We start from the raw sequence: 230,686 nt of genomic DNA on the forward strand, positions 1-230,686 counted from the left end.
TTGATATTACTGATCAGCGTGATGTGTGCTGTTCCAGGTATCCCTACTTCTGTCATCGGTGTATTGGTAGGTTTAAGCTATGGTCCGTTGCTAGGAACTTTAATCAATGTCTCTGGTAATGCTTTTGGGAATATGTTATCGATTTTTTTAATGCAACATTTAAAGCTGTTTGATCATTCAAAAAAATCCAATCGCTGGGTAACAGCGATCCGCAATATGAAACATCCCAAAATTGGCGTAATGGTGGGGTACATGGTTCCTGTGATCCCTTCTTCCGTTATCAACTTTGCAGCGATGACGTTAAATCTACAAATTCGTGACATCATTTTATCAATCGTGATTGGCGTGATTCCTTCCTCGATTCTTTATGCTTGTGGAGGCGAAGCGTTATTTCATGGCTATAGTAAGACGGCTTTGTTGTTAGTAGCTAGTGTCCTTATTTTGACACTTCTAGTGGTAATTATTTACAAGGATCGTAGAAAACGACATGTAAAATAATTGATATTATCAATGATTAAAAGAAATATCCCTTTGATTTCGTTCTATACTTTTAAGATTCATTTTTATTTTAATTTCACGATAACTTATGTTTCATAAAGTAGTAAAACACTGAACTTTCCTATTCCCAATTTTTCTAAGAAGTTGTAAACTAATAAAGGAAATGAGGGAAATAAATGGATAAAAATGAAAAAACGACGTTAACTTCTTCACTGATTTTGCTCTTATCAATTACTTGTGGCGTGGTAGTAGCGAATATGTATTATATCCAACCGATTGGTACGAAAGTGGCAGCCAGTTTATCGGTTAGCACAAGTGCAATTGGTATTTTGACGATGTTGACTCAACTTGGTTATGCGTTAGGTTTGTTGTTTTTGGTGCCATTAGGGGATGTAGTCGATCGTCCGAAGCTGATTATCCGAATGGCTGCACTCTCTGCGATTTCATTATTAGCGGCCTTTTTTGCACCGTCATTTACATTATTTGCGTGTGCTTCTTTTTTGATCGGCTTATTATCGATCGTGCCCCAAATCATTATTCCCTATGGAGCAGTATTGGCAGGGCCCAAGGCTAGAGGAAAAGTGATGGGGACCTTGTTAAGCGGTTTATTAGTGGGGATCTTACTTTCACGGACGGTTTCGGGCATTGTAGCAAGCCTCTTTTCTTGGCGGATGATTTATCTTTTTGCTTTAGTGTTAGTGGCTATCTTGACCGGATTATTGTATTGGAAAATGCCAAGAACGCAAATAAAAACAACTTCATCTGTATCGTATCTTGATTCCTTAAAAAGTTTACCTTATTTAGTGAAAACACAACGCTTATTGAGAGAAGCGTCTATTAGTGGCTTTTTTATGTTTGGAACTTTTTCGATTTTTTGGTCAACATTGATTTTTTATATCAGTAGTCCGGTGTACCATTGGGGAACATTTGAAGCAGGAATTTTGGCGATTTTTGGACTATCAGGAGCAGTAGCTGCACCGATTGTTGGTCGGTTGTCTGATTCTTATTCCGAGAGAAAGATTGTCGGAATGGGACTTGCGATGCAAACGCTCAGTTTTGTTGCTTTATTAGTTGCAGGGAGTCATTTAGTCGTTTTGTTAGTGGCAATTATTCTGTTAGATGTCGGGAATCAATTTGGTCAAGTGGCAAATCAGACACGAGTACAAGGACTAGGCGAAGCAGCAAGTAATCGAAATAACACGGTATTCATGTTTATGTATTTTATTGGCGGTGCTACTGGTTCATTACTAGGCACAACGATGTGGCAACAATTTGGTTGGCTTGGTGTGACACTTACTGGTTTAGCCTTTCAATTATGTGCCTATATTTGTCAATACATCATTTTTCAAAAGCGGTCATGATAGAAGTGTCCAACTTGAAAAGTAAGCTGAAGGATTCGAAAGTCGTTTTTCGATTCCTTCGCTTACTTTTTTAATATACTTCTATCCTATTTTATTTGGGAGTTTCTATAACTGATTTCGTGATCAACCGCAGTTATTAGAAAATTTCGTGCAACTTCCAACGAAAAAATAATATGGATACGTTCAATAGTATAAAATCACTTTGTTTAGTACCAGTTATATTATGAAAGATCCAAAAAAATATTCAGTAGACTACTTAGAAATTTTTATATTTAATTTGTATAACATTTTCATATGAAAATGAGTTGTTTCCATAAAAATCTATTCACTTAAAAGATATGTTTTGATAATTTCGTTAAACTGAGTTTAACTTAATTTAGCAAAAGGATTGGAGATGAAAGATATGGAAACAGTAGCAAGAAAAATAGGTAATTCTGTGGGAACAATTTTCCCGAAGGATATATCTCCAAAAGTGGGAGAAATATTTACTATTTTGAAAGTAGGAGAAGCGTATATATTGAAACCTAAGAAAGAAGATATTTTTAAAAACGAAAAGGCTTGGGAAGGTTTTAGAGAATCGATTACAGCCGAAGAATCCGAATGGGATAGCATGAAACTTGAAGGCGAGGAATACTAGAGGAAATATCCAAAACAAAAGGATATTATTTGGATCGACTTTGACCCTTCTAAAGGTAAAGAGATAAGAAAGCGTAGACCTGCGTTAGTAGTTAGTAGAGACGAGTTTAATGAGCGTACAGGTTTTTGCTTAGTTTGTCCTATCACTTCTACAAAGAGGAACTTTGCAACATATATTGAAATAAAAGACCCGCAGAAAATAGTGGGTGAAGTAGCTACACACCAATTAAGATCGGTTGATTATACCACAAGAAATATTGAAAAAATTGAACAATGTGATTTGTTGACGTGGATTGAAGTGGTGGAAGTGATAGGGATGTTTATTTAGTAGGAGATAACGGGCAAAGTAGTAATTTCCATTTTAGAAAAAGTTAGATTACTCACCGCTTTTACGACGTTGGTTTTGCTAATAATTGACCATGTAGAAAAAAGTAACCATCTTCGAACTTTGGCGAATGAAGATACAATAGACACTTTATGAGTCTACCGTTTTTTTTAACGATTCTAAATTGGGGCGATGTTTATCTGGACAATTAAGAAAAGAGAGAAGATTGTAAAAAACGATGATCTAAACAGCAATAGCCCCCACCCACACAAGGGTTCTTGTGTAGAGGAGACAGGCTGGTGTTAAAGGCTGTACATAATCTATTTTTAGAGAATTTAGTCAATTTTATCCCTCAATTTCAATGACTCGATCGACTAAATCCTGGTAAAATTCTTGTTCATGAGAGACGATGATCACCTTCCCAGGAAAATGCTTGATACCGGTTTGTAAGCTATCTTTTGTTTCATGATCGATATGATTCGTTGGTTCATCAAGAATTAATAAGTTTCCTTGGTTCATCGTGAGTTGTGCCAATTTTACTTTGGTTTGTTCACCACCGCTAAGAGTAGAAAGTGGTTCACTAGCTAGTTGATTGACTAAACCAGATTTGGCTAGTTGTCTTCTTAATTCTTTAACGGTTGCTTTAGGAAACTGTGCGCCTAGATATTGTAAGGGTGTTTCTAAAGGTTTTTCCCAAATGAGATCTTGTGAAAAATAATTGATCGCTGTGTTGTCGGGAAAGTGATATTCGCCGGCTAGTTGTTCGATTTCGCCAATCAAGGTTTTCAAAAGTGTGGATTTACCAATACCGTTAAATCCACGAATCGCCACTTTTTCACCAAAGCGGATGGTTAGGTTGATCGGCGAAAGCAAAGGTCGGTCATACCCAATAACTAAATCGGTCGTTTCAACAGCCAATGTCGTTACGATCGGAGAATAAGGAAAATCGAAGATTGGCTTAGCTGTTGAGGCAGGCGGAGTCAATCGCTCAATTTTATCTAATTGTTTTTGGCGACTTTTTGCCATGGTAGAGCGAGAACCAGCTTTATATTTTCGGATATAAGCTTCGGTTTTTTCGATGTGCTTTTGTTGGGCATGGAATTGGCGTAGATAACTTTCACGGTTTTGTTCTTTTTGTCGTAATGCTTGTTTTAAATGACCCGTATATTTGGTGATTTTACCAAATTCTATGTCAGCGATATGGGTTGTGATTTTATCTAAAAATTCCTGGTCATGAGAAATCACGATATAAGCGCCCTCGAATGACTGTAAAAATTGAGTAAGCCATTGGATGTGTTGGTCGTCTAAGTGATTGGTTGGTTCATCTAAGATCAGGACATCGGGGGTTTCTAAGAGTAGTTTCGCTAAAATCACTTTAGAACGCTGTCCGCCACTCAGTTTTTTCAAGGGGGTCGACAAACCTAAAACGTCAATGCCTAGACCACTACTCATCTCAGCGACCAAGGTATCAATTTGATAGAATACTCCTTGGTCTAATTCTGTTTGAAGCTTTCCCGCTTTTTCGAGTAACGCCTCTTCCATTGTTTCGCTGTATTCTTGATAAAGTTGGGTAATCAATGCTTCTTTTTTAAATTCATCAGAGTAGGCTGTTTTTAAAAATTCTTCGATGGTCAATGTTTCATCCACCGCTACATATTGATCTAAATAGCCTCTATGGATATTTTTTTGCCAATGGACTTGTCCATCATCTGGTAGAATTTCTCCTGTGATGATCTTGATCAACGTACTTTTGCCAGCTCCATTTTGTCCGATCAATCCTAGATGTTCTCCAGCATTGACTTGGAGTTGTACATTTTCATATAAGATTTTATCTCCAAATTGTTACGTGATATTTGTTAATGTTAAAAGACTCATGTTCTGTTCCTTTCTAATAATGTTATGCATGTTAAGAAGACTAATAGAAGAAAGCAAAACAAATAAAAAAGCTGATCTGAAGTTGTTCAACATACTATAGGATCATTCGACATGATCGAACGAATCTAGGAGAACATGTCAGTTAAAATTTTTAAATAAGTTGCTCGTCTTTTAGAAAATCGTTTCTCAGTTAATGAGAAGTAGCGATTGTTTTCTAAATTTCTTGGTCTTTAATGTTTTAATTATAAAAAACGTATACTAAAAGTATCAGTTTAAAGGACATGCGATAGGTTATCTTATGCAACCTAACATGCAAGGGACAAGATTGTCAAGAAAACGAAAATCGTCAGTTTTGGTCTATACTAATATTGTAAAAAAAGACAAGTCGTGCTATAATTGGGCTATACCAAAAACAAAGGAGTAGTCGTTATGGAAATCATTCGAGTGAAAAATGCTGAAGAGGGCGGAAAAAAAGCTTTTGAAATTATTAAAAAAGGCATGGAAAATGGGGCAAAAGTATTAGGTCTTGCAACAGGTAGTACGCCAATTACTTTATACAAAGAAATGACTTCAAGCGATCTGGATTTCAGTGACATGACTTCTGTAAACTTAGACGAGTACGTTGGACTAGGCGGTTCAGATGATCAAAGTTACCGTCATTTTATGAATAGCCAATTGTTTGATAAAAAACCATTTAAAGAATCATATGTACCAGATGGAAAAGCTGCTGATCTTGAAGCGGCTTGTCAAGAATACGATGAAATCCTTGAACAACATCCAATCGATATCCAAATTCTAGGAATTGGTCAAAATGGACATATCGGATTCAATGAACCTGGTGCACCATTTGATGGCACAACTTCAGTAGTGGACTTAACAGAATCAACGATCAATGCGAATAAACGATTCTTTGAAAAGGCAGAAGATGTTCCAACAAAAGCTGTCTCAATGGGGATTGGTTCGATCTTAAAAGGAAAAGAGATTGTCTTACTTGCTTATGGTGAAAACAAAGCAGATGCAATCAAAGGAATGATTCAAGGACCAATGACCACTGATTTGCCAGCAAGTGCTTTACAAGAACACGACAACGTGATCGTGATTATTGATGATGCAGCAGGAAGCAAACTATAAGAATAAATAAAAATTTTGGGGGGCTGCTCGTTTTCAGCTCCCTTTTTTGATCGAATAAGATTTTTAATCTGTCGCACAAAGCAATGGGGTGATTTGCTTTGTTTGAAGTTGCGAAACATGCTATATTGGTTTGGAGGGGATTTATATGGATGAGATGATCTTATCGGTCCCAGAAATCATCTTACGACTAGGGATTGCATTGATCTTTGGCGGGGCGATTGGATTTGAACGGCAATATAAAAATCGTCCAGCAGGGATGCGGACGCATATTTTAGTATGTATGGGTGCTTGTATCATTGCGTTGATCCAAGTGGAAATTGCAAGTAAAGCGTTACGTGATGCGTTAGAATACCCAGAACTAGTTGGTACGATTCGCTCAGATGAAGCACGTTTGATTGCACAAGTCGTTAGTGGCGTTGGGTTTTTAGGAGCTGGCACGATCATTGTGACGAAACAATCAGTCACCGGGCTAACCACAGCTGCTTCCCTGTGGGCGATTGCTGGACTAGGAATCGCCATTGGTATGGGATTTTATTGGATTGCGATCATTAGTTTTATCGGGATCGTGATTGCATTAACGGTTGTCAAAAAAATTATCCACGTACCAACGACCAAAAAACTAGAAATCCAATATATTCATCGGAAAGAAACCAAAGATTTCTTGACCGAGTATTTTGAACAACGAGGAATTATCATTGAAGACGTAAATTTTGACGTGGATTTCGTGGAGGATTATCGGGTATATAAAAATATTTATACAATTGACTTACCAAAGGACATGACTTATGCAGATGTCATTGAAGAGTTATCTGTCCATAAAAATATCATGAAGCTTCATTTAGTTAGTGTGGCACAATGAAACAATTCCTTTCAGTTGGTAATATAAGGCTTTTCACACATTGATTTTATGAAGAGTCGGTTACAAAAGAAAAAACGCTCATTCGCTAAGAGAGTATTTCCTATTTTAGCCAATGAGCGTTTTTGGTGTCTTTTTTTGATTTATTTGCATTTGTTTAGATAATGATTTCAGTCATTAAGCTTAGAAGTTTTTTAAATTTGAAAATTAGCTACTAGTAATTAGAAAAAGAAAGAATATTTTTGTAGCTGTTTATCAGAAAAGAGCGCTTTAATTCTAATAAAATGATAAAATGAAAGTATCAAGTGTTGGAGGAGATGTATGCAAGCAAAGTTTAAAAATTCAAAATTATTATTTTGGACTGTCGAGTTGGTACTGACGATTATTGGGGTATATTTTATTTTACAGATGCCAAATGTCTTTAGTCCAGTGTTAAAAATGTTATCAGCGATTTTATTGCCATTGCTGGTTGCTGGATTTTTCTATTATATGTTTGATCCGGTCGTTGTTTTTTTGGAAAAACGAAAAATCCCAAGGGTTTATGGATACATATTAACGCTAGTTGTTCTAGTCGTACTAGCGGTTTTAGCGATAATGAATGTGATTCCACAATTGGCAGAACAGACGATCCAGTTGACTAAAAGTTTGCCGATGTATGCGGAAGAGACAAGTAAATGGCTCAATGAATTGGCACAGCGTGAGGAAATCAAAAATTTCAATATTGAAGAACAATTAGCTTCGGCTAATCTTTCGTTGAGTAATTTGTTCAATATTGTATTGGTAAGCTTATCCAGCAGTGTCTCTAAAGTTTTTTCATTTATGATGCAGTTTTTTGTTTTACTGTTTACCGTGCCTTTTATTCTATTATTCATGTTTAAAGACGGACACAAATTTATCGATGCTTTAGCAAAATTCTTTCCACAAGGGATTCGAGGTGAAGTACGTCAAACGGTCAAAGAACTAAATGAGACGTTATCGGCATATATCAGTAGTACGATCGTTGATGCGGTTATCATTGGTATCATGAGTTTTATTGCTATGACCATCTTTAAACAACCATATAGTTTATTGTTAGCTGTATTTTGTGGTATCACCAATATTATTCCATATGTGGGACCTTTTATTGGTGCTGTCCCGGCAGTGATCGTTGGTCTATTTGTTTCACCATTCCAAGCATTATACATGGCGCTTTCGATCCTTGTTATCCAACAATTAGATGGAAATGTAATCAAACCGTTATTATTTGGGAAAAACATGAATATGCATCCATTAACGATTATCTTAGTGTTGATCGGTGCTGGCAGTGTCGCAGGGATTCTAGGAATGTTGATTTGTATTCCGGTGTATGCTGTCATTAAAACATTAGTCTTGAATATCAGAAAAATTTACTTATTGCGAAAGTTTGATTCTGGTGTGGAACCAACGATCCAAGAGATAAAAACGAATGGACGTGAAAATTAAAGGTACTATAAAGAAGTAGAAGGTAGCACAACAGTAGTCACTAAGTAATTTTGTACACCATTCATTATTTATTAGAGAGAGCCTGGGACAAAACTTGTCTCAGGCTCTTTTAGTATCTCTAAAACGAATAAACGGTGAGACAAAAGCAGCATCTTCGGAAATAAGCCGAAATTTACCAAAAATTTGAGAAGCAATTTTCGGAAATTCCTTCTTATTTCTTGATGCTAAACACTTTTGTCTCAACCTCCTCTTTTTTTGTTAAAATTCTTATGAGTTCCTGGGATTATTTGAAAATGAGTAATTTTTGCCCATAATAAGTTAAAAAAGACTATAATAAACAAAATCTTTCTTACGCTTTCGTAAAAAGTAAGTAACGGATAACGAAGTTAAAGAAAACGCATACAAAATTGTCTGTTGCAATGGACAAAGTCCAGTGAAACAAAATAAATAATGTGTCTTATGATAAAGATACACAGGGGGGATGAAACATGACTAGTCAGATGAATCGAGAAAATAAGTTGATCCTTTTGTTATCAAAACAAAAAGATTATATGACTTCAGAAGAACTAGCCATTCTATTAGAAACTTCGACCAAAACAATTTACCGTTTGATAAAGAAAATCAATCTTGAATTTCCTAACGGTCACTTGATCCTAGCCGAAAAAGGTCGGGGGTACAAATTAGATTATGGGAAGTTTATCGAACAAACCAATGAACTGAATAAACCCTCTGTAGAGCTATCGCCTGCTGAACGTCAAGATCGAGTAATGGAAGAATTACTGATGGTTTCACCTAAAGCACTTAAAATCACTGAGCTGTTCAGAGATTATTATGTTGGTGATTCTGCTATTGCCAATGATGAAAAGCAGATAGCTAAGAAAATAAAAAAGTTTGATCTTGAACTGATCCGTAAAAATCGCACGCTTGCGATCCAAGGATCAGAAACAAATATTCGGCGAGGGATCGCCGAAGTCATCTGGCGGATGAATATTCTTGATATTGATGAAATCAATCGAACAAAAGAGTTGAATTTTAATCGTTACGATGTGTTGTTTGTATCAGAACAATTGAAATTGATTGAAAAAACATTAGGCGGTGGAATCCCTTATCCTTATAACGTCAATATTTTTTCACATCTGTACATCATGATCAGCCGTTCCAGAAAGACGAATTACCAAATCAAAGAAATCGAGTTATCTACCGAGCAACTTCAATCGTTAGACCACGAAAGTCCAATTTATGAGATGGCGATGATCGTGATCCAAAACGTGGAACGTTATCTCGTTACTCGCTTACCGATGAACGAAGTCTATTATTTGTATCAATATCTGGTATCCTCACGGATGGAAAAAACAACGCAAAAGAAACAGGTTTTTCCAGATAAAGTATCAGAAATTACCTCTTATTACCTGAAAGAGGTGGGCGATAAAATCAATCTGAAGGTGGCGAATGAAGCGATTTTTGTTGATCTAGCCAATCACATCAAACCAATGCTCAATCGGTTAAAAAATCATATCCATGTCAAAAACGGATTGTTAGAACAAATTCAATTGACCTATGAAGAGATTTATAAAAATGTATCAGTTGTTTCTAAAGATGTTAGCAAAAAGTATCAGCTGCCTTTGATCAATCAAGATGAAATCGGTTTTATCACATTATATTTTGCACGGATGTTGGAAACACAGCAACTACCGATTCAAACACTGATCATGTGTACTACAGGGATCGGTACTTCAGAATTATTAAGAGCAAAAATCAATAAGAAGTTTCCTGAACTGGCGGTCGTTGATGTGATTGCCACCAAGAATTACCAATCAGCATTAGAAAAAAATCCCGGAATTGAATTGATTTTAACAACCATTGGAATCAAAGATCCGCTGCCTGCACGTACATTACTTGTTAGCGGCATGTTAACAGCAGATGATCAGTTAAGAATCCAACGAAAGATTGAGGAAATATACAATGAAAGATGATTGGCTCGAATATGTTCCTCCCACAGTATTCCATTCACGAAATGAAGTCTATGAATGGCTAGCACAGCAAGTCGATTCAGAAATGGGAATAAAAAAAGAACAAATCGTACAAGCGTTGTTGGAACGCGAGGAAACTGGAGATATTCAAATTGATGAAGGGGTACTTCTACCTCATATTGAAAATCAATTAGTCAAAGCAACAAAAGTCATTATTTTGCCATTAGAACAAAGAATTGCGAACTGGAACCCAGCAATCCAACAAGTCGAGTTGATTCTTGCGGTATTTCTGGCACCGCAAGAAAAAATCGAAACCAAGCGTCAAATAGCAAACTTCATGCGCCTACTAGCAGATGAACAAGTAATCGAAACTTTAAAAGAAGGAAAAAGACTGGAAACAATCGATGGAAACGAAAGGAGAAATGACAAATGAAAATCATTGGAGTAGCAGCTTGTACCGTGGGGATTGCCCACACCTACATTGCTCAAGAAAAATTAGAAAATGCAGCTAAAAAAGCAGGGCATGAGATACACGTAGAAACCCAAGGAACCATCGGGATCGAGAATGAACTAACGCCTGCACAAATCAAAGAAGCAGATTTGGTGATCTTAGCAGTGGATGTAAAAATCAGTGGTCGAGAACGGTTTGAAGGAAAGCGGATCATCCAAGTACCGACTGAAATTGCGATCAAATCACCAAATAAGTTGATTGAGAAAGCCATGGAAGTCGTAAAACAGTAAAGAATAGGAGTGAAATTTGATGGTAGAAGTAGCAAAAATCATTGATCCAAATAATATTAAGACCAATTTAGTGGGGGAAACGAAAGATGAAGTACTCAAAGAATTGGCAACGGTGTTATTGCAAAATCATTATATTACAGATGTAGATGGCTTCATGGCAGATATCTATGCGCGAGAAGAAGAAGGACAAACTGGGATCGGCAATTATATTGCCATTCCTCATGGGAAAAGTCCTTATGTAGATAGAATTGGTGTAGCAATCGGTGTTACAGAAAATGAAATTCCGTGGGAATCATTAGATGGTAAGGGAGTCAAAGGAATTATTTTATTTGCAGTGGGGGATGATAATGAAGGGGCACAAGAACACTTGAAGTTACTTTCGCTATTTGCTAGGAAACTAGGTAATGATGAAGTAATCGAGCAATTGATCCAAGCAAAAGATGCAGATGAAGTGGCCGCAGCATTCAGCTAAAAATCAAAGGAGGATAAAAAGATGAAAATCGTTGGAGTAGCAGCTTGTACCGTGGGGATTGCCCACACCTATATTGCCCAAGAGAAACTAGAGAATGCGGCAAAAAAAGCAGGACATGAGATGCACGTAGAAACTCAAGGAACCATCGGGATCGAAAATGAATTAACACCCGAACAAATCAAGGAAGCAGATTTGGTAATCTTAGCAGTTGACGTGAAAATCAGTGGTCGAGAACGCTTTGAAGGGAAAAGAATCATCCAAGTACCAACTGAGATTGCGGTGAAATCACCCAATAAATTGATTGAAAAAGCGCAAGAAGTGTTAGTACAGCAAAGTATTTCATAAAAATAAGGAGGAAGACTGATGGAAAAGATAAAGAAGCTGAATCTGAAAGGGCATTTGTTAACTGCCATCTCTTATTTAATTCCCATTGTGTGTGGTGCGGGATTTCTGATTGCGATTGGGATGGCATTTGGTGGAACGAGCCAAGGAACTTTGGTGCAAGGCGAATTTTCATTTTTTGATGCCTTAGCAACGATGGGTGGTGCTGGTTTAGGCTTATTACCAGTCGTGATTGCTACGGGGATTTCTTACTCGATTGCTGGAAAACCTGGTATTGCTCCTGGCTTTATTATTGGTTTAACAGCTAATGCGATCGGTGCAGGGTTTATTGGTGGAATATTAGGTGGTTATCTAGCTGGTTATCTTGTTTTAGCAATTTTAAAATATTTCAAAGTGCCAAATTGGGCAAAAGGCTTGATGCCAACATTGATTATTCCTTTTGTTGCTTCATTTATTGGTGGATTAGTGATGGTCTATGTGATTGGAGCTCCAGTCGCAGCATTCACTTCTTTACTAACGAACTTCTTGGATGGATTAGGAAACTCTTCCTTGTTGATCTTTGGGGGAGTGATCGGTTTACTAAGTGGTGTTGACTATGGTGGACCAATCAACAAGACAGTTTTTGCTTTTGTGTTAACGATGCAAGCAGAAGGCGTGAACGGTCCTATTACAGCTTTACAACTTGTGAATACCGCTACACCAATCGGTTTTGGCCTAGCTTATTTCATAGCTAAACTTTTCCGCAAAAACATTTATACAAAGGTTGAAGTGGAAACCTTAAAGTCAGCAGTTCCTATGGGTGTGATCAATATCGTTGAAGGGGTCATCCCGCTAGTGATGAATGATATTGTTCGTGGGGTTGTAGCAACTGCAATCGGGGGCTTTGCTGGTGGTGCGACTACTATGATCTTAGGTGCAGATGCAACGGTTCCTTTTGGAGGCGTTTTAATGATCCCAACGATGTCACGTCCTTGGGCAGGCGTTATCGCCATTTTAGTCAATGTGATCGTGACAGCGGTTGTTTTAGCCATCATTAAGAAAGATGTTGGTGAGGAAGTCACAACAGTCCCAGAAAAAGAAGAGGAAGACATTCGTTTAGATGACATTCAAATCTTTTAAGCGATAAAGCAAATTAGTTAAAAGGTGTCGCTATAGTGTAGATAAATTATAGAATAAAGGAGTTTTTTCAATGAGCAAAGTAGCTTTTTCACCATCCTTAATGACGATGGATTTAGATAAATTCAAAGAACAAATCGAATTTTTGAATGAACATGTTGATTCTTACCATATCGATATCATGGACGGCCATTACGTTCCGAACATTACATTATCGCCATGGTTCATCGATGAAGTACGTAAAATCAGTCAATTACCTATGTCTGCTCATTTAATGGTCAGCGATCAAAGTTTTTGGGTAAATCAACTAATCCAACAAAAATGTGAGTGGATTTGTATGCATGCTGAATTACTTGACGGTTTAGCTTTTCGTTTGATTGATCAAATCCATGATGCTGGCTTAAAAGCTGGAGTAGTCTTAAACCCTGAAACACCAATTGAAACGATTTTTCCTTATATCGAATTAGTTGATAAAGTAACGATCATGACAGTTGATCCAGGATTTGCTGGTCAACGATTTATCGAAAGTACATTAGATAAAATCACCGCATTACGACAATTACGGCAAGAAAAAGGATATCATTATTTGATCGAAATGGATGGTTCGTCTAACCGTCAATCATTTAAGCGAATTGATCAAGCCAATCCAGATATTTATATTATTGGGCGTAGCGGATTATTCGGCTTAGATGAGGATATCAAAACTTCTTGGGAGATCATGAAAAAAGATTTTGAAGAGATGACTGGAAAAACAGTCGAATCAAATAGTATAAATGCGTACAGTCTATAGCTATACAAGAATCAAAAATTACTTTTAGGGAATAAATACGCTTTTCTTGCAATACCCGTGTAAGGAATGCTGAGAATATAAACAAAAAATAAACCAAAGAACTTCAAAAATAGGGAAATCTATTTTTTGGATTCTTTGGTTTATTTTGCGTACTTAGGTTTAGGTACCTCTGTCACGATCTCTCAAAAATGATCGATCAATAGAGAAATTCGGTATCGTGTTTCAATGCAAGTTGTAAGTAATCATCTGCTGGTTGTTGATCCGTGACGATGTATTCAAAAGAGGTCCAATCAGAAAATTTATACGCATGTTTTTTATCAAATTTTGTATAGTCGACTAATAACAAACTTTTATCTCCTCTAGACATTACCTTCTTTTTCACTAAGGCTTGAGCAAAATTAGCTTCATAGATCCCTGATAAATCAATTCCTGTCGAACTAAAAATACATAAATCGATTTGAAAAAGGTCTAAGAAAGAATTCCCATAGTCCCCAACAACGCTCTCGGCATCCTTGATTACTTCACCCGCCAGCATAAAAACTTTGGAATCTTCCGTACAAGCTTGAGAAAGCTCATAGGCGATTTTCAAGCCATTGGTTATGACAACGAGATTTGACAGTTTAACTAAATAGGGAAGCAGCTGTTTCACAGTTGAACTTGAGTCAATAAAAAGACTCATTCCTGGTCCAATAAATGTGCTAGCGATCTCCGCAATTTTTTCTTTTTCTTGAACCATGACATTTTCACGATAATTTGTTGAGATGACGTGATTTCTTTCGACTTCTAAAACGACACCACCACGGTAACGACGGATGATCCCATCTTTTTCAAGTGCGACTAATTCACGCCTTAAAGTCGAAGGAGAGCAAAACAACTGTTTTTGCAGTTCTGAGTTATCTAATTTTTTATATTTTTTTAGCAAAGTTAAGATTTGTTCTTTTCGTGACTCAGTCATGGCTATCCCTCCTTAACCACTGGTCTAACATGACTAAAGTGTACCACAAGAAACTTATTTTTGTCCGTATGTTTTAAAACGAATCGCCATATTTGCCATTTCTTCTTCAGACATCAAGGTTGGTTTGCCAACACTTGAAGCTATGATATGGACTTTTGAACAATATTCTAATTCTTCTAAAACGGCAAAGGCTTCAGTCATTGTCTTTCCACCAGTTAAAACGCCATGATTTGCTAATAAAACGGCTTTTCGATCTTTCATGGCTTCACAGGCATTTAGAGATAATTCTTCCGTGCCAAATGAAGCATAGTCTGCACAACGAACATCTTTACCGGCAACAGCAATCATGTAATGTGATGCAGGCAATGGTTGTCTGAGGACCGCTAGCGCAGTGGAATAAATCGTGTGACCATGGATGATATAGTCTAGATCTTCCCGCTTTTCATACATGATCCCGTGCATTCGCCATTCACTGGAAGGGCGACGATGACCTTGAACAATCGTTCCATCTAATCGCATAGTCACGATGTCAGGTAATTCGATTTTATCAAATGGGATTCCAGAAGGCGTGATGAGCATCACTTCATCTTGTCGGATATACGTACTTAAATTTCCGCCTGTTCCTAAGGTATAGCCATCTGCTATTAATTTATTTCCATAATCGATCAATTCTTGTTTTTGTATTGAATACATCATAATCCTTCTTCCATCATCTTATTTATAAAAGGGGCCAAATGATTGGCAAGCATTGAAATCAGCTGCTTCTAAATCTTTTGTTCCGAAACCAGAAAAGGCGTGGGGTCTAAAGATTTTTTCACTAGGTACGTTGTGAAGTGAAACGGGAATGCGAAGCATACTGGCTAATGTCAGTAGTTCTGCGCCTACGTGACCGTGGACACTAGCGCCATGGTTGCTTCCCCAGTGGTTCATCATCGTATACACATCTTCAAAGCCTTTTTCACCTAAGTTTGGTGCAAACCAGAGTGTTGGCCATGTTTGATCGGTTCGTTCGTTTAAGATGTCATGGACTTCATCAGGTAATGAACAGGAATAACCCTCTGCTACTTGTAAGGTTGGTCCCACACCTTCAACGATATTCAAACGAATGAGCGTTAAAGGTAATTCTGCTTGTAGATGGTATTGGCTGGAGAAGCCACCGCCTCTAAAGTATTCATAATTAGCCCGACACCATTTTGTTTTTTCTAAGCAGGCTTGGATATCGGTTTTCGTCATATTCCAAAATTCTTTCATCGTTGGATTACCTTCGTGATCGATACTTCCACCACTGCCATCTAAAGCACTCGCACCTGAATTCAGTAGATGGATTAAGCCATGTTGTGCTTTACCCGTTAATTTGTGCCCAGTGATTCTTTCTACTGACTCCGCACTCCAATAGGTTCTGACATCGGAAAAAATCGGTGCTTTATTAGTCAATAAAGAGCCAAATAACATAGCAGCAGCGTTACAGGTATCATTTTCAGTAGCGAATGAGACGGGTTGTTTAGGGCCGTTCCAGTCAAAAGTACTGGTTAAAATAGATTCCATAAAATCGCCATTGGGTAGCCAGTCGGTCCATTGTCGTTGTCCTTGGAACCCTCCAGCAATGGCATTTCTGCCTTTTGCTTCTTCCAGCCAACCCAATTTTGCTAGTTCAGGGTTGCCAAATAAAAGATCACGAACGATTAGTGTTTGTTTGGCAATAAAGTCCCACTGATCTTCTTCAGCGATATAGCGTGATTTTGTAATAACTTCAGGGAATGACTTGCCTGCATTGATATCGATTCCTTCCTGACAATATTGTTTGATCCAAGTTCTAATGGTGTCATATTCTTTCGGATCAAAGATATTTAGTTCGATTCGACGTAAGACTTCAGTCATATCCACATATTCGACTTGCATCCCTAGATATTTTTCAAAAAAGGTTTGATTGATTTGACTACCGGCAATTCCCATCGAAGAAGCACCAATGTTCACATAAGATTTGTTTTTCATTTCCCCAGCCGCCACACTCGCACGTGCAAAGAGTAAGATTTTTTCTTGGACGTCAGCTGGAATCGACTTGTCGTCACTATCTTGGACTTGTTCACCATAGATCTTATAGGCAGGAATTCCTTTTTGCGCATAGCCACTCATAGCGGCAGCTAAGTAAACAGCTCCTGGTCGTTCTGTACCATTAAATCCCCAAATCGCCTTAAAGGTATCTGGTCGTAAATCGATCGTTTCTGTGCCATAGCACCAGCAAGGTGTCACCGTTAAGGTAGCAACTACATCTTGACGGGCAAAATCATCGTCAACAAAGCTGGCATCGGCGTAACCGCCAATCGTTTGTTCTGGTAAAACGCACTGTACTGGAGTGCCGTCCATGTAATAAAGGGATGATTCGATCAATTCTTTTGCTCGACGCGCCATGTCCAGCGTTTGTTGTTCTAATGATTCACGGACGCCTCCTTGTCTGCCATCGATCGTGGGTCTAATGCCGATTTTAGGATAATTCATTGATGTTCCTCCTCATAAATTGTTTATAGTTGATATAAGTTTGGTTAAAGGGTGTCGAAGTTTCTGGAAAAAAAGAAATTGGTGGATAATTTTCTGTGACGAGTGTCACCAATTCCTCTCTATTTTTGATTGCTTTGATCGCTAAAAATTGGGCTAACGCATTACCTAAAGCTGAATTTTCAGAATAGCAGACCTCTATCGTCGTTTGCGTTAAATTGGCTGTTAGTTGAGTCAAAAAGTGTGATTTACTCCCACCACCAAATAAATATAGCTTAGTGAAAGGAGCGGAACCTGCTAATTTATCGAACGTTTCAGCGTATTTAAATGCTAGATTTTGATAGATGGCTAAAAACAATTGTTGTGGCTCTTCAATTGATGAAAAATGATGTTGGTTTCCGTATTGCTGCAATTTTTTTACAAATTGACCTTTACTCAAAAATTCAGGATGTTCGTTATCAAAGAAAAAATGAATCGGCTCAGCAGTAAGTAGCATGTCTTGGATCTGTTGGATCGTGATTGACTGGGTTTGATTGCTGAACGCTAAAGCTTCCTCAATGAACCACATTCCTAACATGTTTTTGATTTTTAATATTTTTCCATCACCGGCTTGTTCATAAGAATAGTTCGTATCTAATGGGTGATTGACCAAAATTCCTCTTTCTGATTTTTCTCCTAGAACAGACCAGGTGCCAGAGGATAAAAAGAAACAAGAGTGATCGTTGGTTGGTAAAGCAAAGATCGCACTAGCAGTATCATGGGACATCACCGAATGAATCGGAAGTTGTTTTTCGGCTAGATTTATCAAACCGATTTTTGTATATGGAAGAACGATCGTTGAAAACAAGGAAGGGGAAATCCCTAATTGTTCAATAAGGTCGGATGCCCATTGATGTTTATCGATATCGAATAATTGACTCGTTGAGGCGATCGAAGATTCTGTTAAGATCGTACCTGTTAATAAAAAATGGATCAGATCAGGCATCATCAAAAGAGTACTTGCTTTATTTAGCTGCTCAGGATAATGTTTTTTTAAGTAGAGTAGTTGGGAACTGGTATTGATCGATGCATTTGGAATCCCTGTACGTTCGTGAAAGTGAGTTGGTAAATCCCCACCATAATGTAAATTAGGTTCTTTCAGCATAGTTTGATAGCAAAGTGGTGGTAGCACTAGCTGTCCTTTTTTATCTATCAAACCAAAATCACAGCCCCATGTATCGATGCCGATACTTTCAATGACATATTCTGTAGTTGCTAAAGTAATGATTTCCTTGATATTCGTCATGATTTTCTCAATATTCCAATGGATTTCATCTTTGTTGGGATCAATCACTTGGTAATCAGTGAAACGATAAACTTTTTCTTCCTTGATTTGACCATTCATTAAGGAAAAAACGATACCTCGCGCACTGGTAGCACCTAAATCAAAGGCTAAGATCGTACTCATAGATTTTTCCTCCTTTTCTAAGTGGATAGCAAATCTGCTTCGGTTATAATCATACAATAGAACGCTTACATATTTTCGCGTGAATCATTTTTTGAATAAATGTCAACAAATTATTCAAGTATGGAAACGTTTTAAATTGCTCGTTATACTTTGGTTAAATCAAATAGAAATGTTAACGGAGGAAAAAAATGAGTGTAAATAGTGAACGAAAATGGTTTTCTGAGAGTCGATATGGTTTATTTATTCATTTCGGATTGTATTCAGTGGCAGGAAGACATGAATGGGTCCAGACTTTAGAAGAAATCAGTGTAGCAGATTACCAAAAATATCTGGATCAATTCGATCCTGATTTATTAGATCCACATGAATGGGCTCAAAAAGCCAAAGAAGCAGGTTTTAAGTATGTCATTATTACAGCAAAACACCATGATGGTTTTTGTTTATGGCATACGAAAGAAACAGAATATCACATAGGAAAAACACCATATCAGAGAGATTTGTTAGGAGAATTGATTGAAGCATTTCGTCAAGTTGGAATCAAGATCGGTCTTTATTATTCTCTATTAGACTGGCATCATCCAGATTTCTTAGTAGATGGCTATCATCCAATGAGAAATAATCCAACCTATATCGAACAACATCCTGGCAACATGGAAAATTATCGCCAATTTATGGCAAATCAAGTCAGAGAATTATTGACAAGTTACGGTACGATTGACTATCTATGGTTTGATTTTTCTTATAAAAGCAGAGATTGGGGAACTTCGGTCGGTAAAGGGGCGCAAGATTGGGGAAGTGTTGAATTAGAAAAAATGATCCATGAGATTCAACCTAATATTTTGATCAATGACCGGTTAGACTTGCATCGTGGTGTACTTACCCCAGAACAATTTGCTAGAAGTAAGGCAATGGACAACGAAGAAGAGGTATGGGAAACCGTTCAAACCTTAAATAATAGTTGGGGTTACGATCGGGACAACCTTAATTTCAAAACGAGTGAAATGGTAGCGAAACAACTAGTGGATACTGTCTCCAAAGGTGGAAATTTCACGATGAATATTGGACCAAACGCACGAGGAGAGTGGGATGACAATAGCAATAGCATTTTAAGTTCTGTTGGTCAATGGCTACGAAAACATGGAAAAGCGATTTACGGTGCGGGGTTATCTAGTTTTACACCACCTCAAGATTGTCGATACACTCAAAAAGGAAATAAATTATATCTTCACATTTTTAGTTGGCCTTATCGAACGATTTTATTACCAGAATTAGGTGGAAAAGTGAAGTTTGCGAAACTACTCAATGATGGTTCCGAGATTCGTTTTGTCGATACGAAGCATTTAGGAGGAGAAAGAAAAGCGACAACTAATTTATACAAAGAGATTACTGAAGTTCATGTGAAGGAGGCGCTTGACCCGAGCATGTTGATGCTAAACATTCCGATTAAAGAACCAAATGAATTGATCCCAGTGATTGAATTAACACTAAAGGAGGAAGAAAAATGAGTATCGGCATTATTCTTGCAAGCCATGGCGAGTTCGCTTTAGGCGTAAAGCAAACGGGAGACATGATCTTTGGAGAACAAGAACAGGTAGATGTGTGTGTATTGATGCCTGAAAATAGTCCAGAAGAGTTTCGCCACCAAGTGGAACAGGTGTTAGCGAAGTATTCCGTTGATGATGAACTGTTGTGTTTAGTTGATCTATGGAGTGGGACACCTTTTAATCAGCTGAACCAGCTGAAAGAAGAAGGAAGCAGAAAAATCGAAATTGTTTCTGGTTTGAATATTCCGATGCTGCTTCAAGCTTATAGCGAACGCTTTAATCCTAAGGCTTCGCTGAATGAAATCGTTCAGACCATTTCGACCGTCGGTGTTCAAGGGATTAAAACGTCCCTTGGAAGCACCGCAGCGGATTTACCATCGAACACAGCAGAGACTGAGCCATCAGTTGTGGCTTCCGTTTCCAACAAAATGAGTGAATTGGGGATCAGCCATGTCCGATTGGATGAACGGTTGATCCATGGTCAAGTAGCGACACTTTGGTTAGGGAAAATGGGAACGACAAGAGTTATGATCGTTGATGATGGAGTGGTCAATGATCCAATTGCTAAGGCCTCTTTAAAAGCTGCTGTTCCAGGTGGTATCAAATTGAGTATATTGAAAACGGTTACCGCTGCAAAACGGTTAAAAGAAGGGATTTATCAAGATCAAAAAATCATGTTGCTTACCAAAAAGATTCAAACGATCTTTGATTTGATCGATGCGGGTGTACCAATTGAATCATTTAATTTAGGCAATGCCAGTTCGAGAGAAGGAACCCTTCAAATCAAAAAATCCGTCTTTTTAACCGAAGCAGAAATTGCGAAGATTTTAGAGTTGGAAAAAGCAGGAATAGTTGTGACGGCACAAATGGTACCAATGGAAGAAGAAAAACGATTTTCACAATTTTACGGAAAGTAGGGGGAACGAATGAATATAGAAATTTGGCAAATCATCGTATTATCACTGTTAGGATTTTATGTCATCATCGAAAATTTAGGGATCAATGTGATTGCTAACCAAGCACTGATCGTAGGTACCATTACAGGTTTAGTAATGGGGGATCTGACCACTGGATTGGCAGTAGGTGCAACATTGCAATTAATGGGATTGGGTATTCAAGCTTATGGAGGAGCAAGTGTCCCAGATTATATGACCGCTTCGATCGTGGGAACTGTTTTTGCGATTACGAGTGGAAGAGGTGTGGAATTTGGTATCGGATTAGCTGTTCCAGTAGCATTGTTGATGATCCAGTTAGATATTTTTGCTCGATTTTGCAATGTGTTCTTTCAAAAGAGAATCGATAAAAATATTCGTTTAGCTGATACTAAAAAAATAAGAATTTATCACTTGTTGGGAGCAATGAGTTGGGGATTATCACGAGGCGTTCCTATTTTTATCGTCTTTAGTTTTGGTGACCGAGTGATTCAAATTGTTTCAGATGTAATTCCAGAATGGTTGACTGGCGGGTTGGCAGTTGCAGGAGGCATGTTACCAGCAGTCGGTATCGCCATTTTATTAAGATTTTTACCAGTTAAAAATTTCATTACGTACTTGATGATTGGGTTTTTGGCAGTTGCTTACTTAAAGATGCCTATGTTTGGCGTGGCTTTATTAGGATTGGCTTTAGCCATTTTACAATTTAAGAATTTGATCGGAAAGCAAAACAATCTGACACAAGTGGCTCAAGCTGATGCAAATGGAAAAGGAGGATTAAGTGCTGATGAGTACGAAGATTAATCAAAAAGACCTAGATAAAGTAAGTATCAATTGGTTGTATGGTAGCCAATTGTCTTGGAACTATGAGCGAATGATGGGTGGGGGCTATTTGTACTCCATGTTACCGATCATCGAAAAACTCTACGGCGACGATGAAGAAACCAAGATTGCCATGATGAACATGCAAAGTCAATTTTTTAATACAACACCACATATGGGCGGTTTTATTTTGGGAATCGATATCGCTACTGAAGAAGCTGAAGGCAAACAATCAAAAGATACGGTGTCTAGTTTGAAAACTGGATTAATGGGTTCATTTGCTGGTGTCGGGGATACGATTTTTGGAGTATTGTTCCCAACTGTTTTTGGTTCAGTGGCTTCCTATTTAGCTCTACAAGGAAACGCGATCGGAGTTGCTGTTTGGGTATTAGTAAATCTGGCGATTTTAGTCTTTCGATTTTTCTCTGTAAGAATAGGTTATACTCAAGGCGTGAAATTAGTGACTAGTATGTCCGGACATTTGAATGCGTTGACCAATGCTGCTACTTTATTAGGGGTCACGGTGATTGGTGCCATGATTCCATCGGTGATCAATGCCCAAATTACTTGGACCTTTAAAACGGGAGATGTCGAACTTAACCTTCAAGAAACACTAGATCAGATCATGCCGATGATGATTCCAGCCCTTTTAGTGGGTGTCATTTATTGGTTGTTAGGCAAAAAATACTTTAATTCAACAAGAGCGATTTTAGCGATCATGGTGTTATCGATTTTATTAAGAGTATTCGGAATCATGTGATTTTCTAACTAAATGAGGAATAATCATAAAAAGGAGAGAGCCTTATGACACTCGCATTTTTTGAAGAATGTAAAAAATTAACTGAAACATTAGAGAAGTATGAAACAGAAAATATAACGAAAGCAGCCCAAATCGTAGCCGATGGAATTATGAACGGTGGGATTACGCAGGCTTTTGGTAGCGGACATTCCCATGCAGCAGCGCTAGAAATCAGTGGGCGTGCAGGTGGATTGATACCGTCAAAACTGATTTTAGATCCTGCGGGGGGCATGTACGAACAACATGCTGGTGTCGGACGAACGCTCATGCACAAAGTATCCATCCATCCCAATGATGTCTTTTTCCTGATTTCTAATTCTGGGAGAAACCCCATGGCAATTGAAATGGCTGAAGAAATCAAAAAGCGTGGAAATAAATTGATCGTGGTCACGGCATTGGCTGCCTCTAAAGCATCCACTTCACGACATGAAAGTGGAAAGTTATTGTATGAATTTGCAGATGTTGTTTTAGATAACCACTCTGTTTATGGTGATGCGGTATTACCTGTTGATGGATTAGAGACCAAAGTCTGCGGGACTTCGACATATGCGGCTACATTGTTACTCCAACAAACGATGTTAGAAGCTATTGAGCGAATGGTTGCTCAAGGTTTTGAACCGCCAGTTTATTTAAGTGCGAATATCGATGGGGGACACGAACGAAACCTAAAAATCGAAGACCAGTATGCAGAGAGAATTTTCCATATTTAGTTTCATGAACATATCAAATGATTGACTGAGAAAAAGCACATAAAAAGAACGTTTAAGGTGGGGACAACCCAACGCTTAAACGTTCTTTTCCTATTTAGTCATCTAAACCAATCAAATAATCGTCATCTTGCATTGCTTCCACATGCCCTAAGAGGTAGCCATTTCCCACTTGTGAGAAGAAATCATGGTTGCTGGTACCGGTAGAGATACCGTTCATCACGATTGGATTGACATCATTCGCTGTATCTGGAAAAAGTGGATCCATTCCCAGGTTCATCAATGCTTTATTGGCATTGTAGCGCAAGAATGTTTTTACTTCTTCCGTCCAACCGATTGGATCATACAGTTCCTCGGTATAACGTTCTTCATTTTCGTACAATTCATATAATAAATTATACATCCAGTCTTTTAGCTGTTCTTGTGCTTCTTCTGATAGTTCATTGTAACCTAATTGGAATTTGTAGCCAATGTAAGTTCCATGAACTGATTCATCTCGAATAATCAATTTGATGATTTCTGCTACATTCGCTAACTTATTATTTCCTAAATAATAAAGAGGAGTATAAAAGCCGGAATAAAATAAGAATGTTTCTAAGAACACACTAGCGATTTTCTTTTCTAAAGGTGTGCCATTTTTGTAGATTTCATTGATACGTTCCGCTTTTTTTTGTAAATAAGGATTTGTATTCGTCCATTCAAAGATTTCTTCGATTTCTTTTTTTGTATTCAATGTACTAAAAATGGAAGAATAGCTTTTTGCATGGACCGATTCCATAAATTGGATATTGTTCAATACAGCCTCTTCATGCGGCGTACGGACATCCTTACGCAGCTGATCCATTCCGCTTTCTGATTGGACAGTATCGAGTAAAGTCAGTCCACCGAAGACATGGCCAACCGTATCTTTTTCTAACTGTGACAGTGTCCGCCAGTCATCTAAATCATTAGACAAAGGAATACGGGTATCTAACCAAAATTGTTCAGTTAGTTTCTCCCACGTAGATTTATCAATGATATCTTCAATTTCATTCCAGTTTATTGCTTCATAGTAAGTTTCTGACATGAGAAATGCTCCTTTATTTAAATTACCTGTCTGTTCATTTTTTGCTTACTTGTTTTAGATGACACAACTTTCACATTGATTGCTGCCGATTTCTTCTGCATCATCAGTAAACGTCCGAACGTAATAAATTGATTTGATTCCTTTATGGAAAGCGTAGTGACGTAAGATATTCAAATCACGTGTTGTTTGTTTAGTCGTTGTTTTCCATTCATATAGACCTTCTGGGATTTCAGAACGCATAAATAGGGTTAAACTCATTCCTTGATCTACATGTTGTTGAGCAGTTGCGTAAATGTCAATGACTTTTCGCATGTCCATGTCATAAGCTGAAGTATAGTAAGGAATTGTTTCATTTGACAGATAAGGCGCTGGGTAATAGATTTTCCCGATTTTCTTTTCTTGACGCTCTTCGATCATGCGTGTAATCGGATGAATACTTGCACTAGTGTCATTGATATAAGAAATCGAACCATTCGGTGCTACAGCTAGACGATTTTGATGGTATAAACCATCGGTCATGATCGCTTGTTTTAAGTTTTCCCAATCTTCAGCAGTTGGAATAAAGATTCCTTCAAATAAAGCTTTTACTTTATCAGATTTTGGTTGGAATTCTCCAGTAACATATTTATCAAAATAGCTTCCATCTGCATAAGCAGATTTTTCAAAGTTATGGAAGACTTGTTTTCTTTCACGAGCAATCGTATTACTTTCAACTAATGTCCAGTAATTTAAAAGCATAAAGTAAATATTTGTGAAATCTAAGGATTCTTCAGAGCCATACGCCATTTGTTCCTTCGCAAAGAAAGTGTGTAAGCCCATTGCTCCTAGTCCGATCGTATGATTCAATTTGTTTCCATTTTGGATTGGAGGAACAACATCGATATCGGAAGCATCTGTGATGTAAGTCAATGCCCGCGTCATCGTGCGCACAGACTGACCAAAATCAGGGCTGTCCATCAAGTTAACGATGTTAGTCGAACCGAGATTACATGAGATGTCCGTTCCTAATACTTCATATTCTTGTTTTCCATTGATAACAGAAGGTGTTTGAACTTGTAGGATTTCCGAACACAAGTTACTCATGATGATCTTTCCGTCAACTGGATTTTCACGATTAGCTGTATCAATATTGATGATATAAGGATAACCGGATTCTTGTTGTAATTTCGAAATTTCATTTTCAAGTTCACGTGCTTTGATTTTTTGTTTCCGAATATTAGGATTCGCTACTAAATGATCATACTCAGCAGTGATGTCGACATAAGAAAATGGCACGCCATATTCTTTTTCCACACTATAAGGACTGAAAAGATACATTTCTTCATTTTTACGAGCTAACTCGTAAAATTTATCAGGAACGATTACACCAAGTGAAAGTGTCTTTACTCGGATCTTTTCATCTGCATTTTCTTTCTTGGCAGAAAGAAAAGCAATGATATCTGGGTGGAAGACGTTCAAATAAACGACACCAGCACCTTGACGTTGACCTAATTGGTTTGAATAGCTAAAACTATCTTCAAATAATTTCATAACAGGGACAACACCACTTGCTGCTCCTTCATAACCTTTGATCGGTGCACCCGCTTCACGTAGGTTTGAAAGAGTGATCCCAACACCACCGCCGATACGTGATAGTTGTAAAGCAGAGTTGATCGAACGACCGATAGAGTTCATATCATCAGTTACTTGTGTCAAGAAACAAGAAACGAGTTCTCCACGACGTTTCCGACCGGCGTTCAAGAAAGAGGGGGTAGCAGGTTGGTAACGTTGGTGGATCATTTCATCTGCTAAAGACAGCGCCAATTGTTCATCACCATTAGCAAAATAAAGTGCGTTGAAAGCTACTCGATCTTCATAAGATTCAAGATAAGCAGTCCCGTCATTCGTTTTTAACGCATATTGTGAATAAAATTTGTAGGCAGCCATAAATGATTTAAAGGTAAAGTGTTGTTCTGCTAAAAATTGATAAAGTGATTCAATAAATTCAGCAGAGTACAGTTGGATAAATTCTGACTCTAAATAGTCGTTTTCAATCAAATAATTGATTTTATCCATTGCTGTTGCAAACGTCATCGTGTTTGGTTTGACATTTTCTTCAAAAAAAGCGGTTAGCGCTTCTTTATCTTTATTTAGCGGGATCTGACCATTTACTGGTCGATTGATTTCATTGTTTAATTTAAAGTAACTAACATCTTTTAACTGCTTAAGACTCATAAGTACGCCCAACCTTCATTCCATATTTTGATAGTGAATATTGTTTCGTGCTGTAAAAAAGGATTTGGGGAGTTTACGGCAAAAACAAGTGCCTCAATTCCATCAAATCCAATTCTACGTTCTTTTCCATTTCGATTGACTGGTGACTAACTAGCAAGTTTGCGAAGTTGATCTGGTCGAAACCCGATCACCGTTTGTGCATCTGACGTAATGACAGGAACACTTTGGAATCCTTGAGCTTTTAACCATTCAATTGCATCTGGTTGTTCGTCGATATTAACTTCTTCAAAATCGATTTGGTTGTCAGTTAAAAAGCGTTTGACCATCTTGCATTGCATACAATTATTTTTAGAAAATATTTTGACATTCATGTGTATTGCCTCCTCCACAGCTCTTGTTTATCTATAATGAATAGTATAAAACTATTAGTAAAAAAGTCAAACAACAAACACTACATCTTGTGTTGTGGAAACTGTGGAATACTATGTTTTGTGGTTTTTGAAAAACAGCTGAAAACAAGTAACAGGGGAAAAAATACTTGTTTTAGTACAGTGAAGGTTGTGGAAAAATCCCCGAAAAGATTTTTTTATCTCCTTATTAAGTGGTTAAATGAAAGTTCGCTCATAAAATCACAACGTTCGTTGACTTTATCAAGTAACGAGAGTATTCTTATTGAGAATGATTCTCAATGTATGTTGATAAATGAAGTAAATAATAGGGAAAATAAATAGAAAGAACTATCATGATGTTTTTCACAAGAAGGAGATGAAAATCGATTTATGAATTTGAATGCTACTTTATCTTTAGATGCCACTGTCCCTTTAGAAGAAGCGAAGCTAAATCTTGTTTACCAAATTGAAAAATTGCAAACGAGTGAAGCAGTCAAAAAACATTTGCAAAATCTCGGTATAATCGTTGGAAGTAAACTCGTTGTTATCAATCGATCAGGAAGTAATGGAATCGTCCTGCTAAAAAATAATCGGATCGCGATCGATCGAGAATTGTTTAAACAAATTTTAGTGAAAAAGAACGAACTTTCTAAGGATAACTGGACTTCATTAGATCAACTGACTGTTGGAGAACGAGGAATCGTTGTAGGGATACATGGAAAAGGCGCTGTTAAACGGCGTTTGATGGATATGGGTGTAACGAAAAATGTTCCTTTGACCGTAAGAAAATTAGCACCACTAGGAGATCCGTTAGAAATTACATTGCGAGGGTATGAGTTAACGCTTCGTAAAGAAGAAGCAATGTTGATCCTTGTGCAAAAAGAGGTGTAAAAAATGAAGGTAGCTTTAGTTGGTAACCCTAATAGTGGAAAGAGTAGTTTATTCAATGCCTTAACTGGTGCTAAACAATACGTAGGGAATTGGCCAGGGGTAACGGTGGAAAAAAAAGAAGGAAAAATGAAGAAGAATCCGATAATCAAGATTCAAGATTTACCTGGAATCTATTCCCTGTCACCTTATACACCTGAAGAAGTAATTGCGAGAGATTATTTAACCAACGAATGTCCTGATCTGATCATCAATATTGTCGATGCCACAAATTTAGAAAGAAATCTTTATCTGACTGCACAATTATTAGATCTAGGCATCCCCATCATTATCGGACTGAATATGATGGATATCATTAAAAAAAATGGCAAAAAAATCAATGTCGAAAAATTAAGTTATGGTTTAGGCATACCTGTAGTTCCTATCAGTGTATTGAAAAAAGAAGGGTTGGATAAACTCACGAAGAAAATCATTGATGCCTTCAAGCAGCCAAAAGAACAGAAGGTATCCTTACTAACTAATTATGACGATCGACTAGAAGCTGCAATCCATGAAATCGAAGAGATATTAGGAAAAGATCAGCCTTTTCAACGCTGGTCTGCCATCAAATATTTTGAGCGTGATCCACAGTTATGGGAAAAACAAACAATAACGACAAAACAAGAAAAAGAAATTGAGCAGCTGATTCGTCTGACAGAGAGACTATTTGATGAAGATAGCGAAACGATAGTTATTAATGAACGATATGAATGGCTAACGCAACTTACTGCACTTTGTGTCGTGTCTACGGATTCATTTCGCTTGTCCATCAGTGATAAAATCGATCGAATCGTTACTAATCGCTGGTTCGCTTTACCAATTTTTGCTTTTGTCATGTGGCTGATCTATTATTTAGCGATTCAAACAATCGGAACAATGGGAACTGATTGGATCAATGACACGTTATTTGGGAGCTGGTTGCCACAACACGTCGAACAGGTACTGGTCAACTGGCAAGTGGCACAGTGGATGCAACAATTGATCCTCAATGGAATCATAGCAGGGGTAGGCGCAGTGTTGGGCTTTCTACCTCAGCTGATCGTCTTGTTCTTGTGTTTAAGTTTCTTGGAAGATTGTGGCTACATGTCACGGATCGCTTTTGTGATGGATCGTTTATTTCGGAAATTTGGTTTGTCAGGAAAATCGTTTATTCCTATGTTGATTGCTACAGGTTGTGGTGTTCCAGGAGTGATGGCTAGCCGAACCATTGAAAATGAGCAAGATCGGCGCTTGACGATCATGGTCACAACGTTTATGCCATGTTCTGCTAAATTACCAATCATTGCTTTGATTGCAGGAGCGTTTTTCCCCCATACTTCTTGGGTAGCCCCCTCTGCTTATTTTCTAGGTATGTCTTCCATCGTTTTATCAGGGATCATGTTGAAGAAGACGAAGTTATTTGCTGGCGATACCGCACCATTTATTATGGAACTACCAGCGTATCATTTTCCACAAGGAACAACGATTTTACGCCAAACCTATGACCGCAGTAAATCATTCGTCAAAAAAGCAGGAACGATCATCTTTGTTTCAAGTATTTTGATTTGGTTTACTTCTTCGTATAACTTTTTTGGTCAACCTGTTACGGAAGATCAAAGTATTCTAGCAAGTGTTGGACGGATTGTGGCTCCTCTTTTCCAACCACTAGGATGGGGGAATTGGCAAGGAACAGTAGCTACGATCACTGGATTAGTGGCCAAAGAAAATGTCATTGGGACTTTTGGTATTTTGTTTGGGCACAAAGAAGTAGCGGAAAATGGTCGAGAGATTTGGCAAGCATTACAAGGTACGTATACTTCCGCTGCTGCTTATTCCTTATTGTCCTTCAATCTGCTTTGTGCTCCCTGTTTTGCAGCAATCGGTGCGATCCATCGTGAAATGAATTCAAGGAAATGGACACTGATCGCAGTTGGCTATCAATGTGGGTTTGCTTACTTGGTAAGCTTCATGATTTATCAGTTCGCTCATTTATTAGAAGGCGGCTCTATCGTATTTTCGACTTATTTAGCAGGTATGGTCCTGATTGGATTAGGTTACGCTTTATTGAAAAAGCAGCAGAAGAAACAAGAAATTTTGACGTTATCATTAGAAGGTGGAAATTAAATGGCGACTTTTTTATTAAGTGTATTGATCTTTGGCAGTGCTGGTTATATCGTGTTTTCACGTGTCAAATCAGGAAAAACGTGTGATGACTGTAAAAGTGCTTGCCCAGTAAAGAAAGTCTAACGGATGAGAGATGATAAAAACAACGAGTGATGATCGAAAAACAGTTCATCGTTCGTTGTTTTTTTTGTGGTTGATTCTGCTTCTTTTGATTTTTCTCCAAGGAACAGACTTAAAACCTTTTTAAGATTTTTTGCTTATTTTGATTTCCCATAGTAAGATGTAACTGAAAAAGAGAAGGAAGAGGAGAATAAATGGCAGGAAAGAAAAAAATTGTTCGTCCAAGATACCAACAAATCGCAGTTGATCTGGCTGAACGAATCGTGGAAAACCGTTATCAGGTAGGGGAGAAGATCCATGCGAGATCCACTTTAGCAAGTACATATAATGCTTCTCCTGAAACTACAAGAAAAGCAATCAATGTGCTAGTTGATCTAGGGATCATGGAGGTTCGCCATGGCAGTGGGGCATTCGTTGCCTCAAAAGAGAAAGCCAAAGATTTTTTATTGCAATACCAAGATGTTCAATCGATCCAAGAAACAAAAGCTGAAATTATGGCAAGTGTAGAAAAGCAACAAGAAGAATTGGATCATTTTTCACAATTATTAGATCAATTAGTCAGTCAAACGAAACGGATACATAAGATGAATCCTTTATTGCCATTTGAATTAACGTTGACGAAAGAAGCGACCCACCTTGACCGCTCCATCAGCGAGTTGAATATTTGGCAAGCAACAGGAGCGACAGTGATTGCGATTTCCCATAAAGAAGAGTTGCTCGTTTCACCTGGACCGTATGCCAAATTCACAGCGGGTGACACTGTACATTTCATTGGAAACGAATTTACCTTACAAAGAATGACTAATTTCTTCTATCCAGAAAACTAGTCCTTTAATTATTTTTTATCATCAAATTTTAATCTTGAATAAGCCTAACCGCTAGGGCTTTATTCAAGTTTTTTTTATTTTGGAAGCAAACAAAAAAGTCTCCTTTTTGACAAAGTGACTACACGATGTTAGTATAGTGTGGTCACTTTTTTCAGAAAGTAAAATGAATTTACATAAACATAAAAAAGGAGAAATTTGTTTGGTAAAGGTAGAAGTAAAAAATTTAACAAAAATATTTGGTAAAAAGACACAAGTAGCTTTAGAAATGATGAAGAATCATCAACCGAAGACAGATATATTGAAAAAAACCGGCGCAACGGTCGGTGTGTACGATGCTAGCTTTGATGTTCAAGAAGGCGAAATATTCGTTATCATGGGTCTTTCCGGTAGTGGGAAATCAACCTTGATTCGATTATTGAATCGTTTGATCGAACCAACAGCAGGAAACATCTATATCGATGGAGAAGACATCTCAAAATTGAGTAAAGAAGAACTTCGTGAAGTTCGTCGTCACAAGATCAATATGGTTTTCCAAAACTTTGGGTTATTTCCACATCGTACGATCTTAGAAAATACGGAATATGGTTTAGAAGTTCGAGGAGTTCCGAAAGAAGAACGCCAACAAAAAGCAGAACAAGCACTTGAAAACTCAAGTTTGCTTTCATTTAAAGATCAATATCCAAATCAATTATCTGGTGGGATGCAACAACGTGTGGGGCTAGCTCGAGCATTAGCCAACGATCCAGAGATTTTATTGATGGATGAAGCTTTTTCTGCTCTTGATCCGTTGATTCGCCGTGAAATGCAGGATGAACTACTCGAATTACAATCAAATGTCCAAAAAACAATCATTTTCATCACCCATGATCTAAACGAAGCGTTGCGAATCGGTGACCGTATTGCATTGATGAAAGATGGTGAAATCATGCAAATCGGCACAGGGGAAGAAATCTTAACGAATCCTGCTAACGATTATGTTCGAGAATTTGTGGAGGAAGTGGACCGCTCCAAAGTCTTAACAGCTCAAAATATCATGGTTCCAGCGTTGACTACCAATATTGAATCAGATGGTCCGAATGTTGCATTGACTCGAATGCGCAACGAAGAAGTAAGTATGTTGATGGCAGTCGATAGAAAACGAAACTTAAAAGGAATCATTACAGCTGATCAAGCGCTAGAAGCCAGACGCCAAAAACGGCCGTTGATTGATTTCTTAGATGAAAATGTCACTGTCATTGGGAAAGACATGATTGTCAGTGATATCTTCAATATTATTTATGATTCACCTACGCCACTAGCAGTCGTTGACAACGGTAAACTTAAAGGGGTTGTCATTCGAGGAAGTGTGATTGAAGCATTAGCAGAATCAGGTGAGGTGAATGAACATGAATAATTTATTAAACTATCAATTACCCGTAGCAGATTGGGTTGAAAAATTGACAGAATGGTTTACGACTACGTTTGCAGGATTATTTGCTTTTCTACAAACGATCGGGCAAGCAGTGATGTCTGGGATCACTAATTTATTATTAGTTATTCCAGCACCAGTGTTCATCCTTTTATTAACAGTCGTTGCATTCTTTATCTCTAAGAAACGTCCAGGACTTACCTTGTTTACGTTGATCGGTCTATGGTTTATTTACAATCAAGGGTTATGGTCTGATTTGATGAATACTGTGACACTTGTCTTATTGTCTAGTATGATCTCCATCATTATTGGTGTACCATTAGGAATCTTAATGGCAAAAAGCAGCAAAGCGCAAAGTATCATCAAACCGATCCTTGACTTTATGCAAACTATGCCAGGATTTGTTTACTTGATCCCAGCAGTTGCATTCTTTGGGATTGGGATGGTTCCAGGGGTATTCGCCTCAGTTATCTTTGCGTTACCACCAACTGTTCGTTTCACAAATCTAGGTATTCGCCAAGTACCAAAAGAATTGGTGGAAGCATCTGATTCATTTGGTAGTACCAGTTGGCAAAAACTGTTCAAGTTAGAATTACCATTGGCTAAAAGTACGATCATGGCGGGGATCAACCAAACCACCATGTTGTCACTTTCAATGGTCGTGATTGCTTCAATGATTGGAGCGCCAGGATTAGGTCGTGGCGTCTTGTCAGCATTACAACGTGCGCAAGTCGGAAATGGATTTGTTAACGGGGTAGCTTTAGTTATCTTGGCGATCATCATTGACCGTTTTACGCAACATTTGAATCAACCAAATAATAAAAAAGCGACAGGTGCGAACAAACAAAAAAGTAAAAAACGCCAAGGAATCATTATTGGAGCTGTAGTGGTTGTGATTTTAGGTGCCATTGGCTTAGGTAGTTTAGCTAATAACAAAGAAACAAAAAAAATCAATCTTTCATATGTAGAATGGGATACTGAAGTAGCTTCAACGAATGTAGTTGCTGAAGTACTCAAAGGAATGGGCTATGATGTGTCGATCACACCATTAGATAATTCCATCATGTGGGAATCTGTTTCTAAAGGAGAATCAGATGGGATGGTAGCTGCGTGGTTACCAAAAACCCATGGTTCTCAATATGCACAGTACAAAGACCAAATAAATGATCTAGGTGCTAATTTAACTGGTGCTAAAGTTGGCTTAGCTGTTCCAAGCTATATGGATGTCAACTCGATTGAAGAATTAACCAATCAAGCAGATAAGAAAATCACCGGTATTGAACCTGGTGCCGGAGTCGTCAATGCTGCTGAAAATACAATCAAGCAATATGACAACTTAAAAGATTGGACCGTAGAAACTTCTTCTTCAGGTGCGATGACAGTGGCATTAGGTCAAGCCATCAAAAAGAAAGAACCAATCGTTATTACTGGTTGGACTCCACATTGGATGTTTGCTAAATATGACTTGAAGTATCTTGAAGATCCTAAAAAAGCCATGGGAAGTGCTGAAGAAATCCATACGATCGTCCGCAAAGGATTAAAAGAAGACCAACCAGAAGCATATAAGGTCTTAGATAATTTCCACTGGTCAGAAAAAGATATGGAAAAAGTCATGTTAGAAATCAATAACGGAAAAGATCCACAACAAGCAGCACAAGACTGGATCAAAGAAAATCAAAAAACAGTCGATAGCTGGAAAGAATAATGTTTAGGTAACTGATCACGAAAAGTTCGATCAAACTCTAGTAAATCAAATGAAGCATTCTGAAAATAGTCTTTACTATTTTTGGAACGCTTCATTTTTTGTTAGTATTCAGAACTTTTTTATGTAACTCACTGTTGATGGGAAAAATACATAAGCCATGGTACTAAGGGAATGTAAAAGAGGCTATTATTGTTTGCTATTTTTATTCTATGATAAAATAGAAGATTTTCTTAAAAAATATAATAATTAAGTTCTTTATCTCTCAATATAATTTCCTTAACTAAATGTACATTTAAGGAGAAAAATAAAGTGGACAAACAAAAATTTGGCGATAAGAAAATAAAATATGCACTAAGAAAATTCCCATAAGGTGTTTTTTTTAAGACTATAGGCTCGGTATTACTCTATGGAATACCGGTAGTTCCTAGTGTTAATGAGGATCTCTTGCTTACAGAACCTAAGCGGGTAATTGAAAAACTGAATAAACAGGAAAAATTTCTACAGGTCGAATTTATCCCCATATTAAAAACTAATTTAAGCACAGTAGAACAAGAAAAAATCAGTACAGAGCTGCCTAAAACTGTTTTAACTAAAAATTAAAAATATTATTTAGTTTATAAAAAAAATAATCAACGTGTCTTGTCGGAAACAGATGATACAGGCTCATCACTGATTTATATCTATATTGATTCAGGTATGTTGCTAGCCAGCTGGATTTTATTGTCTAAGAAAGCATAAAAATCTAAATTTTTATTTAGTATTTTATTACTGAAGGCTTTTACCGGTAAGAACGTATTAAGTTTATCTATGATAGGTCACCCCTCGGTAGAACATTAGCACCAAACATTTGAAGTTCCCATTGGTAGTAGACTCCCACAAATTGATCCCAATATTCATGAGTATACTTTCTAAGGATACGTGCATACAGAAGAAATCCCAAATAATCATGTACCAACGAATTCATTAACAAGTACGAATGTTGTGACAACTTCAAAAAATGAAATGGACAATCAAGCGCAATCAATGAAAAAGATTTGTTCAAACCAATTACCGTCAATTGAAACAGTCTACGGACGATTCATTCTTCTAATGAATTCGAGATACTATTCCAAGATGCTTTGAATAAAGATTTAACACTAGCGAAACAAAACAGAAAAATGCATTATATGGATGATTTAAAAGCGCAAGTAATGAAATCTTATCATTTAGCAACACATGACTTTGAAAAATCAATCTTTCAATAAAAAAACAAGAATCAATTACATTTTTGATTTTTTTTGTGATTCTTTATTTAAAAAATTTTTTCTAGTTCATAGAGACTTTCTGAGTGAAAAAATGGTGTAAATTCCAATTTTTTTATAAAGGCATAAACGAAATTATTTTTAGACAAAATGTCAAAACTGTTAATTCATTATAAAAAGGAAAAGATGATAAATTAAAAGAAAAAGTGAGGAAATCAGTTTGGTATATTGAAATCAATCATAAAAACCGATAGTAGAAAGGTGACCAAAAGATATTGAAACAAAAATTTTTGATTGCGGGAATTTGTTTTTTTACAGGTGTCTTATTGGTGGAAGTTATTTCACTGCGGGCTTTACATTTAACAAAAACCACCGTAACGCAACAAACAATTACCTCATCACAGACAATAGAGACATCGAAGGAACAGGAGCTTAAGCCTTCTACAGCAACAACTAATACAGAAACTAAAGCACAAAAAACGATTGCACTTAGTTTTGATGATGGGCCAAATGGAACAACGACACCAAAACTCTTAAAAATTTTGAAAGACCAACAGATACATGGCACGTTTTTTGTTCTGGGCCAAAATATTCAGCAATACCTTGAAGTTGTGAAACAAACAGTTATGGACGGTAACGAAGTCGAAAATCACTCATATGATCACCAAAATCTCACGAGACTCCCGCTGGAATCAGTTGAGAGTGAGCTCAAAAAAACGGACGAAGAAATTAAAAAGGTGACAGGTAAAACAGCTGCGTTCGTACGTCCACCGTACGGGAGTATATCAAATAGAGTCGCTCAAATAATTAAACGCCCCATCATTTTATGGTCAGTTGATTCAGAAGATTGGAAAACTAGAAATTCGGAAATGATTGTACAACGTGTTCAAAATACCGTTCATAATGGGGCTATCCTGTTATTCCATGATATCTATTCGGAAACAATCAATGCGATGCCTCAAATTATTGAATATTTAAAAGGACAAGGGTATCAATTTAAAACAGTTGGAGAATTACTTGGCTATCCAACTGCAGTAGAATGCTATTACGGTAAAGATGATCACAGAAAGGTGCCATAATGCAAGGAGGGTATCAGTTAGTTTCTCACATGATTGGAAACGGATGTTAGATGAGGAGATGCTATAGCAAAAACAGCCTATTTAAATTTTTATGAATCATACGCTTGATACAAAAAATAGAAAAACTTGGACAGCCCTCTTTTTTTAGAATAGCAATCGAGAGCTAAAGGATAATTATTAGGATAAAGAACCATATACTGGAATTTTAAAAATGCTTTCTAAAACGATCATTTTATGAAAAAAATTTTTGAGTAAACATGTTATCATCCAACTTATCATTAATTATAAAGAGAATCATAAGGAGGATTTCTTTCAAATGACTAAAAAAAAGAAATTACTGAGTCTATTGCTCCTTTCATCCTTAGGAATGATCACTTCACCCGTTTTTGCAGTACAGGAAGAGCAACAAAATGTTAACACGTCAGTGCGCACTACAAATGCCCAACCAAATCAGGTGACGATGGTATTGGATAAATATATAGTCGGTCGTAGTTTATATATCACTGGGCGCTATAACAGCAATAAAGCAGTTTTTTTGAGAGCCGAAGTCAACGGGAAGAAAGAGGCATTAGTTACTTCAAAAAGTTTATTCAGAAGAAAAATTCGTTACTACATTGGGAAGTTAAAACCAACGGATCATGTAGAGATTATATTATTCAATAAAAATTATCAAGAAATCGGACGTCAAAAACTGGCTTTTGAAGAACCGATCAAGACAGAGATTACTTTAAATAAATATATAGTTGGCACTGATACAGAAATTACTGGCACTTACAACGGAACGAATGCCATGTACATGCAAGCTGAAATAAATGGTCAAAAAAAAGCCTTCGTGCCTTCGCCAAAATTAGTTGATGGAAAAATCCAATACTATGTGGGGCAATTACAGCCAGCAGATCATGTTGAACTGGTCTTGTTTGATCAAAACTATCAAGAAATTGGACGGCAATCTGTGCAAGTCGCAGAACCAGCGCAAGTCAAAATCAATGTAGCTGATTATGTGATCGGTAAAAGTGATCGTATCCTCGGAACATATGAAGGACCAAAGGCAACATATATGCAAGCTGAAGTCGATGGTCAAAAGAAAGCTCTTGTGCCTTCCGTAGAACTAACTAATGGGAAAATCAATTACTACGTTGGTCCATTAAAGCAAACTGATCAGGTGAAAATTGTTTTGTATGATCAAGATTACCAAGAAATTGGACGTCAAACTGTTCCACTATCTGTCAAACAAGAATTTTATATTTTGGGTCCTACAATGGATGGAACTAGCGGAAATACAGAGCGACTATTAATCACTGCTGAAAATCAAAGAGTCTCTGTTAAAGCAATGGCTAATGCTCTTAAAGGAGTGATGGTTCCGATGGATAATGCGTTTGGTCATGCACCTTATTTCACGTTAAGGATCACTAATCCAGATAATCAAATGATTTATAGTGCCGTTTTTCGAGGGGATATGAAGGTGGGATACGATGTTCCTTTGGGGATGGTGAGTGTTCCGAACGGAAGTAAAGTGGTGATGGAACATGCAGAAGGAACGACCCGTTTCACGACGAATGATAACCATGTGTTAAGAAATAAACTAGGGAAAACTTATACCTATAAGATGGAAGATAATCGCTTGGTATTAATAAGTGTCACTCAGTGATCCTATTATCAAATTTTTCACTCATGGATAGAAACCTTCGCAAAAAAATGAAGAACAATAGCAGCTAATTCAAAAGATAAAAATTACTTGGATTTCTATAAAGCCTTCTGGCTGGCTTGTTAAAGTAAAAGATCGTCATAAGATAATAAGAAATTCCAAGTGCTGTTGGAAACTAATGGATGGAAAAGATAATCTAATAGAATATAGGCTACTTATCATTTAACTTAATTCAGTTTTAATGGAGGAGAAAGAAGTGAATTATAAAAAAAGTTTATTGATTGCTTTGTTATCCGTTTCATTTTTAGGTGCTATAACGACTACTCGAGTTTTTGCATCGCAAAATCAAACCAGCGTTGGGGTACAAGGAGCGCAAATAAATGGAACAGATAAAATTGCAAAACAGATACAAGGCAACGATGCACTGCAGATGCACAAAAATCTAGCTATGCAAACAAAAAGAATGACATCACAAAAAGTCATGATTACTTTAGAAAAATATGTGCTTGGTCGTAGTTTAGATATTACCGGTTCTTATAATGGAACAGACGCGGTTTATTTACGAGCTGAAGTCAATGGTAAAAAAGATACGCTTGTGCCTTCAAGAGAGTTAGCTAGTGGGAAAATTAGCTATTATGTCGGGAATTTAAAAGCAAGCGACAACGTGGATATGGTGTTATTCAACAAAAACTATCAAGAAATCGGACGTCAACAAGTAACGTTTGAAGAACCTGTGAAACCAGTGATAACGTTAGAGAATTATATCGTTGGACGTAGCCTTGTTATCTCAGGAAGCTATCATGGAGCAAGTGCTACCTACATGCGAGCAGAAGTGAACGGTCGAAAAGATTATTTGGTATCCACTGAAAGTTTAAAAAGAGGGATCATCAATTACTACGTTGGTAACTTGAAACCAACGGATAAAGTAGCTATTGTTCTCTTCGATCAAAATTATCAAGAAATCGGTCGCCAAGTGGTGACTATAACAATGCCACCAAAAGAACCCATCACTTTGAACAAGTATATAGTCGGTAAAAGCACATTCATTACTGGCAGTTATGCGGGTACTAATGCCGTGTATCTACGGGCAGAAGTCAATGGAAAAAAAGAACGGTTAGTTACCTCCAAAGAATTAGCGAGTGGTAAAATCAATTATTATGTTGGTAAATTAAAGCAAAATGACCAGGCAGAGATCGTTCTTTTCGATAAGAACTACCAAGAAATCAGTCGTCAAATGGTGCCGATGTCAGTAGAGCAAGTCTTTGATATCAAAGGACAATCAGTTGATGGGAATCCAAATAAATTATTGATCAAGTTCAAAGATCAACAGCTAACGATCAGTGAAAATTATCTACCGGGTCGGTCAGTAATGATGAATGATCAATTTAAAAATAAACTGTATTTCAGTATCTCAGTAATGGGGCCTCAAGGAGAAAATCTTTTTAGTATGTCATGGAATGGAAATAGTCGCGTTTCAAATCGACAAATGGGAACCTTCGAAATTCCAAATGGAAGTACGATTAGCATGTATCATGCACAAGGGAATACCCTCTTTGATACAAATGATAATGTAGCATTGAGAAATAAAACAGGGACTAATTATATATATAAAGTTGAAAATGATCGATTGGTATTGATCAACGTGAGTTAAAGTATGTTATTTCTTTACAGCGTGTGTTGTTTTTAGTGATAAGACAAAAAATCTCAAAACATCTTTTTCGTGTTTTGAGATTTTTTGCTTGAGGTGAGTATTTGGGAAAGACTCTAGTACACTTTCAATTTTGATTAGTCTACGTCATGCCGAATTAACTCAGGCATATTCGCTGTCAATTGACTTCTTGCAAAATCTAAATCATTAAGCCAATCTTTAATCTGTTCTTTTGCTAGGATTAAGGGCATGCGATCATGAACGGGAAGCACTGATTGACTTGGTTGAGTGGTCAAAATGATTGATTCGGTTTCAAATCCAGCTTCATTTTTATGGATTCGATAAAAACCACCGACATAAAGGACGGACGTTTGACTGTCAGTGAACATTACTTTGTGTTTGTCAGAATCCCATTCATAAAAACCCGACATTGGAAAAACACAACGAGGCTCTTTGAAAGGGTGAGAGAATGTCTTTTTTTCTTCGACAGTTTCTGCTCGAGCGTTGATCATTCGCTGTCCTTTTTTAAAACCGGTAAAGCCCCAACGAGTGATACCTGGCACAACAGCGGATTCTTGATTAAGACCTAACGTTACTACATGGTTCGATGGAAAAATTTCATTTTTTCCGATGTGGATTTGCCGACTTTCTGCCTGTGGCTTTACTTGTTCATAATATTTTTTCAGCTCATCGGATGCTAAATCAAAAAAATAACGTCCACACATAATTTTTTCCTCCAATCACTAGTTGATAAAACGATCCAATAGTTAGTTAATGGTTGGCAAAAGCCTGTCTCATCAACTAAATAGGATCCCACGGTGTACGAACTTTTCTGGTAATACGTCAAAAGGGCTAGACTTACTTTGTTTCATTGAAACTTTAATTAGATTGTAACGATAAATGCTCTATTAATAAAGTAAACGCTATCATTTGGTTGCGATGAGAGATCTGTTAGTGGAAGCAATGTGGTTTAATTAATTGACGGTTTGGCGGAGTTCATTCATTCGCAATTTTCCCTCGGACAATACTAAGTGATCAATCAAAAAAATATATCCGAAAAACAAAAAATGTCATCACGTACACTCTTTTCGAAACTACCGAAGTAGCCAAGAATGTACTGATGACGTGGGTTTGGCACCCAATGGGCCGTGAGGGGCTCGAACCCGCGACCCGCTGATTAAGAGTTCGTTATTTAATGGTGTTTTAAATGAAGATAAACGAATTTACAGCATTTATATATGCTTATATACCGCAAATTATCCCAAGTTTTTATATATCCTACCCGAGTTTATACCCGAGAATATAATTTTTTATCGTTATTTTATATCTTTTTTTAATAGGTTTTCAAACGCTGTAGTTGCTGTATCTTTTTCTTTGCGTAAGACATGGCCATAAACATTCATTGTAGTATTAAAATCTCGGTGTCCTAATCGTTTTTGAAGCTCTTTTGGAGTCATATTAGGGTCGCTAAGCAAATAGGTAGCTGATGTATGTCTAATGTCGTGAAAACGAATGTGACGCAAATTGTGACGTTTGGTGAATCGTTTGAACTTCTTATACAGATAACTTCCACGTGGCAAAGTTCCATCTTGTTTTGTGTCGAATATAAAATAGTGTTTTAGTTTCTTTACGTTTAATTTCCAACGAATCTTTTTATTCTCTTTGATTAATTCATCTAGCATATCAAATAGATAAGCAGGACCGGTTACTATTTTTTCATCATCATCATTTTTCAAACCTGGAAGCAACCGAATATCTGATTTTCCATCTACTTCTGATATCCGCTGATGAAATCTTATTTCTTTTTTCTCAAAGTCAATATCTTTTTCTTCTAAAGCTGCAATTTCTCCTTGTCTTGCTCCTGTAATAAATGCTAGAACAATTAAAGTTTTAATTTCTATGCTTTCCTCAAATGCTGCTTTTAGCATTGCGTGGATTTCTTCTTCAGAATATGGTTCTTCGATATTCTTTTTTACGCCTTTTTCTTTCGGTATTTTTACATTTTCCACAGGGTTTTCTTTAATTGCACCGTACTCATTTTTAGCCATCAAAAATAAATTGTTAACGGCATATAACATGCGAAGCTTTGTATTTCTTGATAAAGGTTTATCTGAATTTCTCCCAGGATCTTTTGTGTTGATTCTTTGAGCATTAACAACAATTTGTTTTATCATGTATGGCTTAATATCAATTAGAGGAATAAAATCGAATTTGTCAAGAAATCTATTCTCAATCATTCGCTTATAGTTATGATAAGATTTTGGCTCTAAATTTTTTTCAGCCTCTGAAAGCCATATTTTTCTATAAAATTCACCAAAAGTTATATTGAACAAATCCAACGAATCATTAGTCATTCCTTCGAATTGCTCTAACCAAATATTTAATTCTTTATATGCCGATCTTTTACTATTCGCTTTTATAGTTTTGCTTTTTCTTTTGGCTGAACCATCAGGTTTGTATCCTAATACAGCTCTCAGTCTATACGTTTCCTTATCTACTTGTTCTAAGTATCCTGTTACTTCTGACATAATTGAATCAGCTCTCTTTCTCTGATACAATAGACAACATAAAGAAGCCTATCGTATAGGTTTGTTTTTTTCTTAGAACACGCTCGCTTTGGTCGGTGGGGCGTGTTTTTATGGTAAATTTAGTAGTTCCTTTTTCTTTGCATTAAATTCTTCTTGAGAGATAATCCCCTCATCTAGAAGTTCTTTATATTTTCTAATTTCATCGATTTCGGAAGTTGCCTCAACAGAAGTATTAGAAGTATTCGTCTGATTAGATATAATACTTTCTAATTTAGCACTTAGATGGTTATATTGATCGAATGAATTTTTACCAACAAGTGAATTTATTTTTGTCTCATTGCTTATCAGATCATATTTGATTTTTCTATTATCTTTAAGATATATTTCTATTCCCAATCTATTAATAGACTCCCATTCTTTTCCTCCTGTTCCAGCACCGATTAGTGCGCCGATAGGACCGACTAACGCTCCGCCTACTAAAGCACGTGTAATTCCATGATGTTTTTTGATTTTTCCGCCTAAAAATATAGGAGTAAAGGTTTGGATTTCATCATATTTTACAACAATTTGTGCTCTATTCATAAGTATAGATTTTTTAATCAGAAATGCTTTATCTTTGTCATTAAAAATGATATCTCCAATCATCAGATCTGAATTTTTTTTAAAATATTCTAATCTATTTTTTTGAATATCTTTAGCAGATAAATTCGAAGAGTTTGAAGAAAATTTTGTTTTAATTTGTTCTGTCGACAAAGATTGTACCATTTGAATATCAGCTATACTTGAAGTGAAACCAGCACGAGAAAAGCATTTTTTACAAACATAATTTCCATCAGAAAGTTTTATTTTACCAGTAAGAGAACCAATTTTATTTGTACATATTACACAAATTTTTGCCATTTAAATATACCTCACTTCTTGTTATAATATATTTGCAATCTCAGAAATGAGGAAGAGTCCATGTGAAAGCATGGGCTTTTTTATATATAAAAACCACCTAACCAAATGGCTAGGTGATTTTTGTTATTACACAATCATTCTGCCAATAACATATAGTTCATCATATTTATCTGCATAGAAATCTGGATACAAGCGATTTCCATTTTTATCACGTTCACAATTTAAAGATACTAATCGTAGTCTTCGATTTTCTACATACATCTTTTTTAAAAATGCTTCGCCATTTATTTCCACGGCACCAATTTGACCATTTATAACATGTGGAGTCTTTTTAATAAAAACTATTTCTCCATTTTCAAAAGTGGGATGCATACTATCTCCATCTACCATAAAAGCAAGATCATAATGAGAAGGAATCTGAGATTCTCTCATTGTAACGGTACCTAATGGACGTTCTTTATCGTAATTAGAACAACCATGACCTGCTGATAATAAACCCACATATGAAACTTCTTGTTTTTTATCTTCATCAATATCTTTTCCAAAATTGCCTTGAATAATGTTCGATCTATTTTGTTCTTCTAATTCATTTTTTGCAAAATCGTAAACTTTTTGTTGTCGAGGTGGAGTTAGTTGAGAGTATATGCTATTTATATCTAAATTTTTTTCATTTTGTTTTTTTAGATCACTAGAAAATCTAGGGTCTATATCAGATTTTTTTACGCCAAAAAAATCTGATATTTTTTGAATATTTCCTTGATTAGGAGTTGAAGTACCTTTTATATAACCAGTTAAAGTACTTTTTGGTATACCGGTAGCATTATGAATGTCAGTTTGTTTCTTATTATATTGCTCCAATAATTTGTTAATATTATTAGAAATCATTTTTCTAATTTCTATATCCTTAGGTGTCAGTTCCCCTCTACCTCTAGCCATGCGTATCACCTCTCTTTATTTTAAAGTATAATAGGTAATTTGAATTTTGTAAACAAAAGTACGAAAAAAATCGAACAAAAAATCAAATTAGCGCTTTACAATACGAATTAATTCGTATAAAATGGTGGTAAGTTAATAAGGAGGTGTAATAAATGATTTCTATATCTTTAAGATCTGCTAGAGTTAATGCTGGTTTAACAATAAAAGAAGCAGCTAATATTATTGGAATACATCATGAGACATTATCAAAATATGAAAAAGATAGTTCTAACATTCCTATGTCTTTGTTGAATAAATTATCTGATTTATATCAAATTCCTACAGATTATATTTTTTTAGGGAAAATGTACGATTTAATTCGTAATATAGAGAGCAATAGAGGAAAACAACCGGCGTAGGAGGTGATAAAGAATGGAAGAGAGAAAAATTTGTTTTGATAAAGCATCAAAACAAATAGTGATGGAATCAGATATTGGAATTTTAACTATTACTAGATATGGCTTTAGATATGAAGTTAAAAAGGGATAATCCCTAACTTATCCCTGTACAGATTATTTGTTGTTTTTATCAAATTCAGCTTTTTCTTTGTAAAGCTCTTGGCTTCTAGCAATCATTTTAAGCACTTGAGATGCTTCAACAGGCTGTGAATCTTCTGAAACGCCGAACTCTTCTGCTAGTTGTTTAACAGCATAATCTAGATCTTTAATGTCAGCCATATTTTTCATTGCCTTTCTTCATTGATATTTTATCAAGAGGTGAAAGTTAAAACAATAATTGTAGGAGGTGAGAAGGATGGAGCAACTAGCTTTAGTTAACCTCACAGATCTCAAGGCTTCTTTGGCAGAATCTGAGATTACGAATGAAGTGTGGGATACAAAGCAAGCTGCGGAATACTTAAAAACCACAACGCGCACGCTAACTAAAGATGCTGAATCTGGAAAGATTCCAGCAGCGAAAGTTGGCAGAGAGTGGAGGTTTAGTAGCATCGCTTTGTACCAATATCTAAAAGGAGGGGAAACACAGGTGAGTTAACAGGATGCTGGTATCTTACATTCATCACTTCCGAAAAGAGGAGTTGCAGGTTACCTCCTTTCTATATCTGCAACCAATACTACTTTTTCATAATGCAACTCCTCTTCTTGGAGGTGGTGACGGTGAGAAACAAAGGAGGGGTTAAATGACCCTACAAGAGCATCAACACTTGATGCAAAAACTAAATCAGGAATACCACGAAGAAATGAAACCTAGATTGTTAGGGGAACAATGGCGTGAACGCCAAAAGAAGTGGCAAGAAATAAAAAGACCGACTAGCGACTGCAATCGCTAATCGGCAACAAACAAATTATACCTAAGGAGATTTTATCATATGAACGAAAAAATTAAAACATTGGTTAATGAATTGCAACAGGAATGCCGAAAAGAAGGAGTTGCCGCTATTTGTACTCTTCAAAGAAAAGGTCATGTTATCAACATGCTAGTCGGTGATGCAACAGATGTAGCTTTTTGTTTGGCAGTACAAGAGAAAGAACTTAATGAAAATCTACCATTGCCATCCAAAATTTTAAGAGCGGTCGGAAGTGCAGCACTAGAAGGTGCGCCAAATAAACAAAATCATACCTTTGTTATTGACAACGAGGAGGATCTCGCTGACGTGATGACTCGCATTCTCAAGGGGGAATTCGAATGATTAAAATCAATACGCTTTGGATTGCACTATTTGTCTTTATGCTTGTAGTAATCTCAAACGCTAATTTGTTTGCAGGCTGTTTATTTGCAGGAATGATTACTTTGCTAAGTTTACTAGAAGATTTTACAAAGAAATCAGGTGCTAAGCATGAATGATTTTGCACAGTCGTTAGACAATTATATAACTGATCCTGATTATGCTAAACCACCCTATGAAGCACCAATCGATGAGGAGGATGAAGATGAGTAAATCAACTTTAGACATGAGCCATCAAGAATGGCTCGAAGACCGCAAAAGAGGTATTGGTGGTTCAGATGTCGCAACCGTACTTGGATTGAATAAACACAAATCCCCTTATCAATTATGGCTTGAGAAAACGGGTCAAATTGAATTAAAAGATTCAGAGAGCGAACCAGCTTATTGGGGCAATGTTTTAGAAGAAGTTGTTGCCAAAGAATTTCAAGAAAGAACAGGCAAAAAGGTTCGTAGAAGAAACCAAGTGTTTGAACATCCGTTACATCCATTCTTAAGAGCAAATATCGACCGTGATGTAGTAGGAGAAAATGCCATTCTTGAATGTAAAACAGCGAATCAATTTCTTAGCAAAGAGTGGGAAGGCGAAGAAGTGCCACTTAGTTATTTGTGTCAAGTGCAACATTATATGAATGTTTTGAACAAGGATTATTGTTATATCGCTGTGTTGATTGGTGGTCAAAGATTTATATGGAAACGAGTTGAACGAGATCAAGAACTGATTGACATCATCACAGAACGGTTAGTTGATTTTTGGGAAACGAACATTATTGGCGGAGAAGAGCCACTGATCGATGGAAGTAAAGCAACGTCAGATTTTCTAAAAGAGCGTTATTCGGAATTAGATTCAACTGAAATTATGCTTCATGCCGATTATGATGTTCTACTCGATCAAAAAGAAGAGTTACTCAAAAATAAGAAGGAACTAGAGAAGAGTATTCGACAAATCGACAATCAAATTATCCAAGAACTTGGAATAAAGAATGCCTCTACAGGTATCACACCTAATCGGATTATTTGTTTAAAATCAGTCGTTTCTAAACGAAAAGACTTGAAGAAAATAGCAGAGAAATATCCAGATGTGATGAAAGATGAGGAAATTTACAGTTTATCAACTTCAAATAGATTAGTGATAAAGGAGATTCAGTGATATGGCAACAAGTAAAGATTTAAAGAATCAACTAACAGAAAAAAACAATCAAGTAGTGGATGTTTCAAAATTAGGTTTTAAAACATTGATGAGTCAGCCAGCTATGAAAAAGAAATTCAATGATATTTTACACGAAAAATCAGATGCTTTTATGGGTTCTCTTTTAACGTTAGTTGGTGGCGATGATTATTTATCTAAAGCAGAGCCGATGACAATCATCGCTTCTGCTTTAAAAGCAGCAACGATGGATTTACCAATAGATAAAAATTTAGGATATGCCTATATTGTTCCATTTAATCGGAAAGAAAAGGTAGGAAAAGATTGGATTACGCATAACGAAGCCCAATTCATCCTAGGATACAAAGGCTATATTCAGTTAGCACAACGTTCTGGACAATACAAAGCACTTAATGCAATAGAAATTTATGAAGGGCAATTAATTGAATGGAATCCTCTGACAGAAGAGTTTCAGTTTGACTACAATGCGAAACAATCTGATCGAGTCATCGGTTATGTTGGATTTTTTGAATTACTAAATGGGTTTAAAAAAACTGTTTATTGGACGAAGCAAGAAGTAGAAGCTCATCGTATCAAACATGCCAAAGGGTTTGATAAAACAAAGCTAACTGGAGCGTGGAAAGAGAATTATGATGCGATGGCGATAAAAACCGTCTTACGTAACATGTTAGCTAAATGGGGAATTTTATCTGTAGAAATGCAAAATGCGGTTACTTCTGATGAAAGAGTTTTTCGATTTGATGAAAATAATGATCTTGTAGAAGAAGTTACTTTAAATGATGCAGAACCAATCGAACCAGAACGTAAAGAAGCAGAAAAAGTGGAAGGTGTATCATCAGCGTTTGATGAATACGAAGAAACAGCAAATACAGACGAACAACAGGATTCATTGTTCGATGATATGAATCCACCACTATAGCGAGGGAGTTTACCCTCGCTTATCTAAGGAGGTGATAGTGTGGCAAGACCAACAAAAGAAGGTCTTGATTATTTTCCTCTTGATGTTGATGTTTTCGAAGATGAAAAAATAGAGGCTATTGCTGGGGAATTTGGACTTAAAGGAGAAATTGCGGTAATCAAACTGCTTTGTGCGATATATAAAAAAGGATATTTCATTTTGTGGAATGATTTAACGCAAGCTACTCTTTTAAAACGCCTGCCAGGAGTAAGTAAGGAAATGCTCAATCAAATAGTGAACCGCTTAGTCAAATGGGGTTTTTTTGATAAACAACTGTTTGACTCGGTCGAGGTGCTTACGAGTGAGAATATCCAAGCCACCTACTTTGAAGCGACAAAAAGACGAAAATCACCAAAACCAACTAAGTATGTAATTAACGCAAACATTAATACACAAGATGAAAGAGATAATGCTGACATTAATCCCCAAAGTAAAGGAAATAAAAGTAAAGTAAATGAAACAAGAGTATCTTCTTCTGGATCTAGTATAGATCTTCATTCAGAAAATAGCGCAGAGAGCTATTGGCTAAATCAAGTGAATCCAGCAGAAGCACCAATGGTTTTAGAATCTATTCGTTTTTGGGTAAATGATTTTCAAGGGCAAGATGAAATTGTCATCATGGCGATTGAAGAAATGCTAAAAAATGGTGCTAAAAATTATAACTATCTCGATAAAGTGCTAAAAAGTTGGGAAAACAAACAATTAGACACCGTTGAAAAAGTGAAAAAGCATTTGCAAGGTCATTATTCAAAATCGCCTAGAAATGCAAATAGAACGCTTGAATATGAGAAATTTAGCACAGATGAGTTGCCTATTTGAGAGGAGGCGTAGGCATGGAAACTGTTGGGGAAATCATGGAAAAGCTGATACAGAAAGTGCTTGTCCAACGTGGCGAATGTCCTGAATGCGGACAGCCCTTGTATGAATGGCGTACGAAGAATCCTGATGGCTCAGATCGTTGTAAACCAACTTGTATGCAATGTGGGTATAAAGCATTGCGAGTTCAGGAAGACTTACAGACAGAGCAAATGTACAACGAAAGTCTGAAAGCAAGAGCTATCAATTTTTTCAAAGGTGGTTCTGTCGTGCCTAATAAAGCTTTGTTTGATTGTACATTGCATAATTATCAAATCGTTGATCAAGAAACAAGACAAGCGGTTGAAGTAACCAAACGCTTTGTTAATTCAGTCTTGTTAGGAAATCCAAGTCATCTTGTTTTAACTGGCAAACAGGGAACAGGTAAAAGTCACCTAGCGATGGCAGCGGCTTGGGAAGTTTTGAGGCGATCAAACTACGACAAGAAAATCTTGTTTATCGGGTTACAGGAAATGCTGGATCAAATCAAGTTTTCGTACAACAATCCTGAACTTAGAAAAACGATTGAAGGGTCGTTGATTGCAGATATCAAAACGGCGGATTTAGTTGTCATTGATGATATCGGTTCAGAGCTAGGAAAAGATGCTTCAGATAGTCGAGCATTTGGCATAAACACGCTGAATTCGTTCTTGGATGCACGACAGAACTTAGCAACGATTATCACAACGAACTTGCTTGGGAAAGAACTGGAAAAAGCTTACGGCAAGAGGACAGTTTCAAGAATGTTTGTCAATTCTGATGGATTTACGATGGTCTTTTCTCAAACAACCGATAAACGATTAAAACCAGTAAAAGGAGCGACAGCATGAACAAATACCGCAATCGAAAAACGGTTCATCGTGGGATCAAATTCGATTCTGTAGCAGAAGCAGAGTACTATGATCTGGCAGTATGGCAAGCGGAAGCAAACGGCTGGAAAGTAAAGCTTCAGGAAAGATTTGAACTATTGCCAAAATTTGAATTGGAAGGCAAGAAGTACCGTAAAATCGAGTATATTCCTGACTTCACGTTTTATAAAAACGGTAAGCTTGTGAAAGTTGTAGATGTCAAAGGAATGCAGACAAAAGATTTTAAAATCAAAGCGAAACTGTTCTGCCATCGTTATCAAGTGCCGTTGATATTAGCTAAAAAATATGGCAAGACGTTCAAGGAAGAGAGTTTTTAAAAGAAAGATTAGGAAGGTTTGAAAATGAGCAGAAAAAAGAAATTCATTCCAGAAGTTAACCAAGAGGTTGAATGCTTCTGTTGTGATTCAAATAGAGAGACACCATGGCTTTATCCATTTTCGGGATATGTAAAACATGTTTATGACAATTCAGCGATGGTAACGATTGATAGTACTCATCCAGACGATGATGGTTTAGTAGTTGAATGCTATGGGAAAACGATTGTTCCATTTATAGAAATGAGGGCTGTGAAATGCTAGATATGAAAGGTTTACTAAATATCGCATCAGCTTTTTTAGGATGTGGACTTATTTTGGCAATGGCAATGCTTGTATTAGCAGGAGTAGTCAAATTCGGCGTACTACTTTGGCAAATGATTTTTTAGGAGGAAAAAATAATGACACTTACTTTTAAAAATGTTCTATCTAGAAACTTTGACCTGGAATATGAAATCCCCCGTGAAGTAGGAGAACATTACGAATCATTAGTTTCATTTAATCGAGGCTATGATTTCAATCAAGAAGTCAGACAGTACGTTGTAAACTTTGTAGAACAATTTAGCGAGTTTCTAACTCTAGAAAATGAACAGCAACTGAATGAAAGGCTCGTGAAATACAATAAGTTAGTTGTCGAATTAAAAACAAATATTCTCAAAGCGACAACTATTCCATCAGTGATGATTTGCGGACCAGCAAATTATCCTACTAGAAGAAAACAAAAAGAAGAGGAACGGATTTATCGTTTAGAAAGTGAATTGTATTCGCAAGATGGAAAACATGCTCGCTTTATTGAAAATACAAGAAAGATGTTTGATCCTGTGTTGATTGAACAAAAAAATGAATTGGATAAAAAGCGAAAAGAAAGAGCAGAAGAAAAAGGCTGGCAAGATTTTTACACTGAGTTAGAGCATGACGAATTAGCAGGATACGGTTTTGATGTTGCAAATGACCGACTTTATATCGAAACACATGGCAAGCCATCAGATGAGGTACGAGCTTTGTTTAAGAAAGCAGCATTAAGATGGTCACCTAAAAATCAACGATGGCAAAGAATTCTAACCGTTAATGCGATAAATTCTGTCAATCGTAATGTTATGAATCAATTAGGACTACCAGAAATGGAGGATGGCAAATGAAAGTCTACGTTGTAGCAATAACTAGTGGACAATACATGTTTCCAGTTGGAAATGGAAAGCTATATAAATCAAAATCGGCAGCAAATAAGTTTTGTGATCAATACAATCAAAAGTTACCTGTTGCTACTGAGTCGAAAGCAAGAGTGTTGGTTGCAGATAACTGGCATGAGGAAAGAGAGGACATCAAATGATAAAACAGCTCATTCAATTCAGCATGGATTTATATGATATCGAATCAGGAGCAACAGTATCTGTGGAATCTGATCATCTAATCATAAAATTTGCTGACGAACGTCAAATTATCATATGGGTAGTTGACGATATGCTATATCCAGAAATTGTACATGATTTCGAAGAATCAAAAGCTGTTGAGTTTGAAACAGTAAAAAAAGTAATGGAATTGATTGAAAAATACGGGGAGGACAGCGAATGAATTTTTATATAATTAAGTTTGGTCAATATTTTTACAGAAAAAGTGATCGATTTATAAATGTTGTTTCATTAAATTTAACTTCTCTATTACAAGATTCTCAGTGGTTTGATAGCTATGAAAACGCAATGGAAACTGCGGAAAAATTCGGTGGTGAAGTTAAAGAATGCAATATATTGGGATTGGAAAATATGGAGGACAGCGAATGATACCGAAGTTTAGAGCGTGGGATCAACGAAAGAATGTAATGAGAGACGTAGCAGTCTTACATTTTACTAAAAGCGGAAAGGTCAACACTATTGAATATTGGAAAACTCCTTCTGAATTGAAATCGTATCATGTGAGAAATATTGAACTCATGCAATCCACAGGACTGAAAGATAAGAATGGTGTGGAGATATTTGAGGGAGATCTAGTATCAATCAGCGTGCAAAATGGATTTGATTATTTAGATAAGAAAGTTTGTATTGTTAAAAATTCAATAGATTATTCCGGATTAGTTTGTGCCTCTGTTGAAGAAGACTTAGAGTATCAAGTTTTTAATACAGAGCTGTTTGAAGAATACACGTATGAAGTCATCGGAAACATCTACGAGAATAGCGAGTTATTGGAGGAACAGCAATGAATAAACAAGAAGCCATTAAAGAATTAGAAAGCCATAAAATGATAGGAAATGATGCAAGATCAGCTTGTTATAACGAAGCTATAAAAGCAGGTATTTTTGTTATAAATCAACTAGACGAACCGCAGAAGCAAGTTGTGCCTGGGTTTGTAGCTGAACTACTTGATTATTACCGTCAGTCACCAGATGTTGATTTATTAGCATTATTAATAACTTTCAAAGATTGGTATTATAGCACAGCTAAAGACGGTGATCATGAAGAAGCAATTGATTGGTTAGTTAAGCATCCCGAAATTTATATGCGTGCATGGTTATTCGGCTACGAGGTCGAGAAAGAGCCGTTGTATTACGTTAAGATACCGTCATTAGCTTATGATATGTTCCTAGTAAAAGGTGAAGACGGTGAATTGATAGTATTTCAGAATACTTCTTGTGGTACTAAGTTTACAGAAGCGGAAATCAAAGCAATTGATGAAAGATACTGGGCATTTGCTGTGCCGGTGGAAGAAGGATGAGTTTCAAAGAAGGCGACAAAGTAGTGACTAAAATAGGATCAGGCGTGTCATTATACTTCTTGGACAACGAATATTATATAGTTCAAGATGCTTCGATGCCTGGCAGAATCGTTTTGATCGACGACGATAAACAGCGTTTGAGTTGGCCATCTAGTAAATTCGAATTATATGAGGGGGAAACGGAATGAAAATACACGAACTAAAGATACTACCAGAATACTTCGAAGCAGTTACAAGCGGACGTAAACAATTCGAAATCCGCAGGAATGATCGTGATTATAAGGTTGGTGATCTGTTGTATTTAAGAGAATGGAACGGTGAGAATTTCACAGGCGACTCATATAAAGCAGAGGTAACTTATATCACTGATTATGCGCAGAAAGATGGATATGTTGTGATGGGAATCAAAGGACTGGAGAAAGCAGAATGAGAAACACAATCATTAAAACAGATAACGACGAACAAGGCTGGATGGACTCATTCAACGATTGGAATAGTAGCAACTACTCATTAAATCAAAAAATTGATTCAAAAGAGGTTGAAGAACTAAAAAAGATAATCGATGAATTTAATCACTCTGTAGCAAGTGGTCCAGCAGTTCGATTGGAGGAAAAAGAATGATCTATCCTTTTATCTTTATTGTACTTTTTGTTTCTATGCTAGTAATCATACAAGAGGGGAACAAGAAATAATGGGAAAGACGAAATCGAAAATCAAGAAGAAAAAACGCCGTTTGGAACAAAAGGCGATTCAAAATGGAACGGCTAACTCAAAACTTTTGAAGAAGGGAGAAAGTATGGATGGAAAAAATCGAAAGAACGATCAACAGTAAAGAAGTCGCTGAAATGGTGGGTCGACGACATGATCAAGTATTAAGAGATATTACCAAAATAATTGAACACATGGACGACCACAAAAATGTGGTGGTTAACTATTTTATTGAGTCAACATACAAAGATGTTAAAGGCGAAGAAAGACCTTGTTTTGATTTAACAAAAAAAGGCTGTGAACTTTACTCAACCAGAATGACAGGAGCCAAAGGTACACAATTTGCAGTAGCCTATATTGAACGGTTCAACCAAATGGAAAATCAATTGAAGGAAACAACGCCATCGATTAGTAATACCGAATTACTATTAGAAACAGCATTAAAACATGAACGAAGTTTAGTAGCAGTAAATGAACGATTAGATAAATTAGAAACGGAAACGATCATCAATTCTAGTCAACGTCGTAAAATACAGGGATTAGTTCGATCTACAGTAATAAAAATACTAGGTGGTAAGAAAAGTAATGCCTATAAGAATAAAAGCATAAATAGAGCTGCGTTCAGTAATTGTTACAATCAATTAAAAGCAGTATTTGATGTAGCTTCTTATATGGATATTCCGAAAGCTAGATTCATAGAAGCTATAGATTTAATTCCAAAATGGAAACCAGATTTAGAATTACAAGCTAGGATTAATCAAGCAAACGGAATTTCTAGTTTGTGGTAAAAAGAACATAAAAATAGACAGCCAGTGGTCGGCTGTCACTACATAGACTGGTAATTGCTTAATATTTTCTTTTATTATAACACAAAAGGAGCGATTTTGCTTGATGAATTTATTACGAGAAGTAGATTTCAAACAAACAAGAGATAATGCCAGAAATGTTTTAAAGAATTTTAGACGTTTAGAGCGCATAGCAGGTCGCTCTTTGATAGATATTAAGTCACCAGTTATAACAGATATGCCTAAGGTTCCTAGTCATGGAAACAGAGCAGAAGATGCCATGATCCAATTTGCAGATGCTGAAGCAGAAAGAGATGCGATTTTGAGGGCTTTGATGGCGCTTAGTCTAATTAGTCGTCAGATACTATACTACAGTTTCTGTGTGCCAGATAGTTTCTCAAACTACAGGATTAGTCGTGAAGTAGGTTATTCAGAACGAAGTATTCAACGGATGAAGTCGGAAGCTCTAATAGAGTTTGCAGAAGCATATAGGCATGGGGAAAAAATTGCTTATAAATAATTTGGCGGTTTTTTGGCGGAATGATGGCGGTTTTTAGCCACTTACCAGTGATATTATGATAGTGTCGAAAGATTAGGAAACAGGACTTCGACAGAATAAACGAAGGGAGGTAGTCTCCCTCATCGTTGTAATTATGCTTTGATAGACAGCAACCAACCAAACAAAAAAATAAACGAAAAGGAAGTGACAAGCTCCTTGCTAATTTCTTCGTATTTATCAACTGGTTGCTGTCTGTTGTTACATATGAAATCACTCGTTGAGTGGTCTTTTTTTAGGAGGAAAATCATGAAATTATTATCTATTATCACGTTACCAGCTGTTTTAGTAGGATTTGCACATGCTTCAGTTCATGCAACGCCACATGTAAGTCCGCATGCCTCATCACATACGAGTTCACATGTTAGTTCTCACTCATCAGCGCATACATCTAGCAAGAGCGGTAGTACATCAAAGGGAAGTAGCTCAAAGTCAAATAGTTCTAAAACAAGCAAACCTAGCAGTAAAAGTACAGGAGCGAAAAGTGGTTCGAACAGTTCGCATCATTCTTTCTTCCCATGGTGGGGAACAAGTAATCGCAAAGAAAAAAATGATGTAGATCAAATTAAGAAAGAAATCAAAGCATTAAACAAAACGGATCAGAAAAAAATTAAAAAATACGTTGATGATTTAGTCAAGTAAAGATCACTCAGTGAGTGGTCTTTTTATTTCGAGGAGGAAAAGTAATGAATCATGAAAAATTTATTGAAAAATGCAAGGAGATCGTGCGCGAAAGAATTGAAAATGAGATTGCTGATTCAAGTGGATCAGTACCTGATTTTCGTATATTTGTGGTCTGGTCCTGCAAAACATTGCAAAACAGCAAAGCGTTAGTTAGTGCTAGTTTAAAGGGAGCGCCGTATTTTGAAATTACGTTAAATGGGGACAAAGGCGAAATCTATGTAGATATTTATATCAAAAAATCAAATGAATGTATTAAAGTCTAGCAGATGCTAGGCTTTTTCTTTACATAAAGGAGGCTACATAATGAGAAACTACTGGTACGTATCACTATCTAATAGGTATCCACAGCCGAATGAAAATGATCCAATTAGAGTTGTACAATCAGTCCAAATTAAAAAGAAATACTCCATTGTTGAAATGACTAGAGAAGCGACTCCGAAAGAAATTGACAAATACAACCTTCGTTACTGTGGACGTGGGTATTTTAGTGAGCAGAATATTCAAGAAAACATAAACAAGAATTTGAGGGATACAAATGCAAATTGAATTAATGAAATTACAGGATTTAAAACCTGCTGATTATAATCCAAGAGTTAAGTTAGAACCTGGTATGGATGAATATGAGAAGTTAAAACAGTCCATTTTAGAATTTGGCTTTGTTGATCCACCTATTTTTAACAAACGAACAGGAAATCTCGTCGGCGGTCATCAACGTGTTGCTGTGGCTAAAGATTTGGGCATATGCGAAGAGATAGAAGTATCGGTGGTAGATTTATCCCTAGAGAAAGAAAAAGCTCTTAATGTGGCTCTTAATAAAATTTCTGGTCAATGGGATGAAGATAAATTATCAGAGTTATTACGAAATATGGAAAACGAGGAACTAGGGCTAACTGGATTTGATCAAGATGAAATAGATGGCTTATTAGAAAGCATGGAAGAGATTGAAACTTTAGCTGATAAAGTAAAAGCCAACCCTGTCAATTCCAATTTATTTGATACTTTTCTATTTCCTCCTTTTTCTTATCTTGATACGAAAACAAAGCGTTGGCTAGATCGAAAAAAACAGTGGAAAGAACTAGGGATTAAAAGTGAGATTGGTCGCGGTGAAAACCTAGTATTTAGTGCCAATCTTCAAGCAACAGGTTTAGAAGGAACATCAATTTTTGATCCAGTATTGTGTGAACTAGGCTATCGATGGTTCACACCAAAAACGGGAAGTAATATTTTTGATCCTTTTGCTGGTGGTTCTGTACGTGGAATAGTTGCAAAAGTTTTAGGACACAACTATACAGGTATTGATTTAAGAAAGGAACAAATTGAAGCTAACTATACCAATGCGAAAGAGATTGGTTTAGATGATATTCATTGGATATGCGATGACAGTTTAAATATTAATAATCATATAGAAGATGAGAGCCAAGACTTACTCTTCACATGTCCGCCATATGCGGATTTAGAGGTCTACTCACAAGATGAAAGAGATATTAGTAATATGACTTATGAACAATTTGCAGATATTTATAGCCAAATTTTAAAACGGTCAGCAAGGAAACTTAAAAATAATCGTTTTGCGGTTATTACTATTTCTGATGTTCGAGATAAAAAAGGCTTTTATAGGGATTTAACTGGTTTGACTAAACGATCATTAGCTGAAGAAGGTGTTCTTTTTTATAATGACATGATCCTATTGAATACAGCTGGTTCAGCAGCTTTACGTGCTAGGTTGTCGATGAATAATCGTAAGGTAGTTAGAATCCATCAAAATGTCTTAGTATTTTATAAAGGAAATCCTAAAGAGATTAATAAGCATTTTGAACTATTGGAAACTTTAGACGACGAGCTAGAATATATCATGAATTCACTGGACGAATAAAAACCAATCGCTTATGCTCTGCAAGAGGTGAAGACAATGACGAATAAAGAACTAAGAAGCATTGCTGAAAATGCTAGAACATTATATAGAAGTAACTTAATTACTAGGGATGAGGCAAAGAAAAGGATTGAACCATTCATCGAGGCATACAATAAAAAATCAAAAGAAATAGCAAAAAAATATAATCAAAAAGCTAAAACGATATCTCTAATATCATTTTTAAGATAAAAAGAAGCCGAGTGCGCTAACACTCGACTACTTCAACGAGGACGTTAAGCTCCCCGAAGACACAGAGAATTCCCACGCGTGGATTTTCGACACCCTCTGTGTCTTTTAGCATCATAACAGATGTAGGGGTGCTTAGACAATGGAAAACGAAAAATTTGATTTAGATTATGAGATTGAAAAGGCGATGGAGCAAGCAGAATCAATAGATGAGTATAAGAAAATCATTCGAGTAGCTTTAGGGAAATGGCTTAAAAATCTTCAATCAGGACAAATCAAGTTAGATAAAGTTTCCGATTTAAAGATATTAATTGAAGCCGATTTGATGCTAAAAGATATTGAAAAATAGAAAAACAAAACTCAACCTAAGAAGATTGTGAGGTGGTGTGATTTGAATGGCAAGGAAACGTGATCCAAGACGTGATGAAGCCAAAAAGATTTGGTTAGAATCCAACGGAGAAAAGCAATTAAAGGATATTGCAGATGAACTAAATGTTTCAGATTCACAAGTTAGAAAATGGAAATCACTAGATAAATGGAGCGCTGAATTGAAAGGTAATGTTACCATTGGCAAAAGTAACGTTACCAATCAAGGTGGCGCTCCTTTTGGTAATCAGAATGCCAAAGGAAATAAAGGCAATAGCCGAGCATCACCGCCAGTAGGGAACAAGAACGCTTTGAAAACTGGCGAGTATGAAACCATATTTTACGAAACATTAAGCGATGAAGAGAAGGACATCTATTCTAATTTGAATAATGATCCTTCTTTTGTTTTGTCTGAGGAAATACGATTGCTGAAGATAAGACAGCTGCGAATGATGAAAAGAATTCAGCAAGCTGAGGCTGGTTTAAACGATGAAGAAATCGAACGTCTGCAACAGTTAAGGAAAATCAAAACGCCGATTGAAAAAAACGGTAGAAAATTAGAAATCAAACGAGAGGTTATGCAAGATGTTCAAGTTAGCAGAAAAACACATCGCAAAATTGATGACATTCTTTCAATTGAAGATTCATTAACTCGGATTAGCAATCAGTTATCTAAAGCCATTAAGCAAATGAATGAACTATATATAACAGATTACAAGACTGATTTAATGAAAGCACAAACCGAGAAAATTCAAGCTGAAATAGCAGATATTGGCGGTAATAATTCTGGCGAAGAAGTGGAAGAATGGAAGCAAGCAGTTTTAAATGCAGCAAATAAACGGGCGGTGAGAAAGAATGAGCAATGATTTTATCCCATTTGCTGATATAGGTGCTGCGATTGATTATTACTATGATAAGCCAGTAGCTTTTTGCCAAGATATATTGCGGTTAGATCCTGATGAATGGCAGGAAAGTGTTTTGAATGATTTGGCTGAATTTCCAAAGGTTTCAGTTCGTTCTGGACAAGGGGTTGGAAAAACAGCATTAGAAGCAGGAGCAATACTTTGGTTTTTAACTTGTCGACCATACGCTAAAGTGATTGCTACAGCGCCAACTATGAAACAGCTTTACGATGTGCTTTGGGCGGAAGTAGCTAAATGGTTAAATGATAGCTTGATCAAAAACTTACTGAAGTGGACAAAGACCAAAATTTATATGGTTGGTGATTCAGAACGTTGGTTTGCTACAGCTAGAACAGCAACGAAGCCAGAAAATATGCAAGGTTTTCATGAGGACCATATGCTGATTGTGGTAGATGAAGCTTCTGGTGTGTCTGATCCGATTATGGAAGCTATTCTTGGTACGCTATCAGGTTTTGATAATAAGCTATTAATGTGTGGGAACCCAAATAATATTGAAGGTGTTTTTTACGATTCCCACAATTCAGACCGTGACAAATACAGAGTCCATAAAGTATCTAGTTACGATAGTAAACGCACAAACAAAGATAACATAGAGATGATTCTTAAAAAGTATGGAAAAGAAAGCGACGTTGCTCGTGTGCGTATTTTTGGAGAATTTCCGAAAGGAGCGTTGGATTCATTTATCAGTCTTGAAACGGTTGAATTGGCTACAGAAAAACAAATTAGTGATTCTTTAGTCAATAAAACAACGGTTGCTCATATTGGTGTCGACGTAGCTCGGTATGGTGATGATTCTACGATTCTTTTCCCTAGAATTGCTACCAGAGCATTGGAGTATGAGAAGTATTCAAAACGAAGCACCATGGAAACAACAGGATATGTTATCAATATGGCCAAGAATCTAATGAGTCAATATCCAAGTATTGATAAAGTGATGATTAAAGTTGATGACACTGGTGTCGGAGGTGGTGTAACTGACCGCCTAGAAGAATTAATAGAAGACAATCAGTATCCTTTTGAGGTGCTTGGAGTGAATAATGGTTCAACATCAGAAGACGATTTTTACGATAATTTAGGTACTCAACTATGGGGAAACATCAAGGAAATGTTAGAAGAAAATATGACAGCAAATCTTAACGGTGAACAGCCGATTATTGAATTGCCTGATGATGGATCGTTGATTAAAGAACTGAGTACACGTAAATTCAAAATGACGAGTAGAAGTCGTATTCGTTTAGAAAGTAAAGATGATATGAAAAAGCGAAACATTGGTAGTCCAGATATTGCTGATGCGTTGGCTTTAGCATTTTATGAGCCACCAAGTCACTATCAATTTATTCAATTTTAGGAGGTGAGCTTTTGATTAGTACAGTATTATCTTTAGAGAGATATAAGAAGTTACGTATTAAATATGCAACACAAATTGAAGATGGAATGTTTGATCCGAATGGTTTTATAGGAGATATGAAACCATTTTTTGCTGATCGAGAAAGAAAATATCTAGCTTATACTAGTGAAAAGAATGAAATAGACAATAGACCAAAGCCTAATACTGATATTGTAAAAGTTAATAACAAACTTCATGCTGGTATGTATTCAATTGTCGTAGACCAAGCAGTCAATCATTTTACAGGCATACCTATCAAATGGGATTACGATATATCTGAACAAAAGAGAACGCTCATTCAAAGATTAAAAGATAAATTCTTAAAAAATGAAACAGAGCTTCCAACAGTTCCAAAATCTTTTAACAAATTAACAAGCAATCTTGATTCCATGAGATTTGCAATGCTTGATCCTGAGACAGCCACTTTCCAAGGTGCATGTGGAGTAGCTTTCCGATTGTTAGAGCCTGTGGAAGGAGATGATGGTTGGGAGTTAAGAGCAAGCAATATTGAGCCTTGGAGAGCTGAAAGATATGGAAATGCTGGAATCTATATTAAAGAAAAGTATGACTCTTATCAGAAAAAGTTTTTCCAAGAAATGAAAGTTATAACTAGAAATGAAATTACGACATATGCTTGTTATGGTGATTTAAATTTTATTACTAACGGAACATTCAAAAAAATCGATGAAACAAAAAATCCTTTAGAAGTGATTAATTTATCCGAATTTAAAAATAATACGAATCGTTATTGTGATTTTGAAGTAGCCGAGGAAATTGGAGATGCAATTGATCGTGCTTTGTCTGATCAACAAAACGAAATCGAACAATTTAAGCTTGCGTACATGCTTGTTACTGGTACGACAATGAGCAAAGACACTGCTAAAGAAATGATGAATCAGCTAGGGATTATTAACTTAAAAGACCCTACAGCAAAAGCTGAATATGTCACAAAAAATTTAGCAAAAGATTTCAATGAATATCATATGGATCTATTGAAAAAACAGTTTTACACCATTTGCAAAGCAATCGATTTTAACGATGAGGTGTTTAAATCAAACAGTTCTGGAGAAGCTCGCAAGTGGCAAATTATTAGCCTAGAAGCAAAAACAAATACTAAAGAGCAATATTTTAGAGAAGGACTGAAAGAATGCGCAGAAATAATTGCGGCTTTTCTAAAATTCAATGACAAAGTAGAGATTGAGCCTGAAAAAATTATTTTTACTTTCTCCAGATCTTTACCTACTGATTTGAGTTATCTAGCTGAAGCTTTACCTAAGCTTGCACCATACGTATCTAAACGAACTATTCAGAGCCAAATTCCATTTGTAACAGACGTTGATTATGAAAATGAAATGATGGAATTGGAAAGCGGAAGTGCTTATCCAGATAGTGAATACAATTTTGGCGGAGGTGGCAATAGTGACGATAGAAACGAAGTATTGGACCAAACGTCGAGAACTGGAGGATCAAGCAAGGCTCAAACAAGAAAATCAGACACTTAAAAAATTAACTAGTGTATTTCCTGAAGCGCTGAAAGAGATACAAGAAAAACTATTATCTCAAGCAGACTTACATGATATTACTTATGCTGAAATGATGGAGTTTTACAGCAAAAGTGATCAAAAAAAATATCGTGAATATGTGGAAAAAAATTACAAATCTCTCAAAATGTACGATTCAAAATACAAAGAGTTTATCGATGAATTTTTTCCATCTTTTGATTATGCAAAGGTTAATCGTTTGCTACAGATACGTTCTGATATCTTTAAAATCCTTGCATATCATGCAATAGATGCAGAGATAAACGAGTATTTTTCAGATCGATTGGAAGAGATATTACAACGTTCATATGCTTCAAATGCAAATGTGTTAGCTCAATTACTAAGCGTTGATTTGCCGAATTATTTATCTCAAGTGGAATTAGAGGATTATCTAAACTATCCTTGGTCGGGTAAAACCTTTTCTAGGAGGCTTTGGGGAAATATTTCATCGCTCGAACAGAAACTCTCCAATGCTATTGTAAAAAGTGTTGCTAGTGGAGAAGGTGTTATACACGCACTAAATACCATGCGAACAGACTCAGAAATTTGTGACATGTTTAAGTTAGAAGAATCAAAGTATAACAAAGCGATAGAAAATCTCGTTCGAACGGAGTATGCAAAATTCGCTCAAGATGGTATTGAAAAATCATATTTAGAAACAGGTATTGAGGAATACAACGTTTTAACTGCAAAGGATGAGAGAGTTTGTCGAATTTGTGGAGGAAAGGCAAGTAAGAATCCCTATAAACTGAAAGATGCTGTCATAGGTGAGAATCGAGCGCCTTTCCATAGTCGTTGCAGATGTACGGATGTTCCTAACTTACCAAAATTAGGAAAGGATATTGATGAAGAATATGACCGTTTATTTGGCGATTTATTAGATGAGTTTGCACATGATTCTTTTGGAATCAATTTGAAACGGAGGAAGTAGAATGAAAGATTTTCATGAAGCGGTACTAACAATTAATGTAAATGCTGATATTGCAGAAGCCTACAAAACAGCTATTGAGTCTGAGAACCATCCTAATGGCTTGAGAGATCATTGGAATGGCAATTATGCCTATGTTGTTATTGGCAATCAAATTGTTAATTATCAAGATAATACTCCAGTTGATAAGAATACCGTTAATTTAACGATTCAATTATTATCTCATACATTACCAAATTTAAAAGAAACAGTTAATTGGTATGAAAAGATGGGGTGTATTGTTGTTAGAACTGACTACAAAGAAGGAAAGTCTAGTAATTAGGCTTTTTTATTTTGTCCGAAATGACGTTAAACTAGCGCAATACTGGGCTTGGTTGAATGGTGGGGCGCAACTATTAAAACTCAAAGCAATGCGGGGCGTGAAAACGAATCGTGGGGCGAAAGGAGAATAAGCATGAAACACAAATCATTAATACCAATAAATTTGCAATACTTTGCCGAAGGTGACGATCCACAGTTTTCTTTTGATGATTTCAAAACTTTTGCGGAATCTAATGAAGAAGCTCAAAAATTTCTTCAGTCACAATCTCAAAGTGTTGCTGACAAGCAATTGGAAGCTTGGAAACAAAATAACCTAGATAAAATTAAACAGGATACTATCAAGGAATATGAGGAATCCAAGAAAAACAAGTCACCTGAACAAATACAACTAGAGAAATTACAAGCTGAATTCGAAGCTGAGAAGGCTTTACGTGTGACAAGTGACAACAAAGCATTTGTTGCTGAACAAATTGCTGGGCTAGAACTAGATGGAGAGTTAAAAGATTCTATTTCTCAATTTATGTTAAATAATCTTGTTAGTTCTGATACAGAATTCACTAAAAAAGCTGTTGAAGGTTTTACTAACGTTTTGGAATCTATTAAAGAAAAACACTCCGAAGAAATTAAAAGTCTTGAAATGCAGACAGCGTTTGGTACGAAAAAACAGCAACAAACAACTAATAATACACAAGAAAATATTGATGATCCAATGGGTAAGTTAGGCGAAATGCTACAACAATTTAATTAGGAGAGTGACAAATTATGAAAAAAACATCTTCAAATAATTTAGAGTATTTGGATATTTCACCGGCGATTAATGCTATGCAAGTACCAAATACACCTTTTTTAAGCTATTTACTTGGTGCTGGAAAGACAGAGCAAGCAAACTCTACAGAAATTAAATGGCGTGAATATGATATCAATAACGATGATTCTTCTGAAAAGCTTGAGGGCGGAGATTATCCAGATGCTGAATCAGGTAGAACTTGGTTTAACAACTATACTGAAATTTTTAGAAAATCTACTTCTGTATCTGGTACATTAGATGCTATTGATGTGAATGGTGTCGGAAACGAATTAACTAATCAAGTAGCACTACGTGGTATGGAAATGAAAATTGATTTGAACAGAAAATTGATTACTGGTGTAAAAGCTGATGAGAATGGTTCTAAGGGTCGTCGAATGAATGGAATTTTGAACTTGATTAATTCAGCAAATAAGGCAGAAACAGCCACTGCGGGTGCAGTAACAAGAAAAGATATCGATACTTTATTTAAATTGATGTATGAAAAAGGTTATATGGGAGAAAAACTATGCTTGATTTCTCCAGATATGCAGGAGTTCATGACTGATGAGTTAGATGGAAAATCAACAAAAATTGTTCAGTTCGGGGAAAGAGTAACTTTTGGATTGCAAATTGGAAATATCGTGTCTAATTACGGTACAGGTATTGCTTTACTCGAACCATCATTGCCAAAAGGAACAATTGCGGCAATTGATACTAATTATGTGAAATTACGTCCGTTACGTGAATGGAGAGCAGAAGAACTTGCAAAAACAACTGATTCAAGACGTATCGGTCTTGTAGGTGAATACTCTCTTGAATACAACGCTTCAAACTCTGGGGCAATTTTAAATTTAAAGTCTGAATAAAAGGGAGTTAGTACTCCCTTTTTTGATAGGAGGAATTACAGTGGTAAAAAAAGATGAAACTAAAAAAGATGAAGTCGTGAAATATAGAGTAGGTAAAACTAAAAATTTTGTTGGGTTTGTTCATCCTAAAACTCGTAGATTTATCACAGCAGATTCAAATAACGAATTTATCATTTCTGTAGATGATAAAGAAGCAATTGCAATTTTGGAAGAAGCAAGTGATGTTAATAGAATTTAGGAAGTGATCTGATGGATGAATCGCTAAAAACGGAAATCATTGAGTCTACAAAAGAAGAATTTCCAGTTTTGAGTGAAGAACGCATAACTAATTTATTAGAAATAATTTTGCTGGAAATTGAATCATACAATAGTTGTAAAAATGATATTTCATGGGAAAAGTTAAAAAGCGTGATTAGTGAAGTGTTGTATCAAATAATAAAAAATGAATCAGAAAAAACAGTATCTTCAGTTAGACGTGGCGATACAACGATTAGCTATGCTTCAACAGCGAATGCTGTTAGTGAGTTACTTCTAGGATATGGCGATTTGATACGAAGGGTTATTGGTTGTGGAGGATTGGAGTTTTTTTAATGAATGAAGCAGATATTTTAGAAACTACTTACGAAGATAGTTGTATTATCGAAAGACTAATGGACATTGAAGATTCTAATACAAATATTACTATTCAAGATTATAAAAAAGTATATGATAATCCTATCCCTTGCGCTCTTTCACAAGGTCAAATCGATGGACTAGCAGTCATAGAAGATGGAGAAATGGTAAATGTTTCGACTGACACATATAAATTATTTATTCATCCTAAGATTAAACTCCAAAAAGGAGATCTAATAACAATAACTCAAAAGGCCAGTGGCTTAATTTTTTCTCTATTTGCTACTAAGCCTTTTTACTATCCTAGTCATTGTGAAGTAAATTTGATAGGAAGTGAAAAAAATGGGTGATCTCAAATATGAATCTAATGCAGAAAAGATCATTGAAAATTTTAAAAATATGACTGTAATTGCTCAAAAAGAAGGAATATCTTTTGTAAATGATTCGATGAATAAAGTTGTTAGCCTAGCTAAACCTTTAACTCCTGTAAAATCAGGTGATTTAAGACGTGGTTATCGAGTAGTAAAAGCTAGGAAGCTTTCAACTGGTCGTATTGTTGGAGCAGTTATAAATAATGAACATTACTTTAAGTATGTGGAAGAAGGACACAGGACTAAAAATGGTGGATTTGTAAAAGGACGGTTTATGTTGACCCGTGCAACGAATCTTGCAAATATGTCTTATATTCCTCGAAGATTTAAACAAATGGCAATAAAAATCGTTAAGAAAGGAAAGTAACATGAAAGATAAAATCATTGCTGAAATCAGTAGTAAATTAAAAGAAATATATCCAGATGGGACAATATATCTTGATTCAGTTATGCAGTCAACTAAAGATTTTTACTTTGTATTATCCGTAATGGAATCTGGGACTGAAAATGTAGGGATTGATGTTCAAAATGTTTCTTTCTTAATTGATATTGCATTGATTGATAATAAATCTGATAAAAAATTAGTGAATGAATTAGTCTCACGCTGTGGGGCTTTTTTTAATACGATTACAATTGATAGTCAAACACTATTTCCAGAAAACTATTTACCTGATGAAACAGATGGTGTTCAACACATTCGCTTTACATTAGGATTTCCACAATATATTGAATGGAGTGAAAAATAAATGGGAGAAAAAAGAAGTAAAACTGGAATTATTTCTGTTGAAAAACCTACTTGGTTTCCTTTGAAAGATGAGACAGGAGAACTTCCAGTATATGATACTGCAATGACGATGGGAACAGCAGTTAGTATCAAACCTACAGCTAATTACGAAACAACACAAGACTATGGTGATTCAGTTGTTCAAGATCAATTCACTGCGTTTGGTGGTGCAGAAGTTGAATTAGAAGCAAATGGGTATAGTCATAAAGTTTTAACAGCAATCACTGGAGGAAAACTTGTCAAAGGTGGTGCGTTGCGCTCTGGAGAAGATATTGCCCAAGATGGGGCTTTTGCATATCGGCGTAAAAAGTCGAATGGAAAATATCGTTATACAGTCTTTTATAAAGGGCAGTTTGCTTTAGATTCAGATGAAACTTCAACTATTGAAGGAAGTAAAGTAAGTTTTACTCATCCAACTTGGAAGGGTTCATTTGTAGATGTACCAGGACTTGGATATATGTACTCAGTTGATGAAGATGATGAAGGCGTTGATCAAACAATGATCGAAAACTGGTTTACAAAAGTAGCAATTCCAATTGAAGAAGCAGAACAAGAAGAACTTGCAGGAGGTAAAAAATAATGTCTAAATATCAAACGACAATTAAATTAATGAAAAAAAATGAAGATGGGAAATATAAACAAGTGCAATTCAAATCTGCTGAGTTCCTACCAGGTCCAGTTGTAGAAGAAGCGGCAGAAGTGATGGAAGGAATGCAAAATGCTGTAGATGGGAAATCAGTATCAGAAGCATTAAGTCGAGCGTATTCATTTATTGCAGATACTTTGTTTGAAGGACAATTTACTGGTGAAGATTATCGTCAAGGGATTGATGCTCGAGAAATTGCTCCTTTGACAGGTAAGTTATTAAAATCTGTTACCGCAGGCTTTGATGAAACTTATACAGAAACGAAAAAAAAGTAAGCGAAGCTCTCAAATATCCCTCTTTTAAACATTCGATTACTTATCGAGAATTAGATTTAAAGACGCAATTACTCGAAGCAGGTTGGACGTTACCAGAAATTGAACGTACTGACTTTGATGAGTTAATGCGTCTTTTTGCTTTTCGAGATGCAGTAAAAGAGCATGAGGATGTTGAGTACTACGATAACTTCACCCAATTTTAGGAGGTGATACTTTGAATAACGATGACCTAATTCTGAAGATGATATTAGATGAATCAGGTTTTACTGCTGGTATGAATAATGCTATCAAAAAGCTAGGTTCTTTTGATGGAACTATCGAAAGAACGAGTAGAAAAGGTGGCAGTTCATTAGGTAGTATTTGGAAAATATTTGCTGGTAGCTTTCTAGCCAGTGGAGTGACTAGAATTGTCGGAGCTGGTTTTGATTTAATTAAAGGTTCCGTAAGTGGAGCAATTGATCGAGTAGATACGATGAATAATGCTCTACGAAATTTCCAAAACATGGGATTCAGCAACTCAGAAATTATGAAGAATATCGGAAAGAATGGGCTTTTATCTCAAGGTATTCAAGGACTTCCTACCGCTTTGAATGATGCGATAAGTCATGTACAACTTCTTGCTTCTTCTACTGGGAATTTGACTCGTTCGACTCAAATATTTAAAGCATTAAATGATGGGATTCTTGGGTTTGGTGGTTCAACTGATCAAGTAAATGAAGCTGTTATTCAGCTATCTCAAAGTTTCTCAAACGGAAAAGTAGATGCACAAACTTGGAATTCAATGATTAATGCTCAACTTGGTCCTACTCTATCTGCTATCGCTAAAAAGATGGGAATTACTATGGGAGAGCTTAAAGAAGGGTTATCTCAAGGTAAGATTTCTGTTGAAGAGTTCCAAAATCAATTAATAGAAATGGATACTAAAGGTGGCGGGGGACTTAAATCATTAAATCAAATTGCTAAAGATTCAACCAAGGGGATTAAAACCTCTATTCAGAATGCAAAAACAGCTGTTACTCGTGGTGTTGGCGAAGTAATAGAAGGATTAAACAAAGCCCTAGTGGATGAAGATTTAGGTGGATTTAAGGGAATTATTGATAAAGTTGGTAGTTCCATGGAATCTTTTTTGAAAGTAATTGCTGCAAATATTCCTACAGCAGTATCATTTTTAGGTGATTTATTTAATGCAGTTCAAAAATTTGGCTCTGTATTGAAATTCATGATGCCATTTCTGGTTCCTGCAACTACTGCTTTTGGCGCATTAATGTTTCAACTTAAAGGAATACCAGCAATTATAAAAAGCTTCAATAATTTTAAGAATGCCATAATCGGTGTTGGAAATTCACTAAAGATTATGGGGGCTATAGCCGCCGCAAATCCGTTTGTTTTGATTGTTGGAGCCGTTGTTGGAGCAATTGCTGTATTTGGCTATTTTATGGCAACCAACGAAGAGTTTAGAAACAAAGTTATATCCGTTTGGAATGATGTAAAAGATTCCGTACTTGGTGTATTAAAGAATATAAAAGATTGGGGAATTGATACTTGGAATTCTGCTAAAGAATTGGCAACAAATGCCGTTGAGAGTGTCAAAAATACTTGGTCTGGAATAAAGGAATGGTTTTCAAATACTTGGCAAGACATTAAAAATGGAGCAACAGGTTTATTTGATAAAACAGTAGAAACATCTATTAATGCGGTTGATAGTGTAAAAAACGCATGGTCAAATACAAAGCAATGGTTTTCTGATATTTGGCAGAGTATAAAAGAATTGGCAACTGAAAAATGGAATGAAATTAAAGGTTCTATTATGGAAGTTGCTGGTCCATTGATTATAGGTTTAAAGAACGCATTCTTACATGTCACTTTTTATTTAGAGACCTTATGGAATAATTTAGTTGAGATTGGTAAAAATGTTTTTGAGATTTTAAAAAATGTTATACTTGCGCCAGTTTTGTTTATTACTTCCATGATTTCTGGTGGATGGGAAGAAACAAAAAACAACATGATTGGTGTATGGAATAATATCAAAGAAAGTGCTCTAAATATTTGGGAGTCTATAAAAAATATTTTTGTTAGTTACGTTACAAATATTTATTTTGCTGCGCTTAATATTTGGACAGGTTTCAAACTTACTTTGATAAATATTTGGAATGAAGTAGTAAGTCAAGCTAAATCAATTTGGATTAATGTAAAATACTTTTTTATTAATCTTTGGATTGACATTAAGTATTTTGCTATTCAAAAATGGATTGAATTAAAATTCGGGATTATTCAAACTTGGATTGATTTAAAATATAATGCTATTACTACTTGGAACACTATTAAACAGTTCTTCAAAGATACTTGGCAGAACATTAAAGATATAGCATACAATACATGGATTTCTATAAAGAATTCCATGATCAATACTTGGAATAACATCAAGGAATCTTTCTGGAATATTGTTACTGGAATTGTTAACTCCGCTGAAAATGCATGGACTAATCTAAAAAATGGTGTTTCAAAAGCAATTAATCGGGTGAAAGAAATCTTTGATTCATTAAGGGAAATCAATTTATTCGAAATCGGTAAGAATATCATTGATGGACTTATCAATGGTGTAGTAGAAAAATGGAATGCATTGAAAAAGACTATTAAAGGAATAGCTGGAAGTATCAAAGATTCTATTAAGGGTGCATTAGGTATTCATTCTCCATCTAGATGGATGAGGGATATGGTAGGTAAAAATATTGTTCAAGGTATTATCGTTGGTATTGATAAAGAAAAAAGTAAATTGGATCAGACAATGACTGATTTAGTGAAAACTCCGTCGGTTCAACCAGTTGTTACAGGGTCTAATAGTCAACCAATGGTTCAAGCTAAACAAAATACATCTTCAAATGCAGTGAATGAAATTCACTTGCATTTAAATGTTTATGGAGATCTACCTGATTCGATGATTAAACAAATCGCCAAGAAGATGAAAACAGAATTGACGAGACAAATGAAACGAGATGCTGATGCAGTAGGAGGGACATTATATGCAACTTAAAAGAGGACAATTTTTTATCAATCAACATTATTCTTCTGAGTTTAACGTATATATTCAAAATAGGCCTGCCTCTGTTTCAGCTAGTCGTGTAATTGAATTGAGAGAACGTGAAGGCAATGACTCAATTATTATCGATAAAGCCTATTACAAAAACGTTACTAGAAAAATTGAATGTTATTACAAAGCACCATCGATTGATTTAGTGCAGGAATGGGAAGATCGAATTACTGAATGGTTAGATATGAACTCTTACAGTGATTTTATTCTTTATTACGATCAACAATATATCTATCAAGCTATAGTAACCGAAGCGCCAGAATTTAAAGGAACAAGAAAAACAGGGAACATAGTTCCATTTGAATTTACAGTTAGTCTTCGACCATTCAAAGAAAATTATAGTGGTCGTTTTGCTATTCAACAGATAAAAGCTTTCGAGTTATTTAATCCAGAGAAGTATGCTTCAAAACCGCTTATTAAATTGAGTGGTTCTGGAGATGCTTCTTTTTATATTAATAATGATAAATATGATTTGAAACTATTAGATAGAGAATTATATATAGATTCTAAACTAGAAGAGTCTTATCGAAAGCTAGATGGCAATTTAGAACATCAAGATCATGTCACTTTATTTTTAGATTTTCCATTTCTATACCCTGGAAAAAATGAAATCAAATGGACGAATAACATACATTCGTTTGAGATAATACCAAGGTGGTGGAGAAAAGTATGATACCAAGAATATATAGTCCTACCGAGACAGATTTTTCTACGAATGGTTTAGGGATTTTGAAGGATGCTACAAAATGTGAAATATATGAAGTAGCAAATGGAAAATATGAATTAGAGTTGGAGTATCCATTAGGCACTCGATTTGATGAATATTTTGAAAATGACTATCAAATAAAAGCAAAACCAAATGACCAAGAAGAGTATCATATCTTTTTTATTGATGATAAAGATATCGATACCTTTTTAGATACCGTAACTATTTATGCCCAGAGTCGTACAAATCGGCTTGGAAGACGAGCAGTTACTTTTGCTGAAGTCGACTCTAAAACTGGTCGAGAAGCAATGGCAATTATTGAAAACAATATGGATAAAAAATCAGATATACGCTTATATTCTGATATTACAACTGTATCAAGTACAACTTTTGAAGCAAGAAATGTTTTAAATTGTATTGCTGGCGAACAAGGTTCTTTACTTCAGTATTGGGGCGGAGAAATTAAACGTGAGCCATTTAAGCTATCCTTATTAAAACGAAGAGGCCGTGACAATATTGGAACAATCCGATATGGAAAAGATTTATCTGGATTAAAAGTTAAGTTAGATTGGACAGGCGTGAAAACAAGAATTATTCCTTATGCTGATCCTCAAAGTGATACAGGTACAACTAGCCGAATTTATGGATCGCCAGTAGATAGCGAATATATTAATAATTATCCTGATGTATATACAGAACACGTTCAATTCACAGAAGAACAGGGAGTTAAAGATGTTAATAGTTTAAATAAAATAGCTAAGAATTATTTCAAAACAATTAATCCAGGCTGTGATAAACCGAAGATTTCTATTACCGTTGAGTTCGATAAATTAACGGACACAGAAGAAGGAAAAGAATTCGCTAAGATAAGAAATTACGGGTTATTTGATACGTTTAAAATATATCATCGAAAATATAAACTATATTTTGAATCGAAAGTTAGCGGTGTTCAATATGATTCATTATCTGAAAAGGTTTTGAAATTGGAAGCTGGGGATACTCAAGTTGCTTTTTATCAACAACAAGCTGTAACTATTCAAGATAAATTAAAAGATTATGCTACGAATAATTATATGAGTAGTTTTAATGATTATGTGTCCTCTATGATTGCAGGTCAAGGAAATGCAGGCGGTTATGTAGTTTTATGGCCAAAAGAAAAACCTTCAAATATTTTTATAATGGATAGTCCTGATTTAAACAAGGCAAAAGAAGTATTAAGAATGAACAAAAATGGAATTGCCTTTTCTAAAAATGGTTGGAATGGTCCTTTTAATTCCGCTTGGACATTGGATAGTATATTCAATGCTAATTTTATTCAAACAGGATTAATAAAGGCAGATATCTTTCAAAACTCTTTTAATAAAACTGGAGATGTATTGAAATTAGTTAATGGACTACTTCAAATTTGGAATAACAAAAAGAAAATAATGGAGTTAACCAAAAAAGGAATGGAGTTTTGGAATTCTAATAGTTCAATTGGAACGATTGGAACAACTGATTCTGCTGGTAATCCTTTTCCTGGAGCTTCTACTCCCACACCTATTGAAGATAATTCTTTAGTTATTCGTACAAATGGAGACGGCAAATATATTTTGATTTCTCCTAAAGTTGGTAAAGGATTAGTTTTATTAGGAAATGGTAAAGCAATTTATTTTGGAGACTTAGATGTACAAGGCAAACTCACAGTCAACGGAAAAGAAATCACAGGGAACAACAGTGGAGGAAGTGATCCTGGAACTATCCCTCCTCAATTGACGACGGAAGCTGAAAAAAGAGCATGGAAAATTTGGACAATGTTGAAAGCTCATGGTTATTCTGAATATGCAGCTGCAGGTATTCTAGGAAATATTCAGGGGGAGGTTGGAGCAAGTATGAACCCTGATACAGAACAACTTGGTGGTCCAGCTTATGGGATTGTTCAATGGGATGGTTCTGCTTATCCGTTAGTCGGATCACCAACTTGGAACGGACGAGAGTATGTTCAGCGTTTGATGAACACCGCAGGGATTCAAGAAGATTATCGAAGTATTGAAGCCCAAGTAAAATTATTAGATTGGTGTATGTTCAACGGTCAATGGCTCGGAAAAGTAAATCCAACCACAGTATCAGGATTTAAATCGATCAATGATGCCAAAAGTGCAGCGTATGCTTTTGAAATGAACTTCGAACGCCCAGCTTCTGCACATCCAGAACGCCAAAATTATGCCCAATCTTGGTATAACAAATTACATGGATTAACTAGTCCAGAACCTGGAGGGAATTTCATTTGTCCAATTCAAAAACCAGTGACAGTTACTTCAGAATGTGGATGGAGAACAAGTCCAATAAATGGCGGTCAAGAATTTCATAATGGAATTGATCTTGTAAATGGAAATCCTAATACACCTATTTTTGCAGCATTAGATGGGGAAGTTGTTCAGGCTGGTGCTAATTATTATGACTGGTATGGTAATTACGTGGTTATTAAACATAATAATGGGAAGTGGACAGGTTATGCTCATTTGTCTCGTATTGATGTTTCTGTTGGACAAAAAGTTCAGAAAGGCGCTCAAATTGGCTTGATGGGAACAACTGGTCCTTCTACAGGAGAACATCTACATTTTCAAATTATGAAAAATTATTGGCCACAGCCAGTTGTTGATTTTGAGAATCCAAGAAATTATATCCAATTTTAAGGTGGTGATTCTATGAGTAAATGGAATGTCGTTTTAAGTACAACAGAACCATATAATTATGTGGGGATGATTCAAGTTCGACAAGGCAATAAGAATACAGAGGTTATGGAAGCGACTATAGTTGAAAATGGTCTTCCCTACGATTTATCAGAATGTAAGGTATATTTTGAATCAGTTGTAGGTGGGAAATATCCAGTCCAATTAGAAACAAAAATTGTGGATGCTAAAAAAGGGAAAATTAACTATATTTTTGATAAATATTCCATGCAGTGTTTACATCGACAAACAGCCAATTTCATTATTTTTAAAGGAGAAGACTTGATTGGAACGACTCAAGACTTCTCTTATTTTGTGATTAATGCTGTTTCAAAAACAGAAGGAGAAATGGGTTCTTATTGGCAATCAATCGAAGATTTAATCGCGGATATGACGGACTTTATTAATGAAAATAAAGGCGATTTTACGGACTGGATGAATGAAAGGAAAGAAGAATTTGATCGGTGGAGACAAGAACAGGAACACAGTTTCCAAGATTGGAGAGAAGGACAAGAATCAGACTATTTGGCATGGTTTGAATCAATCAAGGATATTTTAAAGACGATTGACCCTGGTGGAACGATGCTTGCGGAATTAATGGATGCGAGAGTAGATATTCAAGGAAAACGACACAATTCAATTTCTGAACGTTTGCTTGCCGATATGAATTATTTATATCAAAAACTACGAACAAGCTTATTTACTATCGAGTATGCTGAAATTGAAGTAGTGGATATTCTACAAGATGATTTATTTTCTAGGAATCATGAGATAGAAAAAGTAGAAAGTGTTGAAAATAATATATCCGAAGGAGCGTTAATTGTAGCCACAATTGATGATGAAGAACAGCGTGTATTTACTCTGGAGGAAGTAGTAATAGATAAGATTTTGACTATTAATCCATATATTGTTGGAAAAACAGATTGGATTACTGGTACATGCAAAGTATTTGATGCAACAAAAATTGGTATTGAAATAAATGGTAAGAAAAAAGATATCGTCCCTTCAAATGAATTAAAAAATGGCACATTTAAATACTACACTGGAAAAACAATTCAATTAGGTGATCAAGTACAAGTCGTACTTTATGACAATATGACTATAGAATTAACAAGAAAATCAGTTGTTGTTCAGGAAGAAGGTGAATCAATTGGTGAAGGTTAAACGCATGATGGAAACAGACGACACAGGCGTTCAACGTCAATTTATGCCAGTCACTCATGTTTCTGCAGTCTTAGGTTTAGAAAAAATGATGACAGGACAGTCAAAAGTTCTTTCGGTTAATGGTAAATATGGTGCAGTTGTTTTAACAAAAGCTGATTTAGGATTAGAAAATGCGATTACTGAATTGCCTTATGCGAGTGAAGACACTGATGGTATTTTAACAGCTGAAATGTTTCAAAAGATTGTAAATGGTGAAGGCGGAACATATCTTTTACCAATTGCTACTAATGAACAATTAGGGAGCATAAAAGTTGGTGAACTCTTAGAAATCACTGAAGAAGGTATTTTATCTGCAATTAAGCAAACAGATTTTAATTTTACGGAAGAATTAAAAGAAAAACTAGAATCAGTAAAGCTTTTAAAAGCAGGAGCAAATATATCAATTGCAGAAGATGGGACGATCAGTTCTACAGGTGGGAGTGAATCTGGTGGAGTTAATCAATTATATGTGGATCAAAAATTTCAAGAAGCAGTTGACCAAGCTAAAAGCTACACCAATGAAAGAATTCCAAATTTTACTTTTGAAAAAATTGGGGAGGTATAGAGAATGACGGATATCGTAAAGGTAAAACAAAGCGGTGTACAGGTTTTTCCACAAACTCATTGGAATGCTGTAGAAGGCAAACCCGAAACTATTAAAGGGGATAAAGGAGATCCTGGGCAAACTGCAACTATTACTGTAGGTACAGTTACTAGTGGATCTACTGCTTCTGTTACAAATGTAGGAACCTCATCTGCGGCTAGATTCAATTTTGTATTACCAAAAGGAGATAAGGGAGATCCTGGAACAAATGCAACAACGACATCTGTAGCTACGACGACCGCTAATGGGTTGATGTCCAAAGAAGATAAAGCAAAATTAGATGGAATAGCAAATATTACATTTGAGAAAGTAGGCGAAGTTTAATGTCTGATATTGTGCAATTAAAAGAAAATGGTGTGCCTAAATATTTAAAAACTCATTTTAGAGCAATTGATGGAGCTGAAGCATTAGTACAAACATCTGGTAATCAATCTGTTGATGGTTTTAAAAACTTTTTACAAACACCAACAGTGAATGATGTACCAGTAATTTTAGATCGTTTTGTTTCAAAAACAGTAAAAACAACGAATACAACAGATTTTACCAATGAAAGTTTAGTCAGATTTGAACGATGGGGACGTCTTGTAGTAGCCAATTTTGAGATTACAAATAAATCATCAAATTTTGCTGGATGGAAAAATTTGATGGCTTTTCCAAAAGGATATACTCCGATTTCGTTAACAGGTTGGGGTGGAACTTTGGCGAATAAAACCAATCGAAATCCTGCATTATCTGTTTATGCGAATGGTTCGGGAATTGCTGTGATGGTTTCTACTACAAATTTACCAGAAAATCAAACTTGTTCTGGAACCATCGTCTATTTTACAAATGATGCGTGGCCAAATTAATAGGAGGAATAACTAATGAAAACAATGTATGAATATATGTATCCAGTCGGTTGTAAGGTCTGGGAAAACATGCCAGATGATTTCCCAGAAGGAGTGCCGTATACCTCTGTACCACCATTGCCAGATATTCCATTAGATCGTCAATTTTGGAATCCAAGAGAGCGAAAATGGGAAGAAGTTGTGACTCAAGATGTTTCTAAAAATTAGTTCTGTTAGAGAAATTATCTGAAGGGTTACAAGATGATAATAAAATATTGAAACAGGCGAATGAAGAACTAACTAAAAGAGCTGATTCATTAATGCAAATCAATTCAAAAACGATGCTTACAACTATTCAAAACAGTAAAGAAATTGATTTATTGAAAGATCAACTTCAATCATCGAAAAATGAAGGGGGAGAATAATATGTATTCCTATGAAGATATCAAAATGATGTATGACTGGAATTGCTTTACTGCAGATCAAGTTCGGCAATTTGTTCCGTTGTGCATTACGGAAGAAGCAGATAAAATTATTAATAAAGAAAATTAAGGCATACTCCCTGTAGTATGCTTTTTTGTTGGAAAGTTGGTGAACTATGAGTATTGATGCGATTATTTCTGCTTTAAGTATTGCAGGAACCTTAGTTGGTACGTTTGCGGGTATTGTTTTTTCAAACAAACTGACCATTTATCGAATTGAACAATTGGAGAAAAAAGTTGAAAAACATAATCATATTGTTGAACGTACTTTTCTATTAGAAGGACGGATGAATGAAGCAGAACATGATATTCAAGAAATGAAAGGAGGCGAGAAGTAATGATTTTACCTGATAAATATTATCAAATTATTAAATGGACAGTGCTTATAGTACTGCCAGCTTTATCTGCATTAGTAGCCACATTAGGCAAAGCATATGGATGGAATGACACTGATATGACAGTATTAACTATCAATGCCATAGCAACATTTTTAGGAGTAATTACAGGGGTATCAGCTTATAATTTAAAAGATAAGGAGTAAACGAATGAAAAAGAAAATTACTATTACTGTGATGAGCCTGTTAACGGCTCTTTTTTTATTGCCAATTAATGGGTTCGCCTATACTATCAACAATGAATTTAATTTGGGCTTAAACGAAGGTAGCTCACAAGTAGCAAATAATCAGTACATTTTATTGCATGAAACAGCTAACGAAACAGCAACAGGACGAAATGAAGCACAGTATATGAAACGCTCGTGGACTAGTGCTTATACCGCTTACATTGTGGGGGACGGCGGAATTGTTTATCAAGTCGGACAACCTGGTTATGTACAGTACGGTGCTGGTTCGTATGCTAATGCTAACAGTCCTGTGCAAATCGAATTACAGCATACACATGATAAAGCAACTTTTGAAAAGAACTATAAAGCATATGTTGAATTGGCAAGAGATTCAGCAATGAAATATGGTATTCCATTAACATTAGACACTCCTTATAACCAACCAGGAATCAAATCGCATTTATGGGTAACACAAAATATTTGGGGCGATCATACAGATCCTTACGGTTATCTTTCTGAAATGGGCGTAAGTAAAGAAAAATTAGCATATGATTTAGCTCATGGTTTTACGGATGATAATCCAACTACTTCGGAGGATAAACCAGTCATTGATCCAACTAGAGCAGGCGCAGCAAATCCTACACTGACAGATGGAACAAATTACGCCCACATTGATCAGTTTGGAGAAATCGAAAACGCAAACTTGCATGTAGCTGGATGGCACATTGCTAACTATAAATACGAGTATATCTTCATTATGGATTACAATACTGGGAAAGAATTAGCTCGAGTAAAAGCTGATGGAATATATAGACCAGATGTAAATCAAGCTTATAATACTTCTGGAAATGTTGGTTATCACGTATCTTTCAATATGCGTAACTTTCCTAATAAGAAAGTATACGTTATGATGCGAGCAACGAATGATCCAGAAGGGAACACTAAAGGCGGTGCGCAAGATTTCCATGATAAACGTTGGTATTTAAATATTCCTAAACGATAAAAAAAGCCCCTCATTAAGGGGCAGTACATATATTAATTATCAATGTATTCCCCTAGATAATGATAGGTTGACAGATAACTTAGATATTCATATCCTTGTAATTAGGAGGTGCAAAATGGAAATTTCAATTTATATTGATGACTCAGGTCAATTACACTCAAATTATTCTGATTATTTTGTTTACGGTGGATTTTGGTGTTTGGATTCTGAGGAATCTAAGATAAAATCAGCTTTTTCCAAAACTAAAAGACAATTATTTCATACTAGTAAAGAAATAAAAAGTAGTAACATGGAACATTGGGAAAAGAAACGTTTTCTAAGAAAAATTGTTAAAGAAGATGTTCATCCGATTTATGTAGTTACTAAAGTATCAAGTTTAACTATTGATTTTTTTAATTGTGAAGCCGTTCAATTGCATAAAAATTATATTTTGAGAAGACTAGTAGAAGATGCCCTGAAACAAATGAAGAAATTAGGGTATGGACACATAAAAAAAGTTAATCTTTACATTGATAATCAAAGCCAAACTAATGTGTGCAATCGTGATAGTTTTAAAAATTATATTAACAAAGTATTTAAAGGGTGCTATAAAAACAGTGAATACTTTCTAGAGTCTGATGTAGATTTTAAAGTCAAATACATGGATTCTAAGTCCGAGCCATTGATACAGGTAGCAGATTTACTTGCAAATTGTAAGTTCCAACGTTTCCAAAATAAATCTAAAGACCTAAAGATTTTGTTAGATAAAAAAACAGATACATGTTGTAGAAAACATCCTAATTTTTTTTCTAGCGAAAGTATTGCGTAAAAAAAATATATATGCTATTATTCAAATGCAGCAGTGATAGCTGATAAACAAGATTATAGAGCTACTATTTAGTAAGTGATATGTATTGTCACCTCTTTCTTGTTGGCCGCCTTAGGCGGTTTTTTTATTATGTTGGTAGCTTTTTGAGCAAAATTTATGATCAGCCTATTAAATATAGTTAAAAGCCTTAACCAAGGATGGTTGAGGCTTTTTTTCGTTCTTCAATCAAGTGTTCTAGTTCCTGTAAATCTTCAAGCGTAGCTTGCTTCCGAATAAATGATCGATATAAAGTATTTAGATGACTGTATTGACAATTATAAAAATCATTCGATAAAATAGTGATGTTATCGCATAACTATACTCTCACCCGTAACTAGTTACACTTCAAGTTATGCGATAACAGGATTGTTGCCACATAAAACTGATGCTATCTCTTGTTATTGTCCATGGTGGCAACAATCTGTACCTTTAGCTTAACTGGTCAGATCAGATGGCTTATAACCATCTGATTGGAGGTTTTAATTCTACAGGGCACATAAAAATTTAGTTACCATTAAGGAGGAACTTTTATGGATAAAAGATTTAAATTTATCAATATTCTCAGTTTATTAATAGGAATATTAGTAAGTATAGAAATTTTTACAACCTGGTTTGGTATGCTATTTTCTAATCTCATTCCTGTTTTATTAATGGGAGTAATAGGATTTATACTTTCTATTTGGACATTAAGTAAAAATAGTAGTCTTATTGAAAAAGTTATCTCAGTATGTGGATTGTTGTTAAATATTATCCCTGTAGGATATTTTATATTATTATTTTTTGCAATAGGTTAATACCTTATGTTTTTTTGACATGTTATATAGGGAAGTTAATCTATAATTTAAATTATTTTTTAAACATATTTGATATGCACTTTATTTCTTTATTTTAATTTATAAGTATAAAAAAAAATAAAAAAAATAAATTTAATTATGTTAAAATGATAACGTCATCATATTACACAATCTTAACCCCGTTTCTATTTATGGTGACATCTATTCAGAGCTACTTGAAAGAGTAGCTTTTTTTATGCTTTTTGAGGGGAAGGATATACTGTGATGACCTACAGGTTCATTGATTGATTAGGATGTTATTAAAAAATAAAATACTAAGATACATACCCGAATTTTATACCCGAAAAACAAAAAATGTCATCACGTACACTCTTTTCGAAACTACCGAAGTAGCCAAGAATGTACTGATGACGTGGGTTTGGCACCCAATGGGCCGTGAGGGGCTCGAACCCGCGACCCGCTGATTAAGAGTCAGCTGCTCTACCAACTGAGCTAACGGCCCAATAAATTTATGAAATATTTACTGAATATTACTTAATAATAGTAGCACTGTGGATTTTAAAATGCAAGACTAGCTTAAAAAAAATCATAAAAAACTTTACGTCTTTATAGAAATTCATTCATAGTTTATTCACAAATGCTCAGTATGATATAACCATACCAACCAACAAAAGTTCTTGCAAAAGAACGAACCCTAACACTTTTTCATTTTTACTCCTTCCCGCCATTTTTAATGGCGGGTCTCCTATTTTAGTAGGTAAAACCATGCAAATGATCCACTTCCTCAAATCCTGCTGCGATCCCTTTTTGTTCTAAAAGTGTTTCATTATTTTTTTGTAACGTTACATAGATTTCTGTACTGGCTTTTTCACGAATCACTCGATTCATCAATCCTTTGTGAGGAGCCATTAATGGATGTCCGTCTTTTTGCAGGACTGCCAGTGTTAATTTAAGCTGTTGTTGTTTGATCGTGATAACTAAATAGTCTTTTTCTTGGACGATCGATAAAATTTTAGCTCCGTAGTAAGTAGCAAAGCGATATTCTTCGCTCTGGATCTGCAACACTGCGATGATTCCCAAAAAACGTCCACCAAGAAATGGAATTTCTGCTGCAGAAAAGAAAAAACGTGCATCGGACGTCTCAAATTGATTACACTGGGCCCATACATAAGTTGCAGGAAAAGAAGAACCCCAATCTTTTTCTACATAACCAATCCCCTGATCAAAATCAATGGGTTGATCATTCCAGACTAATTCTCCCTTTAGTGAATGTTTCATGCTTAATATCCCATGGTAACATTCCATAAAAGCGAAATAAGAAAAAGGGCCCATGATACTAGGAGCATAGTAGGTCCGATGGATAGGTGTGAAATCGCCATAATCAATCGTTCCATAAATCGACAGATTGTCATTGGTTAACGAAAGAGAAATACCCTTTTCACTAAAGATATTTTCACCAATTTTTATGAATAAATGTTCTTTTTCGATAAAGAGTTGCGCACTATCAAAATAAAAAATCTCGGAATGTTCATGACTGATTACTTGTATAAAGGGAGATTTTTCGCCATTTTCCGCAATCGAATAGCCAGGAATGAAAGCATAAACGTTATTTCCGATTTGATGTTTAAAATACCATCCTTCAAAAAAAGGGTGGGTTTTGTTTTCTCCTTGAAAAAATTTATCTGTTGGAATCATCTTTATTTCCCTCCATTCACTCTTATTCAGTGTACCATGCCGAATGGACTGAAGGTTTCAAATAAGCTTAGAAGTAAGCAAGTTACTATCCGTAGGGCTTAAGGAATCAGAAAAGTAAGAAAAAATAGCAAACAAAGAACCAAGGTATCTGTTTAAGGAGGGAAAGATTGTTTTATTTTAGGTATTCGCAAGTAAAATTGTTTTATTTTCTCGAGAAATTTAATATAATTGAATTACCTAGTTAAAAAAACTAGATTGGATGTTTTTAATAACTCTAATAAGATGTTTGTGAAAACAACAAAGGAGAACAAGTAATGGAAAAAATGCGACAACAATTAATTGAATGGGGAAAAGAACTGGAAAATTATCATTTACCTCAGTGGGATGAACTTCCTGATTTAGAACTTTATATGGATCAGGTCAGAACGTTAGTTGATCGCTATCTTTCTCCTGTTATCCGAGGTGAGAAACATCCATTGTTGACCTCTTCAATGGTAAATAATTATGTGAAATTAGGGCTAGTTCCAGCGCCCATCAAAAAACGATACAACAAAGAGCATGTTGCATTTTTAATTGCAATTACATCATTGAAGCAAGTTCTAACGATTCCCGAAATTAAAGAAGGAATCCTCTTTCAAGGGAAAACGGTTGGTATCCGTGAAGCGTATAATCTATTTTGTCACGAACAAGAAAAAGCCATCAAAATGGTTAGTCAATTGGCTCAAGGAGAAGTCTATCCACAGATATTGGAGCAAGAGATACCCGTAGAATATATCGCAGTTCGATCGGCGACCTTGTCATTTGCGATGAAATTGTTGGCAGAAAAAACGATTAGTCTAGAAACTGAGTATTTAATTGAGGAGAAAAAAAATGAAAAATAAAGTGGCGATTTTAGTAGACTCTGGGACAGACGTTCCACAAGAGCTAATTGAAAAATATCAAATGTATGTGATTCCATTAAAGATTATTTATAAAGATCGAGTATATACTGATAAAGTTGATATTACTCCGGAGGAAATCTATCAAAGATTACCTCAAGAGATTCCAGGAACATCTTTACCTGATGGCGAAACAATTACCAAAATTTTTGAACAGATCAAACAGGACGGCTATGAAAAAATCTTAGCAGTGACAATCTCAAGTGGATTAAGTGGTACGTATAACATCGTTCGGTTGATTGCCCAACAACAAGAAGAATTGGAAGCGTATGTACTAGATACTAAGAACATTGGGATCGGAGCAGGCTTTTCAGCAATTCAAGCAGCTAAATGGTTAGAAGAAGGAATGGAATGGTCATTATTGATTGAAAGACTCAATGAACTAGTCAAACAGACCAAAGTATTCTTTAACGTGGCAACCCTTGAATATTTACAAAAAGGGGGAAGGATTGGGTTAGTTGCTTCTATATTAGGAACGGCTTTAAAATTAAATCCAATCATTTCTTGTAATGATGAAGGCATTTATTATACAGTGGGCAAAGCAAGAGGACGTAAAAAAAGTCTAGATCGAACTGTTTCCTATGTGAAAGAACGAGTTGGAACAGCTAAAGTCTTTAACTTAGCCGTTGCGCATGGAGACGCTAAAGAAGAAGCAACTGAGATGATGGCGAGATTGAAAGAAGAATTTCCACAAGCGCAACAAATCTATTTTGGTCAAATATCCCCTGCACTTGTTGTTCATACAGGTCCTGGTTTGTTAGGCGTCGGGGTTCAAGTATTAGAAAAGTAATCAGAAAAATAGCTATTCAACAAAGTCAAACAGCTTAAAATAGCAAAGAAGAGGTTGAAATAAAAGTGTTTAGCATCGAGAAATAAGAAGGGATTTTCGAAAATTGAAAAGAAGTATAAATACTAGTGTTGCTGTTAATTGTTACCTACTTGGCGCTTCCCAAATTTTTGGTTAATTTCGGCTTATTTTTCGAAGATGTTGGTTTCACTATTTATTTGTTTTTCTAGATACTAGAAGAGACTGAGGCAAGTTTTGCCTTAGTCTCTTTTTGATCGTTTAGCTAAGAATGACTCTGAGCGATAGGAAAGATAAAAATCAACATTTTACAACTTAAACAAAAAAAGATAAATATTATATAGCTTAAGTAGCGATGTATTTGGCAGCGTAAAATGTTATAATACGAACTATTAATAAAAAGAGGTGGTATAAATGAAAAAAGTAGGATTTGTAATGGTTATTTCAGCTTTTCTTCTTGTTGGTTGTGGCACAAAAGGAAATAAAGCAGAAGAATCAAAGGCTACTTCATCCAGTGAAACTCAAACAATGACTAACTCTTCAAGTTCAGCCAAACAAGCATCATCACAAACCCAATCTACTACGACTAATTCCCAGTCTGTCACAAAAAATACGAATACTACGCAAAATGAAACAACGAGCGCATCAACGACAAGCAGCAGCACCACCGAAACAATGGTCACTCCCGATCCGCTAAGTGGCTATACAAACGACCAAATTGAATATGCCCGTGTCTGGTTAGCGGTTATGGGTACACACTACAAAACCGATTTAGCCAGTGGGAATTTTAAACTTCATGTGTCACATTCAGCTGCTGGAGCAGCAGTCAATCCTTATGATAGCACGAGTTTGACTTTTCCAACTGAAACGGTCACTCTTTCAGGAGAATATGGTTATCAAAGTTTAGTTGTTTATTCAAGCAATCATAACGGTACGATCACTTGTTATCCTGTTCCGAGTCATTTTCAAGGTGATCCAAGAGATCAAGCAGCAGTGAAAAAGCAGGAACAAGAAATCCTTGATCAAGCAACGATTGTTTCGATCCCGACTGGCAATCCTGAAGATGTCAAAGAATTAATTGCGGTACAAGTTGTAGATAACTGATGAATACCGTCGTTTTCTATAAAAAATAAAATAGCCCTATCAATCAGTAAAACGAATCGAAAAAATGCTATTTTTTGATTCGTTTATTTTTTGTCACCAAAAACAAATAAAGGATAAACAAAATGAGGATTCAAGTGAGAAGTGTATGTTTTCTGTAAGGCTTTTTTTACAAAGATGAAACATCTTGGAAAATACGTTATAATGGGAGAGTATGACAATAATAAAAAAGAGGTGGCTCTTTAATGAAAAAGATTTTAGTTGTCGATGACGAAAAGCCGATTTCGGATATCGTCAAATTCAATTTAGCCAAGGAAGGCTATGATGTTTATACTGCATATGACGGGGAAGAAGCCTTAGAAAAAGTCACTGAGGTGGAACCTGATTTGATCTTGCTAGATTTGATGTTACCAAAAATGGATGGCTTAGAAGTCGCGCGTGAAGTACGGAAAACCTACGACATGCCGATCATTATGGTGACTGCAAAAGATTCTGAAATCGATAAGGTATTAGGACTGGAATTAGGTGCTGATGATTACGTGACGAAGCCTTTTTCTAATCGTGAACTAGTGGCTCGAGTGAAAGCCAATCTTCGTCGTGGCGCAACTGCTACCAAAGAAGTAGAAGAAATTGCCCCTTCTGAACTCGTGATTGGTGACCTGACGATTCATCCGGATGCTTATATGGTAACGAAACGAGGCGAAACAATTGAACTAACGCATCGTGAATTTGAATTGCTTTTTTACTTAGCAAAACACATCGGACAAGTGATGACACGAGAGCATTTGCTGCAAACCGTGTGGGGTTATGATTACTTTGGTGATGTGCGAACTGTAGATGTAACCGTGAGACGTCTACGCGAAAAAATTGAAGATAATCCAAGTCATCCTAATTATTTAGTGACACGGCGAGGTGTTGGTTACTATTTACGTAACCAGGAACAGGAGTAATTGATGAAAGGAAAAGTGCGCTTTTTTCGATCAGTCAATTTCAAAATTGCGATCACGTTTATTTTGATCTTACTGATTTCGATTGAGATTATTGGTGCCTACTTTATCCGAGGGTTAGAGCGTTCAACAATCAATACATTTATCAAAGATATGAATCAAACAGTTGAATCTTTAGCGACCACGATCAGTCCCGAATTAAATCGTAAAGACAACGCAGACATTGAAGAAGTCAATGCCAATATCAAACGATTCATTGAAAACAATGCCTCGAGTGACATTTTAGAGATTAGAGTTATTGATGAAAAAGGGATTATACGTGGGACAACGGATGTTAGTGATCAAAGCTCAATCGGTAAGAAAAACGATTATGTAGATATCAATGATTTCACAACAAAAAGGTATGTCGCATTAGATAGTGACGATAAGCGAGTGAATATCAATATTCAACCGATCCTGTCCCCGACCGGCGATGCCGTTATCGGGGCTCTTTACGTCAAAAGTAATATTGAGCAAAAATATTCTGAAATCAATAATACTGCGATTATATTCTTCACAGCTTCGTTGATCGCAGCCCTGATCTCCATGGTCGTATCAGTCTTAGTCGCACGGTCGATCACTCAGCCAATTGGCGAGATGCGAGAGCAAGCGATTAGGATTGCTCGGGGAGATTATAGTCGTAAAGTTAAAGTCCATGGACAAGATGAATTAGGGCAACTGGCGGATACATTCAACCAGCTGGCTGAAAGAATCGAAGAAGCTCAAGACACGATGGAAGCGGAAAGGAATCGGTTAGATAGCGTCCTGTCACATATGACAGATGGTGTCATTGCGACCGATCGAAGAGGTAAAGTCATTACGATCAACGATATGGCTGTTTCTTTATTGGATGTCAAAAATGAAGATGCAATCGGTCAGTCGATTTTGACTTTGTTAGATATTGAAGAAGAATATACATTACGTAAACTGCTAGAAGACCCAAATGAAATGGTACTTGATCGTTCAACTGGATTAATGGAAAGCGACCAAATGATTTTACGAGTAGATTTCTCCATGATCCGCAGAGAATCAGGTTTTATTAGTGGATTGGTAGCCGTATTGCATGATGTAACAGAACAAGAAAAAACAGAAAGAGAACGTCGTGAATTTGTCTCGAACGTGTCTCATGAACTTCGCACACCGTTGACAAGTATGCGTAGTTATATTGAAGCTTTAAGTGAGGGAGCTTGGAAAGATGAAGAAGTTGCTCCTAATTTCCTAAAAGTAACGTTAGATGAAACAGATCGAATGATCCGCATGATCAATGACCTGTTGAATCTTTCGCGAATGGATACAGGAAATACACAATTACAGTTAGAGTACGTCAATTTTAATGAATTAGTCAATTTTGTTCTTGACCGCTTTGATATGATGGTGGGTAACCAAGAAAAGAACTATACGATTAAACGGGAATTTACCCAAAGAGATCTTTGGGTAGAGATTGATACCGATAAAGTAATCCAAGTGATTGATAATATTATGAATAATGCGATCAAATATTCTCCAGACGGTGGAATGATCACATGTCGTTTGTTGGAAACACACAATAATGTGATTTTAAGTATTACTGACCAAGGACTTGGGATTCCTAAAAAAGATTTGAATCGGGTATTTGAACGGTTTTACCGCGTGGATAAAGCGCGTGCGAGAGCCCAAGGTGGAACGGGGTTAGGATTGGCTATCTCTAGAGAAGTAGTCAAAGCCCACCGTGGCGCAATCTGGGCAGAGAGTAAAGAAGGAAAAGGATCAACCTTCTATATCTCGTTGCCATATGAACCATATGAGGAGGAATGGTGGGAATGAAAATTTCTGAAAAAGTTATTCGAATAGGATTACTCCTAATGATTGCTTTAAGTATCTACCTCTCATATGCCATTTGGCTAAGTCCAGCAGGTAAAACCTCGGTTAATTTTGACGAATCCAATTCACAGATGATCGATTCACAAAACTACCGAAAAGCATCTGAAGTTTTTCTTCCATTACATGTGACTTGGTTGCATTCAGGACAAATAAAGGAAACAAATAGTGAAAATCTTGTTTCTCGCCTCCAAACAGTCATCGAGGGCGCTCGATTTGGCAGAGTAACAGAAATCGTCAATGGCGATAAAGAGAAATTTGACAAGCTAAAAACTATTCAAGAAGGCATTGAGCTTACTTATAATGCGCCGCTGCTACTTAGTGAGTATAAAGAAGCCTTTCATCTAAGTTTGGATTTTTCAGCGCTTCCTAATCGGACAGATTCTATTTACTTTATGCGTATCCAGTTTGATAAAAATGAGAACAAAGTGCGATTCCTTGATTTTGAGACGGATTCCATTTACGAATCGAATCTTTCAGTTGATTGGAAAGAGTTGGAAAAAGAATTAAAGGCAACCGATAGTACGTGGACAGAGATGGAAAAAACGCCTTCGATTGTTGAGACACAATATGAAACGAAAGATAAAATCAAATTAAAAAAATATAGTTATATCCTGTCACAACAACCATATACTTTGTTTAGAAATGCCTTTTTCCAAAAACCAGATGAGGTCAAAACAAATAATGAGAGCAATGAACTGCTTTTTTATGATGGAAATGAGACGATGAGGATTCATTCAGAAACACAAATCGTTGATTTTCGGGGAGAAATCGGACAAGACAACGTCACAGCGAATATTTTCTCACAAAGTTTTCCATATATTAGTAAATTAGGCAATTCATTAGGAAATATGCGTTATTTTGATCGAGAGAACAATCAGATCGATTATCGAATATTTGTAGAAGGATTTCCTGTATTTGGTTCAGACAGTAAAGGGAAAGTTGAGATTGAAATTGGAGCGGATCAAGTAGATTCACAAGTGAAGATCCAAACCAGCTTGAATACGATCCAAGTACCGATTCCATCTGATGAAGAAGTTGAATTGCCACAAACAGAAAAAGTCATCCAGAGTCTTTTGGATAAAGGGGCAGACAAAGAAAAAATCGAGTCGTTGATTGTTGGCTACACGTGGCAAAATATCAAGGAAACGAATCGAGTCGTCGATTTATTACCTGAGTGGTATGTAAAATACCAAGGTCAATGGTACGCTGTCAATGATTTGCTTGGACGATTACCTGAAACGGAGGCGAATTAAATGGATTTCAAAAAAATTGAATGGATTTTTTTCGTTGCTTTTTTAGGGTTAAATGTTTTTTTATTTAGAAGTTATCAAGAAACGATCAGCCAAGAAAATAATGTGATCCGATCAGGACAAACCGAATCCATTCAACAACGACTTTCTAGTGATGACATTTCTTATACTGGTAAAATCTCTTCAGAAAGTAGACAAGGGTATTATTTAAGTGCGGAGGAAACGGATCTTAGTAAGGAACTGGACAGTCAACGTCATGGGACAAGTAAAAAAGGACTGTTGAGTAGTGGGATTGTTTTCAATGACAATGTTTTAACAAAAACTTTATCTGAGACAGAATCAGAAAATAGTATTTTTGATCCTGATAAAATGGGAAGTTCAGTGAATAGCTTTTTAAACAAAAAAAACAATGTACTCTTTGGTAGCGATTATGTTTATATGAAGAATTTTTCTGATCTAGACAGTGCAACGCCGGAAGTACAAGCGAGTCAGAAATATGATGGTCTACCTTTTTATGATGACACAGCTAAAATTGTGTTTTCACTGAATAAACAAGATAAAAGTTATGCTGTCACGAAGTACACGCAGACACATTTATCCGATATTGAACAATTACGGGAAAAAACAGAATTACACACAGAAGAAGATGCAATCAAAACATTGTATGTAAATAATAAGATTTCTCGAGGTTCAAAAATCCTTTGGAGGCAGCTTGCTTACTCTTGTATTTTGAAAGTGCGAGAAAAGAATGTGTATGTTCCAGTCTGGTATGTGGCGATAGAAACGCCTGATAAATCGATCCAAGTAGAGTCGGTCAATGCATTTAGTAATACGATTGTAACAAATAATACGATTCCAAAGGTGGAAGATCATTAAAAAAGTAGTATAATGAAAAAAGTTTACAAAGTAAGAAGGGAAGTAGTCAAATGGCTGAAGAAAAACCAGCTTTTAAAATCAGTATCCTAGCCAGTGGAAGCTCTGGAAATTCACTTTATATCGAAAGTGATAAAAAAAGGCTCTTGGTAGATGCTGGTCTCAGCGGGAAAAAAATTACTTCTTTGTTGGCACAAATTGATCGGACACCTGACCAATTAGACGGGATTTTAGTCACTCACGAACATCGAGATCATATTCATGGGGTAGGGGTACTTGCAAGGAAATATCATTTAGATGTGTTTGCCAATGAAAAAACATGGGAAGCAATGTCTCCATTAATTGGGAATGTTCCTATTGAACAAAAGCATTTGTTTGAAATGGGGAAGGTGCAAACATTTGGGGATCTAGATATTGAAAGCTTTGGCGTTTCTCACGATGCTGCAGCTCCGCAATTTTATCGTTTCCATAAAGAAAACCGTTCATTTGTGATGTTAACTGATACAGGTTATTGCAGTGATCATATGCGTGGAATCATCAAAAATGCAGATGGCTATTTGATGGAAAGTAACCATGATTTAGAGATGTTGCGGATGGGACCTTATCCTTGGAATTTAAAGCAACGGATCTTAGGTGATCGGGGGCACTTATCCAATGAAGATGGCGCCTTAGTCATGACAGATGTTATTGGTGATCGTACCAAACGTATCTACCTTGGTCACTTGAGTAAAGAAAACAATCTAAAAGAACTAGCTCACTTGACGATGGAGAATGTCCTAAAAGAAAAAGATCTAGGTGTCGGTTATGAATTTGATATTTATGATACCGATCCCTCAGAAGCAACGGAGTTATTTTCGATTTAGCCGTAGTCAACTATATAACCCAAAAAACGCTCAAACAACTTGTTTTGAGTGTTTTTTTTGTTCATTTAAAGCAGAGAGGATTTTTGTCTCATTCAGTTACGTTTTATTAACAACGGGGTGTACTTTCAATAAGGCTATAATAGTTTAAATTTTAGATAAGATATATTGTTCATTGGTTATTGATAGTGATTTTTTATTATATTTAATTAAATATAAATGTTTGTTTAATAGAGGTGCGTTTATGAAAAATAGTTATTTTATTATTTTAGGGTTGTTATTTTTGGCGGGATGTTCAAACTCAGGAGTTGATCGTACCTCTTCCAGCACGGATCAGACTTCCACGCAGATCACCAAGACTTCTACAGAAAATTCACAAAATAGTACCACCAAGGAAAAAGAGAATCAACCTATTAGTAATGTAGAATCGACGGGAAATAATCCTGCAGAGGATTCAAATGTGCAAGAAATAAAGGATTCTTCAACTACTACTGAAACGATTGCTAATGAAAGCGAGAAAACAGATGAATACTATCGTTTAATCAAGCAGGCGTGGCAAGAACAATCTGAATATATCAACTCGTTAACAGATCCTAAGGTGAAACAATCTGTTCAAACACCGTCTGCTGCCGCAAACACCAAAGCTAGCCAATTGGAATTGGACAATCCAGCAGATACTCAGTTGATCCAAACTAGTTTAAAACAAGTGCTGAATGGTCAATAATAAATAAGGAAAAATAGTTGTGATTAACAGGATCCTTTCCGAAAAAATTAGCCGAAGGAGATTGAGACAAGTTTTGTCCCAGTCCCTTCGGCATTTTTTGACAAATGCTAAAACAGCTATTCAAAGATCAAGTATAGTTAGACCGTAAATGAAAAATATAATAGAGAAGACTAGGCAAGAGGGACATTGCTCAAAACAGACAGATACAAAGTGAAACTAGCTTCCCAGTATTATTGTATTAGTGAAAAGATTGAAAATTTTTATTACGCCTAATAGGTGTATCACTTACTTTTACATAATCAAAAAGTTGAAACCAGCTAAAAATTTTTAGAAAAATGATTAGAACATATCAAATGTTTCGCTGTTTTGCACTCTCTATGCGAGATAACGATAACACTCAAAGTAGGAAACATAGTCAGAAGTGATCCACATTGACGATAGACATACCATTGAAATGCTTTGCTATTTTTCAAAGTAGATGAATAGGGAAAGAAAAACATAGTGATTAGGCAATATATTTCAAGAATGATTCTTTGATTCGTTGACATTTTTTTCTGGTTTTTGCATCGTAAGTCTTACTGATTCCTAAAAGGAGACAAATTTCTTTACAAGAATAACCGTGATAAAGCAGTTCGATGAAGGTACCTCTAAAAAAGTCCTGTTTTTTAAAATTTTCTATTAGAAGTTTTTCCTCGATCGAACGTTCGGCACTTTTAACTGTGCAATTTTTAGAATGATGTAGCGATTCGATGTTTTCCCATCTTGTCACGTCATAAGTAATCCCATCTTTATTGAAGACCTTACTTCCGGATTTTTTATATTGTTTCCAAGTCTTCTTTTCAGCAATATAAATCCTTCGCAACGTAACATTTTTAAACGTGGAGCCTGAGATACTCTTGAAATCTTCAATGCCTTCCCAAATTGCTAAACAAAGGTTACTGTAGAAGTCTTCAAAAGGAATAAATACTCCGTTAGATTGTGATTTAAATACAAAACGATGCGCACAAGATTTTATATAAGGGTCTAAATCTAAAATGATTAAATCTAAGATATCTTTATCATTCGTCAGATAATATTTCTTCAATAAGTCATCAATCATTTGCCAGATATTCATTTCGCAACACACTACCTTTATTTTTTGAAAGATACGTTCCTAAAAATGTTATTTTGTGACACATAAAATAACTTTTTTGTAAAAGTTAAATAAATGATAGTCTGATAGATATATAATAAAAACTGCAGTTTTTTAATAAAAAATTTTATTTTTGTTTTATTCTTTATAAAATCGTGAATGACGGCAGTCAGTCTGATATAAAGGAGATGTCTTTTTTTAAATGATTTTTCTAAGAGATGGTGCATTCGTAAGTAGTAATGATTGATAAAATTAATTAAAGTATGTAATGAATTAGCAAGTTCCTCATTTAATAACAAAAATAAAACAATATTAATTGTTTTAAAATCACTTTTGTATTTATCTTTTTATAAATAAAGTGTTTTTTAATCGCATTTTTGTTAGGCTGTTTTTCTCTCATACTGCGTATTTTTGTAAAACGAAAGCAAAGACACTTTAGTTGGATGAGAAGGGGAACGAGTTGGTTTAGTGCAAAGTTGATAACTCTTGTGGGCGCCCATAAGACGATGTCGATGTGTTTAAATTATTTCCATGAACCAATCTAACTCAATGTTTATAGTTAGATCTAGATGAACATGATTTTAATAGGATCTGAAAATAATCCAAATGGCAATGACTGCTATTTTCTGTCGTATTTAAAATAAGTGTGCTATTAGAGAAGACCATCAAAGTATTTTGAGAAGGTTAACAGAGGAAATGGCGAGTGTCACGATAAATGGAAAATGCTAGTAGCTAGCGGATAAAACATAATGAATAGCTCTAAATAATTCTATCTTTTTCATGACTACGAAGGAAAAATTTGTTAAGAGAATGAGCTAGGATCGGAAAGAACGCAAAAAAAGACCAGCGACTAAGAGTTGCTGGTCAGTAGATAGTATAAGGCGAGTCTTTAGATTGGTGTTAGTTGGCAGCTCATGAAGCAGCGATCCAGCCCTTTTGTACGGCGATCTGCACCACTACCACCAATGTATTCATTCCTACATGTGTGATCATCGAGGTCCAGATTCTTCCTGTTACTTTGTATTGTAGACTAAAGAAAAAACCTAAGAAAAAGTAGATCAGTAAGTGACCATCATTATGGGCAAAAGCAAACAATAAGGAACTAACGATTGCCCCGATCCAAAAGTTTGTATATTTGCCAACGATACCTAAGATGCTGCGGCGAAAGACGAATTCTTCCATGACTGGACCAGCAACTGTGGTAGCTATTAAAAAGGCTGGAGCTTCAAGAATCATTTGAATAATATTTTGTGTATTCTCAGAAGGAGCGCTGTTACCAAATAAAAGAGTTTCCAACGTCACTGCAAGCGCCTGTAAGATCAAAGCAATGAAAATCCCAACAAACCCATATAAGATGATTTTTGGTGTCGAAGCCTTAGGAATGGCTGCTTCTAGTGGTAATGGCTCGTTTTGTTTGAAATAAAAGAAAGCTAAAACAATTGCTCCTATGATATAGGCAATCGTCGTTGCTGTAATCACGTCAGTAACAGTATGGACGATTCCGATAGAGGAAAGGATCAATGGGGAAAGAAAAATGAGTCCATAGCAAAAGATACTAGCGAAACTATATTTTTTTAATGACATAAAATACCTCCTTAAAGATAGGCAGAAGTAGACTGCAAGAATAGAAATTAATTATAACATAGATCAATTTAGAGGCTATTACTAAGGGACTTCTAACGGTTACGGATAAAATTAGTGTACTTTCATTTAAAAAGCTTGCAAAAAAATCAAAGTATGAGTATTATTAAAAATGTAGGTTAGCACTCGATGTGTAAGAGTGCTAACGAATCCAAAAAAAGAGTTATCGGAGGGATTTATCGTGTTAAAACCATTAGGTGATCGCGTCATTATCGAAGTCGCAAAAGAAGAAGAAACAACTGTTGGAGGAATTGTTTTAGCTTCATCCGCTAAAGAAAAACCACAAACAGGAACAGTTGTTGCAGTCGGTGAAGGCCGTTTATTGGAAAACGGAGAAAAAGTTCCTGCTGCTGTAAAAGCGGGCGACCAAGTGATGTTTGAAAAATATGCCGGTACAGAAGTAAAATTTGAAGGAAAAGAATATTTGATCGTTGCAGGAAAAGATATCATGGCGATCGTTGAATAAATAAAAAAAGTACGAAAAAAATTTGATGAGGTGAATAGACATGGCAAAAGAATTGAAATTTGCAGAAGATGCACGCGCAGCAATGCTACGTGGAGTTGATAAATTAGCTGATACAGTAAAAGTAACATTAGGTCCAAAAGGTCGTAATGTTGTATTAGAAAAATCATACGGTTCACCATTGATTACTAATGATGGCGTAACAATTGCAAAAGAAATCGAATTGGAAGATCACTTTGAAAACATGGGTGCAAAATTAGTTTCTGAAGTGGCCTCAAAAACCAATGATATTGCAGGTGACGGAACAACAACCGCTACTGTGTTAACCCAAGCAATTGTTCGTGAAGGATTAAAAAACGTAACAGCTGGGGCAAATCCTTTAGGTATTCGTCGTGGGATCGAATTGGCAACCAAAGCAGCTGTTGAAGAATTGCACAACATTTCAACAGTCGTAGATTCTAAAGAAGCGATTGCTCAAGTTGCAGCTGTTTCTTCTGGTTCAGAAAAAGTGGGACATTTGATTGCTGATGCAATGGAAAAAGTCGGTAATGATGGTGTTATTACTATTGAAGAATCAAAAGGAATCGAAACCGAATTAGATGTTGTTGAAGGGATGCAATTTGATCGTGGTTACTTGTCACAATACATGGTGACTGACAATGACAAAATGGAAGCTGTTTTAGAAAATCCATACATTTTGATCACAGATAAGAAAATTTCTAATATCCAAGACATCTTGCCTTTATTAGAACAAATCTTACAACAATCTCGTCCGCTATTGATCATCGCTGACGATGTGGATGGAGAAGCTTTACCAACATTAGTCTTGAACAAAATCCGTGGGACATTTAACGTTGTTGCAGTGAAAGCACCTGGTTTCGGTGATCGTCGTAAAGCAATGCTTGAAGATATCGCTATCCTAACAGGCGGAACAGTGATTACGGACGACTTAGGATTAGAATTGAAAGATGCAACAATCGAAAACCTAGGAAATGCTTCAAAAGTTGTGGTAGACAAAGATAACACAACAATCGTTGAAGGCTCTGGCGATAAAACAGCCATTGAAGCACGTGTTCAATTGATCAAAAACCAAATTGCTGAAACAACATCAGATTTTGACCGTGAAAAATTACAAGAACGCTTAGCAAAACTTGCTGGTGGGGTTGCAGTGGTCAAAGTTGGTGCAGCAACTGAAACAGAATTAAAAGAATTGAAATTACGAATTGAAGATGCGTTGAATGCAACTCGTGCTGCCGTTGAAGAAGGTATGGTTTCAGGTGGTGGTACAGCATTAGTGAATGTCATCAACAAAGTTTCAGCAGTTGAAGCTCAAGGGGACGTTGCAACAGGTGTGAAAATCGTTGTTCGTGCCTTAGAAGAACCAATTCGTCAAATCGCAGAAAATGCGGGATATGAAGGTTCAGTCATCGTTGATAAATTGAAAAATGTTGAATTAGGAACAGGTTTCAATGCTGCAACAGGCGAATGGGTAAATATGGTTGAAGCAGGGATTGTTGATCCAACCAAAGTTACTCGTTCAGCATTACAAAATGCTGCATCTGTTTCAGCTCTATTATTAACAACTGAAGCAGTAGTTGCTGACAAACCAGAACCAGCAGCTCCTGCAGCGCCAGCAATGGATCCATCAATGATGGGCGGCATGATGTAGTAATTAAGAAAGAACCCTGATATAAAAGGGTTCTTTCTTCTTTTTTTTTGTTTTAAGTAAAAGGGGCAAAAAATTAAGGGATATTTAGTTAATCAATCATTCGATGCGGATAGTTGCTTATGATCTAGAACTACCTCTATTGCTAGAATGATCAATAGAGGGGAAGCTATTGGAACATAATGAGCTATAAATTCTTTTCTTTTCTTCCTCTATCTTATCCATATTTTTTAGGTTCTTATGCAACAAAGACTTTTCTTTTTTCTTTCTTATTTCCGATGACACTAGAGAAGGTTCTCTGCTGCTTTTTAGGTTAGACATTTGTTTTTCGTTTTTCTGTGTTCTTTTCATTGTGCTTGATTTAATCAGACGTTGAAATATGATCTTTATTGTAGTCTTTATTAGTCTCAGCACCCCTCTCACTCCTCTTTTCAGTATACCTGCTTTTTTTTGCTTTTTATACAATTGAAAAACTCCTCTCATTTACTGGTTTAAATGCATAGTAGCAGATTTTTAACGAGGAACCCGAACTTATTTTTCTAGATATTTAAAATAAAGTTCTACTTTTTAATTAAAGATTCAAAGATAAGGTTAAAGATTTAAAGACAAGAGTATGTATCGTATTGCTCGTTTTTTTAGAAGGTGAAGCAAAGATCTTGCTATGAGACGCGTTTCATAAGCTATACTCAATTCATCAAAAAGGAGGAATTACTGATGAATACTTATATCAAAACGACCAATGGCGCTACGAATGACTATTTTTATGCTTTTGTTGAATTTAAAGAAACAGTGCTTGAATTGTCTAGTCCTCAAGGGTTAAATAAAACGGTAATGAAAAAAATTCCTTTAGATGAAATTAGTGGATTGGCTAAAGATACGTATCTGGGTGGGCAACGTATTAGCTTTGAATATGATGGAACGTTCTATCAATTTTTTGAATGTGGGCATGCTGTGGTAGACTATTTACAAGAAAATCTTTTTGCATAGGTGGTTTTAGTAAAGCATGACAAACATCAGAGATATTGCAAAACTGACGGGCTATTCTGTCTCTACCGTTTCACGGGTGATCAATAATCATCCTTATGTTGACGAAACAAAACGTGCTAAGATTCTATCCGTCATTAATGAGTTATCGTATGTTCCTAATGCAAGTGCCAGGCAGCTCAGTTATGGAAAAACAAAAAATATTGGTGTTATTCTGCCTTATACGGATCATCCTTATTTCGATCAATTGCTTAGTAGGATCATTGAAGTCGCCTTCAACGAAGATTATCAGGTGACCTTGTTACCAACAAATTATCAGGCAGAAAGAGAGAGAATGTATTTAGAAGAATTTGCAGGTAAACGATTTGATGGTTTGATCGTTACTTCTCGTGCCAACAATTTAGATGTATTGCTCTCTTATCAAAAGTATGGGCCAATCATTTTTTGTGAAGAAATAAAAGAAACAGAAGCTGGTTGCGTGTTTATCGATCGTGAACAATCTATTACTGAAGCATTATTGTATTTAAAAAAACAAGGCGTGGAAAAGCTTGGCGTTACTTTAGGAAGAAGTGGTCGTCTTAGTTTTAATACAAAAGTGACGTTGGAACTTTGTAAAAAAATATTTCCCGATTTCAAAGAGGAAAATGTTTTTTGGAACTGTATTGACTATGAACAAGGGGTGAATGCAGCGACGTATTTTAAAGAAAAAAAGGTAGATGGTGTCTTCACTAATTCAGATACAGTTGCTGCCGGTATTTTGCAAAGCTCCATCTTAGAAAGTAAAAAACGTCTTGTTGGTCGTGATAATCTGTTGATCAGTGAGCTAATGTCTTTTTCGACGATTGATCATGGCTTAAGAGAATGTGGAGAAACGGCCTTTCTACTTTTTATCGAAGAAAAAAAAGATCAAATCAAAATTCCTTATCGATTTATTGTGCGATAGTCGAAATGGTTTTAATGCGGAATCAAAAGTAGATCGAAGTAACGCAAAAACCTAAAAAAGAAACCGAATAGCCAAAAATAGTTTCTCCTATTTTTGTGATTGCTTCGGTTTCTTTTTGACGCCAATGGATTATGAAAGAATGTAGTATCTGCATTCTGACAGGATGGATCATAAAGTGAGATCTCGCTACTTATTTCCTAAAATGAACGTCCACTCAAAGACAACTTATTCAACCGCGTATGTTTGAATGATCGTATTCAATGCTTGGGCAGCTCCGTTTCCACAACGCTCATCATAGTAAGCGGTGAATCGTTCATCAGAGATATACAATAAGCCTAAGCCACGATGAGCTTCGGAACTATAAGAAGGCCAGCTAAAAGTAAGCCATTTTTTGTGTTCTTCAAATAGTTTCAATGCTAGTTTTTGATCAGAGTCTGATTGTAAATAAGCTGTCAAATCAGCTAAGAGTTGTTTTTCTAAAGACTGCATTTCTTCAAATTTTTCTTCAGACATATTTTGCCATTTTTTATTTGCTTTCTCAACGGTGTCATCTCCATATTTTTCTCGTATTTCTTGTCCATAGTTTGTTTCATTTTCCATTATTTTTTGTTTTTTAAATCCTTCAAATTTCTCATGATCTTTCATCGGTTTTCCTCCTTCGTAACTCTCCAATGTATGTTGAATAGTCATTAATAGTGTGTCGAGCTGTTTTCTTTTTTCTTGTAACATTTCTTGATGGTGGATCAACGCTTGTCGATGATCGAAAGCTGGATTATCTAAAATTTCTGCAATTTGTTCTAACTTAAAATCAAGGGAGCGATAAAACAAAATCTGTTGTAGTCGGTCAACTTCTTGGCTAGTGTAGATCCGATAGCCAGACTCAGTCACCCGTGATGGTTTCAGTAAGTGGATCTGATCGTAAAAACGCAGGGTACGAGGACTAACACCAGAAATTTCTGCCATTTTTTTTATAGTATATTCCATGCTTAACCTCCTTATAGAATGATCTTATTCCTTGACGTAACTAGAAGGTCAAGAAATTTTGAATATTTTTTTGTGTTTATTTTTATGTTATAATAAGTAAAGTAGAAAAACGAATTTTTCTGCTTTAAATATGTCATGTTGAAAGCGATTCCTTTGTTGGGCGCTTGTTATAAATAATAATAGAAAAGAGGAATAAGATGAAATTAATCGAAACGCCAGTTACAAGTAATTTAAATATTAAGACGTTTTATCCTAAAGTAGTAGATTTTTTCTTTAGTAGCAAAGCCATCAAATACTATAAACTTTATTCGCTTGATCGAACACAGATTTTATACATTGATACGTATGAAAAATCCCAATTATTGATGATTAATACGAAGAAAAAAATCACCAAGCAAGAAATTGATTTTGCAATCCGTCGCATTTTGAAAGCAGAACGTGAAGACGTCAAGGTCCATATTGGTGTAAAACAAGACTTAGAACGAGCAGGTGTCCAATTCAAACGACCAAATAAAGATATCGTGATTGTTGAACAGAAAGTAGGTCGTTCAGTGGAGGACAAATAAAACAGTCTTCTGCAAATGAGTAAGTTGTGTACCGGTCTCAAAATTGGAGCTGTTAAGAAAAACTAGATACTTGGTTCAGAGAATAAGAGAAAAAATTTTTCCAGGTCTCTAGGGATGGATGGCCAAGGGCAAAATGCATCCATTTAATATTGTAGTAAGTTTTAATACATTTAAATATTTCCATCTGAGTTTGAGGTGATGTCTCTGAATTGAGTCTCTTTGTCCCACGAGGTTGGTAACGAGAAATCTTAGGATAAATTCAACAGAAAGAAGAAAACTTCTTTCTGTTTTTTTGAACTGGAATCGGACGCTTGTTTGACTTCAAAAAAACTAGGAACTTTTTTATAAGCTTCGTTCCTCTTTTAAGTAATGCTTTTCTTGTTCTAACTTCTTCATGTCGTCATGAGCATCAAAAAGTGCGTTCCCTTTTCCAAGAAACGCACTTGCTTTATATTTTTTAACTTCTTGAATCCAACGATACAAGCGGTGAGCCTGTTTTTTTTGCTAAAGACTAACTTCTTTCACAAAAAATTATTCTTCGATCATCAGGTTGACGGCAACAATTTTACTTACTTTATCAACTGAATCTCTTAGCATAATAGAAATCCTCGATTTTCCTTCACTTTTTATCTAGTTTATTACAACAATTCCAACATCAAACTATAAATCTTTCCTAATACTTATTAAAATATAAAAAAAAATTTATGATGGTACCTCTTTATCAGTATATAATGCTAAGTGTCGGGAGATACGTTACATAAATCTTATTACTATAGATAAAGGGAGGTCGTTAAATATATAAGAAAGCGCAAAGTGTAATATTTTTTTATTTAGGAAAAGAAAATTAAGTTTATGTAACTATGTATTATTAGATCTCTATTGAATCCAAGGATGCTTTATTTAGATGATGATCAAATTTAAACCCATACAGACATCTAGTATAGAATAAACATAATCATCCGATTACTTGGAGAAAAATCAATACCGACATTTATTAATGGTTAGAGAATATGAACTTTAGGATGTCATGATAAAAAATAAAACATAAAAGGATTGATTTGATGAAATATAGTAAACTATTATTATTAACCTCGTTTTTGTGCATTAGCGCTGGGACAATAAATACCATGACAGTTAATGCAGCTCAACAAGTAACTGTCTCAGATTCAACTGTCCGAAACGCTGTAGAGGCTGTAAACAATTTATTTACCGACAATACATACACCACATTATCTCCAAACACAACAACTGAAACGATCAAAGAAGCTAGAACGCTGATTCTTAAGGCCGCAGGAAAATGTGACATCGTTCATTTAAGTAATTTATGTAAGAAGGCGGAAAGCTTGTTATTAGAAAGTACTAATTCAGTAGATTCAGCTGTCCAAAATGCTGTAGAGGCTGTAAACAATTTATTTACCGACAATACATACACCACATTATCTCCAAACACAACAACTGAAACGATCAAAGAAGCTAGAACGTTGATTCTTAAGGCCGTAGGAAAATGTGACATCGTTCATTTAAGTAATTTATGCAAGAAGGCGGAAAAATTGTTATTAGAAAGTACCAATTCAGTAGATTCAGCTGTCCAAAATGCTGTAGAGGATGTAAACAATTTATTTACCGACAATACATATACCACATTATCTCCAAACACAACAACTGAAACAATCAAAGAAGCTAGAACGCTGATTCTTAAGGCTGTAGGAAAATGCGACATCGTTCATTTAAGTAATTTATGCAAGAAGGCGGAAAGTTTATTAGCACTATCTGTTCATTTATAAAAAATAGAAAGTTTATAACCTTTCACTTCTTTAAATATTCCTATAGGCACGACACCTAAAAGTGGGAAGTAAAAAAATTGACATAGGCTGTTTGTCCTCTGCACTGTACGGAGGGCGAACAGCCTAATGTCTGTAGTCTTTTATGAGAGAAGCGGTGATTAAATTCAGTTTTTTCGGAAAAATCATGGAAGATTGGACAACTTTTAATTTCACTTCAAAATTGTCTGTAACCATAAAAAAGTCGACCCCAAAAAAGGTCACTTTTTAGTCTAAATTTTTTGAGGTTGGTTCATTATTGTTCTGGGTTATAAATTTATTTTCATTTGTCCTTTTTCAGAAAATAATCAAGATTTCTTCTACTCTAGCGTTTTTTTGTTATAATGGATAAGAAATGAAAACTTGCCAAGAGGAGTAATATAAAGATGAATAAAATTTACCCAGATGACAGTTTGACGTTGCATACTGATTTATACCAAATCAACATGATGCAAACGTACTGGGAATTAGGTCGTGCGGATCTCCACGCTGTTTTTGAATGCTATTTCCGTGATATGCCATTTAACCATGGGTATGCCGTGTTTGCAGGATTAGAACGTCTTGTGGAATACTTAGAAAATTTGACGTTTAGTGAGTCAGACATCGAATACTTACGCAAAATGGACATCTACCCAGAAGGTTTTTTAACATATTTAAAAGAATTTAAATTTAAAGCTACTGTCCGCTCGGCGCGTGAAGGTGAATTAGTGTTTGCCAATGAACCATTGATCCAAGTGGAAGGTCCGTTAGCACATTGTCAATTGATTGAAACAGCCCTACTGAATATGGTGAACTTTCAAACGTTGATCGCTACGAAGGCAGCAAGAATCAAATCAGTGATCGGCGATGATCCATTGTTAGAATTTGGTACTAGAAGAGCGCAAGAATTGGATGCTGCTGTTTGGGGAACTCGAGCTGCTTACATCGGTGGAGCAGATGCTACTAGTAATGTCAGAGCTGGGAAAATCTTTGGGATTCCTGCAAGTGGGACGCATGCGCATGCACTTGTTCAATCTTATGGAAATGATTATGAAGCGTTTATGGCTTATGCGAAAACTCATAAAGACTGTGTGTTCTTAGTTGATACTTACGACACCTTGAAATCTGGTGTGCCTAGTGCGATCCGTGTAGCAAAAGAATTAGGTAATAAAATCAATTTCCTTGGGGTTCGTATCGATAGTGGCGACATGGCGTATATTTCGAAGCGTGTTCGTGAACAATTAGATGCTGCTGGTTTCACTGAGGCTAAAATTTATGCTTCAAATGATTTAGATGAAGCAACGATTTTAAATTTAAAAATGCAAAAAGCTAAAATCGACGTTTGGGGTGTAGGAACGAAATTGATTACAGCCTATGACCAACCTGCGCTTGGTGCAGTCTTCAAATTGGTTTCAATTGAAGATAAAGAGGGCAAAATGATCGATACAATCAAGCTTTCCAGCAATGCAGAAAAAGTAACAACTCCTGGCAAGAAGCAAGTGTGGCGAATCACTCGCAATTTTGATGGCAAATCAGAAGGAGACTACGTTACGCTTTGGGATGAAGATCCTAGAGAAGAAGCAGAGATTTTTATGTTTCATCCTGTGCATACCTTTATCAATAAAACGGTGCGTGATTTTACCGCTCGACCTATCTTACAAGATATTTTCGTGAAGGGCGAACGGGTCTATGAATTACCAACTTTAGATGAAATCAAAGCATATACACGTGATAACCTTGATTCACTGTGGGAAGAGTACAAACGTGACCTTAATCCACAAAAATACCCAGTTGATTTATCAACAGATTGTTGGAATCATAAAATGGCTACGATGGAACGGATGAAGAAAAACGTAGCTACTTTATACAATGAATATTAAGGAGGAAAAAGAATGAGCTTACAAGAAGAGATTATCCAAGAATTAGGTGTCAAACCAACCATTGATCCACAAGGTGAGATTCGAACTAGTATTGATTTCATGAAAGCTTATTTAAAAAAATATCCTTTCTTAAAAACTTTTGTTTTAGGAATCAGTGGGGGACAAGATTCTACGTTAGCGGGACGTTTGGCTCAATTAGCAATGGAAGAAATGCGTGAAGAAACACAAGACGATCGTTATCAATTTATCGCTGTACGCTTACCTTATGGCGAACAAGTAGACGAAGAGGATGCGAAAGCTGCAGTTGAATTTATCCAGCCTGACGTTCGCCTACGAGTGAATATCAAACCTGCTGTCGATGCGCAAGTTGCTGAATTAGTCGCTGCGGGGATCGAAGTCAGTGACTTCAATAAAGGAAATATCAAAGCTCGTCAACGGATGATCACGCAGTATGCAATTGCAGGTGGTCATGCAGGAGCAGTCCTGGGAACGGATCATGCAGCTGAAAACATTACTGGTTTCTTTACAAAGTATGGCGACGGTGGCGCCGATTTGTTACCATTATTCCGCTTGGACAAACGTCAAGGAAAACAATTATTACAAGAACTAGGGGCACCTGAGAAACTTTATACCAAAATCCCAACAGCTGATTTGGAAGATGGCAAGCCGTTGATCGCCGATGAGGTTGCTTTAGGTGTTACTTACACTGAGATTGATGATTATTTAGAAGGTAAAGAAGTTCCAACAGATGCCAAACAAAAAATTGAAGCTTGGTGGAACAAAACGCAGCATAAACGACACTTACCTATCTCGGTGTTAGATGATTTTTGGAAATAAGCCTAAAAACTTTGTTGAAGATCACACCAATGAATGAAGTAGCATTGCTTGTTTTTAATGAACTCGTCATTTAGTAAAAAATAAGGTTGTCATAGTAAAGTTCAGATGGAAAAATAACCTGCTATATCCGAAAACAGCTTCTCGCATTTTCTGGATATAGCGGGTTATTTCTATTATCAAGAGAATATGAACCGCATGTTCTTTTTCAAGATTTAAGACAAAAGATTAAAAATAGCTATTCATTGGGTTTCAGTTCTATTCTGTAGTAGTACGTCAATGAAGTACTATTAATTAAGATTATAAACGCATGGAGGATTTTTTTAGTAGCTGTAATAAATTGTTTAAACATCTTGTGTTAAAAATTAAAGTTATGTCAGTAGACTTCTTTCACATGGATTTTTTTAACGCCTTTTTTATAAGTCACTACTTGCATACTATTGTTATGCTTTTACAATACGATATTGAGCAGTCGACAATTTGTGAACAATCAAATCGGACAACGAATAAAAAAAGATAAGGGTTTGCAGACAGTTCTTTACTTGTTATCTGGAAATCATTAAAATAAGGAAAGCGGTATCGAATAATAAATGAATTAAAGGAGTATCCATTTGAAAAGACATATAAAAGATAGTCTCAATCAATTGTCTGTCAAACAGAAAAATTGGTTAAAATATACATTAGTGGCGATAAGTATCGTTTTTGTCGTTGGACTAAGCAATTTGTATTTACAATGGTGTCAAAACGATCTTTCTTTTGATCTAGCTGTAAAATTTGCTTTTTCGTGGCATACGGAAAAATTTTTATTAGCTTGTTTAGTGTTATTAATGATCTTCCTTTTTTTAGTGGCAGTATTAGGTTCTTTTCTCTTTGGAACATTCTTTTATCTTGTTGGCATTGGAATATTAGGTTACGCAAACTATTTAAAAATGACCTATCGACAAGAACCGATTTATCCCGACGACCTAAAGATGATCAAAGAGTTTGGTTTATTAAAAGATATGACAGGCACAACCTCGTTTTATCTATTAGCAGGAATGATCCTATTGGTGGTAGCAGGTGGTTGCTGGGCTATCTATCAGAGTTTTAAGAAAGACAAGAAATTTCAAGCCATCCGAGTGATCACATTATTTACTACGATCTTTGCGCTTATTTATATTAGTCATTTCAATAACCCAAATAATTTATTACGTAAAGCATATAACAAAACGGCTTTGTGGATTCCTTATAGTCAAAAGATGAATTATTATAATACAGGTTTTATTGGTGGTTTCTTATACAATTTAAAAATCGATCCAATGGAAAAACCAAAAGGGTACTCTGAAGAAAAAATCAAGGAAATTACATCACACTATCAAAAGCTGGCAGATGAAAAAAATAAAACTGCCTCAGAAGAACAACCGAATATCGTTTATGTGATGAGCGAAAGTTTTTCAGATCCTAGTCGTTTGAATGGGGTGGAAATTACCGGTGATCCTTTAGCAGATTATTATGCGGTTGCTGATCAGACTTATAGTGGTCAGATGCTTTCTCAAAATTATGGTGGTGGAACAGCCAATATCGAATTTGAAGCATTAACAGGTTTTTCAATGGGACTATTCAATGCCCAATTAACAACACCCTACACAATGTTAGTACCCAAAATGAATCAATTACCTTCGATCGTTTCAACATTGAAAGATCAAAATTATCATACGACTGCGATCCATCCTTATAACACCTCGATGTACAAAAGAAAAGATGTTTATGAGGTTTTAGGTTTTGATGAATTTATTAGTGAAAATACGATGACGTATACTGACACCATTGAAGATAATCCCTACATTTCTGATGCTTCTGCTTATCAAGAAGTGATGGATCTTTTAAAAGAGGACGATACACCCCAATTTATCCATCTTGTGACGATGCAAACCCATATGCCTTATGATGGAAAATATCAGCAGCTCGAATATACAGCCAAAACAGAGGATAATAGTGGGATAAGTAGTTTAGAAAATTATCTTCAAGATATTTCGTATAGTAGCCAATCCTTAAAAGCGTTCACGGAAGAACTGAAGAAGTTATCAAGAAGAACGCTAGTTGTTTTCTGGGGAGATCATTTACCAGGGATCTATTCTGACACCATTCAAAATAGTAATGAGAAACACACCTTACACGAAACACAGTTTTTGATGTTTGATAGTCAAGGAGAATTAGAAAAAACCGAAGCTCCTGTTACAAGTCCCTTTTATTTTGCTGCTGACTTGATGAATCAGACTAATCAACAGACAACTGGGTTTTATCAATTATTGTTGGCACTTCAAAATGAATTACCAGCGTTTGAGCGAGAACTATACTACCAAGAGGGGCAATGGCATCGAGAAGCACAATTAAACAAAAAACAAGCAGAACTTTATCAAGCTTATGAGATGATTCAATATGATATTGTTTCTGGAGAAAAATACAGTTTGCAAACAAATTTTTTTGAAAAATAACATATGACTTTATTACTCTGGGTAGAAAGCCTATTCAATTGTGCTAAAAAAAGGTAAAATAAAAGAGAAATAAAATCGAAAGTAGGAGAAAGAATGTTACCAAATATTGGTTATTATGTACAATCAGTCGATCGAATGGTCAAAGAGACGGAAGAGATCGGTGAACAGATGCATCCAAAATATCAAGTGATCAGAGAAGCGATTGATCAGAAAAAAACAGAAGACTTGTCTCCAGAAGAGTTAGCTGAAATCGTTCATTTGTTTGAAGAAGGAACAAAAAAATATCGTGTGATATTGAAAAAAATCAGTCAGTTGCGACCACCAGCAAAAGTAATGGGTATTCATAAAAGTTTTGAAAAAGCCTATACTTCCTACGTGGCTGGTTGTGAAGAAATGACTCAAAGTATCCAACCAGAGTCTGGAGTTGACCATGATTTATTTGATGCTTCTGAAGAAAAACAGGATCAAGCGACAGAAAATATTTCTTCAGCCATCCAAAAAATGACAAATTTATTGTTGAAAAAATAAAACAGTATAAAGTTTCGTTGAAAAATAGAGTGTTTTAATTTAATTATCATATGTTTTTTATGATAAAAATCAGTCAATCACTTATTATATGAAAGTAACCTATACCAACAACAATTTTGAATTACTCGATCGAATAATTCACTTTTACCGTCAAGCCTAACCAACTTGACGGTTTTTGCTATTTACCGATCGTTTGTCTCAGTTCAACTCAATCCCTCCATATTCAAGTTCAACTTATAGAGGCTGCTCTCAACAAATCGTTCACCGAAAACAATGTAGTTCAGATGAACAAATAATATACCCAGCGGAGTTTCAGCACTAAGCCAAAAAACTCGAAACGTGAAAAAGTTGTTTCGAGTTTTTTCTTCATGATCAAATCAAGTAGTACTTTTCCGATCATTTATTTAATTTTCAACATTTCTGACATAATCATCAAAATATTGAAGTAAATCTTGTTTTAATTTTTGATAATCTGCTTCACTATATTCTTTTTCTTCTAACTTTCCTTGGAAAAAAGGGATTTCTAACTCTTCCCGTAATCGATCCAATACTTCATCTTTGTTCATGTTACTGCTCCTTTTCAAAATAAACACAGACACATTCTGGTGCATAGATGTCTTTTTGGCGTAATTCTAGTAAACCAGTCTCTTTATTTCGCGCGAAAAGCGTAAGATTATCGGTATTTTGATTGGCAGATAAGACATAGTCGTTCGTAGGATCTAAAGCGAAATCTCTAGGGAAATCGCCTTCAGTAGAAATAATTTGGATACATTCCAACAGTTGATCCTTTTCAGAAACTGCAAAGACTGCAATTGAGTTATGGCCACGATTGGAAGCATATACAAATCGACCATCATCTGAAATACGAATTGCAGCACCACCATTTTCTCCTTGAAAATCATCTGGTAGTGTACTAATTTTTTGTTTTTCTTCAAAGCTGCCTTGGGATTTATTATACGAAAGCACACGAACAGTACTATCAAGTTCACCAAATAGGTAAGCAATGGTTTCATTTGCAGGATGGAAGACAAGGTGGCGGGGACCAGTTCCAGGTTCTGCCACAAATTCAGAAACTATAGTTAATTTTCCTTGATCAGATACATCGTACGTATAGACCCGATCCGTTCCTAGGTCACAAACCACTAAGCGGTTGTCTGGAGTTAAATCAGTATAATGGACATGTGCATGGTCTTGATTTTTATGAGGACCAGTTGCTTCTTGATGAAAAACGGCATCAGTTGCTTCGAGACCTCCATCGTCTAGAATACGATAAACATTGACTTCACCTTTATGATAATTAGCACCATATACTAATTGACGAGATTCATCAACTGCAACGTAACATAAAGGAGCGCCTGATTCTGTTACCGCATTCAAAAAATGGAATTCTTGATCGTAAGCCCCGATCCCACCTAAACCGTCCAGACTTGTGACGTTATAAAGATTACCAGCTTCACTTTTTGCTAAGTAAGTTGGACTATTTTCTTTTACAGCTAGCTTCAATCCTGAGACTTCTGCTTTTTCTGTATCTAATTCAATGGTATAAATTCCTTCACTCACACGTCTTGTGTACGTCCCTAAAATGATTTTTTCTTTCATTTTATCCCTCCTAGAATGTATGAAATAGGTTCCTTGTTTATTTTAGCACATTTCAAACAGGAGAGTTAAACAATGAGAATATGTTATACTGAATATAGAGTTGAGCGACAGAATTTGTAACAAAGGAGAGAATAAAATGATTCATGCAACCATCAAAGAAATCGGAGAAAATGCAGTAAGTGAACAAGAACCGATCTTGATTTTATTTGATCGAACAGCAACAACTACACTACGTAACTATTCAGTGATCCAAAAGATTACTTCTACCGAAAAATTTTCATTAAAAAAAGGGGATTCACTTTTTTTTGATCAACAAGAATATCAGATTGAACATGTGGGAAGATTGGCAAATGAAAATTTAAACACAGTAGGGCATGTTACGCTGATTTTTGATCATTATTCTGAGGAAAATAGTATTGTGAACGGTCTTTACTTAACACCACATCAGTTACCTGAGATTCATGTCGGTACACAAATCAAATACAAGTAGGTGAGATTATGGAAGGGAAAAACAAGCGATCAAAACCAGTCTCTTGGTTTTGGCGATGGTTTTTAAATAATCAAGTCGTTACTGCGTTATTAGTAGTACTTTTGATCTTATTGATCGTTTTTTTATTTACTAAGGTGTCCTATCTATTTGCCCCGATCTGGCAATTCCTGGCGATCGTTGGCTTACCCATTATTTTAGCGGCAATTTTGTATTATTTGATGAATCCAGTTGTTGACTATTTGGAAAAGCGCCAAGTTCCAAGGCTCTATAGCATCATCGGGTTATTTGTATTAGTCGTGGCACTGATTGCTTGGGGAACAGTGGTAATCATTCCTAAAATCCAAGAGCAAACTGTGAGTTTTATCAATCATTTTCCTCAATATGTGGATACGATCGATAATAAGTTGACAGAAATACTAAGAGATCCTCTATTCAACCAATTTAGGGAACAATTGGAAGCTACTGGCGATAAGTTCATGAGTTCAGCGGGGGATATGCTCCAAGATATTTCAAAAAGTACGGTTCAAAGTTTAGGAAGTTTTGTGGGAGCAGTTGCTACGATTATTGTTGCTTTGCTAACTATGCCGTTTATCCTTTTCTATTTATTGAAAGATGGCAAGCAACTTGCCCCTTATTTTGTGAATTTCCTACCAACACGTATGCGAAAACCAACTTTGAAAGTATTAAGTGAAATGAACGATCAAGTTTCTTCTTATATCCGTGGACAATTGACGGTGGCTTTTGCAGTAGCGATCATGTTTATGATTGGATTTGCGATCATTGGACTTGATTATGCAGTCACCTTAGGGATCATTGCCGGCTTTTTAAATTTGATTCCCTATCTAGGCTCATTTTTAGCAATGATTCCGGCCGTATTCTTAGGAATCGTGGCGGGACCGATCATGTTGATCAAAGTATTGATCGTATTTGCTTTAGAACAAACGATTGAAGGACGATTGATTTCTCCATTAGTCTTAGGGAATCAATTGGCGATCCATCCGGTCACGATCTTATTAGTTTTATTAACTTCTGGGAAGCTGTTTGGAATCGTCGGTGTGATTTTAGGTATTCCAGTATATGCTGCAGCAAAAGTAGTTATCTCACATGTTTTTGAATGGTATACAACTATCTCTAGTTTATATGAAGAAAAACAAAGTGACTAGCCAACTGTGCACTAAAAACACATGACTAAAAAAACGAAGAAAGCGAAAATAGTTTAACTATTTTCGCTTTCTTCATTTTTTTAAATTTTTAAGAAAATTTCAAGAAATTTTTAGGTGCCCACTATGCAACAATCAAAGTTAGTAAGGGACTAACTTTATGGTAAACGTGCAAGTAGCTTTTATTAGAAAGTTTGACCAAATGCTGCAGCTTTATCTAAAGCTGATTGCATCAATTCTTCTGCACGGTCAGGGGTATAGTCGATACCTTCAATAAATAATTGATCCACTTGATCGATACCGACAAAGTTTAAGATGCCTTTGACATATTGAGAAGCGAAGTCTTGACCGTTATAAATGCCTCCGTTGGATTGGATGTGCAAAGCTTTTTTACCAGAAACTAATCCTTCTGGTCCGTTTTCAGTGTAACGGAATGTCTTGCCAGCGACATTGACGGTGTCAAACCAAGCTTTTAATTTTGTTGGAATATTCAAGTTCCATAAAGCATTCGCAATAACGATCTTGTCTGCAGCAAGAAATTGGTCGGTCAATTCATTGAAACGAGCAATTTTTTGTTGTTGACTTTCAGACAAAGTAGAGAAATCAGCACCTGCCCGAAGTGCTTCCCATCCTGAAAGTAATTCTTCATCGATTTCTGGGATATCATCACGATAAAGCTCTAAAACAGTCACTTCATCTTCCGGATGATTTTCTTTGTAACTAGTTAAAAAAGTTGTTAATGCTTTAACTGAACGTGATTCCTGTGCAGTTAATGGGTGCCCTTTTACTACTAAAACTGATGCCATAATATTCTCTCCTTTAAGCTGACTTGTTATCTGACTAACATAGCTAGTTTACTTGAAAGCGAAAAGGCTATCAAGTTTTTTTAAGGTTCGATTTTTAATTATGAATTTTTTAGTCTTTTCATGAAAAAAATATGGAAAAGCATTGCAAAACATCTTCTTGGTGTTATAATGACATAGTGTCATGTGACAGTGTGTCATTTTAGGAAGGAGGAAAAAGATGCCTACGAAAACTTTTTTTCATCTACCAGAGGAAAAGCAGAAACGTTTATTAGAAGCAGCTAGGATTGAATTTTCCAGAGTACCATTAAAAGATGCTTCCATCGCAAATATCGTGAAGATCGCAGAAATCCCTAGAGGTAGTTTTTATCAGTATTTTGAAGACAAAGAGGATCTTTACTATTATTATTTTGAAACTGTTCGACGTGATAGTTCAAAAGATATGTTCCAACTGATAAAAGATGTCGATGGGGATTTATTCGAAGGATTCGAGCTTTATTTTACTAAAATCATTCGGGAGATTTTAGTCGGGGAAAATGCTTCTTTTTATCGTAATCTTTTCATGAACTTGGACTATCGTGCTTCTCGTAAAGTCGTGCCACATACAAAAGATGATCAGCGTCATTCACATGCAAAACATCAAAAAGAGGCAAAAGAATTAATTGGATTGATTGATCGAACGACACTGAAAGTAAACGATGATCATGAACTGGAACTACTGATCCAATTGATCATGAATATCGTCTTTACTACGATTGCTCATGCCTATAAATCATTTTCAAAAAACGAAAATTACTCCGTGGATCATGCCATTAAAGAATTTAAATTAAAACTATCATGGTTGAAAGACGGCGTATATCAATAGAAAGAGGGGAATTACATGCTAAAAATCGTCAAACGGATTTCACTGACTTCAGCTATTGCAGCCACGTTGTTCATGGTTATCCAAGTTTTATCAGATCTTTATTTGCCGACGCTCACATCAAATATCATTGATAAAGGTGTAGCACGAGGTGATGTTGATTATATTTGGCAAACAGGTTTTGTTATGATCGGTTTTTCTTTGATTAGTATCATCGCAGCAATCGCAAATACCTTTTTTGCTACACGTGAGTCACAAAAATTAGGAAAGCAATTACGTACCGATGTTTATAAAAAATCTGAAAGTTTAACAAAAGATGCATTTGACAAATATGGTACAGCATCCTTGATTACCCGTACAACTAATGACGTGACACAAATCCAGATGGTTACGCAAATGTTTTTAAGAATGATGATCAATGCACCGATCACGTTGGTTGGCGCAAGCTTTCTTGCTTATCAAAAAGATCATCAATTAACCAAAATTTTCTTAGTAGTTATTCCAATCATGCTAGTGGTGATCGGCGGAATCATGTTTTTTGCGGTACCACTATTCAAGAGCATGCAAAAGAAGACAGACCGTTTGAACCTAGTGTTTCGTGAAGGATTAACAGGGGTAAGGGTAATCCGAGCGTTTGATAAGACACGTTTTGAAGAAAATCGTTTTGATTTAGCAAACAAAGATTATACAAATACAGCAATTAAAGTCAACACGATCGTTGCATTGATGATGCCGATGATGACTTTGATTATGAGTGGAACAAACGTAGCAATTACTTGGTTTGGTGGACACTACATAGCAGATATGACGTTAGAAGTCGGAAACCTAATTGCATTTATGACGTATGCTATGCAAATTTTAATTAGCTTTATGATGCTTTCAGCTATTTTTATCATGGTCCCTCGAGCGCAAGCTTCTGCTGATCGGATCAATGAAGTATTAGATGAAAAAGTAGGTATCTCAGATCCTGAGAACCCAACTGAGGTGACTCCTGCAGGTAAAGCTGCCACAATCTCATTTGAACATGTCAACTACCGGTACCATGGAGCTGAGAAACTAGCGTTAGAAGATATTGATTTTTCAGCACAATCAGGCGAAACTGTTGCGATTATTGGTGGAACTGGTTCAGGTAAATCTACTTTAGTCAATCTTATCCCACGACTATACGATGTCGAATCAGGAACAATCAAGATTGATGGTGTAAGTATTACCGATATGACTCAGTATAATTTGCGTGAATTGATGGGCTTTGTTCCACAAAAAGCCATGTTGTTCTCTGGCACGATCAGAGAAAACATGCAGTACGGTAAAGCAGATGCTACTGATGAAATGATTTGGAAAGCGTTAGAAATCGCCCAAGCCAAAGACTTCGTTTCAGAAATGGAAGAGGGCTTAGACAGTCATGTTGAACAAGGCGGAGGAAATTTTTCTGGTGGGCAAAGACAACGTTTGGCGATTGCTCGAGCATTAGTCAAACCAGCTGACATTTATGTATTTGATGATTCTTTCTCGGCTTTGGACTTTAAAACAGATGCAAAATTACGTCAAGCTTTAAAACAAAATATGAAAGAAAGTATTACGGTTTTGGTTGCACAACGAGTAAGTACAGTAATGGATGCGGATATGATCTTAGTCCTTGATGAAGGAAAACTAGTTGGCAAAGGCACACACGATGAACTTCTTAAAACGAATGAAACCTATCAGGAAATCGTTCATTCACAATTAAGAGAGGAGGATCTAGCATGAGTAAAGGAACGACCAAACCTTCTCAACGACCAATGCCTGGCGGCGGTCACGGACCCGGTCGAAACATTGGGGCAAAAGGAGAAAAACCAAAGAATTTTTGGGGCACAGTGAAACGTTTATTTGGCTATATGTCAAAACGCTCGGTTGCGATCATTGCTGTATTTGTATTAGCAATCGCAGCAGTCATTTTCCAGATCCAAACACCAAAAGTATTAGGGAGAGCAACTACTGAGATTTTTAATGGGGTGATGGCTGGTGCAAAACAAATGCAAGCGGGGCAACAAATTTCTAAATTCCCAATTGATTTTGATAAAATTGCTCAAATCATCGCCACGGTTATTGTGATGTATTTGATTTCTGCAGTATTCAATTTCTTACAACAATTTATTATGACACGAGTATCGCAACGAACAGTTTATGAGTTACGTCATGATCTAGAAGCAAAAATGAATCGTGTACCGATTTCTTATTATGATACACATACAAATGGAGACATCATGTCTCGTGCAATCAATGATATGGATAATATTGCCAGTACCCTTCAACAAAACTTAACACAGTTTGTAACAAGTGCAGTTACTTTGATCGGTGTCATCGTTATGATGCTTTCTATTAGTTGGCAATTGACGTTAGTGGCTTTACTGATGATTCCATTGAGTTTGATCGTCGTGATGATCATTGCACCCAAATCCCAAGTCTTTTTTGCAGAGCAACAAAAAAGTTTAGGTCTCTTAAACAACCAAGTAGAAGAAACTTATGGTGGTCATACGATCGTCAAAACTTTCAATCATACAGCCAAAGACCAAGAAGTTTTTGAAGAAGAAAACGATAAGTTATATGCTGCAGGGTGGAAAGCCCAGTTTATCTCTGCGATCATTATGCCTTTGATGAACTTCGTTAAAAATCTTGGCTATGTATTTGTTGCTGTATTAGGTGGGATCAAAGTTGCAAATGGGAATATGACACTTGGGGACGTTCAAGCGTTCTTACAATATACGACACAATTCTCACAGCCGATTACTCAACTTGCAAGTTTAATGAACACGATCCAGTCAACTGTTGCATCTGCGGAACGGGTTTTTGAAGTGCTGGATGAAGAGGAAATGTCTGATAAAAAATCTGGGTTACCTGTTGAAGAGAACACACCATATAAAGTTCGTTTTGAAAATGTTCAATTCGGTTATACCAAAGATCAACTATTGATGACAGATTTTAATCTGGATGTGAAACCTGGAGAAATGGTGGCCATTGTTGGTCCAACTGGTGCTGGTAAAACGACCTTGATCAACTTGTTAGAACGTTTCTATGATGTTTCTGGCGGAAGTATCCGTTATGACGGGGTAGATACGAGAGATTTATCTCGAGATAACTTACGTGCTCAATTTTCAATGGTTCTGCAAGATACATGGCTATTTACAGGTAGCATCTACGACAATATCAAATACGGAAACGATGATGCAACTGACGAACAAGTGATTGAAGCAGCCAAAGCTGCCCATGTTGATGACTTTGTTCGCAAACTGCCTGAAGGTTATCAAACGGTATTAAATGAAGATGCCAGCAACATCTCCCAAGGGCAACGACAGTTAATCACGATTGCTCGGGCATTTTTAGCTAATCCGGATGTATTGATACTTGATGAAGCAACTTCTAGTGTGGATACTCGGACAGAGATTTTGATCCAAAAAGCGATGAATCGTTTATTAGAAAATCGAACAAGTTTTGTAGTAGCTCACCGTCTGTCAACCATTCGAGATGCCGATAACATTATTGTCATGAACCATGGTTCAATTGTTGAAACAGGAAATCATGATCAATTGATGGAAAAAGATGGATTTTATGCTGATTTATATAACAGCCAGTTTTCCGAAGAAGCTGTTTCTTAACAATTCATTAATAGTAAAACGCATGGAAAGAGCATCTGAAGCGTTCCATGCGTTTTATTTATTATAATGAATGTTATTTAAAAATAATTGCAGTATTGCGTAGAAAATGCGAAAATTCTCACATTTTTTTTAATAAAAACCCATTTATTGCTTGAAAGAAATGTGAAGCATCGTTAAAATAAAGCTGGACGTAGAGGGGAGCAAGAAAAATGAAAGAATTTAAATTGGGGTCTACTACTTACCTAAAAAGTGTAGCAATCCGGGTTAAAGATAGAGATAAAATGATTGATTTTTACAAAAATACGATCGGTTTTGATTTGAAACGGGAAGAAAATGAATTAGCTATTTTAGGGACACAAGAGCAAAATAGTGAGATGCTATTGCTAGAAGAAAGTCCTAGAGCGCATGATTACATTGGGGAAATCAAAAAACTGAAACGTTTTTCATTGATTATTCCAACGGTAGCAGAAATGGCTGATATCCTTTCCCGTATCCGTAAAACAAACTATCCAATTGAAGATGCGTTAGAAGATCAAGGGCGCATGGGGATCTTACTTAAGGATCCAGAAGGTAACGAATTAGAAATTTATCACGAAGAGGACAATGTTCAAGAACGAAATCAACCAGAAGCAATGGATCAAGAGTCATTATTACGTAAGTCAGAAGAGCGTTACAAAAAATTATCCGCTAATTCTTACTTTGAAAAAATCCATTTAAACGTTTTTGATAGCGAAGAAGAACGCCGTTTTTTAAGTGATTTACTGGGACTAAAAGTTCGGGAAGAAAAGAACGGATTACATGTTTTAAATGAAGGGAACTTCCATGTAGGAATCTCAGAAGCAAATAGTGAGTCACTAGCATTGCCGACTCATGAAGTATTAGGTTTAGATTTCTTGAAATTCGTGATTGATCAAGAAAGCATGGAACAGTTGATTCAGCATTTAAATGAAGCTGCAGTTGACTTCTTTATCGATCAAAGACATACTGTGTTAACAATTTATGATGCGATTGGTATCGAATGGTGGTTTGTGATCGATACAAAAAAAGCCAAAAAATAAAGCGAAGACAAATAATTGAATAGGTAGAAATAGCTCCTAACGATTTGATGTTTAGGGGCTTTTGCTTCTGTTCATTGTTGGCAAAGCGCATCACAAGCAACAACGGAAATCGAAAGCTGATTTTTTGTTCAATATATAAAGAGATACCAGAAACAACTCTTCAACTAAAGAAGTTTCTCTAAGATACAAGAGGATAGAAGAAAAGTTGATTTAAAAAATTTTCTTATTGTCATTGGAGCTGACCGCTTCTATCACGACCTAATCCACGGTGTTCAAAGAGCTGCCCTTCGGTAATAAGTCAAAAAATCTCAAAACATGAGGAGCTGTTTCGAGATTTTCCTCCTTATTACTCAGGGCAAAACGCTCTTTTCACAACCTTTATCCACGGCGTTCAAACATCAGCTCCTTGAAATAAGCCTGAATTTTTCAAAACATGAGGAGCTGTTTCAAAAAATTCTTTTTTATTGTCATCGGAGCTACCCGATGTTTTCACGACCTTACCCACGGCGTTCAAGAAGCAACTCCTCAGCAATAAGCGATGATTTTCTAAAATATGAGAAGCTATTTTAAAAAATCCTCTCTTATTCGTTCGGAGCTAATCGCTTCTTTCACGACCTTTATCTACTTGCATCCTCTTAGAGAAAGCTATATGATTTGACTTAGCATGATGAACAAAAATTGATTTCTTCGACAGAGAAGGAGAATAAAATGTACCCAGAAACGAAACAGTTGATTTTAAATAAACTTGAAGAAGGTTATTATCCTGGTGTTGTTGGTGCGTTTATTAAGCATAAGCATGTTGAAACTTTTTCAGCAGGTCATGCACAGATCGTACCTGAAACCCAACCAATGACAGCAGATCTATTATTTGATGTGGCTTCTTTAACAAAAGTGATCGCTACCACCAGTCTAGTGTTACGCTTGTGGGAAGATGGTAAAATCGACTTAGACAAACCGTTACACCATTATTTACCGGCTTTTGAAAATGAAACAATCACGATACGACATTTACTGACTCATACATCAAATATTGAAACTTGGATTCCTAATCGAGATCAACTCTCTCAAGAACAGCTGATCGAAGCCTATTTAAAGCTTCAACCTGGTGATCAGTTAGGGAAATTAGTGAAATATACAGATGCAGGCACGATTTTATTAGGATTGATGCTTGAAGAGATTTTCCAAGAGCCAGCCACAGAATTATTTGAAGAACAAGTATTAGCGCCTTTAGGGATGATGCACAGTACGTTTTTACCTTATCCTTCTAAAAGAATTGTTCCCACACAACAACTCGCTTCAGGTGAGGTTTTGCGGGGAGTTACACATGATCCTAAAGCGAGAGTACTCGCTGAGCATGCAGGAAATGCTGGGTTGTTTCTTGATTTAGAGGACAGTATTACCTTTGTAAAAATGTATTTGAATTTAGGGAAAGCTGAAAATGGGCGTTTTTTAGAAGAACAAACGATTCGCTCACTTTTACAAGATCATACGCCAACGAAAAAAGGCAATCGTTCCTTAGGATGGGATTTAAAAAAAGGATTAGAACAACAGCAACCAATTCTTTTTCATACTGGTTATACGGGCACGTTCTTACTAATTGACATTATTGAACAAGAAGCATTTATTTTCTTATCAAACCGTATCCATCCAACGGATCATCGTGAAGCTTACATTCGTTGTCGTGATGAAATTGTTGAAAAATTTTTGAAAGAGAAAGCGTTATTAAAAAAATGATGCTATAATAACTATGAACATTGAGAGGAGTTTGAACTATGCAAGAACCTATGTTTTTAAAACCAGTTTTTCAAGAAAAGATTTGGGGAGGCAGCCGTTTAAGATCAGTATTTGGATTTGATATACCTAATGATAAAATCGGTGAAGATTGGGCGATCAGCGCACATCCACATGGTGTAAGTGTCGTTGAAAACGGTGAATACCAAGGACAAAAATTAGACGAGTTATGGCAAAACCACAAGGAATTGTTTGGCAACCCAACTGAGCCTGTCTTTCCATTATTAATTAAAATCTTAGATGCAGAAGATGAATTATCAGTACAAGTCCATCCAGATGATGCTTATGGAATGAAGCACGAAGGTGAGTTAGGAAAAACAGAATGTTGGTATATCATTGATGCTGAACCTGGAGCAGAAATCATTTATGGCCATCATGCAAAAACAAGAGAAGAACTTGCTGAGATGATCCAAGAGGGTCGTTGGGATGACTTATTGAAAAAAGTCCCAGTTAAAAAAGGCGACTTTTTCTATGTCCCTAGTGGAACGATCCATGCAATTGGTAAAGGGATCATGATTTTAGAAACGCAACAAAGCTCGGACACGACTTATCGTGTATATGATTATGACCGTAAAGATGCCAATGGCAATACGCGTGAATTGCATATCCAACAATCAATTGATGTGACAACTGTTCCAGCTATTACGCCACAGATTCAAATGAAAGAAGTACGTAAAGGGAATTCTTCGATCGTTACGTATTTAGAGACCGAGTTTTTTAATGTTTATGAATGGGATATCAAAGGAATTACATCATTTAAAAAACAAGCACCTTATACATTAGCGACAGTAATCGATGGAGCAGGAGAGTTAGTTGTTAATGAAAAAATTTACCCATTAACTAAAGGGGCAAGTTTTATTTTACCAAATGACGTGACAGAATGGACGGTTCAAGGAGAGTTATCAATCATTGCCTCTGAACCAGGTAAAGCATCGAAATAAAGAATCAGTGATTTATTAGTTAACTTTGCAGATGGTTATTTTTTCTGATTGGTGTTGTGAAATAAAAAAACTGAGCCTTGTGTTGTGAATGTCTTAAGTTAGACCAAGATCTAACTGAAGCAAGTCAGCACAAGTGTTCAGCTTTTTTGTTTTAGAATGCTGGTAAAAATGAAGCTGCTGATTGCTAATAAAAAATTAGGAAAAATAGGTTCTTGAAATAGCTTTCAATCTGTGGTATATTTTCGGTGTAGAGTTAAAACGTTTTAATTATTGATGAATGGCGTTTGATTCAATTAATACGTAATATGGAGTGATGAAGGAATGAACACTGTAACAGTTATCGGTAGCATTAATTTAGATCGGACCATCCGAGTTAAACACATGCCTAAACCAGGAGAAACGATCCATACGAAAGAAACATTTTCAGCTGGCGGAGGAAAAGGAGCAAACCAAGCAGTTGCTGCAAGACGTTCAGAAGCTACTACTCATTTTATTGGAGCGATTGGTACCGATGAAGCTGGCAAAACAATGGCTGAGCTTTTAGAACAAGAAGAAATCAATTTACAAGGTGTAGCAACTCTTGAAAACCAAGCGACTGGTCAAGCTTACATCATCGTTGATGATGCTGGGGAAAATAGTATTATGATCCATGCCGGAGCGAACAATGCGTTTACACCAGAACAAGTTAGACAAAACAAAGCGATCATCGAAAAAAGTGATTTTATCATTGCACAGTTTGAAAGCGCTATAGAAAGTACGATTGAAGCTTTTAACCTAGCAAAAGAGGTTGGAGTAAAAACAATTTTGAATCCTGCCCCAGCATTAGAAAATGTGCCTGAAGAGTTATTGAAAGTAACAGATATGATTATTCCTAATGAAACAGAAACAGAAATTTTAACAGGGATTTCGATTACGGACGAAGAAAGCTTAAAACAGGCTGCAGCTCACTTACATCAATTAGGAATCGAAGTTGTAATTATCACGATCGGAAGTAAAGGCGCATTTTACTCGATTAAAAACAGCAAAAATGGGATCGTGCCAGCGTTTAAAGTGAATGCAGTCGATACGACAGCTGCAGGTGATACATTCATTGGTGCGATGAGTAGCATGTTAGCAACTGATTTTAGTAATTTAGAGGAAGCAATTACCTATGGAAATAAAGCTTCTTCTTTGACTGTTCAACGTTTTGGCGCACAACCTTCTATTCCATATAAACAAGAATTGAATTAAGAAAGGACGTTTTTATTATGAAAAAATCAAAAGTAATCAATTCAGATATCTCTCGTGTAATCGCACAAATGGGACATTTTGACACATTAAGTATCGGTGATGCAGGTATGCCCGTGCCGATGACAACTGAAAAAATCGATTTGGCTGTAGATAATGGTATTCCAAGCTTTATGGAAGTCTTGAACAATGTGCTTGAAGAGTTAGAAGTTCAACGTATTTATTTAGCTGAAGAAATCAAGTCAGAAAACCCTAAAGTATTATCGGAAATTCAACAACGGCTACCTGAAACACCTATTACTTTTATCCCTCATAGTAAAATGAAAGCTGATTTGAATCAGTGTCATGCGTTTATTCGCACAGGGGAAATGACACCTTATGCTAATATTATTTTAGAAAGCGGCGTCGTTTTTTAAAAAAGAAGGAGGAATAGTCTGCCATGAATACTACCGCGCTTTTAATTGGCTTAGGCCCACTACTTGGTTGGGGGTTATATCCTACGATCGCATCTAAGATCGGGGGACGTCCGGTCAATCAAATTTTAGGTTCAACATTAGGAACATTGATTTTTGCAATTGTTTTTGCTTTATATAAAGGAATGGAGTTACCAACAGGATCTGACCTGACTTTTTCAATCTTATCTGGTGTTGGTTGGGCAATCGCCCAAATCATTACATTCCAATCCTTTACCTTGATTGGTTCTTCTCGTGCAATGCCTATTACTACTGCTTTTCAATTATTAGGGGCTTCATTGTGGGGCGTGTTTGCTTTAGGAAATTGGCCAGGCGCTACTGCGAAAGTCTTGGGTGCCTTTGCTTTAGTTTTGATTATTTTAGGTGCTTGGATGACTGTTTGGACTGAAAAGAAAAATACAGAAGGCAGTAACTTATTGAAAAAAGCGGTCCTTTTGTTAGCAGTAGGTGAAATCGGCTACTGGGCTTATTCCGCAGCTCCTCAAGCAACTTCAATTGATGGAATGCATGCCTTTTTACCTCAAGCAATTGGTATGGTAATCGTTGCTGTTGTTTATTCAGCTGTTTTAAGTTTTAAAGAAAAATCAGCGTTTGTCGAAGTTGTCTCTTATAAACATATTTTTTCAGGATTTTTCTTTGCCTTCGCTGCTTTAACTTATTTAATTTCAGCTCAACCAGATATGAATGGGTTAGCAACAGGGTTTATTCTTTCTCAAACATCCGTAGTATTAGCGACACTGACTGGTATTTGGTTCCTAGGACAAAAGAAAACCAAGAAAGAAATGACTGTTACAGTTATTGGACTAGTCTTGATTTTAGCTGCTGCTACGATCACTGTAATGATCTAACTCTTCCCCAAAACAAAATAAGCTGAACTGAAAGACATTGATTGACTTAAGTTGATCAATGTCTTTTATTTTTTTTGGAAGAATCGCAAATAAATCGTAATTATAGAGTGAGGAGGGATTTACGTGTTACGAATCTGTTCAAAAAAAGCAATTCGAAGTAAAGCACTAACGATTCGATTATTTGATGGTTCTACGTGGGCTAATTTAGGGAATGGACAGTTTATCAATCAAGAGACAAAAAAAGAATTACCTGACTACAAGATTTATCCACAAATAAAAACAGCCGTTTCTTCTGGCGGTCTTATTTTTGCTAAACGAAGGAACACAAAACAAAACTTACAGTACGTGGAACGACCAATGAAAGTAAAAGCTTGGCAAGTTTAGTCGTTGCAAAAAAACATATTTGTTCGTTGAAAACATTATATGTGAGCATCATTACTGGTTAGCAATCTAACTGATAAAGATGATTTGCTGTCAATCTTTATCGATGCTCAACTAAATGACAGTCCTGTTAGTGTTGGCATGCTAACAGCAAAAGTATGACTAGAATCTCTTACGGAGGACGGAACCGATAACTGTGATTAATGGTTTGAAGAAAAATTTCTTACGTAATGTTTTTTCCGAGGACCGTGAGGATATGGGTTGGCTTTTTCCTAAAAAAGTCAGGTTTCCATTTATCCTAAAAATGGTGTGGCCTTAAAATTTTTAAGGAGTGACAACTTGATGACAGAACTCCAGCGATTATTAACTTTTATGCGTAGTAGTAAAAGAAAACAGATTACTTTGCGTGAATATGAACAGCTTGTTCATCAAGATGGATGGACAAATGGAGACAAAGCAAAATTGATCAATCAGATACAAAAAAGTGGCGTTTTAAGGTATGACCGCACTAAAAATGAATATGTGATTCGCTTGATTCAGTAGCGAATATTTTGATTTTTAGTGTCAGTAGTAATTCTATGTTTATGAGAGAACTTTTGTAGATAAGCAGGTTTATTATCAAAAAACAGGAGAATTTCGATGAAAAAATACCAGTTAGTTGTACGCATATTTTTGATCATTCATTTATTATCCGTTTCGTTTTGCCGACCACTTGTTGTTTTAGCAGGAAATTTAGAAAATACAGATCAAGACGATCGTAAAATAAGTTTTCTTCAAGAGAATCAGTTGATTCAAACTGAAGACGGCAAATTATATACGACAACTCCTTCGAATTACATCACTCACTCGATTCATGCTGCTTTAGGAGAAACTCAAACCCACCAACGAAACAATCAAACGATTTATGTTGACCCCAATGCTCATATCTCCAATATTGATATTCGCTTATCGAACGGTGTACGTGAATATGGCTGGTACGGTAAACGGATCAACAATGAAATTGCCTTGTGCATAGAACCAGGTGCTGCACTTAATCTTGGAAATAACTCTGGCTATACAGTCGCTGAGCGAAACACTGAACAGATGAAAAAAATTTCTTTGATTAAGTATTACGGGCTGATGGTTTCGGGCCACACGTTGAAAAAAGAATTGATGACTCAAATTTTGGCATGGGAACAACAAGGGATTACACCGTTGAGTATTTCAGGGGTATTTTCGATGACGGACTATCAAACCTTTAAATCTGCTGTCATGAAAAATGTCAATTATTTCTATACATCACCTTCTTTTGACAAACAAACGATAAACTTAAAAGTTGGAGAAAGTATCACCTTAACTGACACGACCCATGCCTTTAGTAATTATCAGTCATTACCATCTTTCGTCTCACAAGGACTAAGTATTTCTAAAAAAGGAAATCAATTAACGATTCTTGCCAACAAAAATGCAGAAGCGACTAGTCGAGTTGAATTTGACTATGATATTGCCTCTACTTTTCAAGGTGTTCCGCTAATTTATCAACACCCATATACCCAAAATATGATGGTTGGCAGATTAAATGAACATAGAAAAATTTCTTTAACCATAACTGTTTTAAAAAACGGCAATGCCCGTGTACGCAAAGTAGATGAAACGACCAAGCAACCACTGGTAGGTGCCGTTTTTCGTTTTACTACGTCTGATGGAAAAACCAAAGAAATCACTACAGGTTCTGATGGCTATGCTACCTGGAATGATTTGTTAGTTGACACCAAAGTAACGATCCAGGAAATCAAAGCACCGAATGGCTATGTCCTCAATGCCACACCTCAGACAGTAACCATCAAAGCCAATGAGACCACCACGATCAGTTTAGATAATAAAGAGCAACTAGCGAATCTCAAAGTGATCAAAGAAGATGAAGAAACAGGCAGTAAACCACAAGGGGCTTCTCAATTGGTAGGAGCTGTTTATGAGTTAACTGATAAGAATGGGACTTCTGTTAGCAAACTAACGATGCAAGATGTCAATGGCATAGCACAAGCAGAGGTGAAAGGATTAAAGTTAGGAACCTATTATCTCCAAGAAATCGAACCACCAGAAGGTTACACTTTAGATACTACAAAACATACCGTTAACCTCACGTATGCTGGACAAAAAGAAACTGTAGCGCTTCACAGTAAAACGGTGACCGATCGAGTCATCAAAGGAAATGTAGAAGGCTATAAGTTTGGTTCACGCCCCTTGATTCCTCAAACCATTTTTGAAGTAATTGCCAGACTGAAAAAAGAGCAACAGGGGATAAAGCCACCTTTAGAAGGGGTTGAACTGACAGCTACTTCCCACACCACTGGACAAGAATATGTCCAAGTTACTGGTAAGCACGGATATTTCAAATTTGAGAATCTACCTTATGACACTTATACCATTGAAGAAACCCAAGGTGTGGATGGCTATTTATTGATCGAACCATTTGAAGTGACAATCACGGAAGACGGCTATACCCATTTCTTTTTATTGGAAGATGAAGTGATTGAATCTCTATTGCATATTGTCAAAGTGGATGAAGAAACAGGCGAGAACATACCTTACGCAGGCGCTCAGTTCAAAATTTTTGATACTTGGGCAAATGAAGGAGAAGGCGAATTTGTTTCGATGATACGACCCAATGACACGGAACAGACCGAGATTTTTGAAACCAATGACAAAGGCGAAATCATTACCACAGAAAGTTTGCCTTGGGGTGTGGATCGCTATGAACTCCATGAGATCAAAGCACCAGAAGGATATGTACCACTAGAAGAACCACTCATTTTTAGTGTCACAGAAGAGAATGCGGATGCCTTGATTCGTTTAGAAATTCCGAACCGATTAGCTCGTCAAAATATCCAATTGATCAAACGAGATCGGTTGAATGAACAACCATTAGAAAATGTCCCATTTCATTTATACAACATAGCAGCGGATGAAAATGGAGAGTTGACTGAAACCTTAATTGAAAAATATTTGACTGATAAAGAAGGGAAAATCAATGTAGAGGCGCTACCTTATGGTAACTATAAATTTGTTGAGGTGGCACCTTTGGCAGGCTATTTGCCATTAGAAGAACCAATGGATTTTTCTGTCACGGTTGAAAAGGACGGCGAGCTACTTGTTCTTGAAGCCTACAATGAACGGGAAGCATTAGAGTTGACCTCTTTATTTACCGATATTGCTGGCGAAAAAACACTTGATCCAACAGTAGACAATCAGTTGAAAGATGTGGTGTGGATCAAAGGCGAGGCAATCGAAATCGGACACACTTATACTGTTTTTACGCGATATAAGAATACGAAAACAGGAGAAGTGGTCAGTGAAGCAACATCAACTTACACTCCAAAGAACAAAGAAGATACATTTGAAGTATTTCTTGAGTTGAAGGCAAATATCCTCAAAGATGGCGATCAATTAACAGCGACCCACGTCCTATATTATGAAGAAGAGCAAAAAAATGAAGTAGGACGTGAGGATGATTTAAGGAACAAAGATCAGACAATTACATTAAAAAAAGAAAAATTATTATTAAAGCAAAGCATATTGCCAAAAACGAATGAACGACGTTCGCTGGAGAAGGTTCTTCTTGGATTGAGCTTGATTATTATCGTTAGCAGTTATCTCTATCTTCAAAAAAAGCAGAAACATGTATAGTTGTGAAAAAATTGATTTCGCTTATTTTTACTAAAAGTATGATCAAAGTGTTTAGAAGATAAAAGAAAGGATGGTCTAAAGAATGGTGAAACGTTCAATCGTTGTAGATCAGTTATCGAAAAAGAATCTAGGCAGGATAAAATATGGACTTTTGTTCCTTTTTATCAGTGGAAGTATCACAGGAATTACTAGCATCTACCTAAGTCACAATCAGGAAAAAACAGTAGCAAGTAAACAAAAACAAGTAGCAAATATCATTGATACAAAAAACATAGAAAAAGAAGAAATACCCACTCATTATTTTCTTGAAGAGGATCATGATCCGGCAATCGCAGTCATGGAACAATTTGACTATTTTAGTTCTAAAACTGAGGGAACGGAATTGCCACTTCAACAACTAGAGCATGAGGTAGCGCAATTAGTCGTTGCCTTTGCTAAAGAAAAAAAGAAAACAGAAGTCACAACTTTAGAAACTTCAAAAGAAAGAGCGGATAGTAAACAAGCCCCAGTCTATGAGGCCCCTCCAGTTTCTATTGAAAAAGAAAAGAATCGTGAGAGTGACCAAACGACTTGGCAGAAACCACAAATTTCACTAGCATCCACTTACATGGTCATTGAGCAATATAGTAAATTTGAACCAGCAGACTATTTTGAGATTCTCACGGGTAACGACGCTTTTCCCACAGTCAAACATAATTTTATTGACACGTCGAAGCTAGGCGAGCAAAAATTTACGATCCGTGTCACCGACTCGGCAGGAATGTTTACAGATGCCACCATCTACTTTTTTGTTAATAGCTTACCGAAAATCAACTTGAAGCAGACGACAATGTACCAGCAGATCGGTGTACCAGTTGATTTGTTAGCAGGAGTATCCGCAATGGACCAAGAAGATGGGGATCTAACCGCAAAGATTGAAGTCGAAACAAATCTAGATATCAACAAAGAAGGAAGCTATGAGGTGCTTTATTCTGTCAATGATCGACATGGGGCTCAAGCGAAAACGAAAGCGTTTATCAAAATTGAAAATGATGCACCGGTAATCCATATACCCGAATGGATTGACCATCAGATAAATCAAGAGTTGAATATTTTCGACTATGTGAAAGCTTGGGATAGGGAAGACGGAGATATCTCATTAACTAAAACCAATATCTTAGAAACTAATTTTGATTCCAATAAAGAAGGAAAATATTTCTTTAGGATTGGCAATGTGCAAGATCGATATGGAAAATATGCAGAGGAGAGACGACTTCTCGTACAAGTAACGAATGAAGCCCCTAAAATCATCCAGGCGGATCTTCAAGTCAACGTTTTCTCTGCTTTGAAGAAAGAAGATTATCTTGCACAACTGGTTGTTTCAGATCGAGAAGATCCGTTAGAACGATTAAATATTGAAATAGATGAAGCAGCATGGAATCGGATCGATACATCTAAATTAAGAAAATATTTGCTTCCTCTTAAAGTCACTGATACAAATGGCAAAACAACCAGTGGTTATGGGAAAATCACGGTCATCAATGAACCACCACGATTTATAGGCATAGCCGATAAGGTGCTAGCTATTGGAGAGGCATTTGATCCGCTAGCAGGAATTGAGGTTTACGACAAAGAAGAAACATTATCTTTAACAGATGTCGAAGTGACTGAAAACGTCGATGTCAACAAACCAGGAACTTACACTGTCAGTTTGAGTATCAGTGATTCTTTTGAGCGGGTACATGCTAGTTACCAAGTAACCATTATGAATCAACAAGCGATAGAAAAGGAGAAAGAATAATATGGACTATTTTGAGCAAGCGATGTCGTTGTTTTCAAAAGGAGTACTTGCTTCTGGCAGTCTGCTCACTGTATGGGGGATTATTCAACTCGGTGCGGCTATCAAAGAACATAATGGTCCCGGAATGCAAAATGCTCTTTTTCAGATCGTTGGTGGGGCTGTTATCGTTGCAGCTGGCGCTTGGGTAGCAACAATTTCAATCTAAGGAAGTGGCTAAGCTGGACGGTGCAATCAAATTTTTACTACAAACAATTGCTGATCAATTAAATTTTTCAAACGACCCTAAAAATATGCTACTACAAAATCTAGAAACCTATCTACCTGATATCTATCAATACAGTGAGTTAATTATGAATGGAGTAATCAAACCAATTGCTTATTCTGTACTAGGCTTTTTACTATTGCTGGAGTTTCAACAAATGGCACAAAAGATTTATGGAAATTATTCCGGTTTTGGTGGCATGGAGTTGTTCCTCCCGCTCTTTCTTAAATTAGGAGTAAGCCTGTTGATCATGCGCCATTTAACAATATTTATCCATATGATCGTTGAAATTAGTACAACAATCAGTAATGGTATCAGTCAAATTGGGATTCGAGAAGGTGGAAGTAAGGCTGTTGATGTTCTTTCATTGATTGAGGGAATCTACCATTGGGGCTTTTTTGAAAAACTTACGTTGTTAATTATTTTGTTGATCCCGTTGATTTTATCCGTACTAACAAGTGTGCTAACAAAACTGGTTATTTTCATGCGTTTTTTTGAAATTTATTTGTATTTTAGCATTTCTCCATTACCTCTTGTGACGTTTCTTAATGAAGAAGTTAGTTCGATTGGTAAAAATTTTTTGAAATTAGTTTGTGCTTCCTCCCTGCAAGGGATCCTCTTATTTATTATATTAAGTTTTTATCCACTGCTCGTACATTCTGTGTTTTCAATTGATGAAAAACAGGGAATGATTGCAGTGATCAGTGGGATATCAGGGAATTGTCTAACATTATGTGCTAGTTTATTTTATACCAATAAATGGGCAAAAATCATTCTTGCAACTGCCTAGAGAATCATTTTTAACTGGAGGGAAATAAAATCGATGATTGAAGTACCAATTCGAAAAGAAATTTTAACCTACCAAGAAAAATTGTTTTTTGGCGTTTCGTTAAGACAATTTATCTCTGCTGTTGTAACGTTGCTTTTGATCGTTCCTCTGGGCATTTTAAATTATGTCAGTTGGAAGTATCCGATTGATGATATCGGGATCGTTTTTATGGTACTCAGTGCCCCTATCTTGTCAGTGGGCTGGCTGACACCTAATCACTTACCTTTAGAAAAGTATGTGCAGATTCGATGGAATTATTTTCAATTGGCGAATTATTATACTTATCCTATTGTAGAGGAGTTGTATTCAAATGCCATGGTGGGTCAAAGGAGTAAGCGTGCCGAAAGAAAACAAGTTGAGTACGGAAACTAATAATAAAAAATTTATTCGTTTGATGCAAAAACAAAAGAAAAAAAGAGGGCAATATCAAAAAAAGTTAGCGCCAAAGCGTAATGTCCAAGATTTGTTGCGTTATGAAAAAATGTTTGAAAGTGGCATTTGTGAAATTGTGCCTAATTATTATTCCAAAAGTGTTCGATTTTCAGATGTGAATTATCAAATTGCTCAACAAGACGAACAATTGTTGATTTTCCAAAAATATGGCGAACTATTGAACAGTCTTGATGATACGATCCATCTAACAATCACGATCTTAAAAAAAAGAGTTGAGCTTGATGAGATGACGGATAAGCTTTTTTATGAGAGTAAAGGCGATCAACATGATAGCTATCGTGAAGAAGTCAATCAGATGCTTCTTCAAAAAATCAATGAAGGGGAGAATCGTTTTACAAAAGAAAACTATTTGACTTTCAGTACTCCAGCCAATCACTTAGAGCAGGCAAAACAATTATTGGGACGAATCGAAAAGAATTTAATCGGAAATTTGGAAGAAATTGGCTCAACGGTTGACCCATTAGACGGTTTAAAGCGTCTAAAATTGGTCAATCAGTTGTTGAAATCATCGGAACACTTTCAATTTAACTATTCCGATTTAGTCTTTAATCATCTTTCAACAAAAGCTGTGATTGCTCCTTCCAGTTTTAATTTTAAAAAGAAAAACTATTTTGAAATCAATGAGGAATATGCCCAGATTCTTTACCTAAAAGACTATCCAGCTAGATTGTCAGATAAACTCATGGCAGAATTGATGGAAATACCCGAAGAAATCACGTTATCGATCCACATTGATCCAGTCGGGGCTGAGCAAGCCAATCATCTGGTTCAAATAAAAAAAGCCTATATGGAAGGAGACAAAGTTGCTGCTCAAAGAAAAGCAACTCAAAAAGGCTACGATCCTTATACAAGTATTCCATATGAATTAACCAATAGTATCAATGAAGCTAATTTATTATTAGATGATTTGTTAAAAGAAGGACAGAACTTATTTTTCGTTTCGGTTTTTGTCTATTTCAGAACAAACACAAAAGAAAAATTGACTGATATAGCCGAACGAATTTTGAGTATTGCCAGAAAAAATGGTTGTGGCTTTCATTATTTGGATTATCTACAACTAGAAGGGATGAATTCCGTCCTTCCATTTGGAAAAAATTGGATAACAACCCGCCGAACATTGACTACAGCAAGTGCAGCTATCTTTATTCCATTTACTGCGCAAGAACTTGACCACGAGGAGGGTAAATACTATGGAATGAATGAGCTAACGAAAAATGTAGTTCGGATCAATCGGAAACGGTTGAATACCCCAAGTGGAATGATTTTAGGTAGTTCAGGCTCAGGAAAAGGGGTAGCCAAAAAATATGAAGAAATTACTACACTACTAAAAAATCCAACAGACGAAATCATCTCGATTGATCCTGAAGATGAAGATACATTAATTGGGCAAACTTTTGATGCGCAAATTGTTAAAATTGCACCAAACACCGATACATTTATCAATCTATTGGATATCACAGATGATTTAAGTGGGGAAGTTGATCCAGTAAAATTAAAATCCGACTTTTTGTTAACAGCATTTGAAGCTTTGATCGGTGGACAATCGGGTTTGAATTCCGCACAACGTTCCATCATTGATCGTGTGACTCGCTTGACTTATTTTAACTATTTTCATTCTCAGGACAAGCAAATGCCAACATTAGCGAAGGAATGGTTTACGTTGCTCAAAGAACAGCCGGAAAAAGAAGCGCAGGCACTAGTATTAGACTTAGAATTATATATTGAAGGTTCTTTAGCGATTTTTTCCCATACGACAAATATTGAGTTAAATAAGCGTTTTATCATCTACAACACCAAAGAGTTAGGAAGTCAGTTAAAAACATTTGGGATGATGGTGGTTTTAGAGCAAGTATGGAATCGGGTGGTACGTAATCGGGATCGAGGGATCACTACGTGGATTTACATTGATGAAATGCAGTTGATGCTAAATGATCCTTACTGTGAAAATTATTTTTTTGAATTATGGAGTCGTATCCGAAAGTGGGGAGCAATTCCTACAGGGATCACGCAAAATGTGGAGACGTTACTGCTTTCAGATAAAGCACGGAGGATGCTAAGCAACACTGAATTTATCATTATGCTAAAACAGGCTAAAAGTGATCTGGACGAACTTTCTACTCTTTTTCGTCTTTCTACTCAACAACAAAAACACTTGATCCATCCGCCAAAAGGTGCAGGGTTGATACGTGCAGGTCATGCAATCGTGCCTTTTTCTAATACCGTTGATTCAACCACAAGATTATATGAATTAATCACGACTGATCCCGAGGAACGGATAAAAAGAAAACAGGAACAACCCGATGAATAAATCTAATTGGAACAAACGAGACAACGAGTATCGGAAAATTTTTCTATCAAGTAGCTTGAATCAATCGATAAAACGGAGCGTTACAAATAAAATGTTAGTTCCCTTCAGAAAAAAGCGTCATAAGTTCTTAGCTGTTCAGCCCAATAAATGGCATTTTTTTAGATCACTCATGGTTCTTAGTTGTGTATTACTATTCTTACTGACGATAGGGATAACCAGTGTCATTTATTCGAGTGTACCCAATATCAATGAATTTGAATTAACAAATATTTGGACGTACATGACTCATTTGGATGTTGAAAAAAATCGAGTGCTTCGTCAGCAGCATAACATTATTAAAATCAACGGACAGATAGGGATGACACAAGAAATGAATTTGGTTTCTAATATTGATGAAGTATTGTCTTATTTGGGTATTTGTTATGAGAATGTGGAACTCGAAAATCCAGTAATCAAAGCGAAAATCCATGAGATCCATGATAACTTATGGTCCCTTCATGCAAAAGGGAACGAAGCAACATTAACAACAAAATATTTTACTCAGATCATTGAATGGACAGAAGAATTGAAAGAACGATTGAATGCTGGTTCAACGATTGGTCGTTATCGTCAATTGATGGAACTACAATCGCCATTTAAGGAAGATCATCGATTAATGGTCAATCAAAGATATGGTTACTTTCTCGATGGCCAAGAAAAAAAGCTATTTCAGGGAATCCAATTACAAGCTGAGAAAAATATAGAATTATATGCTCCGATGGTTGGGAAAACGACTGTGACTGATCAGTCAATCGTGATCCAATTCAATAATCGACAGCTTGTCTTAAAGAATGTTTCACCATTAGTCAATCATGACCAAGAAGTCGTTTCGGGAGAATTGATTGGAACTGTAGCGAAAGAAAATGAATTAACCATTGAATATTCCAAAAATGGACAATCAGTAAATCCAAGTTTTTATTTTGAAGAAGTAGCATATTCGGAAACATTCCAATTAGACTCTGGTAATCAAAACACGTCATTTGATGAATGGACATTTCGGCAATTAATTCTGCTTAAGTGTCATGCGTTTAGCGATCGAGCAGATAAAATTTTACAAGAAGCAAAAAGAAACGGCATCTCACCGGTGATCTTAGCGGCGATCATGATTCATGAAAGTGCTTGGGGGACTAGTAAAGGAATCCTAGAAAAAAATAACCCAGCTGGTCTAATGAATGATCAAGGTTTAATTTCATATCGTACGTTAGACGAAGGAATCGAAGCAACTGGTCGAACACTTAAAAAGCTGATTATTGACCAGCAACGAGTAACTGTCGAACAATTAGGAGCGGTCTATTGCCCGATTGATGCGACAAATGATCCCATGGGGCTCAATCGTTATTGGGTGCCTGCGATCAAACAATTAATGGTGCAATTGGGTGGAAAGCAAGAGATGGGATTGCTGTGGGAGCGATTCTCTGACTTTCATGAGGCTCTTTTAGCTAAAGCACAAAGTCTTCATCAAAAAGGTGTGTATTATTCTCAGGGAAACCAAAGAGGCGTATTTCCCTATCACGATTGCTCGTCTTACGTAATTTGGGTGTTGAATGAAATGGGACTAAATGTACCGTTGGGAAATACAGAAACACTTTATGGTTTGGAAGGACAACTTCTCTATCCGATCAACTATTCCGAAGTACAAGCAGGTGACTTATTTATTTGGGGAGAAAAAGGTAATTCGTCGGGCGATTTTGGGCATACAGGATTCTTTTTAGATGCTGGTGGAAAAACGATTATTCACTGTACACCTGCTACGAAAAAAGGATTTAGTCAAAATGGTGATGTCGTCATTACTCCATTTGCAGGGTATTATGGTGATCCACAACTGGCACCAGTTTACTTTTATCGAATCGTAGGGAGCGGGTAAAAATCAGAAATAAACATCAATTATTTACAACGATTGCTTGTTTGGTTATCAGTAGCAGTATAGCGGTAAGTATTGGATATACTTTTGGTAAAAAGAACACACAACAAGAAGCAAATAACCGTATACCTGTTGCTCATTTCTCGGAACAACAGGTCAATGATTTTTTATGCTCGTATTTTACTTTCACAGAGTACGGGGATAATTATTTGAATTATGAGAAATTTTTAGCAAAACAAGCGAAAATTGCTGAAGAAGAAAGCAGAAAGCAAAGCGAATTTTTTCCACAATTTTTTGGTCATTCTCGTTTTATAAAAAGTAAGAATTTTATACGTCACGTGAATGACCAACAAATTGAAGTGATTGCCAACGTCACAAGGACGATTGATAGTTTGAATCAAGAAGGTAAGTCTACTAAAACGCTTGAGAATGAAGGGCTGTTTCAAATTTGGTATGTGTTTGATTCAGCTACAAAACACTTTTTGGTGGAAAGGTATCAACCAATAGAGATAGCTGAAAAGGAATCGAAAGAATACGCAGAATGAAAATACCGGTTTTGTCCATCACTTTTGGTAAATGAAAAGGATGTCTATCCATGGCAAGAGAAACTGTACTGATTGATCATGTCAAAAGGCTAGAAATCGAAGAAGAGCGTCTACCGATTTTCGAGGCCCTCATTTTATTAGAAGAGGTCAATAAACAAACGATCCTTAATAAAAGCATAGGTAGTTGTCGTATTCGGATTTACAATCATAAAAATCACCTTCTTCATTCAATGGAATTACAATTTCCGTTAAAGGATGCCATAGAAGAAATAATCAGTGGGCAATATCAGATAGTCCGAAGTAAAAAGAAGACGACAAAAAGTAAAGCAGCGATACGCACGAAAAAAGCAATTAAGTATGGTGAACCTAGCAGATCAACCAAAGGAAAATTACTATCTTTGATTCCCACGATCAAAAGGATCTGGTTTATTGTGGTGATTGTTTTCAGTCTTTTCATAGGCATTAGCGTAATGTGGCCACACTTTATTACGAAAGTAGATCAAAAAGAAATTACCACGACAGAGGAGCAGGAATGGGCAAAATTAATCGAAGCGCAAGCCTATCTTCAAGCAGCAACGGAATATCCAGAAAAGCGTCATGAATTGATCGACTATTTGACAGAGCAACAAGAATTTACATGGTTGAAAGAGATCAATGAATATTACCCCACCGCAGATGCACAATTTGATTTAGCTTTTTTTGAAAAAAATTGGGAAGTAGTTATTGAAACGTCCCCAGAAAATTTATCTGACAAAAGAAAAGCGATGCTTGCATTTGCTTACATTGAATTAGAACAATTGGCCGAAGCAGAGATATTAAATAAATATTTAGAAAGTGAAGAATTATCAAAAAAGTTAGACCAAAATTATTTACAGAAAGGGCTGTTTTTTTTAAAACAGAAGAAGATTGCAGAAACAACGAAACATTTAGAATTGATCCAAGAGGAAAAAGTGAAAAAAATATTACAAACTTATATCGAACAAGCTTCCATCATTATTGATTTTATTGAGTTATACCAGCAAAATGAAGATCCGGAAAATCAATTATTGTGGGAACAACGATTAGAAATGATTGGTCAATCAGATATCAATGATAGGGAATGAGTGGTCTTGGATTCAGTTGTTATTTGTCGAATGATAACTAATTAAGGGGAGTAAGATAATAAAAATAATAAAGAAGAAAAAGAGATTGGCAAATTAGCTAAAATCATTAGTTAAAAGATAGTGTTGAAGTATTAATGAAAAGAGGTAACGGCAGAAAAGTTAGTTCGCTTTTTCAAACGATTCTTACTTATCGTCAGTGAAGTCATTTGCTTTTCCAATCGTATCCCAAGGTAATAATCATTACTTGATCAAAAATGGGCCAAAGAATACCAGAAATCAGAGCAGTGATTTTCGTATTCTTTGGCTCAATTATTAAAGTTTGCTATTTCTGTTGTGGTGTTGCGCTTGTTACTATTGATTTATTTACAATCACAATCCAACAAATATTTATGGTAACAAAAGTTATGTTTTATGCTAAAGATTCGACTGGTAAGTCAAGTTCTGTTCCATAACGTTGTTTAAGTGCTAAACGAATCAATCGTTCCGCAAGATTCTCATTTCGGGAAAGAATCGGTCCGTGGAAATAAGAGCCAAAAACATTTTTATAAATGACGCCTTCGGATTGGTCTTCACCATTATTTCCGTGACCTTGAACGACTTTTCCTAAAGGTCGTTCGCCTTCCCCTAAGAATGTCCGCCCATTGTGGTTTTCAAAACCATAATAGGTTTCATTAAACTCTTCATTATAGATAACGATATCGCCGATAAAACGATTATTTTCTTGACTTAAGGTGTAATGGTCTAAGGCACTGATTCCTTGGATTTTTTCTCCATTGGCACCCACATAATAGTGTCCAAGGAATTGGTACCCGCCACAGATAGCTAACATCACACCATCATTTTCAATGTAGTTTGTTAGTGCTGCTTTTTTTTCTTGGATATCTTTTGAAATGATCAGTTGCTCATAATCTTGTCCGCCACCAAAAAAGACTAAATCATATTTATCTGCTTCAAATGGTTCATGCAGACTGACAATTTCGGTATGACAGGTCACACCTAATTTTTTAGCGACATATTTAAGCATCAATAGATTGCCGTTGTCTCCATAAGTATTCATCAAATTACCGTAGAGATGGGCGATATTCAATTCATAATTAGGCATGATTCATCCCTCCTTTGATAAATCCTTGATTCGCTAATTCTTTTCGTAATTGAAGAACTGCTGTATAGGTAGCTAGGATGTAGACGTGTTCGGTCGGTAATTGTTTGATATTTTTAATGACTTCATTCAGTTCCTTTGTTTCGATGATCTTATCTTCAGGGATTCCTGCAACTTTTAGACGTAACGACATATCGGTATGACGATCCCCACCAGCGATCACTGCAGGAATATCCATATCAGCAAAATGTTCAAAATTCCCGTCCCAGATCCAACTAACGTCAATTCCATCTGCATAGTTTGCATTTAATAAAGCAACTAGTGAGAATGGATAAGGGGCTAAGCCGATCATATCGATGACCTGATTGATCCCAACAGGATTTTTAACAAGTACGAGTGTACATTTTTTACCATTGATATCAATGATTTCTTGACGACCAAATATTTTTTCGTCGTATCCTAGGCCTTGCTTGATTTTTTCAGGGGTTACCCCAAAATATTCAGCTACCGCTGTGGCAGCTAACGCGTTGTAGACATTGTACATCCCGCCAACTTCAATTCCATAGTTATGACCATCAATCGTAAAATCAGCTGAGACATTGTCCATGCGCAACATATCCGTTAGACGATAATCAAGTTCAGGACGTTTAAAGTCACAGTTTGGACAATAGTATTTCCCTAAATTTGCATACGTGATCATCTTGTAATGTAAAATATGATGACATTTAGGACAGAGCACACCATCCGTATTATAATGAGCCATTTGTTCATGGTCTTCTTCATGATCAAACCCATAATATTGGCGAGGATTGATTGTTTCCACAGAGTTGAAGATTGGCGAATCTCCATTACTGATAATTGTGGCATCAGGTGATTTCGCTGCTCCGTCTACAATCATTTTGTAGGTGGTATAGATTTCTCCATAACGATCCATTTGATCACGGAAAATGTTTGTAAATAAAAATAGTTCAGGCTTCATGTATTCAGTTACTTTACTCAAACTTGCTTCATCGATTTCTAAAACAGCGAATTTTTTTTGCCCTTTTTTAGGTTTGGCTTGCAAAAAAGTAGAAACGATTCCTTGAACCATATTTGCCCCAGTTGGGTTGGTTAATACTTCATCAAATTGTTGCCGTAATATATTAACTGTCAAAGCAGTTGTCAATGTCTTTCCGTTTGTTCCAGTAACGACAACCACTTGATAATCTTTTGCAAGACTGTCTAAAATGTGTGGGTCGATTTTAAGTGCAAGTTTACCCGGTAAACTTGATCCTCCTTTAAAGAAGGTTTTTAATGCCCATTGTGATGTTTTACCAACAGCAATCGCAAATTGACTGCGTACTCCCATTATGTAACCTCCATAAAACGTCTTAACGACGAGTAAATTCAATTAATCATACCATATGTTCAAAAAAAGGTTAAATTGCTTTTCTTTTTTTTAAGAAATGGTTGCGATTCTCTTGTCTAACAACGATTGGTACTAGGCTTGATTGTTTATTTGAAGTTTCGTTTAGTCTAAGAATAGCCCCAACGGATAACAGTTGATTTTTTAGGAATAACTATAGTGAATTAATAGTTGTTTTTGATCGTCTGAAAAAAGAGTGTACATTGTTCGCTTAAAAAAGAATACTCCAGTTTGTCTAAGGTTTCGATAATAAAGTGGATCATTGTTTCACTTGTGCTTTTTTCTTCTGTACAGTAAATCAGAATGTTCTCAAAATAAATACGATATAATTTAAAGATTGCATCTTCAGTTCCGGTGGTTAATTCCTTTAAATGACTGAGCGCATCTTTTGCTAAAAAGAAATTCTCATAGGAAATAAAATGACCGCAACTATTAAGAAGCAACGTCAAATAAATTTTTTTACCAGCGGGATATTCTTGATAGATCTGAATTTTTTTTAATGAATTTTTATAGAAAATTTGTTGCTGTTCTTCTGAAAAGTAATTCAAGGTGTTGGTATAAATTTTGATTTCTTGTAGTGTCCATGTTTCGATGGATTTCAAATAATCAACAAGGAACTCCAAGGTCTCATTGTCTATTTGATGGTCGCTCAATTGATCATGGCCAATTTTAGTTAAAGCGTTTAGGAGCTGACTTTTTTTATCTTTTGAAGCGGTTGTCGTTTGATAGATCTCAAAGAGCTTTTCTAAGTCCTTTGTATTAGAAGCCAATTCATATTGTTTCCATAAATTTTGTGAAGAAGAGTGATAATAGTCATATAAAAAGATAAATTCTTCCACATCTACCAGCAATCGCTCCAACACTTGAGCTAGAAGTCGGAAAGACAAGTCATGGTTTCCTTTTTCAAATTCAATGCAATAAGATTTTGTTACGATTCCTGAATAGATTTCCTTTTGAGAAAAACCTTTATCTAATCGGATTTTTCGTACTAACTGACCATACTCCATAGTATCTCTCCATCAAAATTATTTTATGTGTTTATGTAATGAAGTAATAGTAGCAAAAAATTTGTCAAAATTCTAAGAAAGTTACTTTTGGAAAAGTGACCAGAAAAGCGACTGAAAGAAAGAGAAATTAGTAAAGTTAGACGAGGGGTGTTATCCACACGTTTCTTATAACAAATAAGTACGAATGAAGGTTAAGTGGGGTTCAAAAAAACTAATTATTCGCATATTTATTGTGTTTATGGTCAGGTTATTTTTAGATACAAAGTACCAAAAGTCTTAAATATAGGACTATAAAAGAATTTTCATTCGTAGATGATTATACTATGGAAAATTAAAGGAAAACATTCATGATAAATCATTGGAAATCTGTCAATGATGAAGGCTTGTTTGAGGAGATGGGGCAGTATAAAAGACACGTAAACAATACTCATGTGAAGGGTCGTCAGCGACTAATCAATGAACAAATGATAATTATTTAAGGGAAGAGGAACAAGAAATATGACAAAAAGAATTACAGAACCAAATAATCAAGTCCTTAGAATAATGATTGCTTTTGGAGTATTAGGGGCAGGGTTCTATGGGTTGACTCAGGTTGACTTTTATTATATTCAGTTTAGTTTTCTTGTTATTAGTGGTTTAGTAAGCTATTTACTGGTATTTGGTTTTGTTGGTGTGAGGCAATTATTTAGTACACCTAAACGATTTATAAAAACATTCTTGCTGATTTTAGTTGGTTCACAAATTTATGGTATGTTGGCTTCGATGATCATGGGAATACTAGCACAGTTGTTAGATATTCAGACGAAAGCAAATAGTGCGCAAGATAATCCTTGGTGTTTTTTTGTATTTATTTTACCAATTGCTTTACTGGGAGAAGAACTATTTTCGATCACTATTTTTGATACTTTACGTAAAAAAATGGGGATCAATACTAAGGTGGCATCATTGCTCACAGCAATTATTTTTGGACTGATTCATTTTGAAACTTATCTAGGAAGTTCAGCGTTGTTCACGATTGTGCAAGTCATCTTAGTTCAAGGAGGAATTAGACTTTGGTTTAACCAAGCCTATTTAAAAACAAAGTCATTGAATACTAGTTGGGCAGTGCATTATGCTTTTGATTTAATTGCTTTTGTTTTAGGAAGTTTATTATCCTCTTAGACAAATAAGAACAAAGCTTTCAGTACAAATAAATAACCCGAAGTGGCCGAAAATAGCTTCTCTATTTTTTGACTACTTTGGGTTATTTTTATTAGAGCGACACAGGATGCATTTTTGTATAGTAAATATAGATTCAGGCTTTCAAGGTTTGTCGATTGTCTGAAATTTTACCCAATGATGATTTTTTCAGTAGGGTATTCGTAGCCTAAATCTCGTGTTTCTTTTGGAACAAATAACATCAAAGTATACAACATACCGATACGACCGATAAACATTAAAGCTGCGATCGTGATTTTCCCAATTACTGACAAGTTCCCAGTAATTCCCAGGGATAAGCCAGTGGTTCCGAAGGCTGAAGTCACTTCAACGATAATTGCAATTAAAGGCTGATTTTCTGTAGCTGATAAAAAGACGATACAGAAAAAACACATACCAAGAGATAACATAAATACAACGACTGACTTACGCACATCATCATTATCGATTCGACGACCAAAAATATTGATGTTGTCTTCGCTTTTAAGGAAAGAGTAGAGATAAAGACCAATAATTGCTACGGTCGTTGTACGAATCCCTCCACCTACCGAACTGGGACTACATCCAATGAACATCAATAAAGAAAAAACGATCAATGTAGTGATTTGGAAATTACCCAAATCATGGATTTGTAAGCCAGCATTTCTAGTGGTCATAGAGTAAAACATAGAATTGATCCACTTGACACTTAAACTAGAATCTTGAAAAAGATGGTCTTTTTCAAGTAAAAAGATTAACAGCGTCCCACCAACAAATAAGATGATAAAGGCTAAAACCGCTAATTTTGTAAATAAGGAAAAGCGAAACGGTAATTTTGCTTTTGAGCGTTTATACAAAATCCATTCACGAAATTCCATCAAAACAGGAAATCCTATCCCACCAATAAAAATCAAAAACATGATAACAAATAGGAACAGATAGTCATGTGCAAACGGCTCGATTGAGTTTCCTGTGACATCGAAACCCGAATTGGTCACAGCAGAAATCGATTGGTAAAATCCATAGAAAATAGCATCCCGCCAATGATCAAAGTAGCCTCGATAATAGAAATAAATGGAAAAGAAAGCGCCAAAAAGGACTTGGAACCACAACAAAATTACAAAGGTGATACGAATCAAACGAACAATACCAGATAATCGTGGCTGATTCATATCCGTCATGATCAGTTGTCGCTGTCGTAACGTGATTCTTCGTTTAGAAAAGATAATAAAAGCAGTAGAGATCATCATAATCCCTAATCCACCTACTTGGAATAGTATTTCAAGTAAGATTACCCCGTTATCATTAAAAGCCGAATTAATATCAAATGTGGACAATCCGGTTACACTGATTGTACTGATCGCCATGAAAAGCATATCGATAAAAGGTACATGACTATCTGGTTCACGAAAAAAAGGAATGTAAAACAATCCTAAAGAGACAATGGTCATAATAAGATAGTAAAAAACAATGACTTGGATTGAAGAAAAATGACTAGAAGCGTAACGTTCGCTTCGACGTCTTAATTTCCGCATGAAAAGGGTTAATTTCAAGAAACTATCCTCCTTTTTAAAAGTTGTTTCTTTCAGTATACCGAGGTTATAAATAATACTCAAAGAAATCTTAAACAAAATGTACGTTTTCTTTTGATTTGCTATCAAATAGCATATAATTATGGAAGAATTGAAGAATAGCGAGGTCTCCCAATGATTGATGCAAAGGTAATTGTTGAAAAAATGAAAAACCAGAAAATAAATTATGATCGAGTACTACAAAAAATGATCCAACAATGGCAACAAGAAGAAACTCGACCAAAAATATTAATCCATACTTGTTGTGCTCCTTGCAGCACACATACGTTAGAATTTATGTGCCAATTTGCAGAGGTTACTTTATTTTTTTCAAATTCTAATATCCATCCTAAAAATGAATATTTAAGAAGACTCCATGAACAAAAGCGATTTGTTGATCAGTTTAACGAGCAAACCAATCATCATGTTCAGCTGATCGTTGATGAGTACCGTCCCAGCGAGTTTAATAAAATGGTCATTACGCAAGGCCTTACGGAAGAAAAAGAAGGTGGCGCAAGATGTAGTGCCTGTTTTAATATGCGTTTAGACCTGGTAGCACAAAAAGCCCAAGAACTTGGTTATGATTATTTTGGGAGTGCATTAACGATCTCACCCAAGAAAAATGCTGCTCTGATCAACCAAATCGGGATGGATATCCAAAAAATTTATGGAACTCATTACTTACCAAGTGATTTTAAGAAAAATAAAGGATATGAGCGATCGATCCAGATGTGTAAAGAGTATGACATTTTTCGTCAGTGTTACTGTGGCTGTGTCTTTGCAGCTAAACAGCAAGGTTGCGATTTAAAGAAAATAAACCAAGAAGCAAAGGATTATTTAGCAAGTTCAAAAATTTCAATTAATTAGCTCTATTATAAAATTTTCAAGAAAACGTAAGAAAAAAATAAGAAATTTATGTTAAGTATAATTAAGTGTCAAAATAAAAGCGATTGATTCGATTGAAAACGAATATTCAGTTTGGTGGAAAAATGAATTTTAGACCAAGCATAAAAAATATTAGTGATGAAAAATAAAACATAAAGGAAGAGATATGATGCGAAAAGTAGCACCTATTTTGAAACCAATAGCAGTCTTAACTATTTCAACAATCGTTGCTACTGCGACCGGTGTTGTCAACAGTTCAAGTTATCGTACCCCTAGTTCAAGTTCGGTGGAAGAAACAACACCAACATCAACACCAGAGACCACATCTAATGAAACGTCGACAACACTGGATCAGACGAATGATTCATCGAGCACATGGGAAGAAAATACGAGTTCAACCAATGAAAATACGTATTCTACAGAGCAACCAAGTAGTTCGAAAGAAAAGTCTGACAAGCAAGGAAGCAGTTCATCCGAAACCAGTGATACGAATGCGATCAATGGAGGAAATCATACAGAACCAAGCTCAAGTTCGTCAACAGTACCAAGTAATACGACACCAAGTACTGAAGGACAAGATAGTGGAGAGGCTACCGTGAAAAATGTAACGCCAACCCAAAATACAGATGGGAAGCAAGTGTATAATCAGCAAGCAGGTGATTCACAATGACAATTTTATTAGATATTATCAATAGCGTGCATAAGTTTTTAGGTTATTTAGATATTAGTCCTAAATATTTAAATCGAGGCTATACGATTTTAAGTGTGATCCCAACGATGTATCTTTTACGGATTATTTATGGACTTTGGCAAAACCAAAATTACTTACAATTTTTCTTGTATGGAATCGGCTTTTTAGTGTTAGTGTATTTTATCATTTTGAATGTATTTTATTACTTTCTGGATAAGAATACCAAAGCGGATGTGACACAATTGTTTGTCAAATATTTACCGGAAGAAGCATTCAATATTCAAACAGAAGAAGCGATGCTGAATAGCGATGCAATCGACAAAGTGAACACGAAAGAAGTCAGTGTTTCTTATGATGAAGATTATCAATTGCGATTAGCTGAAAACATGCGTTATTTAATCGGGAATGGTGAGATTAAAACAAATGATCTAGGAAGAATGGATGGCTATCTTGTGGATCGTAACACACTTTATCCTTATTATTACGTTAAAAAAGTAGCAGAAAAAGAATATCAGTTGAGTATTGGGCGCAGCTACTCGGATTTAGCCCCTGTTGGAACGATTGTTATGGATTCGGCGGATGAAAAGCTCGAACCAGTTGGGTTGTTTATTGTAGGTGGTGACTTCGTCAAAGAAGGCTTAAGGTATCATGAGCCTTATCGTTTAAAACTTATCGTGAAAAAAGAACAACCAGAAAATGAAGCAATGGTTTACAGTAGAAGTCAACGAAGAAAGCATTCACGAAGTTAATGGATCACGTTGATCAAGACAGGTTGGAAAATTGTGGATGAAAAATGACAGAATCTCCCTTTGAATAATAAAAGAAAAAAATAGAGTTATACGTGATGTATTCTTATTCTTTCCTTTACTTTCTAAAAAAGGTAAAATAAAAAAGAACAATAAAAAAATCAATTGAATAATACGAAGAGAAAACAAAAGTAAAGCGGGAGGTATGTTGTGAAAGAATTTTTTAAAAATTGGGGTATTTTGATCGTAGTACTAGCAGCTATTTTATTAGCTCGGGTCTATGTATTTACGCCAGTTACCGTTAATGGACATTCAATGGATCCGACGTTGAGTGATGGTCAACGATTGATCTCGTCGAAAATCTCAAAGTATGAACGCTTTGATATTATCACGACGAAAGAACCTGGAGATGAAGAACGAATGATCGTTAAACGAATCATTGGCATGCCGGGCGATACCGTGAAAATGGAAAATGATCAATTGACGATTAATGGTAAAAAATATAATGAGTCTTATTTAAATGAGTTTAAAAAAGATTTTGCGAAAGATAAATTGCAGAATGAATATTCTTACAGTGAAGCTTTCCAAGCACAGGCTGAAAATTCGCAGCATTTCACAAGTGATTTTGAATATGTCGTGCCCAAAGGAAAATATTTAGTTTTAGGAGATAATCGTTTGATCTCTAAAGATAGCCGAATATTTGGTTTGGTGGATGCAGACATGATTCAAGGAAAAGTAGTTTTCCGTTACTGGCCTTTAAACGAAATCAAAATCTTTTAAGTCTCTTTCTGAGCAGGTATCAGAAAGAGCATGAGCAAAAATGTAGGCAACAGTGGTCATGACCAAGTTGTCTAGCCCAGAAAATAAGCCACAGAATCCGAAATAGTTTTTCCTATTTTAAGGATTCTGTGGCTTATTTTTTATTTTTTTCCGCTAGCAAAAAACAAAGAAGCATCTTGGTTCATGAATAAATTTTTACCAGAGTGAAAAGTGTAGATATTCGTGGAATGAAACCCAATTTGTTCAAGTAGAGCCGTAAGTGCTTCATGGTCAAACCCATTATGGACTTTTGGATGGTTGATCGCATCATTGTGATCAAAATCAATGATCAAAAGTTGACCGTTTGGCGTAAGCATGTGGTAGAGTTTTTCTAAGATCAAACGTGTGTCAGGAATATGCAGTAGGACTAATGACATCAAAATAAGGTCTACTTTTTGATCGATTTTTTGATCGATGGATTCGGTTGTGGCATCGAACGTTACCGAAGAGACGTTTGTTAATCCGCTAGTCTTAATTTTGTCTTCAGCAATTGTTAGCATCGCATCAGAGGAATCAACTAGAAGAAGTTGCTTGAATCGGTCAGCTAAAGCTAACGAAACCAAACCGGTACCTCCGCCATAATCCATAAAAGTCAGTTCTTTGGTGGAAGAAGGTAGTTGAGAAATTAGTTCGTCTTGAATAATTTTTGCTAGTGCTTTTCTTTCGGGAGTATCATAATGGTTTGCGATTTGATTGAAGATTTCTGACATAAGGTCACTCCTGACTTCATAAGTTAGATGAATTTTATTAAGTATAGCAAAAAAAACTGTTTTCCCAAACCACTAGTTGATTTTGAAGGATTGAAAGACACGCAGCTATTGTTTTAAATGTATGAGTGTTTTAATCTAAAGTAACGTTTTTACCAGATGAAAAATTCTCACTGTAAAAAATAATGAAAATCAAGTATAATACCATAGGAACAAACTGGAAGGTGAGCAAGTAAATGGCACAACTATTTTTTAAGTATGGCGCAATGAATAGCGGCAAGACAATTGAGATCTTAAAAGTCGCACATAATTATGAAGAACAGAATAAACCAGTTGTCTTGATGACAAGTGGGATCGATACCAGAGATGGTGTTGGTGTTGTCTCTAGTCGTATTGGGTTAAAAAGAGAAGCCACGCCGATTTTTGAAGAAACAGATGTCTTTGATGTCATTTTTCAAATGGAGGATAAGCCATATTGTATATTGATCGACGAGGCGCAATTTTTAAAGAAAAAACACGTAATTGCGTTTACGAAAATTGTTGATGAATTAAACATTCCGGTGATGGCATTTGGTTTGAAGAATGATTTTAGAAATGAGTTATTTGAAGGATCAAAATATCTATTGCTTTATGCAGACAAAATCGAAGAGATGAAAACGATCTGCTGGTTCTGCCATAAGAAAGCAATCATGAATTTACATTATATCGATGGTCAACCAGTTTACGAGGGGGATCAGGTACAAATTGGTGGAAATGAAGCCTATTACCCCGTTTGTCGGAAACACTATTTTGAACCATCAATTATGACAGAAGGAGAATAAAGATGTACGATCAATTACAAGCAATTGAAGACCGTTATGAAGAACTGGGCGAGCTACTAAGCGATCCAGAAGTAATTTCAGATACGAAACGTTTTATGCAATTGTCAAAAGAAGAAGCAAACACTCGTGAAACTGTTGATGTCTATCGCCGTTACAAAGATGTCGTACAAGGGATCAAAGATACAGAAGAGCTATTAGGTGAAAAGTTGGATGATGAAATGGCTGAAATGGCCAAAGAAGAATTATCTGATTTGAAAAAAGAAAAAGAAGAATTAGAAGAAAAAATCAAAATCTTATTACTACCAAAGGACCCGAACGATGATAAAAACATCATCATGGAAATCCGTGGGGCAGCAGGTGGAGATGAAGCAGCGTTATTTGCTGGTGACTTATTCAACATGTATCAGAAATATGCAGAATCACAAGGTTGGAAAACGGAAGTGATGGAGGCAAGTATTACTGGTATCGGTGGCTATAAAGAAGTCATCATGATGATCTCTGGAGAAAATGTCTATTCAAAATTAAAATATGAAAGTGGTGCGCATCGTGTACAACGAGTGCCATCTACAGAATCACAAGGACGAATCCATACATCAACAGCAACCGTTGTGGTCATGCCAGAAGCAGAAGAAGTAGAAATCGATATTGAAGATAAAGATATCAGAACAGATATCTATCATGCATCAGGGGCTGGCGGTCAGCACGTCAATAAAACAGCATCGGCAGTTCGTCTAACTCATTTACCTACTGGAATTGTGGTAGCAATGCAAGATGAACGTTCACAGCTGAAAAACCGTGAAAAAGCCATGAAGATTTTACGTGCCCGTGTCTATGATAAAATCCAACAAGAAGCACAAAGTGAATACGATGCAAACCGTAAATCAGCCGTTGGAACGGGTGATCGCTCTGAGCGGATCCGTACGTATAATTTCCCGCAAAACCGTGTGACTGACCATCGTATTGGTTTAACTATCCAAAAATTAGATCAAATCCTTGCTGGAAAAATGGATGAGATCGTGGATGCGTTGATCATGTATGACCAAACATCAAAATTGGAAGAAATGCAAAATGGGTAAGACCACGTATTTAGAAGTCCTATCACGGGCTTCTTCTTTTTTAGAAGATCATGGAAAAGAAGGTCATAGTATTCAATTTCTTTTTCTTGAACGTAAAGGCTGGCAAAAACTTGATTGGTTGTTGCAGATGAATGAGCCCATTTCTAGCGAAGATCAACAGATGATCGAACAAGATCTGGAGCATTTGATGAACAATTATCCGCCTCAATATTTGTTGGGATATGCTGACTTTTATGGTCACCGCCTAAAAGTGACAGAGGACACTTTGATCCCTAGACCGGAAACAGAAGAATTAGTTGAACGATGTTTGCAAGAAACGTCAGAACAAAACTTGAAGGTCATAGATATTGGAACAGGAACAGGGGCAATTGCGATCAGTTTAAAAGCTGCAAGAAAGAACTGGGACGTTTCGGCTGTGGACCTATCTCCAGCAGCTCTTTCAGTAGCGAAAGAGAATGCGCAACAAGCTGGACTGGCGATCCATTTTTATCATGGAGATACACTGGCACCGGTCAGTGATCAAACCTTTGACGTCATTATTTCCAACCCGCCGTATATTCGTTTCGATGAATGGGAATTGATGGATGAAAGTGTTCGGACATTTGAACCTAAAATGGCATTATTTGCCGAAGATGAAGGATTAGCCATCTATAAAAAAATAGCAAAAGAAGCAAAACAATGTTTGAAACCAGAGGGAAAACTATTTTTGGAAATAGGATTTAGCCAAGGGGAGATCGTGAAACAAATCTTTCAAACGGCATTCCCCAATAAACAAGTAAGTATTCATAAAGATTTATTTGGAAATGAACGAATAGTTTCTGTGATGAGCTGATTGTGGATGAAAAATATTTTTTATGTTTTTTTATCATAAAAAAACATTGATTTTACAAGGATGAAAACGAGTTATTGACTTATCAACATACTTATCCACTATTGACAAAATAGTTATCAACACTCTGTTGATAACATGAGGATAAAGTAGAATAAATCAAGCATATTGAAAAATGAGGGTGTGGATAGACTGTGGAAACAAACTATTATCATGAAGAACAATTATCAGAAGCAGCACAAGCATTAAAAAGTGGCGAACTCGTTGCTTTTCCAACTGAAACTGTCTATGGACTAGGCGCTAATGCACTTTTGACCGAAGCGGTAACCGAAGTGTTTTCGGTCAAAGGTCGTCCACAAGATAATCCTTTGATTGTCCATGTTTCATCGTTTGAGCAAGTAAAACAATTTGTGGATAACTTTCATCCTTTAACGGAAAAAATCGTCAATCATTTCTGGCCAGGTCCCTTAACACTTATTTTTGAGATCAAAAAAGGGTCTTTACCACCTATTGTAACAGGTGGGTTATCCACAGCTGCTTTTCGTATGCCAGATAACAAAAAAACACTTGAATTCATCCAATTAGCTGGTATACCAATTGTTGGTCCTAGTGCGAATACTTCGGGAAAACCTAGTCCAACGACTGCGGAACATGTCTACCATGATTTAAAAGGAAAAATCAATGGGATCATTGATGATGGTGCAACCCGAATTGGTGTGGAATCAACCGTGATCGATCTCAGTGATCCGGATCGTGAACCCATGATTTTACGTCCAGGAGCGGTGACCAAAGAACAGCTTGAAAAAGTGATCAGTGGAAAGGTAGCCGTTGATCGTCATTTAGTCCAAAGCACTGAAACACCTAAATCACCAGGAATGAAATATAAGCACTATTCGCCTGATACGCAAGTCATGATGGTCCAAGAAAATGATTGGGAAGCCGCTGTAAAATGGGCAAAAGAAGAACATTTGCGTGTTGGAGTAATTGCAGGTCCTAAAATTGCTGAAGCTGTTCGTTTTGATGTAGCAGCAGTCTACATGTATTTTGATGATTCAGTAGAAGCCGCTACGAAAGGATTATTTGCAGGATTACGTGGGTTAGATGAGAAGAATCTTGGACTTGATATGATCTTTGTGGCAGTATTTCCAGAAGAAGGTCTGGGAAATGCTTATATGAATCGCTTAAAAAAATCAGCGGGACAAAAATATTTTGAAAAAAGAACTTAGGTAGCTTGTACCCATACTTTATTATGATACAATGCAATAAAGTAAACTCTACTTGAATAAATTTGAATAAAACTGAGAGATCATGTTCAAAAGAGAAAGAATCAGCAATCATTCGTGAGATATAGCTTTTTACAGCGATCTGAATGACCAGTTAAGGATTTTAGCTGATCGTGCCTAGATTGCTAGTTGATTCATGATTTCTTAGTAAACAATAAGAAGGAGCTGTTGTGTGTGGTAGACTACAAAACGTTTGACCCAGATTTATGGGCAGCAATCGCAAAAGAAGAAGAAAGACAAGAAAATAATTTGGAACTTATCGCTTCCGAAAATTTTGTCTCTGAAGCAGTGATGGCGGCTCAAGGAAGTATCTTGACAAATAAATATGCAGAAGGTTACCCTGGGCATCGTTATTATGGTGGCTGTGAATTTGTCGATATCGTTGAAAGTTTAGCGATCGATCGTGCAAAAGAATTATTCGGTGCAAAATTTGTCAATGTTCAACCTCATTCTGGTTCACAAGCGAACACGGCAGCATATCTTGCTTTAGTAGAACCTGGTGACACGATTTTAGGGATGGATCTTTCAGCAGGTGGACATTTGACTCATGGTTCTCCTGTGAACTTTAGTGGAAAAACGTACCATTTTGTAGCCTATGGCGTTGATCCAACAACAGAAGTCATTGATTACAATGTTGTGCGGATTTTAGCTAGAAAACATCAACCAAAATTGATCGTTGCCGGAGCAAGTGCCTATGGTAGAATCATTGATTTTGAAAAATTTAGAGAAATCGCTGATGAAGTAGGTGCGAAATTAATGGTTGATATGGCACATATCGCTGGCTTAGTTGCAGCTGGTGTCCATCCAAGTCCAATCCCTTATGCGGACATTACTACGACAACCACTCATAAAACATTACGTGGACCACGTGGTGGTATGATTTTGACCAATAATGAAGAATTAGCGAAAAAAATCAATAGTGCAGTTTTCCCTGGCATCCAAGGTGGACCACTAGAGCATGTCATTGCAGGGAAAGCAGCAGCATTCAAAGAAGCATTGACACCTGAATTTAAAGAATACAGTGAACAGATTATTGCTAATGCCAAAGCGATGGCAAAAGTCTTCAATCAAGCAATCGGTACAAGAGTGGTCTCTGGCGCAACGGATAATCATTTAGTTTTAATCGATGTCCGTGGATTAGAGTTAAACGGGAAAGAAGCCGAAAGTATTTTAGATAGTGTGAATATCACGGTTAACAAAAATTCAATTCCATTTGAAACACTTAGCCCGTTCAAGACTAGCGGTATCCGTATCGGTACTCCAGCAATTACTACAAGAGGCTTCAGAGAAGAAGATGCTGCGAAGGTGGCGGAATTGATCGTCAAAGCTTTACAAGCCAAAGAGAATGAAGCCGAATTAGCTGAAGTCAAAGCTGGTGTGCGTGAATTGACTGAAAAATATCCTTTATATAATAAATAAAAGGAATAATCACTACAAAACGAGTCGCTTAACGCAAGAAGTACCATCAGCAGACATAAAAAAGCAACTGTTTCAAAATTCTTAGTTTGCCAAAATTTACTGTATATTAAAAATAATCCGAAGAATCCAAAATCGCTTCTCCTGTTTTTGGAATTCTTTGGATTATTTTTTGAAATGGCTTATTGTGTGTGGATACTTTTTCAAGGGAAAGTTGTTGGAATCGCTTCTTTTGGGTATTTTAGTTTTATTTAGGCAAAAGTTTTCTTCTATCGATGCAGCACGAATACATTGGTGAGATCTATTTAAAATAGCCTGAGATATAGGACTGAGATGGATTAGGTATGGAAGTGGTGAGGTTTTGTTTTAATGAAGGGATAAACTAAGCCGCAGGTACTGGGGGAAGTATGAGGAAGGCTTATGTTTACTGAGTTTGATAGAAAACAAACAAACTGATTTTTTGACTTTTTCATTGGGGCTCACTAGTATATGAGGTGTAATTTGGTTTTTTATTATAATCTAGGGAGGAACCATGATGACCGAACGAATCTCATTAGAAAAAGCAGCAATCGAATTTAGTGATGCAAATGCTCCCCACCCAAGAATCTACGAATTACCACCTGAAGAAGGACGAGCGCTATTAGAAAAAGTCCAAGAATCGCCCGTTGATAAACTACCAGTCGACATTGAAGATTTAACGGTTGATACTGGTCAATGGGGGTCCATCAACGTTCGTTTTGTCCGTCCAGAAGGAAATACTGATAAATTACCAGTGATTTTCTATATTCATGGAGCTGGTTGGGTTTTTGGTAGCGCACAAACTCATGACAAGTTGATTCGTGAATTAGCCGTTCGCACGAACTCGGTCGTCGTTTTTCCAGAGTACAGCCGCTCGCCGGAAGCAAAATATCCAACAGCGATCGAACAAAGCTATGCAGTCTTACAAAAGCTAAGTGAACTAGCGGAATCAAAAGGGTTAGATTTATCTGAATTAACGGTAGCGGGCGATTCAGTTGGAGGTAATATGGCAACTGTAATGACTATTTTAACCAAAGAACGCCAAGGGTTGCCCATCCAAAAACAACTTTTGTTTTATCCGGTGACGGATGCCAATTTCACTACTGATTCTTATCAAGAATTTGCCGAAAACTATTTTTTAACAAAAGAAGGAATGAAATGGTTTTGGGACCAATATACAACTGATGATTCAGAGCGGTCAGAAATCACAGCATCACCATTACGAGCGACTTCTGAAGAGTTGGCAGACTTACCACCAGCTTTGATTTTAACTGGTGAAGCGGATGTTTTAAGAGACGAAGGAGAAGCTTATGCTCGGAAGTTACGTGATGCAGGTGTGGCAGTCACCCAGGTTCGTTTTCAAGGGATGATCCACGATTTTGTGATGGTCAATTCATTGGACCAAACCAATGCTACCAGAGCAGCGATGCTTTTAGCGACTCAGTGGTTACAGCAGGATCGATGATCCTATTTATATAACCAGATATATGTAATATTAATCTGACTAAAAGACAGTAAAAATAACAAAAAAATTCATTGTTCAAAGCTTTTTTGTTATTTTTTACTGCTTTTTTTTATTTTTGATTACTGTTGTTTTATTTATTTTATTTTCTTTTGAAAAGTTGTTGGTTTGACTAGTCAATTGGGTCTTTTTGTTTTACAATTAAAAAGAAACGACAGAACAAAGGAGACCAGAAAAATGGGCAAATTCCAAGTAATCGACCATCCATTGATCCAACATAAACTAACTATTATTCGTGACAAAGACTGTGGAACAAAAGTTTTCCGTGAGGTTGTCGACGAAATTGCTATGTTGATGGCATATGAAGTATCACGTGACATGCCATTAGAAGATATCGTAATCGAAACACCGATTACAGAAACAACTCAAAAAACGTTATCTGGTAAAAAAGTAGCGATCATTCCGATTCTACGAGCAGGTATTGGGATGGTTGACGGTATTTTAGAATTGATCCCAGCTGCGAAAGTCGGACATATCGGGTTATACCGTGACGAAGAAACATTTGAACCTCATGAATATTTCGTAAAATTACCTGAAGATATCGATGCACGACAATTATTTGTTGTTGACCCAATGTTAGCGACAGGTGGCTCAGCGATCATGGCGATCGATGCATTAAAAGAACGTGGCGCTTCAAATATCAAATTTGTTTGTCTAGTAGCTGCTCCAGAGGGTGTAAAAGCTTTACAAGAAGCACATCCAGATATTGATATCTACACAGCTGCATTAGATGAAAAATTGAATGAACACGGCTACATCGTTCCAGGTCTAGGCGATGCAGGGGACCGTTTATTTGGTACAAAATAAAAATAATAAACGCTAAGGCACCAAACCATAGTAGGATTTCTTATTCTATTATGGTTTTTTGTTTGTTATTAATTCTAGTAATTTATCATGGTTTTGATAGAAAGTAGTTTATTCAAAGAATAGCTGCAAGAAGATGGATCAAAGAATATACGGAATTTGAAAAAACGGATGGAGTCTTGCGGAATCTTAAGTGAACAAGAGGAACAGCAAAAGAATAGAGGATGATTTTTGCCATCTCATAAGACTTTATTGATGTGAGAAAAAAACTGTTTTTTAGTTAGAGAGAGCAGTAGGCACGTTTATGATGACATGAATGGAATAAGTGATCCTAGATAGTTGATGAAATTTTTCAAATAAAAAAACCATCCCAAAAAACGCAGAGATGGTCAGTGTTAAATTTTCTTCAATTCTTTGTAATTGATGATGATTACCCCTTTGCTTTGCGTCATTAAATTGGCATTTTCATCTGTTTTGTCAATTTCAACCACAGCCGAGTTTTTCAGTTGTTTTGAAATTGTTCCAGTTTGCGGTGTTCCATGAATCATAAATGTCACGTGAGTGTCGATCGTAAATTTTTCCCCAAATTCTGACGGTACGATAGTTGTATCAAATTTTCCAAACGTTGCCATTTTCATAAAACCTGCCTTTCATATCAATTATACCACGTTTTATGAAAAAAATCATGAAATAGAACGAAATTTACACTTGTCCCTTTACAAATTTTTAAAATACGTATATAATTTCATATGGAAACGCCAGCTTAGCTCAGTTGGTAGAGCAACGCACTCGTAACGCGTAGGTCACAGGTTCGATCCCTGCAGCTGGCATCATTTATAAAAGCAACGATCTCAAAGATTTTTTATTTTGAGATCGTTGCTTTTTTTCGTAAGGAATTTGAAAAGAAGAGGAAGGAACAACATTAAAAATAGCGGATACGATGATGTCGATTCTAGATCTGTTTTACTATTCAATAACTGAGAAGAAGCATCAAGTTCTGATTCTTCAACCAATTTTTTAAACATCAAAATTAGTAGATTCTACTAGTTTTGATGTTTTTTTGTTGAACAAATGACAGCCATCAAGTGCTAAAACAGATGGAATCATAAAACTGTTGAAAAATAAAGGAGTTTGGCACAACTAGAGGTTTCGTTCTTTTTTATAAAAAAACTAAGTGGGATTTCTAATAAATGTAAAATTATGGATAGGAAAAAAGCGGATAGGAAATGATTTTTTTCTTAAATCAAGTCAATTATTTGGCACATTATTCCTTTTTTTGCTATCTAAGTCGCCTTTTTTTTCACTGTAAATATAGATTGCTAATTTTTAAAATGTTATACCGATTTTTTTATTGGTTATTTATTTGTCGTTATTAATGATAGCGAACTAGTTCTGTAGTTGTATTTTTCTATTGAAATAAACGATGGTCTGTATGATCTTGCTTCATGACCTTCTGATTTAAAAGTTAAAGAAATTTGACGATCAAAAAAAATTCACTTGAAATTAGTTATTTATTTTTCATATTTATATGCAAACATCAGCAAACCTTCATAATACTATTATTTTTTATTTTAAAAGTGAAAAAAATAGAAAAAAACGGAAAAAATTGGTGTTTATTCAATAAAAAACACTCTATTCTAATTATATATTTGAATTTATTTTAAATTAGGAGGGAAAAATGAAAAAGAAAAAAATTTATCAGATATTGGTGATGGGGTTAGTTGTTGGTCAGGTTCTTACTAACGGGACAACATTTGCTTACGCAGCGACCATTGAAAGAAATCTTTTGGATGAGAGCAAGTTTTCAGATGAGCGTATGGATGCATTGAATGATCAGTATCAACCAGTTACTTATGTTTACCATAAAATAACGATAAATGAAGCGCCTAAAATTCCTAGTCAACTTCAAAATAAAGAGCTTGTTGAAACTCAAAATATAAATAAAAATGAAGTAAAACAGATCGTTTATCAAGTTCATCAGCAAATAAAACAACAAATAAAACCAACTACACAGCAACAAATAAAACAACGAAATTTGTCAAAAACGAACGAAAAGAACCTTTCTAGCCTCTGATTCGAAATGTTTGGAATAGGATTCAATGCTCTTGAAGACTATCAGGTCTTTTGGAAAAAGAGCAAAACTGAATAATTAACATACTTCTAGTGTATTGAATTCATCTACTGGAAGTAATTAGGGAAAGGAATGGCGAAATGGATATCGTTCAGTTGCTAGATGAAAACTCAAAAATGAAAATTAAACTTCTGGAACTTATTCAGACCAAACTTGGTGAAAGAGTGGAAATCTCTTTTTTAGCGCAGAAAACAGGTATATCTAAATTTAAATTAAGTAAATTAATTCATGAGTTGAAAATGGAGCTAGAACAGAAATTATGTTTAAATGATTTTTTTGTCGTAAAGCGGGGCGTTATTCAAGTATATTCTTTTATTTGTGATGAGAACATTCTTAAATTACGTCAGCACTATTTAAATAGTTCGCTAACTTATCAGCTGCTTATTTTCCTGCTGTTTTCAAACCGACCAATTAATAAATTTACGACCGATCATTACATTTCAAATTCTTCTTTATATCTTTATAAAAAACGAATCAATAAATTGTTAGAAAAAGATCATCTCATTATTAAGAAAAATAAGATAGTAGGGAATGAATGGAAGATTCGCTCGGTGGGCTATGGCATTCTCCATAATTTGAATGGGATTGATTCCCCTTTTACTGAGCAACAAAAAAATCAAAGTGACCGGCTTGTATTTTGGATCGAACAATTTTTTAGGATTAGAATCCGTAATAGTTTACGTTATAAATTATCTTTATTTCTATCAATCAGTGCGCTTCGGATTCAGAGAAAAGCGTACTTGGATGAAGCACATCTGACGATCAAAGTTGATCAGACCTCAATATTGGTTCAAAAACTTGCAGGAAAATTGAAGACAGAGTACCAAATATCAGATACAGTAGCAGTAAAAGAAGCTTCAGTCTTGTATGCCTATTTATATGTTAATCGGATCATTGATAAGAAGTCTTGTCTAGATTTTTCTGAACTAGATCCGACACTGTCAATTTTTAACAATAATTATTCAAGTATGCTAAAAGGTATTGCTGATTCAACTTTTGTTGATCAACGTCTGTTTAAAGTGTTATTGAAAAATGTGCAACCGATACATGAACGGTTGTTATTTATGCCCGATATCCATCATCGTTTTGGAAATATCCATAATTTTCAATTTTTAAGAGAAGAATATCCTTTATTTGATCAGAAAGTCAATGAAACCATTATGGAAACAGCTCGTTCTATTTTACTTAATGAAGAAGAAAAAGCAGATTTATACATGTACTATATGATGGAATTGATTGAAAATTTTCCCTTAGAAGCAGTTGAAGAAGCTGTTTATATTACGTTGGATTTTTCTTATGGAAAAGCGTATGAAGAGTTTATTGCAGAACATCTCCAATATTCCTTAGCTGGAAAAATAGTCATTGAAAAAGTTATTTCTTCGAAAACGGATATCTATATTTCTGACTTTCATTTAGGAAACCTTCAATGTACCCATATCTTATGGCAACGATTGCCCAACAATCATAATTGGCAAGAACTAATTAAACAAATTAAACAATGCATTAGCGAAAAAAATGTCGTAAATCAAAAGGAAACGTCCAATGTTTCCTCTACCAGCTAGTCTTTTTTCTTTTACCTGCCTATAATGTGACAGAGATTCATTCAATAGCTTTATCGGAATGTTATTGTTATGTTTAGAAGTGATGTATTTGCTAACTAGAAAAATAAAAAAACACCTGAAATCAAACGTTCATTTCAGGTGTTTTTTTATAGAGAAAACCTTGGGCACGAAGGGAGAACATCTCGAAATAGAAATAGCTATTCTCACAACGGTCAGTATTCACGATTTATTCTTTTTCACGAGAAACGATGGTTTGTTCTGTTTCACGTATGATATAAACGGGGCGTTGTTTGGTTTCAAGGAAAATTTTACCAATGTATTTGCCAATGATCCCTAGGCATAGTAATTGGATGCCGCCGATAAATAAAAAGATCGATACCATTGAAGGCCAGCCTGCTGTCGGGTCACCAAATAATAATGCTCGTGCAATGATAAATAAAATAGCAATTCCCGAACCAATACAAGAAAGAGCGCCAGTGAAAGAGGCGATCGTTAGTGGTGCATCTGAAAAATTGACGATTCCATCAATCGAATAATTGAATAATTTCCAAAAGGACCAAGAGGTTTCACCAGCCACTCGTTCACGGTTTTCAAAAGAAAGATACTCTGTTTTGAAACCGACCCAACTAAATAATCCTTTTGAAAAACGATTGTACTCGGTTAACTCTAAAACAGCATCAACCATCTGTCGAGTCATCAAGCGGAAATCTCTTGCACCATCTACCATTTCTGTGTCACTGATTTTATTGATCAACTGATAGAACCGTTTAGCGAAGAAACTCCGAATCACTGGTTCTCCTTCTCTTGTTGAGCGTCTCGTTCCTACGCAATCAATGTCAGTTGTCGTGATTTTTTCAATCATGAGTGGTAGTAATTCTGGAGGATCTTGTAAATCAACGTCCATTACTGTGATTAGCTCCCCAGTCGAAGCTTGTAAACCCGCATAGAGGGCAGCTTCTTTTCCGAAATTTCGAGAAAAAGAAACGAATCTCACATATTCATATTTTCTCGCTAATGCTTTAATGGCTTGTAGCGTACCATCTGAGGAGCCATCATCAATAAACAAGTATTCAAACTCGTGTCCGTCTTTGAATTTTTCTACTTCATCGAAAAAAAGCGGTACAGTCTTTTCTTCGTTATAGCAAGGGACAACAATTGATATTTTCATATGATAAATCCTTTCAAGCAAATATTATTTGTTCGAACAGAATAGTAAATAAACTGTATTTTCTGTTACTTAAGTAATCATCATTTTTAGTTTATCATTAAGCTGACACTTAATAAAACTTTAAATTGCATTTTTAGCTAAAATAATACAAGATAAATAAAATAGTAGAACGGTAGAGGAGGGCAAGTCTAGTTCATTCAGGATTAGACGATGAAAATGAAAATAAATACGCCAATTGGAGAACTATGGTTAGATGCAGATCAGAATGGGTTGACGAAGGTTTCGTTTCATCCGATTGAAGAAATGGCGGTAAATGGTGCACAGGATCAAGGAAAGAAACAAGAAATCCTACTTGAAACAGAACGTCAATTGGCTGAGTACTTTGAGGGCAACCGGCAGGACTTTCAACTTCCGTTATCAATAAACACAGGCACGATTTTTCAACAAAAGGTTTGGCAAGCATTGCAAGAGATTCCTTATGGAGAACTACGCACATATAAAAAAATAGCAGAAACCATTGATCATCCCAAAGCGGTCCGAGCAATCGGACAAGCGAATCGCATGAATCCATTACCAATCGTGATTCCATGTCATCGAGTGATTGGACAAAACGGTCAATTAACCGGTTATATGGGAAATGCGGAAGCTGGCTTATTGATCAAACGTCAACTACTTGTATTAGAAAAAGCACTATCTGAATAAAAAAGAACTGGAATCATTGACCTAAAAACCACCCCTTCGCCCTGAAATAGAAGTGACTATTTTGGGACGAAGAGGTGGTTTTAAGTCTGGGGATTTTATGAAGCCAACAAAGGCAGACCGCTTATACCAGTGGAATCCGGTAGTTATAGTGTTGTTAACCAAATGAATAGCAGCGCAGCAACAGTTTGCAGTAAACCAACTGCTAGACCATAAGATAAGAATCGAGGTCCTTCTTTCATGAATTTAGCGAAATCTAAACGTAAACCAATTGCGGCTAAAGCAGTGATTTCAAACCAATTACTAATAAAGTGAGCCCCTTTGTCGATAAAAGTTGGGAGCGTAAATAGGCTGTTGAGCAAGCAGAAAACTAAAAAGCCTAAAACATACCATGGTAATGGGAATCTTCTTTTCTTGGGACTGTCAGACGAAATCGTTTCAGCAGAAGCTGTCTTTTTTTGGATAAATTTTTCAAATAAATAGACAACAGCAACTAACATCATAATCCTTAAAATTTTAAAGAGCATAGCAAATTGAACAACTGAAGCATCAAGTAAACTGGCGCCAGCGACTACTTGTCCAACAGATTGAAGTGTTCCACCTAAAAGGGCACTTTTTTCAATTAAGTGATCTCCGTATAAGTGTAAGCCAAGAAAAGGTAAAGAAAGCATCATGATCGTTCCTAATAAATTCACTAATGTAATGATCTGTCCTTTTTCTTCCTCTTCGGCATGGATCACTGGAGCGATCGCTGCAATAGCCGAAGAACCGCAAACAGCATTTCCTCCTGCCATCATCAAGGAAGCTGTATCACTAAATAACAATTTCTTGCCGATCCAATAGGCACCGACGATCGTCACACTCATTTGCAACAAGACGAAGGCAATCCCTTTGATGCCGATTTGAGCAATCGTTTGAGCCGTAACCGTTGCTCCCAATAAGAAAACGGAGCATTCCAATAATTTGCTTTCAGCGAATTTTGTTCCAATGGCTAAAGAAGGTTGTTTGAAAAAAGTATTACCTAACAAGATCCCTAATAAAATGGCGATCGTGGCAGCACCAAGCTGTGGGAGCAACAATGCGAGAAGTTTGCTCATGACTGCTACTGAAAAAGCAAGAAGTAATCCAGGCAAGATTCTTCGTGAGCCTTGATTTTTAAATTGATTAATGGTTACTTGTAGATTCATGTTCTAAAAATTCCTTTCATTATCTGTGCGCATGTTTCAGAGTTGAAAAACGGGTACTCGTATTTAGAGGACGACGACTCTGAACTCAAGAATATCCTTGATAATAGTAGCACTATTCGTTTTGATTGACAAAGTTTAAAAACGCAAAAAATCTTCTGCCTTTTTCTAAATTTGAAAAAGACAGAAGAATAACATCTTAATTAAATTTCTTTAGGGACATATTTATTTGTGTTTCCATGTTCTTTGAACAAGAAGCGGATATAATGACCTAATACATAAAGCACCATTCCAGTAGCGATTACTAATTCAACCAGTTTCAAGATCGTTAAAAAGCCAGTAGCGATCCCTAATGAATGAAAGTAATTTACAGCACAAAACATAGCAGTTGCAGAAATAACTAGTGGAAAGGTAAAAGCAGCGTAGCTTGGATAAAAATGTAGTTTAAGTAATCGTGGTAAAAGAGATAGCACGATAAAATATAAAGTTTGCGAAAGGATAAATAAGGCAACGACTAAATAAAAGGAAGGTTGCGCAAAATTTTTCAAATAGCCAGTTAAACAAAGCGATCCCGGAGCTGCAACAATCGTGATCAATGGTAGTGTAGGATGTGCCATGTTTTTCACGAAAAATACCCGATGGATGATGATTGGCAATAAGAAAACGTAACAAGCTAGAGATAGCCAAAAGAATAGTTGGCCAATGAATGGGAAAAAGTTTCCAGCAGTTACTGTAATTACCCCGAAACCAACATAAATAATGAACCAACTTGGATAAATGACTTCCAGTGATAAGTCCGCTTTGATTACATGATGGTAAGTAAAGTAAACAACTAAAATCACTTGTAGCAGGACAGCACCAAGCCAGATGATCCGAACGATTGGTAAAAGGTGCGTAAATGGTACAAAGTAAGTACAAATAACCATTAATGACATCGTAAAAGTCGGTGAAACCGAGGCAATGATTGGATCATGTAATGTTTGTCTCGTATGTTCAAATAATAGGAACAATTTGCTAAACATTAGGATCATGAGAATCATACTAATCCCACCAATGATATTCCCTAGATGAATCCAATGATATTCTTTAAACAGATTACCTAGCGAAGCTAAACCTAGAATGAGCCCACAAATCGGGACAGGAATAAGTTTTAAAAAATTCTTCATTAATTGAATTCTCCTTTTCATAAGATGAGTGTGTTGTCTAAAGCTCAGAACAAAATGATCAGTCAGGTGGAAAGGTTGATAGTAGGTTGCATAAATAATTATGAATGACTATTTATTGGGAAATAAACAAATCGGTAGCCCTGACTGATCATTAAGAATACAAGTAACGATCTTTTTATGTCTGAGCGAGATCGAAACATTCGTTGCTTTTCAATCTCATATATTGTGCGTTACATTTACTATTATAGTCATTTCATGATATATTTAAATCAAATAGTTGATATAGTTACTATAATAAATAATTATGGAAGTGATCGCATGCTGAAATTGTTAACAACTTTTCGTGTCGTATACGAAACAAGAAATTTTTCTCGAACAGCCGAATTACTTTTCTTATCTCAACCTGCTGTCTCCAATCAAATCAAACAGCTGGAAAGAGAATTAGGAGTGATTCTCTTTGAGCGAAATGGTCGGAAAGAAATGAAGCCGACAAAACAAGCAGATTTACTCTACGAACGAGCGTTAGTTTTATTAGAGGAGTGGCAAGAAACGCAACAACAATTACTAGATGAACAAAATGAAGAAGAAGTTTGCCGAATCGTTGCTTCTCACACTTTTGCCGTCTATCTGTTACCAAAATTGTTGAAAGATTTGCTTTTGAAATATCCTAAAATTAATTTTGTGATTGCCTATGCCAATTCTCATGATGCGTTGGAACAAATAGCAAAACACGAGGCTGACTTTGGTTTTATCGAAAAACCTTTAGAAACTTCTGGTGTTCAAAGGTTTTCATTGATGGAGGATGAACTAGTGATTGCGGGGGATCCTGACAGTCAGTTATGGTTAGTTCGAGAAACAACTTCTGGAGTTTTTCATTATACGCAACGGTATTTTGAAGAAAAAAATATCCATGGGAAAAAGTTGTTAGTAAAAAGCAACGAAGTCATTGCCGCTCTTTTAAAGGAAGGAGTAGGACGTTCGATTTTATCAAAACGTGCAGTGCCACCAGAAGTACCAACCGAGAAATTAGCGTATCATCGAAATTTTTATTTGATCCAGCGAACAAATTTAGTTTCAGAGAATTTACAAGCGATTGGTAAAGAGATCTTGAAATATAATGAACGCTATCAAAAATGATTCGTCAGAACGTTATCTGTTATCTCGATGATGGGTCTGACTGAAGAGCATCAAGGCAGATGATTAGATAAGAATAATTTTAAGTTTTCCCAAATGTATTTGCTTTGGCTTTCAATTATGCCGTTAGACCGCTATAATATAGAACAGTATGGTTTTTAAGAAAAGGGATGAAACATGGAAAAAAAAATAAAAGCTTCTAATAATAATCGTGATAATCGCATTGATTATGGCGTCATATTACCAGTCTTCTTATTATGTTTGATTGGATTGCTTTCTTTATATGTCGCGCTGAGTCATGATCCTAACCACCCTTCGGTAGTAAGAGGTGTTGGGATGCAAGCGATTTGGTATATCGTGGGCTCAATTGCTATTGTCGTGATTATGCATTTGAATTCCAAATGGATCTGGAAATTAACACCTTATCTCTATGGTTTTGGTCTAATTGTAATGGGACTCTTGTTAAAGTTTTATGACCGCAACCTCGCCCAGTCGACCGGTTCCAAAAACTGGTTTAGTTTTGGTTCCTTGACGTTTCAGCCAGCAGAGTTAATGAAAATTGCTTATATTTTAATGATGGCGTTGATCGTGACAAAACATAATACTCAGATGAAGGAACGAACGCTCAAATCAGATTTTTGGTTGATCGCCAAGATGTTGATTGTGACGATCCCGGTTTTAGCCTTGATTATGGCACAAGATGATTTTGGGACCATGCTGGTATTCTTAGCAATTTTTGGTGGAGTTTTCTTAATGTCTGGTATCTCTTGGCGCATTATCGTGCCCGTAATTGCTTTGGCAGTGATTGTCGGTGCTGGGACGATCTTTTTAGTTACCACAGAAGGCGGAAGAGATTTATTATATAAAATCGGGTTTAAATCTTACCAGTTTGCTCGTATCGATTCTTGGCTTGATCCATTCCATGACACGACTGGGATGAGCTATCAGCCAGCACAAGGGTTGCTCGCAATAGGAACTGGTGGATTATTAGGTAAAGGATTCAATGTAAGTAATATCTATGTACCTGTTCGTGAATCAGATATGATTTTCACCGTGATTGGTGAGAATTTTGGGTTTATCGGTGGCGCATTCGTCATCTTCTTGTATTTTATTTTGATTTATCGTATGATTCGTGTCTGCTTTGATACGAACAATGAATTTTATGCTTATATCGCCAGCGGCTTGATCATGATGCTCTTGTTCCATGTATTTGAAAATATTGGTGCTAATATTGGACTCTTACCATTAACAGGGATTCCCTTGCCATTCATTAGTCAAGGTGGGTCATCGATCCTTGGAAATATGATCGGTATCGGTTTGATATTATCCATGAGGTATCAAAATGAGGCGCCTGCGAAAACTTCTAGGAGGTAACACTGTTGTATCGTTTTTATTGGTATCCGAAATGTTCCACTTGCAAAAAAGCGAAAGCTTGGTTGGATGCGCATCATGTTGATTATCAAGTAATTGATATGATTGCTAGTCCACCATCGGAAGAAATGATCACAGACTGGTTGGAACATAATGAGATTCCATTACGTCGTCTGTTCAATACTAGTGGCATGAAGTATCGGGAAATGGGGCTAAAAGACCAAGTGGCTGATTTTTCGATCAATGAAGCTAGTCGCATTCTTTCAAGTGATGGGATGTTGATCAAACGTCCCCTGATCGTCAAAGGCAAACAACTCGTCGCAATCGGTTTTAATGAAAAAATATACGAAGGAGTATTGATATAAAATGGCTGGGAAACACTTGAAGAAAAAAGATAACCTTTGGATCTTATTTAATGGGAAAGAATATTGTGTCGGTTTAACTAATGAAGCACAAAAAGAATTAGGTGATATCACATTTGCCAATTTGCCAAAAGCTGGTCAGTCTTATCAAATCGGGGAGCCTTTGATCGAAGTGGAAGCTGAAAAAGCGGTCAGTGAATTTGCTAGCCCGTTAAGCGGTACGGTTTCTTCCGTGAATGAAAAAATCAATGAAGATATCAATGTCTTAAATGATCAAGATGAAATGAATGCTTGGCTTTTAAGCTTTAAAGAAGTCGATCCAACAGAATTTGAGAAATTATAAGAGTTAGCAATTTTCAGAAAATTTTAAAGAAGTAACCGGTAAAATGTTGACACGTTATTTTCCAACTGCTATAATCAGAACAATCATAAATAAAGCTTTGAAAAGAAGAGTACATGTCACAGACGTTCAAAGAGAGCCCTGATTGCTGAAAAAGGGTAACGGAAATGAGATGGAAGATGGTCTTAGAGCAGAGTAGGTGAGCCTTGCAAACTTACTACGGGGGTGCCCGTTACAGCACAACGGTATACGGGCATGATTATGATGAAAGAACGATGACCCAAGTACTGGTAAAGGTTGTTATTGTGAGATAGCAGCAAATCAAGGTGGTAACACGGAAGTTTCAGCTTTCGTCCTTTTGCTAAAGCAAGGGGGCGGAAGCTTTTTTGTTTCCCACTTGATCTCCATGTAAAAAATAAAAGAAAGATGTGAGCGATATGTCATTGATCCAATTAACCAATGTTGAGAAAACATTTGGTGGTAAAAATGGAACGATCCAAGCGGTAAATGATGTTTCATTAACTGTTGAAAAGGGTGATATTTACGGCATCGTTGGCTATTCTGGAGCAGGTAAAAGTACACTTGTCCGTTTATTGAATGGATTAGAGCTACCTACTAGCGGAACGGTTGTTGTGAATGACCAAGAGATTACCAAACTAAAAAATAAAGAACTGAGAACATTTCGTAAAAAAATCGGTATGATTTTCCAACATTTCAATTTGTTATGGTCACGGACAGTTTTAGAAAATATCCAACTACCATTAGAATTAGCAGGCGTACCTAAAGCCCAACGTAAAGAACGGGCAGAAGAATTGCTTGGATTAGTCGGATTAGAGGGTAGAGGAAATGCCTATCCTTCACAACTTTCAGGAGGACAAAAACAAAGAGTTGGGATAGCTCGAGCGTTGGCCAATGAACCTGAGATCTTACTTTGTGACGAAGCAACCAGTGCGCTAGATCCACAAACCACTGAAGAAGTATTGGATCTTTTATTAGCTATCAATAAGAAATTACATTTAACGATCGTATTGATCACGCACGAAATGAACGTGATTCGTAAAATCTGTAACAAGGTAGCTGTGATGGAACGAGGAAAAGTTGTGGAAGAAGGCGATGTTTTGACAGTCTTCAAAAATCCAAAACAAGAAGTAACAAAACGTTTCGTGCAACAAGATATCGAACCAGAAGCAGACTCAAAAGAATTATTGGCTGAATTGATCAAAGAAAATCCAAAAGGTCGATTAGTGACATTAGTGTTCAACGAAAAAAATGCTAACGAGCCAGTCATCTCTCAAGCCATTCGTCAGTATAACGTCGATATCAATGTCGTTTACGGTAAAATCAAACAAACAGCAGAAGGTTCTTTTGGTTCCTTAACGACACTGATGACTGGGTCAGAGAACGAATTGGATCAAGCAGAGCGGTTTATTAAAGAACAAGGTGTTGGAGTGGAGGTGATCCACCGTGGATAAAAGCTTTGCAGAAACGTATTTAGATTTTAGTCAAATCAACATGGAAACGATGAAACAAGCATTCATCGATACGCTTTATATGACGTTGGTGTCCATGGTATTAGTGACCATCATTGGTTTGGTACTAGGTTTGATCCTGTATTCGATTGGACGAAAAAATAAACCTTATGCACGAATCATTTATGGCATTGTTTCGATTATTAGTAATATCTTTCGATCTACACCATTTATGATCTTGATGGTCTTGATCATTCCATTCACGAAAGCAATCGTCGGAACCATGTTAGGGGCGCAAGCTGCTATTCCTGCCTTGGTACTTTCAGCTGCCCCATTTTATGCTCGTCTAGTTGAAATTGCTTTTCGTGAAGTTAGTCCTGGAGTTTTAGAAGCGGCGGATGCGATGGGTGCCAGCTACTGGGAAATCATTTGGAAAGTCTTGATACCAGAAAGCGTGCCTGCACTGATCTCCGGATTGACAGTTACTACCATATCAATGATCGGCTTTACTGCGATGGCGGGTGCGATCGGAGCTGGTGGTTTGGGAGGTCTTGCTTGGCAAGAAGGTTACCAACGTGGTAATCTGACCGTGACATTTGTGGCAACGTTAGTGATACTAGTCATTGTATTTATTGTTCAAGGAATCGGGGACTTTTTAACAAAGAAAACAGATAAAAGATAAGAAGAAATAGGAGGATAAAGGATATGAAAAAGAAAATTTTTGGATTTGCAGCAGCGGTCTTGCTGACTGTAGGGTTAGCAGCTTGTGGCAATAATAGCGATAGTAAAGGTGCTTCATCAAAAAGTGACGATACAACTTTAAAAGTAGGCGCATCACCAACACCTCATGCAGAAATCTTGGAACACGTCCAACCGCTATTGAAAGACGAAGGCATTAATTTAGAGATCGTGAAATTCGATGACTACATTTTACCAAATCAATCTTTAGCAGAAGGCGATATCGATGCCAATTATTTTCAACATATTCCTTATCTAAATAAAGAAATCAAAGAAAAAGGCTATGATTTTGTCAATGCGGGTGCTGTCCATATTGAACCAATGGGCTTGTACTCAAAGAAAATCAAAGACATTGCTGATTTAAAAGACGGCGCAACAGTGATTACTTCAAATTCAGAATCTGACTGGGGACGAATCATCACTATTTTACAAAATGCTGGCTTAGTTAAGGTAAAAGATGGCGTAGATCTAGAAACAGCTACGTTTGATGACATCGCTGAAAACCCTAAAAACTTAAAATTCAATCATTCGATTGATCCTTCTTTATTAGCTTCTACTTATCAAAATGATGAAGGTGACTTAGTAGCGATCAATGCAAACTTTGCTTATGGTGCTGGTTTGAATCCATTGAAAGATTCTGTCTTATTAGAAGAAGACAACTCACCATATGTGAATATCATTGCCACACGTAAAGGTGATGAAAATAGCGAAAAAATCAAAAAATTACTTGAAGTCTTACACCGTGAAGACGTCCAAAAATGGATCGAAGACAAATGGGGCGGTTCAGTCAAACCTGTCGCAGCTGATGCTAAATAAGCACTTCAAAAAATAGAGTTGAACAAAATCAAATGTTCATCTAAAAAATAATCAAGTCATCAAAAACATCAAAGTTAGTTGATTTTACTAGCTTTGATGTTTTTTTGTAGAGTGAATAGTGAATAAATTAGCTATGTAACCAATAGAGAACTCTCTTTATTATGGCATTTTTCAAGAAGCATTTATTAAGAACAGGTAAGCGGTAATCAAGAGATGCGTACTGACATCATTCTGCAAGCCAACGTTCACCTATCGTTTTACATAAAACAAATCAACATAACCAGTGATCTATGAATGCTAAAAATAGAAGTTTCTTTATAAATATTATTATCTAGTAATATTGATTTAATGATAACTCGTGAAAAAAGTTTTGATTTTAGTGGGTTATAACATTGCGCTCTATTCTCAATTAGTCTAAAATAAGTGAGAACGAAACAGAATCTGGAGGGAATTTGCATGTCTGTCTTAGAAATAAAAAATTTACACGTCTCAATTGAAGAGAAAGAAATTCTTAAAGGCGTAAACTTAACGATGAAAACAGGCGAGATCCATGCCATTATGGGACCAAATGGAACAGGGAAATCGACGCTGTCAGCCGCTATTATGGGGAATCCAAACTATGAAGTCACTGAAGGCGAGATCTTATTTGACGGAAAAAATATCTTAGATTTAGAGGTCGATGAACGGGCACGTCTAGGATTATTTTTAGCGATGCAATACCCAAGCGAAATTCCTGGGATCACGAATGCAGAATTTATGCGTGCAGCGATCAATGCTAAACGTGATGAAGACGATAAAATGTCTGTTTTGACTTTCTTGAAAAAATTAGATGAAAAAATGGCGCTGTTAAATATGCCAGAAGAAATGGCCGAACGTTACTTGAATGAAGGCTTTTCTGGTGGCGAAAAGAAACGAAATGAAATCTTACAATTATTGATGTTAGAACCAACTTTTGCCATTTTAGATGAAATTGATTCTGGGTTAGATATCGATGCATTGAAAGTCGTAGCAAAAGGGGTCAATGAAATGCGTAGCGAAAACTTTGGCGCATTGATCATCACCCACTACCAACGATTATTGAATTATATCACTCCTGATGTCGTCCACATCATGATGGAAGGACGTGTCGTGATGACTGGGAATGCAGATCTAGCGAAACGACTTGAAGCAGAAGGGTATGCTGGCATCAGCAAAGAACTAGGAATCGACTATAAAGAAGAAGAAGCGTAAGGAGGAGCGGAAAATGAAAGAAACGAACTGGCTCGACCAACTTGACGCAGTTACCAATTTTTCTTTAAGCAAAGGGGAACCTGAATGGATGACCCAATTACGTCAAGCAGCGTTAGAAAAAGCCAATCAATTACCACTTCCTCAGATCGATCGTGTAAAATTTCATCGCTGGCCATTATTCGATATCCATGAGTTCACAGACCACTTTAGTGAGACAGGAAATGTAGCTGGGTTTGACGTAATGAAAGATAACCCTGTGTTGGTGCAGGAAGGAACAAATACGATCTTTGAACAATTACCAGTGGAACTCATGGAAAAAGGCGTAATCTTTACAGATATCTTCACAGCGCTCCAAGAGCATCCAGATTTAATCAAACCATACTATATGGAAAAAGCAGTGAAAATGGATGAAGATCAATTGACCGCTTTACATGCTGCTTTCATGAACAGCGGGTTGTTTTTATATGTTCCTAAAAATGTTGTCATCAATGAGCCAATTGAAAGCTTATTCATCCAAGATGGCAAGTTAGCACAGCATTTCTTTAAACATGTCTTGATCGTCGCAGAGGAACATAGTGAGTTCTCTTACTTGGAACGATTCCAAACGACTAAAGAGAAAATCCAAAAAGCTTCTGGTAATATCATTGTCGAAGTAATCGCTAAAGCTGGAGCAAAAATCAAATATTCAGCTGTCGATCAATTAGGAGAAAATATTACTTCTTATATCAACCGCCGAGGTCATATTTTACGTGATGCTTCTGTAGATTGGGCAATCGGCGTGATGAATGATGGACACGTGATTGCTGATTTTGATTCTGATTTAGTTGGCGAAGGCGCCCATGCAGAAGTGAAAATCGTTGCCATTAGCTCAGGAAAACAAATCCAAGGAATTGATACGCGTGTCACGAACAAAGCGCCTCATACGATCGGACATATCTTACAACATGGTGTGATCCGAGAAAAAGGGACGTTGACTTTCAACGGGATCGGACATATCTTAAAAGGCGCAAAAGGAGCCGATGCCCAACAAGAAAGTCGAGTATTGATGCTTTCAGATAAAGCAAGAGGAGATGCCAATCCGATCTTACTTATTGATGAGAATGAAGTCACTGCAGGACATGCTGCCAGTGTTGGTCGGGTCGATCCTGAAGAAATGTATTATTTGATGAGCCGTGGTCTTCATAAAGAAGAAGCAGAACGATTGGTTATTCGAGGATTCCTTGGCTCTGTGTTAACAGCAATTCCAGTAGAAGCAGTCCGAAAAGAGTTAGTGGAGGTTATTGAAGGGAAGTTGAATGTATGATTCTGAAAGAAACCATTCGCGAAGATTTTCCAATATTATTTCAAGAAGTCAATGATGAACCGCTCGTTTATTTAGACAATGCAGCCACTACGCAAAAGCCAACAGCAGTAATTGAAGCAATAAAAAAATACTACGAACAAGATAATGCCAATGTGCATCGAGGAGTCCATACCTTAGCCGAACGAGCAACATTTGCCTACGAAGGCGCTCGGGAAAAGGTCAGAAAGTTTATCCATGCAGCTGAAACTGCTGAAGTCCTATTTACTCGTGGCACCACCACGAGTTTGAACTGGGTCGCTCGCAGCTTTGGTGAACAGTTTCTGCAAGCAGGGGATGAAATCTTACTTTCTTACATGGAACACCATTCCAATGTCATTCCTTGGCAACAATTAGCCAAAAAGACAGGAGCAACATTAAAATATATTGACTTGACTACCGACGGATTTTTAGACATGGTACAAGCAAAACAATTGATCACTAACAAAACAAAAATCGTATCGATTGCTCATGTTTCAAATGTCTTAGGTGTGATCAATCCCGTCAAAGAACTAGGAAAACTTGTCCATGAGCAAGGTGGGGTACTAGTTGTAGATGGCGCACAATCCGCTCCTCATATGCCAATCAACGTCCAAGAATTAGACTGTGATTTCTTTGCGTTTAGCGGACACAAAATGTGTGGACCGACTGGGATCGGAGTCTTATATGGCAAACGAAAATGGTTAGAACAAATGGAACCAGTCGAATTTGGTGGCGAAATGATCGACTTTGTCGACTTGTACGATAGTACTTGGAAAGAACTTCCATGGAAATTCGAAGCCGGCACACCTAATATCGCTGGAGCCATCGCACTAGGTCAAGCAATTGATTATCTCGAAAATGTTGGGTTGGACAATATCCATGATCATGAAAAAGAATTAATTGCCTATGTCTTACCTAAACTACAACAAATCGATGGGTTGACCATTTATGGTCCACAAGATCCCGCTACTCGTACAGGGGTCATCGCCTTTAATCTAGATGGCTTGCATCCTCATGATGTAGCCACTGCTTTAGATATGGAAGGTGTCGCTGTTCGTGCAGGTCATCATTGTGCCCAACCTTTATTGAACTATTTAGAAGTCTCAGCGACCGCACGAGCAAGCTTTTATTTTTATAATACGAAACAAGATGCAGATCGTTTAGTCGAAGCAATTCTTGCAACGAAGGAGTTTTTCCAACATGGCACTCTCTAAACTAGATAATCTCTATCGCCAGGTCATACTTGATCATTCTTCGCATCCTCATCATCGAGGTACATTGACTGAATCAACCAGTCGAATCGAATTGAATAATCCGACCTGTGGCGATGTCATCGAATTACAAGTCGAAGTCAAAGAAGGAATCATCAAGAATATCGCATTCAACGGTAACGGTTGTTCCATTAGTACAGCCAGCGCATCCATGATGACCGATGCTGTCATGGGAAAATCTGTTGAAGAAGCACAACAATTGATCACTGATTTCTCGCAATTAGTCCAAGGAAAAGAAGTCAAAGCCATCGACCAATTAGGCGATGCAGCAATGCTCAGTGGCGTAGCCAAATTTCCCGCAAGAATCAAATGTGCCACATTAGGCTGGAAAGCCTTAGAAAAAGCAATGGAAGAAAACGGCACTGCAACCTTCCATCATGTGCATCAGGAAGAGGAGTGAGAACATGGGTGTACCAGAATTAGAAGAATATAAATTTGGTTTTCACGATGATGTGGAACCAGTTTTCAGTACAGGAGAAGGCTTAACAGAAGAAGTCGTTCGAGAAATGTCTCGAATCAAAGGTGAACCTGAATGGATGTTAGAATTTCGTTTGAAATCCTTGGAAACATTCAATAAAATGCCCATGCAAAAGTGGGGACCAGACCTGTCAGACATCGACTTCAATGCCATAAAATATTACCAAAAACCAAGTGATAAACCCGCCCGAGATTGGGAAGATGTACCTGATAAAATCAAAGAAACCTTTGAAAAAATCGGGATTCCTGAAGCAGAACGAGCATACCTCGCAGGTGCTTCTGCTCAATATGAATCAGAAGTCGTTTACCACAACATGAAAGATGAATTTGAAAAATTAGGGATCGTCTTCACCGATACTGATTCTGCATTGAAAGAATATCCTGAGTTATTCAAAGAATACTTTTCCAAATTAGTCCCACCCACTGACAACAAACTTGCTGCTTTAAATTCAGCTGTTTGGTCAGGAGGTACATTTATTTATGTACCTAAAGGAGTAAAAGTCGACGTTCCATTACAAACGTACTTTAGGATCAATGCCGAAAATACCGGACAATTTGAACGAACATTGATCATCGTTGACGAAGGAGCCAGCATCCATTATGTCGAAGGCTGTACAGCACCAACGTATTCAAGTAACAGTCTTCATGCAGCGATCGTTGAAATCTTCACCCGAAAAGACGCCTATTGTCGCTATACCACGATCCAAAACTGGTCAGACAATGTCTATAATTTAGTCACCAAAAGAGCCAAAGCTTACGAAGGAGCCACAGTCGAATGGATCGACGGCAACCTAGGAGCTAAAACAACGATGAAATATCCAAGTGTTTACCTAGACGGCAAAGGTGCGCGTGGCACAATGCTTTCCATCGCATTTGCTGGCGCAAACCAAATCCAAGATACTGGGGCGAAAATGATCCATAACGCACCAAACACTTCAAGCTCCATCGTCTCCAAATCGATCTCAAAAGACGGTGGCGAAGTCAATTATCGAGGACAAGTAACCTTCGCTAAAAACAGCGCTGGTTCCATCTCTCACATTGAATGCGACACGATCATCATGGACGAATACTCAAAATCCGATACGATCCCATTCAACGAGATCCACAACAGCCAAGTCTCTTTGGAACACGAAGCCAAAGTCTCAAAAATCTCAGAAGAACAACTCTATTATCTTATGAGCCGAGGCCTAACCGAATCCGAAGCCACCGAAATGATCGTCATGGGCTTCGTCGAACCATTCACCAAAGAACTCCCAATGGAATACGCAGTCGAACTCAACCGTTTGATCAGTTATGAGATGGAAGGGTCTGTTGGATAATAACTATTTCATTGCTCGAAACGTTGATATTAAAGCGTTTCGAGCATTTTTTATTTGTATTTTTAAGGGCTCTTTGTCAATAAGGACTGATAAGTTGTGTAAAATCCAATTTGGGTCAGAGTGAAGCTCATTCTGTCTCTTTTTTTGTTATTTTACTTTCTCTATATTTTATCTACTAATCTCGCTATCTTTTTGATAGAATCATTCATATAGAATATGTTTTGTTCAGTTCCATCTGGAAGCGAAAAAAATGTATCGAATAATTCTTTTCTAATTTTGTTATATTAGTGTCAGTACTTATAGAGCTTGTACCAGAACTGGTACAACCACTTATAGTTTCCATGAGTAAGGCATATGTTAGAAAATTTCTTCAAAAAATTTCTCCTTAGAATTGAATATGGTCTAATAATAGTCGCGTTGTAGCATACCAAATCTTTAAGATTAATAAGGAAAAGGACTAATTGTAGTCCAAAAGGTGGGTTATTCTTGAAAGAGAAAAAGTAATTGGTAGCAATATTAGACGAATCCGAGTAGAAAAAGGAATTGGTCAAACCGAGCTGGTTAGAGACCTACAGCTCAGGAAAATCGCTATAACTAAGGAAACACTTGTTAAGATTAAAGGCGGTCGGCAACACATTAAGTTAGATCAATTGAGAGCTATTAGGGATATTCTACAGGTGTCTTATGAAGACTTGCTTCAATGACTACTTGTAGTTAACTGAATTAAATTATTTATGTTACACCCGTATGTGTCACAGAGAAATACTGATATAATAAGAAATAAGGTATGTAACAATAGAGTATACTCTATTGTGATATGATATTTTTTATAAATTTATGAGGTGAAGAATGGCTGATTTGTTTGGAAATAATTATTTCTTTCTGTATATATTTGCATGTATAACTATCTTCAATTATTCTTCTTTTAAAGAAAACCAAAAAATCATTATCCTATATCTTACAACTTTTGGAATGGGATTTTTGAAAATATTCGATATAGGCACTACAGTATTATTTTTGATAGTTAGTAGTTTTCTGTTTTTAGAAATCTTAACTCAAGATGATTTTAAAATGAAAATAATAACTAAAGTAAGGTATAAGTTGCTAGATTACCTATTTTTAATCATTTTTCAATATGGGGTTATCTATGTTATTCTGTCTATTTTACTAACTAGTTTTAAACTAAGTTATTATGTGTCCTCGATAAGTTACTATCCTTTTGAGAATGTAAAAATTTTCTTTCAATGTATCTCTATTTTATTATTTATAACTGGAATCGTAAAAATCACTTCTGAAAAGTTCAAAATAAAAAATATAAATGAACTTATTAGTGTATTTATGCTTTCTATTAATATGGTTCCATTTGATAAAATTGATCATGAGATATTTAATATGTTGATCGATATGGAGGATAAAACTTTCAGAATTCGAGCGAATACCTACAATTTTTTTTCACTTGAGTTTTTAGGATACAAATTAGGTCAGTTTAAGCAAATTAAGACGATAGCTCAAAAGTATCAAAAGACAATAGTTTATGTAAAAGCTACACGACATATTAGAGGATACTCTACTATAGAAATGCAGCTGATACGCTCTATTGGAATTATGTATGGTTATAACATAACTATTACTCGGAAAATATATGAGATGATTTATACTACTATTTTTCTGAAGAGTCTCAGAAATTATTATGTTAAAAATACTTATGCAAACCACACTAGATACAAAGATTTTTTAATATATACTTATCTAAGAAATGTCAATACAAAAATTGGGAATAAATATTATCCGAGAATTATAGATTTTATTGGTGATAATGAAGAAACTTGGTCAAAGGAAAAATGTTATATAGCTTTTTCAGGATTGCCACACAGGGCTATTAACTCAGAAAATATTCTCAGTATTCATCCAGATATTATAGAAAAGTATCAATTGAATAAAGAGAAGATATTGAAGTTGATGGGTGAAACGGAAATATGATTTTTTATAGAGTATGGGATTGGATAAGCTACTCCAAAATAGTCATACAATACCTTCTTGTATTTTTGTCAAAAAAAGGGTTACCGTTCCGGAGTTTTAAAATCTTATAAATTCCAAAAAGGTTTGAACAGATGCTTGATGCAGCTAACAGTAATTTTTTAAAGATCATTGCGGAGAAAAATTATGATAAATATTTAGAAAGAATAAACGTAAAAAATTTAATAACAGGATTTAGTATCTAAGTATTCTCCATAAATATCTATCAAAAGCACGCCACGCAACTTGAATACGTTTTTGAATACGATTAGAAGACCAATCAAGATGAATTATCATCAATAAAGTGATTATCTCTAGTCAAAAATCGTTGAAATACCAACTATCTTCAATTATCTTTAATGAACTTAACTTCATGGCTGAAACAGAATAACTTGAACCCTCAAATAACTTCTCTACCTGCTATTTTGGATACGCTATTGGATACGTTATCGATGATAGTATCTGCTGATATACACTATCGGTCTATAGTAATTTGTTAGATGAGATATCTCTATAAAACCTATTCTTTTCCTCTGATTTCCAAAAGAGTCAATGGAAGGGTCTGTGGGGTAAATGAACTGATTAAGCTAGGAATGCCTATTTAAAGGTGTTTCTGGCTTTTTTGTTTTGTGTGTTTTGAAAACCAGAACTGATAGCAAATGCTATCAGTCCTAGAAGTTATTAAAGAATGGACTCGCTTGCTTTTCTTTTCAAGATAAATAGATAATCTAATTAAAATTAGTTAATGTAGGGTACGTAGAATCAAGCTTATCTGAAGGAGGAATTACATTTACAAGTGTCAATTCTTCCTCTCTACTCGTATGGGTATTCCAAACTTTAGGAGCGTAATCAACAGAGGATGTGCTTTGTATATCGATTATACCTGAAAAAATGTCTTCTACACTTGGTAAATAATAGACATATACACTGGGTAAAGTACTATATTTTACTGCAATTAAGTGTCCTCTTGTATCAAGTTCTCTATTCCAATTTTCAGAATCACCAGATGAAAGGGTAAAGTAGTCTGCATCCCTATTATCAGCCCATCTACTTATTGATGCCTTAAACGAATTACTTGTCAAATTCTTTATTGTTAACTCGTATTTTTTTCCAGTTGTAAAGTGGTTTTCAGTTTTCAAACTAGGCATCTTATAATTATCATATGATGGATGATCAAAATAAAGATCACCATTCCGATAAATGTAGTTAGCATTGGTAAATGCATAATACATTTCAAGTTTATTTTCATCCCTAATAGCTAACCAATAACCTCTTGAGTCACTCCTTTTCCAGTGCTCTACATTGCCTTTCTTTATTTCATACCAAATACTAGAACCCTCTCCGTCGTATTCATTAATTGAAAATTCCACTTTATGTGTAGAGTTAGTGCTATCATTTTTGATGGTTATATCTGCGTGTGTTTTGGTCGGTATTAAAAGTAAAAGGAAAGTGATAATCCCTACGTAAATACTAACCAAGGATAATTTTTTTCTCATACTCTTTCTCCTTAAAAAAATATAGCAAGCGCTTACTAAAGATAGTTTAACACACTAGTTATTTCTTAAATTTTTTACTTTTAAATGCAATTTCAATAAACTTTGTATTGTTTAATCTAAAAGAGTAAAGAGAGATTTTTTTACCGATATATATTGAAATGTTTACTTATATCGATTATTTTAATGTTTTTTTATAAAGGCGATAGCTAGAGGAGATATCCCTGAAAAGAGAAGCTGATTGTCTTAAGTAATTTAGTCGATTTGATTTTTATGGTTAACAAAATGCTACACATTAAAAAAATTCAGGTACTGAATCTTTTTCAAAATTTGTATCCTTTTCGGTGAAGAGACTTCATTGGAAATTGGCGAATATTTACAGAATTACAACTAAATAGGTATAATATAATATGTGAATGATGGAATATAAAAAAATAGCAAGGAGGGAAATATGGTCTTTCATATGCATACACCCATTGCTTTCTAGGGGACGACGCCAATGGCAGTGACTTTGATATACACTTACTGCTGGGTTGTGGAGTAAGTCTGCAACACAGTGCATAGGACAAAAATGAAAACCTATGAGAGGTTCGGATTAGATTAGTATCTATGAAGTTGGAAGCAGAAGTAATCGCGATAGCGGTGAATTTGTCACTATTCAAAGAAGCCTGCAGATAAGAACGAACGGAACCCTTTTCTCCAAAAATAATTTTATTATTATTGGAGGAAAGTAAATGTGTGTAGAAGAAAATAGTGGGTTTATTTGTGTGAATTGCAACAAAAAAATACAAAAGTTAACAAATGGGTCATACCGTAATCATTGCCCGTATTGTTTATATTCGTTACATGTTGATTATGTTCCGGGGGACAGAAAGAGTTTATGTAAAGGACTCATGAGGCCAGTCTCGTATAGATATAACTCTAAAAAGGGTTATCAAATCATGCACAAATGTGAACAATGCGGAAAAGAGCAGTGGAATATTGTGGCAGAAAATACCGTCCAAGAAGATGAGTTTATTCACTGGTTAACGTTTCATGGATCGATCCATAGATAAATTGATCTTTGTTTTTATTGATGAGCTTTGTTTACTAATAAGGTTTATTTTTCTGAGTGATCTGTGTAGTATGATTGAGGAAATTTAAATTGAGTGGGTCAATTAATTGGCTGTCTAACTATTTTGAACCATCGAAAAGGATCGTTTCAGTGAATATTCACAAATGATTTAGAAATAAAAAAGAGAGTACTTAAATCAGTACTCTCTTTTGGTTTATTTGCTTATAAATTAATATTTAATAACATTTACAAGTTTTAATGGAGTTCTTTCATCCCAATCAAGGATTGCTTGGTTTTTAATAGTTAAATAATTTCCACCGATATATTCAATGCTAGGTAAATAATATATGTATTCATTCATTTCACTTTTGGCTTTCATTGAAACTAAAAAGCCTCTTGGATCATTGTTTCTGCTCCAGCTCTCTACAGCTGGACGAGCAAGTTCAAAGTAATCTGCATATCCACCAGTTTTCCATTTGCTTAATGCAACCTGAACAGTTCCATCAGAGAGATTGACCATATTTACAATTTTAGTTCCTTTTGTATCAGAGTAGACTACTTTTTTCAGTGGTGTGATTTCAGTTGAGCTGTTTCGTTGATAAAGGCTACCATCTTTATAAGAGTAAGAAGCACTTGTTGGCGTATAATAGGTTCTAAGCATTCCGTTATGGACAATCGCCAAGATAAATCCACTACGAGAAAGTCTACTCCAAGAGTCTGATTGACCAGGTGTGATATTGAAGTAGTCGGTGTTACCCTTTCCTGTAGAATTTGCACTAACTGAAACCTGAATACTTGAAAAGTCCGTACAATCGTTTGTTACAGTGATGTCAGCATGTGCTGCTTTGGTCGGGATTAAAAAGATGGCTAAAGCGACCATTCCTATTAATAAACTGACCAGTGATGATTTTTTTTTCATGATATTCCTCCTGTTAATATAATATAGTCGTAAACGTTTTCGCTTACAATTTAAGTCTAAAGGATGCAGACTATTTTTCAATGATTCTAATTTACTATTTTATTCATTTTTTTTATTTTAGAGTCAAGTATAGTGGAATTTTCTTTGGGATATCGATCAGTTCTTGAATATCGGAGGAGCTGGCTGAAATTTAGCAAGAGGTTGGAAAAAGTACTGTAAGATGAGTGAATAAGCGGATAGCCTTTATAAACGTTTTTTATACTTTATACGACGGTATTTCTATTGTGTGAAGATTAACTTCAAAAACGCTGGTTATTTATTTTTGTACTTAATGAAAAAGCCTAGGGCATCTTTTCTCCCTAGGCTCATCATTAGTTATTATTTGATCGCTTTAATGGTTCTTCATGCTTAGTAGTCAATCACATTAACTACTTTTAATTTCTGTGTTTCATCCCAATCATAGATAGCATCTTTTCTGATTGTCAGAAAATTTTTGTAGCCTAGGTATTGTATGCTAGGTAAATAATATATGTATTCTTTTGAGAATCCGCTATTATATAGGACTGAAACTAAAAAGCCTCTTGGATCATCATTTCTGCTCCAAGTTTCACTATCAAGGTGGTTTAGCGTAAAGTAGTCTGTCGATCCGCCACTTTTCCATTTACTTAACGATACTGTTGTAAGACTTGTGGAAAGATTAATCATGTTAACGTTCATGCTTCGCGTAACAAGCGAATTTGTTTCAACTTTTAACGGAGTGATTTCTGTTGTACTACCTTGGGAATAAAGTTTTCCATCTTTAAAAGAGTAGGCGGCGTTAGTTGGAGTATAGTAGGTCCTAAGTTGTTCTAAATAAACAATGGCTAAAATATGGCCTCTAGGATCATTTCTGCGCCAAGATTCTGTTTGTCCAACTGTTACTTTGTAGTAGTCTGACGAGACATCTTTTCCATTATCTGCGTTAATGGAAGCTGTAAATGAATGTGACGGATCTGTACAATCGTTTGTTACAGTGACATCAGCATGTGTTTTGGTTAGTGGTAAGAAAAACACTAAAGCAATGAAACCAAACAATAGGCTGACTAATGGTAATTTTTTTTTCATGGTATTCCTCCCTTTAATATAATTTATGTAAACGATCTTCGCTTACAATTTAAGTTTAAAGGAACAAGTTTAGGTTTCAATGTGTTCAATCAATCAATTTATTTCATTTTTTTAGTATAAAACCAAATGTAGTGAAATTATGGGTGGGGTGCTAATAGCTACGGTTATTCTAGCTTCTTTCAATAGAATAAGGTTCGTCAAACTGCCGTTTAAAATAAAGCGTTCATTTAGCATTCGTTAGTAAAAAATCCTTTTAGGAAGCGATTCATGACATCGAATATGATGAATTTTCTTCCATTTTAGGCGATCCATGGATAATGGCATTTATTAATTGTCAGGTAAAAAGAAGATCAGAACTGATGGCCAAAACATACCAAACTGATAATTGATGACGTAACTTTTCAATCATTTCACTCTTTTTTGATGCTTTCCTACAAAAATTCCTGTATGCTTGCTTTTAGTTAGAGAATAAAATAATGACCGAGCTATATTGAATGCTCATATCCAGGAGGAGAAATAAGAATGAAAAAAATTTATTTTTTATGTACGGGAAATTCTTGTCGTAGCCAAATGGCGGAAGGATATGCACGTCGATTATTATCTGCCTTGGATGTGGAAATTAAAAGCGCAGGCATTGAAACTCATGGACTGAATCCACGAGCGGTTCAGGTTATGGCTGAGGATGGAATTGATATTTCAAACCAAACGTCTGATTTGATCGATCAGGATTATTTTACACAAGCAGACTTGATTATTACGCTTTGTGGAGATGCAAAAGATAAATGTCCGACGATTCCTGTAGGTGTTCAGCACATTCATTGGGATTTAACAGATCCCGCACAAGCAGTTGGAACCGAAGCAGAAATAGCATCAGCTTTTAGAAAAACAAGAGATAGAATTAAAGCAATGGTAATTGAACTCAAGAACCAGTGAGAGTCAGTATTTTTTGGGAATTGAGTGATCATTTGAGCTTCATTTGTTTGTATAGTGCTAAATTTTAACAATCAAGAATTGAAGTCAGCAAGCCTTAAAATGGTCTTGCTGGCTTTTTTTGCTTGCGATATTTTTTGGTCGCCTTCTCAATTATTTGGAGAGTTATGAATCAAGCAATTATTTCTGGTTATGAGAATGATTGGCGTTTAAAAATCAAAATTTATTTACAATAACAATGTTATGGGGAGTAAGATAAGAAAGAAGAGAGCGTATTTCGCGCAATTAACTAATGGACTGAAAGCTCTTCTTGTCAGTTAAATTCTAGCGCCAATAACAAATGAATAGAAGTTTATTGTGTGTGATTTTGATTAGTAAAGAATAACAAGATCAGCGAAAAGAAAGCAGAAGAAGGAGGAGATTGCAAGGACAGGACTGCAATGAAAGAGAAATGATTACAGTGAAAGCTTTACCTGCTTATGATGGCGATTGTTTGATCGTTCAGTATGGAGAAGAAGATCAACGGACGAATCTGTTTGTCGATGGAGGTCAAGGACAACAAGTTGTTAGGCAGTTGAAAGAGGAAATTGCAACAATTAGCCAGAAAGGCGAGTGCATTGACTTACTGATTTTGACACATATTGATGCCGATCATATTCGGGGATTTTTGAGTTTGTTTTCTCAGTCGAGTTTTGACAAGTCATGTATTAAACGAGTGTTTTTTAATTCTAGAAAGCTGTTATCGCAAAAGTTTGATACAAAGGTTGTTTATGATGATCAACTGGAGATCGTTCAAGAAAAGGCAGAGATTAGTTTTAAACAAGGGGAGTCTTTCGATCGGTATTTGGAGGATTTGAAGATTGAAAAGATGACAGTTATTGACAATTCTTGTCAGCCCAAATTACTCAATGGAGCAAAAATGACGATTTTGACACCTGATGAAGCAAGTCTAAGGAAATTATATACAGATTGGGAAAAGGCAATTCAAAAAGAAACCAGGGATCAACTGATCAGCGGTCGAAATGTCAATCATCAGGGAAGCGTAGAAGAACTGATCAAAAGAGCTTTCCAAGAAGATCGCGCTGTCGCAAATGGGAGCAGTATTAGCTTTATATTGGAGTATGAAGGCAAACGACTGTTGATGTTAGCAGATGCTCATCCAAGTACTGTCACTGCGAAGTTAAAAGAACTATATGGGGAAAAAGAGCTGCATTTTGACTTGGTAAAAGTGGCTCATCATGGGAGTAAAGCGAATACTAGTGACGATTTATTAAAACAGATTGAGTGTGAAAATTATTTGATTAGTTCAAATAAGGGGAATCGTCATGGTTTTCCGCACAAAGAAGCCTTATCAAGGATTGTTTACCACAACTACACAAAAAAACGACCAACGAATTTTTATTTTAATTATTCCGATGCGAGTGAGGGGTTATTTACAAATGAAGAAATAAAAAAATACGGGATTCAATTGATCAAGAAAAAAATGAATGAGAGGGTACTAACGATTGACATATGAATGATTTTGAAGAGTTATCAGTGAATATTAGAGGAACCAGTACTTATGGTTCAGGTTTGTTGTATCAGCAGGATTGTGAAACGGGTTATGTGATCACCGCCAAACATTGTGTGGTTGGGGAAACAATTAATGACTTCAAACTATTTGATTATACCCAATCTGAACTAGAAATCTTAGAACCACCAAGATGCTCAGATAGTCTAGATTTATCGATTATCAAAGTGAAGGTAAAAAAAGGTTATCCTGAACTGCTTATAATGGAACCAGAAAATAAGCAAGAAATCGTATTTTATGGTTATCCAGAGTGTATGAAAGAAGACGGTGGAACTCCTTATCGAGGAAAGGCAACTCAAATCAGTAAGCCAGATATTTTTAAATTGGTACTGGACAATGAAATAGGATCGTCTAACAACACGGAGTATGAGAACATACGAGGTTGCTCAGGATCAGGAGTGTACGTCGAAAGAGAAGGGAAGTGTTATTTGACTGGGATTATTACGAAACTTCAGTCAGCGGGGCAACAAGGAATTGTTGAAGGGATTCATATCGCACATATTGTTGCTTTCTTTTTAGAAGAGTTTGATATCATGCTGGTACCTCGTTGCTTGAATGATTTTAGTGAATATTTGGCATCTATCATAAATGAATTACGAGAAGTAGGTGGACAAGAAAATAAGCTGATTTTTCTGATTGAAAAATGTTATCGTGAATGTTTTTCCGACATAACGCCTAAATTGATCCATAATCGGTTAAGTGATTACCTGTTTCTTCCTTCTCAGAAAAATGAGGATTATACCAATAAATTCTTGTGGATCGCTTGGCTGGAGATCTTGCTTTACAAGTTATTACAAACAAATATTGCTTTTGAGATCGATGATTGTTTCAAATTACTCACTCAGGAAAAGGAAAGAGCTGGTATCCATGTATTATTTACAAATCATCTAACACTTGACCGTTTCATTGGGAGTTTATTTAGAAGTACACTTTATGACAAGCTAGATAAACAAGATGTTTTGTTTGTAACTAATCAAAGGAGAAAATTTCGGGGTGGGAGTATTGCCAAGCGAGAACAAATTGAGGGAATCGTCGTGAACATCGATCATCCAGAAGTTTCTGATCGGTTAACGATTGATAATCCCAATGAAAAAAAATTATTTCCTATTGTTCATATCGATTATATCGAAAATGAAATTGATCAGATTTTACACGACACAAAAGGGTTAACAGCCGTTGAGTTTTCTCAGAGGTTTCCAGAGGAGTTAACTCGTTTGTTTGAAGAAATTGCAAACTAATGGAGGTAGATAACAATGGTAGAGATATTAAAAGAAATCACTACGTATGAAATAATAGAAAAAACGACGGGATTGACCTGTTACACGTACCAACAAGCAAACAAAAAGTATCGACTCCATTTTTTTTGTTATGTATTTGATAATCAAGATGAGTTATTAGCCAACTATGAAGAAATCAACGATCAGATTGCCTACAGTTTTCAAAGTCAATTAAAAAGGAAGATTGAACGATGGAATATTTATTTTTTTCTTTTTGTCAAAGCCAAAGTAGCGAAGCCAATCAAAGCCAGTATTGAACAAGACAAGTATGCAACCAGAAAGGTGATCGTGGATAATTTTCGAGAATTTGCTACTAATGATGCGCAAAAAGAAGCACAAAAAGAAGCACAAAAAGAAGCACAAAAAGAAGCACAAAAAAATAAAATTCAAGAAAGATTATTATTGAATCTGGAACAGACAAAACCAGTAAAGAAACTGGCTAAGGATGAGCGGCAAAATGATGAGAAAATCATCCATTTGTTAGCAGAATTAAAAACGATGGCTAAAAAAGAGAAAAAAGCACGAATACAAGAGTATATAAAACATGAGCTGTCAAATCTTAACGTAAAGGAAGGAACCGATGAGTCTTAAATTGAAAGGGATAAAAATTGATTCGTTTCGAGCATTTGAAAGGCAAAAATATTTTGATTGTGTGAATCCTGTTTTTAATGAAATATCAAATTTGATTGTTTTGTATGCGCCAAATGGAACCGGAAAAACCTCTTTTTTTGATGCCATCGAATGGAGCTTGACTGGCGAAATCAGTCGACTGAATGAAAATAAAAATGTCCGTGATATCGCTTCCCAAGAGCGAAAGTATATTTTAAAGAACAAATATTCCTCAGCCGAAGTGGGCAGTGTGGAACTAGCATTTGATGATGGCAGTTTTTATGCATTAACAACGAAAAAGTTAAATGGAAAGCAAACGACGGATTACGTTGAAGGGAATGAGATCAAAAAAACGGTTGATTTAACAGCGAAAGAATTAAAGATTTTACGACAAAAAAATTTATTGACACACAATCAAATCGATGCTTTTTTGCGATCACAGAGTGCCGAAGGAAGATATGATGCTTTAAGTAATTTTTGGGACAAAGAAAATGTATCTGAGGATTATAAAAATCTAGTCTTATTCGTCAATGAAATGAATAAAGCATTAGGACAACAAGAAACTAAAATGAATCAGCTAACAAAAGAGATTGAGAAACTCGAAAGTAATGCAAAAATATGGCAAACAATCAACCAGCTAAAAGAAAATTATGCCAAGTTAAACGGAAAGAATAGTAAAAAAGATCCATTGTTAAAGAATCAATTAGGTTTACAAGAATTGTATATCGAATCGAACAAATTAAAAAGCAATAATCAAATAAAATTGAACCAGTTTGAAGAGGAGCGACAACAGCTAGAAAATTTAATCACAATGACCCAAGAGTATCGACAAATACCGCAGCAGATCGAATGGTCTGAAAAGCAGATTGCTGATGTCAACGAAAAGTTAGCCCATTTGACAGAAATTGAGACAATCGAAGAAAAAAAGAAAGCACTGTTTGACGAAAAAATAGACTTGAGCAACCATCTCAAGCGTTGTAACTTTCTTATCAATCATGAAGCAGATTTTCAGGCACAAGAAATGGCTGAACAAAACAGTAATAGAGAAATCAATGAATGGATCAATCAACGAAAAAAATGTGAACAAGCATTGATTACTTTACAAAAGGAGCATCAAGAGCAAGAAGTAACATTAAGTGAGTGTCAAAATAAACGAGCGTTGCGGACGAATCAATTAACAGAAATCAAAGAATTAAACAGTTATTCCGATGTTAAAGCGAAAAGACAATTACTTGATCATGAAATCAAACAACAGAAAAAGAAAAAAATAGAGTTGGAAGCCAAGTTAGGTAAGATAAAGCTAACGTTGACAAAATTGTTTTCATTACTAAACTTAGACGATCATCAGTTAAGCCAAAAAGACTATTCAAAAGAACCTGATTATTCATTTTTGTTGGAACAGATAAGCCAACTTGATGACATTTGGCAAGAAAGAAAAAAATTGGAAGTTGATTTAGCACAAAAGAAGAAGGAACGCTCCTCTTTAGAAGTTCTGGGCAGTCAGTTAGAACAGTTGAAAAAATTAGGTTATTCTATCGTAACGGATACGTCTTCGTCTGTCTGTCCATTATGTCTCCATGATCATCAAGAATTTCAACATATCATCCAAAAAATTGAAGCTAGTACGGCAGATCTTTTACCGATTGAGCAACTGACGAAGGAAATCAGCCACTTAGAAGGAATGATCGATGAATCAACTAGGCGGTTAACTGATGTAGTTTCTGGAGTAAAACAACAGATTCAGATACAAATAACGATTAAGGAAACTGAAATCAACCAACTTGACCAAAATCTGTTACAAGTAACCTTAAAATTAAAACAACAAGAAGAAGCGTATTTAACCAATGAGAAACACTGGTACAAGTTAAATGAATACAGCCAAAAATATGGGATTGACTGTGAAAAAATTGCTGAAGAAACCCAGAAAAGAGTAAAGTCACTACAGGAGGAATTGGTAAAATTAACGAATGAGTACCAAAATATCAAAGAAAAAATCAATCAAAATGAACAGCTGAATGTCAAGAATACTCATACGCTCAAAACGATCGAATTACATTATCAACAAGCGAAAAAAAGCTTAAATGATTTAAAAGGAAACGAACAGTATCAATATTATCAGCAAGAACAGGCGTTTTATGAAGCGCTTGGTATTTCTGCTATCTCTGATTTTAAAAGGCAATGTAAACGCGAGTTAGAAAAAATCAATGAACAAGAAACCAAGCTTATTGCTGAAAAAGAACAACGACTAGAACAAGTAAATGGGAAAAGTAAAACAGAATTAGTAGAAGAACAACGAATCCAAGCAGAGCAGATTCGGCAGCTCGTTGTACGGAGGAAATATATCGAAAAGATATCTTATCAACTGTTTGACCAAGTAATCATTGCACCAGAAGAATTGGAAAAAAATAAGCAAAAGTTGACTACAGCTATTTACAAATTAAATGAAAAAAATCAACTGTTGGGTCAACTATCTGGGCTTACCAGTGATTTTATCTCTGAAACAGGTATCGAAGAGAAAAGAAGCGAACAAGCAAAAGTAAAAAAAATCTATGACCACTTAAGTAGCAAAGTACAAGAACTAAAAGAATTAAAAGACAGTAAATTAACCGAGATCAAAAAGCAAATCAAAAGTACATTTAACTTAGATACCGTCAATCAGATTTTTCAAATGATCGAACCTCACCCTGATTTTCGTAAGATTAGTTTTAAAATCAATGAAGCAAATCCCGATAAATTAGGATTGGATATTATGTGCAAACGAACAGAGGATGAAGAGGATGCCCCGATTTTATATCTAAGTTCTGCCCAAGTAAATATATTGTCTTTAAGTATTTTTCTAGGAACCGCTCTAGAGAATACAGACAAAGTGAATACGATTTTCATGGATGATCCAATCCAACATTTAGATAGTCTTAATGAATTATCCTTTATTGATCTATTAAGAATCCTTGCATTTAAGCTAGGAACACAGATCATCTTTTCCACCCATAACCGCCAGTTTTTTGACTTATGTCAGAGAAAATTAGATGCCAATTACCATAATGCCAGTTTTATCGAAATGAATTATACAGAGAATCAGTTGTAACAAATTTAGTTAGTCAGAAAAAGTGAATAAGGGAGCTCTTTGATGAGAGCTGAGGTTAGCTGAAAGATTCAGAGTATAAAACAAAAATTGCCTACAGAAGTTAAAAAAGAGACGGATAGAGAATCAATCCCAACGAATAAGGGATTGATTCTTTTTTTCTAGATTAAATACAGATAGGAAGAATATATAGATTGGATGGAGAGTTGTACTACCTATACGAAAGCAGAAGCTTTTTTAGGCTCTACATTTTTTGATATTGGCGAAATTCGCCAATATTTTTTTATGATTTAAACGGTATAGAAAAGACATCATTCACTATTTGGGGGCTATTTAACCAGAGAAATCGAAACCTATACGACAACTTTGCGAACATTTAGAAAGTTTCTGACACAGATCCGAAATGCCTTCTGCTACAATTACTCAAATGGACCACTAGGATGTTTAAACAAGCCTATCAAAGTATTTAAACGAAATTTTTATCATTTCAAACGGCGAATCTTGATTCGTCACGGTAAAACTTTTTTAAGCAAATAAACATACTAAGATTAGTAGGTTTTTATTTCCTATTTTTTTCAACTGGTATCAGATTTCAGCACTTATGACTGTTATTTTCGCTAGGAACAATTTCTTAAAAATGGATAGTTTTATTATTTCAATAAAATAATCATTGCTAAATCAACGATTTAAGACGGTTGTAGAATTTTTTCCAGATTGTTTGTTGACAAAAATAAAAAAACCATCTTACCATTAGTTTGTGGTTATAACCAGTTTAAAAGAAGGAGAAACCTATGGGAAATTCTTTTAAAAACAAAGCTTTGTATCATCAGTTGGTAGATTTACTTAAAAATCAGATGGAAAGTAACATGATACCCCATGATAAATTACCCTCTGAACGAGAATTAACTGCTCAATACGGAGTTAGTCGGACAACGGTTCGATTAGCTTTGAAAGAGTTGGAAAATACAGGTTATATTTATCGGAGACATGGAAAAGGAACATTTGTATCCGATATCAAAAAGAACGTAGCAGATTTAGCAGGAACCTATAGCTTTACTGAACAAATGAAAAGTTTAGGTAGAACTGCTGAGACGCGGATCTTAGCTTTTGAAAAAATTGAAGCGGACAAATTTATTGCAAAACAATTGAATCTTTCATTAGGAGAAGTAGTCTTCAAATTAAGTCGATTGCGGATAGCTGATCGGGAACCGCTTATGATCGAAGATACCTATTTGCCAGTCAAATTTTTCTTATCATTAAATGATCAGCTTTTAAGAAGCAAACCTCTATATGATCTTTTTTCCGAGGATTTTAATCAGACCGTTCGATTGGCAGATGAAGAGCTATATGCAAGTGTTGCCTCAAAGGAAGATGCGAAACAGCTGATAATCTCAGAAGGAGCACCTGTCCTTCATTTAGCACGTCAAACCTATAATATGAAAAATGAAATTATCGAATTTACTTTAAGTGTCGCCCGTGCGGATCAATTTCATTATCAGATCCGCCATATTCGAAATAGTTAGGAGAATCGAAACATGTTTACAGTAGGAAAAGAAAAACTGGATCAGCTGGGTGCTGAGATCACGACTCGCGAAATACGCCAACAGCCGGAACTTTGGGAAGAAACCCTTGATCACTATCAAACAGTTCAAAAGGAATTAGATAATTTTCTTGCAATAGTTAAAGAAAAGGCAAATGGTCAGCGAACACGTGTAATCTTCACTGGTGCAGGAACATCTCAATATGTAGGAGACACATTAGTTCCTTATTTGCGCAAGAACGGTGATCGCCAAGCATTTAGCTTTGAAAGTATTGGAACGACTGATATTGTCGCAGAACCTGAAGAGTATTTAATTAAAGAAGAACCAACTTTACTTGTATCATTTGCGAGGAGTGGAAACAGTCCTGAAAGCTTGGCAGCAGTTGAAATTGCAAATCAGGTGGTTGATACGATCTATCATTTATCAATTACGTGTGCTGTAGAAGGAAAACTAGCTCAAATTAGTCAATCCGATTCCAATAGTTTTTTATTCTTGATGCCAGCACGTTCGAATGATAGTGGCTTTGCTATGACTGGTAGCTTTTCCTGCATGACTTTAGGAGCTTTGTTGACATTCGATCAAACAGTATTAGTGAAAAAACAACAATACCTGAAGGTTTTAAGTAATTTAGGAAATGAAGTAATTACCCGAGTAAATGAAATTGAAAAAATCGTTCAGCTTGATTTTGAACGCATTGTTTATGTTGGTTCAGGAAGTCTAGCTGGATTAACAAGGGAAGCGCAATTGAAGATTCTGGAATTGACAGCCGGTAAAATTGCTACCATCTTTGATTCATCAATGGGCTTTCGCCATGGTCCAAAGTCGTTTATTAATCAAAAAACAATCATGTTCGGTTTTGTTAATAATAATCCTTATACGCGTGATTACGACTTGGATGTCTTAGAAGAAGTGCGTGGAGATGAAATCGCTTCCGGAGTGTTCGCCATTACTCAACCAGGGCAACGGAATTTCACTGGCGATAAATTCGAGTTTACAACTGAGGCCGAATTACTGCCAGATGGCTATTTAGCACTAAGCTATATCATGGTTGCCCAAATAGTCGCTTTGTTATCATCGATTAAAGTGAATAATAAACCAGATACACCGTCACCAACAGGAACAGTTAACCGAGTTGTAAAAGGTGTAACGATTCACAAATATAAGTAAAAATAAACTGGGAGGAAGAACCATGATTACATTAACCAGAGGAAAAAAAGCAGCAATGGATCGTTTATCGACAAAAGATGGTATTATCAGTGCCTTAGCGATTGATCAACGCGGAGCATTAAAAAAAATGATCAAAGCCTTAAATGTAGAATTAAATGATGAACAGATTGAGCGTTTCAAGGAGTTAGTTTCTAGTGAATTAACCCCTTATGCATCTTCTATTTTATTGGACCCAGAATATGGTCTTCCTGCTGCAAGTGCACGACATGAAGATGCTGGTTTGTTGTTGGCCTATGAAAAAACCGGCTATGATGTAACAACACCGGGACGCTTGCCTGATTTATTAGCAGATTGGTCAGTTTTACGATTAAAAGAGCAAGGAGCCGATTCGATTAAGTTTCTACTTTATTATGACGTAGATGAAGATCCGGAAATCAATCATCAGAAGCATGTCTTCGTAGAACGTTTAGGTAGCGAGTGTGCCGAAGAAGATTTGCCATTCTATTTAGAATTGCTATCATATGATACCCAAATTTCAGATGTTCATTCACTTGAATATGCCAAAGTAAAACCGCATAAAGTCAATAGCATGATGAAGGAATTTTCGAAACCACAGTACAAAGTAGATGTTTTAAAGGTAGAAGTTCCTGTCAATATGAATTTTGTAGAGGGTTTCAGTACAGATGAAGTAGCGTATACCAAAGAGGAGGCGGCAAAGTACTTCTTGGAACAAAGTCAAGCGACAGATTTGCCTTTTATTTTCTTGAGTGCCGGTGTTTCTACGAAGCTATTCCAACAAACATTGTTTTTTGCTAAAGATTCAGGTTCGACCTTTAATGGTGTGCTTTGTGGTAGAGCTACTTGGAAAAATGGTGTGAAGCCGTTTATCAAATCTGGTGAGGAATCTGCTCGTGCCTGGCTGAAAAGTGAAGGTCGTGAAAATATCGAAAGCTTGAACAACGTTTTGGCACAAACAGCCAGTTCTTGGTATGACAAAGTCCAAGTTGAAAAAGAAGCAGCTGTGAACTAGGAGGAGAGCTCGTGATAGTAACTGTAACGATGAACCCGTCAATTGATATTTCCTATCCGCTTGCTTCCTTGAATGTGGATACTGTCAATCGAACAGATCAAGTTAGTAAAACAGCAGGTGGAAAAGGACTTAATGTAACCCGAGTAATCCATGATCTAAAGGGGGATGTACTCGCTACAGGAGTTCTCGGTGGGTTTCATGGGGCGTTTATTGCAGATGAATTAAAGCATGCCGGTATTAAGCAGAAATTTACAGAGATCAAAGAAGAAAGCCGAGATTCAATCGCTATTTTGCATGAAGGAAATCAAACTGAGATTTTGGAAGCGGGACCAACAGTTTCCTATGAAGAACAGCAGAATTTCCTAGAAAACTTCAAGGAGCTAATAAAAAAAGCAAAGATTGTCACAATCTCAGGTAGTCTTGCAAAAGGATTGCCATCAAATTTTTACCAAACGTTGGTCCAATTGACAGAAGAGCAGTCTGCAAAGGTTCTTGTCGACACCTCTGGGGAAAGCTTGCATCAGGTTTTAGCTGGCAAACAGAAGCCATTTTTAATCAAACCAAACCTTGAGGAATTATCGACACTACTGAGACATTCATTTTCGATTGATCGATTAGAAGAAGTCCAGGAAGAATTGATTCAACCTATCTTCGCAGGTATTGAATGGATCATTGTTTCTCTAGGAAAAGCTGGAGCTCTCGCAAAACATAAAGATTGTTTTTATCGAGTTACGCTCCCTACGATAAAAGCAGTCAACCCAGTTGGTTCAGGAGATGCTACAGTCGCTGGATTTGCCTACGGCCTATCACAAGAAATGGATGAAATAGAACTTTTGAAGTTTTGTATGGCTACTGGTATGGCTAATGCACAAGAAGGACAAACAGGTCATGTTTCACTGATGAATATTCAATCGCATATTGAAAAAATAACTGTAAAAAAGATTGAGTGAGAAAATCGATCTAGATAAAATCAATGGTTTTTTGAGACCAACTCAATTTGGTAGAAGTTCCATTTTTGTAGGATTCAGCGTACTCCAGTAGTTGTTGTGAATCTCTAAGTTTCGTCACTCGGACTTGCAGAACGGTCGTTTCATCGGTAAGAATCTTTAATAATTTCGCAACATTTAAAGGAGTTGGAAATATAATTTTATTTGTTTCCGTAAAATCTTCCTCATTCATGTGGATATTGTAGTCTTGTTTAAAGCGCTGACAGCTGGAATTGTAATAACACAATTCTTGAGAATTAGGATCCACATATTGTTCGGGCAAATAAGTTTGCTGATAGATATATGCAGTTTTTTAGTTTTTCGTAAATGTCTGATGCAATCATAAAATGCTAAGGCTGGCAGTTCAAGCTTGTTTAAATAGTGTGGATCATTCCCTCGAGCGATTGATAAAACTTGGACTTGATCATTACTGATAGTGAATAATTCAATGTCAGAAAACTAGACCAGTTTTTCTTTACGTGAAACAAATGAGTCACGACCTTGATGACGAATTATGAATCCATCCTTTATTCATTCAGGGAGCGAATGACTGTAATAGAGCTTACGTTAAAAATTTATATTAATTCTGCTTCTGTATAAAGTTTATTGCCATTTTGGGATGTCTAAATTAACCCTTCAAACAACATCAAAGAATTAAACTTTTCGTTAGAGTCTTTGGTTTTGTATGTATAATTTGATTTTAACACGTTCTGTTATGTTGGATAGGGTTGACTTTCTATTTCAAATTATTTGATATATCAATATATTGAAAACGCTTTTATTTAAGGAGGGAGCTTTTGAACACATTTGAGATTAAAGAAGATTTTCTTCTAAACGGTAAGCCCTTTAAGATACTCTCAGGAGCTATCCACTATTTTAGAGTGGATTCAGCCGATTGGTATCACTCGTTATATAATCTGAAAGCATTGGGATTTAATACAGTTGAAACTTATGTACCATGGAATCTACATGAACCTAAAAAAGGAGATTTCCATTTTGAGGGAATTTTGGACTTAGAACATTTTTTGTCCATTGCTGAGGAATTAGGACTATACGCGATTGTTAGACCATCTCCATATATTTGTGCAGAATGGGAGTTTGGTGGTTTTCCTGCTTGGTTACTTAATGAGGGAACTCGGATCCGAACAAATGAAACCGTTTATTTGAACCATGTGGCGGATTATTATGATGTTTTAATAAAAAAAATCGTGCCGCATCAGCTGACAAATGGTGGAAATATTTTAATGATTCAAATTGAGAATGAATACGGTTCTTATGGAGAAGAAAAAGACTATTTACGTTCGATACGTGATTTAATGTTGGACAGAGGAATAACAGTGCCATTTTTCACTTCGGATGGACCATGGCGAGCGACACTCAGAGCAGGCAGCATGATTGATGAAGATATTTTAGTTACTGGAAATTTTGGTTCAAAGGCTGAAGAAAATTTTTCTTCAATGGAAGCTTTCTTCAATGAGCATGGGAAAAAATGGCCTTTAATGTGTATGGAATTTTGGGATGGTTGGTTTAATCGTTGGAAGGAACCGATTGTACAACGTGATGCAAAAGAATTAGCTGAGGCAATCAAAGAGGTCGTGCTGAGAGGAAGTATTAACCTGTATATGTTCCATGGAGGAACAAATTTTGGATTTATGAATGGTTGCTCAGCTAGAGGAGTGATTGATTTGCCACAGATTACTTCTTATGATTACGGAGCACCCTTAGACGAGCAAGGAAATCCAACCGAAAAATATTATGCAATCCAGACAATGATTCATGAAACGTTCCCTGATATCCAACAAATGGAACCTTTGACAAAAGACACAATGGAAATGAAAGATATTCCATTAATTGATAAAGTCAGTTTATTTTCAACATTAGATACAATTAGTCAATCAGTAAAAATGAAATATCCAGAAACGATGGAAATGTTAGGACAAAATACAGGTTATATTCTGTATCGCACCTCAATAAAAAAAGATGCAGAACATGAAAGACTGAGAGTAATCGATGGAAGAGACCGTAGCCAACTATTTTTAAATCAAAAACTGCAAGCTACACAATATCAGACAGAAATTGGTGAAGATATCATTGTTCCAATGCCTCAGGAAGACAATCAATTAGATATTCTAATTGAAAATATGGGGCGTGTTAATTATGGTCATAAATTATTAGCCGATACACAAAAAAAGGGAATTCGTACAGGGGTCATGGCTGATCTACATTTTATCACTGATTGGAATCAGTATTGTTTACCACTAGAGTCATGTGAGAAGGTTGATTTTTCAAAGGAATGGCATCCTAACCAGCCAAGTTTTTATCGCTATGAAGTAACACTTGATGAAGTGGAGGATAGCTTCATTGATCTATCAAAATTTGGGAAAGGTGTCGTATTTGTTAATCAGACCAATATTGGACGTTTTTGGGAAGTTGGGCCAACACTTTCGCTATATATTCCGAAAAGCTTATTTAAAAAAGGAAACAATGAAATAGTGATTTTTGAAACAGAAGGAACTTTCCAACCAGAGATCCAATTAGTAAAAGCACCACTATATAAAGAAATGAAAGAAGGATAAACAATGAGTATTATCGGAGTAAGAATTGATGGACGTTTAATTCATGGACAAGTAGCCAACTTATGGACAACCAAGTTGAACATCACACGGATTATGGTTGTAGATGATGAAGTTGCAAAAAATGATATTGAAAAAAGTGGATTAAAGCTGGCAACTCCACCAGGAGTTAAATTAAGTGTATTGCCGATTGAAAAAGCTGCTAATAATATTTTAGCAGGAAAATATGATTCTCAACGATTATTGATTATTGCTCGGGAGCCGGATCGTTTATTGAAGTTGGTAGAATTAGGAGTCCCAATTGAAGAAATTAATGTTGGGAATATGTCACAGACAAATGAAACACGGTCCATTACTAAATCAATCAATGTGGTTGATCAAGATGTAGAAGTATTTAACAAATTACAGGCTAAAGGTGTTCGCTTAGTAGCGCAGATGGTTCCAAGTGATAAAGCAGAAAATTTTATGGCTTTATTAGCGAAATAGGAGGATAAATAAATGGATATCTTATGGTGGCAGATCTTATTATTAACATTATACGCAGGGTATCAAATTTTAGATGAGTTACAAATTTATTCATCGTTGAGTGCACCCGTTTTTGCCGGATTATTTGCTGGTCTAGTGATGGGAGATCTAAAAGCAGGACTTATTATTGGTGGTAGTATGCAATTGACTGTACTTGGTGTTGGTACCTTTGGGGGTGCATCAAAAATTGATGCCAACTCTGGAACGATTTTAGCGACAGCTTTCTCAGTAGCGCTAGGAATGAACCCAGAGCAAGCAATTGCCGTAATTGCGGTACCAGTAGCTAGCTTGATGATTCAATTAGATATATTAGCCCGTTTTGCGAATACGTATTTTGCGCATCGCATTGATAAATTAGTTGAAGATATGAACTACAAAGGGATCGAACGTAATTTCTTAATGGGAGCCCTCTCTTGGTCACTTTCTCGTATGATTCCCGTTTTTCTAGCATTAGCATTTGGAGGAGGACTAGTAGAACAAGTGGTAGCCGTGCTAAATGGTGATTTGAAGTGGTTAGGCGATGGATTATCAGTAGCTGGAGCAGTTTTACCAGCTGTCGGTTTTGCTATTCTACTACGTTACTTGCCAGTTAAAAAGCATTTCCCATACCTAATTTTAGGATTTACGTTAACGGCATTACTAGGAACCGTCTTTACTAACATGCAGGTTTTAGGAACGGGTGTTGCAGGAGTTGTGAAGAATTTCGAAGGAATATTTAATTCACTTCCAATGTTAGCAATTGCACTAGTTGGATTTTCTTTAGCAGCCATCAGTTACAAAAATGGACAGCTGATACCACATTCGCCAGCCCCTAAAGATGTTACATCGAATGATTCAGATGAAGGAGAGATTGAAGATGACGAAATCTAATTATAAGTTAACGAAGGAAGACTTTAAGCAGATCAATCGCAGAAGCTTGTTTACTTTCCAATTAGGCTGGAACTATGAACGGATGCAAGGATCAGGCTATCTTTATACAATTCTGCCGCAATTACGCAAGCTTTATGGTGATAATTCTCCTGAATTAAAAGAAATGATGAAAACTCATACACAATTCTTTAATACATCAAACTTCTTCAATACTATCGTTACCGGGATTGACTTGGCTATTGAGGAAAAGGAAGGTATTGATGGTAAAGACACTGTCTCAGGTTTAAAAGCTGGGTTGATGGGGCCTTTTGCAGCAATTGGTGATTCGATTTTCGCAGCGTTAATTCCAACAATTTTTGGAGCCTTAGCAGCCAATATGGCAATTAATGGCAACCCAACTGGAATTTTTATTTGGATTATCGCACAAATCGCTGTTATGATTTTCCGTTGGAAACAATTAGAATTTGCTTATCGTGAAGGAATCTCTTTAGTTACCACGATGCAACATCGCTTAACTGCCTTGACAGATGCTGCAACTTTGTTAGGGGTCTTCATGGTTGGAGCATTGGTCGCTACCATGATTAATGTAAAATTGTCTTGGGCACCAAGTATTGGTGATGTGACGTTAAACATGCAAAACAACCTGGATATGATTTTACCACGATTATTACCAGCCGGTATCGTTGCAGCAATTTATTGGATGCTTGGCAAAAAAAATATGACTTCTACTAAGGCAATTTTCATAGTATTAGTGGTTTGTGTAGCATTATCAGCTTTAGGCGTGATTTCAAAATAAGTCAGGCTGATTCCAATTAGTGATGAGGAGTGGTTCAATGGGAAAACAATTAGTTTTAATTAGTCATGGACTTTTCTGTGAAGAATTGAAAAAAAGTACAGAAATGATAATGGGGCCTCAGGAAAGTATTCACACAGTAAGCCTTCTTCCTTCTGAATCAGCGGAAGATTTTCGTGAAAAGTTTGAAACAGTAATTGCCAATTTAGATGATTTCGTAGTATTAGCAGATTTAATGGGTGGCACTCCGTGTAATGTAGTTTCAAAAATAATTCTCGAGGGTCAAGTAATTGACTTATACGCAGGCATGAACATGCCAATGGTGATTGACTTCATTAACAGTCAATTAATTGGAACAGAACTTTCATTAATCGAATCTGCTACAAGTAACATTTGTTATGTGAATGGACGGATTTTCAGTGATGAATATGATGAAGATGAGTAAGATAAAATATATGAGTGATGAAGCCAAAGAAATATTTCTCTGATCAGACTATAGATAAAAGACATTTCAAACTTGTAATTTGAGTTTGGAATGTCTTTTTATCTAGTTTTGTTCAAAATTTTGGACAAAAAAGAGACCCTTTGTCAAATGATGTTGGTAAAGAGAAATTCTAGAATGATTGGTGAAAGATTGAGAAAAAAGTGTTCAGCATCAAGGAATAAGAAGGAATTTTCGAAATTTGACAAGAAACATAAATACTTTTTTTTGGTGTTGATTATTATCTACTTGGTGTGTCTCAAATTTTTTATAAATTTCAGCGAATTTTTGAGGATGCCGCTTTTGTCTCATTCTCCATTTTTTTATTTTATGATTAACCTCATAAAAAAGTGGGACATTAATTAGATTTTTTCTGATTAATGTCCCAGACTCGTCTACAGACTGAGAACTTGGAAGGGATACTTCCAGGACTTTTTTAAACGGTTGACTCGATGGCTTCTTTATACTTTTCAAAAAGGGGGATAATTTGCGTGCGCTTTTTTATGTCAAGTTTAATAAAAATATTGTGGACATGAGTTTTAACCGTTCCTAATGAAAGAAAGAGCAGGTCAGCAATTTCCTGATTGGTTCGATGTGACAGTAGCAATACAAAAATTTCCGTTTCTCGTTGAGTAAACTGGTGAACCTGACAAAAGTCTTGAATCAAGAGAGAGGTGTCTTGATTTTGTGTTTTTTCTTTCTGAGGTTGATATTTTTTGATAAAGAAGTGCAGTAATAAAACACATATAACAATCGAAAAAAAATCCTCTGAGACACTACGATTATAAATTTTTGTCACTAAGGAGCTATATTGATCGACATTGAAAATCACGAAACTATCTTCAATAATGATCAAAATACTAAAGAAGAGATTGATGAACATCAATTGCTTTAAATAGTGTTTGTTCAGCAAAGGTACATCCTTTTTTGTTCCTCGCCAACAATAAATTCCTAGGTAAAACAGGAAGAGTTGATTGCCCAGATAATAGAGCCAGACTTTAAAGGCTGAATTATCCATCAATGGGATGGTAATCATCCAAGCAGCCAAAGCAAGCAGTAAAGCATAATGGAGAGGGGAAAGTTTTTCTTTTTGTAGTTCGGCAAGAATAGAAATGGAAAAAAAGGCGTTTCCCATAAAAATAATCGTTTTAACTGCTGGCGCACTCATAAATGCTTGATCATAACTTTGTGCAAAGGAATTGAGGAACTCCGTCATATAAATAATCGTGTTATCAAAAATGAAGAATGCCAAATACAAACTGATCCAGAGAAATAAGTTGTTTTTTTCTTTTAAGTAAGCATAAATAGCAAAAGTCATCGTGATTGAATATAGAATGATCAATAGAATGTTGTAAACAAAAATAGCTATCATATTGAATCCCCTTTCATTTTTTCCTTACCTTAAATTTCTTATCTTAATTATAACACCGATTTTTTTATCTTTACTTTTAATTCCTATAAACTTCCTTCTAAACTTTTGTAAACCCTTGGAAAATAACTGGTTTATATCCAAAAATAAACCAGCCTGTACCACGTATAGATCGACAATGATAACGTTTACAACCAATAGCTTATCGTAAACTCTCACTTTTTTTCCTAAAGTGAAGATGCAAAGCAAACAAATTACTTAGGAGGTTTCATTATGGGAAAAAAAGATTTTATTACAACTGAAAATTACACGAAGGAAGAGATCCAACAAATTGTTGACCTGTCATTGAAAATCAAAGCGGCCATCAAGAATGGTTTTTATCCTCCTTTGCTAAAGAACAAAGTGTTAGGGATGATCTTCCAACAGTCTTCTACCAGAACGCGGGTTTCGTTTGAAACAGCAATGACACAATTAGGGGGGCACGCAGAATATCTAGCACCAGGGCAAATTCAATTGGGTGGTCATGAAACGATAGAAGACACGAGCCGAGTTCTTTCTCGTTTAGTTGATATTTTGATGGCTCGTGTGGAACGTCATCATAGTGTGTATGACTTAGCAACGAATGCCACGATCCCAGTTATTAACGGGATGTCTGACTTCAACCACCCAACGCAAGAAATTGGCGATCTTTGCACCATGATCGAACATCTTCCAGCAGGCAAAAAAATTGAAGACTGCAAGGTTTCCTTTATTGGAGATGCCACACAAGTCTGTTTCTCTTTAGGATTGATCGCAACAAAAATGGGAATGGAATTCGTTCAATTTGGACCAGAAGGGTTCCAGTTAAACGAAGACCATCGCGCCCGACTAGACGCAATTTGCAAAGATTCTGGCGGCTCCTATACGATATCCGATCAAATCGATGTTATCGAAGGTTCGGATTTTGTTTATACAGATGTTTGGTATGGACTGTATGAAGCTGAACTATCAGAAGAGGAACGCATGCGTATTTTTTATCCTAAATACCAAGTGAATACGGACTTGATGAAACGTGCTGGGGAACAAGCGAAATTTATGCACTGCTTGCCTGCCACTCGTGGGGAAGAAGTCACAGATGAAGTCATGGATGGACCGAACTCGATCTGTTTTGATGAAGCAGAAAATCGGTTGACTTCGATTCGCGGTCTCTTAGTGTACTTGATGCGAGATTATGCGGAAAAACATCCAATCGATGAGACCAAAAAAGCAGCGGCTAAAAAAGACTTGGAAGCTTTGCTAGGTGAAACATTTTAGACGCAAGAGATGAGGAAAGGAAATAATCTGCGTATCATGACGATGCGTGAGGATTGTCTCTGTTCTAGAGGAGGGGCTAACGATCTGAAAATCGATTCTTTCTAGCAGAAACTTGATCTCACATTAATGCAGCTTTTATGCCGCACCAGGATTCATGTGAGATGAGTCCGCTGGTTGCAAGAATCGTTCAATCGTTGGTCCAACCTTATTCCCTTGTACCGGAAAGGAAGAAAACAATGGGAGAAAAGAAAAAATTTAGTTTGATGAGTGCTATATTATCTGTTATTTGTGTTGTATTTGTGGCAGAAGCGGCTGCACCGGTAGCAGCAATCGGAAATTCACAATTTTTTTGGTGGATCTTTTTATTGATTGCATTCCTTTTACCGTATGGATTGATCTCGTCAGAGTTAGGAACAACTTATATCGGTGATGGCGGTATCTATGATTGGGTGACACAAGCCTTCGGACATCGCTGGGGATCTCGCGTTTCTTGGTATTACTGGATCAATTATCCACTGTGGTTAGCTTCTCTAGCAGTAGTCTGCCCTGATTTATTGATGACGATCACAGGCAGCGAATTTTCAACAGCTGCTGCTATCGTGATCGAACTGATCTTTATATGGATCATCGTTTGGATTAGTTTTTATCCGGTCAGTGACAGTGTGTGGATTTTGAATGGAGCAGCTGTCATCAAAATGCTGCTGGCAATCTTGATTGGTGGTTTAGGTCTCTATACTGCGCTTACTAAAGGTGTGGCGAATGAGTTTACTCTTTCTTCCATGCTGCCAAGTTTCAATTTAAATAGTTTGTCCTTTATTTCAGTAATCATTTTTAACTTATTAGGATTCGAAGTGATTTGTACATTCGCGAATGATATGGAAAATCCTAAAAAGCAAATCCCTCAATCGATCATTGCCGGTGGACTGGTGATTGCAGCCATTTACATTTTTTCTGCATTCGGGATAGGTGTAGCAATTCCTACGGATCAGATTAGTACAGGCAGCGGATTGATGGATAGTTTTAAGTTATTGACAGGATCAACAGGCGGCTGGTTCATTATTTCGATGGCCTTTTTATTCTTACTGACATTGTTTGGCAATATGATTTCTTGGTCGTTAGGGGTTAACAATACTGCTTGTTATGCAGCCGAAAATGACGATATGCCGAAAGTATTTGCCAAACGCAGCAAAAAAAACGGCATGCCTACTGGTGCGGCGATTATGAATGGTATTGTTGCTTCTATCGTTGTCATCATCGCACCAATTTTACCAAATCAAGATTTATTTTGGGCATTTTTCTCGTTGAACCTAGTAATGTTCCTACTATCATATGTACCTGTTTTTCCTGCGTTTTATAAATTGCGCAAAATCGATCCAGAAACACCTCGACCTTTCAAGGTGAGCGGCAGCGACTGGTTCTTGAAGGTATTAGTCGCACTACCGATGATCATGATCGTGATCTCATTGATTTTCACAGCGATTCCTTTGCAGTTTGATGCTGAATCGCTGAGTCAGCAACTACCAATCACGATTGGAGCAATTATATTTGCCCTCGTTGGTGAAATCATTATCTGGATCAAAAAAATCAAAAAAGAAGGAGTGCTGTATCATGGCAAAGCGAATCGAAAAGACCACACCGAAACAAGACGGGTTTAGAATGCCTGGAGAGTTTGAAGCACAAGAGAAAGTATGGATGATTTGGCCAGAGCGCCCAGATAACTGGCGTGATGGAGGCAAACCGGCTCAAGAAGCATTTGCCGAAGTCGCAAAAGCGATCAGCAAATTCACGCCAATGAATGTGGTCGTGTCGCAACAGCAATATCAAAACTGCCGTCGTCAATTGCCTGCCGACATCACTGTCTATGAAATGTCGAACAACGATGCTTGGATTCGTGACTGTGGTCCTAGCTTTGTCATTAACGACAAAGGCGAATTACGAGGCAATGACTGGGGATTTAATGCTTGGGGCGGATTAGTTGATGGCTTATATTTCCCTTGGGATCAAGACGATTTGATTGCACAAAAGATCTGTGAGATCGAGCACGTGGATTCGTATCGAACGGAGGATTTTATTTTAGAAGGGGGATCCTTTCACGTTGATGGAGAAGGTACTGTTTTAACGACTGAGATGTGTTTGTTGAGTGAAGGTCGGAACCCTCATATGACAAAAGAAGAGATCGAACAAAAATTATGTGACTACTTAAACTGTGAGAAAGTACTTTGGTTAGGTGACGGGATCGATCCGGAAGAAACCAATGGGCATGTGGATGATGTGGCATGTTTTGTTCGTCCAGGAGAAGTGGCGTGTATCTATACTGAAGATCAAAACAGCCCATTTTATGAAGCGGCTCAAGCTGCTTACAAGCGTTTGAATGAAATGACCGATGCCAAAGGTCGCAAATTAAAAGTTCATAAGCTTTGTTGCCCAGTAGAGAATGTCACGATCAATGGGGATTTCAAGATCGATTACGTAGAAGGAACGATGCCACGTGAAGATGGCGACATTTGTATTGCTTCTTATATGAATTTTCTGATCACGAACAACGGTGTGATCGTTCCTCAGTATGGAGATAAAAATGATGAGCTGGCACTTGAGGAAATAGCAGAATTCTTTCCAGATAAAGAAGTCGTAGGCGTAAATACAGTGGAGATCGTATACGGTGGTGGAAATATTCACTGTATCACACAACAACAACCGCAAAGATAGGTGGAGGCTTATCTCAAAAATTGTCATCGCATTGGATGGAATTTTAGGCGACGCTGCTCATGAACAATTGACCAAATCCCAAAGCAGCAAATTCGATTACTGACCTGATCAATGACGGCCGTTTATTCGTTTTTAGAGATACTAGAAGAGACTGAGACAACTTTTGTCCCAATCTCTTTTTTTGTTTCATTGTCTATCATTAGCTGACGATCAGCTTGGTGATTCAACCATTAGAGGAAGACAGATGTGGGTGAGATCTTTTCATAGTTTTCCCAAACCCATAAAAATCTCCTAGGTACCTTTTAAGTATATTTTAAAACAATAATGCATATATATACAAATCGAATCATTTTTAAGAGGTTGTTTTAAGAAGGGGAAATAAGGAACTTTCTTAGTTTCAGTAAACGATTAATTCTTTTTTACAGGTATCAAGATTTCAAATACACGTTTTTCAGGAATCGTGGTAGTAATTTCATCTTGCCATAATATTTTCCAAAAAAATCTTTCTGGAATAAATTTATTTTTTTGAAAATAGTTCAGTAGTTTCTGATTGATTTCTTGCTTATTATAATTTGAATCCTCTATGAAGAAAGAGACATATGTTCCATTCGATCTGGTTATAATTTTCTCTGCGTCGTAAAGATGACTTTGTTCCTTGTTTATTTTAATTAGTGACCTAAAAGGAGTTTTTTGAATGTCAGAAAAAATAGAATCTTCTACTAAAAAATTTATAGGATAGCCATTAAATAAATCTTTTTGATCTAAGGATAAATAAAAATCACTATAACTAGATAAAGAATCGATGGAGTCGTAGTAATGAGAATGCATTAAATCAGAACAAATAAAAGATTCTTCTTCTCTATAAGAATGAGTAATTATATCAAAATTTATATTTTTCAATGTTGTATACCGATCGATATAATTTTCTAAAAACGTCTGCATATGTTTTAAGTCATTGATTTTTTCATCTAAAATTTCTTTTCGCTTTTTAAATTCTATCAGCGTGTCATCCATGTTTCGATTATCGAGAAAATATTTAATCTGTTCTAAAGGTACATCAAGAAATTTCAAGGTTAGTATAACGTCTAATTCAAAGCATTGGTCACAAGTATAATATCTATAACCATGAGTAGATATTTTTTTTGGTTTGAATAAATCAATTTGATCATAATAAATTAAGGTTCTTCTACTTAAATTGACGTATTTTGCAAATTCACTGATTGTTAAATAATTATTCATAATTACCTCCTTGAATGTAACGTAACGTTACAGTTTATTCTAGCAGAGCAATAACCCAAATTCGTTATAAAAGGAGATTCTTATGTTAAGTTTAATCGAAATAAAAAAAGTATTTGGAAATGAAATAGTATTGAATCATTTATCAGGAGATTTCCAAAAAGGCCTCAATTTTATTTACGGTCCATCGGGTAGTGGGAAGACAACGCTATTAAATATCATTAGTGGTATGGATCAAAATTTTGAAGGAGATGTTTATTTTAACAATCAGTCGATGAAACGTTTTACGAAAAAAGAACTATCCGACTATTATTACAATTCAATCGGTTTTATCTGGCAAGATTACCAATTGATAGAATACTTAAGTGTAGAATGTAACATTGATTTAGTTCTAAGCCTATCGAACTTAAATAAAGCAGAACGAAAAATGAAAGTAGCAAAGGTATTAGAGGAACTAGGAATATCTGGATTAGCTAAAATGAAAGTGGCAAAATTATCTGGCGGACAAAAACAACGAGTAGCGATAGCTAGAGCATTAGTAAAAGATCCAGAAATAATCATAGCAGATGAACCAACTAAAGCATTAGATCTTTTAGCTGCTAATAAAATAATGACGGAGCTAAAAAAAATCGCTAAAGAAAGAATAGTGATAATAGTCACTCATGATAAAGGTTTAATTGAAAAAGACGCAAATGTCTATAGCATGGAGCAAGGACAACTAAAATTAGTAGGGCAAAGTAAACAACACTCAAAAGATGACGGGAAAAACAATCGATTGAATAAACCTCCTTATTTATCTTTAAAAAATTGTATCTCTCAATCTTTTAACATTCTAAAAGGCGCATCCATATATTCTATATTAACGATTATTTTACTCATACTTTCTTCCTTTTTTATGTTGATTAATTTGAGTGGGGAAATAAAAGAAAAACAAGATGATAATTTTAGCCGTCTTGTTAAAGAAAGAGGAGAGACGATCAAAGATATTTCTTTGTCAAAAGAATCGACAGGTGGTGGTCCTTCTGGTTCTCTAAAACAAGATACTTCAGGAGCAGTAGATTTATTAAAAGATGATCCCAGAGTAGATTTTGTGGCACCCTTGGAAATAGTGGGTGATTTGAAACTAAACGTAGGAGATTTGATTAAAAATTATGAAGTGAAGGATAGCTTTAACTTTCCTGCAATTACGAAATTGATAGCTGGAAGATATCCCTCAATTGGAGAAATAGAAGTGGCTGTTCCTAAACGGTTACTGGATTTACTAGGTCTAAAACCCACCGACGTAATCGGGAAAAACTTAAATATGACAGGACTAATAGACGTAAATCCAAAGATTGGAAGCAATGAAATTACAGGATCAAAGGTCTCATTAAATGATGTAAAAGTAGTGGGAGTCATTGAAAATAATCCTAAAGGTGGAGCAATTACCAGCACTTTAGGAAGACGTGACGGGAAACTAACGGATGGCCCGTTGTTGTTTAGTGTAGAAGCTATCAAAAAAATGCGTCAACAAGCAGGCATTGAGAAATCGATAAGTTATAACGTAAGAGCAAAAACATTAGATGATATTTTACCTATCGTGAATAAACTACAACAATCAGGTTTACAACCTTCTGGAGATTTTAGCATGATTGAAGACATGCTCCGATTGAGAAAGAAAAATGAGGAGCAAGGGGTTACCATCAGTTTGATATTCTTTCTATTGTCACTAACAATTAGTATTGTTCTGGCTTTGTTCAATTTTTATATAAAGAAAAGTGAATTTCGTTTTTTCAAATTCAATGGTTTCAGTAATAAAAATATTTTAAGTTTAATCATTTCAGAATACTTTATACTTGGAATAATGTCTTCTCTTCTATTTCTGATAACTTTCCCATTGCTTAGTCTTTTAAGTCAAAAAATATTTAGTATATATATAGTATCTACTAATAACTTAGTTTTGGTATTGTTGCTACCATTTGTCCAATCAATAATAATCAGTTTCCTATCCTACTTATTATTTCTTAAAACTAATCCTACTCATAAAATGAAACAAGGTGATTCGAATGATTTACTTAAATAATGTCAGTAAAAAGTACAAAGATTTGGATATACTATTACATGCCAATTATCGATTTAAAGATGGTACGTTAACTTGTGTATTAGGGAATAGTGGAGCTGGTAAATCAACATTATTAAATTTAATAGCAGGCTTAGACATAGATTATGATGGGGAAATTGAAAATTTATGCTTTAAGGAAAAAAATTTATCAAATAAAAACTTGTCTAATTATAGATTTAACAATGTGGGATTTATTTTTCAAGATTATCATCTCTTAAATGGATATACAGTACTTGAAAACGTCATAATGGGGGCACATTTAGACTCTGAACTAACGAAAGAAGAGAAAATCGAAAAAGCATTGAATTTATTAACGGAACTCGGTTTAAAAAACAAGGCAAATCAAATGGTCCATGAGTTAAGCGGTGGTCAAAAACAAAGAGCATCTATAGCGAGAGCCTTAATGAACGATCCTAAAATAATTCTTGCAGATGAACCAACGGCTGCTTTAGATGAATTAAATAGTGATGGTGTCATGAAGATACTAAAAAGGTTGGCAAGGAATCGAACCGTGATTGTTATTACACATAGTGAAAAAGTTTCAAAGTACGCCGATGAAATAGTCTGTTTAAAAAATCATACAATAGAAATAGTTAAAGAAAAAGAGCGATATGAATTAGACTATAGTAAAGAAAGTCAGGCCTTCACAGCGAAAAAAGCTAAAGAGATTGTCCCAAAACTCAACTCAAAATTACTTTTTTGGATAGCAATCAGGAATTTTAGAATACATTTTTTAAAAAATTTACTTGCTATCGTATTGATTTCATTAGGAACGGTCTCTTTTATTTCAACGTTAGGAATAAAAAATACAATAAAAAATGAAATACAGTCATTTAAAGAAAAAAATGATTACTATAGTAAAGGATCAATTGCTTTTTCAAAAAAGCCTTTATCTGAAGGGCTTACTTATTTACAAACATTACCAAACGTTAAGGATGTGTATTACCAATATAATCTTCAAAATATTCATCTTAAATATGATCATAAGAATAAACACTTAGATACTAAATCGCCAACGTTGATTTCTTCCAATCTTTCGATGATTTATGGGGACATGCCTAAAGATAATAGGAATGAAATCAGTCTATCTTTAAGTGTTGCCTCGTCTTTGAGTAAGAATATTAATCAATTAGTTGGAAAGTACGTTGACTTTGAATACTTTGATAAGGAGGGACAAAAACATAAAATAAAAATGAAAGTGAGTGGTATCTCAAACGATACTTTTGATAACTTTACAATGAGTACGAAGCTGGAAAAGAAAATTTATAAAGAAGTAGCTAAAGGTGAGGCTTCTGCTATAGCGTTTAGTGTGAAAAATTTTGAGGACATTCCCAAAATTCATCGCCTGCTGAAAAGTAAGGGGTACGATATATACACTAAGGAAAAAGACATTCGTGCTTTTAAAAATAGTTTTGCTGATACTATAAAGTTGTTCACCATATTATCCAATTTACTTTTACTCCTATTTATCTCTGTTAGTTTTATTATAATCTATCGAATTTCTATCACTAGATATTCTGAAGTTGGTATACTAAGTTGCTTAGGATATAGTACCAGAAATATCTCTAAGATATTGAGAAGAGAAACCGTTCTATTTTGTCTACTATCCATCTTATTTAGTAGTATATGGCTTCTTATTTTTAATACCGTATATAGCCATAACTTTGGTTATAATCTAGAGTTTAATTTCCAACTAGGGATGCTTTTGTTGTTAGTAAATATTGGTTTAGTTTTTGGCATAACTGGTTTTGTTAATTATCGATTGGTCAACCTATCACCTAGTCTGGCTTTAAAAAAATAAGATCTTTAACTTTATAGAAATATAGTACTGACTAAGAGTCTGGGACATTCATCAGAAATAAATCTGAAGAATGTCCCAGTTTTTTTGCTTTTATTTCCCACAAATCTTAGGCTATTTTTATGAATTGAAAAAGTATAAATATGATCGAAGAAGTGTTATTCGCAGTTCAAATAATGAACATTCCATTTCTTCTGCTCTTATTCTTCTGCTCTTACTACACCAGCTCTTCAAGTACTTGTTTGATTGCCAGCAGATCGGCTAATGTGACTTGGGCATTGATCAGTAAAACGGGGACGGTTTCAAAACTTTCTGTTAAAGGAGCGGTACTAAGGCAGAGATCATAGTCTTCGTTTTCAAAATGGCTGCGAATATCCAGATGGTAGTAGCTTTGAAAAGAAGACTCGATACGTTCTTTGATTGTTAAAGAAAGTGCCAAAGGTAAATCTGTTTCGAGTTTAAGGTTGATTTTTTTCATAAAGGTGGATGGTGGTGAAACCAAGGTCCAAGCAACTGCTACATGTAACGCAAGTCCTTTTCGTTTGCTATCTGAGGATGAGTAAAGATCAATTTGATCTAACAATTGTTCAGAACGCATCAAAAGGTTGGGAAAATTCTGCGAGACATAGTGCTGTAGATTATAGCCGGTCAAGGTATGGATCGTCTCTCCAAATAGTTCGACGGACAAAATTCCAGAAAGAATCGTTCGCAAAATCAAGTTCTTTTTTCTGGTGGACAATTGTTGAGGGGTTGTATCTTTCAGTAACAAATGGATGATTGCTTGCAAATAAGAACGATTTTGAACGCTTTCCTCTTGGATGGCAAAATAATCAGCTAACTGCTCTTTAGAAAAAGTGAGATCCAGATTTGATCGTAGCCACAAGAAAATAAAATGGCTCTCCATTGCTTCGAGTAAGAAGTGTTCACTCAACTCATCTGTCAGTTTTTTTAAGAGTGATGAATGCTGGTCCGTCAATTGTTGGAACAGTTCGTGGTCTTTAGGCGGTAGATCAGGAGCTAAAGTGATCATTTCAGCTGTTATTTTTTTGCCTTTTCTAAACCGAATAATCGTCACTGCTAGTACATAAGTAGTAATTTTTAGTTCAATCTCATTGAAAGGAATTTCATTGATTTCATAAAAGTGTCGGGCGAGCATTTCACATTTTTGTTGAGAAATACCTGGAAATGGCCAGTGAAGACCAGAAAAATTTTTCCAAAAAAAAGCAACCATAAAATAGCGAATACGAGGTTCATCACCGACTAAATAGAGCGTTCCTTTATTTTTTTTTACGGTAAACCCCAATGGCTGTAGTAGCGTTTCTAGTTCATAGCTTCGCTTTCGTACAGTAGATTCGGATAAATAATTCTCGTAGGCGAATTTGACTAGATTCACTTCATTTTCCAACAATAAAGTTTCAAATAAATTGAAAAAAGGATTTTCTTGTAATATTTTACGAATCACCGTTTTATAGTCTGTTTTGGTTCCTGTGAATTTATAGCCGAGACCATGTTTTGTATGAAAAATTGGTTCACGACTTTCATCTGTCATTAGGGAATGATTGCTTAGGACATCGTAATATTTGTAGATCGAACGCCGATCCATATTGAGGGCTTGGCTCATTTCTTCAATCGTTACAAAGCGCTTTTGATGATATAAAAAATGCAAAAGTTCGATTTCTTTTTTGACATCATTTCCAAAAAAATCATTGAATATTTCCATAAAAAAACTCCTAACCAAAGATTTCCCTCGATTCTTAGCTGTTACTTGATGCCATCTTATCATAAAAAGAGGATTTTAATGTATTCCAAATGTACATTTTTTTAGCTCAGAAAAGATTCCAAAAAATTTATACTAGCAATTGTTGAAAAAATTCTAGGGTTTTAATAAGGATGGGGAAATCTGTTGGTAGAAAAGGAGAGAAATGATGAGAACGAGAAAAGACAGCTATTTCAAGATAGTGATTTTATTCGTAGGATTAATGAGTATTTTACTGGGAATAGGGATGCAAAAATCATTTGCGGAGACGGTTGATTTTGCTTATACCGATTCTACGGGACAACGTTTAACCAATGGAACAGCAGTAGGGAATACCTATAATTATGATTATGGCCATGCACCAGAAGCTGTATTTGACGAGGAAAATTATGTTAATTACGCTGACCGAGCGTATTTAAAAAAGAGTGTCACAGAAGATAGCGAGACACAAGGTTTATTTGACGTCACGTTAGATGTGAAAGGTAACCAGATCGGAACACCGATTGATTTAGTTTTGGTGATCGATTATTCTTCCTCCATGACTGGCGAAAAATTAACCAATGCTTTAATCGGATTACAACAATTTGGCAATGAATTAGCGGATTCGTTAGCTAATGGGAATATCCGCGTGGGGATCGTAGCATACAATCGGGAGGTTTATTCAACAAATGGTTTTTCAAGTAATATGAATGACTTAGAGAACTTCTTGAAATATACCGCTGAGTCACATTCGGGAACATTTATGCAAAAAGGATTATTAGCAGGACAACGGTTATTATTGGAGAAAAGTCGGCCAGAAGCGGAAAAACTATTTATTCATATTGGTGATGACAGTGCCAATCGTAGTTATCTTCCAGTACAAGGAGCGAAAGAGTATCCAAATGAGGGAGAGATCATTGATTATAATGGCTACCATACCGATCATTATATTCAAGATTTTCAAACTGATTCTGACAAATACTATACGACGAACAGTAACCCTTCTGATCCCAATGCAATTTCTGTTAGTAGTTCAGTTGTGACAGATGCGACCTTAGGAACGATTGTTTCTCTCAAGCATTCGGGTTTTACCTGTTATTCGATAGCGACAGCACCTTCTGCTCGAGGGGAATATATTGGGCGAAACTTAGCTTCTAAACCGCAACAATACCTTACAACCGATGAAAATCTAAGCGGTTTGGGTTCTGCCTTAACAGAGATCGCCAACCAAATTGATAAAACGATTCCTAATGGTACGATCACTGATCCTATGGGGCAAGACATTTTACTCCAGGGAGCGGGTGAGTTTAATGAACGTTCCTATCAATTAGTCGGTTGGCGAAAAAATGAACAAGGAAATTGGGAACAAGCCAATGATGTAGTGGCTGATGTAGTTGTATCGGAAGCGAACCAAACGATTACGATTGCAAATATTGCATTAGGGGAAAATGAACGGCTTACGTGTACCTATCAAGTCCGTTTAAACACTGAAAATACTCATTTTAAAGGCGAAACTTGGTATTTGTGTAATGGACGGACAACGTTAGCACCAACAAATGAAAGTGAATTACTTGATTTTCCAATCCCTTCAATCAAGGCACCGACAACCACAATCCAAGTAGCAAAAAAATGGAAAAATGTAGCGGCATCCGAGATCCCAGAGACTATTGACTATGTGATTCGCAGGAGTTCGGTCGTTGATCCTACGAGTTGGCAAAGTTCAGCGGTGCTTTCTTTAAGAAAACAAGATAATTATCAAGCGACGATCAAGGAACTGCCAGTGGGAAACGAAAAAGCGGTCTTACCAAAATACAATAATCAAGGAGAAGACTTTACTTATCAAGTAGCGGAAGTGAATGTACCTGATGAGTTTGAGAGTACTGTAACCAATAATGGCAATTCTTTTGTGATCACGAATACGAAAAAAACGACCGAACCAAGCACAACAGAACCAAGCACCACGGAGCCAAGCACAACGGAGCCAAGCACAACGGAGCCAAGCACAACGGAGCCAAGCACCACGGAGCCAAGCACCACGGAACCAAGCACAACAGAACCAAGCACGACGGAGCCAAGCGCGACGGAGCCAAGCACAACGGAGCCAAGCACAACGGAGCCAAGCACAACGGAACCAAGCACAACGGAACCAAGCACAACAGAATCAAGTATGACCGAATCAAGTGCCATCGACTTAAGAAACTCTGGACCAAGTACAACTAAAAAAGAGGCGATGCTCCAGATTGCTTCTGAATCTTCGACTGATTCTGAAGCGGAACATTTACCAAAAACAAATGAACATTCCTCATCCATTCTGGTCTTTCTGGGAACGATGATCGTCGGATCGGTGGGTTATTATTTGATTCGTAAAATAAGATAGCCAATCAGCTGGTGTAGCTCAGAATGTCTGAAACTAGATGTTCTGAGTTTTTTTGTGCTATAGTTTAGTCAAAGTCATGTTGTGAAACGAAGGGGGAAACAGGATGAAAAAAGCGTTGTTGGTCGTTAATCCAAGTTCTGGAGGAGAACAAGCACAAGAATATGAAAAACTGGCCCATCAAAAGTTAACCACGATGTTTGATGAAGTCGTTGTTCTTCATACGAAAAAAGCTGGAGATGCCAAGAATTTTACTCGAGAAGCAGCAGTGGATAGGTATCACAGCGTGTTTGTCATGGGTGGAGATGGTACTGTTAATGAAGGAATCAATGGGATCGCTGAACAAGCACATCGTCCAAATTTTGGTTTTATTCCGTTAGGGACAGTCAACGACTTAGCCCGTGCTTTAGGCATACCGTTAGAACCCGAAGAAGCTATCGCTCATCTTTCAATGGATGCGTTGCAACCATTAGATATTGGGAAAATCAATGACCAATATTTTATGAATGTCGTGGCGATCGGGACCATTCCTGAGTCAATCAATGATGTAGATCCAGAAAAGAAAACAAAATATGGTAAGTTTGCTTACTTTATCTCAGGAATCAAGCAATTGGCTGGAACCCAATCTTATAAATTCCAGTTAGTCATTGATGGGCAGGAAAAACAAATTGAAAGTAGTACATTGCTGGTAGGATTAACTAATTCAATTGGTGGTTTTGAAACATTGATACCTAATGCTAAAGTAAACGATGGCAAATTGCACTTGGTTTATTTAAAAGATACTTCATTGTTAGATACGTTAAAAACATTGCCTGATTTGTTAAAAGGTGTGGATTCTTCTACCGATCATCTGGCTTATCAAACCTGTGAAACGATCCAGATTGCTTTGAATGAAGACCAAGAATTAGCAACAAATGTGGATGGCGATGAAGGTGTCAATCTGCCTGTCACACTAAAAGTTCTTCCTTCTCATCTGATGATTTATTGTTGAGAAAACAGGGAGGATCATCTTTCTAAGCTGTTGATCTGAGTCATAGCCTTTGTTTTGAACAGTAGGTCCCCTTGTTATCTGATGTCGATTTTAAGCGGATCTGAGAATCTGGTGAGGAAGAGATTGTGAGTAAAGTTGGAATAATGAACTGAAAAACAGCCAGGATGAGGTTGAGGCAAATTTTGGCTCAGTCTCGTTCTGGCTGTTTTTGGTTAGTTCTATTTAGCTGATTTAGTTCGAAGGACGAAAAAGCATTTCTCCTGAAAAAATGAAGGAGTCTCTTAATCTAATGCTTCGATAAAGCGTTGAGCAATTTCTTGAGGGCGTGTGATCGCACCACCTACAACGATGCCAGCTACGCCTAGATCTTTGACTTGTTTGGCTTGTTGTGGCGTGTGGATCCGACCTTCTGCAATAACGCATATATCAGCTTGGATCAGTTCTTGGATGAGTGGGAGATCAGGACCAGCTTGTTTCACACTTTCTTCTGTATAGCCGCTTAAAGTTGTCCCCACAAAATCAACTCCTGCTTCGTAAGCATTCTTTCCTTCTTCAAAAGTGGCGATATCAGCCATCAATAATTGTTGTGGATATTTTTCTTTGACTTTAGCAATGAATTCATTGATGGTCAGACCATCGTGGCGTTTGCGTAAAGTACAATCTAAAGCGATAACTTCAACCCCTGTGGCTACTAGTTCATCAACTTCACGCATGGTTGCTGTGATAAATGGCGCTTCAGGAGGATAATCACGTTTAATGATACCGATGATCGGCAGGGCCACTTTTTCTTTGATCGCCATAATATCCCGTACTGAGTTCGCACGGATACCAACAGCTCCTGCTTTTTCAGCAGCTAAAGCAAAATAAGGCATCAAACTACCTTCTTCTGTATAAAAAGGTTCTCCAGGTAAGGCTTGGCAGGAAACGATCAGCCCACCAGCAATTTTTTCTAAGAATAATTGTTTGTCCATTCTGATTTTCTCCTTTATAGTTTTTTCTCAGTTTCACAAAAACGTTTCGCAAAGAGCTAAGGCTATGTGAATGATAGCAAAAAAGGGATTACTTAGATAACGGTCATCTAAGAAAAATTGCTTAATCAGACAAATAAGCGATTTAGAAAAACGCTTTATTTTTTGATTACAAAATAAGTGTAGCGATTTCGTAATTATTGAGCAAGTGATAGTTCTCAAAAACAGCGTAGATCAGTTGAGTGAATGAATTGACATAAAAAAACAAAAGTTCTTGCTTTTTTCTTAATTTTTATATATGATTTTAACAATTTAGGGTAAAAATGAAAGAAAAGGGGTAACAAAAATGACGAAGTATCAACGGAAGGTTTTATTAGCAACATCATCAGGGATTGCATTAGAGAATATGGATATCATGTTCCTAGCTTTTTCTTTATCTTCAATGATTGCAACTTTTCATATTAGTGGGACGCAAGCGGGAATGATTGCGACGATCACTAATCTGGGGATGCTCGTTGGAGGTATTTTTTTTGGTCTGATGGCGGATAAATATGGTCGAGTAAAGGTGTTCTCTCAAACGGTTATCTTATTTTCAATTGCTTCATTATTGATGTATTTTTCTTCAACGATTTATTTAGTCTACTTGTTTCGGTTTATTGCCGGAATCGGGGCTGGGGGCGAGTATGGCGCTTGTATGTCTTTGATCTCTGAAACTTTTTCAAAAAAACAAATTGGACGAGCTTCGTCCATTGCTGGTATTGGAGCCCAAGTAGGCGCGGCTCTCGCTGCTATTTTGGCGGCAATCGTCATTCCATGGCTCGGGTGGCGCATGTTATATGTGATTGGTGTATTACCCGTATTATTAGTTTTAGTCATCCGACATGGTTTAAAAGAACCGGAGGCATTTCAAGCTGCGAAAGCAACTAAAAAGGCGACAAAGTTACGTAATCTATTTGAAACGAAACAACTTACTTGGCAGACGATTGGCTTGAGTATCATGGTGACTGTCCAAATTGCTGGTTATTTTGGTTTGATGAATTGGTTACCTTCGATCATGCAAGCACAACTAGGATTATCCGTTTCAGGTTCGTCTTTATGGATGGTGAGTACGATTGTGGGGATGTCATTAGGTATGTTGACTTTTGGGATCATCATGGATAAATTAGGTCCCAGAACAGCCTTTACTTTATTCTTGATTTGTTCAGCGCTCTCGGTCTTCTTACTCGTTTTAGCTCGTAGTCAATGGAGTTTAGTAGCAGCAGCGGTGGTTGTTGGTTACTTTATCAATGGCATGTATGGCGGCTATGGTGCAATCATTAGTAGCCTGTATCCTACTGAGATCCGTGCAACAGCCAATAACTTTATTATGAATTTAGGTAGAGCTGTAGGTGGATTTTCTTCGATCATTATTGGCTTTTTGATGGATCATTATCAATTATCTGCTGTGATTATTTTTCTAAGTAGTATTTATCTTGTCAGTCTAGTGGTCTTGTGGACACTTACTGGTGTAAAAGAATTAAAATTCAGCTTACAAGAATAACATCCATTGGTGTAAGTTATCAGTGGATAAGTAACATTCGTTATCATTTTGCTTTATAAAAAGATCGTTAAATAAATACGTATATTTTATTTTATCTAGGTAAATATACTTATTTTCTATTAAAAACATGGTATGATTATTAGTAATCGAATAAAGAAATAGGTGAATGTTCATGGATAGTATGGCGAAAGTCAATCAATTTAGAGACGAAAGAAATTGGCGACAATTTCATAACGAAAAAGATCTTGCAATTTCTATTTCCTTAGAAGCTTCTGAATTACTGGAGCTTTTTCAATGGAAGCAACCAGAAGAAGTGAAGGAAACTTCATTAGAGCGGATCAAAGAAGAACTGGCAGATGTCTTGATCTATTCTTACATGATGGCTGACAATTTACAGTTGGATCTTGATGAAATTATCGAAGAAAAATTAGCAAAAAATAAATTGAAATATCCAGTAGAAGCAAGTCGAGGACAACGAAAGAAATATACAGAACTTTAAGTGTGAAACTACAGGTTGCGTTTATTTTAGCTAAATAAGGGAGGCAAGTGAATGAAGGAAAAACCAAGCAAAGGTCGAGTAAAAAGATGGATCGCCAATTTTTTCTTATTTTTACTATTATTGGTTGGCTTAGCGTTAATTTTTAATGAACAGATCAAAGATTATTTTGTTAAAAATACCGGAGATAAATACGCAATTGCCAATGTGACAAAAGATGAAATCAAGAAAAACAACGAAAAAGAGGCAAGTTTTGATTTTGATGCAGTGGAGTCAATGAGTACGGAAAGTGTGTTGCGTGCCCAATTGAATCGAACGGACTTACCAGTTATTGGTAGTATTGCTGTTCCTTCTGTGGCAATCAATATCCCGATTTTTAGAGGTTTAGATAATGCGAACTTGCTGTATGGTGCGGGGACACTAGATCCTAATCAGCAAATGGGAAAAGGAAATTATGCTTTAGCGAGTCATCGTTCGAGCAATCCACAACTATTATTCACGCCACTAGAAAATTTATCATTAGGAGATAAAATCTATTTGGTAGATTTGGAAAATGTCTATACGTATAAAGCAACCTTTAAAGAAAAAGTGGCACCGACGGAGACCCAGCTGTTAAATATCCAAGAAGGAAAATCGCTCGTTACGTTGATTACGTGCGGAGATATGAATGCGGTGACTCGATTAGTCGTTCAAGGCGAATTAGAGAAGGTTACACCAATGAAAAAAGCGACGAAAGAAATGAAGGCAGCATTCAATATGGAAACACGAACATTTTAGACGAAAATAGTTAATGAAAAACCGACGATTGCTAGTTCGCTCGAGTAGCTAATAGTTTTCGTCGGTTTTTTAATTTCTCATTTTTACAATTACTAAAAAAAAAGTTGAAAAGGCTTGCAAAAATTAAAGAAGGGTGCTATGCTTGGTTCAGATAATCGATGGATTGTTACTGTTCGGCAGGCAAAACCAGAATTCAACCTAAAGTACAGGGGGATTCTAGGTTTTTTTATTTTTTTATGAGAGGGCGAGGGAAAATGGTTATTGAAAAAGTCTTAAATAATAACGTCGTCATTTCAAAAAACGAACGAGGTGAAGAGATTATCTGTATGGGCAAAGGCCTCGCGTTTCAAAAAAGACCTGGTGATAGGATTGATAAAACAGCAGTTCAAAAAGAATTTGTTTTAAAAGATTCCTTAGCAACCAATCAATTTCAACAGCTGATGGCGGATGTCCCATTAGAAGAAGTAGAATTAGTCAAACAGATCGTTGATGTGGCGGAAGAACGATTAGGCGTTTCGTTGTCGTCAAATATTTATTTGACATTGACCGATCATATCCATTATGCGATTTGTCGAGCAAACGAAAATATCCAGTTACCAAATCCGCTTCTTTTTGAAACGAAGAAATTTTATCCGAAAGAATACTTGGTGGCTAAAGAAGTATTGCAATTGATCCAAAGAAAAGTTGGAGTCAGTCTACCGATTGACGAAGCAGGATTTATCGCTTTTCATTTAGTGAATAGCCAACAAGGAAATGGGGATATGCAAGTCACGATGACTGCAACGACGATCGTTAGAGATATTCTCAGCATTATTAGTAAGTTCTTTGGTGTGACATTTGACGAGGAATCGTTGAATTACCAACGAATCATCACCCATTTACAATTTTTTACACAACGCTATTTAAAAGGCGAAAGTTCGGATGAGCAGGATGAATTTCTCTATGCGCTCGTTCAAGGGAAATATCCAAAAGCCTTTCGCTGTTCGGAACGGATCAATGACTATCTCTTAAAAACGCAACAGGAACCAATGGGAGTCGCAGAACAAATCTATTTAACGATTCACATCCAACGTGTAGTGAGTGAAAAACAAAGTACCCAATCTTAAGGATTGTTACTGGTAAAGCAGGCAAAACCTAGATTGAAAAATAGGGCACGAATTTTCGTGACCGTTTTTTCAATCTAGGTTTTTTATTTGATTAAATCAACTAGAAAGAAGGAAAAGAAGATGGATAATCAAGCAGTTGGTAAAAGAGTATGGGAGGCAGTCGGAGGTGAAAAGAATGTCAATAGTTTAGTACATTGTGCGACACGTTTACGTTTCAAATTAAAAGATGAATCGGTCGCAGATACACAAAAGTTAAAACAGGATCCAGATGTGATTCAAGTAGTACAAAGTGGTGGTCAGTACCAAGTAGTTATCGGTAGTAATGTGGCTGACGTTTACCAAGCAATCGTTGATGAGCAAGGTCTGACAGATCAATCAGGAACAGAGGATCAGTCAAAAAATCCTTTGAATCGCTTGATTGATATTATTTCTAGTATTTTCACGCCATTTTTAGGCGCAATGGCAGCTGCAGGGATCTTAAAAGGATTTTTATCTTTGGCAACGGTGTTAGGGTGGCTTTCAGCGGATACTGGGGCTTACCAAATTCTATTTGCAGCCGCAGATGGTGTCTTTACCTTTTTACCAGTGATGTTAGCTTTTACTGCAGCCAAAAAATTCAAAACGAACCAATTTTTATCTGTGGCAATTGCTATGGCGTTAGTTTATCCAGCAATCACGCAACTAGCTGGAGCTGGAGGGGCAGTGGATTTCTTTGGATTACCAATCGTGTTAGCTCAATCAGGTTACACATCTTCAGTGATTCCGATCATTTTGGCTGTTTGGGTCCAAAGCAAATTTGAACCGCTGGTGAAAAAAGTGATTCCACAATTTTTACAAATGATTTTTGTACCAATGATCGTTTTATTGGTGATGGTGCCATTAACTTTCTTACTGTTAGGTCCAATCGGGACAGTTATCGGTAATGGGTTAGGTAGTCTATTTAATTCGATTTACAGCTTTAGTCCATTAGTTGCGGGCTTGATTATGGGAAGTTTATGGCAAGTGTTCGTAATGTTTGGGATGCACTGGGGCTTTGTACCGATCATGTTCTTGAATATTGAACAATATGGGTTTGACGTCATGGTTCCAATGCTTTTACCAGCCGTTTTAGCTCAAGGTGGTGCAGCCTTAGCAGTGGCGATTCGGACCAAAGATACTAAGCTTCGTTCATTAGGTATTTCATCTACAATTACCTCACTTTTTGGCATTACGGAACCAACTGTTTATGGGGTAACTTTACCGTTAAAGAAACCGTTTGTCATTGCTTGTCTGTCAGCCGGTATCGGAGGCGCAATGATTGGTTTTGCTGGTGTGAAAGCTTTCTCTAGCGGGTTAGTAAGCTTGTTAACGATCCCAACGTTTATTAGTACGAACCAAGCAGTTGAATCCAATGTGACCATGGCAATCCTTGCGACAGCTCTTTCATTTGTCTTAGCATTCGTAGGTACGCTGGTCGTTGGATTTGATGAAACCGTCCAAGATGAAAAACTAGAAACAAATCAACAAACAACAGCAGGTGACACGATTAGTTCTGCTCGACATAATCTAAAAAGTCCTTTAAGCGGGAAAGTCCTGCCATTATCTGATGTTCCGGATAAAGTTTTCTCTTCTGGAGCGATGGGAAAAGGGCTTGCGATTGATCCGGAAAAAGGTGAATTGATTGCGCCAGCAGATGGGGAGATCACGACCATTTTTCCAACAGGTCATGCGGTTGGTTTAACAACGAAAGATGGAATTGAAATCTTGATGCATATCGGTATGGATACCGTTGAGCTTGAAGGACAAGGGTTTGAGACTTTTGTAAAACAAGGGGATCAAGTAAAAGCTGGTGATTTATTGGTTCGATTTGATATTGAAGCGATTAAAGCCGCTGGATACAGTGTGATTACGCCAATCGTTATTACAAATACGGAACATTTTGCTGATGTGTTGGAATTAAATCAAGAAGAACTGATTGCTAGTGAAGATTTTCTAGCAATTGTCAAATAAGGAGGAAATAGCAGATGACTACAAAGTTTTCAAAAGATTTTTTATGGGGTGGCGCTACAGCTGCCAATCAATTAGAAGGTGCTTACGATCAAGATGGGAAAGGGCTCTCAGTTGCTGATGCGATGCCTGGAGGGAAACAACGATTTGCAGTTATTGGCAGTGAAGACTTTGATTGGACGATCCAACCAGATAAATATACCTATCCTAACCATCAAGGGATCGATCATTATTATCGGTTTAAAGAAGACATTGCGCTTTTTGCTGAAATGGGCTTTAAATGTTATCGTTTCTCCATTGCTTGGACTCGGATTTTCCCTCAAGGAGACGAAGTAACACCGAATGAGAAAGGTTTAACCTTTTATGAAGAAGTGATTGATGAATGTTTGAAACATAGGATTGAACCTGTGATCACGATTTCCCATTACGAGATGCCATTAAATCTAGCAAAAAAATATGGCGGGTGGAAAAACCGAGAACTGATTGGTTTTTACGAACGCTTTGCTAAAGTGGTGCTTGAACGATTCAGCGATAAAGTCAAATATTGGATGACGTTCAATGAGATCAATTCAGCTTTTCATTTTCCAGCTTTGAGTCAAGGATTAGTAAAAAGTAATGGTGCGGCTGATTATCAAAATATCTTCCAAGCATGGCATAACCAATTTGTAGCAAGTAGTAAAGCAGTAAAAATCGCTCATGAATTACGGGAGGATAGCCAAGTGGGTTGTATGATTATCTATGCAACGACGTATAGCATAGATGCTAATCCAATCAATCAAGTAGCTACATTGATCCAGAACCAAGAATTCAATTTCTTCTGTGCAGATGTTCAAGTACGGGGACAATACCCGGCATACACAAACCGCACGTATGAAAAATATGGCGTAGATAGTGCCAAATTAGAACAAACGACTGAAGATTTTGAGTTGTTGCAAGCATATCCAGTCGACTATATCGGTTTCAGCTATTATATGTCTACTGCAGTCAACGAAACGGACCCAGATGCAGCGGCCTCAGCCGGTAATCTTTTAGGTGGAGTTAAAAATCCGTTCTTAGAAGCCAGTGAATGGGGATGGCAGATTGATCCAGAAGGTTTACGGATTGCATTAAACGAGTTGTACAACCGTTACGAAAAACCATTGTTTATTGTTGAAAATGGGTTAGGCGCAATTGATAAGGTAGAAGAAGACGGGCGCATCAATGACGATTACCGTATTGATTACTTACGTCGACATATTGAAGCAATGGGAGAAGCGGTAGCTGATGGAGTAGAACTCATGGGATATACACCATGGGGATGTATTGATCTGGTAAGTGCTTCGACTGGTGAGATGAGTAAACGTTATGGATTTATCTATGTTGACTTGGATGATGAAGGGAACGGAACCAAAAATCGTTCAAAGAAAAAATCTTTTGAGTGGTATCAAAAAGTCATCGCCACCAATGGAGAAGAACTGTAAGTTTGTATTCATGATAGAACCGTTGTTTACTAAGAAATTAAGAATAGTTCATTTCTGATAAAGAAAATAAGGTCATTTTTGACAAATCACTGTCGAAAATGGTCTTTTTTCTATTTGATCGAGCGATTCATTTTACTCTTGTTGTTCTAAAGAAAAAAATCACGAGATGTGGGAAAGTCTCACTTGTGTGCCCTGTCATAGAATGATAAAAAAATATTGGTTATTTTAAAATAATCATAGGGATTAGGAATGGAAGATGATATAATCTAAAATGAAAATGTGAAATAAATCACTATTGTTTTTGAAAAAATATGGGAAGTGTGGGTTTGAACATCTATGTATACACCAGAAGAAATTATGGATATCAGTATCCATCTTGGAACGAAAAAGATCCAAAAGCCAATTCTTGCGAAATTGATTCTAGGTTTTATCGGAGGAGCAATGATCTCGTTAGGTTATTTAGCCTACATCAGAGTTTCAGCTTCGATTCCAGAATCACTGGCGAGTTTAACTAGTTTAGTAGGGGCGGCTGTGTTTCCTATCGGACTATTGGTGATCCTGCTTGGTGGCGGGGAATTGATTACTGGAAATATGATGGCGGTTGCAATTGCTTTTATGGATAAAAAAGTAACTTTTTCACAATTAGTTAAAAATTGGACAATTATCACGTTAGCTAATATCGTGGGTGCCATTTTTGTTGCATATTTCTTTGGACACTTTGTCGGATTGACTCATTCAGGCGTTTATTTGGACCAAGTCATCCATATTGCTGATCATAAGATCGAAGCTTCTTGGTGGCAAGCACTTGGTTCGGGAATCGGTTGTAACTGGTTTGTCGGCTTAGCATTATGGCTATCTTATGGAGCAAAAGATGCAGCTGGAAAAGTATTGACTATTTGGTTCCCCGTAATGATTTTTGTTGCCATCGGCTTTCAGCATAGTGTGGCTAACTGCTTTGTGATCCCAGCCGCAATTTTTGAAGGACAAGCAACTTGGACAGAATTTCTCTTGAATTTTATTCCAGTTTATATCGGTAATATTGTCGGCGGTGCAATATTCGTATCAGGATTTTACTATGCAAGCTATAAGCATCATTGAAAATAAGCATGTTGATCGATAAGTTAGAAGACTAATAAGAACATCGAAGTTTGCGTTTTGCTTACTTTGGTGTTTTTTGTAACTGATAAAATAATTTCTTCCTATTATAATTTTATAGATAAAAAAGAAGAACTATTGTCTCAATTCTCAATCCACCAACATAGCTAATCCATGGCGTTTATATTCTTTTTTTATTTTTTATGTGCTATGATTCTAGTAATAAAATCGAAAGGTGAAGTTATGAAAAGGACACGTGTACTATACCTAGAAGTTGCAGACAAGATCAAAGAAGATATCTTTTCAGGAAAGTATCCTGTAGGCACCATGTTGCCTACAGAAAATGAATTAGAAGAAATGTTTCAAGTAAGTAAGATCACGGTTCGTAAGGCCATTGAATTATTAGCAACAGATGAATATGTCGAAAAGAAAAGCGGACGAGGGACGACGGTAGTAAGTAATCGTCCATACAATCGTTTGTCAAAAGCGGCAAGTTTTACACAGATTCTAGAAAACTCACAACATACAGTTCACAAAGAAACGTTGGAATTAAAGAAAATCACTTTAAAAAAAGATCATCCATTATTTGCCTCTTTTGGTTCAACGGCTGTCTGTTTTAAGCGATTATACTACTTAAACGACCGTCCTTATATTTACTTTACGCATTATCTGCCAAGTGATTTGTTAGAAATCAAGCGCAAAGTATTTGATGAAGAGTCTTTATATCGATTATTGACCCAAAAAGGTTATGCCATCGACTCCTTTGCCGATGATTTTTCCGCTGTGTTTCTAACAAAGGATGAACGGGAAATTTTAAAAACTACCTCAGAGATCGCGATTAAAAGAACGCGACAATCAAAGACTCACTTGGGGAAAACAATCGAATATTCAGAAGCAATTTACGAGACCAATCTGCATCGTTATCATATCGACTATGAAACATAAGGTTGTTTAAAAGGTGGTCTGCTTCAAGTAATAACGAGCGTACTTATAAAATAGCTTTTCATATTTTGTAAGTACGCTCGTTATTACCGCAGAAGCCATCAGATACATGGGTCAAGATATTCGCAGGTGGTTTCTTGTGATGGGGGAAGGATTGTGTATTTTTAGGATAAGCTTCCTTAGAGAGTAGAAAAATTTTTACTATTTATAGAAATCGTTTACAAAGTTAGCATAATATGGTACGATCATTTTGATAAACATTATAATGTTATAAAAGGAGAGAGCGGCAATGGATAAGTTTGTAGGATTGATTGAACAAAAGATTATGCCAGTAGCTAACCGAATTGGAACACAGAGGCACATGACGGCAATTAGAAAAGGAATTATTGCAACGATGCCACTAACGATCGTCGGTTCATTTTTTACGATTTTACTGAACATTCCGATTGAATCTGTGGCAGCAGTGATCGAACCCTATCGGCAAATTTTGGATATTCCTTTTCGTTATACGATAGGGATTTTGGCATTATACGCAACATTTGGGATTGCTTCATCATTAGCAAAAAGTTATAAAGTTGATTCCTTGACGGCTGGTATATTAGCATTGATGTCTTTTCTGATCGTGGCAGCACCACCGACACAGGTATTAGAAGACTTGGAAGGAATCACAGCAGGACGTTATATCAATATTGCGAATCTAGGATCAGGTTCATTATTTGGTGCCATTGTTACAGCAATTATTTCTGTCGAGATTTATCGTTTCTTCATTGAAAAGAAAATTACAATCAAGATGCCTGATGGGGTGCCACCAGAAGTGACAAACTCTTTTGTTGCGTTGATTCCTGGAGCGGTGATTTTGATTTTCTTCTGGGTGATCCGACATATGCTTGGTTTTGATCTGAATGGGTTCTTAAGTGAGTTATTGATGCCGCTAAAAGGCATACTTGCAGGAAATAGTTTGTTTGGTGGTTTATTAACAGTCTTCTTGATTTGTTTTTTCTGGGTTCTTGGGATTCATGGCCCAGCCATTATGGGCCCAGTGATTCGCCCATTTTGGGATATTTCGATTGCTGAAAACATTGATGCTTTCAACGCTGGTGCGAATGCTCATAATATGCCGAATATTTTTACAGAACAGTTTTTACAGTGGTACGTGTGGATTGGTGGCGCAGGAACAACCTTGGCTTTAGTGGTTTTATTCATGTTCTCCAAATCAAAATATTTAAAGAGTTTAGGTCGATTATCGATTTTACCAGGACTATTCAACATCAATGAACCAATGATCTTCGGGGCACCGATTGTAATGAATCCAGTATTAGGGATTCCGTTCATTCTTGCACCGTTAGTAACGACTACTTTGTCATATGTCTTAACGGTTAGTGGTCTCATCCCAATGATGACGGCTCGGTTACCATTTGCTATTCCTTCGCCAATCGCCGCTTGGATGAGTACAAACTGGAGCGTAGCAGCTGGCGTGTTAGTTATTGCTAACTTCCTGATCACATTGGCTATTTATTATCCGTTCTTCAAAGTATTCGAAAAACAACAACTGGCTCGTGAAGCAGAAGAACAAGCGGAAGAAGAAGCACCAATGGTGACAGGCGTTACCGAGGAACAAGCATAATAAAAAATGGAGGTTAGGGTTATGAAACGTGCACTAGGGATTTCACTTTACCCAGATCATAGTGATCCAATCAAAGACCAAGAATATTTGCAATTAGCACAACGTTATGGATTTACCCGTATTTTTATGAGTATGTTAGAAGTAACGGAAGATCCTCTGATTGTAAAACAAAAGTTTCAAAAATTGATTCATTTTGCGAAAGAATTGGGATTTGAAACGATTTTAGATGTTGCTCCCAACATTTTTGAACAGTTGGACATTTCGTATGACGACTTAAGTTTTTTCCACGAAACTGGTGCAGATGGAATCCGTCTTGATTTAGGATTTGACGGCGGAAAAGAAGCTTTGCTGTCATATAACCCTTATCATTTAGCGATTGAGTTGAATATGAGTAATGATGTTGCTTATTTGGATAATATTTTGTCTCATCAAGCAAATAAACCCTTTCTCTATGGGTGTCATAATTTTTATCCTCAAGAAGGAACAGGCTTACCTTACCGATTTTTTGAGTCTTGCAGCCAACGATTTAAAAAACAAGGGTTACGAACGGCTGCTTTTGTCTCTTCTCAGGTAGGAACAATCGGACCTTGGGATATCAATGATGGGTTGACTACGTTAGAGATGCACCGTCATTTACCGGTCCATGTAGCAGCAAAACATTTGTTTGCTACTGGGTTGATCGATGATGTCATTATTGGAAATGCCTACGCATCTGAAGAAGAGCTGCGTATGTTAGGGGAAATGGATCGCTATCAAACAGTATTTACGATCGAGTGGCAGACAGCTGCTCATGAAGTAGAACGACAAATTGTATTAGGAGAACAACATGTTCGTCGAGGAGATATCACTGAACAGGTTATTCGTTCCACTGAAGTTCGAAAAAAATATAAAGATGCAAAAAATGAAGCCCATGACAATGAAAATGAATTTCAAATTGGCGATGTAGTCATTGGAAATGATACATTTGGCAAATACAAAAATGAACTTCAAATTGTTTTAGAACCACATCGGGATGCAAGGAAAAATAAAGTTGGTGCAATTGTACCAGAAGAACATCTCTTACTAGATTTTATCCACCCATGGTCGAAGTTCAAATTTATAGAAAAGTAGGCGTTGTGATGTTCGATTTAGTAATCAGAAATGCTCGTACACTAACTGGCGAAACAATGGATATTGGGATCAATGATGGAAAAATACAGAAAATCGCAACAAGTATCCCAGAAAAAGGAAAAACAGAACAAACGTTGCAGCCAGGGCACTATCTTTCTGCTGGCTGGATCGATGACCATGTCCATTGTTTTGAGGAAATGACTTTATATTATGATTACCCAGACCAGATTGGTGTGAGTAAAGGGGTAACAACGGTTATCGATGCAGGAACAACAGGTGCCGAAAATATCCATCAATTTTATGAACGAGCAAAAAAAGCCAAAACCAATGTGTATGCCTTGTTGAATATTTCAAAGTGGGGCATCGTAGAACAAGATGAATTAGCTGATTTATCCAAGATACAAGCGAATTTGGTCAAAGAAAAATTGACTGAATTTCCAGAATTTATCGTGGGAATCAAAGCCAGAATGAGCAAAACCGTGGTTGGGAATAATGGATTGACACCGCTGGAATGGGCGAAAAAAATTCAAAAAGAGAATCATCAAATTCCTTTGATGGTGCATATTGGCTCTGCCCCACCACATTTAGAAGAAATTTTACAGCTTCTGGAAAAAGGCGATATCCTGACCCATTGTTTTAATGGGAAAGATAACGGGATTATGGAGAAAGAAACTCATCAGATTAAACCGTTTGTCAAAGATGCCTTAGCCAAAGGGGTGATTTTCGATATTGGTCATGGCACTGACAGTTTTAATTTTGAGGTGGCAAAAGCAGCCTATGACCAAGGAATCAAAGCGGACTCTATTAGCACGGATATCTATATTCGTAATCGAAAGAACGGCCCCGTTTACGATTTAGCGACAACGATGGAAAAATTGCATTTTATCGGCTATTCCTGGTCAGAAATTTTAGAAAAGGTAACTTGTGTGCCGGCTGAAAATTTTCATTTAGGAACGAAAGGTCAGATAGAAGTAGGTTTTGATGCGGATTTTACAATATTTGAATTTGTTGACCAAGAAAAGACGATTACTGACTCGAATGGACAACAGCAAGTGATCAATCAACAAATCAAACCAGTTAGCGTAATTATTGGGGGAAAGAGTTATGAGTGTAAGTTATGATAAATTCAATTTAAAAGAAGTGATCAACGCTTCAGGCCGGATGACGATTTTAGGCGTTTCCAAAGTATCGGAATCTGTTTTGGCAGCGCAACGCTTTGGCGGCGAACATTTTTTTGAAATGTCAGACCTGAGTGAAAAAACGGGTGCTTATCTGGCGAATCTCTTAGCAGTTGAGGATGTTCAGATCGTTTCTTGTGCTTCTGCTGGTATTGTTCAAGCAGTGGCAGCGGTTATTGGCAAAGGAAGTTTAACTCATGTTTATCATCCTTATTCAACAACTATCAAGAAAAAGGAAATTATTTTACCCAAAGGACACAATGTTGATTACGGCACATCCGTTGAATTAATGATTCAACAAGGTGGGGGGCAAGTAATCGAGGCAGGTTATGCCAATATGTGTAGCTCTGAACATCTTGAAAGCTGTATCACTGAAAATACCGCAGCGATTCTTTATGTCAAAAGTCACCATACGGTTCAAAAAAGTATGTTGTCAGTAGAAGAAGCAGTAGCAGTTGCCCAAAAACATGAAATCCCGTTGATTGTTGATGCAGCAGCAGAAGAGGATTTATTCAAATACACTAAACTAGGAGCGGATCTAGTGATCTATTCGGGTGCAAAGGCGATCGAAGGTCCAAGTGCAGGAATGGTGATTGGAAAGAATCCTTATATACCATGGGTGCGATTACAGTCAAAAGGGATCGGTCGTTCGATGAAAATCGGTAAAGAGAATATTTTAGGATTTACCCAAGCGGTCACCGATTATCTTGAACATGGCAGTGAATCTGGTGAGTCAATGAAGCGCCGTTTACAACCATTTGTTGAAGAGTTGAATCACATTGATCATTTGTCAGCAACTATTGTTCAAGATCCAGCTGGTCGAGAGATTTATCGAGCGAGTGTTAAAATCAGTGATCGTTCTGCACATTCAGTTATTCAGGCACTAAAAGAAAAAAATCCAGCAGTCTATACACGAGATTATCAAGCGAATCATGGTATCATTGAATTTGACATACGTTCGGTCAATCAAGAAGAAATGCAAAAAATCATTGTTCGCCTGCAAGAAATCATGAATGAAACAAAATTATCTTGAGTGAAAAAGGAGAGAAAAAAATGTCACGAATTCCTAACTATTTACATGATCAAGTTTGTTTGAATGTTTTAGCTAATTCTGTTGAAAATGCGGTGGAGTGTTATGAAGCAGCTGAAGGACATATTTTGCTGGGGGTGCTTTCAAAAAACTATGAAACAGACGAAGCAGCGATTGCTGACATGAAAAAGTATCAAGCAGCAACGAATAATGCGCTATCAGTTGGCTTGGGAGCAGGTGATCCAAATCAGAGTCAAATGGTGACTCGTTTGGCAAAAGTCTTGCAACCACAACATGTGAACCAAGTATTTACTGGAGTGGGTGCTTCACGAGCTGTGTTAGGTCAAAATGAAACAGTGGTCAATGGATTAGTTTCACCAACAGGTAAAGAAGGGTATGTCAATATTGCAACCGGTCCTTTAAGTTCTCAAGGTACAGCAGGCGTAGTCACGATTGAAACAGCGATTCGCTTACTGCAAGATATGGGAGGAACATCAATCAAGTATTTTCCAATGAAAGGGTTAGCACATCAAAAAGAGTATGAGGCGGTAGCGCAAGCTTGTGCCACTTATGATTTTGCATTAGAACCAACAGGAGGAATTGATTTAACCAACTTTGAAGAGATCCTTCAAATCGCTGTCGATGCCAAGGTGAAAAAGATTATTCCTCATGTCTACAGCTCGATTATTGACCCTGAAACGGGCAATACGAAGCCAGAAGATGTCCGGACATTACTACAAATCATGAAAAAAGTTGTCAGCTAAGATGAAAAAAGGTGAGAAAATGAAATTTGGGGCATTCGGAGAAGTGATGTTGCGATTGACACCTCCAGAACACTTGATGCTAGAACAAACCCATACATTAAGACTGGCATATACCGGAACAGGTGTGAATCTAGTTGGTAATCTAGCTCATTTTGATATGGAGAGTTATCTATTGACGGCTCTGCCCGATAATCGCTTAGGCAGTGCTGCGTTAGCTAACTTAAAAAGTATCGGTGTTGAAACGAAGTATGTAATCCAACAAGAACAACATATCGGTACCTATTTCGCAGAAATGGGGTATGGTGTTCGTCCTACTGAAGTTACTTACCAAAATCGAAAACATAGTTCTTTTGGATTGTCTCAAGAAAATGACTATGAATTACAGGCGTTTATTGAAACAGTAGATCTTGTGCATATTTGCGGGATCAGTTTGAGTTTGTCTGATCAGTGTGCCGAAACAGCGATTTCTCTTGCCAAGAAAGCTCATGCTCAAGGAAAAAAAGTATGTTTTGATTTCAACTTTCGGCCAACATTGAACCAGGAACAAGATCAAAGAAACATCTTGAAACAACGCTATGAGGAAATTTTACCTTATTGTACGATTTTATTTGGCTCGATCCGTGATTTGACGGAATTATTAGAATGGCGAACAAGCGATTCAACGAAAAATCCTATCGCCTATATCCAATCCTTTTTAGCTTATTATGACATCGAATGGTTTGCTGGTACGAAACGAACCAGCCATGAAGGAAGAAAACAATTAAAAGGATATTTGATCACCGTCACAGAAGACGTTGAAACACCTTTTTACGAGTTATTTGTTTTAGACCGAATTGGTGCAGGGGATGCTTTTGCGGCTGGGATATTATTAGGATATGCGGAAAACTGGTCATTGACTAGAACCGTCGAGTTTGCAACAGGAAATGCTCGTTTGGCTCACGCAATCCAAGGAGATGTTCCGCTCACAACTAGAAAACAGGTTCAACAATTACTAGATGCGCCAGATGTCGATTTGATTCGCTAAGAAATAGTCTTGCGATGAATGGACGAAATAAAATGCATCGGAGCGTTAAAAAAGTCTTGAAACGGGAATCAGTGTTTCAAGACTTTTTGACATCGTCTGAAATATTAAAAGTTAGCTTTTAGTAGATAGCAGATCAGCCAAGAGTTGAATAAGCTGATGGTAAAAATCCAGAAACGATTGGATAGACTTGCAACTGTAGCGGTCGTTTTAGATCGCTAACTTTCTCTGTTGTTTTTAGTGTCTAAAAGAAGGAGAAATATTTTTGACAAAAATCTGGGAGAAAAACAGTACAGTTTTTTGTAGGTTTTCGTTTTCTCTTGACTACCACGTAAGCGATCAGTATTATAAGGAACAGATAGAAACAGCCGAATAAAAAAAGGCACCTCCATTTCTAGTGGCAGCCAGAAACAGAGGTCTTGAAAAAGTCAACCACATTGACCAATCAAGTTTGCCATAGTCAATGGAAACCATCAACTTCGTTTATTGTATCGAATCTTAAAGGAGAAATCTACCTTTTTTGACGAGAAAAATAGATGAACTACATGTGTTTTATTTACTGTGCCATAAATGGATTGGATACGATGTGTCCAGTCCATTTTTTTATCCAAAAACATACACCTGAGGATAACGAGTAAAATGAAGATAGCAAGTGCAACAAATAGGGGAGAGTTTACTTGGGCGAGTAAAGTGTGTCAATGTTGGTTTTGGCTTTTTCAAGGAACATAAAAAAACACATGTTTTAGAATAAAAGCATTTGGCTGTTTCTATCATTTTTCAAGATCAGAACAATAATTGAGTGAGCCGTCGTACCATGAGATAAAACCGATATATTGAAGGAATGTAGATTTTCTTTCAAGTATTGGCTTATTTTTTTGCTATTAGATAAAAAGTTGGTCTTTCTTATTGGTTGTCAAAATGTGATGAATATCAGAAAATAGAACAATTCAAGAAAACATTTGATTGGGGAGTTCATGTACATAAAATTTTTAGCGAAACATTTACAGATAATGAAACATAACAATTATTTTATCAAATTTTTTTCGAGAAAAGAATGATGCTAGATTCTCGTTAAATGAGTGAATGTTATTGTCAGAACACGATGAAAGCAAGCTTTCTTAATTAAGAAAGTCGTTTCAAATTTAAACATTTATGTTATTTAATGTTTTTTT

The 230,686-nt window shown here is 36.2% G+C and carries 230 protein-coding genes, 2 tRNA genes, 4 pseudogenes and 1 other annotated feature (1 of these 237 cut by a window edge); of the genes and pseudogenes, 196 read left to right on the forward strand and 40 right to left on the reverse strand.

Annotation, left to right across the window (positions count from 1 at the left end; translation table 11 throughout):
- From IGJ18_RS02195 to IGJ18_RS02210, 4 genes are all read left to right on the forward strand, one after another.
- Positions 1 to 498 carry the 3' portion of a TVP38/TMEM64 family protein gene (locus IGJ18_RS02195; protein ID WP_010720092.1) on the forward strand. It extends 180 nt beyond the left edge of the window, so the window shows 498 of its 678 coding nt (coding positions 181-678); its start codon lies beyond the left edge, outside the window; its stop codon occupies positions 496 to 498.
- Positions 499 to 674: 176 nt separating this feature from the next.
- The gene (locus tag IGJ18_RS02200; RefSeq protein ID WP_053765777.1) at positions 675 to 1,859 is read left to right on the forward strand and encodes an MFS transporter; all 1,185 of its coding nucleotides are present in this window, start codon (positions 675 to 677) and stop codon (positions 1,857 to 1,859) included.
- Between the two features lie 403 nt (positions 1,860 to 2,262).
- A complete protein-coding gene (locus IGJ18_RS02205; RefSeq protein ID WP_010738460.1) occupies positions 2,263 to 2,496 on the forward strand; it encodes an AbrB/MazE/SpoVT family DNA-binding domain-containing protein in 234 nt (77 codons plus the stop codon).
- 24 nt (positions 2,497 to 2,520) lie between these two features.
- The gene (locus IGJ18_RS02210) at positions 2,521 to 2,823 is read left to right on the forward strand and encodes a type II toxin-antitoxin system PemK/MazF family toxin (RefSeq protein WP_123875108.1); all 303 of its coding nucleotides are present in this window, start codon (positions 2,521 to 2,523) and stop codon (positions 2,821 to 2,823) included.
- A gap of 342 nt (positions 2,824 to 3,165) precedes the next feature.
- On the opposite strand, the gene IGJ18_RS02215 is transcribed toward IGJ18_RS02210, so the two are convergent.
- Entirely contained in the window at positions 3,166 to 4,647 is a 1,482-nt protein-coding gene (locus tag IGJ18_RS02215; protein ID WP_438843445.1) for an ABC-F family ATP-binding cassette domain-containing protein, read from the reverse strand.
- 477 nt (positions 4,648 to 5,124) lie between these two features.
- Between IGJ18_RS02215 and IGJ18_RS02220 the strand changes: the two genes are divergently transcribed.
- The 10 genes from IGJ18_RS02220 to alsE all read left to right on the forward strand — a co-directional run bounded on the left by IGJ18_RS02220 (position 5,125) and on the right by alsE (position 13,574).
- Complete coding sequence (locus IGJ18_RS02220) at positions 5,125 to 5,826, forward strand: glucosamine-6-phosphate deaminase (protein WP_010720087.1); 702 nt, start codon at positions 5,125 to 5,127, stop codon at positions 5,824 to 5,826.
- A 145-nt stretch (positions 5,827 to 5,971) separates the two neighbouring features.
- A complete protein-coding gene (locus IGJ18_RS02225) occupies positions 5,972 to 6,685 on the forward strand; it encodes an MgtC/SapB family protein (protein WP_010720086.1) in 714 nt (237 codons plus the stop codon).
- Positions 6,686 to 7,003: 318 nt separating this feature from the next.
- Positions 7,004 to 8,143 carry an AI-2E family transporter gene (locus IGJ18_RS02230; protein ID WP_010738456.1) on the forward strand — a complete coding sequence of 380 codons (1,140 nt, stop codon included), beginning with the start codon at positions 7,004 to 7,006 and terminating at the stop codon, positions 8,141 to 8,143.
- A 488-nt stretch (positions 8,144 to 8,631) separates the two neighbouring features.
- Positions 8,632 to 10,116, forward strand: coding sequence for a BglG family transcription antiterminator (locus IGJ18_RS02235; protein WP_010720084.1), 1,485 nt, complete (start codon positions 8,632 to 8,634; stop codon positions 10,114 to 10,116).
- Positions 10,106 to 10,546 (forward strand): PTS sugar transporter subunit IIA, encoded by a 441-nt coding sequence (locus IGJ18_RS02240; protein ID WP_034699503.1) that lies wholly within the window; start codon positions 10,106 to 10,108, stop codon positions 10,544 to 10,546. The genes IGJ18_RS02235 and IGJ18_RS02240 overlap by 11 nt, the downstream gene beginning before the upstream one ends.
- Positions 10,543 to 10,854 carry a PTS fructose transporter subunit IIB gene (locus tag IGJ18_RS02245; protein WP_010720082.1) on the forward strand — a complete coding sequence of 104 codons (312 nt, stop codon included), beginning with the start codon at positions 10,543 to 10,545 and terminating at the stop codon, positions 10,852 to 10,854. Before IGJ18_RS02240 ends, IGJ18_RS02245 begins: the two co-directional genes overlap by 4 nt.
- Before the next feature lie 19 nt (positions 10,855 to 10,873).
- A complete protein-coding gene (locus IGJ18_RS02250; RefSeq protein WP_438842807.1) occupies positions 10,874 to 11,326 on the forward strand; it encodes a PTS sugar transporter subunit IIA in 453 nt (150 codons plus the stop codon).
- A gap of 21 nt (positions 11,327 to 11,347) precedes the next feature.
- Positions 11,348 to 11,671 (forward strand): PTS fructose transporter subunit IIB, encoded by a 324-nt coding sequence (locus IGJ18_RS02255; RefSeq protein WP_010720080.1) that lies wholly within the window; start codon positions 11,348 to 11,350, stop codon positions 11,669 to 11,671.
- Between the two features lie 18 nt (positions 11,672 to 11,689).
- Positions 11,690 to 12,787, forward strand: coding sequence for a PTS fructose transporter subunit IIC (locus tag IGJ18_RS02260; protein ID WP_010720079.1), 1,098 nt, complete (start codon positions 11,690 to 11,692; stop codon positions 12,785 to 12,787).
- 70 nt (positions 12,788 to 12,857) lie between these two features.
- Complete coding sequence (gene alsE / locus IGJ18_RS02265; protein ID WP_010720078.1) at positions 12,858 to 13,574, forward strand: D-allulose 6-phosphate 3-epimerase; 717 nt, start codon at positions 12,858 to 12,860, stop codon at positions 13,572 to 13,574.
- Positions 13,575 to 13,770: 196 nt separating this feature from the next.
- Here alsE and IGJ18_RS02270 read toward each other — a convergent pair whose 3' ends face one another.
- From IGJ18_RS02270 to IGJ18_RS02285, 4 genes are read right to left on the reverse strand one after another with little or no spacing between them, the layout of a single operon-like run.
- Positions 13,771 to 14,529, reverse strand: coding sequence for a DeoR/GlpR family DNA-binding transcription regulator (locus tag IGJ18_RS02270; protein ID WP_010720077.1), 759 nt, complete (start codon positions 14,527 to 14,529; stop codon positions 13,771 to 13,773).
- A gap of 54 nt (positions 14,530 to 14,583) precedes the next feature.
- A complete protein-coding gene (locus IGJ18_RS02275; RefSeq protein WP_080704605.1) occupies positions 14,584 to 15,222 on the reverse strand; it encodes an L-fuculose-phosphate aldolase in 639 nt (212 codons plus the stop codon).
- Positions 15,223 to 15,243: 21 nt separating this feature from the next.
- On the reverse strand, positions 15,244 to 17,025 hold the full coding sequence (locus IGJ18_RS02280) for an L-fucose isomerase (RefSeq protein ID WP_034699509.1): 1,782 nt from the start codon (positions 17,023 to 17,025) through the stop codon (positions 15,244 to 15,246).
- Positions 17,012 to 18,469 (reverse strand): rhamnulokinase, encoded by a 1,458-nt coding sequence (locus tag IGJ18_RS02285; RefSeq protein WP_438842808.1) that lies wholly within the window; start codon positions 18,467 to 18,469, stop codon positions 17,012 to 17,014. Before IGJ18_RS02285 ends, IGJ18_RS02280 begins: the two co-directional genes overlap by 14 nt.
- 188 nt (positions 18,470 to 18,657) lie before the next feature.
- On the opposite strand from IGJ18_RS02285, the gene IGJ18_RS02290 reads away from it, so the two are divergent.
- Genes IGJ18_RS02290 through IGJ18_RS02310 form a run of 5 tightly spaced genes read left to right on the forward strand, consistent with a single transcriptional unit; the run spans position 18,658 to position 23,276 of the window.
- Positions 18,658 to 19,974: an alpha-L-fucosidase gene (locus IGJ18_RS02290; RefSeq protein WP_178306187.1), complete on the forward strand. Its 1,317-nt coding sequence runs from the start codon at positions 18,658 to 18,660 to the stop codon at positions 19,972 to 19,974.
- Complete coding sequence (locus tag IGJ18_RS02295) at positions 19,971 to 20,930, forward strand: PTS mannose/fructose/sorbose transporter subunit IIAB (protein WP_010720072.1); 960 nt, start codon at positions 19,971 to 19,973, stop codon at positions 20,928 to 20,930. Before IGJ18_RS02290 ends, IGJ18_RS02295 begins: the two co-directional genes overlap by 4 nt.
- 9 nt (positions 20,931 to 20,939) lie before the next feature.
- Positions 20,940 to 21,749, forward strand: coding sequence for a PTS mannose/fructose/sorbose/N-acetylgalactosamine transporter subunit IIC (locus IGJ18_RS02300; RefSeq protein WP_010720071.1), 810 nt, complete (start codon positions 20,940 to 20,942; stop codon positions 21,747 to 21,749).
- Positions 21,733 to 22,527, forward strand: coding sequence for a PTS system mannose/fructose/sorbose family transporter subunit IID (locus IGJ18_RS02305; RefSeq protein ID WP_010720070.1), 795 nt, complete (start codon positions 21,733 to 21,735; stop codon positions 22,525 to 22,527). Before IGJ18_RS02300 ends, IGJ18_RS02305 begins: the two co-directional genes overlap by 17 nt.
- A 44-nt stretch (positions 22,528 to 22,571) precedes the next feature.
- Positions 22,572 to 23,276 (forward strand): SIS domain-containing protein, encoded by a 705-nt coding sequence (locus IGJ18_RS02310; RefSeq protein WP_010720069.1) that lies wholly within the window; start codon positions 22,572 to 22,574, stop codon positions 23,274 to 23,276.
- 94 nt (positions 23,277 to 23,370) lie between these two features.
- Here IGJ18_RS02310 and nrdF read toward each other — a convergent pair whose 3' ends face one another.
- From nrdF to nrdH, 3 genes are all read right to left on the reverse strand, one after another.
- Entirely contained in the window at positions 23,371 to 24,339 is a 969-nt protein-coding gene (gene nrdF / locus IGJ18_RS02315; RefSeq protein WP_010720068.1) for a class 1b ribonucleoside-diphosphate reductase subunit beta, read from the reverse strand.
- Positions 24,340 to 24,393: 54 nt separating this feature from the next.
- Positions 24,394 to 26,553 carry a class 1b ribonucleoside-diphosphate reductase subunit alpha gene (nrdE, locus tag IGJ18_RS02320; RefSeq protein WP_010720067.1) on the reverse strand — a complete coding sequence of 720 codons (2,160 nt, stop codon included), beginning with the start codon at positions 26,551 to 26,553 and terminating at the stop codon, positions 24,394 to 24,396.
- Positions 26,554 to 26,699: 146 nt separating this feature from the next.
- On the reverse strand, positions 26,700 to 26,924 hold the full coding sequence (nrdH, locus tag IGJ18_RS02325; protein ID WP_010738447.1) for a glutaredoxin-like protein NrdH: 225 nt from the start codon (positions 26,922 to 26,924) through the stop codon (positions 26,700 to 26,702).
- A gap of 408 nt (positions 26,925 to 27,332) precedes the next feature.
- On the opposite strand from nrdH, the gene IGJ18_RS02330 reads away from it, so the two are divergent.
- The 10 genes from IGJ18_RS02330 (at position 27,333) to IGJ18_RS02375 (ending at position 39,648) form a co-directional block, all read left to right on the forward strand.
- The gene (locus IGJ18_RS02330; protein ID WP_010720065.1) at positions 27,333 to 27,833 is read left to right on the forward strand and encodes a FeoA family protein; all 501 of its coding nucleotides are present in this window, start codon (positions 27,333 to 27,335) and stop codon (positions 27,831 to 27,833) included.
- A 3-nt stretch (positions 27,834 to 27,836) separates the two neighbouring features.
- On the forward strand, positions 27,837 to 29,972 hold the full coding sequence (gene feoB, locus IGJ18_RS02335) for a ferrous iron transport protein B (protein ID WP_088745395.1): 2,136 nt from the start codon (positions 27,837 to 27,839) through the stop codon (positions 29,970 to 29,972).
- Positions 29,973 to 30,095: a hypothetical protein gene (locus tag IGJ18_RS02340; protein ID WP_053765766.1), complete on the forward strand. Its 123-nt coding sequence runs from the start codon at positions 29,973 to 29,975 to the stop codon at positions 30,093 to 30,095.
- Positions 30,096 to 30,286: 191 nt separating this feature from the next.
- On the forward strand, positions 30,287 to 30,919 hold the full coding sequence (locus tag IGJ18_RS02345) for a GntR family transcriptional regulator (RefSeq protein WP_010720062.1): 633 nt from the start codon (positions 30,287 to 30,289) through the stop codon (positions 30,917 to 30,919).
- Positions 30,920 to 31,118: 199 nt separating this feature from the next.
- On the forward strand, positions 31,119 to 32,312 hold the full coding sequence (locus IGJ18_RS02350; RefSeq protein WP_010720061.1) for a quaternary amine ABC transporter ATP-binding protein: 1,194 nt from the start codon (positions 31,119 to 31,121) through the stop codon (positions 32,310 to 32,312).
- Positions 32,305 to 34,032: an ABC transporter permease/substrate binding protein gene (locus tag IGJ18_RS02355; protein ID WP_438842809.1), complete on the forward strand. Its 1,728-nt coding sequence runs from the start codon at positions 32,305 to 32,307 to the stop codon at positions 34,030 to 34,032. The genes IGJ18_RS02350 and IGJ18_RS02355 overlap by 8 nt, the downstream gene beginning before the upstream one ends.
- A 918-nt stretch (positions 34,033 to 34,950) precedes the next feature.
- Complete coding sequence (locus tag IGJ18_RS02360) at positions 34,951 to 35,154, forward strand: hypothetical protein (RefSeq protein WP_053765765.1); 204 nt, start codon at positions 34,951 to 34,953, stop codon at positions 35,152 to 35,154.
- Positions 35,155 to 35,548: 394 nt separating this feature from the next.
- The gene (locus IGJ18_RS02365) at positions 35,549 to 36,352 is read left to right on the forward strand and encodes a polysaccharide deacetylase family protein (protein WP_438842810.1); all 804 of its coding nucleotides are present in this window, start codon (positions 35,549 to 35,551) and stop codon (positions 36,350 to 36,352) included.
- Between the two features lie 316 nt (positions 36,353 to 36,668).
- Positions 36,669 to 38,000, forward strand: a complete 1,332-nt coding sequence (locus IGJ18_RS02370; protein ID WP_438842811.1) for an immunoglobulin-like domain-containing protein — start codon at positions 36,669 to 36,671, stop codon at positions 37,998 to 38,000.
- 253 nt (positions 38,001 to 38,253) lie between these two features.
- On the forward strand, positions 38,254 to 39,648 hold the full coding sequence (locus IGJ18_RS02375) for an immunoglobulin-like domain-containing protein (protein ID WP_438842812.1): 1,395 nt from the start codon (positions 38,254 to 38,256) through the stop codon (positions 39,646 to 39,648).
- Between the two features lie 134 nt (positions 39,649 to 39,782).
- Here the strand turns inward: IGJ18_RS02375 and IGJ18_RS02380 are convergent, their stop codons facing one another.
- The 4 genes from IGJ18_RS02380 to IGJ18_RS02395 form a co-directional block, all read right to left on the reverse strand.
- A complete protein-coding gene (locus IGJ18_RS02380) occupies positions 39,783 to 40,370 on the reverse strand; it encodes an SOS response-associated peptidase (RefSeq protein ID WP_438842813.1) in 588 nt (195 codons plus the stop codon).
- A 591-nt stretch (positions 40,371 to 40,961) separates the two neighbouring features.
- Complete coding sequence (locus IGJ18_RS02385) at positions 40,962 to 42,173, reverse strand: tyrosine-type recombinase/integrase (RefSeq protein WP_438842815.1); 1,212 nt, start codon at positions 42,171 to 42,173, stop codon at positions 40,962 to 40,964.
- 108 nt (positions 42,174 to 42,281) lie between these two features.
- Positions 42,282 to 43,073, reverse strand: coding sequence for an SHOCT domain-containing protein (locus tag IGJ18_RS02390; RefSeq protein ID WP_438842816.1), 792 nt, complete (start codon positions 43,071 to 43,073; stop codon positions 42,282 to 42,284).
- Between the two features lie 126 nt (positions 43,074 to 43,199).
- A complete protein-coding gene (locus IGJ18_RS02395; RefSeq protein WP_438842817.1) occupies positions 43,200 to 44,009 on the reverse strand; it encodes a LexA family transcriptional regulator in 810 nt (269 codons plus the stop codon).
- A 152-nt stretch (positions 44,010 to 44,161) separates the two neighbouring features.
- Between IGJ18_RS02395 and IGJ18_RS02400 the strand changes: the two genes are divergently transcribed.
- The gene (locus IGJ18_RS02400) at positions 44,162 to 44,407 is read left to right on the forward strand and encodes a helix-turn-helix domain-containing protein (RefSeq protein WP_438842818.1); all 246 of its coding nucleotides are present in this window, start codon (positions 44,162 to 44,164) and stop codon (positions 44,405 to 44,407) included.
- 153 nt (positions 44,408 to 44,560) lie between these two features.
- Here IGJ18_RS02400 and IGJ18_RS02405 read toward each other — a convergent pair whose 3' ends face one another.
- Entirely contained in the window at positions 44,561 to 44,734 is a 174-nt protein-coding gene (locus IGJ18_RS02405; protein WP_438842819.1) for a hypothetical protein, read from the reverse strand.
- Between the two features lie 67 nt (positions 44,735 to 44,801).
- Between IGJ18_RS02405 and IGJ18_RS02410 the strand changes: the two genes are divergently transcribed.
- The 58 genes and pseudogenes from IGJ18_RS02410 (at position 44,802) to IGJ18_RS02695 (ending at position 80,064) form a co-directional block, all read left to right on the forward strand.
- Positions 44,802 to 45,041 (forward strand): excisionase family DNA-binding protein, encoded by a 240-nt coding sequence (locus IGJ18_RS02410; protein WP_438842820.1) that lies wholly within the window; start codon positions 44,802 to 44,804, stop codon positions 45,039 to 45,041.
- A gap of 145 nt (positions 45,042 to 45,186) precedes the next feature.
- On the forward strand, positions 45,187 to 45,336 hold the full coding sequence (locus tag IGJ18_RS02415; RefSeq protein WP_438842821.1) for a hypothetical protein: 150 nt from the start codon (positions 45,187 to 45,189) through the stop codon (positions 45,334 to 45,336).
- Positions 45,337 to 45,375: 39 nt separating this feature from the next.
- On the forward strand, positions 45,376 to 45,696 hold the full coding sequence (locus tag IGJ18_RS02420; RefSeq protein WP_438842822.1) for a hypothetical protein: 321 nt from the start codon (positions 45,376 to 45,378) through the stop codon (positions 45,694 to 45,696).
- Entirely contained in the window at positions 45,693 to 45,851 is a 159-nt protein-coding gene (locus IGJ18_RS02425; RefSeq protein ID WP_205220102.1) for a hypothetical protein, read from the forward strand. The genes IGJ18_RS02420 and IGJ18_RS02425 overlap by 4 nt, the downstream gene beginning before the upstream one ends.
- Positions 45,852 to 45,931: 80 nt before the next feature.
- Positions 45,932 to 46,879, forward strand: a complete 948-nt coding sequence (locus IGJ18_RS02430; protein WP_438842823.1) for a YqaJ viral recombinase family protein — start codon at positions 45,932 to 45,934, stop codon at positions 46,877 to 46,879.
- Between the two features lies 1 nt (position 46,880).
- Positions 46,881 to 47,816 carry a recombinase RecT gene (locus IGJ18_RS02435; protein ID WP_438842824.1) on the forward strand — a complete coding sequence of 312 codons (936 nt, stop codon included), beginning with the start codon at positions 46,881 to 46,883 and terminating at the stop codon, positions 47,814 to 47,816.
- Positions 47,817 to 47,855: 39 nt separating this feature from the next.
- Positions 47,856 to 48,674 carry a Lin1244/Lin1753 domain-containing protein gene (locus IGJ18_RS02440; protein ID WP_438842825.1) on the forward strand — a complete coding sequence of 273 codons (819 nt, stop codon included), beginning with the start codon at positions 47,856 to 47,858 and terminating at the stop codon, positions 48,672 to 48,674.
- A 14-nt stretch (positions 48,675 to 48,688) separates the two neighbouring features.
- Positions 48,689 to 49,540, forward strand: a complete 852-nt coding sequence (locus IGJ18_RS02445) for an ATP-binding protein (protein WP_438842826.1) — start codon at positions 48,689 to 48,691, stop codon at positions 49,538 to 49,540.
- Positions 49,537 to 49,896 (forward strand): DUF1064 domain-containing protein, encoded by a 360-nt coding sequence (locus tag IGJ18_RS02450; protein WP_438842827.1) that lies wholly within the window; start codon positions 49,537 to 49,539, stop codon positions 49,894 to 49,896. Before IGJ18_RS02445 ends, IGJ18_RS02450 begins: the two co-directional genes overlap by 4 nt.
- Positions 49,897 to 49,920: 24 nt before the next feature.
- Positions 49,921 to 50,157, forward strand: a complete 237-nt coding sequence (locus tag IGJ18_RS02455; RefSeq protein ID WP_438842828.1) for a hypothetical protein — start codon at positions 49,921 to 49,923, stop codon at positions 50,155 to 50,157.
- On the forward strand, positions 50,151 to 50,282 hold the full coding sequence (locus IGJ18_RS02460) for a hypothetical protein (RefSeq protein ID WP_258925053.1): 132 nt from the start codon (positions 50,151 to 50,153) through the stop codon (positions 50,280 to 50,282). Before IGJ18_RS02455 ends, IGJ18_RS02460 begins: the two co-directional genes overlap by 7 nt.
- 12 nt (positions 50,283 to 50,294) lie before the next feature.
- Positions 50,295 to 51,032, forward strand: a complete 738-nt coding sequence (locus IGJ18_RS02465; RefSeq protein WP_367010885.1) for a hypothetical protein — start codon at positions 50,295 to 50,297, stop codon at positions 51,030 to 51,032.
- Complete coding sequence (locus IGJ18_RS02470; protein ID WP_438842829.1) at positions 51,029 to 51,223, forward strand: hypothetical protein; 195 nt, start codon at positions 51,029 to 51,031, stop codon at positions 51,221 to 51,223. Before IGJ18_RS02465 ends, IGJ18_RS02470 begins: the two co-directional genes overlap by 4 nt.
- Positions 51,220 to 51,465, forward strand: coding sequence for a hypothetical protein (locus tag IGJ18_RS02475; protein WP_438772513.1), 246 nt, complete (start codon positions 51,220 to 51,222; stop codon positions 51,463 to 51,465). The genes IGJ18_RS02470 and IGJ18_RS02475 overlap by 4 nt, the downstream gene beginning before the upstream one ends.
- Complete coding sequence (locus IGJ18_RS02480) at positions 51,462 to 51,671, forward strand: hypothetical protein (RefSeq protein WP_438842830.1); 210 nt, start codon at positions 51,462 to 51,464, stop codon at positions 51,669 to 51,671. Before IGJ18_RS02475 ends, IGJ18_RS02480 begins: the two co-directional genes overlap by 4 nt.
- The gene (locus IGJ18_RS02485) at positions 51,668 to 52,087 is read left to right on the forward strand and encodes a YopX family protein (protein WP_438842831.1); all 420 of its coding nucleotides are present in this window, start codon (positions 51,668 to 51,670) and stop codon (positions 52,085 to 52,087) included. The genes IGJ18_RS02480 and IGJ18_RS02485 overlap by 4 nt, the downstream gene beginning before the upstream one ends.
- On the forward strand, positions 52,084 to 52,599 hold the full coding sequence (locus tag IGJ18_RS02490; protein WP_438842832.1) for a DUF1642 domain-containing protein: 516 nt from the start codon (positions 52,084 to 52,086) through the stop codon (positions 52,597 to 52,599). The genes IGJ18_RS02485 and IGJ18_RS02490 overlap by 4 nt, the downstream gene beginning before the upstream one ends.
- Complete coding sequence (locus IGJ18_RS02495) at positions 52,596 to 52,787, forward strand: hypothetical protein (RefSeq protein ID WP_207427681.1); 192 nt, start codon at positions 52,596 to 52,598, stop codon at positions 52,785 to 52,787. Before IGJ18_RS02490 ends, IGJ18_RS02495 begins: the two co-directional genes overlap by 4 nt.
- Positions 52,784 to 53,029, forward strand: coding sequence for an ASCH/PUA domain-containing protein (locus IGJ18_RS02500; RefSeq protein ID WP_207427680.1), 246 nt, complete (start codon positions 52,784 to 52,786; stop codon positions 53,027 to 53,029). Before IGJ18_RS02495 ends, IGJ18_RS02500 begins: the two co-directional genes overlap by 4 nt.
- Complete coding sequence (locus tag IGJ18_RS02505) at positions 53,026 to 53,220, forward strand: hypothetical protein (RefSeq protein WP_207427679.1); 195 nt, start codon at positions 53,026 to 53,028, stop codon at positions 53,218 to 53,220. The genes IGJ18_RS02500 and IGJ18_RS02505 overlap by 4 nt, the downstream gene beginning before the upstream one ends.
- Positions 53,221 to 53,290: 70 nt before the next feature.
- Entirely contained in the window at positions 53,291 to 53,431 is a 141-nt protein-coding gene (locus IGJ18_RS02510; protein ID WP_207427678.1) for a hypothetical protein, read from the forward strand.
- Positions 53,400 to 54,095 carry an ORF6C domain-containing protein gene (locus tag IGJ18_RS02515; RefSeq protein WP_207427677.1) on the forward strand — a complete coding sequence of 232 codons (696 nt, stop codon included), beginning with the start codon at positions 53,400 to 53,402 and terminating at the stop codon, positions 54,093 to 54,095. Before IGJ18_RS02510 ends, IGJ18_RS02515 begins: the two co-directional genes overlap by 32 nt.
- A gap of 103 nt (positions 54,096 to 54,198) precedes the next feature.
- Positions 54,199 to 54,612, forward strand: a complete 414-nt coding sequence (locus IGJ18_RS02520) for an ArpU family phage packaging/lysis transcriptional regulator (protein ID WP_438842833.1) — start codon at positions 54,199 to 54,201, stop codon at positions 54,610 to 54,612.
- A 285-nt stretch (positions 54,613 to 54,897) separates the two neighbouring features.
- Positions 54,898 to 55,290 (forward strand): hypothetical protein, encoded by a 393-nt coding sequence (locus IGJ18_RS02525; RefSeq protein WP_226062899.1) that lies wholly within the window; start codon positions 54,898 to 54,900, stop codon positions 55,288 to 55,290.
- Between the two features lie 44 nt (positions 55,291 to 55,334).
- Positions 55,335 to 55,595, forward strand: coding sequence for a DUF6275 family protein (locus IGJ18_RS02530; protein WP_226062898.1), 261 nt, complete (start codon positions 55,335 to 55,337; stop codon positions 55,593 to 55,595).
- A 40-nt stretch (positions 55,596 to 55,635) separates the two neighbouring features.
- Positions 55,636 to 55,878 carry a hypothetical protein gene (locus IGJ18_RS02535; protein ID WP_226062897.1) on the forward strand — a complete coding sequence of 81 codons (243 nt, stop codon included), beginning with the start codon at positions 55,636 to 55,638 and terminating at the stop codon, positions 55,876 to 55,878.
- On the forward strand, positions 55,868 to 57,205 hold the full coding sequence (locus tag IGJ18_RS02540; RefSeq protein WP_438842834.1) for a ParB N-terminal domain-containing protein: 1,338 nt from the start codon (positions 55,868 to 55,870) through the stop codon (positions 57,203 to 57,205). The genes IGJ18_RS02535 and IGJ18_RS02540 overlap by 11 nt, the downstream gene beginning before the upstream one ends.
- A 36-nt stretch (positions 57,206 to 57,241) precedes the next feature.
- Complete coding sequence (locus tag IGJ18_RS02545; RefSeq protein ID WP_438842835.1) at positions 57,242 to 57,433, forward strand: hypothetical protein; 192 nt, start codon at positions 57,242 to 57,244, stop codon at positions 57,431 to 57,433.
- Between the two features lie 139 nt (positions 57,434 to 57,572).
- Positions 57,573 to 57,779 carry a hypothetical protein gene (locus IGJ18_RS02550; protein WP_367010894.1) on the forward strand — a complete coding sequence of 69 codons (207 nt, stop codon included), beginning with the start codon at positions 57,573 to 57,575 and terminating at the stop codon, positions 57,777 to 57,779.
- Positions 57,780 to 57,825: 46 nt separating this feature from the next.
- The gene (gene terS / locus IGJ18_RS02555) at positions 57,826 to 58,662 is read left to right on the forward strand and encodes a phage terminase small subunit (protein ID WP_438842836.1); all 837 of its coding nucleotides are present in this window, start codon (positions 57,826 to 57,828) and stop codon (positions 58,660 to 58,662) included.
- Complete coding sequence (locus tag IGJ18_RS02560) at positions 58,652 to 60,067, forward strand: DEAD/DEAH box helicase family protein (RefSeq protein WP_438842837.1); 1,416 nt, start codon at positions 58,652 to 58,654, stop codon at positions 60,065 to 60,067. Before terS ends, IGJ18_RS02560 begins: the two co-directional genes overlap by 11 nt.
- 11 nt (positions 60,068 to 60,078) lie before the next feature.
- On the forward strand, positions 60,079 to 61,608 hold the full coding sequence (locus IGJ18_RS02565) for a phage portal protein (protein ID WP_438842838.1): 1,530 nt from the start codon (positions 60,079 to 60,081) through the stop codon (positions 61,606 to 61,608).
- Positions 61,609 to 61,699: 91 nt separating this feature from the next.
- Positions 61,700 to 62,578: a minor capsid protein gene (locus tag IGJ18_RS02570; RefSeq protein WP_438843446.1), complete on the forward strand. Its 879-nt coding sequence runs from the start codon at positions 61,700 to 61,702 to the stop codon at positions 62,576 to 62,578.
- 1 nt (position 62,579) lies between these two features.
- Complete coding sequence (locus tag IGJ18_RS02575; RefSeq protein WP_438722683.1) at positions 62,580 to 62,897, forward strand: hypothetical protein; 318 nt, start codon at positions 62,580 to 62,582, stop codon at positions 62,895 to 62,897.
- Between the two features lie 132 nt (positions 62,898 to 63,029).
- The gene (locus IGJ18_RS02580; RefSeq protein ID WP_438842839.1) at positions 63,030 to 63,644 is read left to right on the forward strand and encodes a DUF4355 domain-containing protein; all 615 of its coding nucleotides are present in this window, start codon (positions 63,030 to 63,032) and stop codon (positions 63,642 to 63,644) included.
- A 14-nt stretch (positions 63,645 to 63,658) separates the two neighbouring features.
- Positions 63,659 to 64,549: an SU10 major capsid protein gene (locus IGJ18_RS02585; RefSeq protein WP_438842840.1), complete on the forward strand. Its 891-nt coding sequence runs from the start codon at positions 63,659 to 63,661 to the stop codon at positions 64,547 to 64,549.
- 22 nt (positions 64,550 to 64,571) lie between these two features.
- Positions 64,572 to 64,787, forward strand: coding sequence for a hypothetical protein (locus IGJ18_RS02590; RefSeq protein WP_051641760.1), 216 nt, complete (start codon positions 64,572 to 64,574; stop codon positions 64,785 to 64,787).
- Between the two features lie 11 nt (positions 64,788 to 64,798).
- A complete protein-coding gene (locus IGJ18_RS02595) occupies positions 64,799 to 65,140 on the forward strand; it encodes a hypothetical protein (RefSeq protein ID WP_438842841.1) in 342 nt (113 codons plus the stop codon).
- Entirely contained in the window at positions 65,140 to 65,511 is a 372-nt protein-coding gene (locus tag IGJ18_RS02600; protein WP_438842842.1) for a hypothetical protein, read from the forward strand. The genes IGJ18_RS02595 and IGJ18_RS02600 overlap by 1 nt, the downstream gene beginning before the upstream one ends.
- On the forward strand, positions 65,504 to 65,899 hold the full coding sequence (locus tag IGJ18_RS02605) for an HK97 gp10 family phage protein (RefSeq protein ID WP_034698433.1): 396 nt from the start codon (positions 65,504 to 65,506) through the stop codon (positions 65,897 to 65,899). Before IGJ18_RS02600 ends, IGJ18_RS02605 begins: the two co-directional genes overlap by 8 nt.
- Before the next feature lies 1 nt (position 65,900).
- The gene (locus IGJ18_RS02610) at positions 65,901 to 66,278 is read left to right on the forward strand and encodes a phage tail terminator family protein (RefSeq protein WP_010752291.1); all 378 of its coding nucleotides are present in this window, start codon (positions 65,901 to 65,903) and stop codon (positions 66,276 to 66,278) included.
- Positions 66,279 to 66,896: a major tail protein gene (locus tag IGJ18_RS02615; RefSeq protein ID WP_063627281.1), complete on the forward strand. Its 618-nt coding sequence runs from the start codon at positions 66,279 to 66,281 to the stop codon at positions 66,894 to 66,896.
- On the forward strand, positions 66,896 to 67,237 hold the full coding sequence (gene gpG, locus IGJ18_RS02620; protein ID WP_010752289.1) for a phage tail assembly chaperone G: 342 nt from the start codon (positions 66,896 to 66,898) through the stop codon (positions 67,235 to 67,237). The genes IGJ18_RS02615 and gpG overlap by 1 nt, the downstream gene beginning before the upstream one ends.
- A gap of 241 nt (positions 67,238 to 67,478) precedes the next feature.
- Positions 67,479 to 70,268 carry a phage tail protein gene (locus IGJ18_RS02625; RefSeq protein WP_438843447.1) on the forward strand — a complete coding sequence of 930 codons (2,790 nt, stop codon included), beginning with the start codon at positions 67,479 to 67,481 and terminating at the stop codon, positions 70,266 to 70,268.
- On the forward strand, positions 70,258 to 70,998 hold the full coding sequence (locus tag IGJ18_RS02630) for a phage tail protein (protein ID WP_053766661.1): 741 nt from the start codon (positions 70,258 to 70,260) through the stop codon (positions 70,996 to 70,998). The genes IGJ18_RS02625 and IGJ18_RS02630 overlap by 11 nt, the downstream gene beginning before the upstream one ends.
- Positions 70,995 to 73,706, forward strand: coding sequence for a phage tail spike protein (locus IGJ18_RS02635; RefSeq protein WP_438842843.1), 2,712 nt, complete (start codon positions 70,995 to 70,997; stop codon positions 73,704 to 73,706). Before IGJ18_RS02630 ends, IGJ18_RS02635 begins: the two co-directional genes overlap by 4 nt.
- A gap of 12 nt (positions 73,707 to 73,718) precedes the next feature.
- A pseudogene (locus IGJ18_RS02640) lies at positions 73,719 to 74,615 on the forward strand (phage baseplate upper protein); the annotation flags it as partial.
- A 15-nt stretch (positions 74,616 to 74,630) separates the two neighbouring features.
- A complete protein-coding gene (locus IGJ18_RS02645; protein ID WP_309582871.1) occupies positions 74,631 to 74,906 on the forward strand; it encodes an immunoglobulin-like domain-containing protein in 276 nt (91 codons plus the stop codon).
- Positions 74,893 to 75,510: a hypothetical protein gene (locus IGJ18_RS02650; protein WP_438842844.1), complete on the forward strand. Its 618-nt coding sequence runs from the start codon at positions 74,893 to 74,895 to the stop codon at positions 75,508 to 75,510. The genes IGJ18_RS02645 and IGJ18_RS02650 overlap by 14 nt, the downstream gene beginning before the upstream one ends.
- 3 nt (positions 75,511 to 75,513) lie before the next feature.
- Positions 75,514 to 75,873 carry a hypothetical protein gene (locus IGJ18_RS02655; RefSeq protein WP_438842845.1) on the forward strand — a complete coding sequence of 120 codons (360 nt, stop codon included), beginning with the start codon at positions 75,514 to 75,516 and terminating at the stop codon, positions 75,871 to 75,873.
- Positions 75,873 to 76,397 (forward strand): hypothetical protein, encoded by a 525-nt coding sequence (locus IGJ18_RS02660; RefSeq protein ID WP_438842846.1) that lies wholly within the window; start codon positions 75,873 to 75,875, stop codon positions 76,395 to 76,397. Before IGJ18_RS02655 ends, IGJ18_RS02660 begins: the two co-directional genes overlap by 1 nt.
- A 15-nt stretch (positions 76,398 to 76,412) precedes the next feature.
- Positions 76,413 to 76,801: pseudogene (locus IGJ18_RS02665) on the forward strand (hypothetical protein).
- A gap of 1 nt (position 76,802) precedes the next feature.
- The gene (locus IGJ18_RS02670) at positions 76,803 to 76,928 is read left to right on the forward strand and encodes an XkdX family protein (RefSeq protein ID WP_438842847.1); all 126 of its coding nucleotides are present in this window, start codon (positions 76,803 to 76,805) and stop codon (positions 76,926 to 76,928) included.
- A 46-nt stretch (positions 76,929 to 76,974) separates the two neighbouring features.
- The gene (locus tag IGJ18_RS02675) at positions 76,975 to 77,196 is read left to right on the forward strand and encodes a hypothetical protein (RefSeq protein ID WP_010718827.1); all 222 of its coding nucleotides are present in this window, start codon (positions 76,975 to 76,977) and stop codon (positions 77,194 to 77,196) included.
- Positions 77,196 to 77,399, forward strand: a complete 204-nt coding sequence (locus tag IGJ18_RS02680; RefSeq protein WP_071856316.1) for a phage holin — start codon at positions 77,196 to 77,198, stop codon at positions 77,397 to 77,399. The genes IGJ18_RS02675 and IGJ18_RS02680 overlap by 1 nt, the downstream gene beginning before the upstream one ends.
- Positions 77,400 to 77,403: 4 nt before the next feature.
- Positions 77,404 to 78,423 (forward strand): peptidoglycan recognition protein family protein, encoded by a 1,020-nt coding sequence (locus tag IGJ18_RS02685; RefSeq protein WP_438842848.1) that lies wholly within the window; start codon positions 77,404 to 77,406, stop codon positions 78,421 to 78,423.
- 115 nt (positions 78,424 to 78,538) lie between these two features.
- Positions 78,539 to 79,231, forward strand: a complete 693-nt coding sequence (locus IGJ18_RS02690) for a DUF3800 domain-containing protein (RefSeq protein WP_438842849.1) — start codon at positions 78,539 to 78,541, stop codon at positions 79,229 to 79,231.
- 569 nt (positions 79,232 to 79,800) lie between these two features.
- Positions 79,801 to 80,064 (forward strand): hypothetical protein, encoded by a 264-nt coding sequence (locus IGJ18_RS02695; protein WP_438842850.1) that lies wholly within the window; start codon positions 79,801 to 79,803, stop codon positions 80,062 to 80,064.
- Positions 80,065 to 80,493: 429 nt separating this feature from the next.
- Here the strand turns inward: IGJ18_RS02695 and IGJ18_RS02700 are convergent.
- Positions 80,494 to 80,566 (reverse strand) — tRNA-Lys (locus IGJ18_RS02700).
- Positions 80,567 to 80,814: 248 nt separating this feature from the next.
- Entirely contained in the window at positions 80,815 to 81,759 is a 945-nt protein-coding gene (locus IGJ18_RS02705) for a tocopherol cyclase family protein (protein ID WP_438842851.1), read from the reverse strand.
- A gap of 314 nt (positions 81,760 to 82,073) precedes the next feature.
- On the opposite strand from IGJ18_RS02705, the gene IGJ18_RS02710 reads away from it, so the two are divergent.
- The 9 genes from IGJ18_RS02710 to IGJ18_RS02750 all read left to right on the forward strand — a co-directional run bounded on the left by IGJ18_RS02710 (position 82,074) and on the right by IGJ18_RS02750 (position 91,156).
- A complete protein-coding gene (locus IGJ18_RS02710; RefSeq protein WP_010720056.1) occupies positions 82,074 to 82,640 on the forward strand; it encodes a DUF1836 domain-containing protein in 567 nt (188 codons plus the stop codon).
- A complete protein-coding gene (locus IGJ18_RS02715) occupies positions 82,630 to 83,487 on the forward strand; it encodes a DegV family protein (protein WP_010738442.1) in 858 nt (285 codons plus the stop codon). The genes IGJ18_RS02710 and IGJ18_RS02715 overlap by 11 nt, the downstream gene beginning before the upstream one ends.
- A gap of 429 nt (positions 83,488 to 83,916) precedes the next feature.
- Positions 83,917 to 84,606, forward strand: a complete 690-nt coding sequence (locus IGJ18_RS02720) for a hypothetical protein (RefSeq protein WP_438842852.1) — start codon at positions 83,917 to 83,919, stop codon at positions 84,604 to 84,606.
- 242 nt (positions 84,607 to 84,848) lie between these two features.
- Positions 84,849 to 85,553, forward strand: coding sequence for a response regulator YycF (yycF, locus tag IGJ18_RS02725; RefSeq protein ID WP_010720053.1), 705 nt, complete (start codon positions 84,849 to 84,851; stop codon positions 85,551 to 85,553).
- Between the two features lie 3 nt (positions 85,554 to 85,556).
- A complete protein-coding gene (gene walK, locus IGJ18_RS02730) occupies positions 85,557 to 87,392 on the forward strand; it encodes a cell wall metabolism sensor histidine kinase WalK (RefSeq protein WP_010738440.1) in 1,836 nt (611 codons plus the stop codon).
- Entirely contained in the window at positions 87,389 to 88,702 is a 1,314-nt protein-coding gene (locus IGJ18_RS02735) for a YycH family regulatory protein (RefSeq protein WP_010720051.1), read from the forward strand. The genes walK and IGJ18_RS02735 overlap by 4 nt, the downstream gene beginning before the upstream one ends.
- Positions 88,703 to 89,575 carry a two-component system regulatory protein YycI gene (locus tag IGJ18_RS02740; RefSeq protein ID WP_010720050.1) on the forward strand — a complete coding sequence of 291 codons (873 nt, stop codon included), beginning with the start codon at positions 88,703 to 88,705 and terminating at the stop codon, positions 89,573 to 89,575. It abuts the gene before it with no gap.
- Positions 89,576 to 89,625: 50 nt separating this feature from the next.
- Positions 89,626 to 90,435 carry an MBL fold metallo-hydrolase gene (locus tag IGJ18_RS02745; protein WP_010720049.1) on the forward strand — a complete coding sequence of 270 codons (810 nt, stop codon included), beginning with the start codon at positions 89,626 to 89,628 and terminating at the stop codon, positions 90,433 to 90,435.
- A 241-nt stretch (positions 90,436 to 90,676) separates the two neighbouring features.
- Positions 90,677 to 91,156, forward strand: coding sequence for a hypothetical protein (locus tag IGJ18_RS02750; RefSeq protein ID WP_438842853.1), 480 nt, complete (start codon positions 90,677 to 90,679; stop codon positions 91,154 to 91,156).
- 505 nt (positions 91,157 to 91,661) lie between these two features.
- On the opposite strand, the gene bacL2 is transcribed toward IGJ18_RS02750, so the two are convergent.
- Together bacL2 and IGJ18_RS02760 are read right to left on the reverse strand one after the other, a co-directional pair.
- A complete protein-coding gene (gene bacL2 / locus IGJ18_RS02755; protein ID WP_438842854.1) occupies positions 91,662 to 92,270 on the reverse strand; it encodes a BacL2 family protein in 609 nt (202 codons plus the stop codon).
- 930 nt (positions 92,271 to 93,200) lie between these two features.
- Positions 93,201 to 93,872: a lysostaphin resistance A-like protein gene (locus IGJ18_RS02760; protein ID WP_438842855.1), complete on the reverse strand. Its 672-nt coding sequence runs from the start codon at positions 93,870 to 93,872 to the stop codon at positions 93,201 to 93,203.
- Between the two features lie 238 nt (positions 93,873 to 94,110).
- Between IGJ18_RS02760 and groES the strand changes: the two genes are divergently transcribed.
- Both groES and groL read left to right on the forward strand, forming a co-directional pair.
- Positions 94,111 to 94,395, forward strand: coding sequence for a co-chaperone GroES (groES, locus tag IGJ18_RS02765; protein ID WP_010738436.1), 285 nt, complete (start codon positions 94,111 to 94,113; stop codon positions 94,393 to 94,395).
- A 40-nt stretch (positions 94,396 to 94,435) separates the two neighbouring features.
- On the forward strand, positions 94,436 to 96,061 hold the full coding sequence (gene groL, locus IGJ18_RS02770; protein WP_010738435.1) for a chaperonin GroEL: 1,626 nt from the start codon (positions 94,436 to 94,438) through the stop codon (positions 96,059 to 96,061).
- Between the two features lie 117 nt (positions 96,062 to 96,178).
- On the opposite strand, the gene IGJ18_RS02775 is transcribed toward groL, so the two are convergent.
- The gene (locus IGJ18_RS02775) at positions 96,179 to 96,523 is read right to left on the reverse strand and encodes a hypothetical protein (RefSeq protein WP_438842856.1); all 345 of its coding nucleotides are present in this window, start codon (positions 96,521 to 96,523) and stop codon (positions 96,179 to 96,181) included.
- A 249-nt stretch (positions 96,524 to 96,772) separates the two neighbouring features.
- On the opposite strand from IGJ18_RS02775, the gene IGJ18_RS02780 reads away from it, so the two are divergent.
- Both IGJ18_RS02780 and IGJ18_RS02785 read left to right on the forward strand, forming a co-directional pair.
- A complete protein-coding gene (locus IGJ18_RS02780; RefSeq protein ID WP_034699533.1) occupies positions 96,773 to 97,045 on the forward strand; it encodes a hypothetical protein in 273 nt (90 codons plus the stop codon).
- A 16-nt stretch (positions 97,046 to 97,061) separates the two neighbouring features.
- On the forward strand, positions 97,062 to 97,985 hold the full coding sequence (locus IGJ18_RS02785) for a LacI family DNA-binding transcriptional regulator (RefSeq protein ID WP_438842857.1): 924 nt from the start codon (positions 97,062 to 97,064) through the stop codon (positions 97,983 to 97,985).
- Between the two features lie 225 nt (positions 97,986 to 98,210).
- On the opposite strand, the gene IGJ18_RS02790 is transcribed toward IGJ18_RS02785, so the two are convergent.
- Complete coding sequence (locus tag IGJ18_RS02790) at positions 98,211 to 98,969, reverse strand: MerR family transcriptional regulator (protein ID WP_438842858.1); 759 nt, start codon at positions 98,967 to 98,969, stop codon at positions 98,211 to 98,213.
- 197 nt (positions 98,970 to 99,166) lie between these two features.
- Here IGJ18_RS02790 and IGJ18_RS02795 point away from each other — a divergent pair, with 197 nt between their 5' ends.
- Positions 99,167 to 99,535 (forward strand): DUF1827 family protein, encoded by a 369-nt coding sequence (locus IGJ18_RS02795; RefSeq protein WP_063626561.1) that lies wholly within the window; start codon positions 99,167 to 99,169, stop codon positions 99,533 to 99,535.
- 342 nt (positions 99,536 to 99,877) lie between these two features.
- On the opposite strand, the gene IGJ18_RS02800 is transcribed toward IGJ18_RS02795, so the two are convergent.
- On the reverse strand, positions 99,878 to 100,018 hold the full coding sequence (locus IGJ18_RS02800) for a hypothetical protein (protein WP_438842859.1): 141 nt from the start codon (positions 100,016 to 100,018) through the stop codon (positions 99,878 to 99,880).
- 578 nt (positions 100,019 to 100,596) lie between these two features.
- On the opposite strand from IGJ18_RS02800, the gene IGJ18_RS02805 reads away from it, so the two are divergent.
- The 5 genes from IGJ18_RS02805 (at position 100,597) to IGJ18_RS02825 (ending at position 107,050) form a co-directional block, all read left to right on the forward strand.
- Complete coding sequence (locus IGJ18_RS02805; RefSeq protein ID WP_438842860.1) at positions 100,597 to 101,319, forward strand: hypothetical protein; 723 nt, start codon at positions 100,597 to 100,599, stop codon at positions 101,317 to 101,319.
- Between the two features lie 422 nt (positions 101,320 to 101,741).
- Complete coding sequence (locus IGJ18_RS02810) at positions 101,742 to 103,214, forward strand: nicotinate phosphoribosyltransferase (RefSeq protein WP_010738428.1); 1,473 nt, start codon at positions 101,742 to 101,744, stop codon at positions 103,212 to 103,214.
- Between the two features lie 12 nt (positions 103,215 to 103,226).
- The gene (nadE, locus tag IGJ18_RS02815; RefSeq protein WP_010720037.1) at positions 103,227 to 104,051 is read left to right on the forward strand and encodes an ammonia-dependent NAD(+) synthetase; all 825 of its coding nucleotides are present in this window, start codon (positions 103,227 to 103,229) and stop codon (positions 104,049 to 104,051) included.
- Positions 104,052 to 104,671: 620 nt separating this feature from the next.
- Complete coding sequence (locus IGJ18_RS02820) at positions 104,672 to 106,522, forward strand: LTA synthase family protein (protein WP_438843448.1); 1,851 nt, start codon at positions 104,672 to 104,674, stop codon at positions 106,520 to 106,522.
- Between the two features lie 93 nt (positions 106,523 to 106,615).
- Positions 106,616 to 107,050 carry a hypothetical protein gene (locus IGJ18_RS02825; protein WP_010738426.1) on the forward strand — a complete coding sequence of 145 codons (435 nt, stop codon included), beginning with the start codon at positions 106,616 to 106,618 and terminating at the stop codon, positions 107,048 to 107,050.
- Positions 107,051 to 107,454: 404 nt separating this feature from the next.
- On the opposite strand, the gene IGJ18_RS02830 is transcribed toward IGJ18_RS02825, so the two are convergent.
- Positions 107,455 to 107,616 (reverse strand): hypothetical protein, encoded by a 162-nt coding sequence (locus IGJ18_RS02830; protein WP_010720034.1) that lies wholly within the window; start codon positions 107,614 to 107,616, stop codon positions 107,455 to 107,457.
- Position 107,617: 1 nt separating this feature from the next.
- Positions 107,618 to 108,649, reverse strand: coding sequence for a lactonase family protein (locus tag IGJ18_RS02835; RefSeq protein ID WP_010738424.1), 1,032 nt, complete (start codon positions 108,647 to 108,649; stop codon positions 107,618 to 107,620).
- Positions 108,650 to 108,785: 136 nt separating this feature from the next.
- Here IGJ18_RS02835 and IGJ18_RS02840 point away from each other — a divergent pair, with 136 nt between their 5' ends.
- Complete coding sequence (locus IGJ18_RS02840; protein WP_034699568.1) at positions 108,786 to 109,139, forward strand: PTS glucitol/sorbitol transporter subunit IIA; 354 nt, start codon at positions 108,786 to 108,788, stop codon at positions 109,137 to 109,139.
- A gap of 8 nt (positions 109,140 to 109,147) precedes the next feature.
- Entirely contained in the window at positions 109,148 to 110,302 is a 1,155-nt protein-coding gene (locus tag IGJ18_RS02845) for an AI-2E family transporter (RefSeq protein WP_010720031.1), read from the forward strand.
- 182 nt (positions 110,303 to 110,484) lie between these two features.
- Here IGJ18_RS02845 and IGJ18_RS02850 read toward each other — a convergent pair whose 3' ends face one another.
- Positions 110,485 to 111,105 carry an NAD(P)H-dependent oxidoreductase gene (locus tag IGJ18_RS02850; RefSeq protein ID WP_096709568.1) on the reverse strand — a complete coding sequence of 207 codons (621 nt, stop codon included), beginning with the start codon at positions 111,103 to 111,105 and terminating at the stop codon, positions 110,485 to 110,487.
- A 217-nt stretch (positions 111,106 to 111,322) separates the two neighbouring features.
- On the opposite strand from IGJ18_RS02850, the gene IGJ18_RS02855 reads away from it, so the two are divergent.
- The 20 genes from IGJ18_RS02855 (at position 111,323) to IGJ18_RS02950 (ending at position 135,161) form a co-directional block, all read left to right on the forward strand.
- On the forward strand, positions 111,323 to 111,967 hold the full coding sequence (locus tag IGJ18_RS02855) for a TetR/AcrR family transcriptional regulator (RefSeq protein WP_010720029.1): 645 nt from the start codon (positions 111,323 to 111,325) through the stop codon (positions 111,965 to 111,967).
- 15 nt (positions 111,968 to 111,982) lie between these two features.
- Positions 111,983 to 113,710, forward strand: coding sequence for an ABC transporter ATP-binding protein (locus IGJ18_RS02860; RefSeq protein WP_010720028.1), 1,728 nt, complete (start codon positions 111,983 to 111,985; stop codon positions 113,708 to 113,710).
- Positions 113,707 to 115,596 (forward strand): ABC transporter ATP-binding protein, encoded by a 1,890-nt coding sequence (locus IGJ18_RS02865; protein ID WP_126344638.1) that lies wholly within the window; start codon positions 113,707 to 113,709, stop codon positions 115,594 to 115,596. Before IGJ18_RS02860 ends, IGJ18_RS02865 begins: the two co-directional genes overlap by 4 nt.
- A 209-nt stretch (positions 115,597 to 115,805) precedes the next feature.
- Entirely contained in the window at positions 115,806 to 116,654 is an 849-nt protein-coding gene (locus IGJ18_RS02870; RefSeq protein ID WP_438842861.1) for a VOC family protein, read from the forward strand.
- Positions 116,655 to 117,362: 708 nt separating this feature from the next.
- The gene (locus tag IGJ18_RS02875; protein WP_010720025.1) at positions 117,363 to 118,388 is read left to right on the forward strand and encodes a serine hydrolase domain-containing protein; all 1,026 of its coding nucleotides are present in this window, start codon (positions 117,363 to 117,365) and stop codon (positions 118,386 to 118,388) included.
- Between the two features lie 38 nt (positions 118,389 to 118,426).
- On the forward strand, positions 118,427 to 119,386 hold the full coding sequence (gene manA, locus IGJ18_RS02880; protein WP_010720024.1) for a mannose-6-phosphate isomerase, class I: 960 nt from the start codon (positions 118,427 to 118,429) through the stop codon (positions 119,384 to 119,386).
- A gap of 321 nt (positions 119,387 to 119,707) precedes the next feature.
- Positions 119,708 to 120,616: a ribokinase gene (gene rbsK, locus IGJ18_RS02885; RefSeq protein ID WP_010720023.1), complete on the forward strand. Its 909-nt coding sequence runs from the start codon at positions 119,708 to 119,710 to the stop codon at positions 120,614 to 120,616.
- A gap of 17 nt (positions 120,617 to 120,633) precedes the next feature.
- Complete coding sequence (rbsD, locus tag IGJ18_RS02890) at positions 120,634 to 121,029, forward strand: D-ribose pyranase (protein WP_010720022.1); 396 nt, start codon at positions 120,634 to 120,636, stop codon at positions 121,027 to 121,029.
- Positions 121,030 to 121,052: 23 nt separating this feature from the next.
- Positions 121,053 to 121,934: a ribose/proton symporter RbsU gene (rbsU, locus tag IGJ18_RS02895; protein ID WP_010720021.1), complete on the forward strand. Its 882-nt coding sequence runs from the start codon at positions 121,053 to 121,055 to the stop codon at positions 121,932 to 121,934.
- Positions 121,935 to 122,057: 123 nt separating this feature from the next.
- A complete protein-coding gene (locus tag IGJ18_RS02900) occupies positions 122,058 to 122,318 on the forward strand; it encodes a hypothetical protein (RefSeq protein ID WP_010738415.1) in 261 nt (86 codons plus the stop codon).
- 339 nt (positions 122,319 to 122,657) lie between these two features.
- Complete coding sequence (locus tag IGJ18_RS02905; RefSeq protein ID WP_010720019.1) at positions 122,658 to 122,858, forward strand: hypothetical protein; 201 nt, start codon at positions 122,658 to 122,660, stop codon at positions 122,856 to 122,858.
- A 96-nt stretch (positions 122,859 to 122,954) separates the two neighbouring features.
- Positions 122,955 to 125,981 carry a SpaA isopeptide-forming pilin-related protein gene (locus tag IGJ18_RS02910; RefSeq protein WP_438842862.1) on the forward strand — a complete coding sequence of 1,009 codons (3,027 nt, stop codon included), beginning with the start codon at positions 122,955 to 122,957 and terminating at the stop codon, positions 125,979 to 125,981.
- Between the two features lie 82 nt (positions 125,982 to 126,063).
- Complete coding sequence (locus tag IGJ18_RS02915) at positions 126,064 to 127,761, forward strand: immunoglobulin-like domain-containing protein (protein WP_438842863.1); 1,698 nt, start codon at positions 126,064 to 126,066, stop codon at positions 127,759 to 127,761.
- Position 127,762: 1 nt separating this feature from the next.
- Complete coding sequence (locus IGJ18_RS02920; protein ID WP_010720016.1) at positions 127,763 to 127,966, forward strand: hypothetical protein; 204 nt, start codon at positions 127,763 to 127,765, stop codon at positions 127,964 to 127,966.
- 4 nt (positions 127,967 to 127,970) lie between these two features.
- Positions 127,971 to 128,813, forward strand: coding sequence for a hypothetical protein (locus IGJ18_RS02925; RefSeq protein WP_010720015.1), 843 nt, complete (start codon positions 127,971 to 127,973; stop codon positions 128,811 to 128,813).
- 33 nt (positions 128,814 to 128,846) lie between these two features.
- Positions 128,847 to 129,224: a PrgI family protein gene (locus tag IGJ18_RS02930; RefSeq protein WP_010720014.1), complete on the forward strand. Its 378-nt coding sequence runs from the start codon at positions 128,847 to 128,849 to the stop codon at positions 129,222 to 129,224.
- Positions 129,163 to 131,613 carry a VirB4-like conjugal transfer ATPase, CD1110 family gene (locus IGJ18_RS02935; RefSeq protein WP_438842864.1) on the forward strand — a complete coding sequence of 817 codons (2,451 nt, stop codon included), beginning with the start codon at positions 129,163 to 129,165 and terminating at the stop codon, positions 131,611 to 131,613. The genes IGJ18_RS02930 and IGJ18_RS02935 overlap by 62 nt, the downstream gene beginning before the upstream one ends.
- A 169-nt stretch (positions 131,614 to 131,782) precedes the next feature.
- Positions 131,783 to 133,516: a peptidoglycan amidohydrolase family protein gene (locus IGJ18_RS02940; protein ID WP_438842866.1), complete on the forward strand. Its 1,734-nt coding sequence runs from the start codon at positions 131,783 to 131,785 to the stop codon at positions 133,514 to 133,516.
- A gap of 41 nt (positions 133,517 to 133,557) precedes the next feature.
- The gene (locus IGJ18_RS02945; RefSeq protein ID WP_438842867.1) at positions 133,558 to 134,058 is read left to right on the forward strand and encodes a hypothetical protein; all 501 of its coding nucleotides are present in this window, start codon (positions 133,558 to 133,560) and stop codon (positions 134,056 to 134,058) included.
- Positions 134,059 to 134,108: 50 nt separating this feature from the next.
- The gene (locus tag IGJ18_RS02950) at positions 134,109 to 135,161 is read left to right on the forward strand and encodes a hypothetical protein (RefSeq protein WP_438842868.1); all 1,053 of its coding nucleotides are present in this window, start codon (positions 134,109 to 134,111) and stop codon (positions 135,159 to 135,161) included.
- A 409-nt stretch (positions 135,162 to 135,570) separates the two neighbouring features.
- Here IGJ18_RS02950 and IGJ18_RS02955 read toward each other — a convergent pair whose 3' ends face one another.
- From IGJ18_RS02955 to IGJ18_RS02965, 3 genes are all read right to left on the reverse strand, one after another.
- Positions 135,571 to 136,263, reverse strand: a complete 693-nt coding sequence (locus tag IGJ18_RS02955; RefSeq protein ID WP_438842869.1) for a type 1 glutamine amidotransferase — start codon at positions 136,261 to 136,263, stop codon at positions 135,571 to 135,573.
- On the reverse strand, positions 136,256 to 137,608 hold the full coding sequence (locus tag IGJ18_RS02960) for a Mur ligase family protein (protein WP_010738405.1): 1,353 nt from the start codon (positions 137,606 to 137,608) through the stop codon (positions 136,256 to 136,258). Before IGJ18_RS02960 ends, IGJ18_RS02955 begins: the two co-directional genes overlap by 8 nt.
- A gap of 221 nt (positions 137,609 to 137,829) precedes the next feature.
- Entirely contained in the window at positions 137,830 to 138,672 is an 843-nt protein-coding gene (locus IGJ18_RS02965) for an Rgg/GadR/MutR family transcriptional regulator (RefSeq protein WP_438842870.1), read from the reverse strand.
- 498 nt (positions 138,673 to 139,170) lie between these two features.
- Between IGJ18_RS02965 and IGJ18_RS02970 the strand changes: the two genes are divergently transcribed.
- Positions 139,171 to 139,833 carry a CPBP family glutamic-type intramembrane protease gene (locus tag IGJ18_RS02970; RefSeq protein WP_438842871.1) on the forward strand — a complete coding sequence of 221 codons (663 nt, stop codon included), beginning with the start codon at positions 139,171 to 139,173 and terminating at the stop codon, positions 139,831 to 139,833.
- A 167-nt stretch (positions 139,834 to 140,000) separates the two neighbouring features.
- Here IGJ18_RS02970 and IGJ18_RS02975 read toward each other — a convergent pair whose 3' ends face one another.
- Positions 140,001 to 141,383 (reverse strand): TrkH family potassium uptake protein, encoded by a 1,383-nt coding sequence (locus IGJ18_RS02975; protein ID WP_373169199.1) that lies wholly within the window; start codon positions 141,381 to 141,383, stop codon positions 140,001 to 140,003.
- A 171-nt stretch (positions 141,384 to 141,554) separates the two neighbouring features.
- Here IGJ18_RS02975 and IGJ18_RS02980 point away from each other — a divergent pair, with 171 nt between their 5' ends.
- From IGJ18_RS02980 to lepB, 4 genes are all read left to right on the forward strand, one after another.
- Positions 141,555 to 142,286 carry an epoxyqueuosine reductase QueH gene (locus IGJ18_RS02980; protein WP_034699597.1) on the forward strand — a complete coding sequence of 244 codons (732 nt, stop codon included), beginning with the start codon at positions 141,555 to 141,557 and terminating at the stop codon, positions 142,284 to 142,286.
- A gap of 187 nt (positions 142,287 to 142,473) precedes the next feature.
- Positions 142,474 to 142,974 carry a hypothetical protein gene (locus IGJ18_RS02985; protein ID WP_025480242.1) on the forward strand — a complete coding sequence of 167 codons (501 nt, stop codon included), beginning with the start codon at positions 142,474 to 142,476 and terminating at the stop codon, positions 142,972 to 142,974.
- Complete coding sequence (locus tag IGJ18_RS02990; RefSeq protein ID WP_438842872.1) at positions 142,971 to 143,744, forward strand: DUF6681 family protein; 774 nt, start codon at positions 142,971 to 142,973, stop codon at positions 143,742 to 143,744. The genes IGJ18_RS02985 and IGJ18_RS02990 overlap by 4 nt, the downstream gene beginning before the upstream one ends.
- A 207-nt stretch (positions 143,745 to 143,951) precedes the next feature.
- Complete coding sequence (gene lepB / locus IGJ18_RS02995; RefSeq protein ID WP_010720001.1) at positions 143,952 to 144,521, forward strand: signal peptidase I; 570 nt, start codon at positions 143,952 to 143,954, stop codon at positions 144,519 to 144,521.
- 140 nt (positions 144,522 to 144,661) lie between these two features.
- Here lepB and IGJ18_RS03000 read toward each other — a convergent pair whose 3' ends face one another.
- On the reverse strand, positions 144,662 to 145,270 hold the full coding sequence (locus IGJ18_RS03000; protein WP_438842873.1) for a class I SAM-dependent methyltransferase: 609 nt from the start codon (positions 145,268 to 145,270) through the stop codon (positions 144,662 to 144,664).
- Positions 145,271 to 145,503: 233 nt separating this feature from the next.
- Here IGJ18_RS03000 and IGJ18_RS03005 point away from each other — a divergent pair, with 233 nt between their 5' ends.
- The 7 genes from IGJ18_RS03005 (at position 145,504) to upp (ending at position 153,039) form a co-directional block, all read left to right on the forward strand.
- Entirely contained in the window at positions 145,504 to 146,088 is a 585-nt protein-coding gene (locus IGJ18_RS03005; protein ID WP_010719999.1) for a thymidine kinase, read from the forward strand.
- A 2-nt stretch (positions 146,089 to 146,090) separates the two neighbouring features.
- Positions 146,091 to 147,164, forward strand: coding sequence for a peptide chain release factor 1 (prfA, locus tag IGJ18_RS03010; RefSeq protein WP_010719998.1), 1,074 nt, complete (start codon positions 146,091 to 146,093; stop codon positions 147,162 to 147,164).
- Positions 147,157 to 147,996 carry a peptide chain release factor N(5)-glutamine methyltransferase gene (prmC, locus tag IGJ18_RS03015; protein WP_010719997.1) on the forward strand — a complete coding sequence of 280 codons (840 nt, stop codon included), beginning with the start codon at positions 147,157 to 147,159 and terminating at the stop codon, positions 147,994 to 147,996. Before prfA ends, prmC begins: the two co-directional genes overlap by 8 nt.
- Before the next feature lie 191 nt (positions 147,997 to 148,187).
- Positions 148,188 to 149,219 carry an L-threonylcarbamoyladenylate synthase gene (locus tag IGJ18_RS03020; protein WP_438842874.1) on the forward strand — a complete coding sequence of 344 codons (1,032 nt, stop codon included), beginning with the start codon at positions 148,188 to 148,190 and terminating at the stop codon, positions 149,217 to 149,219.
- A 231-nt stretch (positions 149,220 to 149,450) separates the two neighbouring features.
- Positions 149,451 to 150,695: a serine hydroxymethyltransferase gene (gene glyA, locus IGJ18_RS03025; RefSeq protein WP_438842875.1), complete on the forward strand. Its 1,245-nt coding sequence runs from the start codon at positions 149,451 to 149,453 to the stop codon at positions 150,693 to 150,695.
- A 532-nt stretch (positions 150,696 to 151,227) separates the two neighbouring features.
- Complete coding sequence (locus IGJ18_RS03030; RefSeq protein ID WP_438842876.1) at positions 151,228 to 152,175, forward strand: alpha/beta hydrolase; 948 nt, start codon at positions 151,228 to 151,230, stop codon at positions 152,173 to 152,175.
- 234 nt (positions 152,176 to 152,409) lie between these two features.
- Positions 152,410 to 153,039, forward strand: coding sequence for a uracil phosphoribosyltransferase (gene upp, locus IGJ18_RS03035; protein ID WP_010719993.1), 630 nt, complete (start codon positions 152,410 to 152,412; stop codon positions 153,037 to 153,039).
- Between the two features lie 392 nt (positions 153,040 to 153,431).
- Here upp and IGJ18_RS03040 read toward each other — a convergent pair whose 3' ends face one another.
- A complete protein-coding gene (locus IGJ18_RS03040; RefSeq protein ID WP_010719992.1) occupies positions 153,432 to 153,674 on the reverse strand; it encodes a hypothetical protein in 243 nt (80 codons plus the stop codon).
- 119 nt (positions 153,675 to 153,793) lie between these two features.
- On the opposite strand from IGJ18_RS03040, the gene IGJ18_RS03045 reads away from it, so the two are divergent.
- The 3 genes from IGJ18_RS03045 to IGJ18_RS03055 all read left to right on the forward strand — a co-directional run bounded on the left by IGJ18_RS03045 (position 153,794) and on the right by IGJ18_RS03055 (position 156,729).
- Positions 153,794 to 153,866 (forward strand) — tRNA-Thr (locus IGJ18_RS03045).
- 848 nt (positions 153,867 to 154,714) lie between these two features.
- Positions 154,715 to 155,110: a hypothetical protein gene (locus tag IGJ18_RS03050; RefSeq protein WP_368019988.1), complete on the forward strand. Its 396-nt coding sequence runs from the start codon at positions 154,715 to 154,717 to the stop codon at positions 155,108 to 155,110.
- A gap of 137 nt (positions 155,111 to 155,247) precedes the next feature.
- Entirely contained in the window at positions 155,248 to 156,729 is a 1,482-nt protein-coding gene (locus IGJ18_RS03055; protein WP_053765904.1) for a helix-turn-helix domain-containing protein, read from the forward strand.
- Between the two features lie 226 nt (positions 156,730 to 156,955).
- Here the strand turns inward: IGJ18_RS03055 and IGJ18_RS03060 are convergent, their stop codons facing one another.
- Complete coding sequence (locus IGJ18_RS03060; protein WP_034699620.1) at positions 156,956 to 157,897, reverse strand: glycosyltransferase family 2 protein; 942 nt, start codon at positions 157,895 to 157,897, stop codon at positions 156,956 to 156,958.
- Positions 157,898 to 158,113: 216 nt separating this feature from the next.
- On the opposite strand from IGJ18_RS03060, the gene IGJ18_RS03065 reads away from it, so the two are divergent.
- Positions 158,114 to 158,599 carry a methylated-DNA--[protein]-cysteine S-methyltransferase gene (locus tag IGJ18_RS03065; RefSeq protein ID WP_025480241.1) on the forward strand — a complete coding sequence of 162 codons (486 nt, stop codon included), beginning with the start codon at positions 158,114 to 158,116 and terminating at the stop codon, positions 158,597 to 158,599.
- A 143-nt stretch (positions 158,600 to 158,742) separates the two neighbouring features.
- On the opposite strand, the gene IGJ18_RS03070 is transcribed toward IGJ18_RS03065, so the two are convergent.
- Together IGJ18_RS03070 and IGJ18_RS03075 are read right to left on the reverse strand one after the other, a co-directional pair.
- On the reverse strand, positions 158,743 to 159,783 hold the full coding sequence (locus IGJ18_RS03070) for a YeiH family protein (RefSeq protein ID WP_034866233.1): 1,041 nt from the start codon (positions 159,781 to 159,783) through the stop codon (positions 158,743 to 158,745).
- 200 nt (positions 159,784 to 159,983) lie between these two features.
- Positions 159,984 to 160,946 (reverse strand): TDT family transporter, encoded by a 963-nt coding sequence (locus IGJ18_RS03075; protein ID WP_010719986.1) that lies wholly within the window; start codon positions 160,944 to 160,946, stop codon positions 159,984 to 159,986.
- 318 nt (positions 160,947 to 161,264) lie between these two features.
- Here IGJ18_RS03075 and IGJ18_RS03080 point away from each other — a divergent pair, with 318 nt between their 5' ends.
- The 14 genes from IGJ18_RS03080 to IGJ18_RS03145 all read left to right on the forward strand — a co-directional run bounded on the left by IGJ18_RS03080 (position 161,265) and on the right by IGJ18_RS03145 (position 174,774).
- On the forward strand, positions 161,265 to 162,083 hold the full coding sequence (locus IGJ18_RS03080) for a LysR family transcriptional regulator (RefSeq protein ID WP_438842877.1): 819 nt from the start codon (positions 161,265 to 161,267) through the stop codon (positions 162,081 to 162,083).
- Positions 162,084 to 162,257: 174 nt separating this feature from the next.
- Complete coding sequence (locus IGJ18_RS03085; RefSeq protein ID WP_207414647.1) at positions 162,258 to 163,454, forward strand: FtsW/RodA/SpoVE family cell cycle protein; 1,197 nt, start codon at positions 162,258 to 162,260, stop codon at positions 163,452 to 163,454.
- A 5-nt stretch (positions 163,455 to 163,459) separates the two neighbouring features.
- Positions 163,460 to 163,816 carry an arsenate reductase family protein gene (locus IGJ18_RS03090; RefSeq protein ID WP_010719983.1) on the forward strand — a complete coding sequence of 119 codons (357 nt, stop codon included), beginning with the start codon at positions 163,460 to 163,462 and terminating at the stop codon, positions 163,814 to 163,816.
- Between the two features lies 1 nt (position 163,817).
- Positions 163,818 to 164,156 (forward strand): glycine cleavage system protein H, encoded by a 339-nt coding sequence (locus tag IGJ18_RS03095; protein WP_010738390.1) that lies wholly within the window; start codon positions 163,818 to 163,820, stop codon positions 164,154 to 164,156.
- A gap of 88 nt (positions 164,157 to 164,244) precedes the next feature.
- Positions 164,245 to 164,514 (forward strand) — a binding site (T-box leader).
- A gap of 76 nt (positions 164,515 to 164,590) precedes the next feature.
- On the forward strand, positions 164,591 to 165,625 hold the full coding sequence (locus IGJ18_RS03100) for a methionine ABC transporter ATP-binding protein (protein WP_053765902.1): 1,035 nt from the start codon (positions 164,591 to 164,593) through the stop codon (positions 165,623 to 165,625).
- Positions 165,618 to 166,304, forward strand: a complete 687-nt coding sequence (locus IGJ18_RS03105) for a methionine ABC transporter permease (protein WP_010719980.1) — start codon at positions 165,618 to 165,620, stop codon at positions 166,302 to 166,304. The genes IGJ18_RS03100 and IGJ18_RS03105 overlap by 8 nt, the downstream gene beginning before the upstream one ends.
- 23 nt (positions 166,305 to 166,327) lie before the next feature.
- A complete protein-coding gene (locus IGJ18_RS03110) occupies positions 166,328 to 167,176 on the forward strand; it encodes a MetQ/NlpA family ABC transporter substrate-binding protein (RefSeq protein ID WP_010738388.1) in 849 nt (282 codons plus the stop codon).
- Positions 167,177 to 167,632: 456 nt separating this feature from the next.
- A complete protein-coding gene (gene sufC, locus IGJ18_RS03115; RefSeq protein ID WP_010738387.1) occupies positions 167,633 to 168,406 on the forward strand; it encodes a Fe-S cluster assembly ATPase SufC in 774 nt (257 codons plus the stop codon).
- A gap of 13 nt (positions 168,407 to 168,419) precedes the next feature.
- Positions 168,420 to 169,709: a Fe-S cluster assembly protein SufD gene (gene sufD / locus IGJ18_RS03120; RefSeq protein ID WP_096708417.1), complete on the forward strand. Its 1,290-nt coding sequence runs from the start codon at positions 168,420 to 168,422 to the stop codon at positions 169,707 to 169,709.
- Positions 169,706 to 170,941 carry a cysteine desulfurase gene (locus IGJ18_RS03125; RefSeq protein ID WP_438842878.1) on the forward strand — a complete coding sequence of 412 codons (1,236 nt, stop codon included), beginning with the start codon at positions 169,706 to 169,708 and terminating at the stop codon, positions 170,939 to 170,941. The genes sufD and IGJ18_RS03125 overlap by 4 nt, the downstream gene beginning before the upstream one ends.
- Positions 170,928 to 171,398, forward strand: coding sequence for a Fe-S cluster assembly sulfur transfer protein SufU (gene sufU, locus IGJ18_RS03130; protein ID WP_096709544.1), 471 nt, complete (start codon positions 170,928 to 170,930; stop codon positions 171,396 to 171,398). The genes IGJ18_RS03125 and sufU overlap by 14 nt, the downstream gene beginning before the upstream one ends.
- A gap of 4 nt (positions 171,399 to 171,402) precedes the next feature.
- Positions 171,403 to 172,794 (forward strand): Fe-S cluster assembly protein SufB, encoded by a 1,392-nt coding sequence (gene sufB / locus IGJ18_RS03135; RefSeq protein WP_010719974.1) that lies wholly within the window; start codon positions 171,403 to 171,405, stop codon positions 172,792 to 172,794.
- A 482-nt stretch (positions 172,795 to 173,276) separates the two neighbouring features.
- Positions 173,277 to 173,498, forward strand: a complete 222-nt coding sequence (locus tag IGJ18_RS03140) for a helix-turn-helix domain-containing protein (protein ID WP_081001059.1) — start codon at positions 173,277 to 173,279, stop codon at positions 173,496 to 173,498.
- 145 nt (positions 173,499 to 173,643) lie between these two features.
- On the forward strand, positions 173,644 to 174,774 hold the full coding sequence (locus IGJ18_RS03145) for a hypothetical protein (protein ID WP_438842879.1): 1,131 nt from the start codon (positions 173,644 to 173,646) through the stop codon (positions 174,772 to 174,774).
- A 764-nt stretch (positions 174,775 to 175,538) separates the two neighbouring features.
- On the opposite strand, the gene IGJ18_RS03150 is transcribed toward IGJ18_RS03145, so the two are convergent.
- Positions 175,539 to 176,306: a hypothetical protein gene (locus IGJ18_RS03150; RefSeq protein WP_438842880.1), complete on the reverse strand. Its 768-nt coding sequence runs from the start codon at positions 176,304 to 176,306 to the stop codon at positions 175,539 to 175,541.
- A 731-nt stretch (positions 176,307 to 177,037) separates the two neighbouring features.
- On the opposite strand from IGJ18_RS03150, the pseudogene IGJ18_RS03155 reads away from it, so the two are divergent.
- Positions 177,038 to 177,244 (forward strand): annotated as a pseudogene (locus IGJ18_RS03155) (RNHCP domain-containing protein); the annotation flags it as partial.
- A 342-nt stretch (positions 177,245 to 177,586) separates the two neighbouring features.
- Here IGJ18_RS03155 and IGJ18_RS03160 read toward each other — a convergent pair.
- Positions 177,587 to 178,276, reverse strand: a complete 690-nt coding sequence (locus tag IGJ18_RS03160) for a hypothetical protein (protein WP_228011830.1) — start codon at positions 178,274 to 178,276, stop codon at positions 177,587 to 177,589.
- A 408-nt stretch (positions 178,277 to 178,684) separates the two neighbouring features.
- Positions 178,685 to 179,380 carry a hypothetical protein gene (locus IGJ18_RS03165; protein WP_081127762.1) on the reverse strand — a complete coding sequence of 232 codons (696 nt, stop codon included), beginning with the start codon at positions 179,378 to 179,380 and terminating at the stop codon, positions 178,685 to 178,687.
- Between the two features lie 522 nt (positions 179,381 to 179,902).
- Here IGJ18_RS03165 and arsC point away from each other — a divergent pair.
- From arsC to IGJ18_RS03215, 10 genes and pseudogenes are all read left to right on the forward strand, one after another.
- The gene (gene arsC / locus IGJ18_RS03170) at positions 179,903 to 180,313 is read left to right on the forward strand and encodes an arsenate reductase (thioredoxin) (protein ID WP_178306160.1); all 411 of its coding nucleotides are present in this window, start codon (positions 179,903 to 179,905) and stop codon (positions 180,311 to 180,313) included.
- Between the two features lie 448 nt (positions 180,314 to 180,761).
- Positions 180,762 to 181,826: a ComEC/Rec2 family competence protein gene (locus IGJ18_RS03175; protein ID WP_438842881.1), complete on the forward strand. Its 1,065-nt coding sequence runs from the start codon at positions 180,762 to 180,764 to the stop codon at positions 181,824 to 181,826.
- Between the two features lie 20 nt (positions 181,827 to 181,846).
- Positions 181,847 to 183,118, forward strand: coding sequence for an ABC-three component system protein (locus IGJ18_RS03180; protein ID WP_438842882.1), 1,272 nt, complete (start codon positions 181,847 to 181,849; stop codon positions 183,116 to 183,118).
- Between the two features lie 15 nt (positions 183,119 to 183,133).
- The gene (locus IGJ18_RS03185) at positions 183,134 to 183,748 is read left to right on the forward strand and encodes an ABC-three component system middle component 1 (RefSeq protein WP_161637717.1); all 615 of its coding nucleotides are present in this window, start codon (positions 183,134 to 183,136) and stop codon (positions 183,746 to 183,748) included.
- On the forward strand, positions 183,738 to 186,851 hold the full coding sequence (locus tag IGJ18_RS03190; RefSeq protein WP_438842883.1) for an AAA family ATPase: 3,114 nt from the start codon (positions 183,738 to 183,740) through the stop codon (positions 186,849 to 186,851). The genes IGJ18_RS03185 and IGJ18_RS03190 overlap by 11 nt, the downstream gene beginning before the upstream one ends.
- Before the next feature lie 300 nt (positions 186,852 to 187,151).
- A pseudogene (locus tag IGJ18_RS03195) lies at positions 187,152 to 187,385 on the forward strand (transposase); the annotation flags it as partial.
- Between the two features lie 254 nt (positions 187,386 to 187,639).
- A complete protein-coding gene (locus IGJ18_RS03200) occupies positions 187,640 to 188,371 on the forward strand; it encodes a GntR family transcriptional regulator (RefSeq protein ID WP_010719963.1) in 732 nt (243 codons plus the stop codon).
- Between the two features lie 12 nt (positions 188,372 to 188,383).
- The gene (gene agaS, locus IGJ18_RS03205) at positions 188,384 to 189,556 is read left to right on the forward strand and encodes an SIS domain-containing protein (RefSeq protein WP_063626617.1); all 1,173 of its coding nucleotides are present in this window, start codon (positions 188,384 to 188,386) and stop codon (positions 189,554 to 189,556) included.
- Positions 189,557 to 189,578: 22 nt separating this feature from the next.
- Positions 189,579 to 190,586 carry a tagatose-bisphosphate aldolase gene (gene lacD, locus IGJ18_RS03210; protein ID WP_010719961.1) on the forward strand — a complete coding sequence of 336 codons (1,008 nt, stop codon included), beginning with the start codon at positions 189,579 to 189,581 and terminating at the stop codon, positions 190,584 to 190,586.
- 11 nt (positions 190,587 to 190,597) lie between these two features.
- Entirely contained in the window at positions 190,598 to 191,536 is a 939-nt protein-coding gene (locus IGJ18_RS03215) for a hexose kinase (RefSeq protein WP_096708403.1), read from the forward strand.
- A gap of 10 nt (positions 191,537 to 191,546) precedes the next feature.
- Here the strand turns inward: IGJ18_RS03215 and IGJ18_RS03220 are convergent, their stop codons facing one another.
- Positions 191,547 to 191,855, reverse strand: coding sequence for a hypothetical protein (locus IGJ18_RS03220; protein WP_438842884.1), 309 nt, complete (start codon positions 191,853 to 191,855; stop codon positions 191,547 to 191,549).
- Positions 191,856 to 192,369: 514 nt separating this feature from the next.
- On the opposite strand from IGJ18_RS03220, the gene IGJ18_RS03225 reads away from it, so the two are divergent.
- Genes IGJ18_RS03225 through IGJ18_RS03245 form a run of 5 tightly spaced genes read left to right on the forward strand, consistent with a single transcriptional unit; the run spans position 192,370 to position 196,778 of the window.
- Positions 192,370 to 194,148, forward strand: a complete 1,779-nt coding sequence (locus IGJ18_RS03225) for a glycoside hydrolase family 35 protein (protein WP_010738366.1) — start codon at positions 192,370 to 192,372, stop codon at positions 194,146 to 194,148.
- Between the two features lie 3 nt (positions 194,149 to 194,151).
- Positions 194,152 to 194,631 carry a PTS system mannose/fructose/N-acetylgalactosamine-transporter subunit IIB gene (locus tag IGJ18_RS03230; RefSeq protein WP_010719958.1) on the forward strand — a complete coding sequence of 160 codons (480 nt, stop codon included), beginning with the start codon at positions 194,152 to 194,154 and terminating at the stop codon, positions 194,629 to 194,631.
- Between the two features lie 12 nt (positions 194,632 to 194,643).
- Positions 194,644 to 195,540 carry a PTS mannose/fructose/sorbose/N-acetylgalactosamine transporter subunit IIC gene (locus IGJ18_RS03235; RefSeq protein WP_010719957.1) on the forward strand — a complete coding sequence of 299 codons (897 nt, stop codon included), beginning with the start codon at positions 194,644 to 194,646 and terminating at the stop codon, positions 195,538 to 195,540.
- Entirely contained in the window at positions 195,527 to 196,336 is an 810-nt protein-coding gene (locus IGJ18_RS03240; RefSeq protein WP_010719956.1) for a PTS system mannose/fructose/sorbose family transporter subunit IID, read from the forward strand. The genes IGJ18_RS03235 and IGJ18_RS03240 overlap by 14 nt, the downstream gene beginning before the upstream one ends.
- Before the next feature lie 37 nt (positions 196,337 to 196,373).
- On the forward strand, positions 196,374 to 196,778 hold the full coding sequence (locus tag IGJ18_RS03245; RefSeq protein ID WP_411245151.1) for a PTS sugar transporter subunit IIA: 405 nt from the start codon (positions 196,374 to 196,376) through the stop codon (positions 196,776 to 196,778).
- A 472-nt stretch (positions 196,779 to 197,250) separates the two neighbouring features.
- Here the strand turns inward: IGJ18_RS03245 and IGJ18_RS03250 are convergent, their stop codons facing one another.
- Positions 197,251 to 198,186, reverse strand: a complete 936-nt coding sequence (locus IGJ18_RS03250; RefSeq protein WP_438842885.1) for a response regulator transcription factor — start codon at positions 198,184 to 198,186, stop codon at positions 197,251 to 197,253.
- A gap of 270 nt (positions 198,187 to 198,456) precedes the next feature.
- Here IGJ18_RS03250 and ptcA point away from each other — a divergent pair, with 270 nt between their 5' ends.
- The 3 genes from ptcA to aguA all read left to right on the forward strand — a co-directional run bounded on the left by ptcA (position 198,457) and on the right by aguA (position 202,182).
- The gene (gene ptcA / locus IGJ18_RS03255; protein ID WP_096708400.1) at positions 198,457 to 199,476 is read left to right on the forward strand and encodes a putrescine carbamoyltransferase; all 1,020 of its coding nucleotides are present in this window, start codon (positions 198,457 to 198,459) and stop codon (positions 199,474 to 199,476) included.
- 236 nt (positions 199,477 to 199,712) lie between these two features.
- The gene (locus tag IGJ18_RS03260) at positions 199,713 to 201,131 is read left to right on the forward strand and encodes an APC family permease (RefSeq protein ID WP_438843449.1); all 1,419 of its coding nucleotides are present in this window, start codon (positions 199,713 to 199,715) and stop codon (positions 201,129 to 201,131) included.
- Positions 201,085 to 202,182 (forward strand): agmatine deiminase, encoded by a 1,098-nt coding sequence (gene aguA / locus IGJ18_RS03265; RefSeq protein WP_438842886.1) that lies wholly within the window; start codon positions 201,085 to 201,087, stop codon positions 202,180 to 202,182. The genes IGJ18_RS03260 and aguA overlap by 47 nt, the downstream gene beginning before the upstream one ends.
- 408 nt (positions 202,183 to 202,590) lie before the next feature.
- Here the strand turns inward: aguA and IGJ18_RS03270 are convergent, their stop codons facing one another.
- Positions 202,591 to 203,421: a MerR family transcriptional regulator gene (locus IGJ18_RS03270; protein WP_094940194.1), complete on the reverse strand. Its 831-nt coding sequence runs from the start codon at positions 203,419 to 203,421 to the stop codon at positions 202,591 to 202,593.
- A gap of 82 nt (positions 203,422 to 203,503) precedes the next feature.
- On the opposite strand from IGJ18_RS03270, the gene IGJ18_RS03275 reads away from it, so the two are divergent.
- Positions 203,504 to 205,480, forward strand: coding sequence for an ATP-binding cassette domain-containing protein (locus tag IGJ18_RS03275; RefSeq protein WP_438842887.1), 1,977 nt, complete (start codon positions 203,504 to 203,506; stop codon positions 205,478 to 205,480).
- On the forward strand, positions 205,464 to 207,320 hold the full coding sequence (locus tag IGJ18_RS03280) for an ATP-binding cassette domain-containing protein (protein ID WP_438842888.1): 1,857 nt from the start codon (positions 205,464 to 205,466) through the stop codon (positions 207,318 to 207,320). The genes IGJ18_RS03275 and IGJ18_RS03280 overlap by 17 nt, the downstream gene beginning before the upstream one ends.
- Positions 207,321 to 207,534: 214 nt before the next feature.
- Here IGJ18_RS03280 and IGJ18_RS03285 read toward each other — a convergent pair whose 3' ends face one another.
- Entirely contained in the window at positions 207,535 to 209,037 is a 1,503-nt protein-coding gene (locus tag IGJ18_RS03285) for a helix-turn-helix domain-containing protein (RefSeq protein WP_010719946.1), read from the reverse strand.
- A gap of 205 nt (positions 209,038 to 209,242) precedes the next feature.
- Between IGJ18_RS03285 and IGJ18_RS03290 the strand changes: the two genes are divergently transcribed.
- Positions 209,243 to 211,429, forward strand: coding sequence for a VWA domain-containing protein (locus IGJ18_RS03290; protein ID WP_438842889.1), 2,187 nt, complete (start codon positions 209,243 to 209,245; stop codon positions 211,427 to 211,429).
- A 103-nt stretch (positions 211,430 to 211,532) separates the two neighbouring features.
- Positions 211,533 to 212,417, forward strand: a complete 885-nt coding sequence (locus tag IGJ18_RS03295) for a diacylglycerol/lipid kinase family protein (protein WP_088744994.1) — start codon at positions 211,533 to 211,535, stop codon at positions 212,415 to 212,417.
- A 281-nt stretch (positions 212,418 to 212,698) separates the two neighbouring features.
- Here IGJ18_RS03295 and IGJ18_RS03300 read toward each other — a convergent pair whose 3' ends face one another.
- Positions 212,699 to 213,388 carry an N-acetylmannosamine-6-phosphate 2-epimerase gene (locus IGJ18_RS03300; RefSeq protein WP_081127794.1) on the reverse strand — a complete coding sequence of 230 codons (690 nt, stop codon included), beginning with the start codon at positions 213,386 to 213,388 and terminating at the stop codon, positions 212,699 to 212,701.
- A 343-nt stretch (positions 213,389 to 213,731) separates the two neighbouring features.
- Between IGJ18_RS03300 and IGJ18_RS03305 the strand changes: the two genes are divergently transcribed.
- From IGJ18_RS03305 to IGJ18_RS03370, 14 genes are all read left to right on the forward strand, one after another.
- On the forward strand, positions 213,732 to 214,925 hold the full coding sequence (locus IGJ18_RS03305; RefSeq protein ID WP_010719941.1) for an MFS transporter: 1,194 nt from the start codon (positions 213,732 to 213,734) through the stop codon (positions 214,923 to 214,925).
- A gap of 172 nt (positions 214,926 to 215,097) precedes the next feature.
- Complete coding sequence (locus tag IGJ18_RS03310) at positions 215,098 to 215,424, forward strand: nucleotide pyrophosphohydrolase (RefSeq protein WP_010719940.1); 327 nt, start codon at positions 215,098 to 215,100, stop codon at positions 215,422 to 215,424.
- A 51-nt stretch (positions 215,425 to 215,475) separates the two neighbouring features.
- Positions 215,476 to 216,198 carry a class A sortase gene (locus IGJ18_RS03315; RefSeq protein WP_010738352.1) on the forward strand — a complete coding sequence of 241 codons (723 nt, stop codon included), beginning with the start codon at positions 215,476 to 215,478 and terminating at the stop codon, positions 216,196 to 216,198.
- A 254-nt stretch (positions 216,199 to 216,452) separates the two neighbouring features.
- The gene (gene licT, locus IGJ18_RS03320; protein ID WP_010738350.1) at positions 216,453 to 217,304 is read left to right on the forward strand and encodes a BglG family transcription antiterminator LicT; all 852 of its coding nucleotides are present in this window, start codon (positions 216,453 to 216,455) and stop codon (positions 217,302 to 217,304) included.
- A 120-nt stretch (positions 217,305 to 217,424) separates the two neighbouring features.
- Complete coding sequence (locus tag IGJ18_RS03325) at positions 217,425 to 219,293, forward strand: beta-glucoside-specific PTS transporter subunit IIABC (protein WP_161651951.1); 1,869 nt, start codon at positions 217,425 to 217,427, stop codon at positions 219,291 to 219,293.
- A 14-nt stretch (positions 219,294 to 219,307) separates the two neighbouring features.
- Positions 219,308 to 220,750, forward strand: coding sequence for a glycoside hydrolase family 1 protein (locus IGJ18_RS03330; protein WP_438842890.1), 1,443 nt, complete (start codon positions 219,308 to 219,310; stop codon positions 220,748 to 220,750).
- Positions 220,751 to 221,086: 336 nt separating this feature from the next.
- Positions 221,087 to 221,848, forward strand: a complete 762-nt coding sequence (locus tag IGJ18_RS03335) for a formate/nitrite transporter family protein (RefSeq protein ID WP_010719935.1) — start codon at positions 221,087 to 221,089, stop codon at positions 221,846 to 221,848.
- Between the two features lie 240 nt (positions 221,849 to 222,088).
- Positions 222,089 to 222,790 (forward strand): GntR family transcriptional regulator, encoded by a 702-nt coding sequence (locus IGJ18_RS03340; RefSeq protein ID WP_438842891.1) that lies wholly within the window; start codon positions 222,089 to 222,091, stop codon positions 222,788 to 222,790.
- A 286-nt stretch (positions 222,791 to 223,076) separates the two neighbouring features.
- Complete coding sequence (locus tag IGJ18_RS03345; RefSeq protein ID WP_161651947.1) at positions 223,077 to 224,411, forward strand: PTS sugar transporter subunit IIC; 1,335 nt, start codon at positions 223,077 to 223,079, stop codon at positions 224,409 to 224,411.
- 21 nt (positions 224,412 to 224,432) lie between these two features.
- Positions 224,433 to 225,521: a DUF871 domain-containing protein gene (locus IGJ18_RS03350; protein ID WP_010719932.1), complete on the forward strand. Its 1,089-nt coding sequence runs from the start codon at positions 224,433 to 224,435 to the stop codon at positions 225,519 to 225,521.
- Positions 225,522 to 225,529: 8 nt separating this feature from the next.
- Positions 225,530 to 226,642, forward strand: coding sequence for an amidohydrolase/deacetylase family metallohydrolase (locus tag IGJ18_RS03355; RefSeq protein ID WP_438842892.1), 1,113 nt, complete (start codon positions 225,530 to 225,532; stop codon positions 226,640 to 226,642).
- Positions 226,626 to 227,732: a DgaE family pyridoxal phosphate-dependent ammonia lyase gene (locus IGJ18_RS03360; protein WP_096708390.1), complete on the forward strand. Its 1,107-nt coding sequence runs from the start codon at positions 226,626 to 226,628 to the stop codon at positions 227,730 to 227,732. Before IGJ18_RS03355 ends, IGJ18_RS03360 begins: the two co-directional genes overlap by 17 nt.
- 20 nt (positions 227,733 to 227,752) lie before the next feature.
- Positions 227,753 to 228,493 (forward strand): 2-dehydro-3-deoxy-phosphogluconate aldolase, encoded by a 741-nt coding sequence (gene dagF / locus IGJ18_RS03365; protein WP_010719929.1) that lies wholly within the window; start codon positions 227,753 to 227,755, stop codon positions 228,491 to 228,493.
- Between the two features lie 19 nt (positions 228,494 to 228,512).
- Positions 228,513 to 229,517, forward strand: coding sequence for a sugar kinase (locus IGJ18_RS03370; RefSeq protein WP_053765925.1), 1,005 nt, complete (start codon positions 228,513 to 228,515; stop codon positions 229,515 to 229,517).
- Positions 229,518 to 230,686 lie beyond the last annotated feature (1,169 nt).

Origin of the sequence: Enterococcus sp. AZ078 (genome assembly GCF_051714985.1) — a bacterium.
Taxonomy (GTDB): domain Bacteria; phylum Bacillota; class Bacilli; order Lactobacillales; family Enterococcaceae; genus Enterococcus_B; species Enterococcus_B hirae.

Bases quoted from the DNA above. Each gene is read 5' to 3' on its own strand.
- IGJ18_RS02200 (WP_053765777.1), top strand. From the start codon at position 675: ATGGATAAAAATGAAAAAACGACGTTAACTTCTTCACTGATTTTGCTC.
- IGJ18_RS02205 (WP_010738460.1), top strand. From the start codon at position 2,263: ATGGAAACAGTAGCAAGAAAAATAGGTAATTCTGTGGGAACAATTTTC.
- IGJ18_RS02220 (WP_010720087.1), top strand. From the start codon at position 5,125: ATGGAAATCATTCGAGTGAAAAATGCTGAAGAGGGCGGAAAAAAAGCT.
- IGJ18_RS02225 (WP_010720086.1), top strand. From the start codon at position 5,972: ATGGATGAGATGATCTTATCGGTCCCAGAAATCATCTTACGACTAGGG.
- IGJ18_RS02230 (WP_010738456.1), top strand. From the start codon at position 7,004: ATGCAAGCAAAGTTTAAAAATTCAAAATTATTATTTTGGACTGTCGAG.
- IGJ18_RS02235 (WP_010720084.1), top strand. From the start codon at position 8,632: ATGACTAGTCAGATGAATCGAGAAAATAAGTTGATCCTTTTGTTATCA.
- IGJ18_RS02240 (WP_034699503.1), top strand. From the start codon at position 10,106: ATGAAAGATGATTGGCTCGAATATGTTCCTCCCACAGTATTCCATTCA.
- IGJ18_RS02245 (WP_010720082.1), top strand. From the start codon at position 10,543: ATGAAAATCATTGGAGTAGCAGCTTGTACCGTGGGGATTGCCCACACC.
- IGJ18_RS02250 (WP_438842807.1), top strand. From the start codon at position 10,874: ATGGTAGAAGTAGCAAAAATCATTGATCCAAATAATATTAAGACCAAT.
- IGJ18_RS02255 (WP_010720080.1), top strand. From the start codon at position 11,348: ATGAAAATCGTTGGAGTAGCAGCTTGTACCGTGGGGATTGCCCACACC.
- IGJ18_RS02260 (WP_010720079.1), top strand. From the start codon at position 11,690: ATGGAAAAGATAAAGAAGCTGAATCTGAAAGGGCATTTGTTAACTGCC.
- alsE (WP_010720078.1), top strand. From the start codon at position 12,858: ATGAGCAAAGTAGCTTTTTCACCATCCTTAATGACGATGGATTTAGAT.
- IGJ18_RS02270 (WP_010720077.1), bottom strand. From the start codon at position 14,529: ATGACTGAGTCACGAAAAGAACAAATCTTAACTTTGCTAAAAAAATAT.
- IGJ18_RS02275 (WP_080704605.1), bottom strand. From the start codon at position 15,222: ATGTATTCAATACAAAAACAAGAATTGATCGATTATGGAAATAAATTA.
- IGJ18_RS02280 (WP_034699509.1), bottom strand. From the start codon at position 17,025: ATGAATTATCCTAAAATCGGCATTAGACCCACGATCGATGGCAGACAA.
- IGJ18_RS02285 (WP_438842808.1), bottom strand. From the start codon at position 18,469: ATGAGTACGATCTTAGCCTTTGATTTAGGTGCTACCAGTGCGCGAGGT.
- IGJ18_RS02290 (WP_178306187.1), top strand. From the start codon at position 18,658: ATGAGTGTAAATAGTGAACGAAAATGGTTTTCTGAGAGTCGATATGGT.
- IGJ18_RS02295 (WP_010720072.1), top strand. From the start codon at position 19,971: ATGAGTATCGGCATTATTCTTGCAAGCCATGGCGAGTTCGCTTTAGGC.
- IGJ18_RS02300 (WP_010720071.1), top strand. From the start codon at position 20,940: ATGAATATAGAAATTTGGCAAATCATCGTATTATCACTGTTAGGATTT.
- IGJ18_RS02305 (WP_010720070.1), top strand. From the start codon at position 21,733: ATGAGTACGAAGATTAATCAAAAAGACCTAGATAAAGTAAGTATCAAT.
- IGJ18_RS02310 (WP_010720069.1), top strand. From the start codon at position 22,572: ATGACACTCGCATTTTTTGAAGAATGTAAAAAATTAACTGAAACATTA.
- nrdF (WP_010720068.1), bottom strand. From the start codon at position 24,339: ATGTCAGAAACTTACTATGAAGCAATAAACTGGAATGAAATTGAAGAT.
- nrdE (WP_010720067.1), bottom strand. From the start codon at position 26,553: ATGAGTCTTAAGCAGTTAAAAGATGTTAGTTACTTTAAATTAAACAAT.
- nrdH (WP_010738447.1), bottom strand. From the start codon at position 26,924: ATGAATGTCAAAATATTTTCTAAAAATAATTGTATGCAATGCAAGATG.
- IGJ18_RS02330 (WP_010720065.1), top strand. From the start codon at position 27,333: ATGAATTTGAATGCTACTTTATCTTTAGATGCCACTGTCCCTTTAGAA.
- feoB (WP_088745395.1), top strand. From the start codon at position 27,837: ATGAAGGTAGCTTTAGTTGGTAACCCTAATAGTGGAAAGAGTAGTTTA.
- IGJ18_RS02340 (WP_053765766.1), top strand. From the start codon at position 29,973: ATGGCGACTTTTTTATTAAGTGTATTGATCTTTGGCAGTGCTGGTTAT.
- IGJ18_RS02345 (WP_010720062.1), top strand. From the start codon at position 30,287: ATGGCAGGAAAGAAAAAAATTGTTCGTCCAAGATACCAACAAATCGCA.
- IGJ18_RS02355 (WP_438842809.1), top strand. From the start codon at position 32,305: ATGAATAATTTATTAAACTATCAATTACCCGTAGCAGATTGGGTTGAA.
- IGJ18_RS02370 (WP_438842811.1), top strand. From the start codon at position 36,669: ATGACTAAAAAAAAGAAATTACTGAGTCTATTGCTCCTTTCATCCTTA.
- IGJ18_RS02380 (WP_438842813.1), bottom strand. From the start codon at position 40,370: ATGTGTGGACGTTATTTTTTTGATTTAGCATCCGATGAGCTGAAAAAA.
- IGJ18_RS02385 (WP_438842815.1), bottom strand. From the start codon at position 42,173: ATGTCAGAAGTAACAGGATACTTAGAACAAGTAGATAAGGAAACGTAT.
- IGJ18_RS02390 (WP_438842816.1), bottom strand. From the start codon at position 43,073: ATGGCAAAAATTTGTGTAATATGTACAAATAAAATTGGTTCTCTTACT.
- IGJ18_RS02395 (WP_438842817.1), bottom strand. From the start codon at position 44,009: ATGGCTAGAGGTAGAGGGGAACTGACACCTAAGGATATAGAAATTAGA.
- IGJ18_RS02400 (WP_438842818.1), top strand. From the start codon at position 44,162: ATGATTTCTATATCTTTAAGATCTGCTAGAGTTAATGCTGGTTTAACA.
- IGJ18_RS02405 (WP_438842819.1), bottom strand. From the start codon at position 44,734: ATGAAAAATATGGCTGACATTAAAGATCTAGATTATGCTGTTAAACAA.
- IGJ18_RS02410 (WP_438842820.1), top strand. From the start codon at position 44,802: ATGGAGCAACTAGCTTTAGTTAACCTCACAGATCTCAAGGCTTCTTTG.
- IGJ18_RS02415 (WP_438842821.1), top strand. From the start codon at position 45,187: ATGACCCTACAAGAGCATCAACACTTGATGCAAAAACTAAATCAGGAA.
- IGJ18_RS02420 (WP_438842822.1), top strand. From the start codon at position 45,376: ATGAACGAAAAAATTAAAACATTGGTTAATGAATTGCAACAGGAATGC.
- IGJ18_RS02425 (WP_205220102.1), top strand. From the start codon at position 45,693: ATGATTAAAATCAATACGCTTTGGATTGCACTATTTGTCTTTATGCTT.
- IGJ18_RS02430 (WP_438842823.1), top strand. From the start codon at position 45,932: ATGAAGATGAGTAAATCAACTTTAGACATGAGCCATCAAGAATGGCTC.
- IGJ18_RS02435 (WP_438842824.1), top strand. From the start codon at position 46,881: ATGGCAACAAGTAAAGATTTAAAGAATCAACTAACAGAAAAAAACAAT.
- IGJ18_RS02445 (WP_438842826.1), top strand. From the start codon at position 48,689: ATGGAAACTGTTGGGGAAATCATGGAAAAGCTGATACAGAAAGTGCTT.
- IGJ18_RS02450 (WP_438842827.1), top strand. From the start codon at position 49,537: ATGAACAAATACCGCAATCGAAAAACGGTTCATCGTGGGATCAAATTC.
- IGJ18_RS02455 (WP_438842828.1), top strand. From the start codon at position 49,921: ATGAGCAGAAAAAAGAAATTCATTCCAGAAGTTAACCAAGAGGTTGAA.
- IGJ18_RS02460 (WP_258925053.1), top strand. From the start codon at position 50,151: ATGCTAGATATGAAAGGTTTACTAAATATCGCATCAGCTTTTTTAGGA.
- IGJ18_RS02465 (WP_367010885.1), top strand. From the start codon at position 50,295: ATGACACTTACTTTTAAAAATGTTCTATCTAGAAACTTTGACCTGGAA.
- IGJ18_RS02470 (WP_438842829.1), top strand. From the start codon at position 51,029: ATGAAAGTCTACGTTGTAGCAATAACTAGTGGACAATACATGTTTCCA.
- IGJ18_RS02475 (WP_438772513.1), top strand. From the start codon at position 51,220: ATGATAAAACAGCTCATTCAATTCAGCATGGATTTATATGATATCGAA.
- IGJ18_RS02480 (WP_438842830.1), top strand. From the start codon at position 51,462: ATGAATTTTTATATAATTAAGTTTGGTCAATATTTTTACAGAAAAAGT.
- IGJ18_RS02485 (WP_438842831.1), top strand. From the start codon at position 51,668: ATGATACCGAAGTTTAGAGCGTGGGATCAACGAAAGAATGTAATGAGA.
- IGJ18_RS02490 (WP_438842832.1), top strand. From the start codon at position 52,084: ATGAATAAACAAGAAGCCATTAAAGAATTAGAAAGCCATAAAATGATA.
- IGJ18_RS02495 (WP_207427681.1), top strand. From the start codon at position 52,596: ATGAGTTTCAAAGAAGGCGACAAAGTAGTGACTAAAATAGGATCAGGC.
- IGJ18_RS02500 (WP_207427680.1), top strand. From the start codon at position 52,784: ATGAAAATACACGAACTAAAGATACTACCAGAATACTTCGAAGCAGTT.
- IGJ18_RS02505 (WP_207427679.1), top strand. From the start codon at position 53,026: ATGAGAAACACAATCATTAAAACAGATAACGACGAACAAGGCTGGATG.
- IGJ18_RS02510 (WP_207427678.1), top strand. From the start codon at position 53,291: ATGGGAAAGACGAAATCGAAAATCAAGAAGAAAAAACGCCGTTTGGAA.
- IGJ18_RS02515 (WP_207427677.1), top strand. From the start codon at position 53,400: ATGGAAAAAATCGAAAGAACGATCAACAGTAAAGAAGTCGCTGAAATG.
- IGJ18_RS02520 (WP_438842833.1), top strand. From the start codon at position 54,199: ATGAATTTATTACGAGAAGTAGATTTCAAACAAACAAGAGATAATGCC.
- IGJ18_RS02525 (WP_226062899.1), top strand. From the start codon at position 54,898: ATGAAATTATTATCTATTATCACGTTACCAGCTGTTTTAGTAGGATTT.
- IGJ18_RS02530 (WP_226062898.1), top strand. From the start codon at position 55,335: ATGAATCATGAAAAATTTATTGAAAAATGCAAGGAGATCGTGCGCGAA.
- IGJ18_RS02535 (WP_226062897.1), top strand. From the start codon at position 55,636: ATGAGAAACTACTGGTACGTATCACTATCTAATAGGTATCCACAGCCG.
- IGJ18_RS02540 (WP_438842834.1), top strand. From the start codon at position 55,868: ATGCAAATTGAATTAATGAAATTACAGGATTTAAAACCTGCTGATTAT.
- IGJ18_RS02545 (WP_438842835.1), top strand. From the start codon at position 57,242: ATGACGAATAAAGAACTAAGAAGCATTGCTGAAAATGCTAGAACATTA.
- IGJ18_RS02550 (WP_367010894.1), top strand. From the start codon at position 57,573: ATGGAAAACGAAAAATTTGATTTAGATTATGAGATTGAAAAGGCGATG.
- terS (WP_438842836.1), top strand. From the start codon at position 57,826: ATGGCAAGGAAACGTGATCCAAGACGTGATGAAGCCAAAAAGATTTGG.
- IGJ18_RS02560 (WP_438842837.1), top strand. From the start codon at position 58,652: ATGAGCAATGATTTTATCCCATTTGCTGATATAGGTGCTGCGATTGAT.
- IGJ18_RS02570 (WP_438843446.1), top strand. From the start codon at position 61,700: ATGATGGAGTTTTACAGCAAAAGTGATCAAAAAAAATATCGTGAATAT.
- IGJ18_RS02575 (WP_438722683.1), top strand. From the start codon at position 62,580: ATGAAAGATTTTCATGAAGCGGTACTAACAATTAATGTAAATGCTGAT.
- IGJ18_RS02580 (WP_438842839.1), top strand. From the start codon at position 63,030: ATGAAACACAAATCATTAATACCAATAAATTTGCAATACTTTGCCGAA.
- IGJ18_RS02585 (WP_438842840.1), top strand. From the start codon at position 63,659: ATGAAAAAAACATCTTCAAATAATTTAGAGTATTTGGATATTTCACCG.
- IGJ18_RS02595 (WP_438842841.1), top strand. From the start codon at position 64,799: ATGGATGAATCGCTAAAAACGGAAATCATTGAGTCTACAAAAGAAGAA.
- IGJ18_RS02600 (WP_438842842.1), top strand. From the start codon at position 65,140: ATGAATGAAGCAGATATTTTAGAAACTACTTACGAAGATAGTTGTATT.
- IGJ18_RS02605 (WP_034698433.1), top strand. From the start codon at position 65,504: ATGGGTGATCTCAAATATGAATCTAATGCAGAAAAGATCATTGAAAAT.
- IGJ18_RS02610 (WP_010752291.1), top strand. From the start codon at position 65,901: ATGAAAGATAAAATCATTGCTGAAATCAGTAGTAAATTAAAAGAAATA.
- IGJ18_RS02615 (WP_063627281.1), top strand. From the start codon at position 66,279: ATGGGAGAAAAAAGAAGTAAAACTGGAATTATTTCTGTTGAAAAACCT.
- gpG (WP_010752289.1), top strand. From the start codon at position 66,896: ATGTCTAAATATCAAACGACAATTAAATTAATGAAAAAAAATGAAGAT.
- IGJ18_RS02625 (WP_438843447.1), top strand. From the start codon at position 67,479: ATGATATTAGATGAATCAGGTTTTACTGCTGGTATGAATAATGCTATC.
- IGJ18_RS02630 (WP_053766661.1), top strand. From the start codon at position 70,258: ATGCAACTTAAAAGAGGACAATTTTTTATCAATCAACATTATTCTTCT.
- IGJ18_RS02635 (WP_438842843.1), top strand. From the start codon at position 70,995: ATGATACCAAGAATATATAGTCCTACCGAGACAGATTTTTCTACGAAT.
- IGJ18_RS02655 (WP_438842845.1), top strand. From the start codon at position 75,514: ATGACGGATATCGTAAAGGTAAAACAAAGCGGTGTACAGGTTTTTCCA.
- IGJ18_RS02660 (WP_438842846.1), top strand. From the start codon at position 75,873: ATGTCTGATATTGTGCAATTAAAAGAAAATGGTGTGCCTAAATATTTA.
- IGJ18_RS02670 (WP_438842847.1), top strand. From the start codon at position 76,803: ATGTATTCCTATGAAGATATCAAAATGATGTATGACTGGAATTGCTTT.
- IGJ18_RS02675 (WP_010718827.1), top strand. From the start codon at position 76,975: ATGAGTATTGATGCGATTATTTCTGCTTTAAGTATTGCAGGAACCTTA.
- IGJ18_RS02680 (WP_071856316.1), top strand. From the start codon at position 77,196: ATGATTTTACCTGATAAATATTATCAAATTATTAAATGGACAGTGCTT.
- IGJ18_RS02685 (WP_438842848.1), top strand. From the start codon at position 77,404: ATGAAAAAGAAAATTACTATTACTGTGATGAGCCTGTTAACGGCTCTT.
- IGJ18_RS02690 (WP_438842849.1), top strand. From the start codon at position 78,539: ATGGAAATTTCAATTTATATTGATGACTCAGGTCAATTACACTCAAAT.
- IGJ18_RS02695 (WP_438842850.1), top strand. From the start codon at position 79,801: ATGGATAAAAGATTTAAATTTATCAATATTCTCAGTTTATTAATAGGA.
- IGJ18_RS02705 (WP_438842851.1), bottom strand. From the start codon at position 81,759: ATGATTCCAACAGATAAATTTTTTCAAGGAGAAAACAAAACCCACCCT.
- IGJ18_RS02710 (WP_010720056.1), top strand. From the start codon at position 82,074: ATGGAAAAAATGCGACAACAATTAATTGAATGGGGAAAAGAACTGGAA.
- IGJ18_RS02715 (WP_010738442.1), top strand. From the start codon at position 82,630: ATGAAAAATAAAGTGGCGATTTTAGTAGACTCTGGGACAGACGTTCCA.
- IGJ18_RS02720 (WP_438842852.1), top strand. From the start codon at position 83,917: ATGAAAAAAGTAGGATTTGTAATGGTTATTTCAGCTTTTCTTCTTGTT.
- yycF (WP_010720053.1), top strand. From the start codon at position 84,849: ATGAAAAAGATTTTAGTTGTCGATGACGAAAAGCCGATTTCGGATATC.
- walK (WP_010738440.1), top strand. From the start codon at position 85,557: ATGAAAGGAAAAGTGCGCTTTTTTCGATCAGTCAATTTCAAAATTGCG.
- IGJ18_RS02735 (WP_010720051.1), top strand. From the start codon at position 87,389: ATGAAAATTTCTGAAAAAGTTATTCGAATAGGATTACTCCTAATGATT.
- IGJ18_RS02740 (WP_010720050.1), top strand. From the start codon at position 88,703: ATGGATTTCAAAAAAATTGAATGGATTTTTTTCGTTGCTTTTTTAGGG.
- IGJ18_RS02745 (WP_010720049.1), top strand. From the start codon at position 89,626: ATGGCTGAAGAAAAACCAGCTTTTAAAATCAGTATCCTAGCCAGTGGA.
- IGJ18_RS02750 (WP_438842853.1), top strand. From the start codon at position 90,677: ATGAAAAATAGTTATTTTATTATTTTAGGGTTGTTATTTTTGGCGGGA.
- bacL2 (WP_438842854.1), bottom strand. From the start codon at position 92,270: ATGAATATCTGGCAAATGATTGATGACTTATTGAAGAAATATTATCTG.
- IGJ18_RS02760 (WP_438842855.1), bottom strand. From the start codon at position 93,872: ATGTCATTAAAAAAATATAGTTTCGCTAGTATCTTTTGCTATGGACTC.
- groL (WP_010738435.1), top strand. From the start codon at position 94,436: ATGGCAAAAGAATTGAAATTTGCAGAAGATGCACGCGCAGCAATGCTA.
- IGJ18_RS02780 (WP_034699533.1), top strand. From the start codon at position 96,773: ATGAATACTTATATCAAAACGACCAATGGCGCTACGAATGACTATTTT.
- IGJ18_RS02785 (WP_438842857.1), top strand. From the start codon at position 97,062: ATGACAAACATCAGAGATATTGCAAAACTGACGGGCTATTCTGTCTCT.
- IGJ18_RS02790 (WP_438842858.1), bottom strand. From the start codon at position 98,969: ATGGAATATACTATAAAAAAAATGGCAGAAATTTCTGGTGTTAGTCCT.
- IGJ18_RS02795 (WP_063626561.1), top strand. From the start codon at position 99,167: ATGAAATTAATCGAAACGCCAGTTACAAGTAATTTAAATATTAAGACG.
- IGJ18_RS02805 (WP_438842860.1), top strand. From the start codon at position 100,597: ATGAAATATAGTAAACTATTATTATTAACCTCGTTTTTGTGCATTAGC.
- IGJ18_RS02810 (WP_010738428.1), top strand. From the start codon at position 101,742: ATGAATAAAATTTACCCAGATGACAGTTTGACGTTGCATACTGATTTA.
- nadE (WP_010720037.1), top strand. From the start codon at position 103,227: ATGAGCTTACAAGAAGAGATTATCCAAGAATTAGGTGTCAAACCAACC.
- IGJ18_RS02825 (WP_010738426.1), top strand. From the start codon at position 106,616: ATGTTACCAAATATTGGTTATTATGTACAATCAGTCGATCGAATGGTC.
- IGJ18_RS02830 (WP_010720034.1), bottom strand. From the start codon at position 107,616: ATGAACAAAGATGAAGTATTGGATCGATTACGGGAAGAGTTAGAAATC.
- IGJ18_RS02835 (WP_010738424.1), bottom strand. From the start codon at position 108,649: ATGAAAGAAAAAATCATTTTAGGGACGTACACAAGACGTGTGAGTGAA.
- IGJ18_RS02840 (WP_034699568.1), top strand. From the start codon at position 108,786: ATGATTCATGCAACCATCAAAGAAATCGGAGAAAATGCAGTAAGTGAA.
- IGJ18_RS02845 (WP_010720031.1), top strand. From the start codon at position 109,148: ATGGAAGGGAAAAACAAGCGATCAAAACCAGTCTCTTGGTTTTGGCGA.
- IGJ18_RS02850 (WP_096709568.1), bottom strand. From the start codon at position 111,105: ATGGCATCAGTTTTAGTAGTAAAAGGGCACCCATTAACTGCACAGGAA.
- IGJ18_RS02855 (WP_010720029.1), top strand. From the start codon at position 111,323: ATGCCTACGAAAACTTTTTTTCATCTACCAGAGGAAAAGCAGAAACGT.
- IGJ18_RS02860 (WP_010720028.1), top strand. From the start codon at position 111,983: ATGCTAAAAATCGTCAAACGGATTTCACTGACTTCAGCTATTGCAGCC.
- IGJ18_RS02865 (WP_126344638.1), top strand. From the start codon at position 113,707: ATGAGTAAAGGAACGACCAAACCTTCTCAACGACCAATGCCTGGCGGC.
- IGJ18_RS02870 (WP_438842861.1), top strand. From the start codon at position 115,806: ATGAAAGAATTTAAATTGGGGTCTACTACTTACCTAAAAAGTGTAGCA.
- IGJ18_RS02875 (WP_010720025.1), top strand. From the start codon at position 117,363: ATGTACCCAGAAACGAAACAGTTGATTTTAAATAAACTTGAAGAAGGT.
- manA (WP_010720024.1), top strand. From the start codon at position 118,427: ATGCAAGAACCTATGTTTTTAAAACCAGTTTTTCAAGAAAAGATTTGG.
- rbsK (WP_010720023.1), top strand. From the start codon at position 119,708: ATGAACACTGTAACAGTTATCGGTAGCATTAATTTAGATCGGACCATC.
- rbsD (WP_010720022.1), top strand. From the start codon at position 120,634: ATGAAAAAATCAAAAGTAATCAATTCAGATATCTCTCGTGTAATCGCA.
- rbsU (WP_010720021.1), top strand. From the start codon at position 121,053: ATGAATACTACCGCGCTTTTAATTGGCTTAGGCCCACTACTTGGTTGG.
- IGJ18_RS02905 (WP_010720019.1), top strand. From the start codon at position 122,658: ATGACAGAACTCCAGCGATTATTAACTTTTATGCGTAGTAGTAAAAGA.
- IGJ18_RS02910 (WP_438842862.1), top strand. From the start codon at position 122,955: ATGAAAAAATACCAGTTAGTTGTACGCATATTTTTGATCATTCATTTA.
- IGJ18_RS02915 (WP_438842863.1), top strand. From the start codon at position 126,064: ATGGTGAAACGTTCAATCGTTGTAGATCAGTTATCGAAAAAGAATCTA.
- IGJ18_RS02920 (WP_010720016.1), top strand. From the start codon at position 127,763: ATGGACTATTTTGAGCAAGCGATGTCGTTGTTTTCAAAAGGAGTACTT.
- IGJ18_RS02930 (WP_010720014.1), top strand. From the start codon at position 128,847: ATGATTGAAGTACCAATTCGAAAAGAAATTTTAACCTACCAAGAAAAA.
- IGJ18_RS02935 (WP_438842864.1), top strand. From the start codon at position 129,163: ATGCCATGGTGGGTCAAAGGAGTAAGCGTGCCGAAAGAAAACAAGTTG.
- IGJ18_RS02940 (WP_438842866.1), top strand. From the start codon at position 131,783: ATGGTTCTTAGTTGTGTATTACTATTCTTACTGACGATAGGGATAACC.
- IGJ18_RS02950 (WP_438842868.1), top strand. From the start codon at position 134,109: ATGGCAAGAGAAACTGTACTGATTGATCATGTCAAAAGGCTAGAAATC.
- IGJ18_RS02955 (WP_438842869.1), bottom strand. From the start codon at position 136,263: ATGCCTAATTATGAATTGAATATCGCCCATCTCTACGGTAATTTGATG.
- IGJ18_RS02960 (WP_010738405.1), bottom strand. From the start codon at position 137,608: ATGGGAGTACGCAGTCAATTTGCGATTGCTGTTGGTAAAACATCACAA.
- IGJ18_RS02965 (WP_438842870.1), bottom strand. From the start codon at position 138,672: ATGGAGTATGGTCAGTTAGTACGAAAAATCCGATTAGATAAAGGTTTT.
- IGJ18_RS02970 (WP_438842871.1), top strand. From the start codon at position 139,171: ATGACAAAAAGAATTACAGAACCAAATAATCAAGTCCTTAGAATAATG.
- IGJ18_RS02975 (WP_373169199.1), bottom strand. From the start codon at position 141,383: ATGCGGAAATTAAGACGTCGAAGCGAACGTTACGCTTCTAGTCATTTT.
- IGJ18_RS02980 (WP_034699597.1), top strand. From the start codon at position 141,555: ATGATTGATGCAAAGGTAATTGTTGAAAAAATGAAAAACCAGAAAATA.
- IGJ18_RS02985 (WP_025480242.1), top strand. From the start codon at position 142,474: ATGCGAAAAGTAGCACCTATTTTGAAACCAATAGCAGTCTTAACTATT.
- IGJ18_RS02990 (WP_438842872.1), top strand. From the start codon at position 142,971: ATGACAATTTTATTAGATATTATCAATAGCGTGCATAAGTTTTTAGGT.
- IGJ18_RS03000 (WP_438842873.1), bottom strand. From the start codon at position 145,270: ATGTCAGAAATCTTCAATCAAATCGCAAACCATTATGATACTCCCGAA.
- IGJ18_RS03005 (WP_010719999.1), top strand. From the start codon at position 145,504: ATGGCACAACTATTTTTTAAGTATGGCGCAATGAATAGCGGCAAGACA.
- prfA (WP_010719998.1), top strand. From the start codon at position 146,091: ATGTACGATCAATTACAAGCAATTGAAGACCGTTATGAAGAACTGGGC.
- prmC (WP_010719997.1), top strand. From the start codon at position 147,157: ATGGGTAAGACCACGTATTTAGAAGTCCTATCACGGGCTTCTTCTTTT.
- IGJ18_RS03030 (WP_438842876.1), top strand. From the start codon at position 151,228: ATGACCGAACGAATCTCATTAGAAAAAGCAGCAATCGAATTTAGTGAT.
- upp (WP_010719993.1), top strand. From the start codon at position 152,410: ATGGGCAAATTCCAAGTAATCGACCATCCATTGATCCAACATAAACTA.
- IGJ18_RS03040 (WP_010719992.1), bottom strand. From the start codon at position 153,674: ATGAAAATGGCAACGTTTGGAAAATTTGATACAACTATCGTACCGTCA.
- IGJ18_RS03050 (WP_368019988.1), top strand. From the start codon at position 154,715: ATGAAAAAGAAAAAAATTTATCAGATATTGGTGATGGGGTTAGTTGTT.
- IGJ18_RS03055 (WP_053765904.1), top strand. From the start codon at position 155,248: ATGGATATCGTTCAGTTGCTAGATGAAAACTCAAAAATGAAAATTAAA.
- IGJ18_RS03060 (WP_034699620.1), bottom strand. From the start codon at position 157,897: ATGAAAATATCAATTGTTGTCCCTTGCTATAACGAAGAAAAGACTGTA.
- IGJ18_RS03065 (WP_025480241.1), top strand. From the start codon at position 158,114: ATGAAAATAAATACGCCAATTGGAGAACTATGGTTAGATGCAGATCAG.
- IGJ18_RS03070 (WP_034866233.1), bottom strand. From the start codon at position 159,783: ATGAATCTACAAGTAACCATTAATCAATTTAAAAATCAAGGCTCACGA.
- IGJ18_RS03075 (WP_010719986.1), bottom strand. From the start codon at position 160,946: ATGAAGAATTTTTTAAAACTTATTCCTGTCCCGATTTGTGGGCTCATT.
- IGJ18_RS03080 (WP_438842877.1), top strand. From the start codon at position 161,265: ATGCTGAAATTGTTAACAACTTTTCGTGTCGTATACGAAACAAGAAAT.
- IGJ18_RS03085 (WP_207414647.1), top strand. From the start codon at position 162,258: ATGGAAAAAAAAATAAAAGCTTCTAATAATAATCGTGATAATCGCATT.
- IGJ18_RS03095 (WP_010738390.1), top strand. From the start codon at position 163,818: ATGGCTGGGAAACACTTGAAGAAAAAAGATAACCTTTGGATCTTATTT.
- IGJ18_RS03100 (WP_053765902.1), top strand. From the start codon at position 164,591: ATGTCATTGATCCAATTAACCAATGTTGAGAAAACATTTGGTGGTAAA.
- IGJ18_RS03110 (WP_010738388.1), top strand. From the start codon at position 166,328: ATGAAAAAGAAAATTTTTGGATTTGCAGCAGCGGTCTTGCTGACTGTA.
- sufC (WP_010738387.1), top strand. From the start codon at position 167,633: ATGTCTGTCTTAGAAATAAAAAATTTACACGTCTCAATTGAAGAGAAA.
- sufD (WP_096708417.1), top strand. From the start codon at position 168,420: ATGAAAGAAACGAACTGGCTCGACCAACTTGACGCAGTTACCAATTTT.
- IGJ18_RS03125 (WP_438842878.1), top strand. From the start codon at position 169,706: ATGATTCTGAAAGAAACCATTCGCGAAGATTTTCCAATATTATTTCAA.
- sufU (WP_096709544.1), top strand. From the start codon at position 170,928: ATGGCACTCTCTAAACTAGATAATCTCTATCGCCAGGTCATACTTGAT.
- sufB (WP_010719974.1), top strand. From the start codon at position 171,403: ATGGGTGTACCAGAATTAGAAGAATATAAATTTGGTTTTCACGATGAT.
- IGJ18_RS03145 (WP_438842879.1), top strand. From the start codon at position 173,644: ATGGCTGATTTGTTTGGAAATAATTATTTCTTTCTGTATATATTTGCA.
- IGJ18_RS03150 (WP_438842880.1), bottom strand. From the start codon at position 176,306: ATGAGAAAAAAATTATCCTTGGTTAGTATTTACGTAGGGATTATCACT.
- IGJ18_RS03160 (WP_228011830.1), bottom strand. From the start codon at position 178,276: ATGAAAAAAAAATCATCACTGGTCAGTTTATTAATAGGAATGGTCGCT.
- IGJ18_RS03165 (WP_081127762.1), bottom strand. From the start codon at position 179,380: ATGAAAAAAAAATTACCATTAGTCAGCCTATTGTTTGGTTTCATTGCT.
- arsC (WP_178306160.1), top strand. From the start codon at position 179,903: ATGAAAAAAATTTATTTTTTATGTACGGGAAATTCTTGTCGTAGCCAA.
- IGJ18_RS03175 (WP_438842881.1), top strand. From the start codon at position 180,762: ATGATTACAGTGAAAGCTTTACCTGCTTATGATGGCGATTGTTTGATC.
- IGJ18_RS03185 (WP_161637717.1), top strand. From the start codon at position 183,134: ATGGTAGAGATATTAAAAGAAATCACTACGTATGAAATAATAGAAAAA.
- IGJ18_RS03190 (WP_438842883.1), top strand. From the start codon at position 183,738: ATGAGTCTTAAATTGAAAGGGATAAAAATTGATTCGTTTCGAGCATTT.
- IGJ18_RS03200 (WP_010719963.1), top strand. From the start codon at position 187,640: ATGGGAAATTCTTTTAAAAACAAAGCTTTGTATCATCAGTTGGTAGAT.
- agaS (WP_063626617.1), top strand. From the start codon at position 188,384: ATGTTTACAGTAGGAAAAGAAAAACTGGATCAGCTGGGTGCTGAGATC.
- lacD (WP_010719961.1), top strand. From the start codon at position 189,579: ATGATTACATTAACCAGAGGAAAAAAAGCAGCAATGGATCGTTTATCG.
- IGJ18_RS03230 (WP_010719958.1), top strand. From the start codon at position 194,152: ATGAGTATTATCGGAGTAAGAATTGATGGACGTTTAATTCATGGACAA.
- IGJ18_RS03235 (WP_010719957.1), top strand. From the start codon at position 194,644: ATGGATATCTTATGGTGGCAGATCTTATTATTAACATTATACGCAGGG.
- IGJ18_RS03240 (WP_010719956.1), top strand. From the start codon at position 195,527: ATGACGAAATCTAATTATAAGTTAACGAAGGAAGACTTTAAGCAGATC.
- IGJ18_RS03245 (WP_411245151.1), top strand. From the start codon at position 196,374: ATGGGAAAACAATTAGTTTTAATTAGTCATGGACTTTTCTGTGAAGAA.
- IGJ18_RS03250 (WP_438842885.1), bottom strand. From the start codon at position 198,186: ATGATAGCTATTTTTGTTTACAACATTCTATTGATCATTCTATATTCA.
- ptcA (WP_096708400.1), top strand. From the start codon at position 198,457: ATGGGAAAAAAAGATTTTATTACAACTGAAAATTACACGAAGGAAGAG.
- IGJ18_RS03260 (WP_438843449.1), top strand. From the start codon at position 199,713: ATGGGAGAAAAGAAAAAATTTAGTTTGATGAGTGCTATATTATCTGTT.
- aguA (WP_438842886.1), top strand. From the start codon at position 201,085: ATGGCAAAGCGAATCGAAAAGACCACACCGAAACAAGACGGGTTTAGA.
- IGJ18_RS03270 (WP_094940194.1), bottom strand. From the start codon at position 203,421: ATGAATAATTATTTAACAATCAGTGAATTTGCAAAATACGTCAATTTA.
- IGJ18_RS03275 (WP_438842887.1), top strand. From the start codon at position 203,504: ATGTTAAGTTTAATCGAAATAAAAAAAGTATTTGGAAATGAAATAGTA.
- IGJ18_RS03280 (WP_438842888.1), top strand. From the start codon at position 205,464: ATGATTTACTTAAATAATGTCAGTAAAAAGTACAAAGATTTGGATATA.
- IGJ18_RS03285 (WP_010719946.1), bottom strand. From the start codon at position 209,037: ATGGAAATATTCAATGATTTTTTTGGAAATGATGTCAAAAAAGAAATC.
- IGJ18_RS03290 (WP_438842889.1), top strand. From the start codon at position 209,243: ATGAGAACGAGAAAAGACAGCTATTTCAAGATAGTGATTTTATTCGTA.
- IGJ18_RS03295 (WP_088744994.1), top strand. From the start codon at position 211,533: ATGAAAAAAGCGTTGTTGGTCGTTAATCCAAGTTCTGGAGGAGAACAA.
- IGJ18_RS03300 (WP_081127794.1), bottom strand. From the start codon at position 213,388: ATGGACAAACAATTATTCTTAGAAAAAATTGCTGGTGGGCTGATCGTT.
- IGJ18_RS03305 (WP_010719941.1), top strand. From the start codon at position 213,732: ATGACGAAGTATCAACGGAAGGTTTTATTAGCAACATCATCAGGGATT.
- IGJ18_RS03310 (WP_010719940.1), top strand. From the start codon at position 215,098: ATGGATAGTATGGCGAAAGTCAATCAATTTAGAGACGAAAGAAATTGG.
- IGJ18_RS03315 (WP_010738352.1), top strand. From the start codon at position 215,476: ATGAAGGAAAAACCAAGCAAAGGTCGAGTAAAAAGATGGATCGCCAAT.
- licT (WP_010738350.1), top strand. From the start codon at position 216,453: ATGGTTATTGAAAAAGTCTTAAATAATAACGTCGTCATTTCAAAAAAC.
- IGJ18_RS03325 (WP_161651951.1), top strand. From the start codon at position 217,425: ATGGATAATCAAGCAGTTGGTAAAAGAGTATGGGAGGCAGTCGGAGGT.
- IGJ18_RS03330 (WP_438842890.1), top strand. From the start codon at position 219,308: ATGACTACAAAGTTTTCAAAAGATTTTTTATGGGGTGGCGCTACAGCT.
- IGJ18_RS03335 (WP_010719935.1), top strand. From the start codon at position 221,087: ATGTATACACCAGAAGAAATTATGGATATCAGTATCCATCTTGGAACG.
- IGJ18_RS03340 (WP_438842891.1), top strand. From the start codon at position 222,089: ATGAAAAGGACACGTGTACTATACCTAGAAGTTGCAGACAAGATCAAA.
- IGJ18_RS03345 (WP_161651947.1), top strand. From the start codon at position 223,077: ATGGATAAGTTTGTAGGATTGATTGAACAAAAGATTATGCCAGTAGCT.
- IGJ18_RS03350 (WP_010719932.1), top strand. From the start codon at position 224,433: ATGAAACGTGCACTAGGGATTTCACTTTACCCAGATCATAGTGATCCA.
- IGJ18_RS03355 (WP_438842892.1), top strand. From the start codon at position 225,530: ATGTTCGATTTAGTAATCAGAAATGCTCGTACACTAACTGGCGAAACA.
- IGJ18_RS03360 (WP_096708390.1), top strand. From the start codon at position 226,626: ATGAGTGTAAGTTATGATAAATTCAATTTAAAAGAAGTGATCAACGCT.
- dagF (WP_010719929.1), top strand. From the start codon at position 227,753: ATGTCACGAATTCCTAACTATTTACATGATCAAGTTTGTTTGAATGTT.
- IGJ18_RS03370 (WP_053765925.1), top strand. From the start codon at position 228,513: ATGAAATTTGGGGCATTCGGAGAAGTGATGTTGCGATTGACACCTCCA.